115 protein-coding genes, 1 pseudogene and 1 riboswitch (2 of these 117 only partly in view) are annotated in these 230,686 nt (G+C 64.3%); of the genes and pseudogenes, 61 read left to right on the top strand and 55 right to left on the bottom strand.

What is annotated here, in order from left to right; translation table 11 throughout:
• From AC6I6U_RS19840 to AC6I6U_RS19825, 4 genes are all read left to right on the top strand, one after another.
• On the top strand, positions 1-1,243 hold the 3' portion of the coding sequence (locus AC6I6U_RS19840) for a type I secretion system permease/ATPase (protein ID WP_497877726.1). It extends 539 nt beyond the left edge of the window; only the last 1,243 of its 1,782 coding nucleotides appear in the window; the start codon falls outside the window, past its left edge; the stop codon is at positions 1,241-1,243.
• Positions 1,240-2,565, top strand: a complete 1,326-nt coding sequence (locus tag AC6I6U_RS19835) for an HlyD family type I secretion periplasmic adaptor subunit (protein WP_497877725.1) — start codon at positions 1,240-1,242, stop codon at positions 2,563-2,565. Before AC6I6U_RS19840 ends, AC6I6U_RS19835 begins: the two co-directional genes overlap by 4 nt.
• Before the next feature lies 1 nt (position 2,566).
• On the top strand, positions 2,567-3,925 hold the full coding sequence (locus tag AC6I6U_RS19830; RefSeq protein WP_497877724.1) for a TolC family outer membrane protein: 1,359 nt from the start codon (positions 2,567-2,569) through the stop codon (positions 3,923-3,925).
• Positions 3,926-4,019: 94 nt separating this feature from the next.
• On the top strand, positions 4,020-5,858 hold the full coding sequence (locus tag AC6I6U_RS19825; RefSeq protein ID WP_497877723.1) for a polyurethane esterase: 1,839 nt from the start codon (positions 4,020-4,022) through the stop codon (positions 5,856-5,858).
• A gap of 128 nt (positions 5,859-5,986) precedes the next feature.
• Here AC6I6U_RS19825 and AC6I6U_RS19820 read toward each other — a convergent pair whose 3' ends face one another.
• The 8 genes from AC6I6U_RS19820 to arnC all read right to left on the bottom strand — a co-directional run bounded on the left by AC6I6U_RS19820 (position 5,987) and on the right by arnC (position 15,390).
• A complete protein-coding gene (locus tag AC6I6U_RS19820) occupies positions 5,987-7,582 on the bottom strand; it encodes an ArnT family glycosyltransferase (RefSeq protein ID WP_497877722.1) in 1,596 nt (531 codons plus the stop codon).
• A gap of 167 nt (positions 7,583-7,749) precedes the next feature.
• Positions 7,750-9,117 carry a UDP-glucose dehydrogenase family protein gene (locus AC6I6U_RS19815; protein ID WP_497877721.1) on the bottom strand — a complete coding sequence of 456 codons (1,368 nt, stop codon included), beginning with the start codon at positions 9,115-9,117 and terminating at the stop codon, positions 7,750-7,752.
• Positions 9,114-9,521, bottom strand: coding sequence for a 4-amino-4-deoxy-L-arabinose-phosphoundecaprenol flippase subunit ArnF (gene arnF / locus AC6I6U_RS19810; protein ID WP_497877720.1), 408 nt, complete (start codon positions 9,519-9,521; stop codon positions 9,114-9,116). Before arnF ends, AC6I6U_RS19815 begins: the two co-directional genes overlap by 4 nt.
• Complete coding sequence (gene arnE / locus AC6I6U_RS19805) at positions 9,518-9,862, bottom strand: 4-amino-4-deoxy-L-arabinose-phosphoundecaprenol flippase subunit ArnE (RefSeq protein WP_497877719.1); 345 nt, start codon at positions 9,860-9,862, stop codon at positions 9,518-9,520. Before arnE ends, arnF begins: the two co-directional genes overlap by 4 nt.
• The gene (gene arnT, locus AC6I6U_RS19800) at positions 9,859-11,508 is read right to left on the bottom strand and encodes a lipid IV(A) 4-amino-4-deoxy-L-arabinosyltransferase (protein ID WP_497877718.1); all 1,650 of its coding nucleotides are present in this window, start codon (positions 11,506-11,508) and stop codon (positions 9,859-9,861) included. The genes arnE and arnT overlap by 4 nt, the downstream gene beginning before the upstream one ends.
• A complete protein-coding gene (gene arnD / locus AC6I6U_RS19795) occupies positions 11,505-12,389 on the bottom strand; it encodes a 4-deoxy-4-formamido-L-arabinose-phosphoundecaprenol deformylase (RefSeq protein WP_497877717.1) in 885 nt (294 codons plus the stop codon). Before arnD ends, arnT begins: the two co-directional genes overlap by 4 nt.
• The gene (gene arnA / locus AC6I6U_RS19790; protein WP_497877716.1) at positions 12,389-14,380 is read right to left on the bottom strand and encodes a bifunctional UDP-4-amino-4-deoxy-L-arabinose formyltransferase/UDP-glucuronic acid oxidase ArnA; all 1,992 of its coding nucleotides are present in this window, start codon (positions 14,378-14,380) and stop codon (positions 12,389-12,391) included. Before arnA ends, arnD begins: the two co-directional genes overlap by 1 nt.
• Complete coding sequence (gene arnC, locus AC6I6U_RS19785) at positions 14,377-15,390, bottom strand: undecaprenyl-phosphate 4-deoxy-4-formamido-L-arabinose transferase (protein WP_497877715.1); 1,014 nt, start codon at positions 15,388-15,390, stop codon at positions 14,377-14,379. The genes arnA and arnC overlap by 4 nt, the downstream gene beginning before the upstream one ends.
• Positions 15,391-15,890: 500 nt before the next feature.
• Here arnC and AC6I6U_RS19780 point away from each other — a divergent pair, with 500 nt between their 5' ends.
• Together AC6I6U_RS19780 and AC6I6U_RS19775 are read left to right on the top strand one after the other, a co-directional pair.
• Entirely contained in the window at positions 15,891-17,552 is a 1,662-nt protein-coding gene (locus AC6I6U_RS19780; RefSeq protein WP_497877714.1) for an MFS transporter, read from the top strand.
• Positions 17,549-18,625: an HlyD family secretion protein gene (locus AC6I6U_RS19775; RefSeq protein ID WP_497877713.1), complete on the top strand. Its 1,077-nt coding sequence runs from the start codon at positions 17,549-17,551 to the stop codon at positions 18,623-18,625. The genes AC6I6U_RS19780 and AC6I6U_RS19775 overlap by 4 nt, the downstream gene beginning before the upstream one ends.
• A 22-nt stretch (positions 18,626-18,647) precedes the next feature.
• Here the strand turns inward: AC6I6U_RS19775 and AC6I6U_RS19770 are convergent, their stop codons facing one another.
• The 3 genes from AC6I6U_RS19770 to AC6I6U_RS19760 are packed head-to-tail and all read right to left on the bottom strand — an operon-like array spanning position 18,648 to position 21,967.
• Positions 18,648-19,478, bottom strand: a complete 831-nt coding sequence (locus tag AC6I6U_RS19770; protein ID WP_497877712.1) for a metal-dependent hydrolase — start codon at positions 19,476-19,478, stop codon at positions 18,648-18,650.
• Positions 19,479-19,511: 33 nt separating this feature from the next.
• Positions 19,512-20,414: an SDR family NAD(P)-dependent oxidoreductase gene (locus AC6I6U_RS19765; protein ID WP_497877711.1), complete on the bottom strand. Its 903-nt coding sequence runs from the start codon at positions 20,412-20,414 to the stop codon at positions 19,512-19,514.
• A complete protein-coding gene (locus AC6I6U_RS19760; RefSeq protein ID WP_497877710.1) occupies positions 20,411-21,967 on the bottom strand; it encodes a flavin-containing monooxygenase in 1,557 nt (518 codons plus the stop codon). The genes AC6I6U_RS19765 and AC6I6U_RS19760 overlap by 4 nt, the downstream gene beginning before the upstream one ends.
• A 255-nt stretch (positions 21,968-22,222) precedes the next feature.
• Here AC6I6U_RS19760 and AC6I6U_RS19755 point away from each other — a divergent pair, with 255 nt between their 5' ends.
• From AC6I6U_RS19755 to AC6I6U_RS19700, 12 genes are all read left to right on the top strand, one after another.
• Positions 22,223-23,215 (top strand): alpha/beta fold hydrolase, encoded by a 993-nt coding sequence (locus AC6I6U_RS19755; protein ID WP_497877709.1) that lies wholly within the window; start codon positions 22,223-22,225, stop codon positions 23,213-23,215.
• Positions 23,216-23,481: 266 nt separating this feature from the next.
• Complete coding sequence (locus AC6I6U_RS19750; RefSeq protein WP_497877708.1) at positions 23,482-24,759, top strand: alkane 1-monooxygenase; 1,278 nt, start codon at positions 23,482-23,484, stop codon at positions 24,757-24,759.
• A gap of 134 nt (positions 24,760-24,893) precedes the next feature.
• Complete coding sequence (praA, locus tag AC6I6U_RS19745) at positions 24,894-25,385, top strand: alkane oxidation protein activator PraA (protein WP_497877707.1); 492 nt, start codon at positions 24,894-24,896, stop codon at positions 25,383-25,385.
• A 142-nt stretch (positions 25,386-25,527) separates the two neighbouring features.
• The gene (gene praB, locus AC6I6U_RS19740) at positions 25,528-26,013 is read left to right on the top strand and encodes an alkane oxidation protein activator PraB (RefSeq protein WP_497877706.1); all 486 of its coding nucleotides are present in this window, start codon (positions 25,528-25,530) and stop codon (positions 26,011-26,013) included.
• Positions 26,014-26,128: 115 nt separating this feature from the next.
• Positions 26,129-27,568: an outer membrane protein transport protein gene (locus AC6I6U_RS19735; RefSeq protein WP_497877705.1), complete on the top strand. Its 1,440-nt coding sequence runs from the start codon at positions 26,129-26,131 to the stop codon at positions 27,566-27,568.
• 317 nt (positions 27,569-27,885) lie between these two features.
• Complete coding sequence (locus tag AC6I6U_RS19730) at positions 27,886-30,435, top strand: acyl-CoA dehydrogenase (protein ID WP_497877704.1); 2,550 nt, start codon at positions 27,886-27,888, stop codon at positions 30,433-30,435.
• 30 nt (positions 30,436-30,465) lie between these two features.
• On the top strand, positions 30,466-31,818 hold the full coding sequence (locus AC6I6U_RS19725; protein WP_497877703.1) for a 3-oxoacyl-ACP reductase: 1,353 nt from the start codon (positions 30,466-30,468) through the stop codon (positions 31,816-31,818).
• A 3-nt stretch (positions 31,819-31,821) separates the two neighbouring features.
• Complete coding sequence (locus AC6I6U_RS19720; protein ID WP_497877702.1) at positions 31,822-32,706, top strand: MaoC family dehydratase; 885 nt, start codon at positions 31,822-31,824, stop codon at positions 32,704-32,706.
• A gap of 203 nt (positions 32,707-32,909) precedes the next feature.
• The gene (locus tag AC6I6U_RS19715; RefSeq protein ID WP_497877701.1) at positions 32,910-34,208 is read left to right on the top strand and encodes an acetyl-CoA C-acetyltransferase; all 1,299 of its coding nucleotides are present in this window, start codon (positions 32,910-32,912) and stop codon (positions 34,206-34,208) included.
• Between the two features lie 21 nt (positions 34,209-34,229).
• Entirely contained in the window at positions 34,230-35,936 is a 1,707-nt protein-coding gene (locus AC6I6U_RS19710) for an AMP-binding protein (protein WP_497877700.1), read from the top strand.
• Between the two features lie 401 nt (positions 35,937-36,337).
• Positions 36,338-36,742 (top strand): TraR/DksA family transcriptional regulator, encoded by a 405-nt coding sequence (locus AC6I6U_RS19705; RefSeq protein ID WP_497877699.1) that lies wholly within the window; start codon positions 36,338-36,340, stop codon positions 36,740-36,742.
• A 266-nt stretch (positions 36,743-37,008) separates the two neighbouring features.
• Entirely contained in the window at positions 37,009-38,622 is a 1,614-nt protein-coding gene (locus AC6I6U_RS19700; protein WP_497877698.1) for a methyl-accepting chemotaxis protein, read from the top strand.
• Positions 38,623-38,655: 33 nt separating this feature from the next.
• Here AC6I6U_RS19700 and AC6I6U_RS19695 read toward each other — a convergent pair whose 3' ends face one another.
• The gene (locus AC6I6U_RS19695; RefSeq protein ID WP_497877697.1) at positions 38,656-39,063 is read right to left on the bottom strand and encodes a hypothetical protein; all 408 of its coding nucleotides are present in this window, start codon (positions 39,061-39,063) and stop codon (positions 38,656-38,658) included.
• 521 nt (positions 39,064-39,584) lie between these two features.
• Between AC6I6U_RS19695 and AC6I6U_RS19690 the strand changes: the two genes are divergently transcribed.
• The 3 genes from AC6I6U_RS19690 to AC6I6U_RS19680 all read left to right on the top strand — a co-directional run bounded on the left by AC6I6U_RS19690 (position 39,585) and on the right by AC6I6U_RS19680 (position 41,370).
• A complete protein-coding gene (locus AC6I6U_RS19690) occupies positions 39,585-40,055 on the top strand; it encodes a hypothetical protein (protein WP_497877696.1) in 471 nt (156 codons plus the stop codon).
• Positions 40,052-40,255 carry a hypothetical protein gene (locus AC6I6U_RS19685; RefSeq protein ID WP_497877695.1) on the top strand — a complete coding sequence of 68 codons (204 nt, stop codon included), beginning with the start codon at positions 40,052-40,054 and terminating at the stop codon, positions 40,253-40,255. The genes AC6I6U_RS19690 and AC6I6U_RS19685 overlap by 4 nt, the downstream gene beginning before the upstream one ends.
• Before the next feature lie 104 nt (positions 40,256-40,359).
• Complete coding sequence (locus AC6I6U_RS19680; RefSeq protein ID WP_497877694.1) at positions 40,360-41,370, top strand: ABC transporter substrate-binding protein; 1,011 nt, start codon at positions 40,360-40,362, stop codon at positions 41,368-41,370.
• Between the two features lie 6 nt (positions 41,371-41,376).
• Here the strand turns inward: AC6I6U_RS19680 and AC6I6U_RS19675 are convergent, their stop codons facing one another.
• From AC6I6U_RS19675 to AC6I6U_RS19650, 6 genes are all read right to left on the bottom strand, one after another.
• Entirely contained in the window at positions 41,377-43,509 is a 2,133-nt protein-coding gene (locus AC6I6U_RS19675) for a TonB-dependent receptor (protein ID WP_497877693.1), read from the bottom strand.
• A gap of 95 nt (positions 43,510-43,604) precedes the next feature.
• Complete coding sequence (locus tag AC6I6U_RS19670) at positions 43,605-43,991, bottom strand: DUF2946 domain-containing protein (RefSeq protein ID WP_497877692.1); 387 nt, start codon at positions 43,989-43,991, stop codon at positions 43,605-43,607.
• A 96-nt stretch (positions 43,992-44,087) separates the two neighbouring features.
• A complete protein-coding gene (locus AC6I6U_RS19665) occupies positions 44,088-44,855 on the bottom strand; it encodes an SDR family oxidoreductase (RefSeq protein WP_497877691.1) in 768 nt (255 codons plus the stop codon).
• A 24-nt stretch (positions 44,856-44,879) separates the two neighbouring features.
• Complete coding sequence (locus AC6I6U_RS19660) at positions 44,880-45,947, bottom strand: phosphotransferase family protein (protein ID WP_497877690.1); 1,068 nt, start codon at positions 45,945-45,947, stop codon at positions 44,880-44,882.
• Positions 45,948-46,159: 212 nt separating this feature from the next.
• Positions 46,160-47,059: a proline iminopeptidase-family hydrolase gene (locus AC6I6U_RS19655; protein WP_497877689.1), complete on the bottom strand. Its 900-nt coding sequence runs from the start codon at positions 47,057-47,059 to the stop codon at positions 46,160-46,162.
• Positions 47,060-47,147: 88 nt separating this feature from the next.
• Positions 47,148-47,912 (bottom strand): LuxR family transcriptional regulator, encoded by a 765-nt coding sequence (locus tag AC6I6U_RS19650; RefSeq protein ID WP_497877688.1) that lies wholly within the window; start codon positions 47,910-47,912, stop codon positions 47,148-47,150.
• 170 nt (positions 47,913-48,082) lie between these two features.
• On the opposite strand from AC6I6U_RS19650, the gene AC6I6U_RS19645 reads away from it, so the two are divergent.
• Genes AC6I6U_RS19645 through AC6I6U_RS19620 form a run of 6 tightly spaced genes read left to right on the top strand, consistent with a single transcriptional unit; the run spans position 48,083 to position 54,299 of the window.
• The gene (locus AC6I6U_RS19645) at positions 48,083-48,976 is read left to right on the top strand and encodes a proline iminopeptidase-family hydrolase (protein ID WP_497877687.1); all 894 of its coding nucleotides are present in this window, start codon (positions 48,083-48,085) and stop codon (positions 48,974-48,976) included.
• Positions 48,973-49,920, top strand: a complete 948-nt coding sequence (locus tag AC6I6U_RS19640) for an ABC transporter permease (protein ID WP_497877686.1) — start codon at positions 48,973-48,975, stop codon at positions 49,918-49,920. Before AC6I6U_RS19645 ends, AC6I6U_RS19640 begins: the two co-directional genes overlap by 4 nt.
• Positions 49,917-50,774, top strand: coding sequence for an ABC transporter permease (locus AC6I6U_RS19635; protein ID WP_497877685.1), 858 nt, complete (start codon positions 49,917-49,919; stop codon positions 50,772-50,774). Before AC6I6U_RS19640 ends, AC6I6U_RS19635 begins: the two co-directional genes overlap by 4 nt.
• A complete protein-coding gene (locus tag AC6I6U_RS19630) occupies positions 50,771-51,757 on the top strand; it encodes an ABC transporter ATP-binding protein (RefSeq protein WP_497877684.1) in 987 nt (328 codons plus the stop codon). The genes AC6I6U_RS19635 and AC6I6U_RS19630 overlap by 4 nt, the downstream gene beginning before the upstream one ends.
• Positions 51,754-52,767 carry an ABC transporter ATP-binding protein gene (locus AC6I6U_RS19625; protein ID WP_497877683.1) on the top strand — a complete coding sequence of 338 codons (1,014 nt, stop codon included), beginning with the start codon at positions 51,754-51,756 and terminating at the stop codon, positions 52,765-52,767. Before AC6I6U_RS19630 ends, AC6I6U_RS19625 begins: the two co-directional genes overlap by 4 nt.
• Positions 52,764-54,299: an ABC transporter substrate-binding protein gene (locus AC6I6U_RS19620; RefSeq protein ID WP_497877682.1), complete on the top strand. Its 1,536-nt coding sequence runs from the start codon at positions 52,764-52,766 to the stop codon at positions 54,297-54,299. Before AC6I6U_RS19625 ends, AC6I6U_RS19620 begins: the two co-directional genes overlap by 4 nt.
• Before the next feature lie 73 nt (positions 54,300-54,372).
• On the opposite strand, the gene AC6I6U_RS19615 is transcribed toward AC6I6U_RS19620, so the two are convergent.
• Both AC6I6U_RS19615 and AC6I6U_RS19610 read right to left on the bottom strand, forming a co-directional pair.
• A complete protein-coding gene (locus tag AC6I6U_RS19615; RefSeq protein WP_497877681.1) occupies positions 54,373-54,687 on the bottom strand; it encodes an SCP2 sterol-binding domain-containing protein in 315 nt (104 codons plus the stop codon).
• 57 nt (positions 54,688-54,744) lie between these two features.
• Positions 54,745-55,455 (bottom strand): histidine phosphatase family protein, encoded by a 711-nt coding sequence (locus AC6I6U_RS19610; protein WP_497877680.1) that lies wholly within the window; start codon positions 55,453-55,455, stop codon positions 54,745-54,747.
• A 206-nt stretch (positions 55,456-55,661) separates the two neighbouring features.
• Between AC6I6U_RS19610 and sohB the strand changes: the two genes are divergently transcribed.
• Entirely contained in the window at positions 55,662-56,690 is a 1,029-nt protein-coding gene (gene sohB, locus AC6I6U_RS19605; protein WP_497877679.1) for a protease SohB, read from the top strand.
• Between the two features lie 106 nt (positions 56,691-56,796).
• Positions 56,797-61,671: an NEL-type E3 ubiquitin ligase domain-containing protein gene (locus tag AC6I6U_RS19600; protein WP_497877678.1), complete on the top strand. Its 4,875-nt coding sequence runs from the start codon at positions 56,797-56,799 to the stop codon at positions 61,669-61,671.
• 40 nt (positions 61,672-61,711) lie between these two features.
• Here AC6I6U_RS19600 and AC6I6U_RS19595 read toward each other — a convergent pair whose 3' ends face one another.
• The 4 genes from AC6I6U_RS19595 to metH form a co-directional block, all read right to left on the bottom strand.
• Positions 61,712-62,206 carry a DUF934 domain-containing protein gene (locus AC6I6U_RS19595; RefSeq protein WP_497877677.1) on the bottom strand — a complete coding sequence of 165 codons (495 nt, stop codon included), beginning with the start codon at positions 62,204-62,206 and terminating at the stop codon, positions 61,712-61,714.
• Positions 62,190-63,848 (bottom strand): nitrite/sulfite reductase, encoded by a 1,659-nt coding sequence (locus AC6I6U_RS19590; protein WP_497877676.1) that lies wholly within the window; start codon positions 63,846-63,848, stop codon positions 62,190-62,192. Before AC6I6U_RS19590 ends, AC6I6U_RS19595 begins: the two co-directional genes overlap by 17 nt.
• A gap of 519 nt (positions 63,849-64,367) precedes the next feature.
• On the bottom strand, positions 64,368-64,586 hold the full coding sequence (locus tag AC6I6U_RS19585; protein WP_497877675.1) for a DUF2970 domain-containing protein: 219 nt from the start codon (positions 64,584-64,586) through the stop codon (positions 64,368-64,370).
• A 44-nt stretch (positions 64,587-64,630) separates the two neighbouring features.
• On the bottom strand, positions 64,631-68,341 hold the full coding sequence (metH, locus tag AC6I6U_RS19580) for a methionine synthase (protein ID WP_497877674.1): 3,711 nt from the start codon (positions 68,339-68,341) through the stop codon (positions 64,631-64,633).
• A gap of 155 nt (positions 68,342-68,496) precedes the next feature.
• On the opposite strand from metH, the gene AC6I6U_RS19575 reads away from it, so the two are divergent.
• Complete coding sequence (locus tag AC6I6U_RS19575) at positions 68,497-70,788, top strand: fatty acid cis/trans isomerase (RefSeq protein WP_497877673.1); 2,292 nt, start codon at positions 68,497-68,499, stop codon at positions 70,786-70,788.
• Positions 70,789-71,239: 451 nt separating this feature from the next.
• Positions 71,240-71,824 (top strand): Fe-S biogenesis protein NfuA, encoded by a 585-nt coding sequence (gene nfuA / locus AC6I6U_RS19570; RefSeq protein ID WP_186682864.1) that lies wholly within the window; start codon positions 71,240-71,242, stop codon positions 71,822-71,824.
• Between the two features lie 208 nt (positions 71,825-72,032).
• On the opposite strand, the gene AC6I6U_RS19565 is transcribed toward nfuA, so the two are convergent.
• The 6 genes from AC6I6U_RS19565 to AC6I6U_RS19540 form a co-directional block, all read right to left on the bottom strand.
• Entirely contained in the window at positions 72,033-72,479 is a 447-nt protein-coding gene (locus tag AC6I6U_RS19565) for an NUDIX hydrolase (protein WP_497877672.1), read from the bottom strand.
• A 19-nt stretch (positions 72,480-72,498) separates the two neighbouring features.
• Positions 72,499-73,245, bottom strand: coding sequence for a precorrin-4 C(11)-methyltransferase (gene cobM, locus AC6I6U_RS19560; RefSeq protein ID WP_497877671.1), 747 nt, complete (start codon positions 73,243-73,245; stop codon positions 72,499-72,501).
• A gap of 119 nt (positions 73,246-73,364) precedes the next feature.
• On the bottom strand, positions 73,365-73,790 hold the full coding sequence (locus AC6I6U_RS19555; protein WP_497877670.1) for a cobalamin biosynthesis protein: 426 nt from the start codon (positions 73,788-73,790) through the stop codon (positions 73,365-73,367).
• Positions 73,787-74,497, bottom strand: a complete 711-nt coding sequence (locus AC6I6U_RS19550) for a CbtA family protein (RefSeq protein WP_497877669.1) — start codon at positions 74,495-74,497, stop codon at positions 73,787-73,789. Before AC6I6U_RS19550 ends, AC6I6U_RS19555 begins: the two co-directional genes overlap by 4 nt.
• Positions 74,498-74,507: 10 nt before the next feature.
• Positions 74,508-74,693 (bottom strand): CbtB domain-containing protein, encoded by a 186-nt coding sequence (locus AC6I6U_RS19545; protein ID WP_497877668.1) that lies wholly within the window; start codon positions 74,691-74,693, stop codon positions 74,508-74,510.
• Positions 74,694-74,788: 95 nt separating this feature from the next.
• Positions 74,789-75,012: riboswitch (cobalamin riboswitch) on the bottom strand.
• 132 nt (positions 75,013-75,144) lie between these two features.
• Positions 75,145-75,501 (bottom strand): response regulator, encoded by a 357-nt coding sequence (locus AC6I6U_RS19540; RefSeq protein ID WP_497877667.1) that lies wholly within the window; start codon positions 75,499-75,501, stop codon positions 75,145-75,147.
• A gap of 252 nt (positions 75,502-75,753) precedes the next feature.
• Here AC6I6U_RS19540 and AC6I6U_RS19535 point away from each other — a divergent pair, with 252 nt between their 5' ends.
• The 5 genes from AC6I6U_RS19535 (at position 75,754) to AC6I6U_RS19515 (ending at position 82,267) form a co-directional block, all read left to right on the top strand.
• The gene (locus tag AC6I6U_RS19535; RefSeq protein WP_497877666.1) at positions 75,754-79,224 is read left to right on the top strand and encodes a response regulator; all 3,471 of its coding nucleotides are present in this window, start codon (positions 75,754-75,756) and stop codon (positions 79,222-79,224) included.
• On the top strand, positions 79,224-80,039 hold the full coding sequence (locus tag AC6I6U_RS19530; protein ID WP_497877665.1) for a CheR family methyltransferase: 816 nt from the start codon (positions 79,224-79,226) through the stop codon (positions 80,037-80,039). Before AC6I6U_RS19535 ends, AC6I6U_RS19530 begins: the two co-directional genes overlap by 1 nt.
• Positions 80,036-80,638 (top strand): chemotaxis protein CheB, encoded by a 603-nt coding sequence (locus AC6I6U_RS19525; RefSeq protein ID WP_497877664.1) that lies wholly within the window; start codon positions 80,036-80,038, stop codon positions 80,636-80,638. The genes AC6I6U_RS19530 and AC6I6U_RS19525 overlap by 4 nt, the downstream gene beginning before the upstream one ends.
• Positions 80,632-81,825 (top strand): hybrid sensor histidine kinase/response regulator, encoded by a 1,194-nt coding sequence (locus AC6I6U_RS19520; RefSeq protein WP_497877663.1) that lies wholly within the window; start codon positions 80,632-80,634, stop codon positions 81,823-81,825. The genes AC6I6U_RS19525 and AC6I6U_RS19520 overlap by 7 nt, the downstream gene beginning before the upstream one ends.
• A gap of 64 nt (positions 81,826-81,889) precedes the next feature.
• Positions 81,890-82,267: a response regulator gene (locus tag AC6I6U_RS19515; protein WP_497877662.1), complete on the top strand. Its 378-nt coding sequence runs from the start codon at positions 81,890-81,892 to the stop codon at positions 82,265-82,267.
• A 1-nt stretch (position 82,268) separates the two neighbouring features.
• Here AC6I6U_RS19515 and AC6I6U_RS19510 read toward each other — a convergent pair whose 3' ends face one another.
• The 8 genes from AC6I6U_RS19510 to AC6I6U_RS19475 all read right to left on the bottom strand — a co-directional run bounded on the left by AC6I6U_RS19510 (position 82,269) and on the right by AC6I6U_RS19475 (position 94,769).
• A complete protein-coding gene (locus tag AC6I6U_RS19510) occupies positions 82,269-83,942 on the bottom strand; it encodes a response regulator (RefSeq protein WP_497877661.1) in 1,674 nt (557 codons plus the stop codon).
• Complete coding sequence (locus AC6I6U_RS19505; RefSeq protein WP_497877660.1) at positions 83,939-85,441, bottom strand: ATPase domain-containing protein; 1,503 nt, start codon at positions 85,439-85,441, stop codon at positions 83,939-83,941. The genes AC6I6U_RS19510 and AC6I6U_RS19505 overlap by 4 nt, the downstream gene beginning before the upstream one ends.
• A gap of 148 nt (positions 85,442-85,589) precedes the next feature.
• A complete protein-coding gene (locus AC6I6U_RS19500) occupies positions 85,590-86,642 on the bottom strand; it encodes a tetratricopeptide repeat protein (protein WP_497877659.1) in 1,053 nt (350 codons plus the stop codon).
• A gap of 75 nt (positions 86,643-86,717) precedes the next feature.
• Entirely contained in the window at positions 86,718-87,617 is a 900-nt protein-coding gene (locus tag AC6I6U_RS19495) for a bestrophin family protein (protein WP_497877658.1), read from the bottom strand.
• A gap of 236 nt (positions 87,618-87,853) precedes the next feature.
• Entirely contained in the window at positions 87,854-89,278 is a 1,425-nt protein-coding gene (locus AC6I6U_RS19490) for an efflux transporter outer membrane subunit (RefSeq protein ID WP_497877657.1), read from the bottom strand.
• Complete coding sequence (locus tag AC6I6U_RS19485) at positions 89,275-92,454, bottom strand: efflux RND transporter permease subunit (RefSeq protein WP_497877656.1); 3,180 nt, start codon at positions 92,452-92,454, stop codon at positions 89,275-89,277. Before AC6I6U_RS19485 ends, AC6I6U_RS19490 begins: the two co-directional genes overlap by 4 nt.
• A 12-nt stretch (positions 92,455-92,466) precedes the next feature.
• Positions 92,467-93,723 carry a multidrug efflux RND transporter periplasmic adaptor subunit MexE gene (mexE, locus tag AC6I6U_RS19480; protein ID WP_497877655.1) on the bottom strand — a complete coding sequence of 419 codons (1,257 nt, stop codon included), beginning with the start codon at positions 93,721-93,723 and terminating at the stop codon, positions 92,467-92,469.
• A 173-nt stretch (positions 93,724-93,896) separates the two neighbouring features.
• The gene (locus AC6I6U_RS19475) at positions 93,897-94,769 is read right to left on the bottom strand and encodes an NAD(P)-dependent oxidoreductase (RefSeq protein ID WP_497877654.1); all 873 of its coding nucleotides are present in this window, start codon (positions 94,767-94,769) and stop codon (positions 93,897-93,899) included.
• Positions 94,770-95,262: 493 nt separating this feature from the next.
• Between AC6I6U_RS19475 and AC6I6U_RS19470 the strand changes: the two genes are divergently transcribed.
• From AC6I6U_RS19470 to AC6I6U_RS19440, 7 genes are all read left to right on the top strand, one after another.
• Entirely contained in the window at positions 95,263-103,545 is an 8,283-nt protein-coding gene (locus AC6I6U_RS19470; protein WP_497877653.1) for a non-ribosomal peptide synthetase, read from the top strand.
• Positions 103,546-103,649: 104 nt separating this feature from the next.
• Complete coding sequence (locus AC6I6U_RS19465; RefSeq protein ID WP_497877652.1) at positions 103,650-114,056, top strand: non-ribosomal peptide synthetase; 10,407 nt, start codon at positions 103,650-103,652, stop codon at positions 114,054-114,056.
• Positions 114,053-118,198 (top strand): non-ribosomal peptide synthetase, encoded by a 4,146-nt coding sequence (locus tag AC6I6U_RS19460; protein ID WP_497877651.1) that lies wholly within the window; start codon positions 114,053-114,055, stop codon positions 118,196-118,198. Before AC6I6U_RS19465 ends, AC6I6U_RS19460 begins: the two co-directional genes overlap by 4 nt.
• Complete coding sequence (locus AC6I6U_RS19455; protein WP_497877650.1) at positions 118,195-127,344, top strand: amino acid adenylation domain-containing protein; 9,150 nt, start codon at positions 118,195-118,197, stop codon at positions 127,342-127,344. The genes AC6I6U_RS19460 and AC6I6U_RS19455 overlap by 4 nt, the downstream gene beginning before the upstream one ends.
• Entirely contained in the window at positions 127,334-128,074 is a 741-nt protein-coding gene (locus AC6I6U_RS19450) for a hypothetical protein (RefSeq protein WP_497877649.1), read from the top strand. The genes AC6I6U_RS19455 and AC6I6U_RS19450 overlap by 11 nt, the downstream gene beginning before the upstream one ends.
• Positions 128,064-128,258, top strand: coding sequence for an MbtH family protein (locus AC6I6U_RS19445; RefSeq protein WP_497877648.1), 195 nt, complete (start codon positions 128,064-128,066; stop codon positions 128,256-128,258). Before AC6I6U_RS19450 ends, AC6I6U_RS19445 begins: the two co-directional genes overlap by 11 nt.
• A gap of 54 nt (positions 128,259-128,312) precedes the next feature.
• Positions 128,313-129,194: a TauD/TfdA dioxygenase family protein gene (locus AC6I6U_RS19440; RefSeq protein ID WP_497877647.1), complete on the top strand. Its 882-nt coding sequence runs from the start codon at positions 128,313-128,315 to the stop codon at positions 129,192-129,194.
• Between the two features lie 143 nt (positions 129,195-129,337).
• On the opposite strand, the gene AC6I6U_RS19435 is transcribed toward AC6I6U_RS19440, so the two are convergent.
• The 5 genes from AC6I6U_RS19435 to AC6I6U_RS19415 form a co-directional block, all read right to left on the bottom strand.
• On the bottom strand, positions 129,338-130,048 hold the full coding sequence (locus AC6I6U_RS19435; protein WP_497877646.1) for a hypothetical protein: 711 nt from the start codon (positions 130,046-130,048) through the stop codon (positions 129,338-129,340).
• Complete coding sequence (locus AC6I6U_RS19430) at positions 130,011-131,057, bottom strand: GSCFA domain-containing protein (protein ID WP_497877645.1); 1,047 nt, start codon at positions 131,055-131,057, stop codon at positions 130,011-130,013. Before AC6I6U_RS19430 ends, AC6I6U_RS19435 begins: the two co-directional genes overlap by 38 nt.
• Before the next feature lie 37 nt (positions 131,058-131,094).
• Positions 131,095-132,345: an MFS transporter gene (locus AC6I6U_RS19425; protein ID WP_497877644.1), complete on the bottom strand. Its 1,251-nt coding sequence runs from the start codon at positions 132,343-132,345 to the stop codon at positions 131,095-131,097.
• A gap of 149 nt (positions 132,346-132,494) precedes the next feature.
• Entirely contained in the window at positions 132,495-134,486 is a 1,992-nt protein-coding gene (locus tag AC6I6U_RS19420; RefSeq protein WP_497877643.1) for a peptidase U32 family protein, read from the bottom strand.
• Positions 134,487-134,609: 123 nt separating this feature from the next.
• On the bottom strand, positions 134,610-134,990 hold the full coding sequence (locus AC6I6U_RS19415) for a RidA family protein (protein ID WP_497877642.1): 381 nt from the start codon (positions 134,988-134,990) through the stop codon (positions 134,610-134,612).
• 205 nt (positions 134,991-135,195) lie between these two features.
• On the opposite strand from AC6I6U_RS19415, the gene AC6I6U_RS19410 reads away from it, so the two are divergent.
• Complete coding sequence (locus tag AC6I6U_RS19410) at positions 135,196-136,317, top strand: HlyD family secretion protein (RefSeq protein WP_497877641.1); 1,122 nt, start codon at positions 135,196-135,198, stop codon at positions 136,315-136,317.
• 53 nt (positions 136,318-136,370) lie between these two features.
• Positions 136,371-137,879, top strand: a complete 1,509-nt coding sequence (locus AC6I6U_RS19405; RefSeq protein WP_497883068.1) for a DHA2 family efflux MFS transporter permease subunit — start codon at positions 136,371-136,373, stop codon at positions 137,877-137,879.
• Positions 137,880-138,276: 397 nt separating this feature from the next.
• On the opposite strand, the gene AC6I6U_RS19400 is transcribed toward AC6I6U_RS19405, so the two are convergent.
• Complete coding sequence (locus tag AC6I6U_RS19400; protein WP_497877640.1) at positions 138,277-138,483, bottom strand: hypothetical protein; 207 nt, start codon at positions 138,481-138,483, stop codon at positions 138,277-138,279.
• Between the two features lie 31 nt (positions 138,484-138,514).
• On the opposite strand from AC6I6U_RS19400, the gene AC6I6U_RS19395 reads away from it, so the two are divergent.
• The 9 genes from AC6I6U_RS19395 (at position 138,515) to AC6I6U_RS19355 (ending at position 147,829) form a co-directional block, all read left to right on the top strand.
• Positions 138,515-139,465, top strand: coding sequence for a LysR family transcriptional regulator (locus AC6I6U_RS19395; RefSeq protein WP_497877639.1), 951 nt, complete (start codon positions 138,515-138,517; stop codon positions 139,463-139,465).
• 219 nt (positions 139,466-139,684) lie between these two features.
• Positions 139,685-141,145, top strand: a complete 1,461-nt coding sequence (locus AC6I6U_RS19390; RefSeq protein ID WP_497877638.1) for a SidA/IucD/PvdA family monooxygenase — start codon at positions 139,685-139,687, stop codon at positions 141,143-141,145.
• Positions 141,142-142,116 (top strand): ABC transporter permease, encoded by a 975-nt coding sequence (locus tag AC6I6U_RS19385; RefSeq protein ID WP_497877637.1) that lies wholly within the window; start codon positions 141,142-141,144, stop codon positions 142,114-142,116. The genes AC6I6U_RS19390 and AC6I6U_RS19385 overlap by 4 nt, the downstream gene beginning before the upstream one ends.
• Positions 142,113-143,018, top strand: a complete 906-nt coding sequence (locus AC6I6U_RS19380) for an ABC transporter permease (protein ID WP_497877636.1) — start codon at positions 142,113-142,115, stop codon at positions 143,016-143,018. Before AC6I6U_RS19385 ends, AC6I6U_RS19380 begins: the two co-directional genes overlap by 4 nt.
• Positions 143,015-144,034, top strand: coding sequence for an ABC transporter ATP-binding protein (locus AC6I6U_RS19375; RefSeq protein WP_497877635.1), 1,020 nt, complete (start codon positions 143,015-143,017; stop codon positions 144,032-144,034). The genes AC6I6U_RS19380 and AC6I6U_RS19375 overlap by 4 nt, the downstream gene beginning before the upstream one ends.
• Positions 144,024-145,037, top strand: a complete 1,014-nt coding sequence (locus AC6I6U_RS19370; protein ID WP_497877634.1) for an ABC transporter ATP-binding protein — start codon at positions 144,024-144,026, stop codon at positions 145,035-145,037. Before AC6I6U_RS19375 ends, AC6I6U_RS19370 begins: the two co-directional genes overlap by 11 nt.
• 54 nt (positions 145,038-145,091) lie before the next feature.
• Entirely contained in the window at positions 145,092-146,657 is a 1,566-nt protein-coding gene (locus AC6I6U_RS19365) for an ABC transporter substrate-binding protein (protein ID WP_497877633.1), read from the top strand.
• Between the two features lie 54 nt (positions 146,658-146,711).
• Positions 146,712-147,239, top strand: a complete 528-nt coding sequence (locus tag AC6I6U_RS19360) for a CMD domain-containing protein (protein ID WP_497877632.1) — start codon at positions 146,712-146,714, stop codon at positions 147,237-147,239.
• Positions 147,239-147,829, top strand: coding sequence for a peroxidase-related enzyme (locus tag AC6I6U_RS19355; protein ID WP_497877631.1), 591 nt, complete (start codon positions 147,239-147,241; stop codon positions 147,827-147,829). Before AC6I6U_RS19360 ends, AC6I6U_RS19355 begins: the two co-directional genes overlap by 1 nt.
• Before the next feature lie 24 nt (positions 147,830-147,853).
• Here AC6I6U_RS19355 and AC6I6U_RS19350 read toward each other — a convergent pair whose 3' ends face one another.
• The 4 genes from AC6I6U_RS19350 to AC6I6U_RS19335 form a co-directional block, all read right to left on the bottom strand.
• Positions 147,854-149,023 carry an FAD-dependent monooxygenase gene (locus AC6I6U_RS19350; RefSeq protein ID WP_497877630.1) on the bottom strand — a complete coding sequence of 390 codons (1,170 nt, stop codon included), beginning with the start codon at positions 149,021-149,023 and terminating at the stop codon, positions 147,854-147,856.
• An 85-nt stretch (positions 149,024-149,108) separates the two neighbouring features.
• Positions 149,109-156,413: an amino acid adenylation domain-containing protein gene (locus AC6I6U_RS19345; protein ID WP_497877629.1), complete on the bottom strand. Its 7,305-nt coding sequence runs from the start codon at positions 156,411-156,413 to the stop codon at positions 149,109-149,111.
• Positions 156,414-156,508: 95 nt separating this feature from the next.
• Positions 156,509-157,771, bottom strand: a complete 1,263-nt coding sequence (locus AC6I6U_RS19340) for a glycosyltransferase (RefSeq protein WP_497877628.1) — start codon at positions 157,769-157,771, stop codon at positions 156,509-156,511.
• Positions 157,772-157,969: 198 nt separating this feature from the next.
• A complete protein-coding gene (locus AC6I6U_RS19335; RefSeq protein WP_497877627.1) occupies positions 157,970-158,539 on the bottom strand; it encodes a LuxR C-terminal-related transcriptional regulator in 570 nt (189 codons plus the stop codon).
• Positions 158,540-158,701: 162 nt separating this feature from the next.
• Between AC6I6U_RS19335 and AC6I6U_RS19330 the strand changes: the two genes are divergently transcribed.
• On the top strand, positions 158,702-160,240 hold the full coding sequence (locus AC6I6U_RS19330) for a class I adenylate-forming enzyme family protein (protein WP_497877626.1): 1,539 nt from the start codon (positions 158,702-158,704) through the stop codon (positions 160,238-160,240).
• A gap of 68 nt (positions 160,241-160,308) precedes the next feature.
• Here the strand turns inward: AC6I6U_RS19330 and adeC are convergent, their stop codons facing one another.
• From adeC to AC6I6U_RS19310, 4 genes and pseudogenes are all read right to left on the bottom strand, one after another.
• Positions 160,309-161,727: an AdeC/AdeK/OprM family multidrug efflux complex outer membrane factor gene (gene adeC / locus AC6I6U_RS19325; RefSeq protein ID WP_497877625.1), complete on the bottom strand. Its 1,419-nt coding sequence runs from the start codon at positions 161,725-161,727 to the stop codon at positions 160,309-160,311.
• The gene (locus tag AC6I6U_RS19320) at positions 161,727-162,554 is read right to left on the bottom strand and encodes a helix-turn-helix transcriptional regulator (protein ID WP_497877624.1); all 828 of its coding nucleotides are present in this window, start codon (positions 162,552-162,554) and stop codon (positions 161,727-161,729) included. The genes adeC and AC6I6U_RS19320 overlap by 1 nt, the downstream gene beginning before the upstream one ends.
• A gap of 277 nt (positions 162,555-162,831) precedes the next feature.
• Positions 162,832-176,463: pseudogene (locus tag AC6I6U_RS19315) on the bottom strand (amino acid adenylation domain-containing protein); the annotation flags it as partial.
• Between the two features lie 4 nt (positions 176,464-176,467).
• Complete coding sequence (locus tag AC6I6U_RS19310; protein WP_497877623.1) at positions 176,468-192,586, bottom strand: non-ribosomal peptide synthetase; 16,119 nt, start codon at positions 192,584-192,586, stop codon at positions 176,468-176,470.
• A gap of 243 nt (positions 192,587-192,829) precedes the next feature.
• On the opposite strand from AC6I6U_RS19310, the gene AC6I6U_RS19305 reads away from it, so the two are divergent.
• Together AC6I6U_RS19305 and AC6I6U_RS19300 are read left to right on the top strand one after the other, a co-directional pair.
• Positions 192,830-193,834: a cupin-like domain-containing protein gene (locus AC6I6U_RS19305; RefSeq protein ID WP_497877622.1), complete on the top strand. Its 1,005-nt coding sequence runs from the start codon at positions 192,830-192,832 to the stop codon at positions 193,832-193,834.
• A complete protein-coding gene (locus tag AC6I6U_RS19300; RefSeq protein ID WP_497877621.1) occupies positions 193,831-195,201 on the top strand; it encodes an MFS transporter in 1,371 nt (456 codons plus the stop codon). Before AC6I6U_RS19305 ends, AC6I6U_RS19300 begins: the two co-directional genes overlap by 4 nt.
• 72 nt (positions 195,202-195,273) lie before the next feature.
• Here the strand turns inward: AC6I6U_RS19300 and syrC are convergent, their stop codons facing one another.
• Genes syrC through AC6I6U_RS19285 form a run of 3 tightly spaced genes read right to left on the bottom strand, consistent with a single transcriptional unit; the run spans position 195,274 to position 199,561 of the window.
• Complete coding sequence (syrC, locus tag AC6I6U_RS19295; RefSeq protein ID WP_497877620.1) at positions 195,274-196,485, bottom strand: syringomycin E biosynthesis aminoacyltransferase SyrC; 1,212 nt, start codon at positions 196,483-196,485, stop codon at positions 195,274-195,276.
• Between the two features lie 57 nt (positions 196,486-196,542).
• Complete coding sequence (gene syrB2, locus AC6I6U_RS19290) at positions 196,543-197,478, bottom strand: syringomycin E biosynthesis L-threonyl-[L-threonyl-carrier protein] 4-chlorinase SyrB2 (protein WP_497877619.1); 936 nt, start codon at positions 197,476-197,478, stop codon at positions 196,543-196,545.
• Positions 197,479-197,494: 16 nt separating this feature from the next.
• The gene (locus tag AC6I6U_RS19285; RefSeq protein ID WP_497877618.1) at positions 197,495-199,561 is read right to left on the bottom strand and encodes an amino acid adenylation domain-containing protein; all 2,067 of its coding nucleotides are present in this window, start codon (positions 199,559-199,561) and stop codon (positions 197,495-197,497) included.
• A 321-nt stretch (positions 199,562-199,882) separates the two neighbouring features.
• On the opposite strand from AC6I6U_RS19285, the gene AC6I6U_RS19280 reads away from it, so the two are divergent.
• The 4 genes from AC6I6U_RS19280 to AC6I6U_RS19265 all read left to right on the top strand — a co-directional run.
• Entirely contained in the window at positions 199,883-200,944 is a 1,062-nt protein-coding gene (locus tag AC6I6U_RS19280; RefSeq protein ID WP_497877617.1) for a TauD/TfdA family dioxygenase, read from the top strand.
• Positions 200,945-201,021: 77 nt separating this feature from the next.
• Positions 201,022-202,728, top strand: coding sequence for a cyclic peptide export ABC transporter (locus tag AC6I6U_RS19275; RefSeq protein WP_497877616.1), 1,707 nt, complete (start codon positions 201,022-201,024; stop codon positions 202,726-202,728).
• Positions 202,729-202,849: 121 nt separating this feature from the next.
• On the top strand, positions 202,850-219,142 hold the full coding sequence (locus AC6I6U_RS19270; RefSeq protein ID WP_497877615.1) for a non-ribosomal peptide synthetase: 16,293 nt from the start codon (positions 202,850-202,852) through the stop codon (positions 219,140-219,142).
• A protein-coding gene (locus AC6I6U_RS19265; protein ID WP_497877614.1) for an amino acid adenylation domain-containing protein crosses the window boundary here: on the top strand, positions 219,139-230,686 show its 5' portion. The gene runs 5,045 nt beyond the window's last position; 11,548 of the gene's 16,593 nt are visible here — the first part of the coding sequence; the start codon lies at positions 219,139-219,141; the stop codon falls past the right edge of the window. Before AC6I6U_RS19270 ends, AC6I6U_RS19265 begins: the two co-directional genes overlap by 4 nt.

Here is a 230,686-nt window from a genome sequence, read left to right as displayed (position 1 = left end):
CCGCAAGCCGCTGGGCGAGGCGAGCGGCTTTTCGCAGCAATCCAGCCAGTTGGCCACCAGCCACCTGCACAACGCCGAAACCATCCAGGCCATGGGCATGCTCGGTGCCCTGCGCAAACGCTGGTTCCAGGTGCATTCGCGGTTTCTCGCGCGACAGAACCAGGCCAGCGATACCGGTGCGGTGCTGACTTCACTGAGCAAGTCGCTGCGCCTGTGCCTGCAATCGTTGGTGCTGGGCCTCGGCGCGCTGCTGGTGATCAAGGGCGACATGAGTTCAGGAATGATGATCGCCGGCTCTATCCTGATGGGCCGGGTACTCAGCCCCATCGACCAGTTGATCGCGGTATGGAAACAGTGGAGCGCGGCCAAGCTGGCGTATCGTCGGCTCGATGAGCTGTTGCGCGAGTTCCCTGAAGGCGAATCGCCGATGAGCCTGCCCGAGCCGAGGGGCGAAGTGGCGTTCGAACAGGTCAGCGCCGGCCCGCCGGGCACACGCGGGGCGACCTTGCACCAGGTGAGTTTCCAGTTGGCGGCGGGCGAGGTGCTGGGCGTTCTCGGTGCTTCCGGCTCCGGCAAGTCGACCCTGGTGCGGATCCTGGTGGGTATCTGGCCAACCCTGGGCGGCGTGGTGCGCCTGGATGGCGCGGATATTCATCGCTGGGACCGCAATGAACTGGGGCCGCACATTGGCTACCTGCCACAGTCGATCGAACTGTTCAGCGGCACGGTCGCCGAGAATATCGCCCGCTTCAGCGATGCCGATCCGCAGAAGGTGGTCGCGGCGGCGGTCCAGGCCGGTGTGCACGAACTGATCCTGCGCCTGCCGCAGGGCTACGACACCGTGCTGGGTGACGACGGCAGCGGCCTGTCCGGTGGGCAGAAGCAGCGGGTGGCGCTGGCTCGTGCGCTGTACGGCGGCCCGCGACTGGTGGTGCTCGACGAGCCGAACTCCAACCTCGATGCGTCGGGCGAAGCGGCGCTGACGGCGGCGATTGCACAGCTCAAGGCCCAGGGCAGCAGCGTGATTCTGGTGACCCACCGTTCCAGCTCGTTGACCCAGGCGGACAAGCTGCTGGTGCTCAACGACGGGCGGATGCAGGCTTTCGGGCCCAGCGCCGAGGTACTCAAGGCGCTTTCCGGCACGGCTCCGGCCGCGCCCCAGCCGGCTCGCCCACAGGCGGCACCCGCCGGGCTCAGCCTGAACCGGCAGTACGGCGCGGCGACCCAAAGGAGCGGAGCATGAGCCAGGATAGCCTGATGCAAGACGACAATTTCGAGCGCCCGGAGCGCGATGCGCGCTTTTTCGTCCGCGCCGGTTGGTGGCTGGCGCTGCTGGGCGCCGGTGGCTTTTTTGCCTGGGCGACCCTGGCACCGCTGGACCAGGGGATTGCCGTGCAGGGTACGGTGGTGGTGTCCGGCAAGCGCAAGGCTGTGCAATCGCTGGGCGGTGGGGTGGTCGAGCGGATCCTGGTACACGAGGGGCAGTTGGTTCACCAGGGCCAGCCGCTGTTCCGTCTCGACCAGACCCAGCACGCCGCCGATGTCCAGTCCCTGCGTGCCCAGTATCGCGTGGCCTGGGCCAGCCAGGCCCGCTGGCAAAGCGAACGGGACAACTTGCCGCGAGTGAGCTTCCCGGACGAACTGACCCGAGATACCGACCCCCAGCTGGACCTGGTGCTCGAAGGCCAGCGCCAGTTGTTCAGCAGTCGGCGCGAGGCCTTCGCCCGTGAGCAGGCGGGGATCCGTGCCAGTATCGAGGGCGCTGGTGCGCAATTGGCCGGCATGCGTCGGGCCCGTGCCGACATGACTGCACGCGCCGATTCCCTGCGCCGGCAGTTGGAAAACCTGCGCCCGCTGGCGGAAAACGGCTACATCCCCGGCAACCGCCTGCTGGAGTACGAACGGCAGCTGTCACAGGTGCAACAGGACCTGGCGCAGAACAGCGGTGAAAGTGGAAGGATCGAGCAGGGCATTCTCGAGTCGCGCCTCAAGCTGGGGCAGCACACCGAGGAATACCAGAAGGAGGTACGCAGCCAACTGGCCGACGCCCAGCTCAAGACCCTGACCCTGGAGCAGCAACTGACCTCCGCCCGATTCGAGCTGCAACACAGCGAAATCAGCGCGCCGGCCGAAGGGGTCGCGGTGAACCTCAGCGTGCACACCGAAGGCGCGGTGGTGCGCGCCGGGGAGAACCTGTTGGAGATCGTGCCGCAGGGCGAGCGCCTGGAAGTGGAAGGGCACCTGCCGGTCAACCTGGTGGACAAGGTCGGTACGGCCTTGCCGGTGGACATCCTGTTCACCGCGTTCAACCAGAACCGCACGCCACGGGTTGCCGGTGAAGTCAGCCTGATCTCCGCCGACCAGTTGCTCGACGAGAAAACCGGCGTGCCCTACTACGTGCTGCGCAGTTCGGTCAGTGACCTGGCGCTGGAGAAGCTCAACGGGCTGGTGATCCGGCCGGGCATGCCGGCGGAAATGTTCGTCCGCACCGGCGAGCGTTCGTTGCTCAATTATCTGTTCAAGCCCCTGATGGATCGTGCGGGCTCTGCGTTGACCGAGGAGTAGGATGTTGCGCCTGATGAAAAAACCGCTGTGTCTCGCGGCGGCCTTGCTGTTGTTCTCTTTCGAGTGCCGCGCCATGGGGCCGTTCCAGGTCTATGAACAGGCACTGCGTAACGACCCGGTGTTCCTCGGCGCGCTGAAAGAGCGCGATGCCGGTCAGGAGAACCGCGCCATCGGTCGCGCGGGGCTGTTGCCACGGCTTTCCTACAACTACAACCAGGGCCGTAACGACTCCCGCGCCACCTATCTCAACGAGCGTGGCAATCTCCATGAAGACCGGCGCTATACCAGCTCCGGCTCGACCCTGATGTTGCAGCAGCCGCTGATCGACTACGAGGCCTATGCCAACTATCGCAAGGGCGTGGCCCAGGCGTTGTTCGCCGACGAGACCTTTCGTGGCAAGAGCCAGGAACTGCTGGTGCGGGTACTGACCTTCTACACCCAGGCGCTGTTCGCCGAGGACCAGATCCAGATAGCCCAGGCCCGCAGGAAGGCGCTCGACGAGCAGTTCCAGCAGAACACCCAGTTGTTTCGCCAGGGCGAGGGCACCCGCACCGACATCCTCGAAGCCGAGTCACGCTACGAGCTGGCCACGGCCGAGGAGATCGAGGCCCAGGATACCCAGGACGCCGCCCTGCGCGAGCTGGGCGCGCTGATCGGCGTGCCGACGGTGGCGGTGTCCGACCTGGCGCCGCTGGGCCAGGGATTCGAATCCTTTCCCCTGGAACCCGCCAACTTCGCCACCTGGCATGAGCTGGCACTGAGCAGCAACCCGACCCTCGCTTCACAGCGCCAGGCGGTGGAAGTGGCGCATTACGAAGTGGAGCGCAACCGCGCCGGGCACCTGCCCAAGCTCAATGCCTATGCCAGCCTGCGCAAGAGCGAGTCCGACAGCGGCAATACCTACAACCAGCGGTATGACACCAACACCGTCGGTTTCGAAGTCAGTGTGCCGCTGTTCGCTGGCGGTGGGGTCTCTGCCTCCGTGCGCCAGGCCAGCGCCAACCTGGAGCAGGCCGAGTACGAACTCGATGGCAAGACCCGCGAAACCCTGATCGAGTTGCGACGCCAGTACAACGCCTGCCTGTCCGGGGTGAGCAAGCTGCGCGCCTACCGCAAGGCGTTGGTTTCGGCGGAGTCGCTGGTACTGTCGACCCGGCAAAGCATTCTCGGTGGCGAGCGGGTCAACCTCGACCTGCTCAATGCCCAGCAGCAGCTCTACAGCACCCGTCGGGACCTCGCGCAGGCGCGCTACGACTACCTGATGGCCTGGACCCGATTGCATTACTACGCCGGCACCTTGCGTGAAACCGACCTGGCCAGGGTCGACGAGGCGTTCGTGCCGAAGGCGGCATTTCATTAGGCTGCTGAGGCATCCGCGGCAGTGGCGGATGCCCCACGGAGCCTGACCCTGTTTCGTGCTTTCTCGACAAGTTCAACAACAGAGAGGCAATACCATGGGTGTCTTTGACTATAAAAACGCAAGTCCCGAGGTCTCCAAGGCGCTGTACTCCGATGCCATGGCGATCACCTTGTATTCCTATCACAACATCGATAACGGCTTTGCCGTGGGCTACCAACAGAACGGCTTCGGCCTGGGCCTGCCAGCCACGCTGGTGAAGGCCTTGATCGGCGGCACCGATGCCCAGGGGGTGATTCCCGGCATCCCGTGGAACCCGGACTCGGAGAAGGCCGCGCTGGCGGCGGTACAGGCGGCCGGATGGACGCCGATCAGTGCCAGCCAGTTGGGCTATGCCGGCAAGTCCGATGGCCGCGGTACCTTCTACGGTGAGAAACCCGGTTACAGCACGGGCCAGGCGGAAGTCCTCGGCAAGTACGACGCCCAGGGCCACCTGGCGTCCATCGGCATCGCTTTTCGCGGTACCAGCGGGCCACGGGAGACGCTGATCAGCGATACCATCGGGGATGCGATCAACGATCTGCTGGCCGCCATCGGCCCCAAGGATTATGCAAAAAACTACAGCGCCAATGCCTTCTCCGGCCTGCTCGACAAGGTCGCGGCCTTTGCCGCGGCCAACGGCCTGGCCGGCAAGGATGTGCTGGTCAGTGGCCACAGCCTGGGCGGCCTGGCGGTCAACAGCCTGGCCGACCTGAGTGCCGACCACTGGGGTGGTTTCTACCGTGATGCCAGCTACATCGCCTTCGCTTCGCCGACCCAGAGCGGCGCCGGAACCCAGGTACTGAATATCGGCTATGAAAACGACCCGGTATTCCGTGTGCTCGACGGCTCCAGCGTCAACCTGGCGACCCTTGGGGTGCATGATGGCTACAAGGCTTCGGCGACCAACAATATCGTCAGTTTCAACGACCACTACGCCTCGGATGCCTGGAACGTCCTGCCGTTTTCCATCGGCAATATCGCCACCTGGCTGTCGCACCTGCCGACCGCCTACGGTGACGGCATGCAGCGCATTCTCTCCTCGAAGTTCTATGACCTGACCGCCAAGGATTCGACCATCATCGTCGCCAACCTGTCGGACCCGGCGCGGGAAAAGACCTGGGTGCAGGATCTCAATCGCAATGCCGAGGCCCATACCGGCACCACCTTCATCATTGGCAGCGAGGCCAGCGACCTGCTCAAGGGCGGGCGGGGCAACGACTACCTCGAAGGCGGCGGTGGCGATGACACCTTCCGCGACGACGGTGGCTACAACATCGTGCTGGGCGGCAAGGGCCACAACACCTTCGACCTGCAGAAGCCGCTGGGCAGTTTCGATATCGCCAATGACGGCCAGGGCACCCTGTACATTCGCGATGCCCAGGGCGGGATCACCATTGCCAAGGACATCGGCACGCTGATCAGCAGCGAGCCGCACCTGGTCTTCCTGTCCAGGGATGTGGCCCATACGGTGGGTAATCAAGGCTTGTCCACCGGCAGCTATGTCGCTTCTCAGGTCGGTGGTGCCGGGGCGGATACCCTCACAGCCAAGGCATCGGGCGAATGGTTGATCGGCAACGGCGGCAACGATCACCTGATTGGCGCGGCCAAGGGCGGCACGATGTTCATCGGTGGGGCTGGCAACGACCTGATGGAGGCGCGGGGTGGCGGCAACACCTTCCTGTTCAACGGCGCCTTTGGCCAGGACCGGATCAGCGGGTTCCAGGCTTCGGACAAGCTGGTGTTCATGGGATATGCCGATTCACAGGGGCACAATATTCTCGAGCATGCCAAGGTGGTCGGGAATGATACGGTGCTCAGCTTTGGTGCTGATTCGGTGACGTTGGTCGGCGTTGGCCTGGATGTGTTGAAGGGGGCCGGCGTGGTGATTGCCTGAGGGCAGTCGGGGCGGTAGTGGATGGCCGCCCCTGGCGGTTCGCGGGCGAGCCCGCTCCTACAGGGATTGCTGTCCTTCTGTAGGAGCCGGACTTGCCCGCGAACCACCGTAGACGGCCATCCACCACCTCATGGCTGCTTCAGCAACACAAAATCATTCTTGTCGAACCGTCCACCCAACACCGGCACCAGTGCCCCAACCGGCGTGCCCTGCAGCTTCTGATAGTCCTGCCTGTCCATCACCAGCCACGCCGGACCGGTCACTGCCTGCAGTTCCTGCGGCGTGCCGGTGAACACCGGCTGCAGGTCCTCATCCAGGTTGACCATGAACTTGATCGCCTTCGCATCCTTGCCCATGGCATGCAGGACCACGGGCGCCGGTGCCTGGTGAATCAGCTGCCGGGCCGCCTGGGTAAACGTGCGGGTGTCATACGCCGAGCGCTCCACCGGCTCGACGACCAGGATGTAGCTGGTCCACATCGCCAGCACCGCACAGGCGGCCAGCCCCACGGCACGCCAGCGGGCCTTGAACAGCAACGCCACGGCAATCACTTGCAGCGCCCCCGCGAGCCAGGGCGCAGCACCCAGGCTCGGCAGGTCTTCGGGAAAGCGTCGATGCAACAGGATCATCCCGCCGATCAGCAACCCCGGCAGCAGCAACCAGATGCCCTGGATCAACCCGCGCAACCCGGCGAACAGTCGCCCCTGGCTAACCTGGAACGGAAACGCCGCGACGATGGCGATCATCGGCACCATCGGCAGGATGTAGCGGGCCTTTTTCGCTTGCGGCACCGACAAGCCGAGCATCACGATCAGTCCGGCCGCCAGGCAGTAGAGCATCAGTTGCAGTGCCGGGCCGCGGGGCTGGCGTCGGCCGGCGAGCAGCGCCGCCACCGCCAGTACCGCCAATGGGTAGGCCAGGGCGTAGTTGCCGAACGAGCTGGCGAAGTAGTACAGCAGGCCGCTGGAGCCCTCGCTGCCGTCCATGCGGCCGGTGAACTGCATGCGGATCACTTCATGGAGCAGGAAGCTGCCACCGTTCAGCCAGGCCAGCCAGAGCAGCAGGCCGATGCAGGCCACCAGCAGGCCCAGGGCCTGGAAGCCGAAGACGAAGAAGCGCCGCCATTGGCCGCCCAGCAGGTAGTAGCTGCAAAGCATGCCGGTGGGGATTACCAGGCCAATCGGCCCGCGGATGGCAAAGCCCAGTACCAGCAGGGCGAGGATCCAGGCATGGCGTTTCGGCGCGGCGAAATGCTCGGCGGCGTAGCCCAGGTAGAACACCGCGAAACCGACGGCGGCCAGCATCAGGTCCAGCGAAACGGCGCGGGTTTCGGTGATGAAGGTGTTGCTGAGCAGCAGCAGGGCGATGCTCAGCAGGGCCCAGCGTGGTGAATAGGGCGCGATCAGCCGGTACATCAGCACCACGATCCAGGCCGCCGCCAGCGCGCTGGGCAACCAGGCGGCCAGGGCATTGACCTTGCCGAAGGGCAGGGCGAACAACCAGACCAGCACGGTCGAGAATGCCGAATAGTCGGGGTAGGGCTCGCCATAGGTGGTGGGGAAGAACCCGGGGCCATGGCGGAGCATTTCCTCGGCGAACAGCACGAAACGTGAATCGAAGCCGATGGCCGCCTGCTGGTAGACCCCGGCGAGAAACAGCAGCAGTGCAGCCAGGCCCAGGAACAGGGATTGGCGATTGAGGGTGGCACGGGAGGTCAATGTCACAACGCAGTCCTTGTGAAAAGGCAGAGGACACCGGAGGGGTTCGCTACGGGGCGCACGATCCCCGTAGGAGCCGGCTTGCTGGCGATAGCGGCGTCTGAGGCAACACAGATGTCGACTTTCGAACCACTATCGCCAGCAAGCCGGCTCCCACAGGAGGTGGGTAGGGATCAGGCTTCTACGTGACCATGGCGGGTCACCGGCAGCTCCAGGGAGGCGCCGCGCCCGATGGCGAAGTAGGTGAAGCCCTTGCGCTGCATGCGGCCAGCGTCATACAGGTTGCGGCCATCGAAGATCACCGGCGACTTGAGGCGCTGCTGGATTCGCTCGAAGTCCGGCGCCTTGAACTGTTGCCACTCGGTGCAGACGATCAGCGCATCGGCACCGACCAGGGCCGCTTCCGGGGTGCCCATCAGCGACAGGCCCGGTTCGTCCGGATACAGGCGCTGGGTTTCCTGCATGGCCTCCGGGTCGAACGCCCGGACCTGGGCGCCAGCGGCCCACAGTGCTTCCATCAGTACCCGGCTCGGTGCATCGCGCATGTCGTCGGTGTTGGGTTTGAACGCCAGGCCCCAGAGGGCGAAGGTCTTGCCCTTGAGATCGCCCTTGTAGAACGCGTTGATGCGGTCGAACAGCTTGTGTTTCTGCCGTTCGTTGATCGCTTCCACCGCCTGCAGCAGGTCGCTGGAGCAGTTGGCGGCCTGGGCGCTGTGGATCAGGGCGCGCATGTCCTTGGGGAAGCACGAGCCGCCGTAGCCGCAGCCGGGGTAGATGAAGTGATAGCCGATGCGCTGGTCGGCGCCGATGCCCATGCGCACGGCCTCGATGTCGGCACCCAGGTGTTCGGCCAGCTCGGCGATCTGGTTGATGAAGCTGATCTTGGTCGCCAGCATGCAGTTGGCGGCGTACTTGGTCAGTTCGGCGCTGCGCAGGTCCATGAACATGATGCGGTCATGGTTGCGATTGAAGGGGGCATAGAGGTCGCGCATCACGTCACGCACTTCCTCACGCTCGCAGCCGATGATGATGCGGTCCGGGCGGCGGCAGTCCTCGACCGCCGAGCCTTCCTTGAGGAATTCCGGGTTCGAGACGATATCGAACTCCAGCTCGCGCCCGGCTTTTTGCAGGCCGGCTGCGATATGGGCACGCAGGGTGTCGCCGGTGCCGACCGGCACGGTGGATTTTTCCACCAGGATCAGCGGCTCGAAACGATGGCGGACCACGGCGTCACCCACCGACAGCACGTACTTGAGGTCGGCGGAACCATCTTCGTCCGATGGCGTGCCAACTGCGATGAACAGCACCTGGCCGTGTTCGATCGCCAGCTTTTCATCGCTGGTGAAGTGCAGGCGGCCACTCTCCAGATTGGACTTGACCATGGTCTCCAGCCCTGGTTCGAAGATCGGGATGTGGCCCTTGCGCAGCAATTCGATCTTGTTCTGGTCAACGTCCATGCACACGACGTCATGACCGACTTCGGCCAAGACAGTCGCCTGTACCAGGCCTACATAACCGCTACCAATTACGCTGATTTTCATACGGAGTCTCTAGGACGGGGTATACGTGGAGAATTGATCGTAAGAACACCGAGGATGACCAGCGCCACTCCCAGGGTCTTGGAAAGACTGAAACTTTCGTTGAAGAACGGCAGGCTGGCCGCCAGCAGGTAGACCAGTGCATAGCTGACGCTGAGCAGCGAGTAGGCGCGGCCCAGCGGCACATCACGCAGGGCCATCAGCCAGCAGAGCATCGACAGCGCGTAGGCGAGGATCGAGGCGCCGACCAGGGCCAGGGCCAGCAGCGAGACGTTGCCGGTCACCAGCGCGTCCAGCCACTGGTTCGGCTCGGGCAGGCGGGTCATGCTCCAGCGCATGCCCAACTGCGCGCTGCTGACCAGCAGCACGCTGCCGCCGGCAAAGCTGAAACCGCGGGCCAGGCTCATAGGTGCAGCCCCAGCAATACCACACCAACGATGATCAGCATGACGCCCAGCCAGTGACGACGGTCGATCGACTCCTTGAACAGGTAGCGCGCCACCAGGGTGATCAGGACGAAGTTGAGGCTGAGCATCGGATAGGCGATCCCGACTTCCAGGCGCTGCAACACCAGCAACCACACCAGCAGGCCCAGGCCAAGGCTGGCCAGGGCCAGCCATAACCAGGGCGAGCGCAGCTTGTCGAGCGCGCCCAGGGTTGTTTCGCGCCAGCCTTCGACGGCGTACTTCTGGGCGACCTGGCCCAGGCACGTCAGCAGGCAGGCGCTTAGCAGGAGGATCAGGGTCATGGTGCGCTCTGCGGGAAAATCAGGATCACGATATTGCCTTCGTCGTAACGCTTGTAATCCTTGGGCAATTTTTCGATTTCGCGCAGCTCTTCCTCGTCCTTGACACGCATCACCACGCCCACCTGGCCTTCACGCCGGGCCTGTTCCATCCAGGCCTGGATCTGGTTCATGTCCTGGGTGCGATGTTCGGCCTCCGGATAAGAGAGGCCGTACTTCACTTCACCCTGGGTGTTGTAGAGGGTGATGTCGGTACGCTTGACCCGCCAGGCCAGGGCTGAAGCGGCGCCCAGGTCGTTGCTCAGCAAATGGCGGCTCTGGCTCAGTTCCTGTTGGTGATCGGCGATGAACTGGTCGGGCATCTTGTTGTGCACGATGACGCTTGGCATTGCCGCCGGCACCAGCGCGATCAGCAGGCCCATGCCCAGTGCCGGCAGCGCCCACAGTTGCAGCGGCTTGAATACGGTCAGGGTGTTGAACAGGATCCAGCCGACAATCACCACGCACAGCAGGGTCAGATGGGTTGGCTCGTTGTCGTAGAACGGCTTTTTCAACTGGAAGAACACCACGGCCGCCAGCGCCACCAGGCCCAACACAAGGTTGAGCAGGCCATTGAGACGCGACACCTTGGCTTGTCCCAGCTTGAGGCGTTCCATCAGCGAGTGGCCCATCAGCAGCGCCAGCGGCATCAGGCACGGCATGATGTAGGTCGGCAGCTTGCCGCGGCTGAGGCTGAAGAACGCCAGCGGCAGCAGCAGCCACAGCAGCAGGAACGCTGTGGTCCGCTGGCCCTTGCTGTTCCAGGCATCCTTGAGGGTGATCGGGAACAGCAGGGCCCAGGGCAGGCTGGAAACCACGATCAACGGCAGGTAGAACCACCAGGGGCGAGTGTGCTGGGCATCTTCGGCGGCGAAGCGGCGGATATGCTCGTGCCAGAAGAAGAACCGCCAGTAGTCCGGCTCCTGCAGGTGCACCGCGATGACCCACGGCAGGCTGATCAGTGCCGCGACCAGCACCGCCACCAGCCCGTAGCCCACCAGCTCGCGAAAACGCTTCTGCCAGATCATGTAGGGCAGGGCGATCAGTACCGGTAGCATCAGCGCGAGGAAGCCCTTGGTCATGAAGCCCCAGCCGCAGGCAAAGCCCAGGGCGGCCCAGGACCGCAGGCGGGCCTTGCGGGTCTGGCTGTCGATCGCCAGCCAGAGGGCGACGAAGCTCAGGTTGACCCAGAAGGTGAACTGCGGATCGAGGTTGGCATAGCCGGCCTGGCCGGCTATCAGGCCAAAGCTCATGAACAGTGCCGCGCTGGCGAAACTCTTGCGTGGGTCGTTCCACAGGCGGCCGGCCAGCAGATACACCAGCAACACGCTCAGGCCGGTGCTCAGCGCTGAGGCAAAGCGCACGCCGAAGAAGTTGTCGCCGAAGATCGCCTGGCCAATGGCGATCATCCAGTAGCCGGCAATCGGTTTCTCGAAGTAGCGCAGCTCCATGAAGTGTGGCGCCGCCCAGTGGCCGCGCAGGAGCATTTCCTGGCCGATCTGCGCGTAGCGGGTTTCATCCGGAATCCACATGCCGTGGCTCATCAGCGGAGCCAGGTAGAACAGCAGGAAGGCGAGGAACAATAGTGGCAAAGCCCAGCGTCTGGTCATCCCTGCTGTACCCCCAGCCAGCCTTCCCGGCCAGTGAGGGTGCCGCGCACCAGCCGGCCCTCGGGCAACCTGTCCAGCTGTGCCGGTAGCAGGTTGACCAGGGGTTGGAACTCGATATCACGCGTCCTGGCTTGCGCCAGCAACTGACGAAAATCGTTGGCCATCAGAATCCCTTCTACTTCTGCATGAATGGTGTAGACGTTCAGTTTCGCCGGGCTGAACCGGTCGAGGATGAACGCGTTGAAATCCTTCGCGGCCAGGTCCGCCCCGACGACTTCGTCGAAGGTCGGCAGGTCCACGGGGATTTGCGGGGTGCCCGGGCTGCCGTCCGCCAACCGTGGCAGGAACAGACCGTGTCCCCGGCAGTCGCTGTTGTAGCGAAAGCCGAAATGTTCCTTGGCTTGCACGACGCGCTCGTCCGCCCGCCAGCCGGCGGTGGCCGAACATTCGACGGCTTGCCCGGTGATGTCGCTCAGGCAGTCGACGCCGCGGCGGATCTGTTCGATCAGCTCGTCTTCGCTCCAGCGTCCGGCATTGGCCTGCCAGCCGTGGTGATCCCAGGCATGCAGGCCGACTTCATGACCGGCGGCCAGGGTCTGGCGCATCAGATGCCCCAGGTCCCGGCCGATCGGCTTGCCTGGCCAGGCGGTGCCGGCCAGGAGGATGTCCCAGCCGTACAGGCTGGCCGCCTTGGAGCGCATCATCTTCAGGAAGAACTGCGGCTTGATGAGGCGCCACAGGTGGCGCCCCATGTTGTCCGGTCCGACACTGAAGAAGAAGGTCGCCTTGACCTGGGCCTCGTCGAGCAGTTCCAGCAGTCGCGGTACACCCTCACGGGTGCCGCGATAGGTGTCCACATCGATACGAAGTCCCGCTTGCATCAGCGTTTGTCCGCGATTTCGAGCATGGCTTCCTTCAGGAAGAAGTCCAGGGTGTTACCGATGGTTTCGCTCATCTCGACGGTCGGCTCCCAATTCAGCAGGCGCTTGGCGTTTTCGATACTTGGCTTGCGGTGTTCCACGTCCTGGTAGCCGGCGCCGTAGAACGCCTTGCTTTCCACTTCGCGGAAACCGGCGAACGGCGGGAAGTTGCTGCGCAGCGGATGCGCTTCGAACTGACGCAGCAGCTCTTCGCCCAGCTGGCGGATGCTGGCTTCGTTGTCCGGGTTGCCGATGTTGATGATCTGGCCGTTGCAGCTGTCATTCTCGTTGTCGACGATACGCGCCAGTGCTTCGATGCCGTCGGCGATGTCGGTGAAGCAACGCTTCTGCTCGCCGCCGTCGAACAGGCGGATCGGTGTGCCTTCGACCAGGTTCAGGATCAGCTGGGTGATCGCGCGGGAGCTGCCGATACGTGCCGAGTCCAGGCGGTCCAGGCGGGGGCCCATCCAGTTGAACGGACGGAACAGGGTGAAATTCAGGCCCTTGGCGCCGTAGGCCCAGATCACGCGGTCCAGCAGTTGCTTGGACACCGAGTAGATCCAGCGCTGCTTGCTGATCGGGCCGACGATCAGGTTCGAGGTGTCTTCGTCGAAGTTCTTGTCCTGGCACATGCCATAGACTTCGGAGGTCGACGGGAAGATCACGCGCTTGTTGTACTTGACGCAGTAGCGAACCAGCTTCAGGTTCTCTTCGAAGTCCAGTTCGAATACGCGCAGCGGGTTGCGGGTGTACTCGATCGGGGTAGCGATGGCCACCAGCGGCAGGACCACGTCGCACTTCTTGATGTGGTACTCGATCCACTCGGAGTGGATGCTGATGTCGCCTTCGACGAAGTGGAAGTTCGGATGGCTGCGCAGGCGCTCGATGGCGTCGGAGCCGATGTCCAGGCCGTAGACTTCGTATTTGTCGTCACGCAGCAGGCGCTCGGACAGGTGGTTGCCGATGAAACCGTTGACGCCCAGGATCAGCACGCGAGTACGACGAGGCTTGCGGCCCGACTCGGCGCCGCGCAGCACGGAACCGTCGACCAGGCCCAGTTCGTTGGCCAGTTGCGGGCCGCTGAGGAACAGGCCGTTCTCGTTGCGCTGGCCGGCATTGATCACCAGCGAGTCTTCACCGCAGGCGATGCGCAGCGGATCGACGCTGATCACGCGACCAGGCGCCAGGCCTTCGTTGCCCTTGACGACATCGGCACCCCAGACGATCAGCTTGTGCTCGCCCACGGCGCAGAAGGCGCCCGGATAAGGCTTGGTGACGGCGCGAACCAGGTTGAACAGCTCTTCGGCAGGCTTGGCCCAGACCAGTTTGCCATCAGCCGGGGTACGGCGACCGAAGTAGGTGGCCTTGGACTCGTCCTGGGCGGTTTCGGTCAACTTGCCCTGGGCCAGTTGTGGCAGGGCATCACGCAGCAGGTTGGCGGCGCTGTCACGCAGCTTGGCGTGCAGGCTCAGGGCGGTGTCGGAACGCTCGATGGCGACGCGGTTCTGCGCCAGGATGCCACCGGCATCGGCACGCTTGACCATGCGATGCAGGGTCACGCCGGTTTCGGTTTCGCCGTTGACCAGCACCCAGTTGGCTGGCGCGCGGCCGCGGTAGCGTGGCAGCAGCGAACCGTGCAGGTTGTACGCGCCATTCTTGGCGGTGGCCAGCAGCGCTTCGCTCAGCAGGTTGCGGTAGTAGAAAGAGAAGATGAAATCCGGGTTGAGCTTGGCGATGCGCTCGATCCACAGCGGGTGGTTGGCGTCTTCCGGCGCGTGTACCGGAATGCCCTTGAGGGCGCACAGTTGGGCAACCGAACCGTAGAAGGCGTTTTCCTTCGGATCGTCAGCGTGGGTGAATACGGCTGCGATTTCATAACCTGCGTTCAGCAGAGCTTCGATGCCTGCGCAACCGATATCGTGATAGGCAAAGACGACAGCTTTCTGGTTCATGGTGCAACCTGATTGGAGGTAGTTGGAGAAGGGGTTGGCTCTAGGGTGCTGCTGGCGGAAGGCTGGCTGCGCAGCACTTTCTCGATGAAGAAGCGTGGGCGGGCGCGGACATCGCTGTACATGCGGCCCAGGTACTCACCCAGCAGGCCCATGCCGATGAACTGGCCGCCGGTGAACACGAACAGCACGGCAAACAGCACGAAGGTGCCATCACCGGCCCATTCGGCGCCGAAGATCAGGCGCAGGACTATCAGCAGAAAGGCGAACAGCGCGCCGAGGCCGGCCATGGCAAAACCGATGATGCTCAACAGCCGCAGGGGCGTAGTGGTCATGCAGGTGACCAGGTCGAACATCAGGTTGATCAGGCGCATCGGGCTGTACTTCGAGTCGCCGTGTTCGCGCTCGGCGTGTTGTACCAGCACTTCGGTGGTGTGGCGGGCGAAGCTGTTGGCCAGGATCGGGATGAAGGTGCTGCGTTCGCGGCAGGCGAGCATGGCATCGACGATGGTGCGGCGATAGGCGCGCAGCATGCAGCCGTAGTCGCTCATGGCAACGCCGGTGGAGCGTTGCACGGCCAGGTTGATCAGGCGCGACGGCCAGCGGCGGAAGGCCGAGTCCTGGCGATTGTTGCGCACGGTACCGACCACGTCGTAACCCAGCGCGGCCTGGGCCACCAGGCGCGGAATTTCCTCCGGCGGGTTCTGCAGGTCGGCGTCCAGGGTGATCACCACGTCGCCGGTGGATTGCTCGAAACCGGCCATGATTGCAGCGTGCTGGCCGTAGTTTCGGTTCAGGATGACGGCAACCACCGGGCTGCCTTCGCGCTCGGCGGCTTCCTGCAGAAGCTCGGCGGAGCGGTCGCGGCTGCCATCGTCGACCAGGATGATTTCCACTGCCTGGGTCAACTGTGCACAAGCAGCTTCGGTGCGGCGCAACAGCTCGGGCAAACTCTGCTCTTCGTTGTAGACCGGTATGACGATCGACACGCGCTGAATCGGGTAAGGTTTCAAAGGCTTCTTTCCAGAAAGGTTTCAGTAATGCAAGCGATGATCTGTGTCATCGTGTGACAGGCCGGATTTCACCATGGGAAAGACGACTTGTACCAGTGCGTCAGGCAAAACGAGACATGCTCGTAGGAATATGCCAAACACAAACGACGGACATCTGGCGATTAAAGCTCAAAACCGTGAAAGGTAAAGGCGTGGTGCAGCGTTATCTTCATGATTTTCATCAAATCCTGACTTAAGTCCTGAACAGGGACTACGGTAAACGCAGAGATGTGAAAAGCCTATGAAAGATGGATCAAGATCGTGTCCTTTTTGACATACAGACAGGCTCTATTCAGGAAGTTGAATAGATGTGAAAACTTGTAACGTTTTCCTGCTTGCAGTCGGCGGTTTTTTGCTCAGGTAGCCGCCATGACTTCGAGCATGGGGATTTTTCTGACAGGCTGCCGGTACTGTAGGAAAATCAGTAATCTTCAAGCAGACCTTGTCTTCGGGAATCCTGGATGAATCAGTACACGCCGCGTAACTGGCAGCCCCATGAGCGCCCCAGTCTGCCCGGCTCACCCTCGACTCCGCTGCATTCGACGCCCCGGCGCCTGGCCTACGCCATGGTCGGGCTGCTGGTGGCCGTGACCGGCGGGTTGGGCAATGCGCTGGTGGTGGCCAACCTGCCGTACCTGCAGGGGGCGGTCGGCGCCACCACCGCAGAGATGGCCTGGCTGCCGGCCGCCTATGTCATGACCAATGTCTCGATGAACCTGTTGCTGGTGAAGTTTCGCCAGCAGTTCGGCCTGCGGGCGTTCACCGAGGTGTTCCTGGTGCTCTACGCCCTGGTGACTTTTGGCCATCTGTTCGTCAACGACCTCAGTTCGGCCATCGCGGTGCGTGCCGCCCACGGCATGGTCGGTGCGGCGCTCAGTTCTCTCGGCCTCTACTACATGATCCAGGCATTTCCGGCCAAATGGCGGCTCAAGGCCCTGGTACTGGGCCTGGGGACTTCGCAGTTGGCGCTGCCCCTGGCCCGGCTGTTTTCCGAGGACCTGCTGCAGATCGCCGAATGGCGCGGCCTGTACATGTTCGAGCTGGGCCTGGCGCTGGCGGCACTGGGCTGCGTCTTTCTGCTCAAGTTGCCGCCTGGCGACCGCTTCCGGACCTTCGAGAAGCTGGATTTTCTCACCTTTGCGGTACTTGCCACGGGCGTGGCGCTGCTGTGCGCGGTGTTGTCCCTGGGACGCATCGACTGGTGGCTGGAGGCGCCGTGGATCGGCGTTGCCAGCGCGGCGTCGATTGCACTGATCCTGGCCGGGCTGGCCATCGAACACAACCGCAGCAACCCGATGCTGATGACCCGCTGGCTGGGCAGCGGGGCGATGATCCGCCTGGCGCTGGCGGTGATCCTGATTCGCCTGGTGTTCTCCGAACAGTCCACCGGCGCGGTGGGTTTCCTGCAGGCGTTGAACATGGGCAGTGAGCAGATGCGCAGCCTCTATATGGTGATGCTGGTGGGCAGCGTCGCCGGGCTGGCGGTCAGTGCCCTGACCATTCATCCCGACCATCTGTTCATGCCGCTGATCATCTCCCTGGGGCTGATGGCGCTGGGCTCTTCCATGGACAGCTTCTCGAACAACCTGACCCGTCCGGCCAACATGTACCTCAGCCAGTTCCTGCTGGCCTTCGGCGGTACTTTCTTCGTGGGGCCGACCATGGCCCTGGGTACCCGCAACGTGATCACCAACCCGCGTAACCTGGTGAGTTTTTCCGTGCTGTTCGGGATCTGCAACAACCTCGGCGGGCTGATCGGTTCGGCGCTTTTGGGGACCTTCCAGGTGGTGCGCGAGAAAATCCACTCCAGCAGCATTGTCGAGCACCTGACCCTGAGCGATCCGCTGGTGGCGGCGCGGATACAGGGTTCCGCCGCCGGTTACGCCTCGACGATTTTCGACCCGTCGCTGCGTACCACCCAGGGCATGCGTGCGTTGGCCTCCGCGGCGACTCGCGAGGCCAATGTGCTGGCCTACAACGACGTGTTCATGCTGATCGCGCTGATCGCGGTGCTGACCATGATCTGGATCTTCATCCGTAGCCTGTGGCTGATGAGCACCACGCGGCGGGTCGCCGGCAATACTCCACCTTCCACCTCTAGCAGCGGTACCACACCACGATGAGCGAATCCGTCACCACTACCAATGCCATTGCCGCCACGGCCGAGGGCCAGACGCCTCCCGGTGCGTCGTCGACCGAGCCGCGCTCGTTGCGGGTACGGATCATTTCGTCATTGGGTTTTGCCGCCATCGCCCTGGCGGGGGTGCTGATCGTGCTTTATGCCTGGCAACTGCCGCCGTTCAGCAGCGCGATTGAAAGCACCGAGAATGCTCTGGTGCGCGGTCAAGTGACGCTGATCGGTCCGCAACTGAGCGGTTACGTATTTGAGGTGCCGGTGCAGGACTTCCAGCACGTCAAGGCCGGCGACCTGCTGGTGCGCCTGGACGACCGGATCTACCGGCAGCATCTGGACCAGGCGCTGGCCCAGCTGGCGGTGCAGAAGGCTGCCCTGGCCAATAACGACCAGCAACGGCGCAGTGCCGAGGCGACCATCGCCCAGCGGCGTGCGGCGTTGGCCAACAGCAAGGCCCAGGCGCGCAAGAGCGATGCCGACCAGGCCCAGACCCTGGCGGCGGTGGCCCAGGCCGAGGCCGCCGTGGACATTTCCCGGCAAGACCTGCAGACGGTAGTGGTCAATCGCGGTTCCCTGGAGGCGGCGGTGAGTAATGCCGAGGCCGCAGTCGAACTGGCGCGCATCGACCTGTCCAATACCCGGATCCTTGCGCCACGTGACGGACAACTGGGGCAGATTGGCGTGCGTCTGGGCGCCTATGTGAACTCCGGGGCGCAATTGATGGCGTTGGTGCCGGACCGGCGCTGGGTCATCGCCAACATGAAGGAAACGCAGATGGCCGCGGTGCGCGAAGGGCAGGCGGTGAGCTTCACGGTCGACGCGCTCGATCATCGTCGGTTCAGCGGGCGGGTCCAGCGTATCTCGCCGGCCACAGGCTCGGAGTTCAGCCTGCTGCAGGCTGACAATGCCACTGGCAACTTCGTCAAGATCGCCCAGCGGGTGCCGGTACGTATCACCGTCGACCCGGGACAGGCCGAGGCCGAGCGTCTGCGGCCTGGGATGTCGGTGGTGGTGAGTATCGATACCGCCAGTGAGGTGAAGGTGGTGGAGGAGGCCTTTTAAGTGGCGCTCGCTCCACGCCTGTCTATTTGGCGGCCTGGGTCCGGATGGCCTCCATCAACCCGTCGATCCGCTCCAGCTGATCGCGGTTGTCATGGTCCCAAGGATGGAAGCCCGGCTTGAAGTAATCCAGCCAGGGCAGGGCAATCCTGGGAAATATCCCGCGCCAGCCGAACAGGTACTTGACCATCCGCCACCACCCACGCAGGTGATGCCCGGCCTTGCGGTCGGCGATCAGCAGGCGGACATGGAAGTCGAACACCACCAGCCAGAAAAAGAACGTGGTCGACAGCATCGCCCCCGTACGCAACAGGTAACGCCTGGGACCGGGCTTGATCACCGTGTTCCAGACATCGAAGGCCACCGACTTGTGCTCGGTTTCCTCCAGCGCATGCCAGGTCCACATCTGCCGGTAGCCTTCGACCGAGTCGCCGAAACGGCTCGGATCGCGCAGCAGCAGGTCGGCGAGCATGGCCGTGTAGTGCTCCAGGGCAATGGTGATCGCCAGGTTGAACGAGGGGGCGAAGTGTTTCTTCTGGAAGTCGAGGATGATCCGCAAGCGTCGGTCGAGCATGTGCGCGGGCAGGCCGGCATTCTCCAGCAAATCGTTGTAGAGCACGTGTTCGCGGCTGTGCATGGCTTCCTGGCCGATGAAGCCCTGGATCGCCTTGCGCAGTTGCGGGTCCTCTACCTGGTTGCGGTAGTGACGCACGCTGTCCATGAAGAACAGCTCGCCGGAAGGGAACAGCAGTGACAGGGCGTTGAAGAAGTGAGTGACCCAGGGGCCCTCGGCGTGCCAGTCCTTGATGCGTTCGGCGGGCAGTTCGGGGTGGATATCGCGACGGATTGGCAGCATGGCTGGCCCTCCTGAAATGTCGGTTGGGGGCGGTCAGATGCCGCCCGAGTCCTTGACGTCATAGCCTGCGGCCTTGTTCTTGCGCCGGCCCAGGGGCGACAGGCGGCGGGTGGCGAACACCACCAGGGCCTGGTAGGCACTCGGCAGCAGCCGCACGAACAGGTCGAGGGCGTGGGCGTCGCGGCCGATCAGCACGCGGCGGCGGTTCTTGCGTACGCCCTGCAGGATCACCCGCGCGGCCTGTTCGGCGCTGGTAATGAACAGCTTCTCGAAATCGGCGCGGGCCTGCTGTTCACTGTCGATCAGCAAGCCCTTGACGTTGTCGCTGATGCGGCTGGAGCGGGCGATATCGGTACGGATACCGCCGGGGTGCACGCTGGTGGCGGAGACGCCGTAGTTCATCAGGTCCAGTTCCTGGCGCAGCGCCTCGGTAAAACCGCGCACCGCGAATTTGCTGGCGTTGTAGCCGCTCATCCCCGGTTGGGCGAACAGTCCGAACACGCTGGAGGTGTTGACGATATGCCCCTCGCCAGACTGCTTCAGGTAGGGCAGGAACGCCTGGGTGCCATGCACCACGCCCCAGAAGTTAATACCCACGATCCACTCCAGATCCTCGAGGCTCATGCCCTCGATGGTGCTCGACAGCGCCACGCCGGCGTTGTTGAAGATCAGATTGATGTGCCCGTGCTCGGCAGCGCTCGCCGCCGCCCAGTCGAACATCGCCAGGCGATCGGCCACGTCCAGCACCTGCGAGGTCATGCGCAGGGGCAGCAGCGCTGCGGCACGGGCCAGGACCAGGGTCTGTTCCAGGCCGGCAGCGTTCTTGTCGGCCAACGCCAGGTGGCAACCCTCGCGGGCCAGGGCGATGGCCAGCGCGCGGCCCATGCCGGAGCCGGCACCGGTAATTGCAGCGACCTTGCCGTCGAATGTCTTCATGAGTGGCTGCCTTGTGCGGGTTCGGTGGCGGTGGAGGTGGTAGCGGCGGGGCGCTGCAGGCTTTCGCCGAAGGTGAGGTAGTCGCGCAGTTCGAAGTGGCGGGTCTCCTGGCGGAAGCGCCAGGTGGAGCCTGGCCAGAGCGTGGTGTTCTTGCCGGTACGTGGGTCCAGGTACCAACTGCGGCAGCCGCCGGTGGACCAGATCGCCCGCTTGAGTTGCTGCTGCAGGCGGCTGTTGTACTGGCTCTCCACCTGGGGCCGGACTTCCAGCGCACGGATGCGCTGGTCACGCATCTGCTTGAGCGCCTGGAGGATGTAGTCGACCTGGGCTTCGATCATCAGGATCATCGAGTTGTGTCCCAGGCCGGTGTTCGGCCCGATGATCATGAACAGGTTGGGATAGCCGGGCAGGCAGGTGCCCAGGTAGGCGTGGGCACCTTCGGCCCAGGCGTCCATGATGTCCACGCCATTGCGCCCGATCAGCAGGCCAGGGGGCAGCGGTTCGGTGGCCTGGAAGCCGGTGCCGTAGATCAGGCAGTCGACCGGATGGCGAACGCCGTCTGCCGTGACCACGGCGTCGGCCTCTATCCGTTGCACGTCCTGGGTCACCACCTTGACGTGGCTGCGGGTCAGCGCCGGGTAGTAGTCGTTGGAAATCAGGATGCGCTTGCAGCCGATGGTGTAGTCGGGGGTCAGGGTCTTGCGCAGGGTCGGTGCCGCGACCTGCTTGTGCAGGTGCCGCAGGGCGACTTTCTGTACCAGCTTCATCAGCCTGGGCTGGCGGGCGAAGGCGATGACCCGGCTTTCGAGCAGCCAGTAGAGGGTCGAACGGGCCAGTCGCTGGGTGAACGGCAGGTGGGTGAACAGCCAGCGTTCAACCCCGGACACCCGGCGGTCGGGCTTGGGCAATATCCACGGTGGGGTGCGCTGGAACAGGCTCAGGTGCGCCACTCGCGGGGCGATTTGCGGCACGAACTGGATGGCGCTGGCGCCGGTGCCGATCACCGCGACCCGCTTGCCTTCCAGCGGATATTGATGATCCCAGTCCTGGGAATGAAAGCTCTTGCCCTGGAAATTCTCCAGCCCCGGAATATCCGGCAAGGCCGGGCGCGACAGCCCGCCCATGCCACTGACCAGCACCCGCGCGCTGACTTCGCGGCCATCGCTGAAACTCAGTTGCCAGCGCTGCAGCGTCTCGTCGTACACCGCCTTCTCCAGTGCCATGTTGTAGCGCAGATGCGGCGCCAGGCCGAAGTCTTGCGCACAGCGCTCCAGGTAGGCGCGGATCTCCGCCTGCTGGGCGAACTGCCGGCTCCAGTGCGGGTTGGGCGCGAAGGAAAAGGAATAGACATGGGACTGCACGTCGCAGGCGCAGCCCGGATAGTGGTTGTCCCGCCAGGTGCCGCCGAGTGAATCGGCCCGTTCGGCAATGAAGAAATCGGCCATCCCGGCCTGTTTCAGCTTGATGGCCATGCACAGCCCGGCAAAGCCGGAACCGATGATCGCGATATCGACTGATTCGCGGCCGGCGGGGGGTGACGAGTACGCATTCATGGTGTGTACCTCGATTGTGGCGACGCCTGACAATCAGTTCGTCGCTGGATGAAAACCCGGTATTGCACAATTAAATTATTTGTTTTAAAAATTAATTTAAATAATTTACCTGAAAATATCACCTACGCTAGTGATCTGTGCAGATTGACCGACCCACCTGACCGGTGGGGATCGTCGACGGGCGTCAGGAGATAGCCACGACAGGAGCCAATACCGGCTCTGGAGTCGGGTGCAGGGATGCAGAGGGCTGACGGAATGGGATGGGGCGTAGCTGCGGTCGCTTTTGTGCTGGGCAGTGTCGGACTCTGGGCTGCCAGCCAGCGGATCAATCGCCGGATCGAAGAGAGCGTACCGGCCGAGGGGCGCTTCATCGAGGTCGATGGCGAGCGCATCCACTATGTGGACGAAGGCAAGGGTCCGACGCTGGTCATGATCCATGGCCTGTCCGGCTGTGGCCGCAACCTGACTCATTCGCTGTCGCCCAGGCTGCGCGAGCAGTTCCGGGTGATTACCCTGGACCGTCCCGGCTCCGGTTATTCGAGCCGTTCGCCGGGGGCCGGGGTCAGCATCAGTGCACAGGCCAGCCTGATTGCCCGTTTCATCGAAATCCTCCACCTCGGCCAGCCGTTGATCGTCGGGCATTCACTGGGTGGTGCGTTGGCCCTGGCCTTGGCGCTCGATCATCCGCAGCGGGTGTCCGGCCTGGTGCTGGTGGCTCCCCTGACTCATCCCCAGCGCATGTTGCCGCTGGTGTTCCTGTCACTGGGGGTGAGGCCCGACTTCATTCGGCGCTGGGTCGCCCTGACGCTGGCGGCGCCGATGGCCATGCTCGGGCGCGGTAGCCTGCTCAAGGCGGTGTTCGCTCCCGAGCGTGCGCCGGCCGACTTTGCCGAGCGTGGCGGTGGTCTGCTCGGCATGCGCTCCGGCAACTTCTATTGCGCCTCCAGTGAGATCGCCACGGTCAACGACGATTTGCCGAGAATGGTCCGGCGCTATCCGCAGCTCCAGCTGCCGGTGGGGCTGATCTATGGCTCGCAGGACGAAGTGTTGGACTATCGAAGGCACGGCGAGTCGATGGCGCGCCTGGTGCCGGGCATTCAAATGGATATTCTCGAGGGGCGAGGGCACATGCTGCCGATCACGGCGGTCGAGCCGGTGGTCGCCATGGTCCTGGATATCGCCGCTCGGGCAAACGAGCAGCACGGTGTCACCCAGCAGCATGAAATGACCGCAGTTGCGCCTTCTTGAGCTTGCTTGCAGAAGGATCGGACTGCACCACCCGCGACATTCAAAATGACGTCAAAAAAATAGTTGACGAGCTATCGAAATCGGGCTAGTTTTTTAAAAAACGTTTTGAATGTTTTTTTTAAAAAATGCAATTGAGCGGTTAGAATAATGAAAATAACGCCTTTTGAAGCATTTTGTCTCTTTACTCCTGCCTGCTGCCTTGGGCAGCGTACGATTTACCTTTCGGTGGCATCCGATACCGCGCAAGCCGCTGTACGGAGGTTGCCATGAACTCCACTCTCGCTGCATCTGGTATCTGGACCGACGGCAAGCGTCATCTGTGGTGGCTGGGCGCCTTGCCGATGGCCACTCCCGTATTGTCCGGCATGCTCGCCGTCGTAACCGGCATCCAATCGTTGTGGTGGATCGGCGTGGTGGTGATCTTCGGCCTGATCCCGATGATCGACGGCCTGCTCGGCGAAGACCGCAGCAACCCACCGGAAGCCATCGTTCCGGACCTCGAAAAACAGACCTACTATCGCTGGATCATCTACAGCTGCGTTGCGCTGATGTGCGTCTCGCTGGTCAGCACGGCCTGGATGGCGGCTGGCGGCGTCGACTGGATCATCGGTGGTGGCCTGCTGCGCCTGTCCGAGTCACTGCATTGGCAGGGTGGGTTCGCCGGGCTGATGGGCTACCTCACCGAGCGTGCCCAGGTGCATGGCAGTGTCAATGGCTTCACCTACCTGGGCATGGCCATGTCGACCGGAGCGGCGACCGGCATCGCAATCAACATTGCCCACGAACTGGGGCACAAGACCAAGCCGCTGGAACAGTTCCTGGCCAAGGTGGCCCTGGCGCCGACCTTTTATGGACACTTCTTCATCGAACACAACCGTGGTCACCATGTACGAGTGGCGACTCCGGAGGATCCGGCCAGCTCGCGGCTGGGGGAAAGTTTCTGGAGCTTCCTGCCACGCTCGGTCTGGTTCAGCCTGCGCTCGGCCTGGCATCTGGAGCGTGATCGCCTGCACAAGCAGGGGCTGCCTACCCTGCACTGGAAAAATGCGGTGTTGAATGCCTGGTTGTTCAGTGTGGTGCTCTGGACCGTGTTGATTGCCTGGCTGGGCACGGCGGTGATTCCTTTCCTGGTCATCCAGGGTATTTACGGGTTCTCGTTGCTTGAAGTCGTGAACTATGTGGAACACTACGGACTGTTGCGTCAGAAGTTGCCCAATGGTCGTTATGAGCGTTGTTCGCCACGGCATTCCTGGAACAGTAATCGTATTGTCACCAATATCTTCCTGTTCCAGTTGCAGCGTCACTCCGATCATCATGCCTACCCGACCCGCAGTTACCAGGCCCTGCGTCACTTCGACGAGTCGCCGCAACTGCCGTACGGCTACGCGAGCATGATTGTCTGGGCCTACGTGCCATTCCTCTGGCGACGGCTGATGGACAAGCGGGTGCTGGCGCACTACTCAGGGGATGTGCGCCTGGCCAACCTGCAACCTTCCAAGCGAAAGCAGTTGCTACAACAGTACGGCACTCGTTACACCGATTGAGTTGAAGCGTTGCATTGAATGCTCTTTTGAAGAGAGAGCATGACGGGAGCGGCTTGCCAACTTTCATCGGCGCCATACCGGCAGTACAAGTTGACTGATAAGAAAAACAATAAGTAACGAGAAGGATGTCAACCATGCAGAAAGTTCTGTTGACCGTTCGTGTAGTTGCCGCGTTGCTGGGTTTCTCCCAAGTGGCGCCGGCCTTTGCCGCTGCGCGTATCGAGCCGGCCAACGCCGAGTTCACCGCCAAGGGGCCGATCAGTTTTACCAAGAGCATTATCAGCGCCGATTGCACCATTCAGGTCAGCGGCCGGATCAGTTCGGACGGCAGTTATGTCAGCGTCGAGAAAGTCGGTTTCGACGGCGGCCTGAAGTGTGGCCAGGTCGAGGCCACGCACTTGCCCTGGAAGCTGATCGCCAAGGATGAAACCAGCGGCGCGATGTCGGGTATCCAGGTCACCGTGCACGCACCGCTGGTGGGCGGCGACTGCGGGCCCACCACCGCCGAAGGCAGCTGGAACAACAGCACCGGCAAGCTCCAGGCGGCCAACGTGGCACTGGACGGCGGCTGCACCATCAAGACGGTTTCGATCCAGATGCCACCGACCTTTCGGGTCATCCCCTGAGTCGGCGGCAGTCCAAGCAACACCAGGAATTTTGAAGTTTGGCTGAAAGGGAAGCTCGGTCGTGGTTGCGGTACTCCGTGTTGTCTCAAAAGGCCATTAACCCCGGCGAAATGAATCGCCATACATGTGAGGAAAAACAACAATGAAAGGCATCAAAACTCTCGTGTCTGCAACTGCCATGGCTGTCTGCATGGGCGCTGTATCGATGGCTAACGCCGCGACTATCACCAGCCCTGCCGCAGGATCCGCTTTCACCGCGCCGGGTACCATCACGGTGAAATCGCCTGCTTCGTTCAACCTGCCGGTTACTTGCAACATCACCTTCACGGGTAACGTTGCAGCCGACAGCAAAACCGCTTCGATCACTGGCGCTTCTGTCAGTGGCAGCAACGCACTGTGCGGCGTACCCGTCATGCAGAACCTGCCATGGACCCTGACTCCCACCAGCACCTCCAGTGCAACGGTGGCAGGTGTGAGCTTCAAGATCGTCAGCAACTGCGGTACTGCCGATGTGACTGTTGCCTACAGCGGTGGCGTACTGTCGCTGTCGCCTACTCCACAGGCGGTTGGCAGCTGCAGCATCACCGCTCTGAGCGTTACGCCTAGCCCGACTTTCGTTCTGCAATAAGAAAGACAACGTGCTGATCACTCGTTGAAAAGGACGGCGCCTCCTCGGAGGCGCCCGTCTGAGCGTGGGTAGGCCGGGATGACCGGTTGCGGTTGATAATAATAAGGAGTGGGGCATGAATAATAAGAAACAACATTTACGCATCGCAGTCGCACTGGCCGTGTTGGGAGGGCTGGGGACTACGGTACCGGTACAGGCCGGCGGCTTCTCCACCCCGACTTATGGTGCTCCCGGCTGGGGGCGCGCGTTCGGTGGTGGTTCACTGTTCAAGAATGACCCCAGTGCTGCCTACAACAACCCGGCAGCCATGGCTTTCATCGACCAGAATGTCGCGCAGTTCACCGTGGACTACGCCCGCATCAAGATCAAATACAAAGGGACTGCCACTGATTATCAGGGCAATCCTGCTTCAACTACCCCTGTGGATGGCAACGGTATCCCAGGTGATGCCGTACCGCTGACCGGTGATGGCGGGCAGGGTGGTTTCACCGCCTGGTTGCCGACAGGGTTCATGGTCATGCCGATCAACGATCGCCTTGCCTTCGGCCTCAGCCAGGTCGTGCCACAGGGTATGCGCAGTACCTGGGAGGATGAGTGGAAGGGACGCGATTTCGCCGTAGACACCAAGATTGAAACCGTCGGCCTGACCGGTTCCCTGTCGTTCAAGGTCAACGATGAGTTCTCCCTCGGTGCCGGTGTCATCGTTCAGCACAGCAAGGGCTTCGTCAGCCAGAACCTCAACCTGACGGGTGGCGCGGCGCTCTCGCCGAACATCGGCCTGCCATTTCCTTCCGGGGTCGGTTCCAACCTGATCCGGGTCAAGGTGGATAACACCTCGGTGGGCTGGTTCACCGGTGTGGTCTGGAAGCCCACCGACCAGGACACCCTGGGCTTGAACTATCACGCCAAGATCAAGAACAAGATGGAGGGCAAGTACAACATCCGTGCCGATGCACTGGGCCGGACCTACATGACCCAACCCTTCGGCCCCAACGGCGAGTCGCTCGTCGAGTTGGCTTACCCAGGCCTGAAGCTGTTCCCGGATGGCGCCAATGCCAGCACCCAGTTGGACATTCCAGCCACTGCCGGTCTCGATTGGGTTCACGTGTTCAATGACCGCTTCACCCTGGGCGCCAGTGCGACCTGGACCCAGTGGTCGTCGTTCAAGGACCTGACCCTCAAGTCCGATGGCAACGTCCTGGTGGCGATTCCCTACAACTACAAGGACTCGATGATGTACTCGCTGGGCGGCGACTACAAATTCACCGACCGGCTGACCCTGCGTGCCGGTGTGGCCTTCGACCAGACGCCAACCCGCGACACCACGCGTGACCCGCGGATTCCCGACAATGACCGTTGGTTCACCTCGCTGGGCTTCGGTTACGAGATCAAGGAAATTCCCGGACTGAGTATCGACGGCGCCTATTCGCGGCAGTTCGTGAAAGAAGCCAAGATCCAGACGCATAACGTCGATCGCCTGGGCGGCTCGACGCTTGACGGCAAGGCCGAGTCCTCGGGTGAAGTGGTGAGCCTGTCGGCAACCTACAAGTTCTGACACGTCTCGTCGACGCGGCAAAAAGGGACCGTGTACGACGATGACAGGGAGAGGGCGGTGCTGGCGCATCCGGCGTGGTCCTTTTCGATGTCATCGTCGTAGCGCCCGCATTCATTGATTCCCTGCCTTTGCAGAACCGACCGGGGGTCGGTTTTTTTGTTTCAGGTTTTTTCTAAAAATTAATTTAAAAAATAATTTTAAAACGTCTCTATTCTTTGTAAGGTAAGGCCTGCGAGCCGCCTCCTGGGCGGCTGATCAAGGATGTCGATCAACAACGGCATTGCTGGTTTGTCTCGTACTGCACAAGAGGTGTACCCATGATTTTCTGGTTATTGATTGCACTGGCAGGAGCGCTGATCCTCGCTTATCGACAGGCTCCTGCGGGTGCCTGGCTGGGGGCCGCCATGGTCTGGTTGGCCGGCGGCTATCTGTTCAATGTGGTCGCACCGTTGGGCGCGACGCTGGCCGCAATCCTGGTGGTGCTGCCGGCGCTGGTCCTGACGATCAAGCCGCTGCGTCGTACCTTGCTCAGCCGCAAGGCCCTGGCACTGTTCCGCCAGATCATGCCGGCGATGTCCGACACCGAACGCGCGGCCATCGAGTCCGGTACCGTCTGGTGGGACGCCGAGCTGTTCAGCGGCAAGCCGAACTGGGAGCGTCTGCTCCAGGCGGCGCCAGCGAGCCTGAGCCCGGAGGAGCAGGCGTTCCTCGACAATGAAGTCGAAACCCTCTGTGACATGGCCAACGACTGGGAAACCACCCAGGTCTGGCAGGACATGTCGCCCCAGGCCTGGCAGTACACCAAGGATGCCGGCTTTCTCGGGATGATCATTCCCAAGCAGTACGGCGGAAAGGGCTTCTCCCATTACGCCCACTCCCAGGTGGTGATGAAACTGTCGACGCGCTGTTCGGCGGCGGCGATTTCGGTGATGGTGCCCAATTCGCTCGGCCCGGCCGAGCTGCTGTTGCACTACGGCACCGAGGCCCAGCGCCAGTATTACCTGCCACGCCTGGCGCGCGGCGAGGATATTCCTTGCTTCGCCCTGACCAGCCCCTACGCCGGTTCCGACGCCGGCGCCATTCCGGACGTCGGCGTGGTCTGCAAGGGCTCGTTCGAAGGCGAGGAAGTACTGGGTTTCCGGGTCACCTGGGACAAGCGCTACATTACCCTGGGGCCGATCGCGACCGTGCTCGGCCTGGCGTTCCGGGTCGAAGATCCCGAGGGCCTGCTCGGGCGCAAGGGCAGCCTGGGCATCACCTGTGCATTGATTCCGACGACCCACCCTGGCGTGCAGACCGGACGCCGGCACTGGCCGCTCAACGCGGTGTTCCAGAACGGCCCGACCCAGGGCAAGGATGTATTCATTCCGCTGGAATGGGTGATCGGTGGCCGCGACCAGGTCGGCAATGGCTGGCGCATGCTGATGGAGTGCCTGGCGGCCGGGCGGGCGATTTCGCTGCCCTCGGCCAACGTCGGCCTGAGCAAGATCGCCGTACGCGGCACCAGCGCCTATGCGGCGATGCGCAAGCAGTTCGGTTTGCCCATCGGCAAGTTCGAGGGCGTCCAGGCGCCGCTGGCGCGGATGGCCGGGCACCTGTATGCCTGTGACGCGGTGCGCAAGGTCTCGGTGGCCTCGCTGGATGCCGGCGAGAAGCCTTCGGTGATCTCGGCGATTGCCAAGTACCACGTCACCGAGCGGGCGCGGGCGGTGGTCAATGACGGCATGGACATCGTCGCCGGCAAGGGTATCTGCATGGGCCCGAACAACTTCCTTGCCCGTGCCTACCAGCAGAGCCCGATCGCCATCACCGTGGAAGGCGCGAACATCATGACCCGCTGCCTGATCATCTATGGCCAGGGGCTGATTCGCTGCCATCCCTATGTGTTCCGCGAAATGGAAGCGGCCCGCGCGCAGGGCCGGGCCGGGTTGGAGGCGTTCGACAGCGCGATGTTCGGTCATATCGGCTTCGCCGTTGCCAATACCGTGCGTGCAGCGGTGCATGGCCTGACCGGCGGTCGCCTGCTCAAGGCTCCGGCAAAAACCGACAAGGCGCTGGCGGCCTACTACCGCCAGATCGAACGGCTGTCGGTGGTGCTGGCACTGGCCTCGGATATTTCCATGGGCGTGCTGGGCGGGGCGTTGAAGCGCAAGGAAAGCATTACCGGCCGGTTGGGTGACATCCTCTCGCAACTGTACATCCTGTCGTGCGTACTCAAGCGCTTCGAGGATGACGGGCGGCCCCAGGCTGATCTGCCGCTGGTGCACTGGGCGGCCCAGGATGCCTTGCTGCGTGCCCACGAAGCGCTGGCCGAAACCCTCGACAACTACCCGTCGAAGGCGGCCGCGCGGGTGATCCGCGGGCTGAGCTTCCCGTTCGGTATCCCGCTGCGCAAGCCGTCCGACCGCCTGCTCGGCGAGGTGGCCGACCTGGTGCAACTGCCTGGTGCGACCCGCGATCGCCTGCTGGCCGACTCGTATATCCCGCAACCGGACATCGACAAGCTGGCCTACGGCGAACTGGCCTTCCGCCTGCTGCCGCAGGTCGAACTGATCGAGGCGCGACTGAAACCGGCGGTTCGCGAAGGCACCCTCGCGCCGTTGCCGATCTCCCGCGAGGCGTTCGTGGTCTGGCGTGCCAAGGCCCTGGAGTTGCAACTGATCAGCGAGGACGAGGACCAGTTGCTCGGACGCTATGTCGAATATGGCGACCACGCCATCCAGGTCGACGACTTCCCGCAGGACTTCGGCCTGCTCGAAGCCCTGCAGCGGCGCCAGGCGCATGTCGACCAGTTGGCCAAACCGGCGACCAAGCGGCGCGCGGCGGTCAGCGAAGGCACGGTGGTTGCCGACGACAGCGGCTATTGACCTTTCTCTGTACAGGAACGGAATTCTTAAATGTCTGACGGTTATCTTTCTTTCGTCAATTCGCCCTGGGGGCGGCGGCTGGCCCAGTCGGTCGGCTTGCCGCAACCGTTGCCGCTGCAGCGCTACCGGCAGGGGCAGGTGGGCAACAGTCTCAACCCGGTGGTGCTGGCCGGTGCGCCACAGGGCCGGCTGCTCGGCGAGTTGCAGCGGATCTTCGCCGCCACCGAGACGGTCGCCGCCACGCCGGCGAGTATCGAGGCGCCGTCCACGGTCAAGGTCCAGGGCCTGGTGTTCGATGCCAGCGGAGTGGCCGATGTCGCCCAGTTGGACGAGTTGTACCGGTTCTTCCATGCCAACGTCCGGCGCTTGAGCCACCACGGCCGGGTGCTGGTGTTGGGGACGCCGCCTGAACACTGCGCGCAATTGGCCCAGGCCGTGGCGCAGCGCGCCCTGGAAGGGTTCGTACGCTCGCTGGGCAAGGAACTGCGCCGGGCCATCACCGCGCAGTTGCTGTACGTGGAACCGGGTGCGGAAACGGAAATGGACAGCAGCCTACGCTTCTTCCTGTCGCGCCGTTCGGCCTATGTTTCCGGCCAGGTGGTGCGGATTACCGAACCGGTGGACGTGCCGAAGACCATCGACTGGCAACGGCCGTTGGCCGGGCGTCGGGCGCTGGTTACCGGTGCCTGTCGCGGTATCGGCCTGGCGATCGCCCAGGTGCTGGCCGGCGAGGGCGCCGAGGTGATTTGCCTGGATATCCCGCCGGTCGAGGCGGAGTTGCAGCAGGTTGCCGCTGCGCTGGGTGGCACGGCGTTGGCGATGGACATTACCGCGCCCCAGGCAGTCGAGTGCCTGCTGGCGTTTACCGGTGAGCAGGGGGCCTTCGATATCGTCGTGCACAACGCCGGCATTACCCAGGACAAGACCCTGGCGAAGATGACCGAAGCGTCCTGGCGCAAGGTCATGGCGGTCAACCTCGAGGCGCCGCTGCGCCTGAGCACGGCGCTGCTCGAAGGGCAGGGGCTCAATCCGGGTGGACGCATCGTCTGCGTATCATCGATTTCCGGCATAGCCGGCAATCTCGGGCAGAGCAACTACGCCACTTCCAAGGCTGGCGTCATTGGCCTGGTACAGAGCCTGGCGCCGTTGGCGGCCCGCCAGCAGGTGACGGTCAACGGCGTCGCGCCGGGGTTTATCGAGACCCAGATGACCGCGAAGATCCCGCTATTGATCCGCGAGGCCGGGCGGCGGATGAACTCCCTGTCCCAGGGCGGGCAGGCCGAGGACGTGGCGCAGACCATCGCCTGGCTGGCGCACCCGGCCTCGGGCGGGATCAATGCCCAGGTGGTCCGGGTGTGCGGGCAAAGCCTGTTGGGGGCGTAAGTGATGAGCATTGATTCGAGTCTTCGTATCATCGATCCGCTGCCCTCGACCACCCAGTTGCTTTGGGGCGGCTTGCGCAGCCTGCGCAAACCCAAGGTCGAGGGCGTGCCGCACCTGCCGCAGGAGCGGCTGGTGCGGCCAGTCGTGGAGCTGCGCGCGGCGGATATCGAGCGTTATGCCCGGGCCTGCGGCTTTCGCCGTGAGCACGGCGTGCCGCTGTCCTTCGTCCACACCCTGGCGTTTCCCCTGCACCTGTTGCTGCTGACCAGCCCGGCGTTTCCCTGGCCGGCCAGCGGCATGGTGCACCTGGCCAACCGGATTCGCCAGTATCGGCGCCTGCAAGAGGGCCAGGCGTTGCGCCTGCAGGTGCATTGCGAACGCTGGGTGGCGCATCCCAAGGGCCAGGCGTTGCTGATCGTCAGCCAGGCCCACGGCGATGGCAGCCTGGTCTGGGAGAGCGAGAGCCTGTATCTGCGCCGTGGCGTTGCGGCGCCCGTGGGCGAGCCCTGGCAGGGCGAGCTGGTGCTCGACGAACAGGCGCTGGTCCTGACCCAGCGCTGGCCGCTGGCGGCAGACCTGGGACGGCGGTTCGCCAAGGTCTCGGGTGATCACAATCCGATCCATACCTCGTGGCCGGGAGCAAGGCTGTTCGGTTTCAAACGGCCGATTGCCCATGGCATGTGGACCCTGGGCCGGGCACTGGCCGCGCAACAGCCACCCAGGCCCCTGGAGGCGGCGGGGCTGGACTGCGAGTTCAAGTTGCCGATGTTCCTGCCCGGCACTGCGACGTTATGGAAGCAGCCGTCCAGTGAGTCGCGCCAGGCCTTTGAAGTGCGCACGGCGGCCGGCGACAAGCCGCACATGCGCGGGTTGCTCACGCTCTCTTGAATACACCGCACGACCTGCAGGAGAGGTTCTGTGGCGAGCGGGTTTGCCCGCGCTGGATGGCAAAGCCGTCCTGAAACCGAATGTCACGGTATGTCTGACTTGACGTGAATTCAGGTTTACGACTGCTTCGCAGTCGAGCGTGGGCAAGCCCACTCGCCACAGGTGCCGCACCTGCAGGTCATGCGTATGGAAGGAAACTTTGCATGACCGAATACAGTTTCACCCCGGCCCCGGCAAGACGGGTCGCCATCCTCGGCGGCAACCGGATTCCGTTTGCCCGCTCCAATACTGCCTATTCCCATGACAGCAACCAGGACCTGCTGGCCGCGGCCCTGCAAGGGCTGGTCGATCGTTTCGGCCTGCAGGGCCAGCGCCTGGGCGAATTCGCCGCCGGTGCGGTGATCAAGCACTCGCGGGACTTCAACCTGGCCCGCGAGACGCTGCTGTCCACTACATTGTCTGCGCAGACCCCAGCCTACGATATCCAGCAGGCCTGTGGCACGGGCCTGGAGGCGGCGTTGCTGGTGGCCAACAAGATCGCCCTCGGGCAGATCGAAGTCGGTGTGGCCGGCGGCTCCGACACCACCTCGGACGCCCCGATCGGCATCAACGAGTCGCTACGGCGCAGCCTGCTCGACGCCAACCGCAGCAAGGACACCCTGGGCAAGCTGCGCAGCCTGCTCGGCATCCGCCCGTCGATGTTCTTCAAGCCGCTGCTGCCGCGCAATGGCGAGCCGCGCACCGGGCTGTCCATGGGCGAGCACTGCGAGGAAATGGCCAAGCGCTGGCAGATCAAGCGCCTGGCTCAGGATGAACTGGCCCTGACCAGTCACCAGTCGCTGAACGCAGCCTATCAGCGCGGTTTTTTCGATGACCTGATCACGCCGTATCGCGGCCTCAAGCGCGACAACAACCTGCGGGCCGATGCCAGCCTGGAAAAACTCGCGGGGCTGGGCCCTGCCTACGACAAACGCAACGGCACGCTCACGGCCGGCAATTCGACGCCGCTGACCGATGGCGCCTCGGTGGTGCTGCTGGCCAGCGAGGAATGGGCGGCAGCGCGCAACCTGCCAGTGCTGGCCTACCTGCGCACCGGCGAGACGGCCGCGGTGAACTTCGTCGATGGCAGCGAGGGGTTGCTGATGGCCCCGGCCTACGCCGTGCCGCGGATGCTCGCCCGCGAGGGCCTGGGCCTGCAGGATTTCGACTTCTATGAGATCCACGAGGCGTTTGCCGCACAGGTGCTGTGTACGTTGAAGGCTTGGGAAGATGCCGATTACTGCCGCGAGCGCCTGGGGCTGGAGGTGCCGCTGGGCACCATCGATCGCAGCAAGCTCAATGTCAACGGTGGCTCCCTGGGTTGCGGGCATCCGTTCGCCGCGACCGGTGGTCGGCTGCTGGCAACCCTGGCCAAAGCCATTGACCAGCGCGGTGGCGGCCGCGGGCTGATTTCCGTGTGTGCCGCGGGCGGCCTGGGCGTGACGGCGATCGTCGAAAAGTAAAACAACAACAAGGAGACTGCCATGAGTGTCGCGAGCCTGCAGAGTACCGAACGTGTCTGGGTAAACGCCTACCATCCCGGCGTGCCGGCGGATGTCGAGGCCGAGATCGACCGTTACCCGTCGCTGCGTGAGGTATTTCTCGAACATGTGGAGAAATACCGCCAGCGGGTGGCCTACGTGAGTATCGGCACCGAGATGGGCTACGACGAATGGGAGCGCCGGGTGTTCGCCTTCACCGGCTGGCTGCAGTCAAAGGGGGTGAAGAAGGGCGACCGCGTGGCGCTGATGATGCCTAACTGCTTGCAGTACCCGATCTGCCTGTTCGGCACCCTGCTGGCCGGTGCCGTGGTGGTCAACGTCAACCCGCTGTACACCGCCCGCGAACTCAGGCACCTGCTCAAGGACAGCGGCGCCGAAACCCTGGTGATTTTCGAGAACTTCGCCCATACCCTGGAACAGGCGATGGACGGCAGTTCGCTGAAAAATATCGTGGTGGCGGCCATCGGCGACCTGGTAGGGACCTTCAAGGGCGCGGCGTTGAATTTCGTCCTGCGCCATGTGCAGAAACAGGTGCCACGCTTCAACCTGCCTGGCTCGATCCGCTTTCCGGCAATGCTCAAGCAGGCGCGGGGCCTGAAGCCCAGGCAGGTGGCGCTGGCCCATGACGACATCGCCTTCCTGCAATACACCGGCGGTACCACCGGCGACGCCAAGGGCGCGATGCTCACCCACCGCAACATTCTCGCCAACCTCATGCAGGCCAAGGCCTGGGTTGGCGACCAGCTCGACGAGAACCAGCAGGAAACCAACGTCACCCTGTTGCCGCTTTACCACGTGCTGTCGCTGACGGTGAACTGCCTGATGTTCATGTGCCTGGGCGGGCGCAATATCCTGATCGCCAACCCGCGGGACGTGAAGCGGGTGCAGATGATCCTGCGCAAGGAGAAGTTCAGCGGCATTGTCGGGGTCAACACGCTGTTCAACGGCTTGCTGGAAAACGACGAATTCCGTGGGCGGGACTTTTCCGACCTGAAGCTGGCGATCGCCGGCGGCATGGCTACCCATACTGCGGTGGCGCGACGCTGGCAGGAGGTGACCGGGGTACCGATCATCGAGGGCTACGGGCTGACCGAGTGTTCGCCGGTGGTGAGCATCAGTCCGATCGATATCAAGCGCATGCGCGAAGGTGAGTTCACCGGGACCATCGGCGTGCCGCTGCCGTCGACCTGGGTGCGTTTTGTCCGGGAAGATGGCTCGCTGGCGCAAATCGGCGAGGAGGGCGAGTTGCAGGTGCGCGGGCCGCAGGTGATGAAGGGCTACTGGAAGCGCCCGGATGAGACGGCCAAGGTCCTCGACGCCGCCGGCTGGCTGTCGACCGGGGATATCGGGGTGATGAACGAGCAGGGCTTCATTCGCCTGGTCGATCGCAAGAAGGACATGATTCTGGTCTCGGGTTTCAACGTCTATCCCAACGAAATCGAGGATGTGGTTGCGCTGCATCCGGGGGTCGCGGAGGTGGCGGCGATCGGTGTGCCGGACCAGGTGACCGGTGAACGGGTGAAAATCTTCGTCGTTCGGCGTGATCCGGGGTTGACCGAAATGCAGTTGCTCGCGCACTGCCGCGAGTTCCTGACCGGGTACAAGGTGCCGAGGATCGTCGAGTTCCGGGTCGAAGAGTTGCCCAAGACCACGGTGGGCAAGGTGCTGCGCAGGGCCCTGCGCGAGTAACGGCAGTTGAGGGTGCGCACAGGTTCTGGGGCGCCCTGTTTCATCCGCGAACAGGGCCGCCAGTCTCGTCACAATTCCCTGGTCATCACTCAGTCCTGCCATTCCCGGCCCGTCAGGCGCTGCCGTCCGTCTCCCGGATACAGGCAGCCAAGGGAATTTCTTGTTATAAACGCACTCCGATAACCCCCGTATAAAGGGCTTCATTGCGCTTGTTCGGGGCTATCGCACGATTTTGCTGTCATTTCTGTTGCTGACTCGATAACTCGGCCTTAGACTGCCGCCCCTCGTAAATTGAGTGCCGGGTGGCGCTTGGAATGGACGGCGCCTTTCTGTGCATCCCCTCAGGTGTTCAGAACGCTCCCTAATTCGCCTTAATGCACGTATTTTCTATAGAGAAATCAATGACAAAGGAAAAGTTGCTGGCCATGCCGGCGGACGACTACATGAACGCCGAGCAACAGGCTTTCTTTACCGAGCTGCTGCAGGCCATGAAAGTTGAAACCCACGAGCGTATCGAGCAGAACCGCGTTGCCATCGAAAGCCTTGATACCCCGGCAGATCCGGCCGACGCCGCGTCCGTTGAAGAAGAGCGCACCTGGCTGGTCAACGCGATCGATCGCGACCAGCGCATGCTGCCGCAATTGGAACAGGCCCTGGATCGTATTCGCGACGACTCCTTCGGCTGGTGTGACGACAGTGGTGATCCGATTGGCCTCAAGCGCCTGCTGATCAGCCCGACCACCAAGTACTGCATCGAAGCGCAGGAACGTCACGAACAGATCGACAAGCACCAGCGCCAGGCCTGATCGGCCAGGGCTCGACGGGGCGCCAAGGCGCCCCGCCTACGCCGTACCCCACGCCGACATGGGCAGCCTGCGAGCGCCTTGCCGTGGGGGCGGCGAGCAGCGTGTCGACAGGCCCCCGGTATTTTCCTTCCTGAAGTGCTCCCGGCAGCACCGCTCGTCCTTTCAGCTCCCGCCCTTGCCGATTACAACTAATGGACCATGGATAATGGCCTTGTGATGGCGTTTAATGCAGGAAAATAACTAGAAGCTGAAAGTGGGTACCGCTCATGTCTGGAGAAGGAATTCTGTCCGGGGTTTTCGCGCCATTGGAGGCGCAGTCGAAGGCATCCCCGCGTTGGCTGGCACCGTTGATGCAGAGCATCGGCCTGGCGTTGCTGCTGTCGGCCATGGCCTATGCCGACTGGTCGCTGGGCATCTGCCTGCCGCTGGCGCTCTTGCTGGTCTGGCTTCCGTTGTTCACGTCACGCCCGGCCGCGGTAGCCATCCGTGGGGAAAACGATGCGCTAGGCGAATTGACGCGCGACCTGTCCTATGCCACCAGTCACAACGCCTTGTCTGCTGCCGGGGTGGCCTTTTCGGTGAAGCAACTGGCCGGCAAGTTGCAGTCGCAACTCGCGGCCGCGGCGCAGATCGTCAGCAGTGCCGAACAGGTGATCGACACTGAACAAGCCACTTCACAACTCAGCCAACAGGCGCTCGGTTCTGCCGCCGAAGCCCGGCAGAGCAGTGCCGAGGGGCATGCGGTATTGTCGGAGTCGATTAGCCGCATGCACCAGCTCAGCCAGCGTGCGGCGGCCAGCCGGCAGTTGATCGAGGCCTTGAGCCTGCGCAGCGAGGAGATCCAGCGAGTGACCCTGGTGATCCAGGCGATTGCCAGCCAGACCAACCTGCTCGCCCTCAACGCCGCCATCGAGGCCGCCCGCGCCGGCGAGCACGGACGCGGGTTTGCCGTGGTGGCTGACGAAGTCCGCGGCCTGGCCGGGCGTACTGCCGCCGCCACCGACGAGGTCGGGGTGATGGTCGCCGATATCCAGCAGCGTACGGCCCAGGTGGTCGAGCAGATCCAGCAGTTGTCGGTGGATCTCGACAGCGGTGTCGAGCAGGTCGAGCAGACCGGCCGGCAACTGGAGAATATCGCCCGCCTGGCTGCCGGCGTTGAAGACCAGGTCAGCGAAATCGCCCAGGGCGCGCAGAACAATCGCGAACAACTGGGCAGCCTGTTCAGCGCGGTGGAACAGATGCGTGGCGACCTCTCGGTCAGTGACCAGCAGACCCGCCGCCTGGCCGAGGCGGCGGTGCAGATGGAAGGGCAGGCCGAGACCATCAGCGAACGGCTGGCCGAGGTCGGCCTGGATGACTATCACCAGCGCGCCTATGACCTGGCGCGCGAAGGTGCCGGGCAGATCGCCGCGCGCTTCGAGGCCGATATCGAGCAGAACCGGATCAGCCTCGAAGACCTGTTCGACCGCAGTTACCAGGCGATCGCCAATACCTCGCCAACCAAGTACCAGACCCGTTTCGATCGCTACACCGACCAGGTCCTGCCAGCGATCCAGGAACCCTTGCTGAGCCGTCACGAGGGGCTGGTGTTCGCCATCGCCTGCACCCCGCAAGGCTATGTACCGACCCACAACCAGGCATTTTCCCAGCCGTTGACCGGAGACGTGGCCAAGGATGCGCTGCACAACCGCACCAAGCGCAAGTTCGATGATCGTACGGGGATCCGCTGTGGCAGCCACCAGCAGCCGGTGCTGCTGCAGACCTATACGCGTGATACCGGTGAGTTGATGCATGACCTGTCGGTGCCGATCATGGTCAAGGGGCGGCACTGGGGCGGGTTGCGCCTGGGCTACAAGCCGGAAAGCGCGCCAGGCGCGTGAGGGTTCTTGCGAGGTCTGCCGGGGCGGCCGCGTTCAAACAGTGGTGTTGACCATCCCGGCGAGCAGTTTTTCCGCCATGAACAGCGCGATGCTGACGCCACTCAATGCGCTGTTGAGCGCCATGACTTCGGCCCGGGCCGGTTGGATCGCTGCCTCGCGGGCTTCCTCGGTGCGGTAGCGGGCCTTTTTCATGGCCGCCAGGCGCGCGTTGGCCCGCCGCAATTTCTGCTGCAGTTGCTCGATCTGTTTCTTGAGCTGCTTGATTCGGTTTTTCGCCGCCAGCTCGTTACCGGCCAGGCTGTTGCTGGTCGGATCAACGTCATTGTCGGATTCGTCGCCAAACAAGGCGCGAATAGACAGGACCGGCTGCGTGTCATCGGTTTCGTTACTGCGGTTGTTCAGCGAAGGCATGGCGATCGCGAGTGGACTCAGGCTGATCATCATGGGGTCCCGGCTATGAATTCCTGCCTCTGTATCGGCATTGTTACCTTGTACTTGAATGGTTGAACAGCGAGAATCCAGCACGTCAGGGTCGCGCTGGATCGTCGGCACGGCATCCGGTCAGTACTTTTTGTCTTGTCTGATACCAGGTGTCAGTGGTTTGATTGGCAGTGACAGGCCGACGTGTTCTAAAATCGCTGCGGTTCCCCTTCGTCTGTTGTTTCGGGGGACTTTCAACCTGCACGTCGGAAACTGCATTTTTTCAGAAAGGTAACCACCGCAACTTCAGCCGGCGCTTGTTGGCGTCGGCGATATACGGTGTTTTCCTTCATACCCTGATGAACATTCACAGAAGTAACAGGCTTTTTGATCCTTTAGTATTTCTGTGTTTTTTACCCGACCTCCGCGGGGTCGATGGGCAGTCATCAGGGTTTCCAGTGAGTAACCGCCGGCAACGGCGAATGTCTTGTGCTGCCCGCTCCGCGCTGGGCGGCTTCATTTTTGGGTTTGAGGGCTTTTCGTTGGCAGTCAGTAATCTGGATATGCATGCGTTGTTCGTACTGGGCGACCTGCGGGCAAAACTGGTCAAGCAGTTCCAATCACGTTTCGTCTACATCACCGAACAAAACGCCGAAGGCATCTATATCGCTGAAATCGACACTGAGGCGGCAATGGTCGTCGATGACAAGCAGCGTCTTGAACTGAAAGTCGGCGATCATTTCCGCGCCGCGGTATTGCCCAGTCGTGAAGGTGGAAAGTTCGATATCAAGTTTCGCGAAATCAAGCTGACCGTCTATGGATTGGGTGACTATGCCTATGTCACGACCGAACAGGGGCACGGCATCGTGTTCAAGGAAGGTCATACCGTGGTCATGGTATTCGCTGCCCATGAACAGTTGCAGGAAGGACTGACCAAGACTCTCAAGGATGTGACCAAAAAGGCCGCGAAATGGCGCAAGGGCGAACTGACCTTCAAGGCCAGCGAGCAGTGAACGCCAGCCGGGCCGAGTTTCACCAGCAACACCTGGAGCAGGCTCGCCACGACGCTCGAAGCCTGTTCGAACGCAAGCGCGAGTTGCAGGGCAGCTGGTTGCCCTGGGTTGCTTCACAGCTCTATGCCATGGCGCCTGCGGAGTACGTCAGCATGGTCCGGCGCGAGCTGCAGCAACTTCAGGCGCAGGATGCGGATTGAGTCCGACCGTAATTGTCGAGGAACCTCTACTAAAGTCAGTTGACTGATTATTTCAGAGACTTTCGGCGCCACGTCGAAAGATGGTCAACGACTGAGGTAGACCCATGAAAGGATTTCGTGCGCTGTTGGCTGGCGCCCTGGCAGGATTTTGCGTTGTTTTCTCGGCGTTTCCCGTTCGCGCGGCAACTCCGGTGCACTTTGCCGACTTGAACTGGGAAAGTGGCAGCCTGATCACCGAGTTGTTGCGCCATATCGTCGAGAAGGGCTACGGGCTGCCGACGGACAAGTTGCCGGGTACTACCGTGACCCTGGAAACGGCACTGGCCAAGAACGATATCCAGGTGATCGGCGAGGAGTGGGCCGGTCGCAGCCCGGTCTGGGTCAAGGCCGAGGCCGCTGGCGAAGTCGTCGCGGTAGGGGACACGGTCAAGGGCGCGACCGAAGGCTGGTGGGTGCCGGAGTACGTGATCAAGGGTGACCCCGCCCGAGGCATCAAGCCGCTGGCGCCGGACCTGCGCAGCGTCGAGGATCTCAAGCGCTACCAGGCGGTGTTCCAGGACCCCGAGTCGCCTGGCAAGGGCCGTTTTCTCAACAGCCCGATCGGCTGGACTTCCGAGATCGTCAACCAGCAGAAGCTCAAGGCCTATGGCCTGAGCGACAGCTACGTGAACTTTCGCAGCGGCTCCGGCGCGGCCCTGGATGCCGAAATTACCTCGTCGATCCGCCGTGGCAAACCGGTTCTGTTCTACTACTGGTCGCCGACGCCGTTGCTGGGCAAGTTCAAGCTGGTGCAATTGCAGGAGCCGGCATTTGACGCCGAAGCCTGGAAGACCCTGACCGACGCCGACAATCCCGACCCCAAGCCGACCCGTTCGCTGGCGTCGAAGCTGAGTATCGGCGTGTCGACACCGTTCAGGCAGCAGCACCCGCAAGTGGTGGAGTTCTTCGCCAAGGTCGACCTGCCGATCGACCTGTTGAACCAGGCACTGGCGAAGATGAGCGAGGAGCGCCTGCCGCCAGAGCAGGTAGCCAAGGCTTTTCTCAAGGACAATCCGCAGGTCTGGAAAGCCTGGGTACCTGCGGAGGTTGCACAGAAGGTTGCAGAGAGTCTCTGAAGCGACTCAGAAGCGTGTCTGCACTGCCAGCTCGAAGGTCCTCGGTGTCCCCAGGTAATAAGCGGGGGACACATGGGCGAACTCGGCGTAGACCTGGTTGGTGAGGTTGCGCACCCGCCCGGTCACCGTCGTATGGACGTCGACCTTGTAGCTGAGGAAGCTGCCATACAAGGTATAGGCCGGCACGTACTGGGTGTTGGCGCTGTCGGCATAGACCCTGGCCACATGGCGTGCATCGACGCCGCCCTGCCAGTGCGGGTCGAAATCATAGGTCAGCCACAGGTTGGCGACCTGCTCGGGCACATTGGTCGGCGTATTGCCGTTGCGCGAGACCACCACCCCGGCGGCGTTCTTCTCGTTGAATTCGTCATATTGCGCATCGACCCAGGCGAAGTTGCCTTCAGCCAGCAATTTCGGGGTGATTCGTAGCGAACTGGCCAGCTCGATTCCCTTCGACGATTGCTGGCCCACCGGAATACTGTTGGTCGGGTCCAACGGGTCGGTAACGGCGAAGTCCTTGCGCACTATATGGTAGGCCGCCGCCGTGGCCGTACCGCGACCCTCCAGATAGTTGAATTTGCTGCCGATCTCCCACTGCTTGCCGGTGGATACCTCGAAGTTCTGCGTGCCACTGGGTTGTTCGGCGGCGGTGCTGTACTGCACGTAGACATTCGCCGAGGGAATGAACTGATAGGTCAGTCCGGCGCGCCCGGTGATCGGTTCCCAGTTGCGCCGCAGATGGCGCGGATTGCTGGCGGTCACCACGCGGTGGTTGGTTACGTCCAGATCGATGGCGTCGTAACGCAGCCCGGTCAGCAGCGCCAGCTTGTCGGTCAGCTTCAGTTGGTTCTCGACGAAGAGGGCGCTGGTGGTGACCTGGTTGGTCTTGTCGCTGACGAAGCCCGGACGGGTGCCGGGGAGGTTGTAGAAGTAGCCAGGGTCGAAGTGGTCCGGGCTCACGCTGTTGGTGGCAGGGACATTCCACGGATGATTGGTCGTGGTATTGACCCGGTACTCGAAGCCACCGGCCCAGCGGCTGTCCAGGCCGAAGAGGGAGGATTGGTGGCGCAACTCGAACTGGTCGCCATTCTGCTCGCCGGAATGGCGCACCAGGTAGGCGGTCGAGCGGTTCACCACGGTATTGCTGGCGTTGTACTGGTAGGTTTCCAGGTCGCGGTAGTCACGTTCGGTACCCAAGTGATAGAGGGTGTTGCGCAGGCTGGTGCTGTCGTTGATCCGGTAGTCGATGATCGAGCGTACCCAACGGGTGCGTTGCACGTACTGGCCGTCGGCGACGTTGTAGTTGTTGAAGCGGTTGTGCCGGTCGATCTTCAGTTCGCCGACCTTGGGGTTGAGCACTGGCGTGCCCCAGTATGGGCTGTCGACCACTTCGTCCTGGTACTCCAGGGCCAGGGTGTGGGACAGGTCCGGGGTGAGGTCGCTGAGCAGGGAGAACGCCGCGCTCCAGGCATCGCGCTGGTTGCGGTCGATATAGCCGTTGCTGGCGTTGTGGCTGACATCCAGGCGGGCATAGTGCTGCACATCCGCGCCAGGGGCACTCAGGGCGTGGTTGAGGCCGAAGGATATTTCCCGGCTGTCATTGCTGCCATAGCTGATCTTGCCCTCGGCCGCCTGCTCCTGGCGGTCGGCGAGCCTGGTGATGTAGTTCAGCGAACCGCCGACCGAGCCTGCGCCATTGAGCAGCGACGAGGGGCCGCCGACCAGCTCGACCCGATCATAGATCCAGGCATCCACCGGCCGTGCGAGGCCGGTGGGCACGACGATGCCGTTGAACATCTGGGTGACCTGGCTGCTGGTAAAGCCACGATAGGAGACAAAGCCGCCAAAGCCGAGCGGGGCGGTGGCGTTGACCCCCGGCAGGCTGTTGGCGGCATCCTGGAAATTGCGTGCGCCGTGGCGCTCGATGCTGTCGCGGTTGGCGACGCTGAGCGAGGCCGGGGTTTCCCGTGGACTGAGGCCCAGGCGTGAGCCGGTGGCGATCGGGGTGTCGAGGTCCAGCCCCGGTTCGGCGGCTTGATCCGCTTCGATGGTGACAGGGGCGAGGTCGAGGGTGTCTTGCGCCCAGGCGCTGGCGGACAGGCAGCCGAGCAAGCCTGCAAGCAGGGGGAAACGTTTCATGGTGAATTCCTGAAGTCATGACGAATATCCAGCGCACGCGGGCACGACGCAGTGGGGCGTCGACCGGGTGAACTGATCGGTACAGGCGAAATGACTCAGGCGAACGGTGGTGCGCGAGGGTTGGCCGAGGGCCAGGTGAAGCGGCTGGGAAGCGGTTGCTGGGTGCTGCGCAGCAGGGGCGGGCTGTGCTGTTCCGGCAGAATCGCCAGGGTCAGGCTGGAATTGAGCGCCGGGCCCATGCCGCCGGTGGAGCAGAGCGGGCAGCCGAAGGCCTTGGCTAGGGTCGGCAGTTTTTCGTCGGTGGGATTGCCGGGCAGCGGCGCCTGGGTGCGCGAGTCGATGCTACAGAACTGGCCGCCGATGCCGTTGAGCTGCTGGCCGACCATTTGTCCGTGGCCAATGCTGCAGGCGAACACATTGAACAGGACGCAGCAATAGAGCATCCAGGCAATGAGCGAGCGGTCGGTACGGGCCAGTTTCATGGCCGCGGACTTTAACAGGACAGACGAACGGTTACAAAGTCGGGATCATTCCCACACAGGGCGTGGGAATGATCGGTGTGGGACGACCTGGAGGGGTCAGGAGAGGAAACCACCATCGACATTAAGTGCCACACCCGTGGTATAGCTGGAGGCGTCGCTGGCCAGGTACAGCACGGTGCCGGCCATTTCGCTCGGGTCGGCCACGCGCTTGAGCGGGATTTGCTGCAGCGCGGTCTTGAGGATCGAGTCGTTCTTGACCAGCGCCGAGGCGAACTTGGTGTCGGTCAGGCCTGGCAGCAGGGCGTTGCAGCGGATGCCGAACTGCGCGCACTCCTTGGCGAACACCTTGGTCATGTTGATCACCGCGGCCTTGGTCACCGAGTAGATGCCCTGGAAGATGCCCGGCGTGACGCCGTTGATCGAGGCGACGTTGATGATGCTGCCACCGCCGTGTTCACGCATCAGCTTGCCGGCCTCTACCGACATGAAGAAGTAGCCGCGAATGTTCACGTCGACGGTTTTCTGGAAGGCGCCCAGGTCGGTGTCCAGCACGTTGCAGAACTGCGGGTTGGTCGCGGCGTTGTTGACCAGGATGTCCAGGCGCCCGAACTGTTCGCGAATACCGGCGAAGACCTGGCTGATCTGCTCCATCTCGCCGATATGGCAGGCAATGGCGGTGGCCTTGCCGCCGTCGGCGATGATCGCGTCGGCCACCTGCTGGCAGCCTTCGATCTTGCGGCTGGACACGATCACATGGGCACCCTGTTGGGCCAGCAGCCGGGCGATGGCTTCACCGATGCCACGGCTGGCACCGGAAACAAAGGCGATCTTGCCGTCGAGGTCGAACAACTGAGTCTTGGACATGGTTTTTCCTTGTTATGGTCGCGATCAGAGGCTGGATGTGTGGATGACCTGCAGGCTCATCTGCTCCAGCAGCTTGTTCATGTGAATGAACTGCGCGAAGCGTTTGTCCTGGGTCTGGCCGTGGTAGAAGCGGTAGTAGATCTGCTGCACGATGCCGGCCAGGCGGAACAGGCCGTAGGTGTAGTAGAAATCGAAGTTGTCGATCGACAGGCCCGCGCGCTCGGCGTAGTAGTCGACGAACTGGCGGCGGGTGAGCATGCCCGGCGCATGGCTGGGCTGGCGCCGCATCAGCTGCACCGGCGCCGGGTCGTCAGCCTCGATCCAGTAGGCGAGGGTATTGCCCAGGTCCATCAGCGGGTTGCCGAGGGTGGTCAGTTCCCAGTCGAGTACGCCGATGATCTGCATCGGGTTCTCGGGGTCGAGGATGACGTTGTCGAAGCGGTAGTCGTTATGGACGATGCTCGAGGTCGGATGGTCGGCCGGCATCTTGTCCTTGAGCCAGGCCTTGACCGCCTCCCAACTCGGCGCGTCCGGGGTCAGGGCCTTCTCGTAGCGTTCGCTCCAGCCGCGGATCTGTCGCTCGACATAACCTTCCGGCTTGCCCAGGTCGGCCAGACCGCAGGCGTTGTAGTCCACCCGGTGCAGCTCCACCAGGCGGTCGATGAAACTCTTGCACAGCGCTTCGGTGCGGGTGGTATCCAGGCCCAGTTCCGGCGGCAGCTCGGAGCGCAGGATGATCCCCTTGACCCGCTCCATGACATAGAATTCGGCGCCGATCAGGCTTTCGTCGGTGCAGTGCACGTAGGCTTTCGGGCAGTACGGGAAGCCGTCCCGGAGCTGGTTGAGGATACGGAACTCACGGCCCATGTCGTGGGCCGACTTGGCCTTGTGGCCGAACGGCGGCCGACGCAGGACGAATTCCTGGCCAGGGTACTGGATCAGGTAGGTCAGGTTCGAGGCACCGCCAGGAAACTGGCTGATGCTCGGTTGGCCACTGAGGCCGGGAATGTGCGCCTTGAGGTACGGATCGATCAGGGCGGCGTCGAGTTCTTCGCCGGCACGGATGTGAGTGGACTGGTCAGTAAGCGCCATGCTTATCCCTTCTGCTTATTCTGGAGGCCAGAGACTATTGGCTAATCTAATGCTCGCCCTGCGCACTCACAAGCGTGAGCCGCCCTTATAGGTCTGGGTGTTGCAGGATGATCAGCGTTCCTGATGTGCGAGCAGGAGGTGCAGCGTAGCCGAAAAAGCCCGGTCTGGATCAGACCGGGCAGTTCTGCAGGGGAAGGGAGGGAAACCGCGTATCAGAGGCTTTCGTCGAGGAACTGCAGGACCGTGCCCATACACGCCTGGCGTTCTTCGACATGGGGCATGTGGCTGGAGTCTTCGAACAGCGCCCAGCGCGCACCGGCGATCTTCTCGACGTAGGGCTTGACCACCGCCTCGGTGGCTTCGTCGTGGCGCCCGGAGATGACCAGGGTCGGTACCTGGACAAGGTGCAGGCGGTCGATGATGGTCCAGTCCCTGAGCGAACCGATGACGTGGAACTCGGTCGGGCCGCTCATGGTGTGATAGACGGTCGGGTCGGCATCGACCTGGGCAAAGGTCCGGGCCACCTCCTCTGGCCAGGGGCTGATACGGCAAACGTGACGATCGTAGAACGCCCGCGACGCCTCGACGTATTCCGGATCGCTGTAGGTCCCGGCTTTCTCGTGCTTGAGCAGCGCCTCCTGGACGCCGGGCGGCAGTTGCTCGCGTAGCCGGTTGGCCTCGCTGACCCAGGTGCGCATGCACGATGGCGAGTTGGCCAGGATCATCGCCTTGAGCCCCGCCGGCTGGCGCACCGCGTGTTCGCTGGCCAGCATGCCACCCCAGGACTGACCGAGCAGCACGTAGTGCTGGCGGATGCCCAGGTGGTCGAGCAGGTTGTCCAGTTCGTCGAGGAAGAGCTGCACGGTCCAGAACGATGGGTCCTGGTCGGGCAAGTGGGTGGACTTGCCGTTGCCCAGTTGGTCGTAGTGCACCACCGCATGGCCGCTGGCGGCGATGTCCTTGAAGGCGTCGACATAGTCATGGGTGCAGCCCGGGCCTCCGTGAAGGATTACCAGGGGGGTACGGCCGCTGGCCAGGTTGCCGGTCACGCGATACCAGGTCTGGTAGGGACCGAAGTTCGCAAAACCCTCATGTATTTCCTTGAATTCCATCTCACCAAACTCCCTGTGTGCGCGATACAGGGAACGATAGCGAAACTGGCCGGCCGGCATAACTAGGTGAATTGCTAGGTTTTGCCGCTCAGCTGTCCAGTAGTCGGTAGTGCACGGCGCGCAAGACCGCCTGTACGCGATTCTTTGCCCCCAATTTGTGCATGGCCGAGGCCAGGTGCAGGGTCACGGTGGCCAGCGAGCGGTTCAACTGCTCGGCGATTTCCTTGGCGGTCAGCCCCTCTGCCGCCCATTGCAGGCATTCACGCTCGCGCCGGGTCAGGTGGATATGGGGGTAGCTGCGCATTTCAGGGCTGAACAATGGGTAGGCGGCTTCCTGTAGTGCGTGGGAAATCACCGTGAACTCTGTAAGCGCTTGCTCGGCGTCCTTTAGGACATATTTACTGTTCCCTGTGCGTAATCCCGTCAACGAGGCGAATCCGCCTTTTGGCAGGTGGATCGGGACACTGACTCCGCAGGTCATCTGCCGGTCCTGCAGGTAGCTGGTCACGGGCGAGTGGCGCTGGTCGATGACCTTCTGCAAGGCGGTTTCGGCCTGGGGCCGATAGGACCAGACAAAGGGCGAGGTGCTGTTCAAGGCCAGGTGCTGCACCGGGTCGATCTGGTAGAACCCATGCTCGCACCAGAGCGAGTGCCAGTCCGCCGGAGTATTGCGCAGCTTGAGCAGCGACGGGGTGATCAGGCTGCCGTCAGGGTCCAATGGCACCGGCGTGTAGTCGTATACCAGGGCGTCGAAGCCCAGGTGGCCCGCCATGACCAGTGCGTTGTCCATCAGCTCATCCATTGTGCTGCCGGACAGACGGCGGGGATCGACCTCGGCAAATTTGGTCTGCATCCGTTCATCTCCTGAATAAATTTCAATCCTGAAATCAAGCAAGTAGAATGCCACGCCTCGGCGAGGGACAGCCATACCAAACCTATAAGAAATGCTAGCTTATGGGCTCGGAAATTCCCCGCTAGGGTGAAGCCGACAGGCTACGACAGCCTGCAACAGGGAGAGCGGCAATGTGGTACGAGCTGGAACCGGATCAGCGTTACACCCTTGAAGTCGATGGCCACAGCATAGTGGTCTACAGCTACGGCAGCGGAGACGAAGTGCTGCTGTGCCTCAATGGCGGTCCGGGGCTGCCCTGCGACTACCTGCGCGACGCCCATGGCTGGTTGAAGGAAAAAGGCCTGCGGGTGGTGGCTTTCGACCAGTTGGGCACCGGTGCATCCGATCGCCCGAGCGACCCGGCGCTGTGGGATATCACCCGCTACGTCGCCGAAGTGGAACAGGTGCGCCAGGCACTTGAACTGGGTCGGGTGCACATGCTCGGACACTCCTGGGGTGGCTGGCTGGCCATCGAGTACGCGATTCACCATCCGCAGCATCTCAAGACCCTCGTGCTGGAAAACACCGTCGGCGACATCCCGCACCTGACCCAGGAACTGGAGCGCCTGCGCAGCGCCCTGGGCAGCGAAACCGTGGCGATGATGCAGCGCCATGAGGCCGAGGGCACTTTCGAGCACCCGCAGTACCAGGCGGCGATCACCTTGCTCAACTACCGCCACGTCTGCCGCCTCGACCAATGGCCGGCACCGGTGCAGCGCTCCCTCGGCGACTGGAACATGGAACCCTACGAAACCATGCAGGGCCCCAACGAGTTCCTGTATGTCGGCAATCTCAAGGACTGGAACCGCATCGAGCAGATGAAGGCCTTCGAGATGCCGGTACTGATCACCACCGGCCAGCATGACGAGTTGACTCCGGCCTGTGCCTACCGGATGAAGCGGGCGCTGCGCGATGTCGAGCTGCATGTATTTCCCAACAGCAGCCACATGCCGTTCTACGAGGAGCCCCAAGCCTACTTCCCGACCCTGCTCGACTTCCTGCAAAGGCATCGGGGCGCTGCATGAACCTGCAGCGCTACCGTTTCATCCTGACCCGGCCGCTGCAACTGCTGCCGGTGCTGTTGGGCATCAGCCTGGTGACCTTCGTACTGATCCGCTCGATTCCCGGCGATCCGGCGCGGGCCCTGCTGGGCTCGCGAACCACCCCCGAGGCGCTGGCCAACGTCCGGGCGCAGTTTGGCCTGGACCAGCCGTTGCCACTGCAGTACTTCTACTTCCTCAAGAACCTGCTGCAGGGGGACCTCGGGCAGTCGATCCAGTATCGGGTCGATACGCTGAAGCTGATCGCCACCCGCATCGAGCCGACGTTGACCCTGGTGCTGGGCAGCGTCGTGCTGGCGTTGCTGATCGCGATCCCGCTGGCGACCCTGGCCGCCCGGCGCAAGGGTGGCTGGGCGGATAACCTGGTGCGGGTCTTCACCACCAGTGGCCTCGGCGTGCCGGCCTTCTGGCTGGGCATCATGTTGATCCTGGTGTTCAGCGTCCAACTGGGCTGGTTCCCGGTGACCGGCTACGGCCGTACCTGGCTGGACAAGTTGCACCACCTGACGCTGCCATGCCTGACCATTGCCCTGGCACTGTCCTCGGTGCTGATCCGCAACCTGAGGGCGAGCATGCTCGCCGAGCTGCAGGCCGACCATGTTACCGCCGCCCGGGCGCGGGGCTTGTCCGAAGCGGCGATCCTGCGCCGGCACGTGCTGCCCAATTCCCTGGTGCCGACGGTCAATCTGCTGGCAGTGAACATCGGCTGGCTGATCAGCAGCACGGTGGTGGTGGAAAGCCTGTTTGCCATTCCCGGGATCGGTCAGTTGCTAGTGCGCGGCATCTTCGGGCGCGACTACATGGTGGTCCAGGGCGTGGCGATGGTCCTGGCCCTGGCGACGGTACTGGTGAATTTTCTCGCCGACGTGGCAACGGTCGCCATCGACCCGCGGGTGACTGTCCGATGAGCGGCGCGGCAGCGTTGGCGCTGCGGCGCAATGTCCTCAGCCTGCGGCTGGGCAATGGTCGGCTGGCGATGGTGCTGGGTTTGGCGATTCTCGGCGGCTGGCTGTTGCTGGCGCTTTTCGCCCCCTGGATCGCACCCTACGATCCGATACTGCAGGACACCGAGGTGCGCCTGCTGGCGCCCAGCGCGGCCCATTGGTTCGGTACCGATCACTTTGGCCGTGACGTGCTGTCGCGGGTGATCTGGGGCGCCCGGGTCGACCTGCAGCTGGCGATTCTCGGGGTGATCTTCCCGTTCCTAATCGGTACCGTGGTCGGCGCCTTGTGCGGTTACATCGGTGTCCGCTTCGATACCCTCTGCATGCGCCTGATCGACATTGTCCTGGCCTTTCCGTTCCTGGTACTGATGCTGGCGATCATGGCGATCCTCGGGCCGGGCTTGACCAGTTTCTATATCGCCATGGCCCTGGTTGGCTGGGTCTCCTATGCGCGACTGATTCGCTCGCAGATCCTGATTCTCAAGCACAGCGATTTCGCCCTGGCGGCCAAGAGCCTGGGCTTTGGCCACGGGCGCATCCTGTTTCGGCACCTCTTGCCCAACGCGCTGTTCAGTTCGGTGGTGTTCGCCATGTCCGATGCGGTGCTGGTACTGCTCAACGGCGCCGCGGTCAGCTATCTCGGCCTGGGCGTGCAGCCGCCGACGGCGGAGTGGGGGACCATGGTCGCCGAAGGGCAGAGCCTGATTACCAGCGCCTGGTGGATCTGTACATTTCCGGGCATTGCGATTGTCACCCTCGCCATGGGCTTCAGCCTGTTGGCCGACGGTGTCGCTGAAGCCATGGGGGAACGCACATGAGTTCGCCGGTGTTGCAGGTCCAGGACCTCAGCGTGGTGGCCCGTAATGGTCCCCAGCCCTTGACCCTGGTCGATCGCCTGTCCTTCGACCTCGCCGAAGGCGAAATCCTCGGTCTGGTCGGTGAGAGCGGCTCGGGCAAGACCATGGCCTGTCGAGCCCTGATGCGCCTGTTGCCTTCCAACAGCCTGAGTATTGAAGGCCGGGCCGTGCGCCTGTCCGGGCAGGACCTGCTGGCACTGGACGAAAAGGGCATGCGCGCCATGCGTGGGCGGCAGATCGGCATGGTGTTCCAGAATCCGAGCAGCCACCTCGACCCTTTGATGCGCATCGGCGAGCAGATCAGCGAGGGCATCCGCCAGCACCAGCAGTGCTCGCGCCGCGAAGCCCGTGCCCAGGCCATCGAGGTGTTGCGCCAGGTGGGCATTCCCGACCCGCAGCGCCGGGTCGACAACTACCCCCACGAGTTTTCCGGTGGCATGCGCCAGCGGGCGATGATCGCCGTGGCGCTGGGTTGCCAGCCCAAGGTGCTGATCGCCGACGAGCCGACCACCGCCCTTGATGTAACGGTGCAGGCGCAGATCCTGCGGTTGTTGCTTGACCTGCGCGATCAGCGCGGCCTGTCGCTGATCATGATCACCCATGACCTGGGCGTGGTAGCGCAGACCTGCGACTCGATCGCCGTGATGTATGCCGGACGCCTCTGCGAGCACGGCCGCAAGCAGGACCTGCTGGCTCATCCCCAGCATCCCTACACCGCCGGCCTGGTGGCGTGCCAGCCGGCCGGCGGCGCCAGCCAGGAGCCGCTGCGGACCATCGGAGGCCAGCCGCCGTTGCTCGGCGCCTTGCCGTCGGGTTGTCGTTTCAATCCGCGCTGCCAACAGGTGGCGGACCACTGCCGTGAGGCGCTGCCGGACCTGCGGGTGATCGAGCAGGGGCAGCGGGTGGCCTGTCATTACCCATTGGTATCCGGAGGCCAGCCATGAGCCTGCTCGAAGTCAGGGACCTGCACGTGCGCTTTGCCGCCCAGGGCCGCGGCCTGCTGGGCCTCAAGCGGCAGTGGGTGAGGGCGGTCAATGGTGTATCCCTGAACCTGGCGGCCGGCGAGACCCTGGGCCTGGTCGGCGAATCCGGCAGTGGCAAGAGCAGCCTTGGCCGGGCGATCCTGCGGCTGAACGATATCGCTGCTGGCCAAGTGTTGTTCGACGGAGTGGATGTCACCCAGGGAGGCGGCATCGAATTGGAACGGCTGCGCCGTGAAACCGCGATGATCTTCCAGGACCCCTATGCTGCGCTCAACCCGCGCCAGAGCATCGGCGAGACCCTCGCCGAAGTGTTGCGGGTGCAACGCAAGGTACCTCCCGAACGGATTGCCGCGCGGGTCGAAGAGTTGCTCACCCTGGTCGGCCTGCGTCCTGAGCTGGCCGGGCGCAAGCCGGGCAGCCTCAGTGGTGGTCAATGCCAGCGGGTTGGTATCGCCCGGGCCTTGGCAGTGGAGCCGCGCTTGATCGTCGCCGACGAATGCGTGGCCGCGCTCGATGTATCGATCCAGGGGCAGATCGTCAACCTACTGCTGGAACTGCGCCAGCGCCTGAATCTGTCGATCCTGTTCATCGCCCATGACCTGGCTATCGTCCGACGCCTGTGTGACCGGGTGGCGGTGATGTACCTGGGGCAGATCGTCGAGGAGGGCAGCGTCGAGGCGGTATTCGGCGCGCCTCGCCACCCGTACACGGCAGCGCTGATCGACTCGATCCCCGACATCGACCCAAGGCGCCACCTGCCGGCCGACCCCTTGCCCGGCGAGCCGCCGAGTCCCCTGCAGGCCCCGAGCGGCTGCGCCTTTCACCCGCGTTGTCGCCAGGCCCGGCCGGCCTGTGTCGAGGCGCAGCCGCCAACCCATCGGCTCGAGCACCAGCGCTACAGCTGCGTGATCGAGCAACCGCTGTCGCAAACCCCAAACCCAACATCGACTAACAGGGAGTTATACGCATGAGATCCAGGCACTTCAAACTGCTGAGCGCGGCCGCCCTGGCCGTCTGCTCGCTGGCGGCGGGCGTGGCGCAGGCCGCGGGCGTGCTGACCATCGGTTGCCGGGAAGACAGTACCACCTTCGACCCCATCAAGAGCGCGCAGAACCGCGACACCTGGGTGTTCGCCAACGTCTACGACACCCTGGTGCGCGTCGACAAGGCCGGCACCGAGCTGCAGCCGGGGCTGGCGGAGTCTTGGTCGGTTTCGCCGGACGGCCTGGCCTACACCTTCAAGCTGCGCGCGGCGAAGTTCTCCGACGGTTCGCCGATCACCGCCAGCGACGCGGCTTTCAGCCTGCTGCGCATCCGCGACAACAAGGCTTCGCTGTGGAGCGACTCGTTCAAGCTGATCGACAAGGCCGAGGCCAAGGACCCACAGACCCTGGTGGTGACCCTCAAGACCCCATCGACGCCATTCGTCTCGCAACTGGCTTCGCCAACCGCTTCGGTGCTGTCGCAGAAGGCCATCGAGAAGATGGGCGAGGACGCCTATGCCGAGAAACCGGTGGTGTCCGGTGCCTTCACCGTCAAGGAGTGGGTCCGTGGCGACCGCGTGGTGCTGGAGAAGAACCCGGACTTCTGGCAGGCCGGCAGCGTCAGCCTGGATGGCGTGGAGTGGATCTCCATCCCGGATGACAACACGCGGATGCTGAAAGTGCAGGCCGGCGAGCTGGACTCGGCGATCTTCGTACCGTTCTCGCGGGTCGATACCCTGCAGAAGGACAAGAACCTGGTGGTCCACCTCGATCCGTCGACCCGCGAAGACCACCTGCTGATCAACCACGCCCATGGCGAACTGGCCAAGCAGCAGGTGCGCGAAGCGCTGGACTACGCCATCGACAAGAAGTCCCTGGTGGACACCGTGACCTTCGGCAAGGGTACCGTGGCCTATTCCTATATTCCAAAGGGCGGCCAGTACCACTACGCGGACAACCTGCAGCGTCCCTATGACCCCGAGAAGGCCAAGAAGCTGCTGGCCGAGGCAGGTGCCAAGGATCTCAAGCTCAACTACGTGGTCAACGCCGGCAACGAGGCCGACGAGCAGATCGCCGTGATGGTCCAGCAGCAACTGGCCAAGGTCGGCGTTACGGCCAACCTGCAGAAGGTCGACCCGACCCAGAGCTGGCAGATGCTGATCGACGGCGCCTATGACCTGTCGGTGATGTACTGGACCAACGACATTCTCGATGCCGACCAGAAGACCACCTTCGTACTTGGCCACGACACCAACAACAACTACATGACCGGCTACCGCAACGAGAAGGTCAAGGAACTGGTGGCGGCGGCACGTATCGAGAGCGATCCGGCCAAGCGCCAGCAGATGTACGTCGACCTGCAGAAAATGGCCAAGGCCGACGTCAACTGGATCGACCTCTACTACAGCCCGTACATCAACATCTCGCGCAAGAACATCGAGAACTTCCAGCAGAACCCGCTGGGCCGTTTCTCGCTGGAAGAGACAGTGAAGAAGGACGACAAGGTCGCCAGCAACTGATCGGCGGTCTTCGTTGAAACGCAAAAGCCAGGGACATCCCTGGCTTTTGTCTTCAAGCGTTGTGTTGCCGGTATCAGGCCGGGAACAGCTCGCTCAATTTCATCGACAGCATCATGTCGCCTTCGACACGCAGCTTGCCGCTCATGAAGGCTTGCATGCCGTCGGTTTCGCCCTTGACGATGCCTTCCATGGTTTCACCATCGGTCACCAGGGTCACGTTGGCATCCGGGTTCTCGCCCTCCTGCAGGTCGCAGGTACCGTCCTTGACGATCAGCGAGAAGTGCTGGGTTTCATCGATACGGAAACCGAACACAACATCCAGGCCGGCAGCGGCGCTTGGGTTGAATTTGGCTTTCATCGCTTCTACGGCTTTGGCTACAGCAGTCATGGTTCGATCCTTTTATGGGTGATTACAGCGACCCCAAGGGTCACGGTTGGCCGGTTCTCAACGGAAAGTGATGAGTTCCGGCGCCTTCAGCAGTTGCAAGTGGGTCTGACTGTTGAAGGAAGCCAGGGCCACCTCGCGGCCACGGAACTTGAGCTGGTTGAGCGAGGTGTTGACGATTTGCCAGTTCAGCTCGAAGGCCTGCCTGGCGGGTATCCGGGTGATCAGGTGGAGCAGGGCGGTAATGGTGCCGCCGGAGGTGAACACGGCAATTTTCTGGGTACTGTCGGCACGTTCCAGGATCCGTTGCAGGCCAGCATCGACCCGCTCGACGAAGCCCAGCCAGCTTTCCAGGCCCTGCGGGTCGTGGCTGCCATCGAGCCAGCGTTCGATGATCAGGGCGAAGATGCGCTGGAACTCGCCACGGTGCTGCGCGGCGTTGCGCAGGATGTGCAGGGCTTCGGGCTCGTCGGGCAGCATGGCGGGCAATAGCGCGCGAATCACCGCATCGGCATCGAACTCGTTGAAGGCGGCATCGATTTCCAGCGGCGGTACCGGCATACCGGCAGCGGCAAACTGTTCCAGGGCGAGCGAAGCGGTGTCCTGCTGGCGACGCAGGTCGCCGGCCAGGCAGCGGTCGAAGCTCAGGCCCAGTTCGGCGAGGTGCTGGCCGAGTATCTGCGCCTGGCGCACGCCCACCGGCGAGAGGACGTCGTAGTCGTCCGCACCGAAGGAGGCCTGGCCATGTCGAATCAGATAAATGCTGCCCACGTCCGCGTCATCCCGGTACGTTGAAGTTCTGGCGAGGTTATGAGGATGCCGGAGAGCTGTCAATGAAAAAACATACGCTCGTTTGAAATGTTTGTTAGAGACTTGTATCGCACCGTGACAGCGGCTGGCCGCAAGGCCCAGCCGACGGTATGCTTGGGGCGTCACGCCGCCGAAACCGGGGCTGTCTGGATTTTTAAGGAGCTATCGTGGAGTTTCTCTCCGAGTACGCCAGTTTTCTGGCCAAGACCGTGACCCTGGTCATCGCGATCATCGTGGTGCTGGTGGTTGCGGCGTCTTTACGCGGCAAGGGCCGACGCCGGTCCGCCGGCCAGTTGCAGGTCAGCAAGCTCAACGACTTCTACAAGGGCCTGCGCGAGCGTCTGGAGCAGACCCTGCTGGACAAGGATCAGCTCAAGGCATTGCGCAAGGAGCAGGGCAAGGACGACAAGAAACAGAAGAAGCAGAAACAACCCCAGGCCAAGCCGCGGGTGTTCGTGCTGGACTTCGATGGTGACGTCAAGGCCAGTGCCACCGAGGGCCTGCGCCATGAAATCACTGCACTGCTGAGCCTGGCCACGCCCAAGGATGAAGTGGTACTGCGCCTGGAAAGCGGCGGCGGCATGGTCCACAGCTATGGCCTGGCCTCTTCGCAACTGGCACGGATTCGCCAGGCCGGGGTTCCGCTGACGGTGTGCATCGACAAGGTCGCGGCCAGCGGCGGCTACATGATGGCCTGCATCGGTGACAAGATCATCAGCGCGCCATTTGCCATACTCGGCTCCATCGGCGTGGTGGCGCAGTTGCCCAACGTCAACAAGCTGTTGAAGAAGCACGACATCGACTTCGAGGTGCTGACCGCCGGCGAGTACAAGCGCACCCTGACCGTGTTCGGCGAGAACACCGACAAGGGCCGCGAGAAGTTCCAGCAGGACCTGGATATCACCCACCAGTTGTTCAAGAACTTCGTGGCCCGCTATCGTCCGCAACTGGCGATCGACGACATTGCGACTGGCGAGGTCTGGCTGGGCGTCGCTGCGCTGGACAAGCAACTGGTCGACGAACTGCGCACCAGTGACGAGTACCTGGCCGAGCGCGCCAGGAGCGCCGAGTTGTTCCACCTGCACTACGCCGAACGCAAGAGCCTGCAGGAGCGTGTCGGCCTGGCTGCCAGCGCGTCCTTCGAACGCGTGCTGCTCGACGGCTGGCATCGCCTGACCCGCCAGCGTTTCTGGTAAGTACCTGCTCGCAGATTTCTATCGGTAAAGGCCGATAGAAATCTGCGGCGAGTGATAAGTAACGCTCTTTCCCGCCAGATGCTCACTACGCTGGATACCCTAATGGATGTCCAGGTTGATTGGCATGGAAGACACAGGCCTCATTGAGCAAATCCCGACACCTGCCGAGGCAGGCATTCATTTCGATGCGATCAAGGAAAAGATTCCTCGTTGGCTGTACCGGGCCCCAGCGCCCATGCGCCTGGTGTTCGGTGAGCATCTGCTGGCGCTGGAAAGCGCACGGCACGAGGTCCGGCGGATCATGTCGCAGCTGCAGAAGATCGATGCCTTCTGCATGCCCCGCCTGGCCGAGGCGATGGAGTTTCAGCTCAACGGCCATCGTGATCTGCAGGATGCCCGGTTTGTCCGCGTCGATGTCACTTACCTGTCAGGGCTCTTCGAAGATAAAGTCTATACCTTCACCCACAGCCAGACGCTGTTGGAAGCTGCCCTGCAGAATTTCGATGCCGGCGAGGCCGAGCCGGGAGGCATGGCAGGCAAGGCGACCATTCAATTCCCGGTGGGCGCTGCGGGCCACCGACGGTCGCTGGCCCCCGAGGAGTTTGCCGGGCTCTGTCGAACGCTGGATCTGGGAGGCCTTTATCAGCAGCATATCGACAGTGTGTTCAACCCTGCGGGTCCACCCTTGGTTGCAGGTCTCTCGTCGGTAAGGCACCACTTTGCCGAGTACGACAAACTCGCGTTGGCGGTGGCCGCCGACATGGCCTTTATGAAGGGTGAAATCACCCTTGCGACCTACGAGGTGCTGGAGGGATTGGTCAAGGGGCAGGCCGGGTTGAAACTCGATGGCGAACTGCTGCATTGCAGCCGGATGAAAATGTTCGACATCGAGCTGAGCGGTTGGGTGCTCATCGGCGCGCAACTGCAGGAAGGCTCGACGTTACCCTGCATTGCCTATATTCCCGAAGACCCTCGCGGCCCATTGAAGCATTACAGCCAGTTCGCGCTCTTTGAACATGACCTGACCCTGAAACTTCGCGACCCGACGTACCAGCAGTTTTTTACCCGCTTCGTTCCCGAGGTCCATCGACTACGGTTCCTGCGCACCCTCAATGCCAGGTTGCTCACCCTGGACCGCAAGTGGCCGCCAGTCCCGGCTATCCTGCAATTCTTCTCGTTGAAGGAAGTGCCCATCGATGGCGATCTGTTCGCCAGTTTCCAGCAGCAACGGTACAGCCAGATCAAATCGCATGCGCGACAATTGGCGGTGCCGACGGCCGATATCGATGCCCGTTCGCGTCAGGCGCGCCTGGACGCCTACCGACAAGCCGGTGTGAGTCTGTTGGTTCTGGCCTTGTCGTTCGTGCCGGTGATCAGTCAGATCATTCTGGGAGCTAGCGTGGTGAAGATGGTCACGCAGGTCTATGACGGCTTGTCGGCCTGGCAATTGGGCGAAAAACGCGAAGCCATCAGCTACCTGTTGGGGGTGGCGGAAGACGTCGCTCTGCTGGCCCTCGGCGCCGTCGTGGTGAAGGGCGGCAAGACCCTGCTGTTCAAGGCTCGCGCCCCTGCATCGGTCGATGCCCTGATTCCCGTTGAAACCCCGACTGGCCAGCGTCGATTGTGGCGCAACGACCTTGCGCCCTATGAATCCGACGTCCGTCTACCGGAGCATCTGCGAGTCAATGACATGGGGCTTTACCCGTTTCGCGACAATCTCTATCTGTCGCAGGCGGGGAAATTCTATCGCGTGAAATACAACCGGGCTCGCCTGCAATGGCAGATCGAACATCCGGAGGGCGAGGGGTTTCACGCCGTGCCACTGAGGTACAACCGTACGGGGTTCTGGCAAACGATTTACGAACGAGCGGTGGAATGGCCAGTGGAGCAATTGTTCCGCCGTTTCGGTGAGCCGCTGGTCGGGCTCGGCGACCAGTTGCGCCTGCAGATTCGCCAGTTGTGTTCGGGGCAGGAGAACGCGTTGCGCAAAGCCCTGACCGACAATCAGCCGGCGCCCGCGTTGTTGCTTGATACGATCAAGCGCTTTCGCATCGACCAGGCCATCAGTGACTTTCTCGGTGAGGTGCCCGGTGCCCTGTCGCGAACGCCGGAGCAAGGCGATCTGCGCCTGCGGGTGCTGACAGCGCTGCCCAACTGGCCGAAAAATCGTGTCATTCAGGTCTGCAATGGCGTGGGGGAGATCATTGCGGAGTATGGAGAGCGCAGGTCCGAGCAGTTTTCTTCGCTGCAGATCATCGACTCGCAACTGAGTAATGGCGATTTGCTCAAGTCGACGTTGAACATGCTTGATGAATCCGAGCGTCGCACACTGTTCGGTGCCGACCTGACGGAGAATGGTGCGCGCGTACGGGCCTTGGGTGAGCAGCTCAGGCAGTGGGCCGCACAACGCAGGCAGTGGCTGTTCGAGGCGTTGTATAAGGCGAGCGAGATTACCGATGACACCAGGGTCAAGCGTATCCTTGATGTGTTCCCAGGCTTGCCGGGAGCGGTTGCCCGTGAGCTGATCGCCCATGCCAACAGTGCCGAACTCGACCTCTTGAGCGAACGCGTGCCGCTGCGGCTCGCGGAGGAGATTCGCTGGTATCTCAAGCAGGTACAGCTTAACCGCGTGTGCGAGAGCTGGTACTTGCAGGGCCCGCAATATGCCCAGTCGGACCGCCTGGCGCTGCATACCCTCAAGTGCTTGCCGGGCTGGCCGGCCACCGGGCTGCGAATCGAGCTGCGCAAGGAGCGCTTTACCAGCGAGGCCGTCGAAGCAGTGGGTGATGCGCAGATCGCCACGCCGCGGGTGATTCTCAGGATCGGCCGGCAGTACCACGCATTCAATCACTCAGGGACAGAGCTGGGGCGCGCGGACAACCTGTTCGACGCCATGGCGTATGCCCTGCCGGAGCCCGACCGACTTGCCTTGGGCATGAGCAGCAAGGCGTCGGGAGCCTGGCTCAAGGAGCAGATTGTCGAGCGGATTTCCCGGCACCCTCATGCTGCACAGCGCACGCTTGGTTTGTCTCCGCTCAACCGTGGGTTCAGGCCACCGATGCGGCTGGCCTCGGGGCGTATCGGCTATCCGCTGAGCGATCGCGGCAGCGTCCTGGGGTATTCCGAACGCCTGACCGCTCGGGTGCGCGACCTTTATCCGGGGTTCAGTGCAGAAGAAGTGGGGCGTTTTCTTCATGACTTGCGGCTGCCCGAATCGGCCTGCATGGTGGAACTCGAACGCTTGCGTGAGGAGTACGACACGTTGTTCAGCCTCCTGGACGGCTGGGTGCAGCGCCGGACGTGGAGGCGTGTGCGGGGAACCGCGCAGGTCGCGCCTGTGCTGCTCGACAACAAACAGCGCGTGGCCGATGCGATCCTGGCCTGCTGGAGGCGACAGTCCAACCGCAACCTGTTGGGCGGCCAGCACTTCTACGAGTTGGACCTGCTGGGGATGCGGATCGGCGACTTGCCGCCGATCAGTGCCAACTTCAACCATGTGGGATTTCTGTTCATGAACGACATGGGCATCGCCAGCACCGAGGTCTCGTTCTTGTCCTGTTTCCCGCAGTTGCGCTGGTTGTCCATGGGGTTCAATCACTTGAGTCGTCTTCCCGCCGAGCTGGGGCAAATGTCCGAGCTGGTCCATCTGCACCTGCCGGGCAACCAGATCGTGTTGAACAGCGAGGCCTCTGCCGTACTGGCCCGACTGACCCGGCTCAGGTTCCTGAACCTTTCTGACAACCCGTTGTTCCTGCCGCCTGACGTCAGCCAGATGGGCGAGCTGGAGAGCCTCTTGCTGCGGCATACCGAGTTGGATCGCTGGCCGATCGGGCTGTCGCAGTTGCGCAACCTGCAGCGTGTGGATCTGCGGGACAATCAGATCGCGACGATTCCCGAGTCGGTCTACTCCGGCCCGGTCTCGATCAACCGGATCACTCACCTTCACGACAACCCGGCGCTTTCGAGCGAGGGCTTGTTGCGCTTGCAGCGGTATGAGCGCGAGACCGGTATCAACTTTGGCATCGACACCCTGGGTCGACAGCGTGTGCATGCGGTACGGCGAACCCCGTCGCTGCGCGAGTACGATTATTGGGTGGAGGGCATCTCCGTCGAACAGAAGATCTTGAAGGAAAGGCAATGGCGACTGTTGTACCGCCAATCAGGCTCCGAAGCCTTTTTCAAGCTGTTGGCGGACCTCACGACCACTGCCGAATACCGCGAGGCATTGCCGGATTTGAGCCTGCGTGTCTGGCGCCTGGTTGATGCGGCCAGCCATTACACTGACCTGCGTGAAGAGTTGTTCGTCGCGGCCTCGCACCCGCAGACCTGCTCCGACGGCGCGGAGCTGGTGTTCAGCGACCTGGCGGTCCGGGCCTTGGTGTACCAGGCCAGGGCCGTGGCCGAGGGTACTCCGGCGGCTATAGAACTCAACCTGCTGAAACTGGCGCGGGGCTTGTGGCGCCTGGATGAAGTCGAGGCCCTGGCCCAGGTGGACATCAACGCACGGCTGACGGTGGCGGGTGCGCATCGGGTCGATCCGCTCGAGGTCAGGCTGGCCTATCGCATTGGCTTGAGGGAGCGCCTTGGGCTGCCAGGCCAGCCCGGGCACATGACGTTCAAGGAGCTGGCCAGGGTGACGGCACGGGACCTCGATAAGGCTGAAGCCAAGGTCCTGGCACGGGAGCAGACACCGGCCTATGCGCAGGCTGTGGCGGATCGGGAGTTCTGGATCAACTATCTGAAGGAGCATTACCCTGAACGTTTCCAGCCCATCAATGAACAGCACCAGGCCGTGGTGTCCGCGCTGGATGCCCGGCGTACGACTAGAAGTGACCCCAACTGGCATGAATTCATCGATATCGAACTAGAGGCGCAGATGGGTGATGAACTCAAGGCTTGGCGCGAGGATCAGTCGCGTGAAGTGCTTGCGCTGACCCGCAAGGCACTCGAAAGAATTCCCGCATCGGACCTGGATGCGTGAATGGTGGCCCGTGCGCAGGTTGCGCACGGGCAGGGCTGGCTCAGCGGCGACGGAACAGCGGCAGCGGTTCGTCGGTGGCGGCCTGGTAGGTCACCGAGAAGTCCTTGAGGCTTTCCAGGGCTTCGTACGGGTCCTTGTCCGCGCGCAGGGCATAGGCGTCGAAGCCACAGCGATGCAGGTAGAACAACTGGTCACGCAGCACGTCGCCGATTGCCCGCAGTTCACCCTTGTAGCCGTAGCGGTCGCGCAGCAGGCGGGCGTTGGAGTAGTTGCGGCCGTCGGTGAAGGCCGGGAAGTTCAGGGCGATGACCTGGAAGTGCTGCACGTCATCGCCGATTTCCTCGGCCTCCTCATCGGCGTCCAGCCACACGCCCAGGCCGCCGTCGCGGGCCTTGAGGGCATGGCCATGCTCGCGCCACAGGGCCAGTGGCACGATCAGGTCGTCACAGTTGGTGATGCCGTCGAGGGTCGCGTCCTTGGGCAGCAGGTGCCAGGTCTCGTCGACGACCTCGTTGTTCTTAATGATTCGCTGCATAGACGCGCTCCTTGAAGAGGTCGATACCGATACGTTGGTAGGTGTCGATGAAGCGTTCGTCTTCGGTACGTTGTTCCACGTAAACGTCGATCAGCTTCGAGATCACGTCGGGCATGTCGTCCTGGGCGAAAGACGGGCCGAGGATCTTGCCCAGGCTCGCATCACGGCTGGCGCTGCCGCCGAGGGAGACCTGGTAGAACTCTTCGCCTTTCTTGTCCACCCCGAGGATGCCGATGTGGCCGACGTGGTGGTGACCGCAGGCGTTCATGCAGCCGGAAATGTTCAGGTCCAGTTCACCGATGTCGAACAGGTAGTCCAGGTCGTCGAAACGGCGCTGGATGGATTCGGCGATCGGGATCGACTTGGCGTTGGCCAGCGAGCAGAAATCGCCGCCCGGGCAGCAGATGATGTCGGTCAGCAGGCCGATGTTCGGCGTGGCGAAACCGTTTTCGCGCAATTCGCCCCACAGCTCGAACAGGCGGCTCTGCTCGACGTCGGCGAGGATGATGTTCTGCTCGTGGGAGGTGCGCAGTTGGCCAAAGCTGTAGCGGTCGGCCAGGTCGGAGATTTTGTCGAACTGCTTGTCGGTGACGTCGCCCGGCGCAATGCCGGTCGGCTTGAGCGACAGGGTCACGGCAATGTAGCCCGGCTTCTTGTGTGCGACGGTGTTGCGGGTCCGCCAGCGGGCGAAACCAGGGTGCTGCTGGTCGAGGGCGGCCAGTTCGGCGCCCTGGTCTTCCAGCGCCTGGTAGGCCGGGCCGACGAAGTGCTTGGCGATACGCTGGACTTCGGCTTCGGTCAGGGTGGTCTGGCCGCCGCGCAGGTGGACCATTTCGGCCTCGACCTTCTCGGCGAAGACTTCCGGCGTCAGGGCCTTGACCAGGATCTTGATCCGCGCCTTGTACTTGTTGTCACGACGACCGTAGCGGTTGTACACGCGCAGGATCGCATCGAGGTAGCTCAACAGGTCCTGCCATGGCAGGAATTCGTTGATGAAGGCACCGACCACCGGGGTACGGCCCAGGCCGCCGCCAACCAGCACCCGGAAGCCCAGCTCGCCAGCGGCGTTGTGTACCGCTTCCAGGCCGATATCGTGGACTTCGATGGCTGCACGGTCGGCAGTCGAGCCGTTGATGGCGATCTTGAACTTGCGCGGCAGGTAGGCGAATTCCGGGTGGAAGGTGGTCCACTGGCGGACGATTTCGCACCACGGGCGCGGGTCGATCAACTCGTCGGCGGCGACCCCGGCGAACTGGTCGGTGGTGACGTTGCGCAGGCAGTTGCCACTGGTCTGGATCGCGTGCATCTGCACGGTGGCGAGTTCCGCGAGGATATCCGGAACGTCTTCCAGCGCCGGCCAGTTGAACTGCACGTTCTGCCGGGTACTGATGTGGGCGTAGCCCTTGTCATAGTCGCGGGCGATCTTGGCCATCATTCGCGTCTGGCGCGAGGTCAGTTGGCCGTAAGGCACGGCGACCCGCAACATCGGCGCGAAGCGCTGGATGTAGAGGCCATTTTGCAGGCGCAGGGGGCGGAACTCTTCTTCGCTCAGTTCGCCCGCCAGATAGCGTCGGGTCTGATCACGGAACTGCTTGACGCGGTCCTCGATGATTCGCTGATCGTACTCGTCGTATACGTACATATTGATCCTGTTTTCAGGCTTTATAGGTCTGTCGCAAGGCTGGGGGCCATCGCCAGACCTGAACAATTCCGCGCGCACGGCCGCGCACTCCCCAGGGGGAGCCGGCGCACGATAGCAGTTTGCGGTTATGTGCAAAAATGATGTTTTTGAATATGAACATAACCAAAATCGATATGCACGGCGGCGCCGTAAAGACCTTGGTTGTGGTAGGGGCAATTGTGGTCTTAACTGTCGATGAGTCTTCGAGCAATCACCGACAAAATCTACAAGAGGCGATGCGATGAGCAATCCAACCAAGACAAGGAAAAGCGACAGCGCAGTCGATGCCTGGGCCATTCTGTTCCTGATCATCCTGGTGGTGGTCACGGCGGTGTTCTGGGTCAGTCATCAGTAACCGGACCGCAGGGTCCGGCCTGAACGTTGTTCCCGGAATCGCACCCGACCGTTGCGGGTTCCGAGGAGGGGCAGGGGTGGAGTGAAGCGCGGTTCCCCGAAGGAGCGGGGAGCCGCGAAGCCGTCTCAGACACCGGCGAAGTGCAGCACCAGCTTGACGATACCGAACAGGGTCAATGCGAACACTGCGGTGAACAGGATGCCCAGCATCACGAAGTGACTGGGCTTGCCGTGGGTGAAGTCGCGCGCCCGGTTTTTCCCGCTCTGCACGCCAAACGCAGCGGCCATCACGCTGTGCAGCATCTGCCAGAAAGTTGGTGGCTTGTTATCGATGGGATCGTCCATAAAGCCCTCCACACAGGTCTGTGTGTGGAGAGCATAGACAATTTTCAGTTGTCGTAGCCGAGGTTCGGTGCCAACCAGCGCTCGCTGACAGACAGTTCCTGGCCCTTGCGTGAGGTGTAGCTTTCGACCTGGTCCTTGTCGACCTTGCCCACGGCGAAATACTGCGCCTGCGGATGGGCGAAGTACCAGCCACTGACGGCGGCCGCCGGGAACATCGCGTAGTGTTCGGTGAGGAACACGCCGCTGCGGCCGGCCTGGCCTTCGCTGGCCTCGGGATCGAGCAGGCTGAACAGCGTCGACTTTTCGGTGTGGTCCGGGCAGGCCGGGTAGCCGGGGGCAGGGCGGATGCCGCTGTACTGCTCCTTGATCAGCGCCTCGTTGTCCAGGTGCTCATCCTTGGCATAGCCCCAGTATTCCTTGCGCACCTGCTCGTGCAGCCATTCGGCGCAGGCCTCGGCCAAGCGGTCGGCGAGAGCCTTGACCATGATCGAGTTGTAGTCGTCGCCCTTGTCCTGGTAGGCCTTGGCGACTTCCTCGGCGCCGATGCCGGCGGTGGTGATGAAACCGCCGACGTAGTCGGTGAGGCCGCTGCCTTGTGGCGCAACGAAGTCGGCCAGGGAGAAGTTCGGCTTGCCATCGGTCTTGATGATCTGCTGGCGCAGGTGATGCAGCTTGGCCAATGGCTGGCCGTCGTCACCATACAACTGGATGTCGTCGTCCTGCACCTGGTTGGCCGGCCAGAAGCCGAACACCGCGCGGGCACTGATCAGTTGCTCGTCGATCAGCTTGTCGAGCATCTCCCGCGCATCCTTGTACAGCGCGGTCGCGGCTTCGCCGACCACCTCATCCTCGAGGATGCGCGGGAACTTGCCGGCCAGGTCCCAGGAGATGAAGAACGGCGTCCAGTCGATGTATTCGGCCAGGGTGCGCAGGTCGATGTTGTCCAATACCCGGCTGCCGGTGAAGGTCGGCTTGACCGGCTGGTAGTCGCTCCAGTCGAACTGTGGCTTCTTCGCGATCGATGCGGCGTAGCTCAGGCGCTCGGTACGGGCGCTACGGTTGGCGGTGCGCTCGCGGACCTCGACGTATTCATCGCGGGTCCGCTGGACGAAACCGGCCTTCAGTTCCCTGGACAGCAACTGGGTGGCCACGCCGACCGCACGCGAGGCATCGGTGACGTAGACCACCGCGTCGTTGCTGTAGCGCGGTTCGATCTTCACCGCGGTGTGCGCCTTGGACGTGGTTGCGCCGCCGATCATCAACGGCAGGTGGAAATCCTGGCGCTGCATTTCACGGGCTACGTGGACCATTTCGTCCAGCGACGGGGTGATCAGTCCGGACAGGCCGATGATGTCGCATTTCTCTTCGCGGGCCACCTGCAGGATCTTTTCCGCCGGAACCATCACGCCGAGGTCGACGATGTCGTAGCCGTTACAGCCCAGGACCACGCCGACGATGTTCTTGCCGATGTCGTGGACGTCGCCCTTGACCGTGGCCATCAGGATCTTGCCCTTGGCCTCCGGCTTGTCGCCTTTCTCCAGTTCGATGAACGGGATCAGGTGGGCCACTGCCTGCTTCATCACCCGGGCGGACTTCACCACCTGGGGCAGGAACATCTTGCCGGCGCCGAACAGGTCGCCAACGATGTTCATGCCGGCCATCAGCGGGCCTTCGATCACTTCGATCGGGCGGGCGAACGACAGGCGCGACTCTTCGGTGTCCTCGACGATATGGGTGGTGATGCCCTTGACCAGCGCGTGTTCCAGGCGCTTGTTGACTTCCCAGCTGCGCCATTCCTCGGTTTCGGCTTCCTTGGTCGAGCCGTCGCCCTTGTACTTGTCGGCGATGGCGAGCAGGGCGTCGGTGCCTTCCGGGGTGCGGTTGAGGATCACGTCCTCGACCGCGTCGCGCAGTTCCTGCGGGATCTGGTCGTAGATCTCCAGCTGGCCGGCGTTGACGATACCCATGGTCAGCCCGGCGCGGATCGCGTACAGCAGGAACACCGAGTGGATCGCCTCGCGCACCGGGTTGTTGCCGCGGAACGAGAACGACACGTTGGACACGCCGCCGCTGCTCAGGGCGTAGGGCAGTTCGTCACGGATGTAGGCGCAGGCGTTGATGAAGTCGACCGCGTAGTTGTTGTGTTCCTCGATACCGGTGGCAACGGCGAAGATGTTCGGGTCGAAGATGATGTCTTCCGGAGGGAAGCCGACGTCGTTGACCAGGATGTCGTAGGAGCGCTTGCAGATTTCCTTCTTGCGCGCTTCGGTATCGGCCTGGCCGGCTTCGTCGAACGCCATGACCACTACCGCTGCGCCGTAGCGCTTGCACAGCTTGGCATGGTGGATGAACTGCTCGACGCCTTCCTTCATGCTGATGGAGTTGACGATGCCCTTGCCCTGGATGCACTTGAGGCCGGCCTCGATCACTTCCCACTTGGAGGAGTCGATCATGATCGGTACGCGGGAGATGTCCGGTTCGCTGGCGATCAGGTTGAGGAAGGTGACCATCGCCTTCTTGGAGTCGAGCATGCCCTCGTCCATGTTGATGTCGATCACCTGGGCGCCGGCTTCCACCTGCTGCAGGGCGACTTCAAGGGCTTCGGTGTAGTTTTCCTCGCGAATCAGCCGGGCGAACTTGGCGGAACCGGTGATGTTGGTCCGCTCGCCGACGTTGACGAACAACGACTGGCGGTCGATGGTGAACGGCTCCAGGCCGGACAGGCGACAGGCCTTGGGAATGTCCGGAATGGCCCGCGGCGCATGGGCCGATACCGCCTTGGCGATCGCCGCGATGTGTGCCGGCGTGGTGCCGCAGCAGCCGCCGACGATGTTCAGGAAGCCGCTCTGGGCGAACTCCTCGACCACCTTGGCCATTTCCTCGGGCAGTTCGTCGTACTCGCCGAATTCGTTCGGCAAGCCGGCGTTGGGGTGCGCGGACACGTGGGTGCTGGCCTTGTCCGACAGCTCTTCCAGGTAAGGACGCAGTTCGCTGGCGCCGAGGGCGCAGTTCAGGCCGACGGAGATCGGCTTGGCATGGGCCACGGAGTTCCAGAACGCTTCGGTGGTCTGGCCCGACAGGGTCCGGCCGGAGGCGTCGGTGATGGTGCCGGAAATCATGATCGGCAGTTCGAAGCCCAATTCCTCGAACACGCCCTGTACGGCAAAGATCGCCGCCTTGGCGTTGAGGGTGTCGAAAATGGTCTCGATCAGGATCAGGTCCGAACCGCCCTCGATCAGGCCCTTGGTCGCCTCGGTGTAGTTTTCCACCAGTTCATCGAAGGTGACGTTGCGGTAGCCGGGGTTGTTCACGTCCGGCGAGAGCGAGCAGGTGCGGCTGGTCGGGCCGAGTACGCCGGCAACGAAGCGTGGGCGATCGGGGGTTTCCAGGGTCTTGGCGTCGGCCACCTGGCGGGCCAGGCGCGCACCCTGCACGTTCAGCTCATAAACCAGCTCTTCCATGCCGTAATCGGCCTGGGACACCTTGGTGGCGTTGAAGGTGTTGGTTTCGAGAATGTCCGCCCCGGCATCCAGGTAGGCCTTTTCGATCGAACCGATCACATCCGGACGGGTGATGACCAGCAGGTCGTTGTTACCCTTCACGTCGCTTGGCCAGTCGGCGAAGCGTTTGCCGCGATAGTCCTCTTCCTCCAGCTTGTAGCTCTGGATCATGGTGCCCATGCCGCCATCAAGAATCAGGATGCGTTCTTTGAGGGCCTGCTGGAGAGCGTTGAGGCGAGCACTGCGGTCGGACATGGGACTACCTGGAAAGACGGACACAGAAAGAGCCGGGATGATAGCAAACCTGTACGCTTTGAGAGCATGTCGGGCTTTTTCATGAATATCGCTCATGTTTAATTGATGGCGACACTGTAGAATCAGCGCGATTTTTTACTTCCAGGGTCAGGGATATGTCGCATCGCGTTGTCAGCGCTTTCTTGCTGCTAGTGTTCAGCAGCATCAGTCAGGCGCAAAGCCCGGCTCCGGCGATTTCCTATACCCGTGATATCCAGCCGATTTTCACCGAGAAATGCGTGGCCTGCCACGCCTGCTACGACTCCGCCTGCCAGCTCAACCTGGGCAGCGCCGAGGGCGCGGCGCGTGGCGCTTCGAAGGTTCCGGTGTATGACGGCGACCGCAGCAAGGCGCTCAAGCCGACGCGCCTGTTCATTGATGCCCAGACCCCATTGCAGTGGCGGCAGAAGAAGTTCTATTCGGTGCTCGACGCCCAAGGCAGCCAGGCAGCCCTGATGGCGCGTATGCTGGAGCTGGGGCACCGCACGCCCTTGCAGCCCAATGCCAAGTTGCCGGACGAGATCGTGCTGGGGCTGAACCGGCAGAACATGTGCCCGCTACCCGAGGAGTTCGACGGCTATGCCGGTGCCCATCCGAAGGAAGGCATGCCGTTGGCGGTCACCGGCCTGACCGACAACCAATACCGGACCCTGCGTTCCTGGCTGGCCATTGGCGCCCCGATGGATACCCAGCCACTGGCGCCGACCACCAGCGAAGCGCGGCAGATCGCCCAGTGGGAGAGCCTGCTCAACGCGCCGGGTGCCCGGGAAAGCCTGGTGGGCCGCTGGCTCTATGAACACTGGTTCCTGGCACACATCTATTTCGACGGTGGCGCGTCCGGCCATTTCTTCCAGTGGGTGCGTTCGCGCACGCCCAGTGGCCAGCCGATCGACCTGATCAACACCCGGCGTCCCAACGACGATCCCGGCACCCAGGTCTACTACCGCCTGTGGCCGGTAGAGGGGGCGATCGTCCACAAGACCCACATCACCTATGCCCTGAACGCGGCGAAGATGGCCCGGGTCAAGACCCTGTTCTACAGCGGCAACTGGCAGGTCAGTGCCTTGCCGGGCTACGGTCCGCAACGCCGGGCCAACCCGTTCGAGACCTTCGAGGCGATCCCGGCCGCGGCGCGCTACCAGTTCATGCTCGACAACGCCGAGTATTTCGTCGATACCTTCATCCGGGGGCCGGTCTGTCGTGGACAGATCGCCACCGACGTGATCCGTGACAACTTCTGGGCGCTGTTCCAGGCGCCGGAGCATGACCTGTACATCACCGATCCGAGCTACCGTGGCAAGGCCACGCCGTTGCTGGCGATGCCTGGGCAGAACGATGATGTCGGCAGCGTGCTGAGCCTGTGGCTGGCCTATCGGGACAAGCGCAACGAATACGAGTCGCTGCGCACCGAGGCCTACGCCGCCGTACCGCCGCCCAGTTGGTCAAGCCTGTGGGCTGGCAACGACAATGCCTTGCTGAGCATTTTCCGTCATTTCGACAGCGCCACCGTCACCAAGGGCCTGATCGGCGAAGTGCCGCAGACCATGTGGCTGTTCGACTATCCACTGCTGGAACGCACCTACTACCAATTGGCGGTGAACTTCGACGTGTTCGGCAACGTCTCGCACCAGGCCCAGACCCGGCTGTATTTCGACCTGATCCGCAACGGTGCGGAGCAGAACTTCCTGCGCTTGATGCCGGCTGACTCCCGTGACGACTACCTCGACGATTGGTACCAGAACAGTGGCAAGATCAAGCTGTGGATGGACTACGAGAGCATCGACGACAGCACGCCGAGCGCGTTGAAGCTGCAGGGCAAGGACCCGAAACTCGACTTCGCCCGGCAGTTGCTGGCGCGTTATGGCGATCTCGACGCCCATCCGGACCCGATCAATCGGTGCAGCGGCGCCTACTGCTCGCGACCCAATATCGCCCCGGCCCTGCAGGAGGCCGAGCAATCGCTGAGTCGCCTGGCCTCGCGCCCGGCGGCGGGGCTCAAGGTGATCGATCAACTGCCCGAGGCCACGATGCTGCGGGTCGAGACCCGTGATGGCAAGCGTGAGGTCTACAGCCTGCTGCGCAACCGTGCCCACAGCAACGTTGCGTTCATGCTTGGCGAGGCCTATCGCTACCAGCCAGGCTTGGACACCGTGACGATCTATCCGGGCGTGCTGAGCAGCTACCCGAACTTCATGTTCAACGTACCGGCCGAGCAGGTTCCGGCGTTCGTCGACGCCATGGAACAGGCCAGGGATGCGGCGGCGTTCGAGCAGATCGTCCAGCGCTGGGGCATTCGCCGCAGCCACCCGCAGTTCTGGTTCTATTTCCATGACCTGACGACCTATCTCAAGGAAACCGATCCGATAAATGCCGGTGTGCTGGACATGAACCGCTACGAGAATCTGTAGGCAGGGCCATTCGAAACGACTGTGGTGAGCGGTGGCCATGAGTAGGGTGGATATTCGGGGGTAGTGGCCATGAGTGGCGTGGATCTCCAGGGGTAATGGCCTTGAGTAGGGTGGATGTCTAGGGGTAGGGAGGATGTCCAGGGGTAGATGTGGCGAGCGGGCTTGCCCGCGCTCGACTGCAAGGCAGTCGCAAAGCCGGTAACCCCGATATACCTGGCGTATCGCTCCGTCTGTGTTTGGGGCCGCTTTGCGGCCCAGCGCGGGCAAGCCCGCTCGCCACAGGTCCAACACCAAAGCCAGTACCAAACCCAGCACCAGAGCCCGGCTGAGCCCCAGCCCCAGCCCGCCAGATTTCGGCGTACGGCTTGGTGTGCTTTTCCGACAAAAATACTAGGACTTTGTCCAGTGGCTCGATTTGGCGTAGACTGATGGCAATCTGTGAGGAGATTCCATGAGCGCCATAACCATTACCGATGCCGCACACGATTATCTGGCGGACCTGCTGTCGAAGCAGAACACTCCAGGGATCGGTATCCGCATCTTCATTACCCAGCCAGGCACCCAGTACGCCGAGACTTGCATTGCCTACTGCAAGCCGGGCGAGGAAAAGCCTGAAGACACCGCCCTGGGGCTGAAAAGCTTCACCGCGTGGATCGATTCGTTCAGCGAGGCGTTCCTCGATGACGCGGTGGTCGACTACGCCACCGACCGCATGGGTGGCCAGCTGACCATCAAGGCGCCGAACGCCAAGGTGCCGATGGTCAGTGCCGACAGCCCGATCAACGAGCGCATCAACTATTACCTGCAGACCGAGATCAATCCGGGGCTGGCCAGCCACGGCGGCCAGGTCAGTCTGATCGACGTGGTCGAGGATGGCATTGCCGTGCTGCAGTTCGGCGGCGGTTGCCAGGGTTGTGGCCAGGCCGACGTGACCTTGAAGGAAGGCATCGAGCGGACCTTGCTCGAGCGCATCCCCGAGCTCAAGGGCGTGCGTGACGTGACCGACCATACGCAGAAAGAAAACGCCTACTACTGAGTCCGGTAGCAGGGCGTTCGCTGCCTTGAGTCGCAAAAAAAACGGTGCCCGTGAGTACCGTTTTTTATTGCCTGAAGATCTGTGGTGCCTGTACCGCCGCTTTCGCGGATAAATCCTGCTCCCGCGGTTTGCGGTGCGCCTGAGTGAATCTGATGGGGCCAACGGTCCAGCTTTTTAGGGGGACTGTTCAACTCTGTGGGAGCAGGATCTATCCGCGAAGAGGCCCTGCGGCCTGGCTCCGATCCTGCAGATAATCGCGCAACCGCTCCTGCAGGTACGGCACTCCCAGCGGATGCTCCAGGTACTCGGCAATCGGCATCATTCGCCAATACTGGCCCTCATCGCCGAAACGAATTGCCTCGATTTCCGCCATGCTCAGTTGCCCCACCAGGAACCACGAATGGCTGCCCGGCTGCGTCACGCTGGGATAGCGCCGAGTCCACTCGATGCGTTCGGCGCCGATCCGCAGGGAAAACTCCTCATCCAGCTCCCGCAACGCACACTCGCTCGGGCTTTCTTCTCCTTCACGGCCACCGCCGGCAAAGTCCCAGTGGCCGGGGTAGGGGATGCTGTCTTTCATGTCACGCAGATAGGTCAGCAACTGGTCGCCGCAGAGCAATGCCAGCTTGGCCCCGGAAAATGCCTGTTCGGACATGGATCGCTGCTCCTTTGGTTCAGGGTCGATAGAGATGGGCATGGCCAGCCCGGTATAGCGACGATTCGCTGAAGTGATCACTGCCCAGCACCCGTCCCACAAGAATCAGCGCAGTGCGCCGAAACCCCTTGGCCTCGACCTTGGCCTGGATATCCGCCAGCGTGCCCAGCACCCAGTCCTGGTCAGGCCAGGTGGCGCGATGGATTACCGCAATCGGGCAGTCCGCGCCGTAGTGGGGTGTCAGTTCCTCGACGATTTTCGCCAGATGATTGACTCCCAGGTGAATCGCCATGGTCGCCTTGTGCCGGGCCAGGTCGCCCAGTTCCTCGCCGGCGGGCATCGCGGTCTTGTCGGCATAACGGGTCAGGATCACGCTCTGGGAAATGTCCGGCAGCGTCAGTTCGGCTCCGAGCAGGGCGGCGCAGGCCGCGGTAGCCGTGACGCCGGGAATGATTTCATAACCGATGCCCAGTTCACGCAAATGGCGGATCTGCTCACCGATGGCACCGTACAGTGAAGGGTCCCCGGAGTGCACCCGGGCGACATCCTGTCCGCGGGCGTCGGCTGTCTTGATCAACTCGATGATCTGTTCCAGGTGCAGCTCGGCACTGTTGATCACCTGGTCGGCGCGGTGGCCGTCCAGCACTGCCATGGGTACCAGGGAGCCGGCGTAGATGATGACCGGGCAACGGCGAATCAGTCGCTGGCCCTTGACGGTGATGAGTTCCGGATCGCCGGGCCCGGCACCGATGAAATAGACGGTCATAAGCTTCTCTGAGCGGGATTTGCGCAAGGTCGTGCGTGCCAGTCACTCGGTACTCACCTGATGGTTTTCAGGTGCGGAGTCTGGGCCTACATGAATAACGCTCATGCAGGAAAGGGTGATTATCGAGGGTTTTGTCCTGTCCAGGCCAGCGCAAAGGTGGCCTGAGGGTGTTTCTGTCGTGAAATCAGCAGGCTTGCCGGTTCCTGGCCCAGCTGTTCGGCCAGGGCCAGCGCGGCACTTTCGGCGATACCATGGCAGCCGGTATGGGCGAATACCTGGCTGGAACGATGAGTCAGCCGTGGCTCGTAAGGTTGCAGCGCGGCGGCACTGAAGAACACCAGTGGTAGTTTCAGGTACCGGGCCAGCTCAAGCAGTCCCGGTTCACTGTGTTTGCCGTCGATGCTGGCCAGGCCCGAGATGTTCGCCGGGTCGATTCGGTGAGCCAGCAGGGCGTCTTCCAGCAACCCCAGCAGGATCGATGCCTCGCAACCTTGCCGGCAGCCGAAACCAACCGCGAGGGTTGGTTTCGTGTGGGGTGTTGTCATGCCGGGTATTGGCCGTCTTGTCTGCGGCGGAACATCCAGGCACTGATCAGGCCCAGGGCCAGCCAGAACACGGCGTTGGTCAGTTGCGAGGCGATCTTGAATTGTGCTTCCAGTGCTTCCGGCGCCAGGCTGGAATGTACCTCGGGTTGGGGAGCGCCGATCACATGGGGCACCACGACGATCGCCACGCCCAGCAACTTGATCGCCCAGTGCCGGCCAAACACCACCAGGGCGATAGCCACGGCGGTGGACGCCGCGGTGCTGGCCCACCAGATTTGCCGTTGCAACAAGTCTGCGGCGGCGGTGCCGGGCAGTTCCGGTGGCAGTCCGAGGGTCGGTGCCAGGCAGAAGGTTGCGTAGCCGGCCAGGCCCCAGAGCAGTCCCTGGGACGCGCGATTGGGCGCACGCAGGGTATAGAGCCCGGCTAGCATCAGGGCGAAACCGACCGCCACCACCAGGTTGCCGCCCGTTGTGGACAGCACGCGCTGCCAGCCATCTTCCGGTTCCCAGGCCTCTTCGTCGTGGCCCTCATGGCTGTGGCCGGCCATGGCCGTATCGGTGTGCTCGTGGCTCTCGCTGGCGGGGGCTTTTTCATAGGTCTCCGCCTGGAGAATCAACGGCGCGACCCAGAAACTTTGCAGCAAGGTCAGCAGCAGGGCGGCCAGCAGTCCGCTGAAACCGGCGGTTTGGGCAATACGCTTGATCATGGCCGGGTTCTCAGTGGCACGGGAAGGCAGCGCTGTGGCGCGTGTCGTGGGCGGCGTTGTGAACGGCGTCGATGTGCGAGAAGCCGGCGAAATACACCAGCAGGGCGCCCAGTACGCTGGCACCGATGGCGGCGACAAGGCGTTGGCTGCGGGTCGATGTAGCGGCGTTGGAATGGCTGGCGGTGGTAACGGACATGGCGCTTCCCTCTGGATTTTCAGCGGGCGGCCAAGCGCAGAAAAACCTCGCGGGTCGGGCCCGGAGGTTTCAACAGCGCCTGCCCACCGCAGGTTTGTCATTCGATTTTCCGGGCCGGTCTCCGGGCTCGCGAGGGGTTCCAGCCTGGCTCGAACCTTCCAGCATCACCTTCCCATGCCGAATGGCACAGTGGATCTGACGCTTCTCTCGCTTACCGTTGCGGGGGCAGCACCGGACTGGTCAAGCGTGATGAAGCATCCGCCGACGCACCGGTTTCCCGTTTCACCCTGTGAAGGGCACCCAGAACAGACGCGTAGGAAAACATGCCGTCGGCCGATGCGTCAACCGCGTCGACCGGTGCGTCGATGCTGGCTGAAGGCTTGGCAATGTCCAGCAGGCAGCTCAACTTAAAGTGAATTCTAGAAATATAAATATCAGTTAAAACATGGAGTTATATGATGCTTTTTATCTTGTTTCTAAGTTGGTCGATCGAAAACGGCTTGCCGATCACCTGCATGCCCGCAGGCACCTCAATGCTTTCGGCGTAGCCGCTGGCGAATAGCACCGACAGTTCTGGGCGGACCTGCCGTGCGCTCCTTGCCAGGTCACGGCCATCCATGCCCGGTAGTCCGACGTCGGTCATCAGCAGGTCGATGCTCGTCGCCCGGTTGTTGAGTATTTCCAGGGCCGAGTCGCTGTCGCTGGCCTCCAGCACATTGAATTCCAGCTCCTCGAGCACGTCGACGATCAGCATGCGGACAATGGCATCGTCTTCGACGACGAGGATGGTGGAACTGGCTGCACACATAGGATGGTCTTCCGGGAAAATGAACGCGGGGTAGGCAGGGCTGCCTGTCTTTGCATTGGTAAGCGGCCGAGCGGCACAAGTTCTGCTTCTTATACAAAAAAAGTCTGCTGTATAAGCGTTGAGGATAGCGGGTCTGGTTGATGCTGGGCAGTGCACAGCCGGAAAATGCCTTCTACGCTGTGAGAAAAATGAATCTTTTCCTCAGAATTACGGCAAAATCCTTAATTTTCAAGACTTCCTCCGGGGCCCGAAATGAATTCACCGTCTTCGGTTGATGAGCAAAGCTTCCGCAAACTTCTGAGTCGCAACATCAGTCTGCCCTTGGGCGTGGGTGTGCTCAGCGCAGTCTTCTTCGTTTCCCTGATCACCTATCTGCTGTCGGTGATCCAGTGGGTGCAACACACCGACCGGGTGATCAATAACGTCAACGAGGCGATGAAACTGTCCGTCGACCTGGAAACCGGCATGCGCGGTTTCCTGATCACCGGCGATGAGCATTTCCTCGACCCCTATGAAGTCGCCAAGCCGAAGATCGTTGCCGGGTTGCGCGGTTTGCAGGAGTTGGTGGCGGACAACCCGCAACAGGTCGACCGCTTCAGGCGTATCGAGGCCTTGCAGGACTCCTGGACCGAATATGCGCAGTCGATGATCGATCTGCAGCGCTCCAAGGGCGACTACCGCGAAGCGGTCAAGGCCGGACGTGGCAAGCGCCTGACCGATGAAATCCGCAGCGAATATGAAAATGCGATCGAGACCGAGCAGCAGCTGCGCCTGGCGCGCAACGACGATGTTCGGCGTACGACCCTCTGGACCATCGCCCTGTACCTGACCTTCGTGCTGGGCCTGAGCGCAGTTCTGGCTTATGTCGGAAGAAAGAATTTATTAGATCTTTCAGCGTCTTACAGCAAGAATCTCATGGCGCAACTGAAGAGTTCGGAGCACCTGGAAAAGCAGGCCTGGCTGCGTGACGGCCAGACCCGGTTGTCGGCGCAGATGCTCGGCCAACTGAGTCTCAGCCCGCTGGGCCGCAATGTCCTGCAGTTTTGTGCCAACTATCTGGGCAGTGCGGTCGCCGCTGCCTATGTCCGCGAGGAGCACGGTGGCTTCCGGCGCATTGCCTCCTATGGTTTTTCCCGTGAGCAGGAGCAGCATCGGCAGGATATCTTCACCGATGAAGGCGTGGTCGGGCAGGCTGCCAGCCAGGCGCGGCTGATTCGTCTCGACGAGGTTCCGGAAGATTATTTCAAGGTCAGTTCCGGTCTTGGCGAGGGCTTGCCGCGCAGCGTGGTCGTGGTACCAACCACCAACGACGGGCAGGTCAACGGCGTGATCGAGCTGGGTTTCCTGCGTACGCTGGGCGAGCGTGACATCGACCTGCTGGAACTGATCGCCGACAGCATCGGTACCTCCCTCGAAGCAGCCCGTTATCGCCAGCGCCTGCAGGAAGTGCTGGCCGAGACCCAGCAACTGAATGAGGAGCTGCAGGTCCAGCAGGAAGAACTCAAGACTGCCAACGAGGAACTGGAAGAGCAGTCCAGGGTGCTCAAGGAGTCCCAGGCACACCTGGAAACCCAGCAGACCGAGCTGGAGCAGAGCAACGAGCAACTGGCCGAACAACGCGATGCCCTGGACCGCAAGAACGGCGAATTGAACCAGGCCCAGGTCGAGCTGGAAGAACGTGCGGAACAGTTGCAGCGCTCGAGCAAATACAAGTCCGAGTTCCTGGCCAACATGTCGCACGAGTTGCGTACGCCACTCAACAGCTCGCTTATCCTGGCCAAGCTGCTGGCGGAGAATCCCCAGGAAAACCTCACTGGCGAACAGGTCAAGTTCGCCGAGTCGATCTATTCCGCCGGCAACGACCTGTTGAACCTGATCAACGACATTCTCGACATCGCGAAGGTCGAGGCGGGCAAGCTCGAAGTACGCCCGGAAAACACCAGCGTGGTTCGTCTGGTGGCAGGGTTGAACAGCCTGTTCCTGCCACTGGCGAACGACAAGGGCCTTGATTTCAGCGTGGTGATCGAGCCGGACGCGCCCGAAGCACTGTTCACCGATCGCCAGCGTCTGGAGCAGGTACTCAAGAACCTGTTGTCGAACGCGGTGAAATTTACCGAGAAAGGCCAGGTCAGCCTGACCGTATCGAGCCGGCCGGGCGTGGGTATCGTCTTCAATGTCCGCGACACCGGTATCGGCATTGCCCGCGAACAGCACGAAAGCATTTTCGAAGCGTTCCACCAGGCCGATGGCACCACCAACCGTCGCTACGGCGGAACCGGCCTTGGCCTGTCGATCTCCCGCGACCTGGCGGCCCTGCTTGGCGGTTCGATCAGCGTCGCCAGCGAGCCGGGCCAGGGCAGCGTGTTCACCCTGGCGCTGCCGCGTGAATACACCATGGCCCGCAGTGACGTGCCGGTGGCCCAGGCACCGGTGCATGCGCCGGCTGCGCTGACCAGCATCCCGCGTCGCGAGCCGTCGGCGTTGGTCGAGACGCCGATCGAGCGGTTCGCCGATGATCGCGACAAGGCGCCTTTTGAAGGCCGCAGCATCCTGGTGATCGAGGACGAGCCGAGTTTTGCCCAGATTCTCTACGACCTGGCTCACGAACTCGGCTACCAGTGCCTGGTCGCCCACGGTGCCGACGAGGGCTTCGGTCTGGCGGCGCAGTTTATTCCAGACGCGATCCTGCTGGACATGCGCCTGCCCGATCACTCCGGGCTGACGGTACTGCAGCGCCTCAAGGAACTGGCGCCGACCCGACACATCCCGGTGCATGTGATTTCCGTCGAGGACCGCGTCGAGACCGCCATGCACATGGGCGCCATGGGCTACGCGGTCAAGCCGACCACCCGTGACGAACTCAAGGAGGTCTTCTCCCGGCTCGAGGCCAAGCTGACCCAGAAGGTCAAGCGCGTGCTACTGGTCGAGGATGACGATCTGCAACGCGACAGCATTGCCCGGCTGATTGGCGACGACGATATCCAGATCACCGCAGTGGGGCTGGCCCAGGACGCTTTGGACCTGCTGCGCGAGAATGTCTACGACTGCATGATCATCGATCTCAAATTGCCGGACATGCTCGGCAACGAATTGCTCAAGCGCATGTCTACCGAGGACATCCGCTCGTTCCCGCCGGTGATTGTCTACACCGGGCGCAACCTGACCCGTGATGAGGAAGCCGAGCTGCGCAAGTATTCGCGCTCGATCATTATCAAGGGTGCCCGATCGCCGGAACGCCTGCTCGACGAAGTGACGCTGTTTCTGCACAAAGTCGAATCGCAGCTGTCCAACGAGCGCCAGCACATGCTCAAGACCGCGCGCAGCCGCGACAAGGTCTTCGAGGGGCGCCGGGTGTTGCTGGTGGACGACGATGTGCGCAACATCTTCGCCCTCACCAGTGCCCTGGAGCACAAGGGTGCCATCGTCGAGATCGGTCGTAACGGCCGTGAAGCGATCGAGCGCCTCAATGCCGTCGACGACATCGACCTGGTATTGATGGATGTGATGATGCCGGAAATGGATGGTTATGAAGCGACCATCGAGATTCGCAAGGATCCACGCTGGCGCAAGCTGCCGATCATCGCGGTGACGGCCAAGGCGATGAAGGACGACCAGGAACGCTGTCTGCAAGCGGGTGCCAACGACTACCTGGCCAAGCCGATTGACCTGGATCGCCTGTTCTCGCTGATTCGTGTGTGGTTGCCGAAAATGGAAAGGATCTAGTGCAGCAAAATATCGATATTGAAATACGCCTCCTGATCGAGGCGATCTACCTGAAGTACAGCTACGATTTTCGTGATTACTCCGGCGCGTCGATCAAGCGCCGGGTTGTCCACGCCCTGCGCCAGTTCGATTGCGCGACCATTTCGGCGCTGCAGGAGCGGGTTTTGCACGATCCAGCGGCGTTCATGCAGTTGCTGCAGTTCCTGACCATTCCTGTCAGCGAGATGTTTCGTGACCCCAGTCATTTCCTGGCGATTCGCCAGGAAGTGGTGCCGCTGCTCAAGACCTATCCATCAATCAAGATCTGGGTCGCCGGTTGCAGCACCGGGGAGGAGGTCTATTCGATGGCCATCCTGCTGCGCGAGGAAGGCTTGCTCGACCGGACCATCATCTACGCTACCGACATCAATCCCAGCTCGCTGGAAAAGGCCAAGCAGGGGATCTTTTCCCTGGACAACGTGCGAGCCTACAACCAGAACTATCTGCAGGCCGGCGGCCAGCGGGATTTTTCCGAGTACTACACGGCTGCCTATGGCTATGCGATTTTCGACAAGAGCCTGCGTGACAACGTGACCTTCGCCGATCACAGCCTTGCGACCGATAGCGTGTTCTCTGAAACTCAATTAATTTCTTGCCGTAACGTATTGATTTATTTCAATAAAAAGCTACAGAATCGAGCATTTGGGCTGTTTCACGAGTCGCTCTGCCACCGTGGCTTTCTGGTGTTGGGCAGCAAGGAGACCCTGGACTTTTCCTCCTTTGGCAAGCACTTCGAGACCTTGGTCAAGCAAGAGCGGATTTATCGCAAGCTATGAACAGACTGGCCCTTGAGTTCACTCAGCGACGCATTCAAGCCATCGCCATGGGCGCTTCGGCGGGTGGCGTCGAGGCGTTGCTGACGGTGTTCAGTGAGTTGCCCAGCGGTTTTCGCCTGCCGATCGCGGTCGTGCTGCACATGCCCGAGGAGCGCCAGAGCCATCTGGCCGAGGTGTTCGCCCGGCGCCTGTCGATGCCGGTCAAGGAAGCTGTCGACAAGGAATCGATCTCGCCGGGGACCATCTATTTCGCCAGTCCCGGCTATCACTTGTCGGTTGAGCAGGACCACAGTTTTTCCTTCAGTTGCGAGGCGAGGGTGAATTATTCGCGGCCTTCCATCGATTATCTTTTCGAGTCATGTGCCGACGCCTATGGACCGCAACTGATGGCTATCCTGCTGACCGGGGCCAATCACGACGGTGCCAGCGGGCTGGCCCAGGTCAAGGCCCAGGGTGGCCTGACGGTCGTGCAGGACCCGCGCGAGGCGCGGGTGGCGACGATGCCCGAGGCGGCTCTTGCCTTACATGTACCCGACTACATACTCCCTCTTCGCGGCATCGGCCGCCTGCTTGTCGAGCTGGAACGAATCGCATGCTAAGTACTGTCCAGGCCAAACTGCTGATCGTTGACGATCTGCCGGAAAATCTGTTGGCGCTGGAGGCGCTGATCAAACGCGAGGATCGTGTCGTCTATAAGGCTCTGTCCGCCGATGAAGCCCTGTCGCTGCTGCTGCAGCACGAATTCGCCATGGCGATTCTCGATGTGCAGATGCCCGGCATGAACGGTTTCGAACTGGCCGAGCTGATGCGCGGCACGGAGAAGACCAAGAACATCCCGATCGTCTTTGTCAGTGCCGGTGGCCGTGAACTCAACTACGCCTTCAAGGGCTATGAAAGCGGGGCGGTGGACTTTCTCTACAAGCCGCTGGACACCCATGCGGTAAAAAGCAAGGTCAATGTATTCGTCGAGCTGTATCGCCAGAGCAAGGCGATGAAGCAGCAGGTCGAGGCCCTGGAGCAGAGTCGGCGCGAGCAGGAGGCGTTGCTCAAGGAGCTGCAGGCGACCCAGGAGGAGTTGCAGCGGGCGGTACGCATGCGCGACGACTTCATGTCGATCGTCTCCCATGAAGTGCGTACGCCGCTCAACGGGCTGATCCTCGAAACCCAGTTGCGCAAGATGCACCTGGCCCGCAACAATGCGGCAGCCTTCACCCTCGACAAGATGAACGCGATGGTCGAACGCGATGAGCGGCAGATCCAGAGCCTGATCCGGTTGATCGAGGACATGCTCGACGTGTCGCGCATCCGCACCGGCAAACTGTCGATCCAGCCGAATCGCTTCGACCTTTCGCAGCTGGTGGCCAAGTTGCTCGAAGGTTTCGCGCCGCAGGTCCAGGCCGCCGAATCGAGCCTGAGCTACGAGATGAGCGGGCCGGTGGAAGGCAACTGGGACGAGTTCCGTATCGAGCAGGTGATCTCCAACCTGTTGACCAACGCGCTTCGATATGGCGCGAAAAGCCCGATCGACGTTCGTGTCTATGCCGAGGGGGCCCATGCCTGTATCGAGGTCCGCGACCGCGGGATCGGTATCAGCGAGGAAAACCAGAAGCGCATTTTCCAGCAGTTCGAGCGCGTCTCGGCGGGGCATGCGATCGCCGGATTGGGCCTGGGGCTGTTCATTTCCGAGCAGATTGTCGCTGCCCATGGCGGCACGATCACGGTGTGCAGCAGGCTCGGCGAAGGCTCGACCTTCCGTGTGTGCCTGCCATTGCAGGAAAACCGGTAAACCGACGCAACCTCCGGCAGAGCCGGTGGTCGTATTGGCAGAAATTAGAAAATGAAGGTTTTCCATGAGTGAAGATGCACAAGACGTCGTGCTGATCGTCGAAGACGACCCATCGATCCTGATGGTGTTGTCGGCCTACCTGGCCGGCGAGGGCTATCGGGTACTGCAGGCCGAAAATGGTGAGCAGGCCTTCCAGATCCTGGCGACCAAACCGAACCTGGACCTGATGGTCACCGACTTCCGGCTGCCTGGCGGGATATCCGGGGTCGACATTGCCGAGCCGGCGATCAAGCTGCGCCCGGACCTTAAGGTGATTTTCATCAGTGGCTATCCGGCGGAGATTCTCGAGACGGACAGCCCGATCACCCGCAAGGCACCGATCCTCGCCAAGCCTTTCGACCTCGACACCTTGCAGGAGCAGATCCAGCGCCTGCTGGCCTGACTCAGGCGTTGATCATTTCCCGGACCCTGGCCGTCAGCAGGTCGAGGTTGAAGGGCTTGGTGATCATCTGCATGCCCGGGTCGAGGAAGCCGCCACGCACTGCCGCATGTTCGGCATAACCGGTAATGAACAAAACCTTGAGACCGGGCCGTAGCTGGCGGCCGATTTCCGCCAGTTGTCGACCATTCATGCCAGGCAGGCCGACATCGCTGATCAGCAGGTCGATCCGCTGGTCGGACTCGAGCACCGGCACCGCGGCATTGGCATCCCCGGCCTCGACGAACTGGTAGCCCAGCTCACTCAAGACATCGCGCACCAGTGCCCGTACAGCTGGATCGTCCTCGACGATCAGAACCGTTTCGCCTTCGGCTGCATGGGAGGCCGGCAGCAACTGCAGGGTGTCGTCCTGGGTCATGGGTTCGCCGCTGTAGCGCGGCAGGTACAGATTGACCGAGGTACCTTGGCCGAGCGTGCTGTCGATGGACACGTGGCCGTGGGATTGCTTGCTGAAGCCATAGATCATCGAAAGCCCGAGGCCTGTGCCCTGGCCGATCGGCTTGGTGGTGAAGAACGGGTCGAAGACCCGGCTGATGATGCTTTCCGGCATGCCGCAACCATTGTCGCGGACCTGCAGCAGCACATAGTCGCCCGGCTCCAGGTGCCCCTGGGATTCGGTGAAGGCCAGGTCCAGTACCTGATTCGAGGTGCTCACCAGTAACTGGCCACCGTTGGGCATGGCATCACGGGCATTGATGACCAGGTTGAGCAGGGCACTTTCCAGTTGATTGGGGTCGGCTTCGGCGGTCCACAGTGTCGAAGCCAGATCCATCCGCAACTCGATGCTTTCATTCAGGCTGCGATGCAGCAGTTCGCCCATGGACTTGACCAGTTCGTTCATATCCACCGGCTTGGAGTCCAGCGACTGCCGGCGGGAAAATGCCAGCAGCCGGTGGGTCAGGCCGGCCGCGCGGTTGGCCGAGGTCACGCCAAGGTCGATGAGATTTTCGAGGTCTTCCAGGCGCCCCCGGGCGAGCCGGCGCTTGATCAGTTCAAGGCTGCCGATGATCCCGGTGAGCATGTTGTTGAAGTCGTGGGCGATGCCTCCGGTCAACTGTCCAACCGCTTCCATCTTCTGCGATTGACGCAGCGCCTCCTCATTATGGCGCAACTGGGCGGTGCGTTCTTCCACCTGTTGTTCCAGGCTCTCCAGGGTTTCCTTGAGCCGCAGCTCACTCTGGCTGAGGTCGACCAGGCGGTCGCGGGCCTCGTATTGCCGCCTTCGCCCGCGGATGGCCGAGGTCGCCAGGCTGATCAGGGTGACCGGATGGAACGGCCGTTCGAGGAAGCTGACGTTGCCCAACTGGTTGCCGATATGGGACGAGGAGGGGCGATCCGGACGGCCATGATGGGTCAGCAGGACGATGGGCAGGTCCGACCAGGCCGGCTGTTCGCGCAAGTGCTGCAGCAGCGGATCGAGGTCGATGGCTTGCAGCGCTTCGGCGCTGACGATGACCAACCCGGCACCGTCCTGCAATTCGCTGCATAACGACGCCAGGTTCGCGGTAACCACCCCCTTGAACCCGGCTTCTTCGAGGATCATCCGCGCAATCTGGCTGTCACGGCCCCAGGGCGCCAGGATGATCGCCCGTTCGGAAACCTGGTCCAACCGATTCACAAGCCCCCATCCTGGAGCAACGGCAGTCCCTCGCCCAGGTAGGTCGGTACGCCACGTAGCACGCCCTGGAAGGCTTCCAGCGGCTCGCCGATGGTCATGCCGGTGGCGCCGATGCGGTATTCGCGGATGGTCGACTCGTGGGAACCGGTGCGTTTCTTGATGATCGAGATGGCCCGGCGGACCTTGCCCAGGGCCTCGAAGTAACGCAGCAGGACAACCGTGTCGGCCAGGTAGGTGATCTCCACGGGCGCCTGCATGTCGCCGACCAGACCGTGCTGGGCGACGGTCATGAAGGTCGCGACGCCACGGCGGTTGAGGTACAGCAGCAACTCGTGCATGTGCAGGATCAGCGCGTTCTCTTCCGGCATGGCGGCCTGGTAGCCGTTGATGCTGTCGATCACCACGGTCTTGATCTTGCCTTCATCCACGCAGCGCCGGACTCGATGGGAAAACTCGCCGGGCGAGAGTTCGGCAGCGTCGACCTGGTCGATCCACAGGTTGCCGGTGGCTTGCAGGGCGGTCAGGTCAATGCCGAGGTTCTTCATGCGTTCGTGCAGCAGCCCCAGTTCTTCGTCGAAAATGAACAGTGCGGCCTTTTCGCCACGGGCCACCGCCGCTGCGGCGAAGATCATCGCGATCAGCGTCTTGCCGGTGCCGGCCGGGCCGAGGATCAGGGTACTCGAGCCGGTCTCGATGCCACCGCCGAGCAGTGCGTCCATCTCGTTGATACCGCTGCTCAACTGCTGGCGCAAATACTCGCCACGGTGTTCGGCTGCCACCAGCCGGGGGAAAACGTGCACGCCATCGTTGCTGATGGTGAAATCATGGTAACCGCCACGGTATTTCTGGCCACGATACTTCACCACCCGCACCCGGCGTCGTTCAGCGCCATAGTTGGGCGCCAGCTCCTCGAGCCGGATCACTCCGTGGGCGACACTGTGCACGGTCTTGTCGAGGGATTCGTTGGTCAGATCGTCGAGCAGCAGCACGGTGGCGTCGTACCGCACGAAGTAATGCTTGATCGCCAGGATCTGCCGGCGGTAGCGCAGCGAACTCTGGGCCAGCAGGCGAATCTCGGAGAGGCTGTCGAGCACTACGCGGGTCGGCTTGACCCGCTCCACCGCGTCGAAGATCTGCCGGGTGGCTTCGCCCAGTTCCAGGTCGGAGGAGTACAGCAGGCTCTGCTGGTGTTCGATATCCAGCAGATTCTCCGGAGGTGTCAGTTCGAAGATGTCGATATTTTGATCCAGCACCCAGCCATGGGAACTGGCGCCTTGGCGCAGCTCTTTCTCGGTCTCCGAGAGCGTGATGTACAGGCAGCGCTCACCGGCTGCGGCGCCGGCCTGGAAAAACTGCAGGGCGACGGTGGTCTTGCCGGTGCCCGGTTCGCCCTCGAGCAGGAATACGTGGCCACGGGACAGCCCGCCGGAAAGAATATCGTCCAGGCCCTCGATGCCGGTGGCCGCCTTGGAGGAGAGAGAGGCAGATGGTGTCGTCAATTCCAGAAGCTCTTGTGACTGGGGATTCTTGTACTGGACCTCTCGCACCGGCCGCGGTTCCCTGTTTCAAGCGCCGGATGGGCTCCGCCGTCCCGCCGGCGCAGGGCTTGCCAGCACACCGCATCGCCGCGAAAAGTCCTCCTTGGCACTACAACCCTTGCTGCAACGCCGGATCATCCGGGTTCTGCTGCTCCAACTGCGCCAGCAGTATCTGCACGTTCTGCAACTGGCCGCTTTCCTTCCAGTAGCCGATCAGCAATACCCGGGCCTTGCGGTTCGCCGGATGGCGCTGGACCAGTTCCTCCAGTTGGCGCTGGGCCGCTTCGAGCTGGTCGAGGTCGTGGAGGGTGGTGGCGAGCTTGTAGCGGTATTCGGTGTTGTCCGGCTCCAACTCCACTGCCTTGGCCAGGCTCAGCAAGGCATATTCGCTCTGGCCGTGGTGCAGCAGCCAGACGCCCAGCGCATGTTGAAGATAGGCCGACTGCGGTTGAACTTCCAATTGCCTGGCCAACAATTGCCGGGCCTGGTCGGGCTGGTTGCGCTTGTCCAGCAGTTCGACTTGCGCGACCACCGCCTTGAGATTGTTCGGCTCCAGTTGCGAGACCCGTTCGAGAGACTGCTGGGCCTCGTTCAGCTGTCCTTCGTGCAGGTAGAGCCGGGCCAGTTGGAACTGCGCCTCGGCGCTTTCCGGTTGGGCCTTGAGGCTGCGTTCGTATTCGTCGATCACCTGTTGCAACGAGGCGAAGTAAAGGCCCTGGTCGTCCGGCGAGAGGCCAAGCATGGCGTTGGCGGCGGCAAAGCGCACTTCCTGTTCGCTGTCTTCCAGCGCTGGCCCGAGCAGGAGGCTGCGCTGGGCCCCCGGCACCAGTCCGATAATGCTCTGGATGGCTGCTTCGCGGACCAGCGCCGATGGGTTCTGCAGATCCGCGTCGGCCAGTTTCAGCGCCCGTGGGCTGGGGTAGTTGGGCAGTTCGACGTGCAGTGCGGCGCGGCGTATGTCCGACAGGTCGGTACGCGCCAGTTGCTGGTAGAGCACTCGCGCAGCGCCCGGCAGACCGTTATGAGCCTGCTTCAGCGCCTGGCCATAGTTGATGTGGGGAGCCTGGGGGCTGGCCAGCTTGCCGGGCAGCAGGTGCCAGACAATGGCGAGTGCGATCAGCAACAGGAAGCTGATAAGCAGGTAGCGGCGGGGCTTCGTCATGCAGGGTCCATGAGCTGGCGAGCTTTCATAAGATCGCCAGCTTCGGTCAGCACGGCTTCAGAGTCAAACGGTCAGTCAATCGAGCACGTATTCCACTGGCGTCAGTGGCGGTGGCAGATCGGTGTGGCCCAGGCTGGCGAGGACTTCACGTTCCACGGTCCGCAGGATCGCATTGCAGGGCAGGTCGTTCTCATCGAAGCCGAACGGGTCTTCGAGGTCGTCGCCGATCTCGTCCAGGCCGAGGAAGGTGTAGCTGACGATCGCCGTGAAGATCGGCGTCAGCCAACCCAGCGGCTCGGCCATGGCAAACGGCAGCAGGATGCAGAACAGGTAGATGGTCCGGTGCAGCAGCAGGTTGTAGGGGAAGGGCAGCGGTGTCTGCTTGATCCGTTCGCAACTGGCCTGGACCTGGCTGAGGCTGACCAGGAGGCTCGAGAACACCGTGTAGCGCCACTCGCTGATCAGCCCCTGACTGGCCATGTCCTGGCAACGGCTGCCGATTCGCTGCAGCAGTTGGTCCGTGGCATTTGGGTGACCGGGCTTTGGGGCAGCCTGCTGCCAGGGCAGGATTGCCTGGCGCTCGTCTTCCAGGCGCAGGCGTGCAACCAGGCCGTGGGCAAAGCCGCAGAGTTCGCGCAGTAGGGCGGTACGCTGCGGTTCGTCGCCGAGCACCTGGCTTTCGCGGATCAGCGAGCGGATGTCGATGATCATCTGCCCCAGTTGCTTGCGGCCTTCCCACCAGCGGTCATAGCAGGCGTTGTTGCGAAAGCTCATGAAGATCGACAGCGACAGGCCGAGCAGGGTGAACGGCGTGGCGTTGACCTTGGAGAAGAACTCCGGGTGGGCGGTTTCCACCAGCACGATGACTGCGGCAAGCAGCGTCACCACCAGGCAGCGCAGGGCAATGCGGCGGGCGATGGAGCCCTTGAGGGAAAACAGGATGGCAATCAGGTTCGGCTTGGGGCGGACGATCATCGGCAGGGACTGCTTGCAGCGCGGGGTTTACGCAGGGCCAGACTAGAAGTCCGTGCTGGGCTTGTCCAATTGCTTTGTCTGACGGCGTGATCGATCGCGTCTATTGACTGGGTGTATGTTATCAGTATGGTCGCGAGGGCGAGGGTCCCAAATCTTCCACCCGAAAAAAAGCCCCGCAACCGAACGGCAGCGGGGCATAAAGGGATCGGAGGGGCATCCAATCCGGGAGAGTTGAATCAGTTGCTGGCGACCGCCTGCGGTGCGAAGCCGCCGCCCAGTGCCTTGTAGATCGCGACGATGCCGCGATACAGGTCGACCTCGGCCTGGGCCTGGCTGTCTTCTGCGGCCAGGCGTTCGCGTTGGGCGTCGAGCAGCACGAGGAAGTCGACGCTGCCTTCGCGATAGCGGATCGCAGCCAGGTCAGCGGCGGCACGGCTCGATTCGCTCTGGCGAATCAGCGAGATCAGCCGTTGCTGGCGCTTGCCGTAGTCGGTGAAGGCGTTCTGCGATTCCTCCAGCGCCAACAGCACCTGCTGTTCATAGGTCGCCAACGCGCCTTCGGCCTCGGCATTGGCACCGCGCAGGCGGGCCCGCACGCTGCCCAGGTTGAACGCCGGCCAGGTGATGCTTGGGCCCAGGGCCCAGGCATTGGCGGCCGACGAACCGATCTGCGAACCACGCCCAGCGGTGAAACCGAGGAAACCGCTGAGGCTGACCCGTGGGAACAGGTCGGCCTTGGCTACGCCAATCCGCGCCGTGGCAGCTGCCAGTTTGCGTTCGGCACTGAGGATGTCCGGACGACGCTGCAGCAGGTCACCCGGATTGCCAATGGCCAGGGCCTTGGAAATCGCCGGCAGGTCTTTCGGACCCAGGTCCACCGTCAGGCTGTCCGGGCGCTCGCCGAGCAGGGTGGCGATGCGGTTCTTCTCGCGGGCCTGTTCGGCCTGCAATTGCGGTACGCTGGCCTCGACCGCGGCCAGGCGGGCATCGGCACGGACCACGTCAAGCTGGTCGCCGACGCCGGCATCACGCAGGCTTTCGGTGATGCCCTTGGATTCCTGCTGGTTCTTCAGGTTGGCCAGGGCGATCTTTTCCCGCAGTTGCGCGCCGCGCAGTTGCCCGTAGGCATCCACCAGTTCGGCGATCATGGTCACCTGCAACTGGTACAGGTCGGCGGCGGCCGCCTGTTCGTCGGCGTCGGCAGCTTCCAGGTTGCGCTGGATGCGGCCGAACAGGTCGACTTCCCAGGCCATGTCCAGCCCCAGGTCATAGCGTTCGCTGTTGACCCGGCTTTCGGTCTGGCCAGGCACCTGGCCCTTGCCGAGGTTGGCGCTGGCACGGCTGGTGATGGTCGGCATCGCGTCGTCGCTGACGTCGTCGCGGATCGCCCGCGCCGCCTTCAGGCGAGCGAAGGCGACACGCAGGTCACGGTTGCCGTTCAACGATTGGGTCACCAACTGGTTGAGGGTCGGGTCGTCGAACTGTTGCCACCAGACACCCTCGAAGCGCGCGCGATCGAAGTTCTTGCGGTCGGCGCTGTCATCGCTGGCGGCGGTGATCTTCGCCGCCGGGGTGTCGGGAGTCTTGTAGTCCGGGCCGACGGCACAGGCGCTCAGCGCCAGTACCAGCAGGCTCGGTACGAAGGCCTTCATACTGCTCATTGTTGCGCCTCCAGCTTGAGGGCCCGTGCGGCCTTGCGCGCTTCGCCACGTTCGACGAAGCGGCGGATCAATACATAGAACACAGGGGTCAGCAGCAGACCGAAGAAGGTCACGCCGAGCATCCCGGAGAACACCGCCACACCCATGGCATGACGCATCTCGGCACCGGCACCGCTGGAGAACACCAGGGGTACCACGCCCATGATGAACGCCACCGAAGTCATCAGGATCGGCCGCAGACGCAGGCGGCAGGCTTCCAGTACCGCGCTCAGCGGGTCGAGGCCTTCTTCCTGTTTGTCCTTGGCGAACTCGACGATCAGGATCGCGTTCTTGCACGCCAGGCCCACCAACACGATCAGGCCGATCTGGGTGAAGATGTTGTTGTCGCCACCGGACATGATCACCCCGGCAATCGCCGACAGCAGGGTCATCGGTACGATCAGGATCACCGCCAGCGGCAGGCTCCAGCTTTCATACAGGGCCGCCAGGACCAGGAACGCCAGCAGTACGCAGAGCGGGAAGACCAGCAGTGCGGTGTTGCCCGAGAGGATCTGCTGGTAAGTCAGGTCGGTCCACTCGTAGGTCATGCCGTTGGGCAGTTCGTCCTTGAGCAGCTTTTCGATCGCCGCTTCGGCCTGGCCGGAGCTGTAGCCGGGTGCCGCGGCACCGTTGATTTCGGCGGTGATGAAGCCGTTGTAGTGCATCACGCGGTCCGGACCCGAGGTATCGCTGACCTTGATGAAGGTCGCCAGCGGGATCATCTCGCCCTTGTTGTTGCGGACCTTCAGTTGGCCGATCTGGTCGGATTCGAGGCGGAACTGCTGTTCGGCCTGCACGTTGACCTGGTAGGTACGACCGAAGCGGTTGAAGTCGTTGGCATACAGCGAACCCAGGTAGATCTGCAGGGTGTCGAAGATGTCGCTGACGGCCACGCCGTGGGTCTTGGCCTTTTCGCGGTCGATGGCGGCATCGACCTGCGGCACGTTGACCGTGTAGCTGGTGAACAGGTTCGCCAGTTCCGGCACGCTGCGGCTTTTGTTGATGATGTTCATGGTTTCCTTGTACAGCTCGTCGTAGCCCAGGTTGCCCCGGTCTTCGATCTGCAGGCGGAAACCACCGATGGTGCCCAGGCCTTGTACTGGCGGCGGCGGGAAGATCGCCATGTAGGCTTCCTGGATCCCGGCGAACTTGCCGTTCAGGGCACCGGCGATGGCGCCGGCCGATTCACTCGGGTCCTTGCGCTCGTCGAACGGCTTGAGGGTGACGAACACGATGCCGGCGTTCGGGCTGTTGGTGAAACCGTTGATCGACAGCCCAGGGAAGGCCACCGCGCTTTCCACGCCGGGTTGTTTCAGGGCCAGGTCGGACATGCGCTTGATCACGTCCTCGGTACGGTCCAGGCTCGCCGCGTCCGGCAGTTGGGCGAAGGCCACCAGGTACTGCTTGTCCTGGCCGGGCACGAAACCGGTCGGAGTGGTCGAGAAACCGAGCCAGGTCAGCACGATCAGGCCGGCATACAGCACCAGGGCCACGCCGCTGACACGGATGACACGGGCTACCGCGCCAACATAACCATGGCTGGCACGGTCGAAGAAGCGGTTGAACGGACGGAACAGCCAGCCACCAAGCAGCGCGTCGAGCACCTTGGAGAAACGGTCCTTGGGCGCGTGGTGGTCCTTGAGCAGCACCGCGGCCAGCGCCGGCGACAGGGTCAGCGAGTTGAACGCCGAGATCACGGTCGAGATGGCGATGGTCAGCGCGAACTGCTTATAGAACTGGCCGGTCAGACCGGAAATGAACGCCGCCGGGACGAACACCGCACACAGTACCAGCGCCGTGGCGATGATCGGTCCGGTCACTTCGCGCATGGCGCGCTTGGTGGCTTCCACCGGGTTGAGGCCCAGGCCGATGTTACGTTCGACGTTCTCAACCACCACGATGGCGTCGTCCACCACGATACCGATCGCCAGTACCAGGCCGAACAGCGACAGGGCGTTGAACGAGAAACCGAACACATGCATGACCGCGAAGGTACCGATCAGCGACACCGGTACGGCAACCAGCGGGATGATCGATGCACGCCAGGTCTGCAGGAACAGGATCACTACCAGGACCACCAGCACCAGGGCTTCGAACAGCGTGTGGATCACCGCCTCGATGGAGCCACGGACGAAGATGGTCGGGTCATAGACAATGCTGTAGTCCATGCCCTGGGGGAAATCCTTCTTCAATTCATCCATCTTGGCCCGGACTTCATTGGAAATCTCGATGGCGTTGGAGCCTGGACGCTGGAAGATCGGGATCGCCACTGCCGGCTGGTTGTTCAGCAGCGAGCGCAGGGCGTACTGGCTGGAGCCAAGCTCAACCCGAGCGATGTCCTTCAGGCGGGTGATCTCGCCGTCGTCGCCGGCACGGATCACGATGTTCTCGAATTCTTCCTCGGTGACCAGACGGCCCTGGGCGTTGATCGACATCTGGAAGCTGGTGGCGTTCGGCGCGGGCGGGGCGCCCAACTGGCCGGCGGCAACCTGGCGGTTCTGCTCGCGGATGGCGTTGACCACATCGGTGGCGGTCAGGTTGCGCGAAGCGGTCTTGTTCGGGTCGAGCCATACCCGCAGGGAGTAGTCGCCCATGCCGAACAGTTGCACGTCACCGACACCGCCCAGGCGCGCCAGCTCATCCTTGATGTTGAGCAGGGCGTAGTTGGACAGGTAGAGCATGTCGTAGCGCTGGTCCGGCGAGGTCAGGTGCACGACCATGGTCAGGTCGGGCGAGGCCTTGTCGACGGTGATACCGATCCGGGTCACTTCGGCCGGCAGCTTCGGCTCGGTCCGGGTCACGCGGTTCTGCACCTGTACCTGCGCGTTATCCAGGTCGGTGCCCAGGGCGAAGGTGATGGTCAGGGTCAGCTTGCCGTCGGCGGTGGACTGCGAGGACATGTACAGCATGTTCTCGACGCCGGTGATCGCCTGCTCCAGCGGGGCGGCTACGGTTTCGCCGATCACCTTGGGGTTGGCGCCGGGGAAGTTGGCGCGTACGACCACGGTCGGAGGCACCACTTCCGGGTATTCACTGATCGGCAACTGGAACAGCGAGATCGCACCGGCGATCAGGATCAACAGCGACAATACGGCCGCGAAGATCGGTCTTGATATGAAGAACTGGGAAAAATTCATCGTGTGTATCCCTTAACCGCGTGGAGTCGCTGCGGCCAGCTTGTTTGCCTGGGTCGGGGCGGCCTTGGCCGGGGCGACCTGGGACAGGTTGCTGGCTTCCAGGGCTTGTCGTTGTTGCGCCAGGGCGGCGAGGGTTTCCTTGCTGGCCATCGGGATCACTTCAGGATCCACCGGCGAGCCGGGGCGTACGCGTTGCAGGCCCTTGACGATGACGGTGTCGTCCTTGTTCAGGCCGTTGCGCACGATGCGCAGGCCTTCGATCTTCGGCCCCAGCTCGACGGTGCGATAGACAGTCTTCTTGTCGGCGTCCATTACCAGCACGAACTTCTTGCCCAGGTCGGTACCGACCGCTTCGTCGTTGATCAGCACGGCGTCATAGGTGCCGCTGCCGACCAGTTTCAGGCGTGCATACAGGCCTGGGGTGAAGCTGCCGTCGCTGTTGTCGAACACGGCGCGACCGCGAATGGTGCCGGTGCGTGGGTTGACCTGGTTGTCGACGAAGTTCATCTGGCCCAGGTGTGGGTTGCCGGCTTCGTTGGACAGGCCCAGGTACACCGGGGTGGTCTGGCCACGCTTGCCCTGGCGGGCCAGCTGGGTGTACTTGAGGTAGACCCGCTCGTCGGCGTCGAAGTAGGCGTAGACCTTGTCGGTGGAGACCACGCTGGTCAGCGGCGTGACATCGGCAGTGACGATGTTGCCGGCGGTGATCTCGGCGCGGCTGACGCGGCCGGTGATCGGCGCGGTGACGCGGGTGAAGCTCAGGTTCAGGCGGGCCAGGTCCAGTTGTGCCTGGGTGGCGTCGACCGCAGCCTTGGCTTCCTGGGCGGTGCTGGTACGCGTGTCGGCCAGCTCGGTGGAAATCGCGTTGCTGGTCAGCAGGCGCTTGCCGCGTTCGGCTTCGTTGGCGGTTCGGCTCGCCGTGGCGCGGGCTTGCTGCAGTTGGGCTTCCAGGCGATGGACTTCAGCCTGGTAGGGCCGTGGGTCGATCTGGAACAACAGGTCGCCTTTCTTGACCAGCGCACCTTCGGTGAACGCTACCTGGTCGATCTGGCCGGAGACCCGTGGGCGGATCTCCACGGTTTCCGGGGCTTCGAGGCGCCCGGTGAACTCGTCCCATTCGTTGACGGGTTGTTCGATGACCTTGGCCACGCTGACCTTGGCCGCCGCCATCGCGCCGCCTGCTGCCACCGGTGCCTTACCGCAGGCGCTCATCACCACGACTGCCAGGGCCGCGAGGGGAAAGCGCAAAAGTTTAAGTGACTGTTCCATGGGGGGAGTCCGCCAATCTATTGAGATGGGCGGATCATGCTGTGGCCGCTGATCGCACACGAATCGAATGAAGCGAAGGTGACTATCATTCGGAATGATATGAGGGCCGGGCAGCCCCCTAGCATGCACCTTAGTTAGCAACCTATCAATCGTGGCAGGGGAAAATTCCCCGGTTATTTTCCGGCTCGACGCTCCATGACCTGCGCCAGCACCGCCAGGTCCATGTCGCCTTCGCCGTGCTCCAGCGCATCCAGGAGGTTGTCGCGAATCAGTTCCGCACTCGGCATCGGCACCGACACGCTGCGCGCGGCATCCAGGATCAGGTTGACGTCCTTGAGCCCCAGCGCCGCCTTGAAGGCCGCGTTGCTGTAGTCATTGCGGCCGATCAGGGCGCCATAGCCGGAGTAGACCGGCCCCGGAAAGATTGTCGTGGAAACCAGGTCGACCAATGCCGCCGACTCCATGCCATGGCCCTTGACCAGGCTGGCCGCTTCGGCCATCGCCTCGACTGCGGACACCAGCAGGAAATTGGTCGCCAGCTTCATCGCATTGGCGCTGGCCACATTTTCCCCCAGCCGCCAGGTCTTGCGCCCGATCAGGTCGAACAACGGTTGCAGTGAGTCCAGCGCTTGCGCCGGGCCGGCCGCGAGAATATTCAGTTCCCCGGCAATCGCCACATTAGGCCGCCCCATCACCGGCGCTGCGACATAGGTCAGGCCGCGAGCCTGGTGCAGCTCGGCCAGTTCCCCGGCAAAGTCCACCGCAATGGTCGCCAGGTTCACATGGATCAGTGGCGCGTTGAGTTCATCGAGCAGCCCGGAGTCGAGCAGCACCGTACGCATCGCCTGATCGTGGGCCAGCATGCTGAACACCACGTCCGCCTCGAACGCCTGGCGCGGTTCGTCCGCCGCCCGTGCCCCGAGTTCCACCAGGGCCTGCACCGGGCCCGGCGAGCGGTTCCACACCCACAGTTCATGACCGGACTTCAACAGGTTGCTGGCGATGGCCTGGCCCATGCTACCGAGGCCGACAAAACCGATTTTCATGAAGACACACTCCTGACGAACACTGATGGAATTGGCGGCGGCTGCCGCCAGAGGTGCTATTAGGCACACCGGCAAGCGTCCCGAGTATGTCAAATCCTGCGCGCGGGGAATCAAAAGGTGTCAGGTAAGGCGCTCGATACATTGCAATACAGTTGCAGGTATAGGGTGGCGTTCAGCCACAGGTCGCACGGACCCCCGTAGGCATTGGTCGCGGCCTACGTACTGGCCTTAACGGGCTTGCCGGAGAAAATGGCGTGGGTGTTGATACTGTCGAGAACGCGACAGGGGAGAGCGCAATTTTGTATTCCCACCCGACAAAATTCGTGGTTATTATCTGCCCGCGCTGTGGGACAGAATCCCCTCCGGCGTAAGAAGATTGCTATGGACGGCACCGTCCAAGCAGTCGCAGCCGATCGGGTCGACCCTAGCGCTGTCATCCCTGCGCAGGTTTCGTCGTTGATCGTGAATCCTCCAAGGGAATGAGAGGCTTGAATTGGTCAGAGAACCGAACGCCGCGCTTATCCAGCAACTGTTCGAATCCCGGGTACTGCGTGACCCCTCGGCCCCGGCGCTGGGCTTCATGGGTCAGGTCCTGAGTTACCAGCAACTCAACATCCAGGCCAATCGGCTGGCACACCACCTGCGTTCCTTGGGCATCGGCCCCGATATCCGGGTCGCCCTGTGCCTGCAACGCTCGCCGCAGATGCTGGTCGCCGTGCTGGCGGTACTCAAGGCCGGTGGCGCCTATGTCCCGCTGGACCCGGCATACCCGACACAACGCCTCGCGCACATGCTTGCCGATTGCACGCCACGGCTGGTGCTGACCCATGCTCCGGCACGCAGCGGCCTCGACCCGGCGCTGTCCAGCCTGGCCGAGCAGCCCGAGATTCTCGACCTGGCCGATGAAGCCGCCTGGGCCGATTGCCCGGTGGACAACCTGCCAGCGCAAGCCCTTGGCCTGCACGACCGGCACCTGGCCTACGTGATCTACACCTCGGGCTCTACCGGCATGCCCAAGGGTGTGATGGTCGCGCATCGCGGGCTGGTCAATCTGGCCGAGGTCCAGGGTCCGCTGTTCGCCGTTGGCCGTGCAAGCCGGGTGCTGCAATTCGCCTCCTTCAGTTTCGATGCCTCGGTCTTCGAATGGGTCATGGCCCTGGCCCATGGCGCCTGCCTGGAGATCGTCGAGCCTGGCACCTTGCTGCTGGGTGACAACCTGGTGCAGGTGCTGCGCGAGCGGCGCATCAGTCACGCGACGTTGCCGCCCCTGGTCCTTGCCGGCCTTGGCGAGCCGGGCGCACTGCCGGAGCTGGAAACATTGGTGCTGGCCGGCGAGGCACCCAACCCGGCACTGACAGCCACCTGGGCCAAGGGACGGCGGCTGTTCAACGCCTACGGCCCGACCGAAACCACCATTTGGGCCACGGTCTTTCGTTGCGACGAACACGATGACCCGCAATCGTCGGTGCCGATCGGCGAACCGATCGACCATGCCAGTGCCGTCCTGCTGGACGAGGCTGGCGTGCCGGTGCGCATCGGCGAAGTTGGTGAGTTGTTCATTGGCGGCGTCGGTGTGGCCCGTGGTTACCTGAACCGCCCGCAGTTGACCGCCGAACGTTTTATCGACAGCCCCTTCGTGTCCGGTGAACGCCTGTACCGTACCGGCGACCTGGCGCGTTTCGACGCAAACGGTCAACTGCTGTTTCTCGGACGCAGCGACTTCCAGCTCAAGCTGCGTGGTTTCCGCATCGAGCCGGGCGAGGTCGAGGCCTGCCTGAACGGGGTGCCGGGTATCGAGCAATCCCTGGTGATCGCCCGCGAAGACACGCCGGGAGAACGCCGGCTGGTGGCCTATTACCTGGCGAGCAGCACTGTCACGCCGACGCAACTGCGTGAACATGCTCGGCAAGCCTTGCCCGCGCACATGCTGCCGGCGGCCTTTGTGCATCTGGCGCAGTGGCCGCTGAATGCCAATGGCAAGCTCGATCGGCAGGCATTGCCGGTTCCGGACGCTGCCGCACTGGTCAGCGGCGAATATGTCGCCCCCCATGACGGCCTGGAGCAATGGCTTGCGGGTATCTGGGCCGATGTGCTGAAGATCGAGCGGGTAGGGCGCGAAGACCACTTTCTCGCCCTCGGCGGCGACTCCCTGAGCGCCTTGCAGATCACGGTACGGGTGCGAGAACAGGGCGGTCGTCACTTGCCGCTCAAGAGCCTGTTTCTCGACGGCCCGCTGCATCGGGTCGCCCAATGCCTGGGTGAACCACTGGCCGACGATCCGGTATTCGATTGCGCCGAAGCCGAGGCTTCGCCGATTGCGCCGCTGTCCTACCAGCAAAGCGGCGTCTGGTGGCTGAACAAGGTCTCCGATGCGCGTGCCTATCACGCCCAGAGCGTGATCAGCATCCACGGTCGCCTCGATGAGCAGTTGCTGCAGCGCTGCCTCGACGAGATCGTCAACCGTCACGAAATCTTCCGCACCACCTTCCACGATGACGGCGAGGGCGTGCCCTACCAACGCGTGCATGAGCAGGCCCATGCCGCATTGGCCTGCATCGATATCCCGGCGGACGACGAGCAGCGCTTCATCGAACGCGTCGAGCAGGAAGTCCATCGTGCCATCGACGTTGCCTGCCTGCCCCTGGTGCGCTGGCTGCTGGTCCGGCGCGGCATCGATGCCTACGCCTTGGTGCACATCGAGCACCATTTCGTCCACGATGGCTGGAGCGCCAACCTGTTTCTCGAGGAGTTGCTGCACCTCTACCAGTACCACCACGGTGACCGCAGCGATCCGTTGCCCCTGCCAGGCGCACAATACGGCGATTATGCCCGCTGGCAGCAAAGCGAGGCGGCCGAGGCCGGGTACGAGCGGCAGATGCAGTTCTGGAGGCAGCAGTTGCAGGACGCGCCGTTCACCTTGCCCCTGCCCACCGACTACCCGCGGCCAGCCCAGCGCAGCGGTCGCGGCCGGCAGTTGCGTTTCGAACTGCCCGTCGAATTGGCGGCCAGGCTGCGCCAGTTCAGCGAGGCCGAAGGGGTCACGGTCTTCACCACGCTGTTCACGGTGTTCCAGCTGTGGCTGGGGCGCCGTTGTGGCATCGAGGACTTCCTGGTCGGTTCGGCCGTGGCCAACCGCAAGTCGGTGGCCTACGAGCGTTGCCTGGGGATGTTCGTCAACAGTGTGGTGATTCGTGCCGATCTCACTGGCGCACCGACCTTCCGCCAACTGCTGGGGCGCACCGCCGAGCGCATGCTCGACGTCTACGACCATGAGAGCGTGCCGTTCGAGCGACTGGTGCGCGAGTTCCAGCCCACTCGTTCGCTGTCGCGCAATCCGTTGTTCCAGGTGGCCTTCAGCTTCCACAACTCTCAGACCCCGCAGCTCCAGGGGCCGGGCTTCGATCTTTCGCTGTTCGAGGCCTACAGCAACCAGACGGCGAAATTCGACATCGAGGTGGTGGTGATTCCTCGTGGCACCCGGGCGGACAACCCCGACACGCTGTCGCTGCTCTGGAACTATTCGGCTGACCTGTTCAAGGAAGAAACCATGACCCGCTTGCGCGACAACTATCTGGAGCTGCTGGGGCAATGTCTGGAGGCGCCGGAGCGCCGCCTGGACAGTGATTCGGTGATCAGTGCCGAAGAGCGTCACCAATTGCTGGACGAATGGAACCGCGTCACCCACAGCGAGCAGCCGCTACGTTGCCTGCATCACCTGTTCGAGGAGCAGGTGACACTCGACCCCTGGGCGCCTGCGGTCTGTCTTGGGGGCCAGACCCTCGGCTACGGTGAGCTGAATGCCCGGGCCAACCGCCTGGCCCATTACCTGCGTACCCTTGGCGTCGGCCCCGATGTGCTGGTGGGACTGTGCGTCGAACGCTCGCTGGACATGCTCGTCGGCCTGCTGGCGATCCTCAAGGCCGGCGGCGCCTACGTGCCGCTCGACCCGGTATACCCGAGTGAGCGGCTGCACCTGTTGCTCGCCGACAGCGCCCCGGCCGTGGTGCTGACCCATGCCGCCGCGAGGCCCAGCCTGGCTGCCGCCTGCAAGGGCCTGGCCAGCAAACCACGTTTGCTGGACCTGGAAATCGACGCCACGCGCTGGGCCGAACGGCCCGCCGACAATCTCGATCCGCAGGAGCAGGGCCTGACGCCGAATCACCTGGCCTACGTGATCTACACCTCCGGCTCCACCGGCACGCCCAAGGGCGTGATGATCGAGCACGCGCAGGTGGCGCGGTTGTTCAGCAGCACCGTCGGGCAATTCGGTTTCAATGCCGATGATGTCTGGACCCTGTTCCATTCCTTCGCCTTCGACTTTTCGGTCTGGGAAATCTGGGGCGCGCTGCTGCATGGCGGGCGCCTGGTGATCGTGCCGACCCTGACCAGCCGTACCCCGGCGGATTTCTACCAGTTGCTCTGCGAGCAGGGCGTGACGGTACTCAACCAGACCCCGAGCGCCTTTCGCAGCCTGCTCGGCGCCCAGGCCGAGAGCACTGCGGCCCACAGCCTGCGCCAGGTGGTGTTCGGTGGCGAGGCGCTGGAGATGACCACGCTCAAGCCGTGGTTTGCCGACCCGCGCAACAGCGACACGCAATTGGTCAACATGTACGGCATCACCGAGATCACCGTGCATGCCACCTACCTGGCGTTGCGTGCCGAAGATGCCGAGCAGCCCGGCAGCCCCATCGGCCGACCCCTCGCAGACCTGCGCTGCTACCTGCTGGGCGCTGCCGGGCAACTGCTGCCCATCGGCGCCGAAGGCGAGATCCATATTGGCGGGGCGGGAGTTGCCCGTGGCTACCTCAACCGGGCCGAGCTGACCGCCGAACGCTTCATCGACAATCCCTTCGTGCCGGGCGAGCGGCTGTACCGCACCGGTGACCTGGCACGCTACCGTGCCGACGGCAGCCTGGAGTTCCTCGGGCGTAACGACTTCCAGGTGAAGATCCGCGGCTTCCGGATCGAACTGGGCGAAATCGAAGCCTGCCTGGCGCGCTGCGCCGGTGTACGTGATGCCGTGGTCATCGCCCGCGAGGACCAGCCCGGTGAGCCACGCCTGGTGGCCTACTACACGTTCTCTGCAGACGCCGTGCCGAACGTGCAGGAACTGCGCAGCCAGTTGGCGTCGGCATTGCCGGAGCACATGGTGCCAGCCGCCTATGTCAGCCTGGACGCACTGCCGCTGACCGCCAACGGCAAGCTCGACCGCAAGGCGCTGCCGGCGCCCGATGACAGCGCCTTTGGCACGCGGCCTTTCAGCGCCCCGCAAGGTCCGGTGGAAACCGCCCTGGCCGAGGCCTGGGCCCACGTACTCGGCCGCGAACGGATCGGCCGCGACGACAACTTCTTCGCCCTGGGCGGGCACTCGCTCTCGGCCCTGCGGGTGCTCGAACGCCTGCGACGACAGGGCATCGAACTGGATGCCCGGCTGATGTTCAGCGTGCCGATCCTGCGTGAGCTTGCCGCCGGTGTCGACGTGGCGGAACTGGCTGCGCCGATCCCGGCCAATGCCATTGTCCGCGGCGCGCCGATCACGCCCGAATGCCTGCCGCTGGCCAGCCTGGATCAACGGCAGATCGACGCCATCGTCGCCACGGTGCAGGGCGGTGCGGACAACATCCAGGATATCTACCCGCTGTCGCCGCTGCAGGAAGGCATGCTGTTTCACCACCTCATGGCGCGCAAGGGCGATCCCTATCTGCTCTGGTGCCTGATGAGCTTCAGCGACCGGCCGACCCTGGAACGTTATGTCCAGGCGCTGGAAACCGTGATCGCGCGCCATGACATCCTGCGTACCTCGGTCTTCTGGGACGACCTCCCGGAGCCGGTGCAAGTGGTCTGGCGCCAGGTCGATGGGCTGGTCGAGGAACTGCGGCTGGACCCGGCCCAGGGCGATATCGCCACGCAACTGCGCCAGCGCTTCGATCCACGGCAATACCGCCTGCCACTGGATCGGGCACCGCTGATGCGCCTGGTGATCGCCCGCGATGAGGTCAACGATCGCTGGCTCGGCCTGCGCCTGTTCCATCACATCATCGACGACAACACCTCGCTGAAACAGTTGAACGCCGAGGTCGAGGCGGTGCTCGATGGCCAGGCCGACAGCCTGCTGCCGGCCCTGCCGTACCGCAATTTCATCGCCCAGCGAGTCAAGGGTGGCGACCAGCAGGCCCAGGAGCAGTTCTTCCGCGGCATGCTGGCCGGCATCAGCCAGCCATCTGCGCCTTTCGGGCTGCTCGATATCCAGGGCGACGGCAGCGGCGTCGGCGAAGCCCGGCTGATGCTCGACGCCAGCCTCGGCCAGCGTCTGCGGCAATCGGCCCAGGCGCTGGGGGTGAGCCCGGCCAGCCTGTTCCATGTCGCCTGGGGTCAGGTGGTGGCGCGTACCTGCGGGCGTGACGATGTGATCTTCGGCACCGTGCTGTTCGGCCGCCTGTATGGCGGCGAGGGCGCCGAACGCATCCTGGGGCCGTTCATCAACACCTTGCCGATCCGTATCAGCCTGGCTGCCGAGGGCGTTGCCGACTGTGTCCGCCGCACCCACGGGCGGCTGACCCAACTGTTCGAGCACGAACACGCCTCGCTGGCACTGGCCCAGCGTTGCAGCGACATCGCCTCGCCGGCGCCGTTGTTCACCACCTTGCTCAACTATCGCCATAGCGAACGGGCGACCGAAGGCGGCGATTCGACTGCCGGGGCCTGGAAAGGCATCGAGGTACTCGGCGGTGAAGAGCGCACCAACTATCCGCTGGTGCTGGCCGTGGACGACAGCGGCCAAGGTTTCCGCATTGGCGCCCAGGTCTGTGCGGCACTGGACGCGCAACGGACCTGCGCCATGATGCAACGGGCGCTGGAGAGCCTGGTCCAGGCCCTCGAAGAGGCACCGCAAGGCCGTGCCGATCGCCTGGACATTCTTCCGGCCAGCGAGCGCCAGCAGTTGTTGCAGGCCTGGAACCCACCCGCACCAGCGGTGGGCGCCAGCTACTGCCTGCACCAGGCATTCGAGCGCCAGGCGGCCAGCCAGCCCGCGGCCGTGGCGGTCAGCTTCGAAGGTGCGAGTCTCACGTACGGGGAGTTGAATGCCCGGGCCAACCGCCTGGCCCATCACCTGCAGCAGCGTGGGGTCGGCCCGGAGGTCAGGGTGGGGTTGTGTGTCGAGCGCTCGCCGGAAATGCTGGTGGGCCTGCTCGCCATCCTCAAGGCTGGCGGTGCCTATGTACCGCTGGACCCGGCATATCCCGGCGAACGCCTGGCCTATCTGCTGTGCGACAGCGGCGTGGCCCTGGTGCTGGTGCACCAGGCCACGCGGGCGCTCGTGGCGGACGCCCGGCAATGCCTGGACCTGGATGACCAGACCTGGGCCGATTGCCCGGCGGACAACCTCGACCCGGCGCGCCTGGGCCTGACACCGGCCAACCTGGCCTATGTCATCTACACCTCGGGTTCCACCGGCCAGCCCAAGGGCGTGATGGTCGAGCATCGCCAGGTCGCCCGGCTGTTCGGCAGCACCGCGGCACAGTTCGGGTTCAATGGCGACGATGTCTGGACCCTGTTCCACTCCTTCGCCTTCGACTTCTCGGTCTGGGAAATCTGGGGCGCGCTGCTGCACGGCGGCCGCCTGGTGATCGTCCCGGCCCTGACCACTCGTGCCCCGGCGGATTTTTACCGGCTGCTCTGCGAACAGCAGGTGACCGTGCTCAACCAGACGCCCAGCGCGTTCCGCGGGCTGCTCGAAGCCCAGGGCCGCAGCGAGGCGACCCACAGCCTGCGCTGCGTGGTATTCGGTGGCGAGGCGCTGGAGATGACCACGCTCAAGCCGTGGTTCGCCGACCCGCGCAACAGCGACACGCAACTGGTGAACATGTACGGCATCACCGAAATCACCGTGCACGCCACCTATCTGGCGTTGCGTGCCGAAGATGCCGAACGTTCCGGTGCCAGTGCCATCGGTCGACCATTGGCCGATCTGCGTTGCTATCTGCTCGACGCGGCGGGGCAACTGGCGCCGATCGGCGTCGAAGGCGAGATCCATATCGGTGGTGCCGGGGTTGCCCGTGGTTACCTGAATCGCCCGGAACTGACGGCCGAGCGTTTCATCGACAGTCCTTTCGTGTCGGGTGATCGCCTGTACCGCACCGGTGACCTGGCGCGCTACCGCGCCGACGGTAGCCTGGAGTATCTGGGGCGCAACGACTTCCAGGTGAAGATTCGCGGCTACCGTATCGAACTGGCCGAAATCGAAGCCGGCCTCGGTCGCTGCGCCGGTGTCCGCGAAGCGGCGGTGATCGCTCGCGAGGAGCAGCCGGGCGAGCCGCGGTTGGTGGCCTACTACACGGTGGCCGAAGGGGCCGCACCGGGTGTCGGCGAACTGCGCGCACAGCTTGCCGCAAGCTTGCCGGACCATATGGTCCCGGCCGCCTATGTATGCCTTGACCACCTGCCATTGACCACCCATGGCAAACTCGACCGCCAGGCGCTGCCGCGGCCCGATGAAGCCGCCTATGCGCTGCCGGGGCATGTCGCGCCGAGCACGCCCATCGAATTGGCCCTGGCCGAGATCTGGTGCGAGGTGCTGCGCTGCGAACGGGTCGGCCTGACCGACAACTTCTTTCAACTGGGCGGCCATTCACTGCTGGCCACCCGCATCGTCGCCCGCATCGAAGATCTACTGGGTATCGAGTTGCCGATGCGGGTGATGTTCGATCACCCGACCATCGAGGCGCTGCTCGACTACCTCTTTACCCAGGCACAGGAAACCCGCGCTTCCCCTTGAGACCCCTGAGAGCGTCCCGGCCCACAAGGCCGGGTCGCGGCGTGCGGGGCGAATCACGCCCCGGATCCCCACAAAAATAATGCAGTCATGGATGGAAGCCTCTCATGTTCGACAAAACCTCGTTGCGTGATATGACGCCGGCGCAGTTCGCCGCCTTGCACAAACGGCCGAAAATCACGCCGGCAGCACGGGGCGACACGCCGCTGCGGGCCTCCTTTGCGCAGCAGCGGCTGTGGTTCCTCGCCCAGTTGGCCGGAGGGGGCGATGCCTACCACGTGCCGTTCGGCTTGCATCTTCGCGGCGCCCTCGACCGCTCGGCGCTGAAACGGGCGCTGGATGGCCTGGTGGCTCGCCACGAGTCGCTGCGCACGACGTTTTCCGTCGAGAACGACGAGGTGCTCCAGCGGGTCGCCGACGCTGGCCGTGGCTTTTCCTGGCAGATTCACGACCTCGCCAGCCAGCCTGACGCCCAGGCGCAGGTAGCTGGCCTGGCGGACGAAGAGGCGGGGACCTCCTTCGATCTGCAGCAGGGGCCGCTGTTTCGCGGGCGCCTGCTGATCCTCGGCGAGCAGGAACATGTTCTGCTGCTGACCCTGCACCACATCATCTGCGACGGTTGGTCGATGGCGGTGCTCACCCGTGAACTGGGCGAGCTGTACGGTGCCTTTCGCCAAGGCCTGGACGACCCGTTGCCGGCGCTGCCGTTGCAGTACGCCGACTACGCGCAATGGCAACATGGCTGGCTCGCCGAGCAGGCCGGCCACGGCGACTATTGGCGCGACACCCTGGCCGGGGCACCGGCCCTGCTGGAGTTGCCCGGCGATCGTCCACGCCCGGCGCTGCAGCAGTACCAGGGCGGTTTCGAGCCGCTGCAACTGGATGAGGCCCTGACCGGGCAGCTCAAGGCCCTGGGCCTGCGCCATGGCACCACGCTGTTCATGACCCTGCTGGCCGCCTGGGCGGTGCTGTTGGCGCGCCTGTCGGGCCAGGACGACATCCTGGTCGGCACCCCGGTGGCGAACCGCACCCGTCGGGAAACCGAGGGGCTGATCGGCTTTTTCGTCAATACGCTGGTGCTGCGCCTGTCGCTGGCCGATTCGCCGACCACGGTCCAGTTGCTGGAGCAGGTCCGCGCCGTGGCGTTGGGTGCCCAGGAACACCAGGACCTGCCGTTCGAGCAGGTGGTGGAACGGCTCAACCCGCCGCGCAGCCAGGCCTACAGCCCACTGTTCCAGGTGATGTTCGCTTGGGAAAACACCGAGCCGGGTTCGTTGCAACTGGCCGGCCTGGACAGCCAGCCACTGCGCAGCAGCCATCAGGCGGCCAAGTTCGACCTGACCCTGGTACTGGCCGAGCAGGATGGTCGCATCGTCGGCGGCCTGGAGTACGCCAGCGCCTTGTTCGACGCGGCCACGGTCGCGCGGTTTGCTGGCTACCTGCGCCAGGTCCTCGAAGGCATGGTGGCCCAGCCACAGCAGCCGGTTGCGGCATTGTCGCTGCTCGGCGCTGCCGAGCGTGACAGCCTGGTGCAGCAGTGGAACGGCAGCGAACAGCCCTTCGACACCAGGAGCTGCCTGCATCAACGGTTCGAAGCCCAGGTCCGGCGCGATCCCCAGGCCATTGCCGTACGCTGGGGTGACGAGAGCCTAAGTTATGGCGAGCTCAATGCCCGGGCCAATCGCCTGGCCCATGAACTGCGGGCCCAGGGCGTCGGTCCGGAGGTGCGCGTGGGCCTTTGCCTGGAGCGTACCCAGGACATGCCGCTGGCGGTGCTCGCGGTACTCAAGGCCGGCGGTGCCTATGTACCGCTGGATCCCGGCTATCCGCAGGCGCGGCTGCGGCACATGCTGCTCGACAGCGCACCGTCGGTGGTCTTGAGCCACGGCCCGGCCCGCCAGGCATTGCTGGCCGCCCTCGACGGACTGGCGGCGCGACCGGTGCTGCTCGACCTGCAACAGGATGCGCATCACTGGGCCGCGCACCCGGAACAGGACCTCGACCCACAGGCGCTGGGCCTGACGCCGCGTCACCTGGCCTACGTGATCTACACCTCGGGCTCCACCGGCCAGCCCAAGGGCGTGATGGTCGAGCATCGCGGCCTGCTGGCGGTCAGCGCCGCCTGGGAAAAGCTCTACGCATTGCGCCCCGGCCTGCGTCACCTGCAGATGGCCGGGTTTTCCTTCGACGTGTTCACCGCCGACCTGATCCGCGCCCTGTGTTTCGGTGGCGAGCTGGTGCTGTGCCCACGCCAGGCGCTGATGGACCCTCCGGCGCTGTACCGTTTGCTGCAGACGGCACGGATCGATTTCGCCGACTTCGTTCCGGCGGTTCTCAATCCGCTGCTGGCCTGGGTCGAGGAGTCCGGCCAGGAACTGGCGTTCCTCGACACCGTGGTGTGCGGCTCGGACACCTGGAGCGCCCACAGCGCCCGCCAGTTGCGCCAGCTCTGCGGCGAAGCGGTGCGGATCATCCATGCCTATGGCGTGACCGAGGCCAGCATCGACAGCGCCTGTTTCGAACTGCCGGTCCAGCCAGCGGCCGACGCCGGCCTGCCGATTGGCCGGCCGCTGGCCAACAGCCGTATCTACCTGCTCGATCCCCTGGGCGCACCGGTGCCGCCTGGCGTGGCCGGTGAGCTGCATATCGGTGGTGTCGGTGTTGCTCGCGGCTACCTGAACCAGCCCCAACTGACGGCCGAGCGTTTCATTGACAACCCGTTCGTGGCCGGAGATCGCCTGTATCGCACGGGCGACCTGGCGCGTTATCGCGCCGACGGCAACCTGGAGTTCCTCGGCCGTAACGACGCCCAGGCCAAGCTCCGTGGCCTGCGCCTGGAGCTGGGTGAAATCGAAGCCCGCCTGCTCGACGTGGCGGGAATCCGCGACGCCCTGGTCCTGCTGCGCAACGACGCTGCCGGGCAGCCCGGGCTGGTCGCCTACTACGTCGAGGCCGAAGGCGGCACCCTCAGCCCCGGCACCTTACGCGAACAGTTGGCGCTGAACCTGCCGGACTACATGCTGCCGAGTGCTTTCGTGCGCCTTGAGGCGTTGCCGTTGACCGCCAACGGCAAGCTCGACCGTGGCGCCTTGCCGGCACCGGACGCCGCGGCCTTCGACCAGCGCCACTATGTCGCCCCGCAAGGCGAGCTGGAAACCGTCCTGGCGCGAATCTGGAGCGAAGTGCTGGGCGTCGAGCGGGTAGGGCGCGACGACAATTTCTTTGCCTTGGGTGGTCACTCGCTGCTGGTGATGCAGGTGACCGCGCGGATTCGTCGCCAGTTCGATCGCGAGGTGGCGGCCTCGGCGCTGTTCGCCACCCCGCAACTGAAACAGTTCGCCCAGAGCCTGGAAGGCGCGCGGGAGAGCCGCCGGGCGCCGATCGTGCGCGTCGAGCGGGGCAGCGCGCAAACGTTGTCGTTTGCCCAGCAGCGCCTGTGGTTCCTGGCGCAAATGGACGGCGGCAGCGCGGCCTACCACATGCCGTTGAACCTGCGCTTGCGCGGCCAACTGCAGGTGCCGGCGCTGGAGCGCAGCCTGAACCAACTGGTGGCACGGCACGAAGCCTTGCGGACCCGCTTCGTCAGTATCGAAGGCGAGCCGCGGCAAGTGATCGACGGGCCAGGGCAGGGCCTGAAACTCGAGCGACTGGACGTCTCTGCCGACACCGAGGTCGAGCGACGGGTCGACGAGGCGGGTGCCCGTGCCTTCGACCTGGAGCAGGGACCGCTGATTCGTGCGGCCCTGGTGCGCCTGGCCGATGACGAACACCTGCTGCTGTTGACCTTGCACCACATCGTCTCCGATGGCTGGTCGATGGGCGTGCTGACTCGCGAACTCGGCCAGTTGTACGCCGCCGCGCTGGAGGATCGTGACGATCCGTTGCCGGCATTGGCCGTGCACTACGTCGACTACTCGGCCTGGCAACGCCAATGGCTGACCGGCGAGGTGCTGGAGCGCCAGGGCCAGTACTGGCGTGAAACCCTGGCCGAGGCGCCCGTACTGCTGGAACTGCCGGCCGACCACAAGCGCCCGGCCGTGCAGGATTACCGTGGCGGCGTGGTGCCGCTGGTGCTCGACGAGGAACTGACCCAACAACTCAAGGACTTGAGCCGACGCCAGGGCACGACGCTGTTCATGACCCTGCTGGCCGGTTGGGGGCTTGTGCTCTCGCGGCTGGCGGCGCAATCGGACGTGGTGATCGGCGTGCCTTCGGCCAACCGCCCGAGCAGCGAACTGGAGGCGCTGATCGGCTTCTTCGTCAACACCCTGGCCCTGCGCCTGAAGGTGGACGGCAACCCTACTGTCAGCCAGTGGCTGCAACAGACCCGCCACGTGGCGTTGCAGGCCCAGGAACACCAGGACCTGCCGTTCGAACAAGTGGTGGAGTTGCTCAACCCGCCGCGCAGCCTGGCCTACAGCCCGCTGTTCCAGGTGCTGTTCGCCTGGGAGCAGGGGCAGCAGGGTGCACTGGCGCTGCCCGGCCTGGTCGTCGAGTCGCTGGACAGTCGCCAGCACGTTGCCAAGTTCGACCTGCAACTGGCCCTCGGCGAGCGCGACGGGCAGATCGTCGGTGGCCTGGAATACGCCTCGGGGCTGTTCGAGGCGGCGACGGTTGCCCGCTTCGGCGAATACCTGCACCGGGCTCTGGCACAAATGGCTGCCGACAGCGAGCAACCGCTCGCCAGCCTCGACTTGCTGGATGCCAAAGAACATCGGCAGTTGCACGAATGGAGTCGCAGCGGCACTGAGCGGGTTGCGCAGGGCGGTTTCCTGGCTCGTTTCGAGGCCCAGGTGCAACGCACGCCGCAGGCGGTGGCACTGGTCCATGCCGACCGGCAGCATGACTATGCCGAGCTGAATACCGCGGCCAACCGCCTGGCGCATTTCCTGCGCGGGCAGGGCATTGGTCCCGAGGACCGGGTCGGCCTGAGCCTGGAGCGTTCGCCGCAGATGGTCATCGGCCTGCTGGCGATTCTCAAGGCTGGCGCCGCCTACGTGCCGTTCGACCCGGCGTATCCGGCCGAACGCCTGGCCTACATGTTCGACGACGCGGTGCCCAGCCTGTTGCTGACCCACTCGAGCCTGCGGGACAGACTGCCCGCCAGCGTCAACCCACTGCCGCTGTACTGCCTGGACACCGACCCGCCACGCTGGGCCGGACAACCAGACAGCAACCCCGATGTCGCGGTGAAACCGGACAACCTGGCCTACGTGCTCTACACCTCCGGCTCCAGTGGCCGGCCCAAGGGCGTCGCGCATACCTTCCGGGCCCTGGACAACCTGATCGACTGGCAACTGCTCGATGCCGCAGCTGGAGCCCCGGCGCCACAGCGGGTGCTGCAATTCGCCTCGCTGAACTTCGACGTCTCGTTCCAGGAAATCTTCAGCACCCTCTGCCAGGGCGGCTGCCTGGTGCTGATGGACGAGGAAGGGCGCAAGGATCTCGCCACGCTACGGCCAACCCTGGTGGCCAGCGGCGTGCAGCGCGCGTTCCTGCCATTCGCGGTGTTGCAGCAGGTCGCCAGCCTCACGCCGGCCGATGCGCCAGAACTGTCCAGCGGTTGCGATATCGTCACCGCTGGCGAGGCGCTGCGGATCAATGACGAGTTGCGCAGCTTTATCCGGGGACTGGACGGCACGCACCTGTACAACCAGTACGGCCCGACCGAAACCCATGTGGTCAGCCAGTTCAGCCTGGCCTGCGCCGAGGCCGCCGACTGGCCGGAGGCGCCGCCGATTGGCCGGCCGATCAACAACGCCCGGTTGTATGTCCTCGACGAGGCGCTGAACCAGGTGCCTGCCGGTGTCGCGGGGGAGTTGTACATCGCCGGTGACTGCCTGGCGCGCGGCTACCTGAACCAGCCTCGACTGACCGCCGAGCGCTTCCTGCCCGATCCCTTCAGCCCCGAGCCGGGAGCGCGCATGTACCGCAGCGGCGATCAGGTCCGCTGGCTGGCCGACGGCAACCTGCAGTACCTGGGGCGCATCGACCAGCAGGTCAAGCTGCGCGGGTTCCGCGTCGAACTGGGGGAAATCGACAGCCTGCTGCAGCAACAGCCGGGGGTACTCGAAGCCGCCGTGCTGCTGCGCGAGGATGCACCGGGAGACAAGCAACTGGTCGCCTATGTCGTCGGCCCGGCGCCAGTCGAAACGCTGCGCGAGGCACTGCGCCGCCATCTGCCGGAGCACATGGTGCCCAGCGCCTGGGTAGCCCTGGAAAACCTTCCACTGACCCGCAACGGCAAGCTTGACCGTCGTGCACTGCCAGCGCCGGAGCGGGCGTCTGGCAGTGACTACGTGGCGCCCCAGGATGCCGACGAGATCCAATTGACCGCGATCTGGGCCGACGTGCTCAGGTGCGAACGGGTCGGCCTGCGGGACAACTTCTTCGAACTCGGCGGCCATTCCCTGCTGGCCACGCGGCTGGTCTACGCGATCAACCAGCGCATGGCCGCACAACTGTCCCTGAGCAGCCTGTTCAAGACCCCGACACCGGGCGAACTGGTTGCCGCGATCCGGGCCAGCCGTGACGAGCAGATCCGCAGCGAACCGGCCTTCGCGGTGATCGAGCCGGATCCGGCCAGCCGCTACCAGCCGTTCCCCCTGACCGATATCCAGCAGGCCTACTGGTTTGGCCGCCAGTCCACGGTCAGCCTGGGGGGCGTCAGTGCCCATGGTTATGAGGAACTGCGCATCCGCGATTTCGATATCTCGCGTTTCGAACGGGCATTGAACCGGATGATCGAACGCCATGACATGTTGCGGGTGGTCTTCCTCGATGACGGCACCCAGCAGGTGCTGGAGCAGGTCCCGACGTATTGCATGCCGCAGATCGACCTGCGCGGCCTGGATCGCGAGGCGGCGCAACAGGCCCTGGACAGCAATCGCCAACGCTTGTCCCACCAGGTGCTGGACGCCAGCCGCTGGCCGTTGTTCGAATTCAGCCTGACCCTGCTCGACGACGGCATCAGCCACCTGCATATCAGCCTCGATGCGTTGATCGTCGACGCCGCCAGCAGCCAGATCCTCGCCCGCGAACTGATGGGCTTCTACCTGGAACCGCAACGGACATTGCCGGCGGCGGGGCTGAACTTCCGCGACTATGTCCTCGCCGAGCACCAGTTGCGCAGCGGCGTACGCTACGAGCGGGCACTGGCCTACTGGCGCGAGCGGGTCACGCACCTGGCGCCGGCACCGGACCTGCCGCTGGTGTGCCAGCCGCAGAGCATTGCCACGCCACACTTCACCCGTCGCGACCGGCAGTTGTCGGTCGAGCACTGGAGCCGGATCAAGGCCCTGGCCAAGCAGTTCGGCGTGACCCCGTCGGTAGTGCTGCTCACCGCCTTCAGCGAAGTGCTTGCGCTGTGGAGCCGCCAGCCGCGCTTCACCCTCAGCCTGCCGCTGTTCAACCGCCTGCCGTTGCACCCGGATGTCGACTCGATCATCGGTGACTTCACCTCGCTGGTGCTGTTGGAGGTGCAGATCGACGGTAACCGTGGTTTTACCGAGCAGGCGCGGGCGATCCAGCAGCAGCTCTGGCAGGACATCGACCATGCGCTGGTCAGCGGCGTGCGTGTGCTACGCGAGCTGTCCCAGGCCCGTGGGGCGCAGCAGACGGCGATCCCGATCGTGTTCAACAGCACCTTGTCCGAAGCGGCGACGCAGCAGGCCGAGTACAACCTGGCCGAAGCCCTGCAGGCGCAGAACGTGCACAGCATCACCCAGACCCCGCAGGTGTGGATCGACCATACCCTGCTGGAGCTGGAGGGGCGCCTGCTGTTCAACTGGGACAGCATCGACGAGTTGTTCCCCGAGGGATTGGTCGAGCAGATGTTCGCCGCCTACAACGGTCTGCTCGATCGCCTGCTGGAGCCGTCGGCCTGGGCCGCGAGTACGCCGGGGTTGTTGCCGCAGGCCCGCCTGCCTGCCGCACCGGCGTATCCGCAAGGCTCGTTGCTGATGCACGAGCTGTTCGAGCGCCAGGCCCTGGCGACCCCGGACGCTGTGGCCCTGATCGCGCCGGGCCGGCAACTGAGCTACCAGCAACTGCGTGCCGAAGCCCGTCAGCTCGCGGCACAGTTGCAGGGACGGGGTGTGCGGCCCAATCAACTGGTCGCGGTGATGATGGAGCGCGGCTGGGAACAACTGGTGGCGACCCTGGCGATCCTGTATGCCGGCGGCGCCTATCTGCCGGTCGACCCGGCGCTGCCGGCGCAACGGGTACGGCATATCCTGGAGCGTGCCGAAACGCGTTTGCTGCTCGGCCAACCGAGCCTGAGGCCGGACGACGACTGGGCGACGCTGGTCGAGGTCATCACCGTGAGCGCGGCCACGGACACCGGCGAGGCGACCCTGCAAGCGGTTGAGTCGGGCCCCGACGACCTGGCCTACGTCATCTATACCTCCGGCTCGACCGGGCTGCCCAAGGGCGTGGTGATCGACCACCGGGGGGCGGTGAACACCTTGCTGGACATCAACCGGCGCTTTGCCGTCGGCCCACGGGATCGGGTGCTGGCGATCTCGTCGCTGAGTTTCGACCTGTCGGTCTATGACTTCTTTGGCACGCTCGCTGTCGGCGCGGCGGTGGTGCTGCTCGAACCACGGCTGGCGCTCGACCCGCTGCACTGGCGGGAATTGATCGAGCGCCATCGTGTCAGCCTGTGGAACTCGGTGCCGGCGCTGCTCGGGCTGCTGTTGGAGTCGGTCGAGCAGCAGGGCGGCGAGCTGCCGGCCTGCCTGCGCCTGGCGATGCTGTCCGGCGACTGGATCCCGCTGAACCTGCCGGGCCGCGCCCGCGCCTTGCAGCCGGCCATCGAGCTGTTCAGCCTGGGCGGGGCGACCGAAGCCTCGATCTGGTCGATCTGCTACCCGATCGGCCAGGTCGACCCCGGCTGGCGCAGCATTCCCTATGGCAAGGCCCTGGACCGGCAGAGCTTCCATGTCCTCGACGAGGCACTGCAGCAGCGCCCGGCCTGGGTACCCGGCCAGTTGTACATCGGCGGTATCGGCCTGGCGAAGGGCTACTGGCGCGACGAAAAACTGAGCGCTGGCAGCTTCTTCGCTCACCCTGTGACCGGCGAGCGGCTCTACCGCACCGGCGACCTGGGGCGCCTGCTGCCCGACGGCAACATCGAATTCCTTGGGCGCGAAGACAATCAGGTCAAGGTCCAGGGCTACCGCATCGAACTGGGCGAAATCGAAGCCGTGCTCAACCGCCATCCCGGCGTGCAGAGCGCGGTGGTGCGAATTCTTGGCGAGCAGTTGGGGGAAAAGCGCCTGGCGGCCTATGTCATCAGGAGCGACGAACAAATGCAGTCCGCTGATTTTGCCCTGTACCTGGCGGACAAGCTGCCGGCCTACATGGTGCCGACGTCCTTCACGTTCCTCGAGGCCTGGCCGCTCTCGGCCAACGGCAAGGTCGACAAGAGCCGTTTGCCGCAACCCCGGGAAGACGCGGATTCAGGTCCGTCGCTGACACCCGAGGGGCCTCGGGAGCAGCGTCTGGTGGCAATCGTCCAGCAACTGCTCAAGCGCGAGACGATTGCCGGCAACGCCAACCTGCTCAGCCTGGGCGCCACCTCCATCGATATCGTGCGGATCAGCAACGCGCTGGCCGCCGAGTTGCAGTTCCGTCCGCACCTGGCGCAACTGCTGGCCCAGCCGACCCTGACCAACCTGCTGGAACTGTATCGCCGCAACCTGGCGACCCAGGCGCCGGCCGGCCGCGTGCAGCAAGCGGCGGCGGTGGCCGAGGAGGTCATCGAGGATCCGCAACTGCGCCAGCAGTTCAAGGCCGACGAGCGTGGTCGTCGCCGTTTTGCCCAGCCGTTGCCGGCGGTGGCCCTGGACTTGCCGTCGGAGAGCGGCTTCGCCCAGCGGTTCCGTGATTGCCGTTCCGTACGCCGGTATGACCAGCAGGCCATTGCGACCGAGGCATTTGCCCACTGGCTGGCCGGGCTGTCGCGCGGCCAACTGGACGGTGAGGTGAAGTACCAGTTCCCTTCGGCCGGCGGCCTCTATCCGTTGCAGGCCTACCTGTACATCAAGCCGCAACGGGTCGAGGGCGTGCCCGGCGGGGCGTTCTACTACGACCCGATCCGTCACCGGTTGCTGGCGATCGGCGAGCAGGCCCTCGATCCGGACACCTACGACTACTTCGTCAATCGGCCGGTCTTCGAGAACGCCGCGTTCTCGCTGTTCCTCATCGCCGACATGGCGGCGATCCGGCCGCTCTATGGCGAGCGCAGCCGGGACTTCTGCCATATCGAGGCCGGGGCCATGGCCCAGTTGCTGACCATGACCGCGGCCGACCATGGCCTGGGCCTGTGCGGCATGGGCTCGATCGACGAACAGGCGCTGCCGGCGCTGTTCGACCTGGGCACCAGCCATCAGCTGGTCTACTCGATGGTCGGCGGCCTGCGGGCCGAGGACGAGCAGCGTAGCAGCGAGGTGGAGGCATTCACCCGCACACACACGGATGACGACAGCGACATGGAGGAGATTGAGATATGAATGCCGATCAGTTGCTGGCCTTTTTCGACCGTCATGGCGTGGCATTGGAAGTCGATGGCGACAAGCTGCGCTGCAAGGCGCCCAAGGGCTTTCTCAACGAAGACCTGCTGCAGGCGCTGAAACAGCACAAGCAGGCGCTGATCGGGCGCTTGACCGGCACGGCGGGCATCAGCCCGCGGGCAGTCGACACGACGCCGCTGCCACTGTCGTTTTCCCAGCGACAACTGTGGTTTCTCGACCAGCTGGAGCCGGGCAACCCGTTCTACAACATCCCCAATGCGCTGGTGATCAAGGGCCGGCTGGAGGTTGCCGTGCTGGAGCGGGCGCTGAACGAGCTGCTGCGCCGTCACGAAGTGCTGCGCACCACCTTCTCCGACGATAACGGTGAACCGTGCCAGGTCATCCACGAACACCGCCCGTTGCGATTGTTGGTCACCGACTTGCGCCACCTGCCGGTCGTCGAACGCGAGTCGGCGGCGCAGGTGCGGGTAACCGAGGACGCCCGGGCACCGTTTGATCTGGGCCAGGGCCCGCTGCTGCGCACCTCCCTGCTGCAACTGGCGGACGAGGAACACCTGTGGCTGTACAACCTGCATCACATCATCGCCGATGGCTGGTCGATGGGTATCGTCCTGCGCGAAGTGCTGACCCTCTACGGCGACTATCTCAGGGGCGAGCCGTCGAGCCTGGCGCCACTGCCGGTGCAGTACGCCGACTATGCCTGCTGGCAACAGCAGCGCCTGGGCGGCGCGGCGCTGCAGGAGCAGCTCGACTACTGGCGTCGGACCCTGGCCGATGCGCCGCCATTGCTGACGCTGCCCACCGATCGCCCCCGGCCACGGGTGCAGCGTTATGCCGGCGCGACCCTGGCCAGTCGTATCGATGGCCGGACCCTGCGGGAACTGCAGGACCTGGCGCGGCAGACCCAGGGCTCGTTGTTCAACGTGCTGCTGGCGGCGCTGGCAGTGCTGCTCCGGCGTCACAGCGGCCAGCAGGAGGTGTGCATCGGTACGCCGTTCGCCAACCGTGGACAGGCCGAACTCGAGCCGCTGATCGGCCATTTCGTCAATACCCTGGTGATCCGCAACCCGTTGCAACCGCAATGGACCTTCGCTGAGCTGCTACGTGAAGTCCGTGCCCGCATGCTCGAAGTCCATGCCCACCAGGACGTGCCGTTCGAACGGGTGGTCGAGGTGGTCAACCCCGAGCGCGATACCGCCTATTCGCCGCTGTTCCAGGTGATGCTGGTGTTGCAGAACACGCCGGGTGCTGCGGTCGAGATGCCCGGCCTGAGCCTGGCGTCCTTCGGCACCAGCAGCGCCACCGCCAAGTTCGACCTGGCCTTCGAACTGGTGGAGCAGGCCGAGGGCCTGCAACTGGTGGTCGAATACAACACCGACCTGTTCGATGCGAGCACCATCGAGCGCCTGAGCGGCCATTACCGGCAATTGCTCGAACAGGTTGCGGCTGACGCCAAGCAACCGATCAGCACGCTGCAACTGCTGACCGAGGCCGAGCGCGAGCAGATCCTCGTCGACTGGAATCGCAGTGCGCCGCTGGACCATGAAGCCGGCTGTGTCCATCGGCTGATCGAGGCTCGTGCGGCGGCCACACCGGACGCTTGCGCGGTGATCTTCGAGGGCGCGCAACTGAGCTACGCCGACCTGAACCTGCGGGCCAATCGCCTGGCCCATCACCTGCGCAGCCTTGGCGTCGGGCCTGACGTAAGGGTGGCGGTGTGCCTGGAGCGCTCGCTGGAGCTGCCGGTGGCGATCCTCGCGGTGTTCAAGGCCGGCGGCGCCTATGTGCCGCTGGACCCGACCTATCCGGTCGGCCGCCTGGGTCATATGCTGGCCGACAGCGGGCCGCGCGTGGCGCTGATCCACGGTGCGACGCGGCAGTTGTTGCGCGATGCCCAGGGGATTGCGCACTACGAGCTGCCGGTGCTGGATCTGGAGACAGATGCGCCGCAATGGGCAGGACGGCCTGTGGCTGATCCGGACCCGCAAGCGATTGGCCTGACCCCCGAACACCTGGCCTATGTGATCTACACCTCGGGCACCACCGGGCTGCCCAAGGGCGCGATGGTCGCCCACCGAGGTCTGGGCAACCTGTTGTCGTGGTGCCAGCAGATCTGTGGCGATGGCCAGCAGGCGAGCATGCTGCAGAAGATCCCGTTCGGCTTCGACGCCTCGGCCTGGGAATTGCTCTGGCCGCTGGCCATGGGCGGGCGCCTGGTGCTGGCCCGTCCCGGTGGTCACCTGGAACCGGCCTACCTGGCGCGCACCGTGCGCGAGCAGCGGATCGGCGCGCTGGTGTTCGTGCCGGCGATGTTGCAACTGTTCCTTGAGGTCGATGATGTCGACCAGTGCCGGGACCTGCGCAACGTGTTCTGCGGCGGCGGCGAGCTGACCCCGGCGATTGCCCGGCGTTTCCAGGAGGTGCTGCCCAATGCACGCCTGCACAACGTCTACGGCCCCACCGAGACCACGGTGATCAACAGCATCTGGACCTTGCAGCCTGGTGCCGAAGTGCCGGCGCGGCAGTTGCCCATCGGCCGGCCGATTGCCGGCAATCGACTGTACGTCCTCGATGAACACGATGCCCCGGTGCCGGTGGGTGTCAGTGGTCATCTGCATATCGGCGGCGTCGGCGTGGCCCGTGGCTACCTGGGCCTGGAAGCCCTGACCGCGGAACGCTTCATCGATAGCCCGTTCGTGCCCGGCGAGCGTCTGTACCGCAGCGGTGACCTGGCGCGTTATCGCGCCGATGGGCAGTTGGAGTTCCTCGGACGCAACGATTTCCAGGTCAAGCTGCGTGGCGTGCGGGTGGAACTCGGCGAGATCGAGGCGCGCCTGGAAGCTTTTCCCGGCGTGCGCCGTGCGGTGGTGCTGATGATCGGCGACAGCGCGCAGAACCAGCGCCTGGTGGCCTGTTGCAGCTTCGTCGTAGCCGCCAGGCCCGAGGAAGCGGCGGTGCACGACCATCTGGCGCTGACCTTGCCGGCGCAGGTGCTGCCCAGTGCCTACCTGTGGCTGCAGGAACTGCCGCTGACGGCCAACGGCAAGATCGACCGCGATGCGCTACGGGTCATGGCCGACCACGACCTTGCCAATCGCCAGGTCAACCTGTCGAGCCCGCGCGACCATATCGAGCTGGCGCTGTACCAGATCTGGAAAGGCCTGTTGCTGGCGCCGCAGATCGGCATTCGCGACAACTTCTTCAGTGTCGGTGGCACGTCCATCGCCGCGATCAAGCTGGCGCATCAGGTCCGCGAGGTATTCGGCATCGAACTGCCGATCCGCGTGGTGATCGGCCATCCGACCATCGAGGCCCTGGGTGGCTGGATCCGTTCCGGCGCCGGGCCGGCCGCCGGGCAAGGCAGCCTGATCGAGTTCCGCCAGGGCGCTGGCCGGCGCAACGTGGTGTGCATTCATCCGGCTGGCGGCACGGCGTTCTGCTACCTGTCGCTGGCCAAGGTTCTCGACGAAACGGTGGGGGTCTATGGCGTGCAGTCGCCGGGACTCAACCCCGGCGAGGCCACCGAGCCCACGGTGGAGGCGATGGCTGCCGCCTACCTGCGGCTGATCGAACCGCTGCTGGACCAACCGTTGATCCTCACCGGGCTGTCGTTCGGCGGGCTGGTGGCCTATGAAATGGCCCGGCGCCTGGCCGCGGCAGGCTATCGCCAGGTCACCGTGGTGCTGCTCGACACCCAGGGTTCGGACAATGCCGCCTACCGCCAGCAGATGGCGCCGGTGGACATGGCCGAGTTCCGCGACAAGCTGGTGCGTTTCAACGGCATGTACCCGGGTATCGATGATGCCCAGGTCGAGCGTTATTTCCAGATCTACAACCATAACCGCATGGCCGTGGCCGATTATGCCTGCGCGCCCAAGGCCGGGCGGGTGGTGCTGATCCAGGCCCGGGAGGGCTTCGATCGGGCCCAACTCCACGGCCTGCGCGGCTTCTGGCGACGCCGCGCGGGGGATGGCTACCTGGCGAAACTGGTCAATGGCGGTCACTGGGACATGCTCGAAACCGTCGAGTTGAAGCGTGTCGCCAAGACCCTGGAGCAGGAGCTGCGGCGTTTCGATATGGTCGCGACTTCGCCAATCCGCTCACTGGCGCAGGAGGCATGATGGACAACGTTCAGCAAACAACTTGTCTTACCCCATCGCCAACCCTGCTGGTTCGGTTTGCCGGGCAAGCGAGGGCAACGCCCGAGGCCGTGGCGGTGATCGACCGTCAGGTCCGACTCAGCTACAGCGAACTGGCTGCTGCCAGCGAGCGTATTGCCCATGGGCTGCTGGCCCGTGGCGTGTGTCCGGGCCAGTCGCTGGCGTTGTACATGCCGCGCTCCTGGCGCTGGCTGGCGGCGATTATCGGCGCCCTCAAGGTCGGCGCCGTGGTGGTACCGCTGGACCGGGCCAGCCCCAGGGCACGCCAGGCGCAGATGCTCGAAGACAGCGGCTGCATCGGCCTGCTGGTGGACGACGCACTCATCGAACCATCGGGCAGCCTGTGGCAGGCCGAAATCGCGACGCTACTGGCGTCTACGGCGCCGAGCGAACTGGCCCTGGCCTGCGAGCCGGCCGAGGTGAGTTTCCTGTTCTATACCTCGGGCTCGACCGGCATACCCAAGGCCGTCGAGGTCGGCGAGCGGGGCGTGATGCGCCTGGTGCAGCCGGGCGGCTACATCGATATCCGCCCCGGTGACCGCTTTGCCTGCCTGGCCAATCCGGCTTTCGACGCCATCAGTTTCGAAATCTGGGCGCCACTGCTCAACGGCGGCACCTGCGTGATCGTTGCCGACGACGACCTGCTCGATGCCCGACGGTTGGCGCAGGTGCTGGAGACGCAACGGGTCGACACGCTGTTCATGACCGTGTCGCTGTTCAACACCCTGGCCCAGGAATACCCGCGCTGCTTTGCCAGCCTGCGCCAGGTGCTGATCGGCGGCGAGCAGATCAGCGCCGTGGCCGTGCGCGACTGGTACCGGGCCAACCCGGACAGCGCCTGTCGGATCTTCAACGTCTACGGCCCGACCGAGTGCACCACGTTCGCCCTGTGCCAGCCGATCGCCCGTGACTTCACCGGCCACTCGGTGCCGATCGGGCGCGCCTTGCCCGATACCGGGGTGCGCATTCTCGATGAGCGGCAACGGCCGGTGGCAGCGGGCACGGTGGGCGAGTTGTATCTGAGCGGCAGCGGGGTAGCCCGTGGCTACCGTCAACGTCCGGAGGAAACCGCGCGCTGCTTTCTGATGCTGTCCGATGACGACGGTCAACTGCGACGCCATTACCGTACCGGCGACCTGGTCCGGGAGAACGAATCAGGCCTGGTCGAGTACATTGGTCGGGCCGATCGCCAGGTCAAGGTGCGCGGGTTCCGTATCGAGCCGGGTGAGGTCGAACAGCGGCTCCTGGAATATCCCGGCGTGGCCCAGGCTTATGTCTGCACGCGCCGCCAGGCTGCCGAGGACCATCAGTTGCTGGCCTTTATCGTGCCTCGGGGCCAGTTGGAACATGCCGGCTTCGATGCCTATCTGCAGGCGCAGTTGCCGGCGTACATGCGCCCGCACCATCTGTTCCTGCTCGATCGGCTGCCCTTGACCGCCAATGGCAAGGTCGACCGTGCCAACTTGCTGGAGCAGGACCGCCAGCCATGGCGGGCAACATCCCTCGTTGGGCTGCCGGTCGATGGCGAGGAGGGCGCCGAGCTGTCCTGGCTGCTGGGGCAGGTGCGGACCTTGCTCGGCCAGCCGCAGCTCGGTGCCGGGGATGACTGGCTGGGCAGTGGCGGCGACTCGCTCAAGGCCCTGCGGCTACGCTCGGCCATTCGCCAGCAATGGCAGGTGGAGCTGGGCATGGCGCAGTTGCTTGGCGAGAATTTCGCCGGGCTGGCCGTCAGCCTGGCTGCTCCGCAGTCGTCTGCTGCCACGTATCCGCCGGCTCCCGCGCCGAGTAGCGCCTGGCGCCTGCCGGCCACCGCCGAACAACGCCGGCTGTGGCTGCTGCAGCAACGCGAGCCGGAATCGACTGCCTACAATGTGCCGCTGGTCTTGCATCTGCCAGGCGGGGCGGACCTGGACGCGCTGGGCATGGCGCTGGGGCAACTGGTCGAACGCCATGCCGCGTTGCGCACGCGTTTCGTCTCCGGGCCGGATGGCCTCGACCAACTGGTCGCTGAACAGGGCACGACCTGCCAGCGCCTGGCCCTGGGGCAGTACACGGAGGACAACTGGCAGGCCTTCGCCGCGCTGGTGTTCGCCACGCCGTTCGACCTGGGCACGGCGACGCTGTTCCAGTCCTGGCTGTTGCCATTCGCCGATGGCAGCGCCCGCTTGCTGTTGCACCTGCACCATAGCGTGGTGGACGGTTGGTCGTTGAACCTGCTGTTCGACGATCTGCTAGCGCTCTACGAGGCCAACCGGCTGGGTAACGAGCTGCCGAAACCGGTAGGGCAACTGACACCGCTGGAGTTCGGCCAGTGGCAGGGACAATGGAGTGTTGCCCCATACTATCGCCAGCAGCGTCGTGCCCTGGCGCAGTTCTACCGTGAGCAGCCGGCCGCTTCGCCGGCCCTGGTTCCACCCCGTCGCGACAGCGGTGCCAAGGCCCGGCAATATCGGCAGATGCTTGCGCCGGCGCAGTGCACGGCGCTCGAACGTTTCTGCGCGCAGCAGCGACTGACCCGTTTCGAAGTGCTGTTCAGCGTGTTTGCCTGGAGCCTGCACGCGTTGACCGGCCTGTCACGGCCGCGCATCGCCAGCCCGGTGTCCAATCGGCCACTGGGCGAGTTCGAGAATGCGGTGGGCATGTTCGCCAATACCGTGCTGATCCCGACGGATCTCAACGGCCAACTTGCACTGGATGAATCGCTGCGTAGGCAGACCGAGCGGGTTCGCCAGGTGCTGGCATGGCAGGACGTGGCATTGGCGGATGTGGTTGAAGACTTGCGCCTATCCGGCAACCAGAGCCTGTTCGACTTCATGTTCGTGCTGGAAAACACCGACTTCGCCAAGCTTGATCGGTTGCCGGCCCGGCTCGAATTCACCGGCCCGGTGCAGGCCAAGTGCGCGCTGACCCTGTCCCTGGTGGATAATCCGGAGGGCCTTGCGGCCTGGTGGGAATACCAGTGCGATCATTTCGACCAGCAGCAGGTCGAGGCGGCAGCCCAATTGTTCCGTGGCGGCCTGGACATGCTGCTGCAGGCGCCGGGCAACCCGCTTGATCGACTGCTGCTACCGTACCGTCGCAGCCTGGCGCCGGCCAGTCAGGGCGAACTCACATCGCCGCCATTCACCACCCTGGCCGACTGGTTCGAACACCAGGCGCGTTGCACGCCGGAGGCCAGCGCGCTGGTGGCCGGCGAGCGTCGGTTGAGCTACCGGCGTCTGAACGAACTGGCCGACACCCTGGCGGCCACGCTCGACAATGGCGCGCGTCTGCCGCTGGCGGACGGCGAGGTTGGCCCGGTGTTGCTGTTCCTCGATACCTCGGTGGAACACATCGTCGCCTTGTTGGCCCTGGCCAAGCTCAACCTCACCGCTGTACCGCTCGATCCGGCCTACCCGCAAACAGTGCTGCGCCAGGTCATGAGCCAATCCCGGGCCCATTGCCTGCTGTTCAGCGACAGCACCGAGGCCGCCCTGGAACGTCTGGGCGAGCAGTCGATCACACGCCACCGGCTGGTACTCGATGCGCCGCAACGGCCATTCAAGCGCCTGCCGCACCAGGGTGAACGGCCGCTGTACATGCTCTTTACCTCCGGCTCGACCGGTATCCCCAAGGGTGTCCAGGTCTCGGACCGAACCCTGTGCAACCTGCTGCACTGGCAGCGGGGCGAGGGCGGCCTTGCCGCGCGGGCGCGGACCCTGCAATTTTCCATGTTGTCGTTCGACGTGTCGTTCCAGGAGATTTTCAGCACCCTGTGCGGTGGCGGTTGCTACCACCTGATCGTTCCGGCCTGGCGCCAGGATGCACCGGCGCTGCTGGACTACCTGCTGCAGGCGGACATCGAGCGTCTGTTCATGCCCTGCGTGGCCTTGCAGCACCTGGCCGAAACCGCCGTGAACCGGGGGATTTTCCCAACGCAGTTGCGCGAGGTGGTGACGGCTGGGGAACAACTGCTTTGCACCGACACCCTGCGCGAATGGTTCGCCGGCATGCCCCAGGCCAGCCTGTTCAACCACTATGGACCGACCGAAACCCATGTGGTGTGCGGCCTGCGCCTGGCGGGCGGGCCACGGGACTGGCCGTTGCGCGCCTCGATCGGCCGGGCGGTGAGCAATGCCTGCCTGTTGCTGGTGGATGAGCAGGACCGTCCACTGCCCGCCGGAGCCAGCGGTTACCTGTTGGTGGCGGGGCCGATGGTCGCCCGCTGCTACCTGGGCGATGCGGCGCTCAACGCCAGCCGTTTCGTCGAACTGCCGGACAGCACGGGGGCCACACGGCTGTTCTATCGCACCGGCGACCTGGCCCGGGTCGATGCCCAGGGTTACCTGCATTACCTGGGGCGTAACGACCAGCAGGTCAAGTTGAGCGGTCATCGTCTTGAGCTTGGCCAGATCGAGTCGGCCTTGATGCAGATACCGCAAGTGAGCGGCGCCGTCGTCGTCCTGCAAGCCGAATCGGCAAGACTCGACGCCTATCTGCAATTGAATGGCATGCCACCCACGCCGGAGGAACTGGACCGCCGACTGGCTCGCGAGCTGCCGGCCCAGGTGCGCATCGACGGCTATTGGCAGATCGCCCAGTGGCCGCGCACGCCCAGTGGCAAGGTCGATCGCAAGGCGTTGCAGGGGCAGGGCGAACGGTTGGCAAGCCAGGGCAGCGTCGAACCCGAGGAACCGGCCAACCCGCTGCAACAGCGTCTGCGTGAGCTGTTCGAAGCAGTGATCGGCCGACCGATCGGGCTCGACCAGACCTTCTTCGAGGCCGGCGCCACCAGCCTTGGGCTGATGCGCCTGCATGCCCGCTACAACCAGGAGACCGACCTCAAGGTGAGCATGGCCGATCTGTTCGAACAGGTCAGCATCCGCCGTCTGGCCGCCCACCTGGCCAACGCTCCAGCTGCGCCGGAGCGGCAACTGCGCGGTGGCGACAATGGCCATTCGGCCATGGCGATCATCGGCATGGCGGTGAACGTCGCCGGGGCGCCGGACCTGCGCGCGTTCTGGTCGATGGTGCAGGCGGGCGAGTTGGGTATCGAACACTTCGACGCCGAAGAGGGGCTGGTTGGTGCCCGTAGCCAACTCGATGGGATGTTTGACTTCGACCCCGAGTATTTCGGCATCAGTCGCCAGGAAGCGCGGTTGATGGACCCGCAGCAACGTCACCTGCTGATGGCCTGCGTCCAGGCGCTGGAGCACGCGGCGCTGGTACCTTCGGCAGACGGGCCACGGATCGGCCTGCTCGCCAGTTGCGGCGAAACCACCTATTTCCAGCAACTGCTGCGCCAGGCCGGCGACAGCGAATTGCCGGACAGCTTCCAGATGGCCCTGCACCACGACAAGGACTTTCTCGCGACAAAGGCCGCCTACCACCTCAACCTCGGCGGGCCGGCCATGAGCGTGCAGGCGGCCTGCGGCAGCTCGCTGATCGGCGTGCACCTGGCGTGCGCCATGCTGCGCCAGGGCGATGCCGATGTGATGCTGGCCGCCGGGGTGCTGATGGACCCGACCCTGACCGACGGCTACCGTTATCGGCCGCAGCACATTTTTTCCCGTGATGGCCGTTGCCGGCCGTTCAGCGACGACGCCAGCGGAACGCTGGGTGCCAGTGGCTATGGAGTGGTGGTGCTCAAGCCGCTGGTCCAGGCGCAGCGTGATGGCGACCGGATCTACGGGGTCATTGAGGCCTCGGCGCTGAACAACGACGGCCACGACAAGATGAGCTACACCGCGCCCTCGGTGGCCGGCCAGAGCGCGGTGATCGGCGAGGCGCTCGGCAAGGCCGGCCTGCGTGGTGCCGATATCGGTTATGTCGAGGCCCATGGCACCGGTACACTGCTGGGCGATCCGATCGAAGTGGCGGCCCTGGCCAAGGCCTTTGGCGCGGCCCCCGCCGGCCACTGCGCGCTGGCCTCGGTCAAGAGCCAGGTCGGCCACCTGGGCGCGGCGGCCGGGGTGGTCGGGCTGATCCGTGCCACCCTGGCGGTGTATCACGGCGTGGTACCGGCAAACCTGGGGTTCAACCGGGTCAACCCGCAGATCGACCTGGAGCACACGCCGTTCTACATCCCGACGCAACCTCGGGCCTGGCCGAAGGGGTGTAGGCGCGTGGCCGGCGTGAGCAGTTTCGGTATTGGCGGCACCAATGCCCATGTGATCGTCGCGGCTGGTCCGACGTCGCCGACGCCGGCCATGGCCGCCAGTTGCCTGGTGGTCAGCGCCCACAGCCGCAGTGCGCTTGTGCGCAACATTGCAGCGATCAAGGCGTATCGCGATGCGTTTCCGCAGCAGCACGACGCGCTGTTGCGCTTCCTCCAATCGGGGCGTCGCCAGCAGCGCTGGCGTTATGGCGTGCGGCTGGAGGTGGGCGAGAGCTGGCAGGTGGATGAGGCGCTGATTCGCGAAGTGCCGCTGTCGACCCGCACCTGGCCGGTCGATGAGGCGACGCCGGAGCAAATCCTCCAGGCCTGGTATGACGGCGCCAGGATCGCCTGGCCGAAGCGCTCGGCACCGCCGCCCTGGGATCTGCCGCCATCGGCCTTCGACCTTGAGACCTGTCGCTTCCAGCCGGCGACAGCGCGCCCGGCCATGCCTGTCGACGTCGCCCCGGCGTCCGCCCGCAATGCCTTGCCAGACTGGTTCTACCAGCGCCAGTGGACGCGAGTCCGCCGCTTGCACGCCGGGCCTGCCACAGGGCAACGGGGCACCCTGGTGGTGTGCGCTGCCGAGGCACTCGATGGTGGCTTGCTGGAGGCACTGGGCAACGTCTATCAACGTGTCGTCGAGGTGCGTGCCGGCAATGGCTTGCGCCGCCTGGGTAGAGATCGCTTCGAACTGGACCCGGTTGACGTCCAGGCGCTCTCGACCTTGCTGGCCGAGCTGGGCGAATCGGGTGTGAGCGAGCTGGATTGGCTGCACGCCTTGCCGCTGTCGGTCGGCGGCGCGGTGAACGAACAGAGCCTGGCCGCCGCCCAGTGGGCCTGCCTTGATACCCCCAGTGCCTTGCTCCAGGCCTGGGGCGAACTCGCCGGTTCGCTGAAGCTGCGGCTGTGGCTGCTGTCCGCGCAGGCCTGTGCGGTCGACGGCGAGATTCGTCGACCGGAGCTGGGCGCCCTGGCCGGAGCCTGTGAGGTGGCGCCCCAGGAATATCCTTTGCGGGTGCACTGGCTGGACCTGCCGAGCGCGCAATGGCCGAGCCAGGCGACCGCGCTGGCGGTGCTGCTGGCGGACCCGGAGGCGTTGCCGCGACGCCTGGCGATCCGTGGCGATTATCTCTGGCAGCCTCGGCTGGTTCCCAGCCCGCCGGCGGCGTCACTGCCGGCCTCGCCACTGTTGCCGCCGACCGGTACTTTCCTGGTGCTGGGCGGCAATGGCGGCATTGGCAGCAGCCTCTGCGAGCATCTGTTGCAGGCGCCAGGGCGCCGGGTGGTGGTGCTCTCGCGCCGTGGAGAGTTGCCGCCGAACCTGGTCGGCTACCGCGAGCGGGTCGATACGCTGCAGGGCGATATCGCCGACCTGGCACGCTGGCCGGCCATTGTCGAGCAGTTGGCACAGCGCTACGGTGATCTGGCGGGGGTCATCCATGCCGCAGGCGTCGGTGCCGGCAGCCTGATTCGTCACCGCGATGCCCGGCAGATGGACACCGCCATGGCGGCCAAGACCCTCGGCATGCTGGCAGTCGAGGCGCTGATCGCACGTTTGTCGCCGGGGTTCGTGCTGTACTGTTCGTCGATGTCGGCGTTGCTCGGTGGCGCTGGTCACCTGGACTATGCCGCGGCCAACGGGGTGCTGGACGGTTTTGCCCAGTATCGGTCGGATGCCACCCGCCAGTGCGTGCGCATGAGCCTCAACTGGGACATCTGGCGCGAGCGTGGCATGGCCACCGCCGTGAGCAGCGCTGACGAAGCCCATCAGCGACACCTGGCGGTCGGCTTGTCGGTCGAAGAGGGCAGACAGGTGTTCGACCTCGCCCTGGCACTGCAGTTGCCGCAGTGCCTGGTGTCGACCACGTCGATAGAGGCTTCGCGCCGCTTCTATCCGCGGCGGCACCCAGCGGTCGTGGTGACGGACACGCCTTCGGTTGCCGCTGCGCCGGACCCGGCCGTGCATCTGCGCGAGTGCCTGTGCCAATGGCTCGGTGTCGACGAACTGGACGACCAGGACTCGCTGTACGAGCTGGGCGCGGATTCCCTGACCCTGCTCGACCTGATCGACGAGGTCCAGTCGCGGCTTGGCGTTGGCCTGCAGCTGTCGCAGTTCAGCCCCAAGGTCAGCCTACACGAGGTGCTTGCGCTGATCGGCGACGGCGACGCCGGCAAGGCGCCGGTCGACGGATGGGCGCAGGCGGTGCAACTGGATGTCTGGAATACTGGCGCCGGTCGTGACTGGTTGTGCCTGGTGCACCCGGTGGGTGGCGACGTGCAGGCCTACCGGGAGTTGGTGGCGGCGCTGCCTGACACGTTGGGCGTGTGCGTGATCGCCGATCCGCTGCTGCAGCATCCACAGTTGCCAGCCGTCACCGTCGAGCAGCGGGCCGCCCATTACCTGCAGGCGTTGCAGGCCCGGTTGCCGTGCCATTCCTTCAACTGGCACCTGGCAGGCTGGTCGTTCGGTGCCTGGGTCGCCCAGGCCATGTGCGCCGAGGCGCGGCTGGCGGGCCTGGCACAACCGCTGCTGTACCTGATCGATCCGCCGGCACCGGACGCTGGTGCGGAGCTCGCGCGCATGGACGAGCGGCATATCGAACAAGTGTTCCAGCGCGAGTTCTCCCAGCGCTGGCCGCAAGCGGCCGGGCAGGGGCTGTCCGAGGACATGCAGGGCTACCTGCAACGCCTGACCACCTGTTGCCAGCACAACATGGCGAGCATGGGCGTGTTCACGCCGCCGGTTTTGCCGGACACCCAGGCGTGGTTGTTCGTTGCCACCCAGGCCAACCCCTATGGCGTCGGTCGCGACTGGCCGGCGGAGCGACTCAAGACGGCCTGGCAGGCGCTGTTGCCGCGGTTGCGCGATTGGCAAGCGCTGGACACCGATCACTACGGCATCGTCGCCGGTCACTGGGCGCGGCTGATCGGGGAAGCGATCAGCCAGGGAGGTGTGCATGCATCATGAACAGAACGCGGACTGGCTGCAGGAACTGGTTCCGGTGCTGCTCGCTGGCCAACCCGAAGACTGGGCGCTGCGCTGGAGCAACGAGTTGCAGGCGGCCCTGGCCGGGTTTGGCGGGCCGCCACCGTTTCGCCTGATGCATGCCTGGCAGGCCGATACGGTCCTGCCAGTATTGCTTGAAGCGCACATCGAGGGGCCCGGCGCGGCGGACCTGGCGCTGCTGCAGCAGTTGCATCGCCGCGCGGCCCTGGGGCTCAACGGTCGGCGTGGCGAATGGCTGGCGGCGTTCAAGCCGATATTGCCGGCCTTGTACCGCCAGGCCTTTCCCTACGCCAGCGGCTATGCACGGGCCCATGAGATCGCCATGGTCTACGCCACGGCGCCGGCCAATACGGCCATGATCGCCGAGCACTTCGGGGATGCACAGGGCTATGCCGACTACTATGCCCAACTCAGTACCGATGCCAATGCCACGGCGTTCGCCGATGCCAACAGCCGGGCCTATGCACGGATCGCGTCCGGCGCCTATGCCGACAATGATGTACGGGTCTACAGCGGAATCTGTGCCGGCGCGACGAGAATCTGTGCGCTGGTTCTAGCCGGTCGCGAGGCCCCGGCACCTGAAGCACAGCGGCAAGTGTTGCGAAGACTGGCCGAAGGGCTGAGTCGTTGCCTGATCGAGGCGGCCCCGGTCGCACGTGATTATTTCTCTGGAGAACAGCATGAACAATGAAGCGGAAATGTTCGACGTCGTGATCAATCACCAGGGCCAGTATTCCATCTGGCCACAGGGCAAGGACATGGCCATCGGCTGGATTGCCACCGGTACCGGGGGCGAGCGCCAGGCCTGCCTGAAGTACATCGACGAGCATTGGACCGATATGCGTCCGCGCTCGCTGCGTGAAGCCAGGAACTGACGGCTGGCCTGGCGTTTTGGCGGATAACGGAAATAACCAGAAGGGTGAGGGAACATGGATCAGTGGACATTGAAGGCCGTCGAGAGGATTGCCGGCGAACGGCGGGCACCGTACCAGCACATCACGGTCGATCGCCTGACGCCGATCATCGGCGCGCAGATCGGCGGGGTCGACCTGTCCCGGGAGCTGGCAGCGGAACAACTGGCGGAAATCCGTCGGGCCTTCCTGGAAAACCACGTGCTGGTGTTTCGCGACCAGCACCTGAGTGTCGAGCAGCACAAGGCCTTCGGTCGGCTGTTCGGTGAGCTGCGGTCGTTGCCGGTGGAGGATATCGATGGCGACGATGGCGAACTGGTGGTGATCCGGGCGACGGCGCAATCGCGGTTCGTCGCCGGCGAAGCCTGGCACACCGACGGTACTGCCGATCTGGCCCCGTCCATGGGCTCGATGCTGTACATCAAGGAGACCCCGGCGATCGGTACCGGTGGCGACACCTTGTTTGCCAACATGCACCTGGCGTTGGACCTGCTGTCGCCGACCCTGCAGGGTTTCCTCCAGGGGCTGACGGCGATCCATGACGGCGCGATTCCATGGAAGGGCTACCAGGCGCCCGAGGGCCTGCCGAAGAGCGAGCACCCGGTGGTGGTGCGCCATCCGGAGACCGGGCGCAAGACGCTGTTCGTCAACTCCGGCTTCACCTCGCATATCGTCCAACTGTCCGAGGGGGAAAGCCGCGCGCTGCTGGACCTGCTGTTCGATGTGGTGGCCCGCGAGCCGATCCTCACCTGCCGGGTACGCTGGGAGCCCAATACCCTGGTGTTCTGGGACAACCGTTGTACCCAGCACCATGCGGTGTGGGACTACTTTCCGCACTCGCGCTACGGAGAGCGGGTCACCATTCTTGGCGAGCAACCGCAGGCATGGACTGAAAGCTGAAAGCCATTCGCGGGCAAGCCCCGCTCCTACAGGTTGATGCGCCGCTCAAACCTTGGGAGCGACACCGTCCATCTAGGAGCAGGGCTTGCCCGCGAACAGGCCCGAAAGCCTGGCTCTACCATCCAACACGGGACTTCGCTGTGTCAGGCACAACACTGTTGTGACAGGTGGCCGAGCAGGGCATCGACGACCAGTTCGCCAAATGCCAGGTTGCCATGCAGCGGATCATCGATCTCGCAGAATCGCGGGTGTTGCCAACCATCATCGCCGTTGGCCGCAGCCCGTACATCGATCAGGGTGATCCCCAGGCTCCGAAACTGCCGGATCAGCGCGTCCTGTGCCGCGATGAAGACCTGCGGATCGGAAAATTCCGGCACGCGTTGCGGCGGCAATACCACCAGCACCTTGAGACCCAGCGCCAAGACCCGCTCATAAAACGCCAGCGCATGTCGGCTCATCTCCTCGATGATCGCCTCGAACAGCTCCCCGCCGAGGAACCCCGCATCGAACTGGCCGTTCTCGTCCTGGTAGCACTGCCAGTTCGGCCGGCTGGCAAGAAAATGCACACTCAGTCCAAGGGTGCTCACCAGCGGCACCGACAGTTGCCCCATCGCCGTCACCCCGGCCAGCCCGAGCGCCTGGCGGTAACGCTGGTCCATTTCCGGGTCGCGAAAGCCCACGTCATCCGGCATCGTCAGCAGGAAGTCGAGATTGAAGTCGCGCCCGGCACCCAATGGACCGCCGCATACCGCCAAGCCACGGGCCTGCGCGGCCTTGCCGATCGGCCCGGCGTTGGAGTCGCCCAGCAGCAGGAAACTAGGGCTTGGCGTAGTAGTCGAGTACGGCGTCTTCACAAACAAGGTCCTCGCTGGGCAGGTGGGTGATCGGATTGGCGGGCGTTGCGGCGGCAGCCGGCTTGCCCTCCAGGGCGCTGAAGAACTGGCGCATGACGAAGGCCACGCCCTCGGCCGTCACCTCGCGCTGGTTATCTTCGTAGAAGGCGGCCTTGAACGGGGTGCCGGTGACGATCTCGTAGGACGGAAAGTAGTCGACGTCGCGCTGTTCCTCGCATAGCTGGCCGGCTACCGCGCGCAACACCGACTTGGAGTAGGTGGTGGCGGTCAGCACGTGCTGGCCGGTCGCGGTGGCGGTCAGCGGTACCGGTGATACTGTCAGCAGTACCCGGATTCGCGGGTTCACCGAGCGCAACAGTTCCAGCGCCGTGCTCATTTCGCGGTGGCTGTCGACGAAACCGAAATTGCGCAGGCCATGAACCTGCGGGTCGAAAGTCCCCTGCAAGGTACCGGGACAGACCGGATACACCAGGCCGCTGCGCCGATCCACCCAGGCCTCGGTCAGCCCCAGGGTGAAGACGAAGACCTTGGCCCGCTGCAGCGCCGCCTTCATCGCCGCCAGGGTGACGCGCCGCGCCTCCAGCAGCGCTTCCCGGCTGGCATGGCCCTCGGGTTCGACCACTGGCCGCATGGGATCGAAGAAACGCCCGGCGCGGCTCCAGGTTTCCTCCGGCATCGCCTTGACCCCCAGGCACCATTCCAGCCACTGGCGCAGCATCGCCGGGGTATAGAGGTTGCCGGTACGGAAGGAGAACACCCCATAGTGCCGCGCCTTGCACTCGGGCTGCGACAGACCGGCGGGAGCCGGTTCGCTGTCGACCCAGTTCATCCCGCGCTCCACCAGTGCCCGGCCGATATGCTGGGCAAAGCAGGAACCGGCGGTGACGATGGCATCGTCGCGTTCGATATCGAACTGTGGCAGCCACAGTTCGCTGATGCTCGCGGTGGTCTGTTGCGCCACGGCACTGCGCCAGAACGAGCGCGGCGCCAGCAGTTGGTAAGGATTCATCCCTGGGGCACTCCGAGTTGGACCGGGTAGGCGGTGTTCAAGTTGTCGGCTCCAGCGCGCTGGCCGGTTGCCCGGCATCCAGCGCCCGGTAGCCAAGCAGGCCGATGGGCAGGCAGGCCAGCGCCAGGGCGGAAAACAGCACCACGCCGCCAAAATGACTGATCACCAGCGCACCGAGCAAGGGCGCCAGCGCCGAGCCGAGGCCGGCCAGCATGGAAATGCCGATGAAGCTGCCGCGCATGCCCGGCGGCGCGAGGCGGTCGATCATGGTGGCGAACAGCGGCATGACGATGATTTCGGCCAGCGTCGCGAAACCGATCGCCAGGATCCAGCCATGCCACAGCGCGCCGGTGTTCAGGGCGATGATCCCGTGGCCGATCATCAGGCAGCCAAGGGCGAGGACGTACGCGCGCTTGTCGGCGAGGTTCATCAGCCAGCCCATCAGGAACAGGTGGAATACCAGCACCACCGAAGCATTGGTGACGCTGAGGCTGGCGATCACACCATTGATGTCCTCGACCTTGAGGGCCAGCAGATAGAAGGTCAGCGACTCGTCGACCTGGGCGTAGACCAGCACCAGGAAGAAGTTGGCGACGATGATGGTCAGGAACAGCCGGCTGCCGAGGATGGCCCGCAATACCTGGCGCAAGGGCGGCGATGGCGTTTCGGTCGCGCTGGCCAGGTGCGCTGCCTGCAACCGGTAGCGTGCCGCACCGAAGATGGCCAGGGCCAGCAGCCCGTAGGCGCAGGCGGCTATGGGAAACACCGCGTCGCTCTCGCGGTTGGCGAACCACATGCCGATCAACGGCCCGCTGGCCGCCGCGCAGTTGACCACGTAATAGCGGATATGGAAGAGAAAGGTCCGTTCGCTGTCGGTGGCCACGGTATCGCTCAACAGCACCCGCAACAGAGGTTCGAGAATGCTGTGGGCGACCGCCATGCCGATGATCGCGGCGAAGTAGCTGGCCTGGCTGGGCGCCAGTCCCATCAGCAGAAAGCAGCCGGCCCCCAGGGCACAGCCGAAGCCCATCAGGTTACGGGAGTTGAAGGTGTCGCCGAGAAAACCGCTGAGGGGCGAGAGCGCAATGCTGATCAGCGCGCCCAGGGCCAGCTGCGCGCCGATATCGGTGATGGGCGTGCCGAAGCGGCGGTTCATCGCTACCACGATAAAGGGCCAGACCATGAACGAGGCGACACGCGAAATGCCGATGCCGAGCAGCAGCCAGCGGGTTGCAGCGGGCAGGGCCCACAAGGCCTTCCATAGGGCGGGTTTCTGGCGCAGATCCATCTGGCTCGTCTCGACAGGGAAACAGGGCCCCGCCGGGAAGCGGGGGACTGCTCATTGAAGAGGGCAATGCGCCGATATGCAAGCCTTGCGCGGCATGTCGGCGACTTTATGTACGTGGGTGACGAAAACGGCCGTCGAGGCCGTTCACATCAATGCGGGGCGCGGGGAATGGTCTTGAGCAGGTCAGCCGGGCTGATATGGCCAACCACGGCGCTGCCCGGTTGCGGCAGGTCGAGGATGTGGCCCTTGATCTTGCCGATCACGTGCATTTCGCAAGGCTTGCAGTCGAACTTCAGGGTCAGCACTTCATCGCCCTGGATCAGTTGCATCGGTGCGACCTTGGTCCGTACACCGGTCACGCCCTTGGCCTGCTTGGGGCACAGGTTGAAGGAGAAGCGCAGGCAGTGCTTGGTGATCATCACCGGTACTTCACCGGTTTCCTCGTGGGCTTCGAACGCCGCGTCGATCAGCTTGACCCCGTGGCGGTGATAGAAATCGCGAGCCTTCTGGTTGTAGACGTTGGCCAGGAACGACAGGTGCGACTCCGGATACACCGGCGGCGGGCTGGTCTCGGCCTTGCGGCCGCCGCGCGGATGGGCGGCGATGCGTGCTTCGGTCAGGGCTTCGATCACTTCGCGGCGCAGGCTCTTGAGCTGCGAGTTGGGGATGAAGTAGGCCTGTGGCGCATCGAGCTCGATGGCGGTGGCGTGGTACTGGGTGGTGCCCAGTTGGCCGAGCAGGTCGCGCAGTTGTTCCAGGGCCTGTTCCGGCTTGTTGGCCAGGCCGAACGGACCGTCCAGGGCGACGCTGGCGCTGACGCCTTCCTCGCTGGTGGCGGTCAGCTCCAGGCGTTCCTCGCGCAGGCGGGCCGTCCAGCTGACGCCGACACGCCGCTCGGAAGAAGTCTTGAGCAGGGCCTGTTGCCAGTTATGGTCGAGGTTGCGGCTCAACGGATGGTTGGGGCGCAGGCGGTGCATGCCTTCGGGCATCTCGTTGGGTTCGACGCGGTAGCGATAGCGTTTCTCACCGTCTTCCTCGAACTCGCCGCGCGGTTCGGCGACGTTGGCACGGAAGCCGACCACTTCGCGCTTGATCAGCACGTTGAGGCCATCGCCGTTGGACAGCGGCTCGGTGGTCACCACCTGCAGGTCGCGCTTGCCGGCTTTTTCCACCACGCCCACCGGCAGGCCGGTGAAGGTTGGCGTGTCGAAGGCGCCGATGTCGATCTTGCGATCGCTGACGAAATAGTCGGTGCTGCCGCGGTGGAAGGTCTTTTCCGGGTCTGGCAGGAAGAAGTGCGCGGTACGCCCGCTGGAAGCGCGCGCCAGGTCCGGGCGGCCTTCGAGGATGTCGTCCAGGCGCTGGCGGTAGTAGGCGGTGATGTTCTTCACATAGCCCATGTCCTTGTAGCGGCCCTCGATCTTGAACGAGCGCACGCCGGCCTCGACCAGGGCACGCAGGTTGGCGCTCTGGTTGTTGTCCTTCATCGATAGCAGGTGTTTCTCGAAGGCGACCACACGGCCCTGGTCGTCCTTGAGGGTGTAGGGCAGGCGGCAGGCCTGGGAGCAGTCGCCGCGGTTGGCACTGCGGCCGTTCTGCGCATGGGAAATGTTGCACTGGCCGGAGAAGGCCACGCACAAGGCACCGTGGATGAAGAACTCGATCGCCGCATCGGTTTCGTCGGCGATGGCGCGGATTTCCTTGAGGTTCAGCTCGCGGGCCAGGACCAGTTGCGAGAAACCGGCCTGGTCGAGGAACTTGGCGCGCTCGAGGGTGCGGATGTCGGTCTGGGTACTGGCGTGCAGCTCGATCGGCGGGATATCCAGTTCCATCACGCCCAGGTCCTGGACGATCAGCGCGTCGACGCCGGCATCGTAGAGCTCGTGGATCAGCTTGCGTGCCGGCTCCAGCTCGTTGTCGTGCAGGATGGTGTTGATGGTCGTGAAGACCCGCGCGTGGTAGCGGCGGGCGAACTCCACCAACTGGGCGATATCGCTCACTTCGTTGCAGGCATTGTGGCGGGCGCCGAAGCTCGGGCCGCCGATATACACGGCATCGGCCCCGTGCAGGATGGCTTCGCGGGCGATGGCCACGTCGCGGGCGGGGCTGAGCAATTCCAGGTGATGCTTGGGTAGGGACATGTTTTTTTAATCAGGCTGCACGGTCAAGGCGGGCATTGTACCGGCGAAACGCCCGGCCGGCATCCGTTGCCGCCGGGTGGCCTCATTCTCGCGGCTCCCACAGTGATCCGTGCTGCCCTTGAATCAGGCCTTGGCCGCCATCGCGGTCACTTCCACGCGCATGCCGTCGACCGCCAGTGACGCCACGCCCACTGCGGCGCGCACCGGCCAGGGCTTGGCGAAAAAGCGCTTGTAGACCTCGTTGAAGGCCGCGCGATCAGCCATGTCGGTCAGGTAGATGGTCAGGTGCAACACCCGGTCCATCGAGCTGCCGGCCTTTTCCAGGGCGACCTTGAGCGCTTGCAGGGTGCATTCGCTCTGCAGGGTGATATCGCCCAGCTCCAGGCTGCCGTCGGCGCGGGTCGGGATCTGGGTGGAGACCAGCAGGCCGCCGAAACCGGCGACATCGGAGGAAATGGAGTCCGCGTCGGGATCGGGCAGGAAGGTCAGGTCTTGGTTGGCCATGGGAATCTCTTGTCGAGGTTACGCAGGGAAGGGCGCGCGCAAGGCCCGCCCGTTGGCCCGGCAGTATAAGCGCGAGGCGCAGGCGCGGGTACCGCCGTGGCCTGCGACGAGCGGCTGTGGCGGGAGAAAATAGTGACTTGCATGATAGAAGTCGGCATGAAATATTATGAGCATAATTTTCAGCCGTCATAGAGGTCAGTTCGCCATGGGCGCTCAAGTCCAGATTGCCCCGGAAAGTCCCCGCGTCGCCGCCCCGGCCCGGCGCAAACAGCTCGTGCGCCTGGCGGTGCTCGGCGTGGCGGTGGCCGGCGTCGTGGCGTATGGCAGCCACTGGTGGCAGACCGGACGCTTCGTCGAAGACACCGAGGATGCCTACGTCGGTGCCGAGGTCACGGTGATCAGCGCCAAGGTGCCTGGCTACATCAGCGAGGTCGCGGTGAGCGACAACCAGTTCGTCAAGGCCGGGGACCTGCTGGCCCGTATCGATGTGCGTGACTACCGTACCGCCCTGGCCAAGGCCGAAGGCGCGGTAGCCGCACAGCGGGCGAGCCTGGCCAACCTGGATGCCACCGAACAGTTGCAACAGGCGCTGATCAGCCAGGCGCACTCGCAGATCGATGCCAGCGAGGCGCAGGCCCGACGCGCCCATGATGACCATGCGCGCTACCAGACCCTGGTGCGCAGCCTGGCGGTCTCGGTTGAAAGTGCCCAGCGCGCCGATGCCGCCTGGAAGACCGCCCAGGCCGAGCGGGCCCGGGCCGAGGCGGGGCTGCTGGCGGCGCAACGCCAATTGACGGTGATCGACACCCAGCGCCAGCAGGCCCGGGCACTGCTCGAACAGGCGCAGGCCGAACGCGACCAGGCGCAGTTGAACCTCGGTTATACCGAACTGCGGGCGCCTGTCGATGGTTATGTCGGCAACCGCCGGGCCAAGGTCGGCGCCTACGCGGCCGCCGGCAGCCAGCAGATCGCCGTGGTGCCGGCTCGTGGCCTGTGGGTGGACGCCAATTTCAAGGAAGACCAACTGGCGCGGATGCAGGTCGGCCAGGCGGTGAGCATTCAGGCCGATATCCTGCCGGGCCGGGAATTCCACGGCCATATCGAAAGCCTGGCGCCGGCTACTGGCGCGCAGTTCAGCGTGCTGCCGCCGGAGAACGCCACCGGCAACTTCACCAAGATCGTCCAGCGCGTGCCGGTGCGGATTCGCCTGGATGGCCGCGACGCGGATTTCGGCGCGCTGCGTCCGGGCCTGTCGGTGCTGGCCGAGGTGAACACCCGCGAACAACCGGGCCTTGAGCCTGCCGTCGCCCAGGCCAGCCAGCCGTGAGTGGCGTGTCGCCGGCGCTGGGCACCCGGCAGAAGGTCGCGGCCTTTGCCTGCATGTGCCTGGGCATGTTTATCGCCCTGATCGATATCCAGATCGTTTCCGCGTCGCTGCGCGATATCGGCGGTGGCCTGTCGGCAGGGGCGGACGACACCGCCTGGGTGCAGACCGCCTACCTGATCGCCGAGATCATCGTGATTCCGCTGTCCGGCTGGCTGTCGCGGGTGATGAGTACCCGTTGGCTGTTCGCCGCTTCCGCCGCGGGTTTCACCTTGACCAGCCTGCTGTGTGCCGTGGCCTGGAATATCCAGAGCATGATTGCCTTCCGGGCCCTGCAGGGTTTTCTTGGCGGCTCGATGATCCCGCTGGTGTTCACCACCGCCTTCATCTATTTCAACGGCAAGCAGCGGATCATCGCCGCCTCGACCATCGGCGCCATCGCTTCGCTTGCCCCGACCCTCGGCCCGGCGGTTGGTGGCTGGATCACCGATATTTCCTCATGGCACTGGCTGTTCTATATCAACCTGCTGCCGGGCCTGTTCGTGACCATCAGCGTGCCACTGCTGGTCCGGGTCGACCAGCCGAACCTGGCGCTGCTCAAAGGCGCCGACTATCTGGGCATCGTGCTGATGGCGGTGTTTCTCGGCTGCCTGGAGTACACCCTCGAAGAGGGGCCACGCTGGAACTGGTTCAGCGACAGCACCATTACCCTGACGGCCTGGGTCGCGCTGGGCAGTGGGGTCCTGTTCATCTGGCGCTGCCTGGAGATCGATGAGCCGATTGTCGACCTGCGCGCCCTGGGGGATCGCAACTTTGCCCTGGGTTGCCTGTTTTCATTCATTACCGGTATCGGCATTTTCGCCACCATCTACCTGACGCCGCTGTTTCTCGGGCGGGTGCGGGGTTACGGCGCGCTGGACATCGGCATTGCGGTGTTCTCCACGGGGATCTTCCAGCTGCTGGCGATTCCGGTGTATGCGTTCCTGGCCAGTCGTTTCGACCTGCGCTGGGTGTTGATGCTGGGGCTGGCACTGTTTGGGCTGTCGATGTGGAATTTTGCGCCGATTACCCATGATTGGGGGGGCAAGGAGTTGTTGCTGCCCCAGGCGATACGTGGGTTCGCCCAGCAGTTGACGGTGGCGCCGACGGTGACGCTCACCCTTGGCTCACTGGCTCCGGCTCGGCTGAAGCTGGCTTCGGGGCTGTTCAACCTGATGCGCAACCTGGGGGGCGCGATCGGGATCGCCGCGTGCGCCACGGTGCTGAATGATCGCAGCAACCTGCATTTCCTGCGGTTGGCGGAGCACCTGAGCATCCGCAACGAGGAGATGACCCTTTGGCTGGAGCAGTTGAGCGACAGCGCCCAGGCGCTTGGCCAGGACAGCCTGGATGTCAGCCAGATCGCGCTGCGGCAACTGTGGGCGCTGACCTGGCGCGAGGCGCAGACGCTGACCTATGGTGATGCGTTTCTGGTGATCATGCTCTGCTTCATCCTGGCGACGGCGCTGGTGCCGTTGATGCGCAAGGTGCAGCCGCCGCAACAACCGTCTGCGGATGCGCATTGATTGGGGGCGAGGGCGCCTGCTTGCGTGTTTGGAGCAGTGCGGCCTCGATAGTGGAGCGGTCAGGGTGTTTCTGGTTCGGCTTTCTCCGGGGGGTGGATGGGGGGCTTGGGGCTGCTCTGATTGTGTGTATATCCGTTTGCGCGTTTAGCTGATGTAGCAATTTCGCCCCTTACGGGCGAGTTCCTTTTGGCAAACGCCCCAAAAGGAACCAAAAGGGCTTGCCCCTCCATTCGGCCCTCGCTACGCGAGGGTTCCTTCGCTCCGGTTCTGTTTCGAGAGCACGCCGCGATGGGCCATCCATGGCCCAACACGGCTCGCCCGGCATCCCTGCCGGGCGTCTCTCGAAACAGAACCTCCACTCAGCCTGCTGGGCGGGGCCGGTAGGTCAAAAGCAAGATCAAAAGCCGAAGCCGAAGCCGAAGCCGAAGCCAAAGCCAAAGCCGAAGCGGAGTGATGGGCTGGTCGGGATATTGTCGACAGCACGGTCCCCTGCAGGAGCGTTCGGGCGGTGATACGACTTGCCCGCGAAGAGGTCGGTAGCACATGGCAAGAACCAACGGCCTGTAGGCGCATGCTCCACGGTGAAACGCGTGTAGACTTCCACGCCTTGATATCGGCACTGGTAAGGCGTGCGTATGGATCTGCGTCAGTTGGAAGCGTTTGCGGCGGTGATGTCGGCGGGGAGTGTCACTGCGGCAGGGAAGATGCTCGGCCGCTCACAGCCCTCGGTCACTCGGGTGATCCAGGAGCTGGAGCAGGAGTTGGGTTTCGCCCTGTTCGAACGCAGCGGGCCGAAGGTCACGCCGACGCACAAGGCGTTCATGATGTATGGCGAGGTCGAGAGCGCCTTGCTGGGGATTCGCAATATCCACCAGCGCGCGCAGCATATCGCTCAGGAGGAGAACCACCAGATCAAGTTGGTGGCGATTTCCGCCCTGGCGGCCGGGCTGTTGCCGGCAGCCTTGTCACGCCTGCCCGAGGCACTGCGACCGCAGCAGATCCAGTTGCAGAGCATGTCGCCGGAGAATGTGGTGCAGGCAGTGCTCTCCAAGACCATGGACCTCGGCGCGGTCAGTCTGCCGCTGGAACATCGTGGGCTGGATATCCATTGGATCGGTGAGGCCTCCTGCGTCGCCGTGCTGCCGGCGCATTCGCCACTGGCCGCCCACGAGGTGTTGCCCATGGAACTGCTGGCTCGGCAGACGCTGGTGACCATGGCCAATCCCTATCGCTTTCGCCGGCGCATCGACAAGGCTTTTCTCGATGCGGGTTGCGGTACGCCGCGCATGCTCGATACCAATACCTCGCTGATCGCCATGCAGATGGCCAAGGCCGATCTGGGCATTGCCCTGGTCGACCCGTTCACGGCCAAGGGCGTTCCGGTGGAGGGGGTGGTGGTGCGCTCGCTCGGCTGCCATATCCCGTTTTTCTTTGGCCTGATCTCGGCCTTCGCCAGCCCGCTGTCGGACGTCGCCCGTGCACTGATCGATGAAATCGCCCGTTCGGCAAAGCTGCTGCTGCCAGAGATGGTGATGCACGACGCGGCGGCCCATGACGCACTGCTGCAGAGCATTTACGCCGAGTAGTCCGCCAGCCGGAGCAAGCCGCGGCCTCGAATAGATCACTATAGTTATATAAATATGCATTTTTGTGCTTTGCGAGAATAAAAAGCGCCTCTTAGTATTCGGTTTACGAATTGAAGGCCGTCATGAATTCATATTTGAATATTCAGGCGTGGCCTTTGAAGGAATGCGACTCAAGGTGCGGGAGCTGTTCTCCCGACCTCCATGCCGAGTACCGAATACATGTCCGATGCAACCCTCGCCGCTGGCCTTGCGAAACTGGAAGCGCGCCTGCGCCAGGATCTCGAATGGCTGGACCTGCCTGCCAAACCCTGGGTCAAGCCACGCCTGAACGGAGGCGAGGTGGTGCTGGACGTCGCGATTATCGGCGGCGGCATGGCCGGCCTGGCATTGGCCGCCGAGCTGCGTCACCAGGGCGTGGCGGCGGTGATTTTCGACCAGGCGCCCGCCGGTTTCGAAGGGCCCTGGGCGACCACCGCGCGCATGGAAACCCTGCGCTCGCCCAAACAGCTGACTGGCCCGGCCCTGGGCTTGCCGGCGCTGACGTTCCGGGCCTGGTTCGAGGCGCAGTTCGGCCTGCCGGCCTGGGAGCAACTGGACAAGATTCCGCGCCTGCAGTGGGCCGATTACCTGCGCTGGTACCGCAAGGCCCTGGCGCTGGACGTACGCAACGAGCACCGGGTGAGCAAGGTGACGCCGCGTGCCGATGGCCTGGTGGAGCTGGAGGTGCAGGCTGCGGCACAGACACTGCACCTGCACGCACGGCATGTGGTGCTCGCCACCGGCCGCGATGGCCTGGGCGGCCCGTGGGTGCCGGATCTGGCGCGGGCGCTGCCCTACGAGCTGTGGGCGCATTCCGCCGACGGCCTGCAGAACGAGTGGTTCGAAGGCAAGCGGGTCGCGGTCATCGGCGGCGGCGCTTCGGCCATGGACAGTGCCGCGACGGCATTGGAAGCCGGCGCGACCAAGGTCGACCTGCTGATCCGTCGGGCCGAACTGCCGCGCATCAACAAGGGCAAGGGTGCTGGCAATCCGGGGATGACCCACGGTTACTGGCGGCTGCCAACGGCCTGGAAATGGCGCCTGCGCAACTACCTCAACACCCAGCAGGTACCGCCACCACGGGGCAGTACCTTGCGGGTTTCGCAATCGGGCCGGGCGCGTTTCCTGCTCGACTGTCCGCTGGTGGCCGCACAGGAAAACCCGGCAGGCGGCGTCTGGCTGGATACGCCCACCGCGCGGATCGAGGCCGATTTCGTGGTATTTGCCACGGGCTTCCGGACCGATTTCCGCTTGCGTCCGGAGTTTTCGCCGTTTTCTTCGCAGGTGCGCACCTGGCGTGATCGTTTCGAGGCCCCGGCCGACGAGAAGGATGCCGAGCTGGCGGAGCTGCCGGACCTGGGCAGCAACTTCGAGTTCCAGGAACGGACCCCTGGAGCCTGTCCCGGACTGGATCATATCCACTGTTTCAGCTATCCCGCCGCTCTCAGCTTCGGTGCGGTCTCCGGCGATATCCCGGCGATCAGCGAAGGGGCCAGGCGCCTGGCCCAGGCGCTGATCGGCGAATTGTTCAATGCCGACATCGAGCAGCACTACGCGGCCATGCGCGACTACGCCGAGCCGGAACTGCTCGGTGACGAGTGGGTCGCCAGCCAGCCGGATGCCCACGAGCTGCGCCCATGATCGGCTGGACCCTGCGCCGGCTGACCCAGTCACTGCTGGTCATCTGGCTGATGACCCTGGTGGTGTTCGTCGGCCTCAATGCCATCGGCAACCCGATGGATATCCTGATCGGCGAAGACCTCAACCAGGCCGAACGCCTGCAGGCCATCGCCCACCTGGGCCTGGACAAGCCGCTGTGGGAGCAGTACCTGATCTTCCTCAAGGGCGCTCTGCACGGCAACCTCGGGCAGAGCTTCGTCTACCACGAAGACGCCATGCGCCTGATCCTGCAACGCCTGCCGGCCACCTTCGAACTGGCGTTCAGCGCGATGTGCCTGGCGGTGCTGATCGGCGTGCCGCTGGGGTTGTTCGCCGGAATGTATCCGGAGCATCCGCTGTCACGGTTGATGATGGCTGGCAGCATCGTCGGTTTCTCGCTGCCGGCGTTCTGGGTCGCGCTGATGATGATCCTGCTGTTCTCGATCACCCTCGGCTGGCTGCCGGCCAGCGGCCGCGGCGCCACCCGCGAGCTGTTCGGCGTGCAGTGGTCGTGGCTGACCCTCGATGGCCTGCAACACCTGTTGCTGCCGGCGCTGAACCTGGCGCTGTTCAAGATTTCCCTGGTGCTGCGCCTGACCCGCGCCGGCGTGCGTGAGGTGCTCCCCCAGGAATTCGTCAAGTTCGCCCGGGCCAAGGGTCTGTCGCCGCTGCGGGTGATGACCATGCATGTGATGCGCAACACCATGATCCCGGTGGTCACGGTGTTGGCGATGGAGCTGGGTTCGACCATCGCCTATGCGGTGGTGACCGAAAGCATTTTCTCCTGGCCGGGCGCGGGCAAGCTGATCCTGGACAGTATCAACACCCTGGATCGTCCGGTGGTGGTGGCTTATCTGATGGTGGTCGTGGTGATTTTCGTCGTGCTCAACCTGGTGGTCGATGGCTTGTATTACCTGCTCGACCCGCGTGTTCGTATCGAGGCTGGCCGATGACTGCTGTCCTTGCAAGGCGCTTGTCCGTAGAGTCGCCGTGGCGCCGGGTACTGGTCGAGTTTCTCGGCTCGCCCTCGGCCGTCACCGGCCTGGTGGTGTTGCTCGCCGTGATGCTGGTTGCGCTCCTGGCACCGTGGATCGTGGTGCAGAACCCCTATGACCTGATGCAACTCAACGTGCTGGACGCACGACTGCCACCGGGCAGCGCCAACATGGACAGCGGCTACACCTACTGGCTGGGTACCGATGGGCAGGGACGCGACCTGGTGTCGGCGATCATCTATGGCCTGCGGATCAGCCTGTGGGTCGGTATCGGCTCGGCACTGATCGCCGCAGTGATCGGCACCTTGCTCGGCCTGCTGTCGGCCTACCTCGGCGGCTGGGTCGATGCCTTGCTGATGCGCCTGGTGGACCTGCTGCTGTCGTTCCCGGTGATTCTCATGGCGCTGATGATCCTCGCCTGGCTGGGCAAGGGTGTCGGCAACGTGATGCTGACCCTGGTGCTGCTCGAATGGGCCTACTACGCTCGCACCTCCCGTGGCCAGGCACTGACCGAAAGCCGCCGGGAATATGTCGATGCGGCGCGAGGGCAGGGCATCGGCGCGTGGCGGATCGTCGTCGGGCACATCCTGCCCAACTGCCTGCCACCGCTGATCGTTATCGGCGCCCTGCAGATCGCCCGGGCGATCACCCTGGAGGCGACCCTGTCGTTTCTCGGCCTGGGCGTGCCGGTGACCGAACCGTCCCTGGGCCTGCTGATCTCCAACGGCTTCCAGTACATGCTCGGCAACGAGTATTGGATCAGCCTGTTTCCTGGTCTGGCGCTGCTGATCACCATCGTCGCGATCAACCTGGTAGGCGATCGCCTGCGTGATGTCCTGAACCCGAGGTTGCAGCGATGAACCTGCCTGAACCTTCAATCGCTGCAGCAGCGAACTCTGCCGCCATGCCGACGCTGGACGTGCGCAATCTCAGCACCTCTTTCCATACCCGTGCCGGCGTACTGCCGGCGGTGCGCGAGGTCTCGCTGCGGGTGCAGCCGGGGCGGATTCTCGGGTTGGTGGGCGAATCCGGCTCCGGAAAGTCGGTCACCGGTTTCTCCATTCTCGGCCTGGTCGATTCGCCCGGACGGATCAGTGGCGGCCAGGTGCTGTTCCAGGGGCGCGACCTGACCCGGCTTGCGCCAGCGCAATTGCGCGAATTGCAGGGCAACCGCATCGCGATGATCTTCCAGGACCCGATGATGACCCTCAATCCGGTGCTGCGTATCGATACCCAGATGATCGAGGCGGTGCGTGCCCATCGCCCGGTGGGCAAGCGTGAGGCACGCGAGCACGCCGCCCGTACCCTGGGGCGGATGGGTATCGCCAGCCCGGAGGAGCGCCTGCGCGCCTACCCCCATCAACTGTCCGGCGGCATGCGCCAGCGCGTGGCGATTGCCATCGCCTTGCTGCATTCGCCGGACCTGATCATCGCCGACGAGCCGACCACCGCCCTGGACGTGACGATCCAGGCGCAAATCCTCAGCCAGGTGCAGCAACTGGTGCGTGAGCAGGGCACCTCGCTGATCTGGATCACCCATGACCTGTCGGTGGTGGCCGGCCTGGCCGACGACGTGGCGGTGATGTACGCCGGGCGTATCGTCGAGCAGGGCACCGTCGATGATGTGCTCGACCAGCCGCAGCATCCCTACACCCAGGGACTGATCGACAGCCTGCCCAGTCGCAACCGGCGCGGCCAGCGCCTGCGGCAGATCCCCGGCATGGCCCCGGATCTGTTGTCGATGCCGGCTGGTTGCGCGTTCGCCAGCCGTTGTCCACGGGCTTCGCAGTTGTGTGCCGCAGAGCCTCAGGCATTGCAGATGCCCCGTGGGCGGATCGTCCGTTGTTTTCATCCGGGAGCCGCCGATGCACAGTGAGCAGATCCCCCTCATCGAGCTGAACCAGGTCAGCAAGACCTTTGGCAAGGCCCCCGGCGATGGTGCCATCCAGCACCTGCTGCGACGCTTGCGCCTGAGCCGCCCGCACCCGCAGACCCACGCCGTCGACCGGGTCGATCTGCGAATCGCGCGCGGCGAGGTCGTCGGCCTGGTCGGCGAGTCCGGGTGTGGCAAGTCGACCCTCGGGCGGATGGTCGCCGGGTTGCTGCCGGTGTCCTCGGGCAGCGCCCGGGTCGATGGCCTGGAACTCGACAGCCTGACTGCCGAGCAGCGCCAGGCCGTGCGGCTGAAGGTGCAGATGATCTTCCAGGACCCGTCGGCCAGCCTCAATCCACGACTGCGGGTCGACCGCATCGTCGGCGAGGGTGCGCTGTTGCACGGTCTTACCGACAAGCGCGGCTTTGACGACTACGTCAGCACCCAGTTGGAGCGCGCCGGCCTGAACCCGCAGTTGCGCCAGCGTTATCCGCACCAGTTCAGCGGTGGCCAGCGCCAGCGCATCGGTATCGCCCGCGCCCTGGCGGTGCAGCCGCAGTTGCTGGTGTGCGACGAGTCGGTGGCGGCCCTGGATGTGTCGATCCAGGCACAGATCCTCAACCTGTTCATGGACCTGCGCGATGAACTGGGCCTGACCTACCTGTTCATCAGCCATGACCTGGGCGTGGTCGAGCACCTGTGCGACCGCGTGGTGGTGATGTACCTCGGCCGGGTCGTGGAAAGCGCCGCGGTCGACGAATTGTTCGCCCGCGCCAACCACCCGTACACCCAGGCGCTGCTGGCGCAGATTCCGCGTTTCGATGTCCGCAGTACCCGTTATGACGCGATCAAAGGGGAAATCCCCAGTCCGCTGAACCCGCCCGGCGGGTGTCATTTCCATCCTCGCTGCCCGCATGCCACGGCACGTTGCCGCGAGGAAATTCCAGCCCTCAGGGAGGTTTCGCCGAACCACCTGAGCGCGTGTCACCTCAACGAGCAGCCATGAAAGGGTGCATCGACACCCGCGGTGCTTATCGCCATTGCGTACAAGGAAACACCCATGCAACCACGTGTTCGTTCACTGATCGCCTCGGCACTGCTCCTGGCCGCCGGCAGCGCCTCGGCCCAGGGCCTGCGCATCGGCTACGCCGACCCGGTTTCTTCCCTCGACCCGCAACTGAACAACTATGCCGGCGACCGCTCGGTGGCGTTGCACGCGTTCGAATCGCTGGTTAATCGCCACGATGACAAGACCCTGCCGGGGCTGGCCAAGAGCTGGAAGGTCGTCGACCCGACCACCTGGCAGTTCGACCTGCGCGACGACGTCAAATGGCAGGACGGCACGCCGCTGACCGCCGACGATTTCGTCTTCTCCTTCGAGCGTGCGCGCAATGTGCCGGGCAGTGTCGCGTCCTACGCCGGTGCCACCCGCACCGTGGAGTCGGTGCAGGCCAAGGATGCCCACACGCTGCTGATCAAGACCCGCACACCGAACGCCAATCTGTTGCCGGATGTCGATTCGATCTACATCGTCAGCCGCCATGCCGGCGCCAACGCCAGCAGCGCCGACTACAACTCGGGCAAGGCGCTGATCGGCACCGGGCCGTATCGCTTTGTCTCCTACGTGCCGGGCGACCGCACGATCTTCCAGCGCAACGACAGCTACTGGGGCGCCAGGCCGACCTGGGACAAGGTCGACTTCCGTTTCATCGCCAACGCCGCCAACCGCACCGCGGCGCTGCTGGCCGGTGACGTCGATGTGATCGACAAGGTATCGCCAACCGACGTCGAGCGGCTGCGCAAGACCCCGGACGTCAACGTCTTTGCCTACCAGGGCCTGCGCGCGCTGATCATCCAGCCGAGTTTTCGCGAAGGGCCGAACGAGTTCATCCGCGACAACAGCGGCAAGCCACTGGCACAGAACCCGCTGCGTGATGTACGCGTACGCAAGGCGCTGTCCCTGGCGATCAACCGCCAGGCCATCGACCAGCGGATCATGCAGGGCACCGTGACCGAGGCCAACCAGTGGATGCCGGCCAACACCTTCGGCTACAACCCTGAGGTGAAGAACATCCCGTACGACCCGAAACAGGCCAAGGAGCTGCTGGCCGAAGCCGGTTTTCCGGACGGCTTCCAACTGACCGTGCATGTGCCCGGCGACCGTTATCCGCAGGCCCCGGAAGCCATGCAGGCAGTGGCGCAGTTCTGGACCCGCATCGGCCTCAAGGTGCAATTGGAAGTGCTGCCCTGGGCGGTGTATGCCGGCAAGGCAAACAAGAACGAACTGGCGGTCAGTGTGATTGCCTGGGGCAATGGCACCGGCGAGGCGGCCTATGCACTGACCAATATTCTCACCACCGTCGACAGCAGCAAGGGGCAGGGCGCGTCCAACTGGGGCCACTACAGCAACCCGCTGGTGGACAAGGCGCTGCTCGATTCCACCGCCGAGTTCGATGAGGCCAAACGCCGCAAGATCCTCCAGGATTCGGTGAAAGTGGTCAGCGACGACGTCGGCATCATTCCGCTGTTCCACTACCAGAACATCTGGGCGGCGCGCAAAGGCCTGAAGGTCGAACCGCTGGTCAGCGACCGTACCGCCGCGCTGATGGTCACCGAGCAACCTTGAGCCAGAGCCTTCCTGCCTGGGCGGGAAGGTTGTCATCGATCCACAGGAAACCCCATGTCTTCCAACAATGCCAATGCTGTCGCGCCCGATCTACTCGACAGCCTGCTGAATATCCAACCCGGCACGGCCCTGCACGACGTTCGCCACGCCCGGGAGAAAGTCGCATCGGCGACCCAGGGCAGCCAGGACCTGTTCTTCGCCGCTGAACTGGGCAATGACCTGTCACTGAGCGAGCGCCTGTGGGTCGCCTACTACGCGGCGCGACTGACGCCACAGGCGACACTGGCCAAACACTACCTGGCGCAATTGAGCAAGCAGGGCATCGACGAGGAGGCGTTGGCCAACATCGACGCCGGAAATCTTGACGCACTGGGCGACCGCCGCCTGGCCGCGATCCTGCATTTCACCCGCACGCTGATCGAGTCGCCGGTACATGGCGACCAAGCCGCGTTGCAGGCGTTGCAACAGCAGGGCCTGGGCACCGAAGAAATCGTCGTCCTGGCGCAGTTGATCGCCTTTCTGTCCTACCAGGTCCGCCTGGCCGCCGGCCTTGCCGCCCTGTCGTCCGCTGGAGCCGTCTGATGAGCGAACCGATCCGCAGCAACGGATTCACCAACGAAGTACTGGGCTGGAAAGCCTGGCTGCCGACCATCGACCTGCAAAACGCCACCCCGGAGCAGATCGCGGTACTCGAAGAGAGCCATCCGCAGGCCAAGACCTCGGACTATTACCTGACCCTGGGGCATCACCCGGACATCCTCCGCCAGCGGTCCCAGGCCTTCAACGCGATCATGTACGCTCCGGGCGGGCTGTCCCGCGCCGAGCGTGAACTGGCGAGCACCGTGGTTTCGCGGGTCAACCGCTGCGTCTACTGCGCCTCGGTCCATGCCCAGCGCTTCGAGCAACTGGCCAAGCGCAACGATGTGATCCGCGAGATATTCGCCGACCCGGCCACTGCCGGCACGACGCCCCGCGAACAGGCCATCGTGCGCTTCTCCATCGACCTGACCCTGGATCCGGCAGGCCTGGACGCCGGCCACATCCAGGCCTTGCGCGAGCATGGGCTGGACGATGGCCAGGTGCTGGATTTGATCCACGCCATTTCGATCTTCGCCTGGGCCAACCGGCTGATGCTGAACCTGGGCGAGCCGGTGTTTCCCGAGGCGAAGTGACCTGTTGCGCCGGGTTGGCCGGCGCTACCGACCCTCGCGGGGCTGCCAGAGACGCAGCAGGTCGAGGTTTTTCTTGCGCAGGCTGCGCTGGGGCGTCAGGCGGAAGTACCATTCACGAAACCAGCAGGCGATGGCCGACTCGGCCTGTTCGATGCCGCTCATGAAGCGCGCGGCATTGACGATGCCGTTGGCCCGTGGGTGCCGACAGGCCTGGTATTGCTCCAGCGCGGCACGCAGGCTCGGTGTTCGGGCCAGGCAGTCGGCCAGGGCCACGGCATCCTCGATGGCTTGCGCCGCGCCCTGGCCCAGGCTGGGCAGCATGGGGTGGGCCGCGTCACCCAGTAGCGCCACGTGACCGTCACAGAACTGTTGCACTGGCTGCCGGTCCCGGGCATGCATCTTCAACAGCGCACTTTCAGGGGTGGCCTCGATCGCGGCCACTACCTCCGGAGCCCAACCCGAATAGGCCGCGAGGACTTCCTGCTTGCTGATGTTCAAGGCGGCATCCGCGGCGTTCTCGTGGTTGGCGGTGCCCCACCAGTAGACCTGGCCATTGCCGACGTCACAGAGCCCGAAGCGCTTGCCGCGGCCCCAGTAGTGCGCAACATAGCCTTCAGTCATGACCGGGTGACTGAAGGGCGTGACCGCCAGCCAGGCGACATAACCGGATGGCCGTATCGGCGTGTCGCCCAGCATCTGCTGGCGAATGACCGAATTCAGGCCGTCCGCGCCGATCAGCAGGTCGGCCTCGTGACGGCTGCCATCGTCGAAGCGCACCGTCACGCCATCCGGGCGATGGGTGTAGCCGACGCAGCGCAGCCCGGTGGCCAGGCTGTCGGGCGCCAGTTGCCGGGCCAGGGCCTGCAGCAACAGAGGGCGCTGGATGTTCACGCTGGCGTGCCCCAACTGCTCGCCGATCTCGCCGATCGGCATGCTGTTGATGGGCGTACCATCGTGTTTCTTGAAAAAGAACTGGTGGATCGCCTGGCCTGCCTCTCCTACCGGTCCATCGGCACCGATCGAGTGCAGCGCCGCCATGGCATTGGCCATGATCGACAAGCCCGTGCCGCCGGTACGCAGCGTCTGCGCCGCCTCGAAGACCTTGACCTGCCAACCGGCCCGCTGCAACGCGATGGCTGCGGTCAGTCCGCCGATACCCGCACCGGCGACGATGGCTTTCCTGGATTCTGTCATGCTGTTTTCACCTGTCTCAGGCCCGGATCGACCGGGCATTCAAGGCAAGGGGCCATTGGTGTGGTCCCCTTGTCGTGGTTGGCGGTTATGCCAGGGTGGCACTGGCGCGGCTGGTCCTGGCGCGGGCGGCCTCCATGCGTGACTTGATGCAGGCGGCCACCCGGTCGATATGGGGCGCGCGCATCATGGTCAGATGGTCGCCTTCGACCGCCACGCGTTGCACCTGCGGAGCAATCGTGCGCCAGCCGCGGTACGGATCGCGAAAGGCGGTGCCCACCAGCTCATGGGGGCCGAGCAGTACCTCCGGCAGTTCCACATCAGCGGCGAACAGCGTGATCGGCAGGTCCAGTGGCGGGAACCGATAGCCCAGCAGCCCCTGCCAGTTGCCATGGAAGACCTGGAACAACTGCTCCAGCGCCGCCAGGGTGATGCTCTGGTCGAAAATGCCCTGGTCGATGCCATGCCGCCTGATCGCCTCGAAGGCCTGCGTGTCGCTGACGCCGGAAAAATCCAGGGCGTGGTAGTCGTATTCCCGCTGGCCATCTCCGCTGAGCAACTCCCACATGAACCAGTTCATGAACTCGGTGCGGTCGATCTGGACCTCGCCCTGCCTGACGCGCACGATGGTGTCGAGCAGGAACACGTTATGCAGGCGCCTTCCACGGCGTTGCAGCTCGCTGGCCAATTCGTAGGCGACGATGCCGCCGTACGACCAGCCACCGATATTCAGCGGCCCCTGCGGCGCGGCCTGCTCGATGGCGTCGGCGTAGTACACCGCCTGGGCCTGCACCGATTGCATCGGCGCCCGGTTGTCCCAGGTGCCCGGCGCCTGGAGCGCATACAGGTGCACCTGGTCCTTGAGTACCCGCGCCAGTGCCGCGTAACACAACACATGGCCGCCGATGGGATGGACCAGGAACAGCGTCGGCTTGTCCGCGGCATTCCTGAAGTCCACCAGGGCGCCGGTGCCAGGGTGCCCGGTCTCGGCCTGCTGCAGCACCAGGGCGAATTCGGCGATGGTCGGGGCCTGGATGAAATCGGACAACGACGGTTCCAGGCCCTGGTGCCTGGCGAGCATCGCCACCAGTTGCACCGCCTTCAGCGAGTTGCCACCCAGCTCGAAGAAGTTGTCGTGGATACTGATGTCCTGCAGGTCCAGGGTTTCCTGCCAGTAACCCTGCAGCATCTGCTCGGTGGCATTGCGGGGTGCGGTAAAGGGCCGCTGCTGGACATTCTGTACCTCGATCCGCTGCAGTCGCCGGCGATCGATCTTGCCGGTCGGCCCCAGGGGAATCTGCTCGATGCCGACCAGGATGCCCGGCACCATGTACTCGGGCAATGCCAGGCGCAACTCGGCCTTGAGCTGCTCCAGGTCCGGCGTGCGTCCCGGCATGGCCTGGACGAAGCCCACCAGGTAACGACTGCCATCGTTGTCCGGCTTGTCGATCACCGCCACCTGCTGGATATCGGCGCCGAAGCGGGCCGAACCGAGCATGGCTACTTCGATCTCGCCGAGTTCGACGCGGTAGCCGCGAATCTTCACCTGGGCATCGCTGCGGCCCTGGTAGACCAGGTCCCCCCAGGGCAGGTAGAAACCGACATCACCGGTTTCATACAGGCGCCGGGTCTGGCCTTCCAACTGCCGGTAGACAAAACGTTCGTCGGTCCGGTCGGGCTGGTCCAGGTAACCGTTGGCCAGGCAGCAGCCTTCGATGTACAGGTCGCCGACGACCCCGACCGGACAGGCTTCGCCCGCCGCATCCAGCACATGCATGCGGACTCCGTCGATGGGGCTGCCGATAGGCGGCATGCTCGGCCAGGTCGCCGTATCGCCTTCGAGCCGCAGGCAGGTGACCACATGGGCTTCGGTGGGGCCATAGTGGTTTTCCACGCGGCAGTCATCGAGATCGGCCAGCAGTTCGCGGATTTCGCGGGTGATCTTCAATTGCTCGCCGGCCACGCTGATCTGGCGCAGCGACAGCGGGCGAATCCCCAGTTGCGTGGCCACTTCGGCCAGGCCCTGGAAGGCCACGTAGGGCAGGAACAGGCGATTGACCTGCTGTGCGCAGATGAAGCGCAGCAGGCGAATGAAGTCATAACGCAACTCTTCCTCGATCATCACCAGTTCGTCGCCACTGGTCAGCGTCGAGAGAATCTCCTGGAAGGACACGTCGAACGAGATGGGCGAATACTGCAGCGTCTTCAGCGGTGCGTCCGGGTTGAAGCCTTGCGCCTGCTGGCGGTTCTGCCAGAGGATCATGTTGGTCAGGGCCCGGTGGGGCATGGCCACGCCCTTGGGGCGCCCGGTCGAGCCGGAGGTATAGAGCACGTAGGCGTTATCGTCGGGCTCGATGCTGGCGGCGAGGGTGGCGACCAATTCATGACTGCGTTCGGGGTTGTCATCGAAACCGGCGACCACGCTGTCCCAATGATGCCGGTCCGCGTCGCCCGCGAATGACGCGGCCAGCGCGGCGGATGCCTCGGCGAACAGCACCAGGCGTGGCCGCGAGTCTTCGAGAATCAGCCGGATCCGTTCTTCGGGATAGCTCAGGTCGATCGGTACATACGCGGCGCCGGCCTGCAGCACGCCGAGCAGGGCGATGATCAGTTGGGGCGAGCGCGGCATCATGATCGCCACCCGGTCGCCCTGGCCGATACCCTGCCGGTGCAGCCAACCGACCAACTGGGCACTGCTGTCCCGTAGTTGGCGGTAGGACAGGTGATGCGGGTCAAGGCTCACGGCGGGCCGTTCGGCGTGGCGGGAGAAACTCTCCAGCAGCAGGGTCGACAGATTGGCATGGGCCGGTGCCGTGGCTGGAGAGGGCGCCTGCTGCACGCCGCTCGGTGGCCAGGCCGGAATCTGCGGCCTGGCCTCGGGTGCGAGCATCATCAGGTCCAGGGTGCGCAGCAGGTAGTCGGCATACGCCTCGACCTGGCGGGTGGCGACGCGGGCGGTGCGGTAGTCCATCTTCAACATCAGCGCGCCGTTGCCCGGATGGCGGCCGATCGTGGTCAGCAGGTCATAGTTGCTGGCCTCCATCGTCTCCCATTGCGTGAGCACTTCCTCGCCCTGGGCCAACAGCCCCTTGAGCACATGGAAGTCGACGTAGTTGAACACCACGTCGAGGGCCACGCCGGTTTCGCGGTGAATCAGCGCGAACGGATAGCGCCGATGGACGAAGACCTGTTGCTCCTGGGCAATCGCCGCCCGGACCAGCTCGATCCAGCTCTGGCCCTGGGTACCCAGGCGCAATGGCAGGGTGTTGAGGAACAGCCCCAGGATCGCGTCGGCATCCTCGAACTCCGGTCGTCCATGGCTGATGACCCCGCACAGTACTTCCTGCTGGTTGGACAGGATCGCCTGGGCGAAGCCATGGGCCGCCAGCAGTACCGCCCGCAACGGCAGGTCCTGGGCCCGGCAGAACGCTTCGAGCCGGGCCAGGTCGGCCGCCGGCATTTCACGGTAGGCCGAGCGGTGCGGCGTGGGATCGGGAGCTACCTGATGGACCCAGCTGGTCATGGATGCGGCGGGTGCGTCACGCAGGTAGTCGCTCCAGAACTGGCGGTGCACGGGGGTTGCCATCGCCTGCTGTTCCAGGGCAATGAAGTCGGCTGGCGTCGTGAGCAGCGCGGGCAGTGCCTCCGTCTCCGGGGGCGCGTTGTAGAGCGTGATCAAGTCGCGCATCAACGTGGCGACACTCCAGCCGTCGAGAATCGCGTGGTGGAAGCTGAACACCAGGTCGATATCATCCGCTGCGGCGAACACGCAGAATCGATACAGGGGCGCCTGTTGCCAGTCCTGACGGTGGTTCTTGCATGCCTCCATGTAGCTGAATACCGCCTCGGCCCGTGCCTCCGGGGCCATCGATGCCACGTCGACCACTTGCACGGCGGGTTCCACGCTCGAATGCACGCGGGCCATCGGCGTTTCGGCATGGCCGATATCAAAGGACAGGCGCAGGGCCGGATGCCGTTGGACCAGGGCGCTGCAGGCCCGCTCCCAGGTCGGCGCATCCCAGCGCAACTGCAGGCGGTAGCGGAAAATGTCGTGATAGATGGCGGAGTCCGGATGCATCATGGAGTGATAGATCATTCCGACCTGCAACTGCGACGCCGGGTATACGTCATCGAACTGGCCCGCGCTGGCCTGGCGGATGGCCTCCGGCACCTGGGCAAACGGCCTTGTCCGGACCTGGCGTTGGGCGCCCTCGGACGAACCGTCCTGAGCCTGCAGCAACTGCGCCAGTTGGGCGATGGTCGGGTTCTGGTAGATCTGCGCCAGTGTCAGCTCGATGCCTTGTTCACGTGCCTTGACCTGCAAGTGAATGACCTTCAGCGAGTCGCCGCCGAGCCTGAAATAGTTGTCGTGGACGCCCAGAGCATCGTTTTGCAGGTTGTCCTGCCAGAGTTCGGCCAGGGCCTGTTCCAGTGCGGTGCGCGGCGCCGTGGCGTCGTGGTTGCCCACAGGCTCCGTCGGCGCGGGAAGGGCCTTGCGGTCCAGCTTGCCGTTGGCGTTCAGCGGGAAGTGTTCGAGCTGGAGCAGATACCGCGGGACCATGTAGTCGGGCATCTGCTGGCGCAGCACGTCCTGGAGTGCCGGGGCTGAAAGCTCGGCACCCGGCTCGCCCAGCAGGTAGGCGCAAAGGTAGGCATCCCCGGCGCTCTCCTGGCGAGCGATCACCACCACGTCCTTGACCTGCGGGCAGGTGAGCAGCCGCGCCTCGATTTCACCGAGTTCGATACGCAGGCCACGGATCTTCACCTGGAAATCGGTGCGGCCCAGGTATTCGATGCTGCCATCGGGCAACCAGCGGCCCAGGTCGCCGGTCTTGTACAGGCGGGCCTGGGGGTTGGCCTGGAACGGATCACGGATAAAACGCTCGGCGCTCAGCTCGGGGCGGTTCAGGTAGCCTCGTGCGACACCGATGCCGCCGATGTGCAGCTCGCCCACCACACCTGGCGGCAGCAGCTGCAGGTTGCCGTCGAGGATATGCAACTGGATGTTGGCGATCGGCTGGCCGATCGGCACGATGCCCGGATGCATGTCAGGCCGACACTGCCAGGCGGTCACATCGATGGCCGCTTCGGTGGGGCCATAGAGGTTGTGCAACTCCACCCGCGGCAATTGTTCGAAGAACCGCTGCTGCAAGGCCGGCGGCAGCGCCTCGCCGCTGCACAGGACCTGCTTCAGGCCGGACAGCCGTTGCGGCTCGACCTGGTCGAGGAACACCTGCAGCATCGACGGTACGAAGTGCAGCAGCGTGATGCCCGCGCTCGCCATGATCTCCATCAGGTAGCGAGGGTCCTTGTGCCCGTCCGGGGCAGCCATCACCAGTTGCGCGCCGCTGAGCAGGGGCAGGAAGAACTCCCAGACCGACACGTCGAAACTGAACGGGGTCTTCTGCAGGATCCGGCTATGCTCGTCGACCCCATAGGCATCACGGGCCCAGAGCAGTCGGTTGACCACGCCATCGTGCTGGTTCATCACGCCCTTGGGCAGGCCGGTGGAGCCCGAGGTATAGATGACATAGGCCAGGTGCTGCGGCTTCAGTCCCAGCGCTGCGGCATCCGGGTTGAGGGCGGACTGTCGAAGCAAGTGTTCACGGTCGCTGCCCAGATTCAGCACGGGTATCGTCACCGCAGGCAGGCGCGCGAGCAACCCGCGGGTGGTGATCAGCGCTGCAGGCGCACTGTCGGTCAGCATGTGGCTCAAGCGGTCGGTCGGGTACCCGGGGTCCAGCGGTACATACGCTGCGCCGGCCTTGAGCGTACCCAGCAGGGCCACCACCATCTCCAGGCTGCGCTCCAGGCAGATGGCGACCCGCGCGTCAGGGCTCAGGCCGGTTTCCAGCAGGGCGTGGGCCAACTGGTTGGCCTGGCGGTTCAACTGTTCGTAGGTCAATGCCTGATCCTCGAACCGTACTGCGATGGCGTCGGGACGGACAGCCACCTGGGCCTCGATCAGTTGGTGCAGCAATACCCCGGTGGGATAGTCGACATCGGTGCGGTTCCACGCCTGCAGGCGCTGGCGTTCACTTGGCGGCAGCAGGTCGAGGCTCTGGACCGGTCTGTCGAAATCTGCCGCCACGGCCTGCAGGATGTGCATGAACCGCTCTTGCAGCGCCGCGATCTGTTCCTGCTCGAAATAGGCCTCGTTGTAGATGAAGTGCATCCACACATCATCCTCTGGCGCAGCTTCACGGATGTGCATCGACAGCGGGGTCTGTTCATGGCCGTTGATCAGCTTGACCGGGTGCGCGCAGGCTGCCCCGTACCAGGTCTGCTGGTCCTGCTCGTAGGACACCACCAGGTCGAACAATTGCCGGCGGCCCAGGGTCTGCAACCCGAGTTCGCGGTTCAGCTCACTCAATGGAAAACGCTGGTAGCGATAGTCCTGCTTGAGGGTCATGGCAATCTTGCCGACCAGCTCGCCGAAGCCCAGCGTCGTACCCAGCTCCAGGCGTACCGGGCTCATGCCGACGAACAAGCCCATGGTCGCCTTGTGCAGCGCATTGGCACGGTTGAGGATCGGCAGGCCGATCACGATTTCCTCGCGGTTTTCGGTGCGCGCGAAATAGCTGTACAACGCTCCCAGCATCACGTGGAAGATATTGCCCTGGCCGCCAATCCTTGCCTGTTCGGCCAGGCGATCATAGAGCGCGCGCGGCAGGCGCCAGGCGTGGTTCTGGCTGGGCGCCAGGCGCTGCTCGAAACGTCCCTGGTAGCGGGGTGTGAGCAGCGGCTCGGGCAGCGTGCGGTTTTTGTCCAGCCAGTACTGGCGCTGGCGCCGGTAGGTCAGCGATTCCCTGTCGATACCTGGTTGTTCTACATAGGCCTGGTAGGTCGGCGCGCTGGCGTCCTCCGAGGTTGGGCCAGGCAGGGCGGTGTAGGTCTGGCTGACCGCCTGGCCGATCATGGCGAGGGACCAGCCATCGGTGATCAGGTGGTGGCAATTGACGAAGAAGTAGTGCAGGTCCTGGCGGACCCTGAACAGTTTCATGCGTACCAGCAGGCCGTGGTCAAAGGCAAACGGGGTTTGCAGATCTTCCTGCATCATGGCCAGGGCGCTGGCGTGGGGATCGGCCTGCGCCGATACATCATGCACGGCCAGCGGCAGGTCGACCGACTCCGGGAATCGCTGGCGCGGTAGCGGGTGCTCGATCGAACCGGGTACCAACCGGGTGCGCAAGACATCGTGGCGCCTGACCACCCGTTCGACGGCCTGCTCAAAGCGCGCTATGTCGATGGTGCCGTTGATACAGGCATAGCCGCCGGTGTTGTACAGCGGACTGTCGCCATGCAGCCCCTGGTCCAGCCAGATATCGAGCTGGGGGGCGGCGAGGGGGAAGAGCAGGCGCTCTGCATTCGGCACTGGCATTGACTGAGTCATGGGGTTCTCCATGGGCCGACTCGCTGGCCCGATAAACCGATGAAAGGGGCTCGAGAGGGGGTGATCGGGCCGCGCACGGCCCGTCGCCTGGCGAACTACGCCACGCGGTAGCGCTGGGGGCGGGACAGTGCTTCGACCTGCCGCGCCGCGGCCTCGCGGGCGCTGCTGCCACTCGGTATCAGCTGGCGGTAGCGCGCGCAGTTGGCGTGGATCTCCGGGCTGTCCAGGACCTGGTCCAGGGCTGCTGCCAGCGACTCGACCGAGGTCGGCGGTAGCAGTCGCACGCCGCATCCCATGCGTTCCATGCGCGCGGCATTGTCGAATTGGTCGTGGGCGAAGGGCGTGGCGACCTGGGGAACCCCGGCGGCGATGGCCAGGGCCGTGGTACCGATACCGCCGTGATGCACCAGTGCCGCACAATGGGGCAGGATGCGGCTCATCGGCACGTAGCGCCGCACCAGGATCCGGCCGTCGCTGGACAACGCCGGGTCCACCGGTTGGCTGCTGAGGAACACACCGCGGCGGTTGCTCGATTTCAGCACCTGGGCCGCCATCGCGAAGTAGGTCGCCGCATCGACCGTGGTCGAGCCCGGGGTAAATACCACGGGTGGTGCTTCTCCGAGGAAGTCTTCCAGTTCGGCGTCCGGCTGTTCGAAGCCGGCTTCATCGAACAGCGGGAATCCGGTCAGCACGGTCTGGGCAGGCCAATCCCGCTGTATGGGCGCGAACCAGTCGGTAAACAGCCCGAGGACCCGATCCGGCGAGGAGATCCACTGGCTGATGATGCGTTTGACCGGCTCCAGTCCCAGCTCGCGGCGAAAACCGTTGAGTTCCGGCATCATGACCCGGTCGAGCACTGTGCGCTCGACCATCCCCAGCAGCAGGCGTCGCAGGGGGTAAGGCACGAAAGCCGGCAGATTCGCTCCCGGTGGCTGGGTGGCCGGTGCGAAGGGCGACCACATGGCGAATGGCGTGACCTGGCCGGTGATCAATGGAATGGCGTGTTGTTCCTGCAGCAATCTTGCGGAGAACGCCCACAGCGAGCCGAGCATGACGGTGTCATCGTCACAGGCCTGCTCCAGCAGCCGGTACTGGTCGCGCAGGGTGCCGGCCACGCTTTTCCAGAGTGTGGGCAGTGATGTGCGTGGATGCCACAGCGCCGGGTCGGCCATGATGGCGTGATATTCCTCGGCGCTTCCCAGGGACAGGAACTTGAAACCGCAACGCTCGATCAGCGGGGCGAACACGCCGCTGGTGCAAAAGGTGATGCGATGGCCGCGTGCCGCAAGCGTGCGGCCGATGCCGATAAAGGGGTGGACATCACCGGCAGAGCCGATGGCGGTAATGATCACGTGCATAAGATTCCCTCTAGAGTGATCTTGCGATGGCTGTCAGTCCTTCAGGACAGCGATCGGATGTCGTTCGTCGAATCCGTCCACGGAAACGATTGATCCAGAGGGGTATTAGGCGTTTGGAGGGCGTAAAAGTCTGTAACCGGAAACCGTGACAATTCGCAATCAAACAGGGGCACGTCGTCGAGTACCCCGGTGCAGGCCTCAATCGACCAGAATGATCTTCGACACCAGCTCGATGCTGTTCTTGGCCTGGAGTTTTTTCATCAGCCGGGCACGGTGGACTTCCACGGTACGGTGGGAAATCTCCAGTTTCCTGGCCACTTCCTTGCAGGTCAGGCCCTGGACGATGTGCATCGACACTTCACGTTCGCGGGGCGTGAGGTCCACGGTGGTGCGGTGCAGCCGACCCAGGCGCTCGAAGTGCCAGACGATCAGCTTGAACGGATCGCTCGGGGTCAGGGTATAGCCTTGGGACTTGGCCCAGAACAGCTCGCCATCCTTGCGCTGCATGAGGCGTTCGTCGGAGTAGCAGCCGCTCTTGCTGCGCCGCAAGCCGTTGCGACTGCGCTGGCCGAAGGTCGTGTAGTCCGCCTGGGACGGGTGGATCAGCAGGGTCAACTGCCCCAGCAGTTCCTCGCGCGAGTAGCCGAACAATTCCAGGAAGGCCGCATTGCAGTCGAGTATCACGCGGTCACCGGTGATCAGTTGCGGTGCGGGTGACACCATGAAGGCCAGGCGCTGGAGATCCTGTTGTTGCACGATAGCGCTCATTGGCATCCTGCCTCGATAGGTGGATTGTTGATGAACCCAAGGCGGGTTTACGTACCCAAGTACGTAGTTGTACCAACTGGCGAGCGATCCCGACGGTGCTCCATTGTAATCGATGCCCTAGCCAATCCAAGAAGAAAAACCCCATGATTCAAGAGCTGAATAATGAATATCGCCAACTGGCTGGATGACACCGGCCGGCGTTGTCCGCAGCGGCCCGCCCTGTTCGAGGGGGCACGGGAGGTTGCCGATTATGGCACCTTCAGCGCATTGGTCAGGCATCGTGCCGCCTATCTGAGTGGCGAACACGGCATCGTTGCCGGTGACCGCATCGCCCTGTTCATGCCCAACTGCTGTGAATACCTCGAACTGCTCTACGCCATCTGGTGGGTCGGCGCGGTAGCGGTGCCGATCGACGCCAAGCTGCACCCCAGCGAAGCCAGTTGTATCGCCATCGATGCCCAGGCCCGGATCATTTTCACCGATGACGGTTGCCTGCTCCCGAACGGGGCCTTGCCACGGGGCTGCCGGGAACTGGAGCGTGAGGACATGGGCTCGCTCGTCACGATGGATTCGGCGCTGCCGGACACGCCTTGCCCGCGACAGGCCGACGACCTGGCCTGGCTGTTCTATACCTCGGGCACGACCGGGCGGCCCAAGGGCGTGATGCTCAGCCATGGCAACCTGACGGCGATATCGCTGTGCTATCAGCTGGATGTCGATCCGGTCAGTGCCGAGGATGCCGTGGTCTACGCCGGGTCGATGACCCATGCCTCCGGCCTGCTGAACTGTATCCATGTGCGCCGGGGGGCTCGTCACGTCGTCCCGGATTCCCGCGGTTTCAAGGCCGAGGAACTGTTCGAGCTGGCCGGACGACTGGGCCAGGTCAACGTGTTCGTGGCGCCGACCATGCTCAGGCAGATGGTCGAGCAGGCCCGCTACCAGGGCTATGGTGGCGAAGGCATCAAGAGCATCATCTATGGGGGCGCGCCCATGTACCTGGCGGACCTGGAAGAGGCACTCGACACCTTCGGTCCGCGGTTGATGCAGGTCTATGGCCAGGGCGAGAGCCTGTTGATCAGTACCTTGTCCCGTGAAGTGCTTGCGGATCGAAACCATCCCGACTGGGCCAGGCTGGCCGGCTCGGTGGGGCGGGCGCAATCGTGCGTGGAAATCCGGGTGCTGGACGCCGAGCACAAACCGCTGCCGTGCGGGCAGATGGGTGAAATCGCCGTGCGTGGGGCCAGTGTCATGCGCGGCTACTGGGGCATCGACCTGGCCACGCGGCGTACCCTGGTGGATGGCTGGCTACTGACCGGCGACGTCGGCTTTATCGACGAGGCCGGCTACCTGACGCTTACCGACCGCGCCAGGGATGTGATCATCGGCGGCGAGGGCATCGTCTACCCACGGGAGGTCGAGGAGGTGCTGGCGCGGCATCCGGGGGTCTTCGATGTGTGCGTGGTGGGGCAGCCCGATGCGCTGCGGGGCGAATCGGCAGTGGCCTTTATCGTGCCCCGTGGCAAGGGCATGGTCGACGAGGTCTCGCTCGATGCCTGGTTCATTGAGCGCATGGCCGCGTTCAAAAAACCGAGCAGGTACATCGTCTGCAGTACATTGCCCAGGAACAGCGTTGGCAAGATCCTCAGGACCGAGTTGCGCCTGTGGCTGAAGCGTCATGCCAACGAGTTCTGCACCCCCTGAAGGGGATTTTCACCTGTTCGAGCAACGATGATGCAGGCCCTCGCGTACGAGCGCCTGCATCGATCCACTCAGAGGCTGTCGGGGCTGCGTTCCACCCAGCCTCCGCCCAGGGCTTTGTAGAGGTTGACCTCGGCGCTCAGTTGCGCCAGCCGGTCGTTGATCAGGCTCTGCCGGGAGCTGAACAGCGAGCGCTGGGCATCGAGAAAGGTCAGGCTGTTGTCGACGCCGACGCGGTAGCGACGCTCTGCCAGGCGGTAGTACGTCTGGTTGGCTTGCACCAGGTCATTCTGCGCCTGCAGTTGTGCCTTGTAGGTCTCGCGCGCGGCCAGGCCATCGGAAACTTCCTGGAAAGCGGTCTGGATCGACTTCTCGTACTGCGAAACGCGGATATCCTTCTGGATCTTCGCGTAGTCCAGGCTTGCCCGCAGGCTGCCGGCGTTGAAAATCGGCAGGCTGATCTGCGGCTGGAACAGCCAGCTTCCCGAGCCCCCCTTGAACAGCCCGGACAATTCATTGCTGGAGCTGCCCGCATTGGCGGTAAGGCTGATACTCGGGAAGAACGCCGCGCGCGCAGCCCCGATGCTGGCGTTGGCCGACTGCAGGTCGTATTCGGCCTGGAGGATGTCCGGGCGGCGTTGCAGCAGGTCCGAAGGCAGGCCCGCCGGGACTTCGCTGATCCACTCGGCAGCCAGCGGCTGGCTGGCCGGGCTGTCCGCCACCGGACCGCCCACCAGCAGGGTCAGATTGTTCAGATCCTGGGCAACCTGCCGCTGGAATTTCGCCAGGCTGGCCCTGGCGCTTTCCACCGTGGTGCGCGACTGACTGACGGCCAGGGCCGAGGCCGTGCCGACCTGGTTGCTGTGTTCGGTCAGGCGCAGGCTCTGTTCGTAGGAGGCGAGGGTGTCACGGGTCAGGGCCAGCAACTCCTGGTCGGCGCGCCAGGTCAGGTAGGCATTGGCGACACTGGCGACCAGGCTCAACTGGGTGCTGCGGCGGGCCTCTTCGGTGGACAGGTACGTCAGCAGGGCCTGGTCGGTCAGGCTGCGGACACGCCCGAACAGGTCCAGCTCATAGGCGCTGATACCCAGCGTGGCCGAGTTGCTATGACTGATGGCCGCCTTGCCGGTCTGGGTGATGCTGGCCGGCACGCGCTGGTGCGTACCACTGACACTGGCGCTGATTGCCGGGAACAGGTCGGCGCGTTGCAGGCGGTATTGCGCCTGGAAGGCTTCCACGTTGAGGGCTGCCACGCGCAGGTCGCGGTTATTGTGCAAGGCGCTTTCGATAAGCTGTTGCAACGTTGGATCGCGGAACAGCTCGCGCCAGCCAACGTCCGCCGCCAGCGGCGCCGCAGTGGCCGGCGCCTGGTCGGGGGCCAGGGGGTAGTGTGCGGCGACCGGCGCCGCCGGGCGCTGGTATTCCGGAATCAGCGAGCAACCGCTCAGGGCCAGGGTGGCCAGCAGCCAGGGGCTCAGGGATCTGTTCATCATGCTCCTATCATCCACTTGGCCAGCCCATGTCGTCCGCTGACGCCCAGTTTGGCGGCGGAGCGCTTGAGGTAGGTTTCGATGGAACTGTTCTTGACGCAGAGTTTCTCCGCGATTTCAGGTACGGTGCCGCCGGCCAGCAACCCCAGGCAGACCTCTTTTTCCCGCGCCGACAAGGTGATTTCGCAGGCATTCAGACGCTCGGCGAACTCGTGTTGCAGTTGCGTCAGTTCCAGGCTTGCCAGGCCACCGGGTGTCCTCCCCAGCGGGTTCCTGGCGCTGGCCTGGCGACAGGCCCGGCCATGTCTTTCCGCCAGGGGCAATAATGTTTCGGAGAGGCACTTGAGGAAGGACAGCTCTTGCAGGGAGTAATCGCGCTCCACCCGTGGGCGGTGCAGAGAAATCACGTAGCAACGGTTGGCCTTGCGTGAAATCAGGCTGCATTGATGGGACGTGCCGAGGCAGTTGTTGTCCTTTTCGTTTTTCATGCGCGCATTCAGGTGAATCAGCAGCGCGTCCTGCACTTCCAGCACCCGCTTGACCAGGGGGTGATCGTTGCGGTGCTTGGCGTTGGTCGGGCAGACCGCCTGCATTTGCGGGCTCAACTCGAGGCCCGCATGCCCCAGCAACTGGACATCGACCACGGACGACTGGGTGTCGTCGACGGTCCATTCGCTGAGTTCGACCCGGCTGACCGGGACCGAACCATTGATCAACTGGTGCATGTTGCCCAGGAAGTTTTCCTCCCCGATGCTGGAAATCAGCCGCCCCAATTCCATATAGATATGGGACTTGCCGGTTTCCTTGATATTCGTTCGTGGGCTCATATGCTGATCCTGCATATCAGTAATAGCTTGCATTTCTGTCAGCAGGGCGACGGCAATCCGTTCGTGCCCGTTGACGCTCAAACCATTTCTTGCCGTGATACCTGGCAGCCAGGCATGACTTGTGAATCCCTCCACAAAAACGATTCAGTATCAGGTTATTAGACTCAGCAGCTTAGGATAAGTCTGTAATGGAAAACAGGGACATCCTACGCTGCTGAGCCGGCGCCCTTTCAGCTGGCGCCGACTTTTCGAGACTGAACAGCGTTCTTCGCCAGGATCACTGAACGGCACTGTCCTCCAGGTCCTTGGTCTTCACCGCCCCGGCCTTCAACGCCTGGGAGATCGCCCCGCCCAGCGCTGCGACATGGGGGGGCTTGACCAGCGTGTTGTGCGTGCCAGGAAGCGCCGTGACGCTTGGCGTGGCTTCAAGCAACGCGCCCCAGCCCAGCAACGGATCGTTGCGTTGCTGCCCGCTGGCCGTGAACAGCGATACCTGGAGCGAGCTAGGGGGGCTGACATAGGCGGCGATGGCCGAGCGTGTTGCATAGGCCACCGCCAGGTGGCCGCGCAACAGGTCGGCATCGACGTCCTCGGGCAGCTCTTCGGGCAGCAGGCGATGAGCGATGCACAATGCCAGCATCGCCTCGATGGCATTCTCCTGGGCCAGTGCGGCCAGTTGCTGGTGCACCTGGGGATCGACCTGGCTGGGCAGCCAGGCCATCAGGAACTGCGCTTCGCTCAAGGACTCCGCTGGCGCCTGGTCGGGACGTGCCGAGGCGTCGATGATGCCGACGAACTCCAATTGCTCACCGGCGGCCTGCAGCTGCCGGGCCATTTCATAGGCGATCAGGCCGCCGGCTGACCAGCCCGCGATCCGGTAAGGCCCGTGCGGCTGGACCTGGCGAATGGCTGCCAGGTAGCGCGTGGCCATGGCCGGTACGGCGGACTGCGGCGTTTCCCCGGCCGCCAGGCCACTGGCGGCGAGGCCGTAGACGGGCACCTGCGGGTCCACTGTCGGAGCGAGGTCGCGGGCGTACTGCACTTCACCGCCCAGGGGGTGGACCAGGAACAACGGTCGCTGCGCACCGGTACGGCGGATAGCCACCAGATTGCTGTGCTGACCGGGGCGGGCCTGGCCGTCCAGGGTCCGGGCGAAACCGGCGATGGTCGGCTCGACGAACAGGTCGCGCACCGCGATCGGCTTGCCGAGCACCTTGCGCAGGCGCGAGGCCATCTGCACGGCCATCAGCGAAATACCGCCGAGGCTGAAGAAGTCGTCATGCCGGCTGACCTGCTCCCGCTTGAACAGCTCCTTCCAGAGTTGGGCAATGGCGATTTCAGTGTCACCCTGCGGTGCTTCGTAAGGCCGTGGCGCCGGGCGCGGCTCCTCGACAGCGGCCGGGGTCGCCACGGCATTGGCCGAGCGTGGCAGCGCCGGGGTGTTCTCCAGCAACTGGCCAATCGACTGTCCCGCGTCGCTCACCAGGTTCTCCAGGACCTTGGCAAACAGTCCGGCAATGGCCTGTACGGTGCTGGTGTCGAACAGGTCGCTGGCGTATTGCAGGCTGCCGCCCAGCTGTTCGCCGGCGTCCACCAGCGACAACGACAGGTCGAACTGCGTGGTGCGGTGGGCGCTGTCCAGAGACGTCACCTGCAGTTCGGGCAGTTGCAGCGGTGCCGGTGGCGTGTTGTCCAGGCTGAGCATCACCTGGAACAGCGGGCTGTGGCTCATGCTGCGGGTCGGCTGCAAGGCGCTGACCACTTGTTCGAACGGCAAGTCCTGATGGCTGTACGCCGCCAGGGTCAGGTCCTTGATCCTGCCGAGCATGTCGCTCACCCGCAGGTCGCGTTCGGCACCGACTCGCAGTGCCAGGGTGTTGGCGAAGAAGCCGATCAACGACTCCAGTTCCGGCCGCTGGCGGTTGGCCACAGGGGTGCCGACCACCACGTCGTCCTGGCCGCTGAGGTGGCTCATCAAGACTGACCAGCCGGCCAGCAGCACCATGAACAGCGTGCTGCCCTGGGCCTGGCTGAACGCGCGCAGATCGGCGCTCAGGCCCGGCGAGAACACACAATCGACGATGCCACCGGCATAACTCTGGATCGCCGGGCGTGGCCGATCCAGTGGCAGGTTCAGCAGGCTCGGCGCGCCCTCCAGGTGTTTGCGCCAGAAGTCGACCTGGGCTTGCAGTGCCGGGCCGTCCAGGGCTTGCCGCTGCCAGGCGGCATAATCCACGTACTGCAGCGCGAGGGCCGGCAGCGGGTCCTTCCGGCCCTGGCTGAAGGCGTTGTACAGCGCACTCACTTCATGGGCCAGGACACTGTTGGACCAACCGTCGGAGACGATGTGGTGCAGGGTGATCAGCAGCACATGCTCGGCGTCCGCCACCTGCAGCAGTTGGCCACGTACCAGCGGGCCCTGGCCGAGGTCGAACAGTTGGGTCGCGTTTTCCTGGCCAAGGCGGGCCAGGGTAGCCTCACGGGAATCAGCAGACAGCGCGCGCAGGTCCTGTTGTGCCAGGGGGAAGCGGGTATCGGCCGGGGCGATCTTCTGCAGCGGCTCGCCGTCCACCAGTTCAAAGCGGGTACGCAGGGTTTCGTGACGTGTCACCAGGCGATCCAGGGTCGCTTGCAGCGCCAGCTTGTCCAGCCTGCCGGTCAACCGCAGGGCCATCGGCAAGTGGTAGGCGGCACCGGCGGCATGATCGAGGTGATCGAGGAACCACAGTCGTTGCTGGGCAAACGACAACGGCAGTCGACCCGAGCGGTTGGCCAGTGGAATCGATTGGGCTTCGCTGGGCGCACTGGCATTGACCAGCGCTGCCAGGCCACGCACGGTTGGCGCGTCGAACAGCTCGCGCAGGCTGATGCGTGCGCCGAGCTTGCGCCGCAGCCGCGAGAGCAGCTGTACGGCCAGCAGCGAGTGACCGCCCAGTTCGAGGAAACCGTCATGGCGACCGACCTGGTCCAGGTGCAGCAGGCCTTTCCAGATCTCGGCGATGGCCTCTTCGGTCTCGCCTTGCGGCGCCTCGTAGGCCTTGCTGGCCAGGGCATCCTGGCCGGGAGCGGGCAGGGCGCGCCGATCGAGCTTGCCGTTGGCGGTCAGCGGCAGCGTGTCCAGGTGGACGAAGGCACTCGGCACCATGTATTCCGGCAGCCCGCTGAGCAGGGCACTGCGCAGTTGTTCGGCCGGCACCGGTTCGCCGCAGACATAGGCCACCAGCCGCTGGCTGTCCGAATCTCCCTGACTGTCGTCGCGGGCGATGACCACTGCTTCACGAATACCGGGAACCGCCAGCAGGACGCTCTCGATTTCCCCCAGTTCAATCCGGAAACCGCGGATCTTCACCTGGAAGTCGTTGCGGCCCAGGTACTCGAGGGTGCCGTCGGCCAGCCAGCGGCCGAGGTCGCCGGTCTTGTACAGGCGCGCGTTCGCCACGCTGGAGAAACGGTCGGCGATGAAGCGCTCGGCACTCAGCTCGTCGCGGTTGAGGTAGCCGCGGGCGACCCCGGCCCCACCGATATGGAGTTCCCCGGCCACGCCCAGCGGGGCGGGTTGGCCGTGGGAATCCAGAACATGCACCTGGACGTTGGCGAAAGGCCGGCCGATGCTCGGTTTTTCGCCGAGGTCGCGGATCAGGTCAATAGTGGCGTCCACCGTGCACTCGGTCGGGCCGTACATGTTGTAGAAGCGGATGGTCTGGCAGTTGCGCAGTTTTTCCCAGGTGCTGGCATTGATCGCCTCGCCGCCGAGCAGCACGCTGACCGGCTGGTAGCTGCGACGCTCCAGCAGGCCGGCGGCGAGCAGGGTGTCGAGCTGCGACGGCGTGGAGTCGAAGGCATGCACCTGGTGCTGTTCGAGGAAGTCCAGCAGTTCGCTGCCGCTGGCGCGGATCAGTTGCGGGATGATCACCAGCGTGTGCCCGGAGAACAGCTGCGCGATGCCCTTGATCGACATGTCGAAGAAGAACCCGGCATTGAGCGCGACGGTGGCGGGTGTCGGGCAGTGCAGGTGGGTGGTGCGGGTCAGCACGTGCCAGAAGTTGAACACCGAGCGGTGTTCGACCATCACGCCCTTGGACTGGCCGGTGGAGCCGGAGGTGTAGATGACATAGGCGAGGTTGTCGGGCGTCAGGCCGTTCACCACCGGGTTGCTATCGAAGGTCTCATCTTCCACGGCCTGCCGGGACTCGGCCGTGTCGAGCAGCAGCACCGGCAAGTCGCCGGTCGGCAGTGTCAGCGCAGCCTGGGTCAGCAGCGCGCGGGGCTGGCTGTCCTGGAGCATGAAGGCCATGCGTTCGGCCGGATGGGCCGGATCGATCGGTACATAGGCGGCGCCGGCCTTGAGTACGCCGAGCAGGCCGACGATCATGTCCAGGCTGCGTTCGGCGCAGATCGCCACGCGTTCGTCCGGTTGCACGCCGAGTTGCAGCAGTTGCCGGGCCAGGTGGTTGGCCCGACGGTTGAGCTGTCGATAGCTCAGTTGCTGGTCTTCGCAGACCAGCGCGACGGCCCGCGGGTTGGTGCGGACCTGGGCCTCGAACAGGGCCTGGAGCGGTTCGGCGGGGCCGAAGTCGGTGGCGGTGTCGTTGAAACCGTCGAGCAACAGTTGCCGCTCGGTGTCGGGCAGTACCTTCAGGTCGGCGGCCGGGCGAGCGGGGTCCTGCTCAAGGGCGTCGACCAGTTCGGCAATGGCCTGGCCCAGGTAGGCGGCAATACGCTGCGGATCGATGCCGCTGATCGATTGCGCGGTCAGGGAGAACACCTCGCCGACGTCTGCCACGGCAATTTCAATCGGGTAGTTGGTGCGGGTTTCCGAGGCGAGGAAGTGGATACCTTCGTGGTCGCCCATGTCCTCGACGTCTTCCCCGGAGGCGTTGACCAGGTCGCCGTGGCGGCAGTTGAGGATCACCGTGAACAACGGCAGCGCGGCATCCACCGCACTGCAACGCTGGGCCAGGGCCAGGGGCGCCTGCTCGTGGGTCAGCAGTTCGCTGAGCTGCTGGTAGGCGTCCTGGACGATATCGCGCACGCTGGTGTGTTGCAGGCGAATGCGCATCGGCAGGGTATTGATGAACATCCCCAATGCATGGTCGGCACCGGTGGTGCCCTGGGAACGTCCCGACAGCACGGTACCGAAGATCCCGTCGTCGCGTCCGCTGGTGGCGGCCACCACCAGGCCCCAGGCCGCATGGAACAGCACCGAGGTCGGTACCCCCTGGGCCCGGGCAGTGCGATGCACGCGCTGGCTGAGGTCTTCGCCCAGGTGCTGCACCGAACGCTGGATTCCGGCGCCGTTGCCATGCACATCCAGCACGCCGTAGGGCGCGGTGGTGGCATCGACATCCGCCAGCAAACCGCGGAAGTAGGCTTCATGCTCGGCCTGGGAGACGCTGGCGGCCTGGGCGATGAAGTTGCGATACGGCTGGGACGGCGGCAGCTCGTCGGCCTGTCCGGCCAGCACGGCCTGGATCTCGCCCATGATCAGGCGCAGGGTGACGTTGTCGCTGACCAGGTGATGATCGAGCAACGCCAGCAGCCACTGTTCGCGCAGGGCATCGTAGGTGACGTAGGCGGCGATCAGTGGCGCCTGTTGCAGGTCCAGGCGCAAATGGTGGGTGTCGGTCTGCTCGCGTAGCATCTGCAAGGCGTCGATGCCAGGCGCGCAGTCCAGGCTGACCACCGGCAACTGCGCTCGACGATGAACCACCTGCACCGGTTGCGGCAGGCCCTGCCAGCGCAGGGCGGTGCGCAGGATGTCGTGGCGGTCGATCACCACCTGGACCGCGCCGAGGAAGTCGTCGAGCAAGGTGCGGCTGGCGAAGGTCACCACGGTGCGCATCAGGTAGGCATCGCCTTCGGACTGCAGCAGGTGGTGGAACAGGATGCCTTCCTGCAAGGAGGACAGCGGGTAGATATCCTGCACATTGGCCGCACCACCGGGCACATCGGCGACGATCTGCTCGATTTCCTGCTGGCTCAGCTTCACCAGCGGCAGCATCTGCGGGGTCAGCGCCGTGCAATCGGCCGGAATCAGGTTGGCCGGCACCTGCCGTGCGGTATTGTCGCCACCGGCGAGGACAGTGGCCATGGCTTGCAGGGTGGGGGCCGAGAACACCGTGCGCACATCCAGTTGCAGGCCGGCCTGGCGCAGGCGCTCGATCAGGCTGATGACCAGGAAGGAATGACCACCGAGTTCGAAGAAGTGATCCTGGCGGCCCACGCGTTCGAGGCCAAGCAGTTCCTGCCAGGCATTGGCCAGGGTGATCTCGATCTCGCCCAGCGGCGCCTGGTAGTCGCGGCTCACCGCGGCCTCGCGGTCCGGCGCCGGCAGTGCCGCCCGATCCAGCTTGCCGTTGGTGGTCAGCGGCCAGGCCGCGAGGGTCACGAAGGCGCTCGGCAGCATGTGCTCGGCGAGGACGCTGGCCAGTTGGCTGCGCAGGGCCGAGGCATCCAGGGTGCGGCCTTCCTCGGCGATCAGGTAGGCCACCAGGCGCTTGTCGCCGGGCTGGTCTTCGCGAACGATCACCAGGGCTTCGCGCACATCACTGCAGGCCAGCAGCTGCGCTTCGATCTCGCCCAACTCGATACGGAAGCCACGGATCTTGATCTGCGAGTCGTTGCGGCCGACGTAGACCACGCCACCGTCGTTGCGGTAACGGGCGACGTCGCCGGTGCGATAGAGCCGTGCGCCGGGGACGTCGGAATAAGGGTCGGCAATGAAGCGTTCGGCGTTCAGCGCCTCGCGGTTCAGGTAGTGCCGGGCGACCCCGGCGCCACCGATGTAGATTTCGCCATTGACGCCCACCGGTACCGGTTGCTGGTAGTCGTCTAGGATGCGCAGGCACAGGTCCGGCAGCGCCGGGCCGATCAGGCTGGGCGCGGCGGTATCGATCTCGGCCTGGCTGATCGGGTAGTAGGTGGCGTGCACGGTGATCTCGGTGATGCCGTACATGTTCACCAGGCGGGTGCGCGACAGCGGGGTGGTCGCTGTCCACGGCCGCAGGCTGCGGAAGTCCAGGGCCTCACCACCGAAGATCACCTCGCGCAGCGCATGTTCCTGCTCGCTGCGGGTGCGGGCCTCGATGAATTGGCGGAAGGCGCTCGGGGTCTGGTTCAGCACCGTGACCTGCTGTTGGCAGACAAGTGCATAGAAGTCATCCGGCGAGCGGGCGACATCGCTCGGCACGATCACCAGCTTGCCGCCGTAGGCCAGGGCGCCCCAGATCTCCCAGACCGAGAAGTCGAAGGCAAAGGAGTGGAACAGCGTCCAGGTATCGTTGTGGTCGAAGTCGAACAGCTCGGCGGTGGCGTCGAACAACCGCGCGACGTTGCCATGTTCCACCAGCACGCCCTTGGGCAGGCCCGTGGAGCCCGAGGTATAGATGACGTAGGCCAGGTGCCGTGGCGCCAGGCCCAGTTCATCGGCCTGCGGGTTGCGGTCCAGGCTGCTGTCGGTGGTGGCGTCCGCGCGGTTCAGTTCGTCGAGCCTCAATACCGGCACGGCATGCGTCGGCAGGGCGGCGAGGCATTCCGACTGGGCCAGCAGCACTACCGGTGCGCTGTCGTCCAGCAGATAGCCGAGGCGTTCGGTCGGATAGGCCGGGTCCAGCGGGACATAGGCTGCACCAGCCTTGAGAACTGCCAGTACCGCGCAGAGCAGGTCGATGCCGCGCGACGCCAGGATCGCCACTCGATCGTCGGGACGCACACCCTGGTCGAGCAGGGCCTGGGCGATACCGTTGGCACGGCGATTGAGCGCCTGGTAGCTCAGTGTCTGTTCGCCGAAGACCAGGGCGGTGCGTTGCGGGTGCGCCTGCGCCTGGGCTTCGAAACGCTGGTGAATCAACTGCTCGACCGGGAACAGCGACTTCGGCGACAGCAGGGCCGGCGAGGCCAGGCGTTGCGTCGGGGTCAGCAACGGCAGGCCGAGTACCGGTTGCCCGACATCTTCCACCAGTGCTTCGAGCAGGATCTGGAAGTGCTGGGCGAAGCGTTCGACGGTGCTGCGGTCGAACAGGTCGCTGGCGTATTCGATCACTCCGCTCAGCTCGCCGCCTTCGCTGCCCAGGGTCAGCATCAGGTCGAATTGCGCGGTCTCATGGGCCTGGGCCACGGGAGTCACGCTCAGGCCCGGCAGGTTTTGCTCGATGCCGACCGGGGTGTTGTCCAGCGACAGGGCGACCTGGCACAGCGGGTTGTGGCTCAGCGAGCGCGGTGGTTGCAGTGCCTCGATCACTTGCTCGAACGGAATGTCCTGGTGTTCCTGGGCGGCCAGGAGGGTCTGGCGGACCTGTTCCAGCAGTTGCCCGACGCTCGGGTTTTGCCCCAGGTCCACCCGCAGGGCCAGGGTGTTGACGAAGAAACCGATCAGGTTTTCGGTTTCGGTGCGACTGCGGTTGGCCGTCGGCACTCCGATCACCACGTCGCGCTCATTGCCCAGGCGGGCCATCAGCACCGACCAGGCGCTGAGCAACGCCATGAACAAGGTGACGTTGTTGGCCTGGCAGAAACGCTCCAGGCGCTGGTACAGCGCCGGGGCGACCTGCACCGGCACGTCGCCACCGCGATAGCTCTGGACCGCCGGGCGTGGCCGGTCGGTCGGCAGCGACAGCAACGCCGGTGCGCCGCCCAGGTGGCCGCGCCAGAACTCGGCCTGCTCGGCCAGGTATTCGCCGGTGAAGGTGCGGCGTTGCCAGGCGGCATAATCGACATACTGGATCGACAGCGCCGGCAATGGGTCGGGCTGGCCCTGGCTGAACGCCTGGTAGAGGCGGGTGAACTCGTTGACCAGTACGCTGACCGACCAGCCGTCGGAGATGATGTGGTGCTGGGTGATGAGCAGGATGTACTCGTCATCGGCCAGGCGCAGCAGGCGTCCGCGAATCAGTGGCCCGTGTTGCAGGTCGAAAGGCGCCGTCGCCTCGTTGTCGCCGATGCGCGAGGCGCTCAGGCTGGCCTGCTCGTAGGGCAGTGCGCGCAGGTCCTGCTCGGCCAGGCTGAAACCGCAGTCGTCCGGGGCGATGACCTGCACCGGCTGCTCGCCCTGGCGTTCGAAGGTGGTGCGCAGGCTTTCGTGACGGGCCACCAGGCGGTCGAGCGCGGCCTTCAGTGCGGCCCGGTCGAGATTGCCGCGCAACAGCAGCGACATCGGCATGTGGTAGGCACTGCTGGCGCCGGGATCGAGCTGGTCGAGGAACCACAGGCGTTGCTGGGAGAATGACAGCGCCAGCGGTGCGCCACGATCGGCAACCGCGATGCTGTCACTGGCGGTCGCCTGCAGGCCGCTGACCACGCGGGCCAGCTCCGCCACCGTGGGGTGGCTGAACAACTGGCGCAGCATCATCTCGCCGCCCAACTGCTGGCGCACGCGGGAAACCAGTTGTGCGGCCAGCAGGGAGTGGCCGCCGAGTTCGAAGAAGCTGTCGTGGCGACCGACGCGCTCCAGGCCCAGCAACTCCTGGAATATCTGCGCCAGCGCCTGTTCGGTGGCGCCTTCCGGCGCGGTGTAGCCACGCTCGGACATGGCGTCCAGGTCCGGTGCCGGCAGCGCGTCCTGGTCCAGCTTGCCGTTACCGGTGAGCGGGTAGGCGGCCACGCTGACAAACGCCGTGGGAATCATATAGTCGGGCAGAGTGGCGCCCAGTTGCTTGCGCAAGGCCGCGACGTCCAGGCGGGTCGACGACTGCGGGATCAGGTAGGCGATCAGGCGCTTGCCCTGGGCCGCATCGTCGCGAGCCAGCACCCGCGCTTCACGCACGCCTTCACAGGCCAGCAGCTTGGCCTCGATTTCTCCCAGTTCGATCCGGAAACCGCGAATCTTCACCTGGGCGTCCATCCGGCCCAGATGAATGATTTCGCCGTTGTCCAGCAGCTTGCCGAGGTCGCCGGAGCGGTACAGGCGTTCGCCGGGGCGCAACGGGTCGGCGATGAACCGTTCGGCGGTCAGCGCCTCGCGGTTCAGGTAGCCACGGCCGACCCCCAGGCCGCCGACGCAGATCTCCCCGGCCACGCCGATCGGCAGCAGCCGCTGCTGGGCGTCGAGGATGTAGGCCACGGTGGTCGGGATCGGCCGCCCGACATTGGAAATGCCGGCGGCGATGTCCTGTGCGGTGATGGCCTTGTAGGTCACGTGCACGCAGGTTTCGGTGATGCCGTACATGTTCACCAGCGCCACATGGGGGAAGGCGCCGTGGAAGGCCTCGAGCTTGCCCAGCTCCAGGCTTTCACCGCCGAAAATCACGTAACGCAAGTGTGCAAGGCCTGCGTCGTGGCGGGCCAGGGCCGCGGTGCTCAGTTGCAGGAAAGCCGATGGAGTCTGGTTGAGTACGCTCACCTGCTCGCGTTCGAGGAATTCCAGCAGTTCCCCCGGATCGCGGCGCAGGGCTTCGGGCACCAGAGTCAGGCGGCCGCCGAAGAGCAGGGCCCCGTACATTTCCCAGACTGAGAAATCGAAGGCGTTGGAGTGGAACAGCGACCAGACATCCTCGGCGCTGAAAGTGAACGCCGAGCGATTGTTGTGCAGCAGGCGCACCACGTTGCGGTGTTCCAGCAATGCGCCCTTGGGTTCGCCGGTGGAACCCGAGGTATAGATCACATAGCAGAGATGCTCGGGGGTGTTGAGGTTGGGCAGGTTGGCCGTGTCCCGGGCCTGGCTGCGCGGCGCGGCCTGCGGGTCGCTGGAGAAGACTTCGAGCCCCAGCGCCAGCAGCGCCGGTCTGGTTTCCTGGCCGGCGATGGCCTTGCGCGCGCCGCTGTCGCGCAGCACGTAGGCGATACGTTCAGCCGGCGACCCAGGGTCGATCGGTACGTAGGCAGCGCCGGCCTTGAGCACCGCCAGGGTGGCGACGATCATCGCCAGCGAGCGCTCCAGGACAATCGCCACCCGTTCCTGCGGCTGCACGCCGGCATCACGCAGACTGTGCGCCAGGCGGTTGGCCTGCTCGTTGAGCTGGCGATAACTCAGGCGTTCCTCCCCCAGGTTGACAGCGATGCGGTCTGGCGTCCGACGGGCCTGCTCCTCGAAGATCTGGTGCAGGGTCAGGGTATCGGGCCAGGCGGCCTCGGTGTCATTGAAGTCGAGAATCTGCCGCTGCCGTTCGGCAGCGTCCAGCAGGACGACATCGTCGACCCGCAGTTGCGGAGTATCGACCAGGGCCTGCAACAGGCGCACGTAATGGCGCATCAGTTGGCGGATGAATTCCGGGTCGAAGAAATCGGCGTTGTAGGCCAGGTGCCCGCGCCATTGCTGCTCGCCGGCATCGATCAACAGGTGCAGGTCGTTCTTGCCATAGCCCAGGTTGGTTTCCAGGGTGTTGGCTTCGATCCCGGCCACCAGGGTGCGCCGATTGCCGGTTTGCTGGAAGTTGAACAGGACGTCGAACAGGGCGGTGCGGCTCATGTCCTTGGCCGGATTGAGCGCCAGCACCAGTTGGTCGAACTGCATGTGCCGATGCTGACGCGCGTCGGCCAGGGTCCCGGCGGTCTGCTCCAGCAGGGTCTGCAGGGTGGTCTGGCTGTCGCAGTGGGTGCGGATCACCACCAGGTTGTCCAGTGGCCCCACGACGTTTTGCAAGGCCGGTTCGCGACAGGCCGCACTGGTACCGATGACCAGCTCGTCATGCCCGGCATAGCGCCGCAGCAATGCACTGAAGGCGCTCAGCGCCAGGCTGTCGGCGCCGACACCGATGTCGCGGGCCAGGTCGCCGAGGCGCTTGACCAACGGTGCCTCGATGGCGAACTCATGGGTGGCTTCGGTGAAAACATGGACCGCCGCCCGTGGGCGGTTGAGTGGCAACTCCAGGGCCTGCAGCTTGCCGCGCAGTTGATAGGTCCAGTAGGCCCGCAGGTTTTCCCGCATGGCGGCAGGCAACTGGCGTTGCCAGGCGGCGAAGTCGCCGTAGTTCAGGGCCAGCGGCGGCAGGACCGCTTCGCGCTCGGCGCAGGCGGCCTCATAGAGCGCGAGCAGGTCGCGCTTGAGCAATTGCATGGAGGTGCGGTCGGCCAGCAGGTGGTGCACGGCCAGGGCCAGTACGGCATTTTTCTCGTCGGCCCGCACCAGGCTCGCCCGGACCAGGCTACCGCCGTTCATGTCCAGTGGCCGGCGTGTCTGCGCCAGGGCCAGGGCACCGATCTCGCCCGCGCTGCCCTGGAACTGCTCCAGCACCAGGCTGGCCGTACCGTCGAAGCGCTGCCAGGCCGTGGCACCGTCGGAGTACACCCGGCAGCGCAGGATGGCGTGGCGGGCCAGCAGGGTGTCGAGGGCCGTTTGCAGGGCAGGGACATTCAATTCGCCACACAGCTCCAGCAGCAGTGGGACGTTGTGGTAGACCGGGTTGGCTTCGTACAGGTAGCCGGTTTCGAAGGTGTCGACGAACCAGACCCGCTCCTGGTGGTAGGACAGCGGCATCTGCTCCGGGGCCAGCGGCAATGCACGGACCTCGGGCAAGGGCAGGGCCGCATCCAGTTCCAGCGCACCGATGCGGGTGTGCGGCGCCTCGGTGAAGCAAGCCAGCAGTCGCTCGAAGCGGGCCGCCAGGCGTTCGATGGTGCTGGCGTCGAACAGCGCGGTTGAATACGACAGGCTGCAGGACAGGCTCGGGCCGCCTTCGTCGATGTGCAGCGACAGGTCGTGCTGGGTGTTGTCCTTGTGCGAAGGCAGGAACTCCAGGTTCAGCCCCGGCAATTGCAACTGCCCGCCGGCACCGCCTGCGTTGGTGTAGAGCATGGTCTGGAATACCGGGCTGTGGCTGGCGCTGCGCGGTGGCTTGAGGGCTTCGACGATCTGTTCGAACGGCGTGTCCTGGCGGCTGGCGGATTCCAGCAGCAGTTCCCTGACCTGTTGCAGCACCTGGTCGAGGGTCGGGTTGGCGTCCAGGCGTACGCGCAGGGCCAGGGTGTTGACGAAGAAACCGATCAGCGCCTGTACCTCGGGACGGTCGCGGTTGGCGGTCACGGTGCCGATCACCACGTCCTGCTGGCCACTGATCCGGCCGAGCAACACGGCCCACGCGGCTATCAGGGTCATGAACGGCGTGGCGGCGCGGGATTGGGCAAATCTGGCGATGGCTCCAGACAATGTCTCCGGCAGGTCGAAGCCCAGGGTCTCGCCCTTGTAGCTCTGCACCGGCGGCCGCGGCCGGTCGGTGGGCAGGGTCAGCAGGGCCGGGGCGCCGGCCAGGTGACTGCGCCAGAACTCGACATGCTGCTCCAGGCGCTGCCCCTCCAGCTGCTGGCGTTGCCAGGCCGCATAGTCGGCATATTGCAACGGCAGGGCCGGCAACGGGTCGGGTTGGCCGGTGCTGAAGGCCTGGTAAAGCGCGGCGAACTCCTTGACCAGCACGCCGATGGACCAGCCGTCGGAGATGATGTGGTGCTGGGTGATCAGCAGGCGATGTTCATCGTCCGCCAGGCGCAGCAGGCTGCCACGGATCAGTGGGCCGTCGAGCAGGTCGAAGGGTGCCGCCGCTTCCTGTTCGCTCAGTTGTGCGGCCTGTTGTTCGGCCTGGTCCCGGGGCAGGTGGCGCAGGTCGTGTTCCACCAGGTGGAAGCCGCAGTCGGCCGGGGCGATGACCTGCACCGGCTGCTCACCGTCCCGGCGAAAGGTGGTGCGCAGGCTTTCATGGCGGGCCACCAGGCGATCGAGGGTTGCCTTGAGTGCCGCATGGTCCAGCGTGCCCTGCAGCACCAGTGAGGCCGGCATGTGGTAGGCGGCACTGGCCGTCGGGTCCAGCTGGTCGAGGAACCACAGGCGTTGCTGGGCGAACGACAAGGCCAGCGGGCCGTCCCGGCCCACCGCCGGCATGGCCTCATGGCCGGTATCGATGACCCGTGCGGCACCGCGTTCCTTGAGCAGACGCAGGAGTGCGGCACGTTTCAACTGGTCGAGACTATCGTTATGTGAGTTCAATTTATCAAGCATCCTTGGAGACGATAGCGAGCAGTTCGCTTTCAGACAGCGAAGCCATTTCTTGTTGCAGGTCCAGCAGTTCGTCGGACTCGTACTGAGCCAGTTGCAGGGTGGTGACCAGGTCGGCCAGCGCTTGCAGCGACGGGTGTTCGAACAGGCCGCGCAGGGGCACTTCGACGCCGAAGGCCTCGTGGGCCCGCAGGGTCACTTGCACCGCCAGCAGCGAATGACCGCCGAGTTCGAAGAAGTCGTCGTGGCGACCGATTCGCTCCAGGCCCAGCAGATCGGCCCAGATCGCCGCCAGCAGCGTTTCGGTCTCGCCGCTGGGAGCCTCGTATTCGCGGTGGGCGAAGTCCTCGACAGCCGGGGCGGGCAGCGCCTGGCGGTCGAGCTTGCCGTTCGGGCTCAGCGGCAGTCGTTCGAGCAGCACGAAGGCCGACGGCACCATGTAGTCCGGCAACTGCGAACTGAGGTACGGCCGTAGTGTCTGGCTCGCGTTACCCGCCGACAGGTGCGGCTCGACGCTGAGGTAGGCCACCAGGCGCCGGGCTCCCGGAGCATCCTCGCGGGCAATTACCGCCGCCTCGCGCACACCCGGGAGGGTCAGCATCAAGGCTTCGATCTCTCCTGGCTCGATGCGGAACCCGCGGATCTTCACCTGCTGGTCGTTGCGCCCGAGGAATTCGAGCACCCCGTCGGCGCGCAGGCGCACCAGGTCGCCGGTGCGGTACATCCGGGCGTCGTCGCCGGCCGCGAACGGGTCGGCGAGGAAGTGTTCGGCGTTCAGTTCCGGTCGGTTCAGGTAACCGCGGGCAACCCCTTCGCCGCCGATGTAGAGTTCGCCCGAGACGCCCAGCGGAACCGGTTGGCCCTGCGGATCGAGCAGGTACAGGCGGGTATTGGGGATCGGCCGGCCGACGGGCACCGTGCCCTGGTCGGCCACCGTGCAGCGATGCACCGTGGCCCAGACCGTGGCTTCGGTGGGACCATATTCGTTGTACAGGGCGATGGCCGGTTCGAACTCGGCGCATTCGCGCACCAGCAGCGGCGGGCAGGCTTCGCCGGCGACGATCATTTCCCGCAGGGTACGGGCGCCCTGGGCGGTTGCCAGGCTGCCCAGCACCAGGCGTCCGAGGGACGGTACGCAGAGCAGGGTGGTCACCGCCTGTTCGTCGATGAACCGCGCAATGGCCGCTGGATCACGGGCCGTTTCGGCGTCGGCGATGCACAAGGTACCGCCGCTGAGCAGGGTGCCGAAAATCCCTGCCACGGAGCTGTCGAAGGCGATCGACGAGAGCAGCAGGAAGCGCCGTCCGCTGTCCGAGGCGTAGACCGCACAGCGGGCCAGGGTCGAGGCCACCAGGCTGCGATGCTCGATCGTCACGCCCTTCGGCTTGCCGGTGGAGCCCGACGTGTAGATCACATAGGCCAGGTGCGCCGAGGTCAGGGTGTCGGCGGCAAACACCAGGTCGCCGGCTTCCGCGGCAGGCACGGCGGCGGCGGTGTCCGCCTGTTCGAGCGCCAGGCTGCGGGTCGCACCGCCCGGTTCGCCGAGCGCCGCGCGGCCAACCGGGTCGGCCAGCAACAGGCGTGGCTGGGCGTCCTCGACGATGGCTGCGAGGCGTTCGGTCGGGTAGGTCGGGTCCAGCGGCACATAGGCGGCGCCGGCCTTGAGGATACCGAGCAGGCCGGTGATCATCGCGCTGCCGCGCTCGACGCAGATCGCCACCAGGTCACCTGGCCGGGTGCCGGCTTCGACCAGGCGCCGGGCCAGGCGATTGGCCCGGGCGTTGAGCGTGGCGTAGTCGAGCTGGCCATGGGCATCGACCAGGGCGATGGCGGCCGGGGTCTTGCGTACCTGCTCTTCGAACAATTGCTGGATGCAGACGTCCTTCGGGTAGTCCAGGCGGTTCTGGTTGAAGGTTTCCAGCAGCAGGCTGCGTTCGGCGGGCGGCAATACATCCAGTTGCGTCAGCGCGATCTTCGGCGTGTACATCAGTGCCTGGGTCAGTTGTTCCAGGGCCCGCTGCATCAGGGCGCAGAGGCGTTGCGGGTCTACCGGCCGCACGCTTTGCACCTGTAGGCCCAGGGCGTCGCCGTAGTCGTTGACCGACAGGGTCAGCGGGTAGTTGGTCCGCTCGGCGCTGTCGAGCAGGCGCATGCCCGGCCATTGCAATTGGCTGTCGTCGTTCTGGTGCCGGTAGTTGAGCAGGCTGGTGAACAGCGGCAAGGCTGTCGCCACGCCACTGCAACGCTGGGCCAGGGCCAGGGAGGCCTGTTCGTGGGTCAGCAGTTCGCCGAGGTCGCGGTGGGTTTCCAACACCAGTTCATGGGCACCCTGGCTGGCCAGTCGGACCCTCACCGGCAGGGTGTTGATGAACACCCCGAGGGCTCGTTCCGAGCCGACCGAGCCTTGCAGGCGCCCGGCGACCACGGTGCCGAATACCACGTCGTCGCGGCCGGTGCAGCGGGCCAGGACCTGGGCCCAGGCCACATGGAACAGCACTGCCGGAGTCATCCCGCATTCACGGGCCTGGGCGCGGATACGCCGGCTCAATTCGTCGCCCAGTTGCAGTTCACCCTCTTCGATGTGGTTGCCGTCGCCTTGTACCTCCAGCAGGTCGAACGGTGCGGTCGGTGTATCGACATCCGCCAGGCGGCGGCTGAAGTAGGCCTCATGGACTTCGGCGGGCGTGGCCTGGGTCTGGGCGATGAAGTCACGGTACGGTTGTGGGGCCGGCAGGTCGTCACCCTGGCCGTGGAGGATCGCGTGGATTTCCTCCAGGACGATCTCCAGGGTCACGTGGTCGCTGGCCATGTGGTGGTTGAGCAGTGCCAGCAGCCAGCGTTCGGAGTATGGGTCACGGGCGACACAGGCGCGCATCAGCGGCGCCTGGCGGAGGTCAAGGCGCAATTGCCGTGGATCATTGAGGCTGCGCAACTGCTCCAGCGGGTCCTTGCTGCTGTCGAGGGTAACGCTGTGCACCGGCAAGTGCGCCTGGCGTTGCACCACTTGCACGGCTTGCGGCAGGCCTTCCCAGTGTATGGCGGTGCGCAGGATGTCATGGCGGTCGATCACCACCTGCAGCGCCTGGATAAAGGCGTCGAGGTGGTGGCGGTCGTCGAATTCGAGCATCGAGCGCACCAGGTAGGCGTCGCCCTCATGGCCCAGCAGGTGATGGAACAGGATACCTTCCTGCAGCGGGGCCAATGGATAGATGTCCTGGATATTGGCGGCACCGCCAGGTACGGCGGCGACGATCCGCTCCAGCTGTTGGGCGCTCAGGGTTACCAGCGGCAGCATGTCCGGGGCCAGTCGGGTGCAGTCGGCCGGGATACGGTTGGCCGGGGCCTGGAACAGGACCTGGCTGTCGCGCCCGATGGCCAGGGCCATCTCGCGCACGCTGGGGGCGGTGAACACGGTGCGCACGCTGGCGTGCAGGCCTTGCTGGCGCAGGCGGTCGATCAGGCTGACGGCCAGCAGCGAGTGGCCGCCGAGTTCGAAGAAACGGTCGTGACGGCCAACCTGCTCGATGCCGAGCAGGTCCTGCCAGACGTTGGCGATGATCGACTCGACCTCGCCACGTGGCGCCTCATAGGCGCGGCTGGCAAAGGCTTCCTGGCCCGGTGCCGGCAAGGCCCGGCGATCCAGCTTGCCATTGGGGGTCAGGGGCATGGCTTGCAGGTGCACATAGGCGCTTGGCACCATGTATTCCGGCAAGGTATCCAGCAGGGTGGCGCGCAGTTGCTCGACCGGTACGGCCTCGCCACACAGGTAGGCCACCAGGCGCTTGCTGTCGGACTGGCTTTCCTGGGCTACCACCACGGCTTCGCTGATGCCCGCGCAGGCAGCGAGCGCTGCTTCGATTTCCCCCAGTTCGACCCGGAAGCCACGAATCTTCACCTGGTCGTCGTTGCGCCCGAGGTATTCCAGGGTCCCGTCCGCGCGCCAGCGGGCGAGGTCGCCGGTCTTGTACAGGCGCGCCTCAGGATCGCTGCTGAACGGGTCGGCGATGAAGCGTTCGGCAGTCAATTCGGCACGGTTGAGGTAGCCACGGGCGACACCGACACCGCCAATGTGCAGTTCACCGACCACGCCCAGCGGGACGAGGTAGCCGGCAATATCCAGCACGTGCAGTTGGGTGTTGCGCACTGGCGTGCCGATGGAACGGAAGTCGGTACTGTCGCACTCCATCCTGCGGATCGAGGCGTTGACCGTGGCCTCGGTCGGGCCGTAGGCGTTGAACAGCGCCGGACGATGAGTTTCGCGTGCGAACCACTGGGCCACCGCCTGTTTGCCAACGGCTTCGCCGCCGATCATGAACTGGCGCAACGAGGTTGGCAGCGGCACGTGGGCGTCGCGACTGACCTGTTGCCAGAACACCGTAGGCAGGTTGGCAACGGTGATCGCGTACTGTTCGCACAAGGCGGCGAAGGCGCCCGTGCCGGCGATCCAGGCGTCGCTGCGCAATACCAGGGTGGCGCCGGAGAGCAGCGCACCGAAGATTTCTTCGACGGACATGTCGAAGGTCATCGTAGCGAATTGCAGGATACGGTCCTGCGGATTGAGGCCGTAGCGTTCCTGCAACGCCGCGATCTGATTGCAGACCGAACGATGCTCGAGCATCACGCCCTTGGGCTTGCCGGTGGAGCCTGAGGTGTACATCACGTAGCACAGGTGTCGTGAGGTCAGGCCGGCTATCCGTGGATCGGTGTCGTCGCCGGGGCCGTCCGCCAGCGATACTTGCGGGATCGCCAGCGGCGGCAGTCTGCCGGACAGCTCGCCCTGGCTCAGCAGCACCCGTGGCGTGCTGTCATCGAGCATGTGCTGCAAACGATCCTGCGGATAATTCGGGTCGAGCGGCACATAGGCGCCTCCGGCCTTGAGGATCGCCAGGATACCGACGACCATTTCCGGGCTGCGTTCCACCAGTAGCGCTACCCGTTCATCCGGCTGCAGGCCTTCGGCAATCAGCCGATGGGCGATACGGTTGGCCCGGGCGTTGAGTTCGGCGTAGCTGAGGGCAATGCCTTCGGCCTGCACCGCAATGGCATCGGGGCGTGCCTGGACCTGCGCCTGGAAGAGCTCCTGCAACAGCAGGTCTTCGGCGAACGGTACAGGGGCGCGGTTGAAGTCGCTGAGCAGTTCGCGACGTTGCTGGTGATCAAGCAACGGCAGGCTCGCCAGCGGCTGCGTGGCATCGTCGAGCAATGCCGCGAGCAGGTGCAGCAGGTGGTTGCCCCAGCGGGCGATGGTGCTGGCGTCGAACAGATCGGTGGCGTATTCGAATTGGCCACGAATGGTTTCACCGTCGTCGTTGAGCGACAGGCTCAGGTCGAACTGGGTGGTACCACTGGCCGGGTGCAGCGGTGCGAGTTCCAGGCCCGGCAGGGAAAGTGCCTGGTCTTGTGGGGTATTGCCCAGCACCAGCATGGCCTGGAACAGCGGGCTGTGACCGAGGCTTCGCTCAGGCTGCAGGGCTTCCACGACCTGCTCGAACGGCAGGTCCTGGTGGCTGTAGGCATCCAGGGTAATGGCCTTGATCCGCGCCAACAGTTGGTCGACGCGTTCATGGGCCTGGACATCAATGCGCAGGGCCAGGGTATTGACGAAGAAGCCGATCAGCGCCTCGGTTTCCTGGCGCGTACGGTTGGCTACCGGGGTGCCGACCACCACTTCGGCCTGGTTGCTCAGGCGTGACAGCAGGATCGACCAGGCAGCCAGCAGGGTCATGAACGGGGTCAGGCCCTGTTGCTGGCTGAACTGGCGCAGCCGGGTGCTGAGCGCGGCTGGCAACTCCAGCGCCAGGCCGGCGCCGAGATAACTCTGGACCTGCGGACGTGGACGGTCGGTGGGCAATTCCAGCAGGCCCGGTGCGCCGTCCAGGTGCTCGCTCCAGAACTGTGTCTGGGCCTGCAGGCGCTCGCCCTGCAGGTACTGCTGCTGCCAGGCGGCGTAGTCGGCGTATTGCAGGGCCAAGGGTGGCAGTGGATCGTCCAGGCCCTGGCTGAAGGCCGTATAGAGACGGTTGAATTCGCCGATCAGCACGGCCACGGACCAGCCGTCGGAGACGATATGGTGCTGGGTGACCAGCAGGACATGTTCGTTCTCGGCCAGTTGCAGCAGACGTCCGCGAACCAGCGGGCCCTGGCTCAGGTCGAACGGCGTCCGGATCTCGTCCTGGCCCAGTTGTTCGACGGCCTGTTGCCGGTCCTTTTCATCCAGGGCGCGCAGGTCATGCTCGAACAGGCTGAAGCCGATCTCTTCGGCGGCGAAGTGCTGGCGGACAGTATCGCCTTGGCGCTCAAAGGTGGTACGCAGGCTTTCGTGTCGCGCGACGATACGGTCCAGGGCGCGTTGCAGGGCTTGGCGGTCGAGCTGGCCGCGCAGGTGCAGGGCGGCTGGCATGTGATAGGCGACGCTGGCGGCATGGTCCAACTGGTCAAGGAACCACAGGCGTTGCTGGGCCAGGGACAGTGGCAGGTCCTGATCGCGGGACACGGCTTCGATGCTCTGCACCGAGGTGCGCCCGGCCAGCTCCACGCACTGGGCCAGGGCTTGCAGGGAGGTGATGCCAAAGAGCGTCCGCAGGTCGATTTCGGCCCCGAGTTCCTGGTGCAGGCGGGCCTGCAGTTGCACGGTCAACAGCGAATGACCGCCCAGTTCGAGGAAGCCGTCATGGCGGCCGACCTGATCCAGGCCCAACAGGGACTTCCAGATCTCGGCGATGGCCACTTCGGTTTCGCCGACCGGGGCCTCATAGGCCTTGCTGGCGAGGGCTTCGAGGCCGGGAGCGGGCAGGGCGCGCCGATCGAGCTTGCCGTTGGCGGTCAGCGGCAGCGTGTCCAGGTGCACGAAGGCGCTCGGCACCATGTACTCGGGCAGGTGCTTGAGCAGTTCGGTGCGCAGCTGTTCGGCCGGCGCCGGTTCGCCGCTCAGGTAGGCCACCAGGCGCTGGTCTTCGCGGGCGATCACCACCGCTTCACGAATACCGGGAACCGCCAGCAGGACGCTCTCGATTTCCCCCAGTTCAATCCGGAAACCGCGGATCTTCACCTGGAAGTCGTTGCGGCCCAGGTACTCGAGGGTGCCGTCGGCCAGCCAACGACCGAGGTCACCGGTCTTGTACAGGCGCGCATTCGCCACGCTGGAGAAACGGTCGGCGATGAAGCGCTCGGCACTCAGTTCGTCGCGGTTGAGGTAGCCACGGGCGACCCCGGCCCCGCCGATATGGATTTCCCCGGCCACGCCCAGTGGCGCGGGTTCACCGTGGGAGTCCAGAACATGCACCTGGACGTTGGCGAAAGGCCGGCCGATGCTCGGTTTTTCGCCGAGGTCGCGGATCAGGTCAATAGTGGCGTCCACCGTGCACTCGGTCGGGCCGTACATGTTGTAGAAGCGGATGGTCTGGCAGTTGCGCAGTTTTTCCCAGGTGCTGGCATTGATCGCCTCGCCGCCGAGCAGCACGCTGACCGGCTGGTAGCTGCGACGCTCCAGCAGGCCGGCGGCGAGCAGGGTGTCGAGCTGCGACGGCGTGGAGTCGAAGGCATGCACCTGGTGCTGTTCGAGGAAGTCCAGCAGTTCGCTGCCGCTGGCGCGGATCAGTTGCGGGATGATCACCAGCGTGTGGCCGGAGAACAGCTGCGCGATGCCCTTGATCGACATGTCGAAGAAGAACCCGGCATTGAGCGCGACGGTGGCGGGTGTCGGGCAGTGCAGGTGGGTGGTGCGGGTCAGCACGTGCCAGAAGTTGAACACCGAGCGGTGTTCGACCATCACGCCCTTGGACTGGCCGGTGGAGCCGGAGGTGTAGATGACATAGGCCAGGTTGTCGGGCGTCAGGCCGTTCACCACCGGGTTGCTGTCGAAGGTCTCATCTTCCACGGCCTGCCGGGACTCGGCCGTGTCGAGCAGCAGCACCGGCAAGTCGCCGGTCGGCAGTGTCAGCGCAGTCTGGGTCAGCAGCGCGCGGGGCTGGCTGTCCTGGAGCATGAAGGCCATGCGTTCGGCCGGATGGGCCGGATCGATCGGTACATAGGCGGCGCCGGCCTTGAGTACGCCGAGCAGGCCGACGATCATGTCCAGGCTGCGTTCGGCGCAGATCGCCACGCGTTCGTCCGGTTGCACGCCGAGTTGCAGCAGTTGCCGGGCCAGGTGGTTGGCCCGACGGTTGAGCTGGCGATAGCTCAGTTGCTGGTCTTCGCAGACCAGCGCGACGGCCTGCGGGTTGGCGCGGACCTGGGCCTCGAACAGGGCCTGGAGCGGCTCGGCGGGGCCGAAGTCGGTGGCGGTGTCGTTGAAGCCGTCGAGCAGCAGTTGCCGCTCGGTGTCGGGCAGCACCTTCAGGTCGCTGGCCAGGCGCGCGGGATCCTGCTCAAGGGCCTCGACCAGTTCGGTCACGGCCTGGACGAGGTAGGCGGCGATACGTTGCGGGTCGATGCCGTCGATGGCCTGGGTGGTCAGGGAGAAACCGTCTCTCTCATCGGCCACGGCAATTTCGATCGGGTAGTTGGTGCGTGCCTCGTTGCTCAGGAAGCGCACGCCATCCCAGGCCAGCACCTGGTCCTGGTTGGCCAGGGAGCCGCCATCGGTCGAATGGCGGTAGTTGAACAGCGTGGTGAACAACGGCAGGCCCGCGGCCACGCCACTGCAACGCTGGGCCAGGGCCAGGGACGCCTGCTCGTGGCCGAGCATCTCGCTGAGGTCGCGATAGGTCTCGTCCACCAGTGCGCCAACCCCGGACCGGGCCAGTTGGACGCGGACCGGCAGGGTGTTGATGAACACGCCGAGGGCGCGGTCGGCCCCCGCCGAACCTTGCAGGCGGCCGGCGACCACGGTGCCGAACACCACGTCGTCGCGGTCGGTGCAGCGCCCGAGCACCTGGGCCCAGGCGATGTGGAACAACACGGCCGGAGTGACTTCGGCGGCCAGGGCTCGGGCCCGGACCTTGCGACTCAAGGCCGGGTCCAGGTGCTGGCTGGTCTCGCTGACCCGGGCGCCATCGCCCTGGACGTCGAGGATGCCGAACGGCGCGGTGGGCTCGTCGACCTCGGCCAGGCGGCGGCTGAAATAATCCTCGTGGGCTTCGGCCGGGGTGGCGAGGATCTGTGCGACAAACTCCCGGTAGGGTTGCGGGGCCGGCAGTGCGGCGCCCTGGCCCTGCATCAGGGCACGGATTTCTTCGAGCACGATGCCCAGGGACACGTGGTCGCTGATCATGTGGTGATCGAGCAGGACCAGCAGCCAGCGTTCCGAATGCGGGTCACGGGCAAGGAAGGTGCGCATCAGCGGCGCCTGTTGCAGGTTCAGGCGCAGCTTTCGTGGATCGCTCAGGCGTTCCAACTGGCGGCGCGGGTCTTCGTCCGGGCTCAGGGTGAACGTTTCCACCGACAGTGGCGCCTGGCGATGTACGACCTGCACGGCTTGCGGCAGGCCGGCCCAGTGCACCGAACTGCGCAGGATGTCATGCCGGGCAATGACCGTTTGCAGGGCCTCGACGAAGGCATCGAGGCGCTGGCGGCCGTCGAATTCGATCATCGAGCGCACCAGGTAGGCGTCGCCTTCATGGTCCAGCAAGTGGTGAAAGAGGATACCTTCCTGCAGCGGGGCCAATGGATAGATGTCCTGGATATTGGCCGCACCGCCAGGCACGGCGGCACTGATGCGTTCGAGCTGTGCAGCGTTCAATGCCACCAGTGGCAGCATGTCCGGAGTCAAGGTCGTGCAACCGGCTGGAATCCTGTTGGCCGGAGCCTGGAACAGGATCTGGCTGTCGCGACCGATGGCCTGGGCCATCTCGCGCACGCTGGGGGCGGTGAACACGGTGCGCACGCTGGCGTGCAGGCCGTGCTGGCGCAGGCGATCGATCAGGCTGACGGCCAGCAGCGAATGGCCGCCGAGTTCGAAGAAACGGTCGTGGCGACCGACCTGTTCGAGGCCCAGCAGGTCCTGCCAGATGTCAGCGATGAGCTGTTCGGTCTCGCCGCGCGGGGCTTCATAGGCACGGCTGGCAAAGGCTTCCTGGCCCGGTGCCGGCAAGGCCCGGCGATCCAGCTTGCCGTTGGGGGTCAGGGGCATGGTTTCCAGGTGCACATAGGCGCTCGGTACCATGTATTCCGGCAAGGTTTCCAAGAGCGCGGTGCGCAGTTGCTCGACCGGTACGGCTTCGCCACACAGGTAGGCCACCAGGCGCTTGCTGTCTGATTGGCCGGCCTGGCTTTCACGGGCCATCACCACGGCTTCGTCGATACCTGCGCAGGCGGCGAGCGCGGCCTCGATTTCACCCAGTTCGACCCGGAAACCGCGGATCTTCACCTGGTCGTCGTTGCGCCCGAGGTATTCCAGGGTGCCGTCCGCGCGCCAGCGGGCAAGGTCGCCGGTCTTGTACAGGCGAGCGTCCGGATCGGTGGTGAACGGGTCGGCAACGAAGCGCTCGGCAGTCAATTCGGCGCGGTTGAGGTAGCCACGGGCGACACCGACACCGCCAATGTGCAGTTCGCCGGCCACACCCAGCGGGGCGAGGTTGCCGGCGGCATCCAGTACATGCAGTTGAGTGTTGCGCAGCGGTGTGCCGATGGAACGGAAGTCTTCGTTGTCGCGCTCCATCCGGCGGATCGAGGCGTTGACCGTGGCCTCGGTCGGGCCGTAGGCGTTGAACAGCGCCGGACGATGAGTCTCGCGTGCGAACCATTGGGCCACCGCCTGCTTGCCAACGGCTTCGCCGCCGATCATGAACTGGCGCAGCGAGGTCGGCAGGGGCACATGGGCGTCGCGGCTGACCTGCTGCCAGAACACGGTGGGCAGGTTGGCGACGGTAATCGCGTACTGTTCGCACAAGGCGGCGAAGGCGGCGGTACCGGCGATCCAGGCATCGCTGCGCAATACCAGGGTGGCGCCGGAGAGCAGGGCGCCGAAGATCTCTTCGACGGACATGTCGAAAGTCATGGTGGCAAATTGCAGGATACGGTCTTGCGGGTTGAGCCCGTAGCGCTCCTGCAGGGCGCCGATCTGGTTGCAGACGGAGCGGTGTTCGAGCATCACCCCTTTCGGCTTGCCGGTGGAGCCGGAGGTGTACATCACGTAGCACAGGTGCCGCGAGGTCAGGCCGGCTACCCGTGGATTGGCGTCGTTGCCGGGGCTGTCCGCCAGCGACAGCTGCGGGATCGCCAGCGACGGCAGTCTGCCGGCCAGGTCGCCCCCGCTCAGCAGCACCCGTGGCGTACTGTCCTCGAGCATGTGCTGCAGGCGTTCCTGCGGATAGTTCGGGTCGAGCGGTACATAGGCACCCCCGGCCTTGAGGATGGCCAGGATACCGACGATCATCTCCGGGCTGCGCTCCACCAGCAGCGCTACCCGTTCATCCGGTTGCAGGCCTTCGGCAATCAGCCGATGGGCGATACGGTTGGCCCGGGCGTTGAGTTCGGCGTAGCTGAGGGCAGTGCCTTCGGCCTGGACCGCGATGGCGTCGGGGCGTGCCTGGACCTGCTGTTCGAACGCCTCTTGCAGCAGCATGCCTTCGGCGAACGGAACATATGTCGAGTTGAAGCCGGACAGCAGCTCGCGACGTTGCTGGCGGTTGAGCAATGGCAGGGTCGCCAGTGGCTGCGCGGCATCGTCGAGCAGGGCGTCGAGCAACTGCAGCAGATGGTTGCCCCAGCGGGTGATGGTGCTGGCGTCGAACAGATCGGTGGCGTATTCGAATTGGCCGCGAATGGTTTCACCGTCGTCGTTGAGCGACAGGCTCAGGTCGAACTGGGTGGTACCGGTGGCCTGGGGCAGGGCTTCCAACTCCAGGCCTGGTAAGGACAGCGCCTGGTCTTTTGGCGTGTTGCCCAGCACCAGCATGGCCTGGAACAGCGGGCTGTGGGCGAGACTGCGCTCCGGTTGCAGGGCTTCCACGACCTGCTCGAACGGCAGGTCCTGGTGGCTGTAGGCATCCAGGGTGATGGCCTTGATCCGTGCCAGCAGTTGATCGACACGCTCGTGTGCCTGGACATCGATACGCAAAGCCAAGGTGTTGACGAAGAAGCCGATCAGCGCTTCGGTCTCCTGGCGTTGGCGATTGGCGACCGGGGTGCCGACTACCACTTCGCCCTGGTTGCTCAGGCGCGACAAAAGGATCGACCAGGCGGCCAGCAGGGTCATGAACGGGGTCAGGCCCTGTTGCTGGCTGAATTGGCGCAGACGGTTGCTGAGCGCGGCTGGCAGCTCCAGGGCCAGGCCGGCGCCGAGGTAACTCTGGACCTGCGGACGAGGGCGGTCGGTGGGCAACTCCAGCAGGCCCGGTGCACCGCCCAGGTGCTCGCTCCAGAACCGGGTCTGGGCCTGCAGCCGTTCGCCCTGCAGGTACTGTTGCTGCCAGGCAGCGTAGTCGGCGTATTGCAGGGCCAGGGGGGGCAGTGGGTCGTCCAGGCCCTGTTTGAAGGCAGCGTAGAGGCGGTTGAACTCGTCGATCAGCACGGCCACGGACCAGCCATCGGAGACGATATGGTGCTGGGTGACCAGCAGGACATGTTCGTCCTCGGCCAGTTGCAGCAAGCGTCCGCGAATCAGTGGGCCCTGGCCCAGGCCGAACGGCGCCTGGGCTTCGTCGCGGCCCAATTGCTCGATCGCCTGTTGCCGGGCTGGCTCGTCCAGGTTGCGCAGGTCGTGCTCGGCCAGGCTGAAGCCGATTTCTTCGGCGGCGAAGTGCTGGCGGACAGTGTCGCCTTGGCGCTCAAAGGTGGTGCGCAGGCTTTCGTGCCGGGCGACGATACGGTCCAGGGCACGTTGCAAGGCGACGCGGTCGAGCTGGCCGCGCAGGCGCAGGGCGGCTGGCATGTGATAGGCGACGCTGGCGGCATGGTCCAACTGGTCAAGGAACCACAGGCGTTGCTGGGCCAGGGACAGTGGCAGGTCCTGGTCGCGGGACACGGCTTCGATGCTCTGTACGGACGACTGGGTGGCCTGCTCGACACGCTGGGCCAGGGCCTGCAGTGAGCCGCTGCCGAAAAGGCTGCGCAGGTCGATTTCGACGCCGAGCTCCTGGTGCAGGCGGGCCTGCAGTTGCACGGTCAACAGCGAATGACCGCCCAGTTCGAGGAAGCCGTCATGGCGGCCGACCTGATCCAGGCCCAACAGGGATTTCCAGATCTCGGCGATGGCTTCTTCGGTTTCACCGACCGGAGCCTCGTAGGCCTTGCTGGCGAGGGCTTCGAGGCCGGGAGCGGGCAGGGCACGGCGGTCGAGCTTGCCGTTGGCGGTCAGCGGCAGCGTGTCCAGGTGCACGAAGGCGCTCGGCACCATGTACTCGGGCAGGTGCTTGAGCAGTTCGGTGCGCAGTTGCTCGGCCGGTGCGGGTTCGCCACACAGGTAGGCCACCAGGCGTTTGCTTTCCGCCTGGCCCGGCTCGTCTTCACGGGCGATCACCACCACCTCGCGCACCCCGGCGCACAGGGCAAGGGCCGCCTCGACTTCGCCGATCTCGATGCGCAGACCACGGATCTTCACCTGGAAGTCGTTACGGCCGAGGTACTCCAGGGCACCGTTGGCCAGCCAGCGACCGAGGTCGCCAGTCTTGTACAGGCGCGCCTGGGGATCGCTGGAGAATGGGTCGTTGATGAACCGCTCGGCAGTCAGTTGGGGCTGGTTCAGGTAGCCTCGGGCGACGCCGATGCCGCCAATGTGCAATTCACCGGCCACGCCCAGTGGTTGTATCTGGCCCAGCGCATCGAGCACGTGCATCTGGATATTGGCGATGGGGCGACCGATCGGCACGCTTTCCCCCGGATCACCGGGACGGCACTGCCAGGCAGTGACGTCGATGGCGGCTTCGGTCGGACCATAGAGGTTATGCAGTTCGATACCCGCCAGTTGTTGCTCGAAGCGTCGCTGCAGGCCACGGGGCAGGGCTTCGCCACTGCACAGCACCCGGCGCAGCTCGGGGAATTCACGGCTGGCGCGGTGTTCGAGGAACAGATCGAGCATCGACGGCACGAAATGCAGCATCGTGATACCGGCATCGCGAATCACGCGGGCCAGGTAGTCCGGCTCCTGATGGCCGCCTGGGCGAGCCATGACCAGCTCGGCGCCGGCGAGCAGCGGGAGGAAGAACTCCCACACCGACACGTCAAAACCGAACGGGGTCTTCTGCAGCACCCGGTCGCTGGCATCGACGGCATATTCGTCGCGAGCCCAGAGCAGTCGGTTGACCACGCCCAGATGCTCGTTCATCACCCCCTTCGGCATGCCGGTGGAGCCCGAGGTGTAGAGCACGTAGGCCAAGTGGTTCGGCTGCAGGCCGAGGGTCCTGGCGTCCGGGTTGACGGTCGGTTGTGCAGCCAGTTGCGCGCTGTCGTCGTCGAGCAGCAGTACCGGTACGTTCAGGGTCGGCAGCTCGTCACGCAGTGCCAGGGTAGTGAGCATGGCCCGTGGCGCGCTGTCACCGAGCATATAGGCCTGGCGGGTACTCGGCAGGTCCGGGTCGACCGGCACATACGCGCCCCCGGCCTTGAGTACACCCAGCAGCGCGACGACCATCTCCGGGCCGCGGCGCAGGCTCACGGCAACCCGGGCATCGGGCTCCACGCCCAGTTCGATCAGACGGTGGGCGAGCTGGTTGGCCTGGCGGTTGAGTTGTTCGTAGCTGAGCTGCGGCCCGCTGTCGTCGCGCACCGCACAGGCGTCCGGCTGCCGGGCGGCCTGTTGTTCGATCAACTGGTGGATCAGTACGTCGCGCGGATAGGTACGGGCCGTGTCGTTGAAACCGACCCGCAGTTGCTGGCGTTCCTCCTCGTCCATCAACGGGAAGTGCGCCACCGGGGTGTCATGCTGTTCCAGCACCGCCTCGAGCATGGCGAACATGCGTTGTTGCAGGCTCTGGGCTTCTTCGAGGCTGTAGTAGGCGGTGTTGAAGTTGAAGTCCAGGTGCACGTCTTCGTACGGGTGGTAGTCGCGCACGAAGATCGCCATTGGCGTCTGCTCGTAGCCGTTGTCCATGGTGATCACCCGCGACGAGGTGCCACCGAACTGATCGTCGCCGTCGAGGCTTTCGAACGACAGCGACACGTCGAACAACTGCCTGCGCCCGGCCTGGGCCAGGCGCAGGGTGCGGTTGAGTTCGGCGATAGGGAAGCGCTGGTGGCGATAGCAGCGGCGCAGTTGCGCGCCGGCGGCGTTCATCAGGTCCAGCAGCGATCCCTGCGGGTCGACCGCCAGGCGAATCGGGCTGACCGAGGAAAACATCCCGGCGGTGGCTTTCTGGCGGGCAGTGGTGCGGTTGTGCACGGGCATGCCGATGACCAGTTCATCGACCCCCACGGTGCGGCTGAAATAGGTGCCGACCACGCTGATCAACACGTGGGCCACCGACAGGCTGCGCTCGCTGGCGAACTGCGTCAGGGCGTTGTACAGCGGCCGCGGCAGCATCGCCTGGACCTGGGCGCTGGGCGCCAGTTCATTGGCCTTGCCGGCCTTGAAGTCGGCCCGGCGCTGCAACAGCGGCGGCGGCAGTTGCGCGTAGGTTTCCTGCCAGAACTGCCGGTCGCGCTCGTAGCGTGAGGATTGCAGGTAGGCGCGATCTTCCTCGAGGAACGACAGGTAGGAGTGGCCCTCGGCGACCTCCTCGTTGCCGGCCAGCAGACCGTTGTAGGCGGCGCCCACCGCATGGCCGATCAGTGCGACGCCGATGCCGTCGGTGACCAGGTGATGGTAGCGGTTGAGCCAATAATGACGCTGCGGTCCGCAACGCACCATGCGCGCTTCCCAGAGTTGGCCGGTCAGGGATTCGAACGGTTTGCGAAAGGCCTCGCGCAGATACGCCATGGCCAGTCCGGCGTTGTCTTCCTCCTCGGAAAACTCCACTACCTCCAGCTTGACCTTGACCTCGGGCAACACCCGTTGGCGGCCGGTACCGCCCTCGTGGCTGAAACTCAGGCGCAGGGTGTCGTTGCGGTTGGCGACCATTTCGATCGCTTTCTCGAACAGCGGGATATCGATCTCGCCGCGGATTTCCAGGGACATGCCGATGTTGTAGTAGGGCAGGTCCGGGTGTGCGATCTGATCGAGCCAGATGCCCTGCTGGACCGAAGCCAGCTCGTGGGAAACGCTGGTTTGCGCGGACAGCTTTTCGGTCGACGAATCCATTTCGGAGCACCTGTTTGCAAAATTCAGTGGGCTCGTCTCCAGGCGAAAGGCAGCACGGCGCGCGGGCTCGACTGTCAGTCGGCGGGACGAAGGAAAGCGTGCAAAAAAGCTAGAGCATCCACTGGGTGATGTCTGTCATGGGAAGTAGGGACAATCGGCGGGGGCAGCCATCGGTGCGTTTGGGCGCGTGCGGGAGACTCTGTTATATCAACCACCCTGAGTGTTTTTGCGAGGGTCGAAAAGATGTCGTTGATAGCTGAAGTGGATCGCCCGGCCACGAAGTTCTGGAGCTTGTCGCGTTTCCCCAATCATCCCCAGGCGGAAGCGGTCGAAGTGATCGATGCATTGAACATTTCCCGAGAGGCGTTCACCCGGCGCTATGTCAATTACAACCGCCCGTGCCTGGTAAAGAATGCCGTGCGTCACTGGCCGGCGTTCCAGAAATGGCGGCAACTGGACTATTTCAAGGCACATTCGCGCAACAACCCGGTGGTGGTTCGTTCGCAGATCGTCTCCGAGGTCATTGGCTGGTCCAATCCCGACGTCAAGGCCGAGCTGACCGAGTACGCCAATACCGTTTACCGCGATGTGCCTTTCCACGACTTTCTCGATAGCCTGGGCCAGGGACACGACCCGTTGGTGGCCGACAGTTGCCGTTTCTCCGAAGGCTCGGCGATCGAGGCGCTGAAGGATGATGTCGGTGGCCTGCCGTTCATGCCGGAGCTGTCCAAGTCGTTGCATTATCCGGCCCACCGCAGCTTCCTGTACCGCAACTCCTACACCGACTGGCACTTCCATGTCATCGACGAGACCTTCATGGCCCAGGTGGTTGGCGCCAAGGAGGTGCTCCTGCTGCCACCGGACGAGGCCAGTTGGCGCGCGTTGCGGCCGGTGATCGAGCAGGCCGGCTATCTCTACGATATCGATACCCGGCGTTTCCCCGGCATGCGCGACCTGCGTGCCCTGCGCACCGTGGTCGAGCCCGGCGATGCGCTGTACATCCCGGTCTACTGGTGGCATGCGGTGCAGTCCATGGATGATGAGTTCGGCGCCACCGTGGCGGCGACCTTCCGCACGCCGATGCACGTCAGTGGCGATATCCGTTCGCCGATTGCCCGGCGGGTACTGCGCACCTACCTGTTCTCCCGTTTCGCACCGCTGGTGGTCGCCGCGGTGGCCTACTCCCTGGCGTGGCGAATGGTGGACAGGTTGGCCGGTTGGTTCTCGCCCGGCGACAAACGTCCATGAGCCTCGCTAGCCGGCGACGGCCATTCGATCTGGGGCGTGGATTCTATTTTCTCTGGGCGGGCGAATCCCTGGTGGTGGTGGGGGCGGCGCTGATGGAGTTCGCCCTCGGTGTCTGGGTCTATTCCCACACCGGGTCGGCGGTGGCTTTCGCCAACGTGGTGCTGGCCGCGACCCTGCCGGCGGTCCTGTTCCTGCCGCTGGCTGGTGGCCTGGCCGACCGGATCAGCCATCGGGCGATCATCGTCTTTTGCGACTTGACCCTGGCGTTGCTACTCGTCGGGATCATGGGGCTACTCTGGTTCGATCACCTGGAACCGTTGCACCTGTACCTGTTCAATGGGTTGGTATCGATCCTCGCGGCCTTTCGCAAGCCGGCCTACCAGGCGTCGGTCAATATGCTGGTGGCACCCGACAAATTCACCCGTGCCTCTGGGTTGATCGGCATCAGCAAGAATGCCTCGACCCTGGTGGTGCCGTTGCTGGCGGGCCTGATCATGGCCAAGGCCGGGTTGGTGACGATCCTGGCGGTTGACCTGTTGACCTACTGTTCCGGCACCTTGCTGGTGGTCAAGGCGTTCTCGCATCTGCGCCAGGCGCCTGCGCGTCATGCGGATGGCGAGCAAGGCCGGGTCCTGCGGGGGGCGCTGGACAATATCGGCGCCGCCCTGAAATTCTTCTCCGGTGTGCGGTTGATGACCGGTCTGCTGGTCTACTCCACCCTGCGCACCGCCCTGGTGTCGGTGGCGACGGTGATGATCACGCCGTTGCTGATGTCCAGCCTGGGTGCCCAGGCCCTGGGCCTGACCTACACCTGGGCGGGGTTGGGCGGCCTGGCCGGCGCCGGGCTGCTGGTGGCCATGGGCAGCCCCAGGCGCCTGATGGTCATGGCGACGGTGGCCGACCTGCTGCTGTCCATCTGCGTGGTTGGCCTAGGGTTGGCCTCGCAGACCGTCGCCTACTGCGTCCTGGCCTTTTGCGCGATCCTGGCGGCCAGCGTGGCCGACGCCGGGGTCAGTGCGCTGTGGATGAACCGTATCCCTGCTGCCCACCGGGCCAGTGTCTTTGCCCTGATCGGCATGCTGGCGATTGCCAGTACCAGCCTGGCGATCTTCGTCGGCGGCTGGCTGGTGGATCACTGGTTCCAGCCGGCGTTGCTGCCAGGCGGCGAATACGCAGGGTCGATCGGTACCTGGCTGGGCGATGGCCCTGGACGCGGTGTCGGCCTGCTGTTCGTGGTTGTCGGCGTGCTCTTCGCACTGTTGTCCCTCGGGGGGCTGTTCTACGCACCGCTTCGCCGCCTGGAGGGCGCGCAGCCCGAGGCGACGCCTGCGCGGATGGATGACACGACGCGGATCGAGGCCCTCTGAAGGGGCTGCGCAATCAAGGCTGCATATAAATGACAAAGGGGGCGCTAGCCCCCTTTCGTTTGATGGGTATCTTCAGGCAAAAGCCGGTTGCAGGACGTCTTCCAGGAAGTTGAAGGCGGTCTGCTTGGCGTGGTGGGTGGATTCGAAAAACGCCAGGTGGCTGCCATCGGGTTCCACATGCAGCGTGGCGTCCCCGATCGAGGCGGCGATATAGCGCGAACCACCGATGTGGGTGGTGGCGTCGGCGTCGCCGGCCACCACCAGCGTCGGCACGCTGATGCTCGCCAGTCGCGAGGCGAGTTCGGTCTTGTTCAGGGCATCGTTCAGTCGCGCATAGCGATAGAGCAGTTCCGGATTGACGTAGGGGTAGAGTACGACATGGGCGATCGGCTCCGGCGTGGTGGCCAGCGTCGCCTGGTCGAGGAACATGGTCTGCAGGTCGCTGGCTTCGTGGCGATCCTGGGCCGCGGCCTCCATCAGCCATTCGAAGTTCTGCTGGTGGGTGGTGCGCAGGTCGTTGTCGCCCAGGTTGTAGTCGCCATGCCACAGGCTCAGGGAGTTGAAACGGTTGCCATGGGCGGCGGCGGCACTGAGGGCGATCACCGCGCCGCCGCAGATGCCCATCAGGTGCGCCGTCGACAGCTCGTAGTGATTCATCACGCTGAGCAGGTCGGCGACCTGGGCCTCGGTGTCCACGGCCATCTGGTCGAAGGCGTCGCAGGCGCCGAACAGTCCGCGGGTTTCCCAGGTGACCACGAAGAAGCGTTCGCTCAGCGCGTTGAACCAGTCGCGGCAGAGATCGAAGGGCATGCCGCAGGGCAGGGCGAGGACGATCGCCGGAAGCTCGCGGTTGATGCTGGCATGCACCGACAGGGACAGGTTGTCACGGGTGGCGAGGTGCAGTGTCTCGATTTCCGGCACGGCACCACTGAAGTCGAAATGCTTGAGCAGGCGCTTGAACTCCGTGTTCTCTTCGTCGTTGTCGAAGTGCACGTAGCGATAGTCCAGCGCCTCGCAGATCTTGCGGCTGATAAAGTATTCGAAGGATGACAGTTGGCCCTCGCCACCGTGCAGGTACTGCAGGGCATGCACGCCGATCCGGGCAAAGGCGGCGTTGACCGCGCGTTCCGTGGCTCTCACGCTGGGCGAGGCCTGCTCGGGGAGCGGGCCATCGCCTTGGGCGAGAAAGCTCAGGCAGACGGGATCGGGCAGGTGGATGGCAAGGTGCCTAAGCATCCTCACGGTCTCGCACAGGCGCAACGTGGCGTCGGTGGAAATAGTCATGGATTTCAACTCCTGTAGGCACATTGCTCAGGCCAACTGTCATCAGGCTCTTGGGGATCAGGCCACGTCGAACTTCTTGCCGCGGGTGGTCTGGGTCACGAGGCGGTTGTAGTCCGGCGTCTTGTCACCGATCACCTGCACCGCGCCGTATTTCTCCAGGCTGATGCGGCCGCCGTACTCTTCGATGTGATCGGAGTCCGGGTAGATCTTCACGAACGACGGTACATAGCGCGACGCGAAGCCCATGCGCATTTCCTCGGATTCGCCGCTGTGCGGGTAGGAGGCGTGCATCAGGGTCGACCAGAAAATGATGAACTGGCCGGCTTTCATCACCATCGGTACGGCGGCGTCTTCGTCGGGCTTCCAGTTTTCGTCGATCTGCAGCTGGCGATAGTCGTAGCCGAAGAAGCCGCGGCGGACACCGTCCTTGACCACCGAGCTGTTGTTGGCCTCGGGGTCGTAGCTCATGCGCTTGGTTTCGTCATAGTTCATGCTGTTCTGGGTGCCGGGGATGAACTGCAGGCAGCCGTTGGCGATGGTGGCGTCGGTGAACGCGGTCCAGACGGTGATGGTGCCGCCAAAATCCTCGTGCTCCGGCCAGAGAATCTGGGGCTTGCCGGAGGCGTTGGCGAAGGTGTCGGCCTGGTGCCAGTCGGTCCCTTCGTCGCCTGGGTACTTGGGGAAAAACTCGGTGCGCCAGCACAGGACGTCCGGGCCGAGGATGCTTTCGACGCGGTCGCAGATCTGCGCGCGGCAGATGTGGTCGGCCAGGAAGTCGTCGTCCAGGTGACGGTCATAGTTGGCGATGTTGGTGCCGGCGGAGATGGCATCCAGATCCTGGTAGGCCGCTGCACTGCGGTCGAGCATGCGCAGGCGGGTACGTTTCCAGGCCTCTTTCATTTCTTCCGGCGAGTAGGCGTCGAATGGGCCGATAAAGCCGTTCTTTTCGAACGAGGCGCGTTCTTCCGGGGTCAGGGCGAATTTTTTACTCACGGGTTTTTCCTTTTGGTCAATGGACTTGAACAAGGTTGCGGGAGATGTAGTCGGCCAGGACCTTGGCGGTCGCGCCGTTCGCCAGGACACCGGGGTCGAGGCTGATCTGGAAGTGAGTCTTGAGCTTGTTCAGCGAGCGGATCAGCGCCAGGGAAGTGCCGCCGAAGTCGAAGAAATCATCGTTGAGGCCGATGTTCTTCAGGCCCAGGTCCTCTTTCCACACCTTGAGCACGAACTGCTCGGGAGCCAGTTGCGTCTGCGCGATGTAGTCGGCCAGGACCTTGGCGGTTGCACCGTTCGCCAGGACACCGGGGTCGAGGCTGATCTGGAAGTGAGTCTTGAGCTTGTTCAGCGAGCGGATCAGCGCCAGTGAGGTGCCGCCGAAATCGAAGAAATCATCGTTGAGGCCGATGTTTTTCAGGCCCAGGTCCTCGCTCCATACCTTGAGCACGAACTGCTCGGTGTCGCTGAGCCCCTGGCTGTTGCCCGCGCCGACCGGGGTGGTACCGCCGGTGGGGGATGGCAGTTGGCGCTTGTCGATCTTGCCATGGTCGGTCACCGGCAGCTGTGCCAGGGCCAGGTAGGTCGAAGGGCGCATGTACTCCGGCAGGCTGGCGGCCACCAGTCCGGTGACTTCGCCGCGGGCCTGCTCGGTCCAGGCGCCGAGGCCCTGGCTCGGGACCACATAGGCCACCAGGCGCACGTCGCCATCGCCATAGTCGTGTGCGCCGACATGGGCGGCGGCCACGTGCGGGCTGGTTTGCAGGCAGGCTTCGATCTCGCCCGGTTCGATGCGGAAACCGCTGATCTTCAGTTGCTCGTCGCAGCGGCCGGCATAGCGGTATTCATCATCCTCGCCGAGGATCAGCAGGTCACCGGTACGGTAGGCGCGGGCCGAGGTGCCGGGCAGTTGAATGAAACGTTCGGCATTGAGCGCGGCCTGGTTCAGGTAGCCTTGGGCCACGCCGGCGCCCTCGATGTACAGCTCGCCGGCCGTGCCCTTGGCCACCGGTTGCTGGTTGGCATCGAGCAGGTGCAGGCGCCAGCCGTCCAGCGGCTGGCCGATGGAAACGATCGCGTTGCTTTCCAGGTCCTGGCCCAGCACGCGTTTCAAGGTGGTGTGGACGGTCGCTTCGGTAATGCCGTACATGTTGATCAGTGCCGGCTTCTGGTCGCCGTGGCGGGCAACCCAGGGGCGCAGCACGGTGGCCGGTAGCGCCTCGCCGCCGAACACCACGTAGCGCAGGGCCAGTGGCGCCTGGCTGCCGCGATCAGCCTCGTCGAGGCCGCGGAAGGCCGATGGGGTCTGGCTGAGCACGGTCACGCGCTGGTCGCTGAGCCACTGGCGCAGGGCGACCGGAGAGCGCGAGATGTCATACGGCACCACGCTGACCTGGCCTCCGTGGGCCAGGGCGCCCCAGATTTCCCAGACCGAGAAGTCGAAGCCGATGGAGTGAAACATCGACCAGACGTCCTGGGCGTTGAAACCGTAGGCGCGCTGGGTGCTTTCCAGCAGCCGACTGACGTTGCCATGGGCAACCTGGACGCCCTTGGGCGCCCCGGTGGAACCGGAGGTGTAGATGATATAGGCGGTGGCCTGGTCCGGGTCGCGACGACTGATGCCGACACCCGGTTCCAGCTCCGGCGCGGACAGCAACTGGTCAAGCGCCAGTACGCGCAGGGCAGGGCTCGGTGGCAGGGTGGCGGCATCGCCGATCACCAGGCCCAGGCCGCTGTCGCGCACGATGTGCTCGACCCGCTTGCCCGGGTACTGCGGGTCGATCGGGACATAGGTACCGCCGGCCTTGAGGATACCCAGCAGGCTGATGACCAGGTCGACGCTGCGCGGCAGGTACATGCCGACACGCGTGCCGTCCTCCACGCCTTCATGGCGCAGGCGCGCCGCGAGCTTCGACGACAGTGCGTCGAGTTGCGCATAGCTCAATGTCCGAGTGGCGTCGGACACCGCCGTTCGCTCGGGAAACTCACGCGCCCGTGCACCGAATATCTCATGCAGGAAAGCACCGGACGTGAGTGGGGCTGGCGCGGTGTTGACCGATTCGCCAGTGTTCTTGATCGGCATGACTAACGCTCCTGTTTAGTAACCAGGTGCAGCGCACGCCTTGACGAACTGCGCTGCACTCGAGACATCCCTGCGGCCTGGGGCCATTGCGAAAGAGCGGGCACGATCCGCAGTGGCCGCATTTCAGCACCGAGCGCTTGCCGGCGTCTGTCGCGGGAAATGGGGACAAAACCGCCGCTGGCCGCAGACGCTGCGGCTGTCCCGGTTTGCGGTGACAGACAGCTGTGGCCATCGATGTTCTTATCCTTGCGCGGCAGTGGGACCGGCCTGGTCCCGCGCCATCCAACGTGGATGTGAGGGGCTGTGGTCCAGGAGTTGTTCATGAGTCTTCAAGCTAATGCTGCGCCGGTTATCACCGCTGACGACATTTCCGATTCGCCGGCCTGGCCAGATGGGGTAGGCGACCCTTTGGTGCGCCTGTCCTTCCTGGATACCGGCATGAGCCTGCCGGTGGTGATCGAGCCCGTCGTGGCCGGCCTGGATCCGGTGCTGTGGGCCTCTACGCAGCGCACGGCGATCGAGGCGCTGCTCTGCCAGCACGGTGCGCTGCTGTTTCGTGGTTTCGACCTGGGCTCGGTCGCGGCCTTCGAAACCTTCGCCGAGGCGCTGTCGCCCGGCCTGCATGGCAGTTATGGCGACCTGCCGAAGAAGGAGGGCGGGCGCAACGTCTATCGCTCCACGCCTTACCCCGAGCGCGAGATGATCCTTTACCACAACGAAAGCTCGCACCTGGAAAGCTGGCCGCGCAAGCAATGGTTCTTCTGCGAGCAACCCTCGCGAGTCGGTGGGGCGACGCCGCTGGCGGATATCCGGCAAGTGCTGCAGCGCCTGCCGGCCGAGGTGGTCGCACGTTTCGAGAGCAAGGGCCTGCGCTACAGCCGCACCTTTACCGCCGGCGTCGAACCGAGCTGGGAATCGTTCTTCGGCACCCGCGAACGCAGCGTCGTCGAGCAACGTTGCCGCGACCAGGGCACCGATTTCGAGTGGCTCGACGCCGAGAGCCTGCAGATCCGCACGCATTGCCCGGCTGTGATCAGCCATCCGTTCACCGGCGAGCGCTGCTTCTTCAACCAGGTGCAGTTGCATCATCCGTTCTGCCTGGGCGAGGAAATGCGCGAGGACCTGCTCGACATGTTCGGTGCCGACCGCCTGCCACGACTGGTCAGTTATGGCGACGGCTCGCCGATCGAAGACGCGGTCATGGCCCTGATCGGCGAGGCCTACGAGCACTGCGCGGTGCGTTTCGACTGGCGCAGGGGCGATGTGGTGATGCTCGACAACATGCTGGCCGCCCATGCTCGCGACCCCTACGAAGAACCCCGGCTGATCGTCGTCGCGATGGGTGAAATGACCGCCCGGGACGACGTCTGGAAGCCCGCCTGAGCGAACCCACGCCGGGTCTCCCGGGACTTTCAACGGCCGGCCGGCGAGCTGGCCCAAGCATTCAAGGACAGTCACCAATGAACAACGGGCAAGAGAAAAAGGCCAAACCCGGCTCGGTCATGCGTCTGCTCTGGCGCAGCCATCCCTGGCTGACCCTGATGACCCTGTTGACCGGGATCACCAGCGGCGTAGCCTCCATCGCGGTGATCAATGTGATCAACCAGGCGATCCATGAGGAGCGCTTCCAGTGGCAGTCGGTGTACTGGTTCGTCGGCCTGAGCGCGGTGGCGTTGCTGTTCCGTAATGGCGCCGCGTTGTTTCCGGCCTATGCCAGCATGCGCATCATGACCCGCCTGCGTATTGCCCTGTGCCGCAAGATCCTGGTGACGCCCCTGGAAGAGGTCGATCGTCGCGGGGCGCCGAACGTGCTGACGATGCTCACCAACGATATCCCGCAACTGAACAGCACGCTGGTGATCATGCCGACGGTGCTGGTCGAGTCCGCGGTGTTTCTGTTCGGTATCGCCTACCTGGCGTATCTGTCCTGGGTGGCATTCGCGCTGACCATGGGCCTGATCGTGCTCGGGTTCCTGCTCTACCTGGGCTTTTTCATGGGAGGCATGGGCGTCACCAGGAAGGTGCGCGACGAGTACACCTCGTTCAACGAATACACCCACGCCCTCGTGTTCGGCCTCAAGGAACTCAAGCTGAACGGCATTCGCCGACGCTGGTTCAGCCGTTCGGCGATCGAGGAATCGTCGACCAAGGTGGCGCGCTACAACTACCTCGAACGGCTCTGGTACACCGCGGCCGACAACGTCGGTCAGCTGACCCTGTCGCTGCTGATCGGTTGCCTGCTGTTCATTGCGCCGCTGGCCGGGGCGATCGATGCCAAGACCATGAGCGCCAGCGTGTTGGCGGTGCTGTACATCATGGGCCCGCTGTCGCTGCTGGTCAGCGCCATGCCCATGCTGGCTCAAGGGCGTATCGCCAGTGCCCGCCTGGCGGATTTCGGTTTCTCCATCAGCGACCCGCATCCCGAGTCGGAAGCCCTTGCCAGCGAAACCGCGAATGTCCTGTTCCTCGATCACAAGCGGAACTGGGACAGTATCGAGTTGCAGGGCGTGCGCATGAATTACGTGGATCCGATCACCGGCTCCGGTTTTGGCCTGGGTCCCATCGACCTGACCGTCCGGGCGGGTGAGTTGATCTACGTCGTCGGAGGCAACGGCTGCGGCAAGAGCACCCTGGCCAAGGTCCTCAGCGGGCTCTACATCCCGCAGGAAGGGCAGGTGCTGCTCGATGGCAAGGCGATCACCGAAGCCTCGCGCAACCACTACCGTGACCTGTTCTCTGCGGTGTTCTCCGATTTCCAGCTGTTCAACCGCCTGATCGGCCCGGACGAGCAGGAAGATGCCAGCACCGACCTCGCGCAGAAATACCTGGCGACCCTTGGCCTGGCGGACAAGATCACGATCGAGGGCCTGGGTTATTCGACCACCAAGGCCCTGTCCTACGGCCAGCAGAAGCGCCTGGCCCTGGTCTGCGCCTATATGGAGGATCGGCCAATCTACCTGCTCGACGAATGGGCCGCGGATCAGGACCCGCCGTTCAAGCGTTTCTTCTACGAGGAACTGCTGCCGGACCTCAAGCGCCGGGGCAAGACGGTACTGATCATCACCCACGACGACCAGTACTTTCACCTGGCCGATCGCATCATCAAGTTGGTCGACGGACACATCGTCTCCGACGTGAATTGTGCCGTACAGGGCAAGCGCGCCTGAATTCCAGCGCTTCTTGACGCTTCCAGGGGCCTGGTCGGCCAGGCCCCTGGGCCTGACTCAATTCCCGGCTGTCGCCGCCTTTTCCAGCGTGGTGAGGCTGACCCTTTGCGAGAAGAAATGTATGGCGTTTGCCCTGACCGCTGCTCAACGCAATATCTGGCTGGACCAGATGACCCGAGGCGATTCGCCGCTGTACAACATCGGGGGTTACCTGGACATCGAGGGGCACCTCGACACCGGGCTGTTCCAGCAGGCGGTGGACCTGCTGATCCAGAAACATGATGCCTTGCGTACGGTCCTGCTCGATCAGCGTGACGAGGAGGGCGTACCGCTGCAGGCCTTCGCCGATACGCTTGCGGTGTCCGTGGCCGCACTGGATTTCGAGGGGCAGGCGGACGCTGCGCAGGGCTGGATGCAGCGCCAGCTCGAGCGTGCATTCACGCTGGGTGACGGCCCACTGTTCCGTTTCCACCTGCTCAAGGTTGAAGCACAGCGCTTCTACTTTGCCGTGCATGCGCATCATATCGTGCTCGACGGCTGGGGCATCGATGCGCTCTGTGCTTCTCTGGCCCAGATCTACAACGCCCTGCATGATGAGCAAATGCCCGACCTGGAGGCGCCATCCTATCTCGACTTTATCGAGGACGACCGCGATTACCGTCGCTCGGCACGTTTCGCTCGCGACCAGGCCTATTGGCTGGATAAATACCGTGATATTCCCGAATCGCTGTTGGCCCCCCGTCAACGCCAGGTCCACGACGAGGACTTGAGCCGCAGTGGCCATTTCAACTGTGGTTTCGCCCGAGACCTTGAACATCGACTCGACGACCTGGCCCGCAGGCTCCAGGTCTCGCGTTTCCACATCCTGCTGGCCGTTCTGTATGTCTACTTCACCCGTACCCACCAGCGCGACGAGCTGGTAATCGGCCTGCCGATCCTCAACCGCTCCAATGCCAGTTACAGGAGGACCCTGGGGCTGTTTGCCCAACTCAGCTCGGTCCACCTGCGCTTCAGTGCCGACCTGCCGTTCGCCGAACTGGTCCAGGGCATTTCCCGAGCCGTCAAGCAGGACTACCGCAACCAGCGTTTCCCGGTCACCGACCTCAACCGTCTGCTGGAGTTGCGGCGTAGCGATCGCACGCAACTGTTCGACCTGACGTTTTCCTATGAACAGCACGACTATCTGCTGCGTTTCGGGCCGGCGCATGCGCGTTCGGTGAAGTGTTCGAACAATCACGAACAGACGCCGCTGGCCATCCACCTGCGGACCAACGTCTACGACAATGAATCGCGTCTGCACTACATCTACAACGAGGCGTATTTCCAGGCCGACGAGATCGAGCCGATGGCCGAGCGGCTGCAGCATGTACTGGACCAGGCGCTGGCGAATGAACGATTGCCAGTGCGTGCATTTTCCGTACTCAATGCCACCGATGTCCTGCAGTTGCAGGCATGGAATGCTGGCCAGCGGCACTTCGCCCAGGCACAGACGATCCACCAACAGTTCGAAGCCCGTGCCACCGAGCGGCCGGACGCCGTGGCGTTGATGTACCAGGACGAACGCCTGAGCTACGGCGAACTCAACCAGCGCGCCAACCAGGTTGCCCATCGCCTGCTGGCCCTGGGCGTACGCCCGGATGATCGGGTGGCGATCTGTGTCGAGCGCGGCCCGGCGATGATCATCGGCCTGCTCGGTATTCTCAAGTCCGGCGCCGGCTACGTGCCGCTGGACCCGGCCTATCCCCGCGAGCGCCTGGCCTACACCCTCGGCGACAGTGCGCCGGTGGCCTTGCTCAGCCAGCACGCGGTGCAGGAAGCCTTGCCGGCGGTGCAGGTGCCAGTCATCAATTTGGATGATGTTGATCTGCGGGACGAGTCCGCCCGCAATCCAGACGTTTCGGTGACGCCCGCGAACCTGGCCTATGTGATCTACACCTCCGGCTCCACCGGCCTGCCCAAGGGCGTGATGGTCGAGCATCGCAACGTCGCGCGGCTGTTCACGGCCACCGAGGATTGGTTCGGCTTCAGCGAACAGGACACTTGGGCGCTGTTCCACTCGTTCGCCTTCGACTTCTCGGTCTGGGAAATCTGGGGCGCGTTGCTGCACGGCGGTCGTTTGCTGATCGTGCCGCAACTGGTCAGCCGTTCGCCGCAGGACTGCTACGAACTGTTGTGCGACGCCGGCGTGACGGTACTCAACCAGACGCCGAGCGCGTTCCGCCAGTTGATTGCCGCCCAGGGCGAGCATGGCCGGGCGCACGCCTTGCGCCAGGTGATTTTCGGCGGTGAGGCGCTGGACACGGCGATGCTCAAGCCATGGTACGGCCGGGCGGTGAATGCCGGTACGCAACTGGTGAACATGTACGGCATCACCGAGACCACGGTGCACGTGACCTATTACCCGTTGCAGGCCGAGGACGCCCAGCGCGTGGGCGCCAGCCCGATCGGCAAGCGGATTCCCGACCTGCGCCTGTACCTGCTCGATGGGTATGGGCATCCACTGCCACCGGGCGTGGTGGGCGAGCTGTATGTCGGCGGTGCGGGCGTGGCCCGGGGTTATCTCAACCGCGAGCAGTTGAACGCCGAGCGCTTCCTCGACGATCCCTTCGCTCCGGCTCCCGGCGCGCGCATGTACCGCACCGGCGACCTGGGCCGATGGTTGGCCGATGGCAGCCTGGAATACCTGGGGCGTAACGACGAACAGGTGAAGATTCGCGGTTTCCGTATCGAACTGGGTGAAATCGAGGCGCAACTGGCCGCCTGCGAAAGCGTGCGCGATGCGCTGGTGCTGGTGCGCGAGGACGAGCCGGGTGACAAGCGGCTGGTGGCCTATGTCATCGCTGCCGCTGGCGTCGAACTGGACGCTGCGCAACTACGTGACCAATTGCGCCAGACGCTGGCGGAATACATGTTGCCGAGCGCCTTCGTCAGCCTGGAGGCCTTCCCGCTGACCGCCAATGGCAAGCTCGATCGCAAGGCTCTTCCGGTGCCTGTGGCCCAGGCCTATGCCCGGCGCGAGTACGTGGCCCCCGAGGGCGTGGTGGAAGTGGCACTGGCCGGATTGTGGGCCGAGTTGCTCGGCGTGGACCGGGTGGGGCGCCACGATCAGTTCTTCGAGCTGGGCGGCCACTCGCTGCTGGCGGTGAAACTGCTCGAACGCATGCAGGAGGTCGGCCTGCACGCCGATGTACGCGTGCTGTTCGGCCAGCCGACCCTGGCCGCCCTGGCGGCGGCCAGCGGCAATGGCATCGCAGTGCAGGCTCCGGCCAACGGCATTCCCGCCGGCTGCCAGCATATCACTCCGGACATGCTGCCCCTGGCCCGCCTGACCCAGGCCCAGGTCGACAGCGTGGTCGCCCGGGTTCCGGGCGGGGCGGGCAACGTCCAGGATATCTATGCCCTGGTACCGTTGCAGGAAGGCATTCTCTATCACCACTTGAGCAGTGACGAAGGGGATCCCTACCTGTTGCGCGCACTGCTGCGGGTCGACCGTTTCGAGCAGTTGCTGGACTTCAGCGAGTCCTTGCAGGCGGTCATCGACCGGCACGACATCCTGCGTACCAGCGTGGCCTGGGAAGGGCTCGACGAACCGGTCCAGGTGGTCTGGCGCCAGGCCCGGCTGCGAGTCGAGGCGTTCCTGCCGCATCCGCACCAGGGTGACGTGGCGACCCAGTTGCAACAACAGTTCGACCCACGCCGGATGCGCCTGGACCTGCACCAGGCGCCGATGATGAGCTTGCACTACGCCGAGGATGCCGCCACCGACGGGTGGGTCGCGGTGTTGCTGTTCCATCATCTGATCGACGATGCCACCTCGCTGGCCTTGCTGGGCCGGGAGATCGAAGCCTTCAGCCAGGGGCGTGGCGCCGAGCTGGCGCCTTCGGTGCCCTACCGCAATCATGTGGCCCAGGCTCGCCTGGGGACGAGCCGCGAGCAGCACGAGGCGTTCTTCCGCGAGATGCTCGGCGATATCGACGAGCCGACCCTGCCATTCGGTCTGCAAGACCTGCAGGGCGACGGCAGCGGCATCGAGGAAGCCCGCCTGTCGGTGGCCCAGCCCCTGGCCAGGCGACTGCGTGACCAGGCCCGGCGCCTCGGGGTGAGTAACGCCAGCCTGCACCACCTGGCCTGGGGCCAGGTGGTGGGGCGTCTGTCTGCGCGCGAGGACGTGGTCTTCGGCACCGTCCTGATGGGCCGCCTGCACGGTGGCGAGGGGGCCGATCGGGCCCTGGGCATGTTTATCAATACCCTGCCGCTGCGCGTTGACGCCGGGGCGCAGGGCATCGAGGCGGCCGCGCGTGCCATCCATGGCCGCCTGGCGGCACTGCTGGGCCATGAGCATGCAGCGTTGTCGCTGGCCCAGGCCTGCAGCGGCGTGGCCGCGCCGACACCCTTGTTCAGTGCGCTGATGAACTACCGGCATGCCGCAGTGGGCGCCCAAGGCCCCGAGGACGAAGGCCGGGCCAGGACCTGGGGCGGTGTCGAAGTAATGGGCGGCGAGGAGCGCACCAACTACCCGCTGTCGCTATCGGTGGACGACCTGGGCGATTCCTTCGGGTTGACTGTCCAGGCAGTGGCCGGGATCGGCGCACAGCGCATCTGTGGCTACCTGCATACCGTGCTGGAGCAACTGGCCGATGCCCTCGACAGTCGGCCCGATGCACCGTTGCACAGCCTGGACTGGTTGCCAGCGAGTGAGCGCCGGCAGTTGCTGGAGGATTTCAACGCCTTCGGTTGCAGTTATCCGGCGGGCCTGCTGGTCCATCAATTGTTCGAGGCCCACGCGGCGGCGCGACCTGACGCCGTGGCGGTCACCTACGAAGGCCAGCGCCTGAGCTACGGGCAACTGAACCAGTGGGCCAACCAGATCGCCCACCGGTTGATCGCCGAAGGCATCGGCGCCGACGACCGGGTGGCGATCTGTGTCGAGCGCAGCCTGGAAATGATTGCCGGCCTGGTGGGTATTCTCAAGGCCGGTGCCGGTTATGTGCCGTTGGACCCCTCGTACCCGGCCGAGCGCCTGGCCTACATGCTGGAGGACAGTGCGCCGAAGGTGCTGCTGACCCAGCGTGGCCTACGCCAGCGCTTCCCCCAGGCGACCCTGCCGGTGTGGCTGCTGGAGGCCGATGCGCGCACCGAAAGCGGCATCGATGGTGCCCCACGACACAATCCGCAGCTCGCGGGGCTGACCCCGCAACACCTGGCCTACCTGATTTACACCTCGGGCTCCACCGGCCAGCCCAAGGGCGTGGCCATGCCCCACGCGCCGCTGGTCAACCTGATGCAATGGCAGGTCGCCGAGGCGGCCGCACAAGGCCGGCCGGTGCAGCGCACCCTGCAATTCGCCGCGCTGGGTTTCGACGTGGCCTTCCAGGAAGTCTTCAGCACCTTGAGTGCCGGCGGCGAGTTGTCGCTGATCCATGCCGATATCCGCCTGGATTTCCGCCGGCTGTTCCAGCATATCCGCGAGCAGCGCATCGAGCGGCTGTACATGCCGTGCATCGCCCTGCAGGCCCTGGCCGAGGCGATGGACGCCGAAACCGCACACTCGGCCTGCGCCCTGCAGGATGTGATCACCGCCGGTGAGCAGTTGCGAATCACCGAACCGATGCGACGCTTCTTCGCGCGACTGGAGCAGGGGCGGTTGCACAACCACTATGGCCCTACCGAGTCCCACGTCACCACGGCACTGACCCTGGGCGGTGATCCCCAGGCCTGGCCAACCTTGCCGAGCATCGGCCAGCCGGTGGCCAATACCCGCATCTACCTGCTCGATGAGCAGCGCCGGCCAGTGCCGGTGGGCGTGGCGGGGGAGATCCACATTGGCGGTGCCTGTGTCGCCCGGGGTTACCTGAACCGTGATGAACTGACCGCCGAACGCTTCATCGTCGACCCCTTCGCCACGATCGAGGGCGCGCGGCTGTACAAGACCGGCGACCTCGGTTGCTGGCAGGCCGACGGCAATATCGACTACCTGGGCCGTAACGACGACCAGATCAAGATCCGCGGTTTCCGCATCGAGCTGGGTGAGATCGAAGCGCGACTGGGCCAGTATCCCGGCCTGCGGGATACGGCAGTGCTGGCCCGCGAGGACCGTCCGGGTGAAAAACGCCTGGTGGCGTATTTCAGCCTGCAGGGCGGCCAGGCGCTGCCCCAGGCCGATGACCTGCGCGTGCATTTGCAGGCGTTGCTGCCGGACTACATGATTCCCGCGGCCTATGTTCACCTGGAGAGGCTCCCGGTGTCGCCCAACGGCAAGCTCGACCGCCGCGCATTGCCGCAACCTTCGAGCGAGGCGTTCGTCAGCCGCGACTACCAGGCGCCGGTCGGTGCCACCGAAACCAGCCTGGCCGCGCTCTGGTGCGAAGTGCTGGGTGTCGACCGGGTCGGTCGCCAGGACCACTTCTTCGAGTTGGGCGGCCACTCGCTGCTGGCGGTGAAGCTGATCGAGCGCATGCGCCAGGCCGGCCTGAGTGCCGATGTGCGCGTGCTGTTCGGCCAGCCGACGCTGGCGGCGTTGGCGGCAGCGGTGGGTGACGGTATCGAGATCGTGGTGCCGGCCAACGGCATTCCTGTCGGCTGCGAGCGCATCACCCCGGATATGCTGACCTTGACTCGACTGGACCAGGACAGCATCGATCGCATCGTCACCAGCATCCCCGGCGGCACCGCCAACGTGCAGGACATCTACCTGTTGGCGCCGTTGCAGGAAGGCATCCTCTACCATCACATCAGTGCCGAACAGGGCGATCCCTACCTGCTGCAGGCGACTTTCGCCCTGCAGGACGAGGCGCATCTGCAGCGGTTCGGCGCTGCCCTGCAAACCATGATCGAGCGCCATGACATCCTGCGTACGGCACTGGTCTGGCAGGGGCTGGAGCAGCCGCAGCAAGTGGTGCTGCGGAGTGTCGAACTGCCCTTGGAGCGGCTATCGCTGGACCCGGCCGAGGGCGATATCCTGGGCCAACTGCAACGCCGTTTCGACCCCCGCGACTGTCGCCTGGACCTGGGCCGGGCGCCGTTGATGCACCTGGCATTCGCCGAAGACCCGGCCAACCGGCGCTGGCTCGCGATTCTGCTGTTCCACCATATCGCCCTCGACCACACCGCACTGGATGTGATGAGCGAAGAGATGCTTGCCCACCTGCAGGGCACGGCCGGGCAACTGCCGGCGGCCATGCCGTATCGCAATTATGTGGGCCAGGCGCGGCTAGGGGTGAGCCGCGAGCAGCACGAAGCGTTCTTCCGCGAGATGCTCGGCGATGTCGACGAGCCGACCCTGCCATTCGGCCTGCTGCACGTGCAGGGCGATGGCCAGGGCGTCAGGGAGGTGCACCGCGACCTTCCGGCGGCCCTGTGCCAACGCCTGCGCAGCGTGGCCCGACAGTTGGGTGTGAGTGCGGCGAGCCTGCATCACCTGGCATGGGCGCGGGTCCTGGGTGGCGTCAGCGGTCGTGACGACGTGGTGTTCGGTACGGTCCTGCTGGGGCGGATGCAAAGCGGTGAGGGCGCCGACCGGGCGCTGGGCATGTTCATCAACACCTTGCCGTTGCGTGTCGACGTGGGCGCTTGCTCGGTGCGCGATGCGGTGCGCCAGACCCACCAGCGCCTGACCGCGCTGCTCGGACACGAGCATGCGCCGTTGGTCCTGGCCCAACGTTGCAGTTCGGTGGCGGCTTCGGCGCCGCTGTTCAGTGCGTTGCTGAACTACCGGCACAGTCCGGCACGGGAAGCCAGCGGTGGCGATCACTGGGCCGGAGTCCGGGTGCTCGGCGTGCGTGAGCGAACCAACTACCCTTGCACCTTGTCGGTGGACGACCAGGGCGAAGGCTTCCTGTTGAGCGTCCAGGTTGCGGCCGGGGTCGACGGTGAGCGGGTCTGCGGCTACATGCAGACGGCCTTGAGCCAGTTGGTCGAGGCCCTGGAGTCTGCAACGGATGTGGCGGTACGTGACCTGGCGCTGCTGCCGGCCGCCGAGCGCGAGCAACTGCTGGAGGATTTCAACCCCGACGCCGTGCCTTATCCTGCCGAGCTGACCATTGCCCGGCAGTTCGAAGCCCAGGTGCTGGCCAGCCCCGACGCACTCGCGGTGGTCCACGCCGGCCAAAGCCTGACCTATGCCCAACTCAACCATCAGGCCAACCAACTGGCCCATCAACTGATTGGCCTCGGAGTGCAACCGGATGATCGTGTCGCCATCTGTGCCCGGCGCAGCCTCGACACGCTGGTCGGCCTGGTAGCGATTCTCAAGGCTGGCGCCGGTTATGTGCCGATCGATCCGTCCCATCCGGCAGAGCGCCTGGCCTATCTGTTGCGCGACAGCGACCCACGGTTGCTCTTGACCCAGGCCGAACTGCGTGAACGTCTGCCTGCGCTCGAAGTACCGGTACTGTTGCTCGACGCCGAGGCCCGCCGTGCCGGGGGAATCGACGCACAACCACAGGGTAATCCGACGATCACCGCGCTGACCGCTGCCAACCTGGCCTATGTGATCTATACCTCGGGCTCCACTGGCGAGCCCAAGGGCGTGATGGTCGAGCATCGCCAGTTGTCCAACCTGGTGAGCTGGCACTGCCGGGCATTCGGGCTGGAGGCGGGGAGCCAGACCTCCAGTGTCGCCGGTTTCGGCTTTGACGCGATGGCATGGGAAGTCTGGCCGGCGCTGTGTGTCGGCGCGACCCTGCACCTGCCGCCGGCGGCTGTTGGCAACGAGGATATCGATGGCTTGCTGGCCTGGTGGCTGGCGCAGCCCCTGGACGTTAGCTTCCTGCCGACGCCGATTGCCGAGTATGCCTTCAGCCAGTCGTTGCAACACCCGACGTTGCGTACCCTGCTGATCGGTGGCGACCGCCTGCGGCAGTTCCCCGAGGGGCAGCGTTTTGCCCTGGTGAACAACTATGGCCCGACGGAAACCACGGTGGTGGCGAGTTCGGGGCTGATCGACGGGCACGGGCCGACGCTGCATATCGGCAAGCCGGTGGACAACACTCGGCTCTACCTGCTCGACGAGCAGTTGCGTCCAGTGCCCCTGGGCGTGGCGGGTGAACTGTATATCGGTGGTGCTGGCGTAGCCCGTGGCTACCTGGGGCGCGCGGCGCTGACCGCCGAACGTTTCCTCCGGGACCCCTTCAGCAGCGATCCCGAGGCGCGAATGTACAAGACCGGCGACCTGGCGCGCTGGCTGGCCGACGGCAATCTCGATTACCTGGGCCGCAACGACGATCAGGTGAAGATCCGCGGCCTGCGTATCGAGTTGGGCGAGATCGAAACCCGTCTGGCCGGGCATCCGGCGGTCCAGGAAGCGGTGGTCCTGGCGCGCGAGGACCATCCTGGCGAGAAACGCCTGGTGGCTTACTACAGTTCGGTCGATGCCGCGCTGGAGATCGAGACGCTGCGGGCCTACCTGCTGGAACAACTGCCGGACTACATGGTGCCTTCGGCTTATGTCGGGCTGGAGGTGTTCCCGCTGACCGCCAACGGCAAGCTCGATCGTCGGGCGCTGCCGGTGCCCGATCTTTCGGCCTTGGTCAGCCGTGGCTACGAAGCGCCGCAGGGCGAGATCGAAGTCACCCTGGCAGGGATCTGGGCCGATGTGCTCCAGGTGCCACAGGTGGGTCGGCATGACCACTTCTTCGAACTGGGCGGCCATTCGTTGCTGGCGGTCAGCCTGATCGAACGCATGCGCCAGGCCGGCCTGGGCGCCGACGTCCGGGCACTGTTCCGTCAACCGACCCTGGCGGCGCTGGCAGCGGCAGTGGGCAGTGGCACGGAAATCGAGGTGCCGGCGAACCTGATCCCCACCGACTGCGTGCAGATCACCCCGGACCTGCTGCCACTGGTCAGCCTGACCCAGGCACAGATTGACCGCGTGGTGGCGGGCGTACCGGGCTCTGCTGCGAATGTGCAGGATATCTACCCGTTGGCGCCGTTGCAGGAAGGTATCCTCTATCACCATCACCTGGCCGTGGACCACGCCGACCCCTATCTGCAACATGCGCTGTTCAACTTCGACAGCCGGGAGCGGGTCGAGGCCTTTGTCCAGGCCCTGCAAGGGGTGATTGCGCGTCACGACATCCTGCGTACCAGCGTGGCGTGGGAAGGTTTGGACGAACCTTTGCAGGTGGTCTGGCGCCAGGCTCCGCTGACGGTGAACGAGGTGTCGGCGGATCCGTTGGTCGGCGATATCGCCGAGCAATTGCGTGGACGCCTGGAGGCTCCACAGGCCCGCCTGGATATCCGCCAGGCGCCGATGCTGCGCCTGGACTATGCGCAGGATCTGGCCAACGGGCGCTGGACCGGACTGCTGCAGTTCCACCACCTGATCAACGATGCCACCTCGCTGGGGGTGTTGGTGGCCGAAATCGAAGCCTACATGCAGGGTCGACAGGCGCAAGTGCCGGCCTCGATTCCTTATCGCAACTATGTGGCCCAGGCCCGCCTGGGCGTGAGCCAGGCCGAGCACGAGGAGTTCTTCGGCGAGATGCTGGGCGAGGTCGACGAGCCCACCTTGCCGTTCGGCCTGCAGGATGTGCAGGGTGACGGTCGGGGTCTCGAAGAAGCCCTGCATGTCGTGGATAGCGGACTCAGTCGTCGCCTGCGGAATCAGGCGCGGCAGTTGGGTGTCAGTGCCGCCAGCCTTTATCATCTGGCCTGGGCCCGTGTACTGGGCAGTGTCACGGGCAAGGGCGACGTGGTCTTTGGCACCGTCTTGCTGGGGCGCCTGAAAGGCGGCGAGGGCGCCGACCGGGCCCTCGGCATGTTCATCAATACCTTGCCGTTGCGGGTCGTGCTGAACGGCCAGAGTGCGCGTGAAGGCATCAGGAACACCCATGCCCGCCTCAGCGCCTTGCTCGGGCACGAGCATGCGCCGCTGACCCTGGCCCAACGTTGTAGCGGCGTGGCCGCGCCGACCCCGTTATTCAGCGCCTTGCTCAATTACCGGCACTTGGCGAATGCTGGCACCGCGCAGCCGGCCTGGAGCGGGATCGAGACGATTGCCGGCGAGGAGCGTACCAACTACCCGTTGATGCTGTCGGTGGACGACCTGGGCGAAGGCTTCACCCTACGGGTGGGCACCCTGGCCCGAATCGGTGCGCAGCGGGTCTGCGGTTATATGCTCAGCGCCCTGGAAAGTCTGGTCGGGGCCCTGGAAGAGCAGCCGGACCTGCCGTTGGCGCGGTTGTCGGTGCTGCCGGCCAGTGAGTACGCGCAGCTGTTGGTAGGGTTCAACGACACCGCGCAGGAATATCCCGAAGCGCAGACCATTCATGGCCTGTTCGAGGCTCAGGTCGAGCGTACGCCGGATGCACTGGCAGTGGTGCATGGCGAGCAGCGCCTGGGCTATCGCGAGCTTAACGAGCAGGCCAACCGCCTGGCCCATGCCTTGCGCAAGCAGGGTGTGCAGCCTGATTCGCGGGTGGGTATCTGTGTCGAGCGCGGGGCCGAGATGGTCGTTGGCCTGCTGGCGATCCTCAAGGCGGGCGGCGCCTATGTGCCGCTGGACCCGGCGTATCCAGCAGAGCGAATTGCCTACATGCTGCAGGACAGTGCCCCGGCAGTGGTGCTGGTCCAGACCGCTACCCAGGATTTGCTGGCTGGTACTTCGGTGCCTCTGATCAATCTCGATCAACGCACTTGGCAGGACGAATCCGTCCAGAATCCGCAAGTACCAGGGCTGACCTCGGCGCACCTGGCGTACCTGATCTACACCTCGGGTTCGACCGGCCTGCCGAAAGGCGTGATGATCGAACACCGCAACACGGTGAACTTCCTGACCTGGGCCCATACGGCTTTCGACAACTTGTCGAACCACACCAACCCTGTGGGAGTCGGCTTGCTGGCGAAAGCGGCCGATCAGGCGGCACACGACTCACTGGCCTCATCGCCAGCAAGCCGGCTCCCACAACAAGGGTCGGCGTTGAGCAAAACCTTGTTCTCGACCTCGCTGAACTTCGACCTGGCAGTCTACGAGTGCTTTGCACCGCTGACCTCGGGCGGCAGCATCGAGGTGGTGAAAAACGTCCTGGAGCTGCAACACGGCGAGCACGATATCGGCCTGATCAACACCGTGCCGTCCGCGTTGAAAGCGCTGCTGGAAGTCGATGGTTTGCCAAAATCGGTACACACGGTCAACGTTGCCGGTGAAGCCCTCAAGCGCAGCCTGGTGGAATCGCTGTTCGAAAAAACTACCGTCCAACGCCTGTGCAACCTCTACGGCCCTTCGGAAACCACCACTTACTCCAGCTGGGTGGCGATGGACCGTGAGGACGGCTTCGCCCCGCATATCGGCAAACCAGTGGGCAACACCCAGTTCTACCTGCTGGACGAGCAACAGCAGCCTGTCCCGTTGGGCGTACCCGGTGAAATCTACATTGGTGGCGCCGGCGTAGCCCGAGGCTACCTGAACCGCGATGACCTGACCGCCGAGCGTTTCCTGGAAGATCCATTCCATGGCGGGCGCATGTACCGCACCGGCGACCTCGGTCGCTACCTGCCAGACGGCAACATCGAATACCTGGGCCGTAACGACGACCAGGTGAAGATCCGCGGCTTCCGTATCGAACTGGGGGAAATCGATGCGCGCCTGGCAAAACACCCGGCGATCCACGAAGCGGTGGTCACCGCCCGCGAGGACGTACCGGGCGACAAGCGCCTGGTGGCCTATTACACCCTGGCCGAGGGGCATACCTCGGTCGAAATTGACAGCCTGCGCCGTCACCTGCAGGAAAAACTGCCGGAATACATGGTCCCGGCCCTCTACGTCGCGCTGGAAAAACTGCCGCTGACCCCGAACGGCAAGCTGGACCGCAAGGCCTTGCCGGCACCGGACAGCACGGCATTGAGCCGTCGCGGCTTCGAGGCTCCCCAGGGCGAAACCGAAATCATCCTGGCAGGGATCTGGGCCGATGTGCTCAAGGTCGAGCGGGTGGGGCGTCATGATCACTTCTTCGAACTGGGCGGGCATTCGTTGTTGGCCGTCAGCCTGATGGAACGCATGCGCCAGGCCGGCCTGAGTGCCGACGTACGGGTGCTGTTCAGCCAGCCGACCCTGGCTGCCCTGGCCGCCGCCGTGGGCGAGGGTAACGAGGTTCAGGTTCCGGTCAATACCATCGCGCCTGACTGCACTCGGATCACGCCACAACTGCTGCCCCTGGCCGATCTCGACCAGGCCGCTATCGACCGCATTGTCGCCAGCGTGCCGGGCGGGGTCGCCAATGTGCAGGATATCTATCCGTTGGCGCCGTTGCAGGAAGGGATTCTCTATCACCACCTGACGGCCGAGCAGGGCGATCCGTACGTCTTGCAGACGCTGTTCGAAATCGCCAGCCGCGAGCGCCTGAGCGCCTTCATCGACGCGCTGCAAAGTGTCATCGACCGGCATGACATCCTGCGGACCGCCGTGCTTTGGCAAGGGCTGGAGACGCCGATGCAAGTAGTCTGGCGTCAGGCCCGGTTGTACCTGGAGCAGGTCGAGCTGGACCCGCTCGAGGGCGATGTGGCGGAGCAACTGCATCGGCGTTTCGACAGCCGTCACGCGCGCCTGGACCTGACCCAGGCTCCGCTGATGCGCCTGGTTTTTGCCGAGGACCCGCTGAACCAGCGCTGGATGGCGATGCTGCTGTTCCACCACATGGCCCTGGACCATACCGCGATGGACGTGGTCCGCCAGGATATGCAGGCACACTTGCTGGGCCAGGCCGGTCAGCTGGGGAGCCCGGTGCCGTACCGCAACTATGTGGCCCAGGCGCGCCTGGGCGTGAGCCGCGAGGCTCATGAGGCGTTCTTCCGCGACATGCTCGGTGATGTCGATGAACCGACCTTGCCGTTCGGTTTGCTCCAGATACAGGAGACTGCCCGCGATATCGAGGAGCGCAGCCAGGTGCTGGACCGCCGGCTGGACTTGCGCCTGCGGGCCCAGGCCCGGCAACTGGGCGTGAGTGCCGCAAGCCTGGTGCATCTGGCCTGGGCCCAGGTGCTGGGCAAGGTTTCCGGTCGGCAGGATGTGGTGTTCGGCACCGTGCTGATGGGCCGGATGCAGGGCGGCGAGGGCGCCGATCGCGCGCTGGGGATGTTTATCAATACCTTGCCGCTGCGGGTCGCGGTGGGCGGGCAGGGCGTGCGTGACGGGGTCAAGGCGACCCATACGCGGTTGACCGCGCTGCTGGGGCATGAACATGCCTCCCTGGCCCTGGCCCAGCGTTGTAGCGGCGTCGCCGCGCCGGCACCGCTGTTCAGCGCGTTGCTCAACTACCGGCACAGCGCCGAGGGTGGTGTTTCCGAAGAGGCCGTGCAGGCCTGGCAGGGTATCCGTGTCCTCGGTGGCGAAGAACGGACCAACTATCCCCTGACCTTGAACGTCGATGACCTGGGCGATGGTTTCAGCCTGAATGTGCAAGTCAGTGCAGAGGTCGGGGCTCTGCGCGTTTGTGCCTACATGGTAACGGCACTGGAGCACCTGCTTGACGCACTGGAACAGGATCCCGAGACGCCACTGGATAGCCTGTCGATTCTGCCGGATGCCGAGCGTGAGCAGTTGTTGGTGGGGTTCAACGACACCGCGTTGGAGTATCCGCAGGCGCAGACCATTCATGGGTTGTTCGAAGAGCAGGTCGCGCGTACGCCGGATGCACTGGCGGTGGTGCATGGAGAGCTGCGCCTGAGTTATCGCGAGCTGAACGAACAGGCCAACCGCCTGGCCCATGCCTTGCACAAGCAGGGTGTGCAGCCTGATTCGCGGGTAGGTATCTGCGTTGAACGCGGTGCCGAGATGGTCGTCGGCCTGCTGGCAATTCTCAAGGCGGGCGGCGCCTATGTGCCGCTGGACCCGGCGTATCCGGCAGAGCGGATCGCCTACATGCTGGAGGATAGTGCACCCGCAGTGGTTTTGGCGCAGAACGCTACCCAGGATTTGCTGGCTGGTACTTCGGTGCCGCTGATCAATCTCGACCAACGCACCTGGCAGGACGAATCCGTCCAGAACCCAGAGGTGCCAGGCCTGACCTCGGCGCACCTGGCCTACCTGATCTACACCTCGGGTTCGACCGGATTGCCCAAGGGCGTGATGATCGAACACCGCAACACGGTGAACTTCCTGACCTGGGCCCATGCGGCTTTCGACAACTTGTCGAACCACACAAATCCTGTGGGAGCCGGCTTGCTGGCAAAAGCGGCCGATCAGGCGGCACAAGACTCACTGGCCTCATCGCCAGCAAGCCGGCTCCCACAAGGGTCGGCGTTGAGCAAAACCTTGTTCTCGACCTCGCTGAACTTCGACCTGGCAGTCTACGAGTGCTTTGCACCGCTGACCTCGGGTGGCAGCATCGAGGTGGTGAAAAACGTGCTGGAGCTGCAACACGGCGAGCACGATATCGGCCTGATCAACACCGTGCCGTCAGCCTTGAAAGCACTGCTGGAAGTGGATGGGCTGCCAAAATCGGTACACACGGTCAACGTCGCCGGTGAAGCCCTCAAGCGCAGCCTGGTGGAATCGCTGTTCGAAAAAACTACCGTCCAACGCCTGTGCAACCTCTATGGCCCTTCGGAAACCACCACCTATTCAAGCTGGGTGGCGATGGACCGCGAGGACGGCTTTGCCCCGCACATCGGCAAGCCGGTGGGCAACACCCAGTTCTACCTGCTGGACGAGCAACAGCAGCCTGTCCCGTTGGGCGTACCCGGTGAAATCTACATTGGTGGCGCTGGTGTAGCCCGCGGCTACCTGAACCGTGACGACCTGACCGCCGAGCGTTTCCTGGAAGATCCGTTCAACGGTGGGCGCATGTACCGCACCGGCGACCTGGGCCGCTACCTGCCGGACGGCAACATCGAATACCTGGGCCGTAACGACGACCAGGTGAAGATCCGTGGCTTCCGTATCGAACTGGGCGAGATCGACGCACGCTTGGCGAAACACCCGGCAATCCACGAAGCGGTGGTCACCGCTCGCGAGGATGTACCGGGCGACAAGCGCCTGGTGGCCTATTACACCCTTCAGTCCGCGCAGATCGAATTGGGAAGCGACAGCCTGCGTGGCTGGCTACTCGGGCAACTGCCGGCCTACATGGTGCCAGCGGCCTATGTACGCCTCGATGCACTACCTCTGACCCCCAACGGCAAGCTCGACCGCAAGGCCTTGCCGGCCCCGGACGGTAGCGCACTGATCAGCCGGGGCTTCGAAGCCCCACAAGGCGAAACCGAAATTACCCTCGCCGCGATCTGGCAAGAGTTGCTGGGTGTCGCGCAGGTCGGTCGCCATGACCATTTCTTCGAACTGGGCGGGCACTCGCTGCTCGCCGTGAGCCTGATGGAACGCATGCGCCAGGAAGGCCTGGAGGCTGACGTCAAGACCTTGTTCGAACACCCGACCCTCTCGGAATACGCGGCAACGACGGAAAGAATGGAGATTGTTCTGTGAGCGTGATCGAACTGCTGTCAATACTGAAAGAAAAGGATGTGCAACTTTCCGTCAAGGGCGATCAACTGGTCGTCAGTGGCAAGCGCCAGTCCCTCACGGAACCCGCCGTGCTGGCGATGCTGCGCGAGAACAAGGCGGCATTGATCGCCCTGATCAATGCCGGCGAATACTCCAGCGGCAAGGCCGGGCAGGTAGAGATTCCCGCCCAGGCGATCCCCTTCGGCTGCGAGCGGATCACGGCGGACATGCTGCCGCTGGTCAAGCTCGACCAGGCGGCCATCGAGCAAATCGTCGCCACGGTTCCCGGCGGTGTCGCCAACGTACAGGATATCTACCCGCTGGCGCCGCTGCAGGAGGGAATTCTCTATCACCATATCGCCGCACGGCAGGGAGACCCCTATGTCCTGCAGACGCAGTTCGCGTTTGCCAGCCGTGCCCGCTTCGACGAGTTCACCAGCGCGCTGCAAAAGGTCATCGACCGCCACGATATCCTGCGCACCAGCGTGGTCTGGGAAGGCCTGGACGAACCGGTGCAGGTGGTCTGGCGCCAGGCCCGGCTGGTGCTGACGGAAGTCGAGATCGATCCCGCCGCCGGCCCTGCCACCGAACAGCTGCGGCAACGCTTCGACCCACGACACTATCGTCTCGATATCAGCCAGGCGCCGTTGCTGCGCTTGGCCTATGCCGAGGATCCGCTCAGCCGGCGGATCAGCGCGATGTTGCTGTTCCATCACATTGCTATCGACCATGCGGCGCTGGAGGTGGTCCAGCAGGAAATCCATGCGCACCTTTATGGTCAGGCCCAGGCGCTGGGTGCGCCGATCCAGTACCGCAACTACGTGGCCCAGGCGCGTCTGGGCGTCAGCCAGCAGGAGCATGAAACGTTCTTCCGCGGGATGCTCGGCGATGTCGACGAGCCGAGCCTGCCGTTCGGCCTGCAGGATGTGCGCGGTGACGGCCACGGAATTGACGAGGCCACCCAGGCGCTGCCCGCCGATCTGAGCCGGCGCCTGCGCGCCCAGGCCCGGCAACAGGGTGTGAGCGCGGCCAGCCTGCACCACTTGGCCTGGGCCCAGGTGCTCGGGCGTCTGTGCGGGCGTGACGATGTGGTTTTCGGCACCGTATTGCTCGGGCGGATGCGCAGCGAGGGAGGTGGCCAGCGGGCGTTGGGGATGTTTATCAACACCCTGCCATTGCGGGTGGCCCTGGGCGAGCAGGGTGTTCAGGCCGGGGTCAAGGCGACCCACGCGCGGCTGACCGCGCTGCTTGGCCATGAACATGCGCCCCTGGCGCTGGCCCAGCGTTGCAGCGGTGTAGCCGCGCCGACGCCGCTGTTCAGCGCCTTGCTCAACTACCGGCACAGCTCGGCTGAAGCGGTGAGCGGCGAGGCCGTGCAGCTGTGGGAGGGGATCGAGGTGTTGGGCGGCGAAGAGCGGACCAACTATCCGCTGATCCTGTCCCTGGATGACCTGGGGGAGGGCTTCAGCCTGAATGTGCAAGCTGTTGCCGGTATCGGGGCGCAGCGGATTTGCGCCTACATGCAGACGGCCTTGGAGCAGTTGGTCGGCGCGCTGGAACAGACGCCGGACACTGCGCTTCACAGCCTGTCGATCCTCCCGGCCAACGAGCGTGAGCAGTTGTTGGTGGCGTTCAACGACACGGCGCTGGAATATTCGCAGGCGCAGACCATTCATGGATTGTTCGAAGCGCAGGTGGCGCGTACGCCGGATGCCTTGGCGGTGGTGCATGACGAACAGCGTCTGAGTTATCGAGCGCTTAACGAGCAAGCCAACCGTTTGGCTCATGCCTTGCGTAAACGGGGCGTGCAGCCTGATTCGCGGGTAGGTATCTGCGTTGAGCGCGGTGCCGAGATGGTCGTCGGCCTGCTGGCGATTCTCAAGGCCGGCGGCGCCTATGTGCCGCTGGACCCGGCTTACCCAGCGGAGCGGATTGCCTACATGCTGCAGGACAGCGCCCCGGCAGTGGTTTTGGCGCAGAACGCGACCCAGGACTTGCTGGCGGGTGTCTCGGTCCCTGTGATCAATCTCGATCAAAGCACTTGGCAGGATGAATCCGCCCAGAATCCGCAGGTGTCGGGCTTGACCTCGGCACACCTGGCCTACCTGATCTACACCTCAGGTTCGACCGGATTGCCGAAAGGCGTGATGATCGAACACCGCAACACGGTGAATTTCCTGACCTGGGCCCATGCGGCTTTCGACAACTTGTCGAACCACACAAGCCGGCTCCCACAACAAGGGTCGGCGTTGAGCAAAACCTTGTTCTCGACCTCGCTGAACTTCGATCTGGCCGTTTATGAGTGCTTCGCACCCTTGACCTCGGGCGGCAGCATCGAGGTGGTGAAAAACGTCCTGGAGCTGCAACACGGCCAGCACGATATTGGTCTGATCAACACCGTCCCATCTGCCCTGAAAGCGCTGCTGGAAGTCGACGGCCTACCGAAATCGGTACACACGGTCAACGTCGCCGGTGAAGCGCTGAAGCGCAGCCTGGTGGAATCGCTGTTCGAAAAAACTACCGTCCAACGCCTGTGCAACCTCTATGGCCCTTCGGAAACCACCACCTATTCAAGCTGGGTGGCGATGGACCGCGAGGACGGCTTTGCCCCGCACATCGGCAAGCCGGTGGGCAACACTCAGTTCTACCTGCTGGACGAGCAGCAACAGCCGGTTCCGTTGGGCGTACCCGGTGAAATCTACATCGGTGGTGCCGGCGTGGCCCGAGGCTATTTGAACCGCGACGACCTGACCGCCGAGCGTTTCCTGGAAGATCCATTCCACGGTGGGCGCATGTACCGCACTGGCGACCTGGGCCGCTACCTGCCGGACGGCAACATCGAATACCTGGGCCGCAATGACGACCAGGTGAAGATCCGCGGCTTCCGTATCGAACTGGGGGAAATCGACGCGCGCCTGGCAAAACACCCGGCGATTCACGAGGCGGTGGTCACCGCTCGCGAGGACGTGCCAGGCGACAAGCGCCTGGTCGCCTACTACACCCTGGCCGAGGGCCACGCCTCGGTCGAACTCGACAGCCTGCGCCGTCATCTCCAGGAAAAACTACCGGAATACATGGTCCCGGCCCTCTACGTCGCACTGGAAAAACTGCCGCTGACCCCCAACGGCAAACTGGACCGCAAGGCCTTGCCAGCACCGGATCTGGATGCAGTAGCGGGTAGGGGCTATGAGGCGCCACAAGGCGAAACCGAAACCCTGATCGCCACCCTCTGGCAGGACCTGCTCGGTGTTGCCCAGGTCGGCCGCCACGACCACTTCTTCGAACTGGGCGGGCACTCGCTGCTCGCCGTGAGCCTGATCGGCCGCATGCGCCAGGCCGGCCTCGGTGTCGATGTCCAGGCACTTTTCAGCCAGCCAACCCTGGCGGCCCTGGCTGCCGCGGTGGGTGGCGGGCGGGAAATCGTGGTCCCGGCCAATGCCATCCCGGCAGGCTGCGAGCAGATTACCCCGGCCATGTTGCCGCTGGTCAGCCTCGACCAGGCGGCGATCGAGCAGATTGTCGCGAAGGTGCCGGGTGGTGCGGCGAACGTGCAGGATATCTATCCGCTGGCACCCTTGCAGGAAGGGATTCTCTATCACCATCTGTCAGCCGGTGCAGGTGATCCCTACGTCCTGCACGCACTGTTCACGGTGCCGGATCGCCAGCGCCTGGATGCTTTTGCCCAGGCGCTGCAACAGGTCATCGACCGTCACGACATCCTGCGCACCGCTGTGCACTGGCAAGGTCTGGACCAGCCGGTCCAGGTGGTCTGGCGCCAGGCCCGCCTGCATTGCGAGGCCTTGTCGCTGGACCCGCGTGCCGGTGAGGTGGCGGACCAGCTCAAGGCGCGTTTCGATACCCGCCACTCACAACTGGACGTGAGCCGGGCGCCACTGATGCATCTGGTATTCGCCGAGGATGAAGGCCAGCGGCGCTGGGTGGCGATGCTGCGCTTCCATCACATGGCCCTGGACCATACCGCCCTGGAGGTGGTTCGCGATGAAATCCAGGCGCATCTGCTCGGGCAAGCTGCGCAACTGGGCAGCCCGGTGCCGTATCGCAACTATGTGGCCCAGGCGCGCCTGGGTGCCAGCCAGGAGGAACATGAAACCTTCTTCCGCGAGATGCTCGGCGATATCGACGAGCCGACGCTGCCGTTCGGCTTGCAGAACGTGCAGGGTAACGGTCACGCCATCGATGAGGCCACCCGTGTTCTATCCTCCTCGCTGAGCGTACGCCTGCGCGCCCGCGCCCGGCAGTTGGGGGTCAGTGCTGCCAGCCTGCATCACCTGGCCTGGGCCCAGGTGCTGGGCAAGGTTTCCGGCCGGCAGGATGTGGTGTTCGGCACCGTCCTGCTGGGCCGGATGCAGGGCGGCGAGGGCGTCGATCGCGCGCTGGGGATGTTTATCAATACCTTGCCGCTGCGGGTCTCCGTCGCCGGGCAGGGCGTTCGTGCCGGGGTCAAGGCGACCCACGCGCGGTTGACCGCGCTGCTCGGCCATGAGCATGCCTCCCTGGCCCTGGCCCAGCGTTGTAGCGGCGTTGCCGCGCCGACGCCGCTGTTCAGCGCCTTGCTCAACTATCGGCACAGTGTTGTCGAGCGTGTTTCCGGGCAGGCCTGGCAGGGTATCGAGAGCCTTGGTAGCGAAGAACGGACCAACTACCCGTTGACCTTGAACGTCGATGATCTGGGCGATGGTTTCAGCCTGAATGTGCAAGTCAGTGCAGAGGTCGGGGCCCTGCGCGTCTGTGCCTACATGGTAACGGCATTGGAGCACCTGCTTGAAGCACTGGAACAGGATCCCGAGACGCCACTGGATAGCCTGTCGATCCTGCCTGCCGATGAGCGTGAGCAACTGCTGGTGAGGTTCAACGACACCGCGCTGGAGTATTCGCAGGCGCAGACCATTCATGGTTTGTTCGAGGTGCAGGTCGAGCGTACGCCGGATGCCCTGGCGGTGGTCCATGGTGAACAGCGCCTGGGCTATCGCGAGCTTAACGAGCAGGCCAACCGTTTGGCTCATGCCTTGCGCAAGCAAGGTGTACAGCCGGATTCGCGGGTAGGCATCTGCGTTGAACGCGGTGCCGAGATGGTCGTCGGCCTGCTGGCGATTCTCAAGGCCGGCGGTGCCTATGTACCGCTGGACCCGGCTTATCCGGCAGAGCGGATCGCCTACATGCTGCAGGACAGTGCTCCGGCAGTGGTTTTGGCGCAGAACGCTACCCAAGACTTGCTGGCGGGTGTTTCGGTCCCTGTGATCAATCTCGATCAAGACACCTGGCAGGACGAATCCGTCCAGAATCCGCAAGTACCAGGGCTGACCTCATCACACCTGGCCTACCTGATCTACACCTCGGGTTCGACCGGATTGCCCAAGGGCGTGATGATCGAACACCGCAACACGGTGAATTTCCTGACCTGGGCTCATACGGCTTTCGACAACTTGTCGAACCACACAACTCCTGTGGGAGCCGGCTTGCTGGCGAAAGTGGCCGATCAGGCGGCACACGACTCACTGGCCTCATCGCCAGCAAGCCGGCTCCCACAACAAGGGTCGGCGTTGAGCAAAACCTTGTTCTCGACCTCGCTGAACTTCGACCTGGCAGTCTATGAGTGCTTCGCACCCTTGACCTCGGGCGGCAGCATCGAGGTGGTGAAAAACGTCCTGGAGCTGCAACACGGCCAGCACGATATTGGTCTGATCAACACCGTCCCATCCGCCTTGAAAGCGCTGCTGGAAGTCGACGGCCTGCCGAAATCGGTACACACGGTCAACGTCGCCGGTGAAGCCCTCAAGCGCAGCCTGGTGGAGTCGCTGTTCGAAAAAACTACCGTCCAACGCCTGTGCAACCTCTACGGTCCCTCGGAAACCACCACCTATTCAAGCTGGGTGGCGATGGACCGTGAGGACGGCTTTGCCCCGCATATCGGCAAACCAGTGGGCAACACCCAGTTCTACCTGCTGGACGAGCAACAGCAGCCTGTCCCGTTGGGTGTGCCGGGTGAAATCTACATTGGTGGCGCTGGCGTAGCCCGAGGCTACCTGAACCGTGACGACCTGACCGCCGAGCGTTTCCTGGAAGATCCGTTCAACGGTGGGCGCATGTACCGCACTGGCGACCTGGGCCGCTATCTGCCGGACGGCAACATCGAATACCTGGGCCGCAACGACGACCAGGTGAAAATCCGTGGCTTCCGTATCGAACTGGGCGAGATCGACGCACGCCTGGCAAAACACCCGGCGATCCACGAAGCGGTGGTCACCGCCCGCGAGGACGTGCCGGGCGACAAGCGCCTGGTGGCCTACTACACGCTGGCCGAGGGCCACGCCTCGGTCGAACTCGACAGCCTGCGCCGTCATCTCCAGGAAAAACTGCCGGAATACATGATCCCGGCCCTCTACGTCACGCTGGAAAAACTGCCGCTGACGCCGAACGGCAAGCTGGACCGCAAGGCCTTGCCGGCTCCCGATCTGGATGCAGTAGCGGGCAGGGGCTACGAGGCGCCACAAGGCGAAACCGAAACCCTGATCGCCGCCCTCTGGCAGGACCTGCTCGGTGTTGCCCAGGTCGGCCGCCACGATCACTTCTTCGAACTGGGCGGGCACTCGCTGCTCGCCGTGAGCCTGATCGGCCGCATGCGCCAGGCCGGCATCGGTATCGATGTCCAGGCACTTTTCAGCCAGCCAACCCTGGCGGCCCTGGCTGCCGCGGTGGGTGGCGGGCGGGAAATCGTGGTCCCGGCCAATGCCATCCCGGCAGGCTGCGAGCAGATTACCCCGGCCATGTTGCCGCTGGTCAGCCTCGACCAGGCGGCGATCGAGCAGATTGTCGCGAAGGTGCCGGGTGGTGCGGCGAACGTGCAGGATATCTATCCGCTGGCACCCTTGCAGGAAGGGATTCTCTATCATCATCTGGCGGCTGCGCAGGGTGATCCCTACGTTCTGCAGACGCAGTTCGCCTTTGACGATCGCGAGCGTCTGGATGCCTTTGTCCAGGCCTTGCAGGGCGTGATCGACCGCCATGACATCCTGCGCACCGGGGTGGTCTGGGAAGGCTTGGATGCGCCGGTACAAGTGGTCTGGCGCCAGGCACGGCTGCACCTCGATGCGCTCGAACTCGACCCGGCGGACGGGGAGATCGTCGCGCAACTGCATGGCCGTTTCGATCCACGGCACTACCGCCTGGATATCGGCCAGGCGCCGTTGATGCGTCTGGCCTATGCCGAAGATCCGCTCAACCGGCGGATCACCGCGATATTGCTGTTCCACCATATGGCCCTGGACCACACGGCCCTGGAAGTGGTCCGCGATGAAATGCAGGCCTGTCTGTTGGGCAAGGCCGGGGCCCTCGCGGCACCCGTTCCTTATCGCAACTATGTGGCCCAGGCGCGCCTGGGTGTCAGCCAGGAGGAGCATGAAGCGTTCTTCCGCGAGATGCTCGGTGATATCGACGAGCCGACCCTGCCGTTCGGTTTGCAGGACGTGCAGGGCGAGGGTCGTGGCATCGCTGAGAGCAGCCTGCTGCTGGACAACCAACTGAGTCTGCGCCTGCGGGCCCAGGCCCGGCAGTTGGGGGTGAGTGCCGCCAGCCTGTATCACCTGGCCTGGGCCCACGTCCTGGGCAAGGTTTCGGGCACCGAGGATGCGGTGTTCGGCACCGTGCTGATGGGACGTATGCAGGGTGGCGAGGGTGCCGAGCGGGCGCTGGGGATGTTCATCAACACCCTGCCGTTGCGGGTGGCCGTGGGTGGGCAGGGTGTACGCGCCAGTGTCAGGGCGACCCATACGCGGTTGACCGCGCTGCTGGGTCACGAACACGCCCCCCTGGCCTTGGCCCAGCGTTGCAGCGGCGTCGCCGCACCGGCACCGCTGTTCAGTGCCTTGCTCAATTACCGGCATAGCGCCGTCGGCAGCGTTTCCGGACCGGCCGTCCAGGCTTGGGAGGGTATCCATACCCTCGGCGGCGAAGAGCGGACCAACTATCCACTGGCGTTGAACGTCGATGACCTGGGCGACGGTTTCAGCCTGAGTGTGCAGGCTGTTATCGGTATCGGGGCACAACGGATCTGCAGCTATGTGCAAACGGCCTTGATCCATCTGGTCGAGGCCCTTGAGACTGCGCCGGATTCAGCGGTGCGCGACCTGCCGGTGCTACCGGCGGCCGAGCGCGAGCAGTTGCTCGTGGCTTTCAATTCCAGCCGCCGCGACTACCCTCGGACGCAGACTGTCCATGGCCTGTTCGAAGCCCAGGCTCGCCGCCGTCCCGAAGCCTGTGCGGCGCTCCATAACGGGGTGTCGTTGAGCTATGCCGAACTCAACGCCCAAGCCAACCGCCTGGCCCGGCATCTGCGCGGCTTTGGTGTGCAGCCAGGGGACAGTGTGGCGATCCTGCTGGAGCGCAGCCATGACCTGCTGGTCAGCCAGTTGGCGGTGCTCAAGTGCGCAGCGGTGTACGTACCGCTGGATATCAATGCGCCGGCCGAGCGCCAGGGCTTCATGATCGAGGACAGCCAGGCACGGGTGCTGCTGACTCATGGCCAGGCGCCGCTGGCCGCCGCCGTGCGGCGCGTGGAACTGGATCGCCTGGACCTGTCTGGCCTGGACTCGAACGATCTGCAGATCGCCCAGTCCAGCGAAAGCGTGGCGTATATCATGTACACCTCCGGCTCCACGGGGACGCCGAAAGGGGTGCTGGTACCACACCGGGCCATCAGCCGGCTGGTGATCAACAACGGTTATGCCGACTTCAATGACCAGGATCGCATCGTCTTTGCCTCCAACCCGGCATTCGACGCCAGCACCATGGACGTCTGGGGCGCCTTGCTCAATGGCGGCCAGGTACTGGTGGCAGATCATGAAACGCTGCTGGAGCCGTTGCGTTTCGGCGAGTTGCTGGTCACTGCCCAGGCCACGGTTCTGTTCGTCACCACGGCGGTATTCAACCAGTACGTGCAACTGATCCCCGAGGCGATCAAGGGCCTGCGGATTCTACTGTGCGGCGGTGAGCGCAGTGACCCGGCATCGTTTCGGCGCCTGCTGGCGTTGGCGCCAGGGTTGCGCCTGGTGCATTGCTACGGGCCGACCGAAACCACCACCTACGCTACGACCCATCATGTGACCGAAGTCGCCGACGCCGCCGAAAGCGTGCCGATCGGCCGCCCCATCGGCAATACCCAGGTCTATGTCCTCGATGCCCGCCAGCAACTGGTGCCCCTGGGCGTCAGCGGTGAAATCTGCATCGGTGGCGAAGGCGTAGCGCGGGGCTACCTGAATCGCCCCGAGCTGAGCGCCGAAAAATTCATTACCGACCCGTTCAGTGCCGACCCCGATGCCTTGCTCTATCGCACCGGCGACCTTGGCCGCTGGTCGGCCGATGGTCTGCTGGAGTGCCTGGGCCGTAACGATAACCAGGTGAAGATTCGCGGTTTTCGCATCGAACCGGGGGAAATCGAGGCACGCCTGGGCACCCACCCACAGGTCCGCGAATGCATCGTCCTGGCCCGTGAGGACGTCCCAGGCGACAAGCGCCTGGTGGCCTATGTCACCTCGGCCGGCGCGCCGGTCTCGGCGGAAGACCTGCGCGATTACCTGCAAGGCCTGTTGCCGGAGTACATGGTACCCAGTGCCTACGTGCAATTGGCTGCATTACCCCTGAACCTCAACGGCAAGGTCGATCGCAAGAAACTGCCGGTGCCGGAAGCAGACGCCCTGGTCCGTGGCGATTACCAGGCGCCGCAGGGCGACGTGGAGACCCTGTTGGCATCGATCTGGGCGGACGTGCTCCAGGTCGAGCGGGTGGGGCGTCAGGACCACTTCTTCGAATTGGGGGGCCATTCGCTGCTCGCCGTCAGCCTGATCGAGCGCATGCGCCAGGTCGGCTTGAGTGCCGATGTGCGGGTCCTGTTCAGCCAGCCAACCCTCTCTGCGCTGGCGGCAGCGGTGGGTAGCGGTCGCGAGATCCGGGTGCCGGCCAATGCCATCCCGGCAGGCTGCGAGCAGATCACCCCGGACATGCTGCCGCTCACCAGCCTCGACCAGGACGCCATCGACCGGATCGTCGCCACGGTGCCGGGCGGTGTCTGCAACGTCCAGGATATCTACGCCCTGGCGCCGTTGCAGGCCGGTATCCTCTATCACCATGTCAGCGCCGACCAGGGCGATCCCTATTTGCTGCAAGCGCAGTTCGCGTTCGACAGCCTGGCGCGCCTCGAAGATTTCGTCGGCGCCTTGCAGTTCGTCATCCAGCGCCATGACATCCTGCGTACCGCGCTGGTCTGGGAAGGCCTGGACGAGCCGGTGCAGGTGGTCTGGCGCCAGGCGTCGCTGATGCGTGAAAGCCTTGAGGCGGACCCGTGGGGTGCGGATGTGGCGACCCAACTGCACCAGCGTTTCGACGCCCGGCACCATCGCCTGGATATTCGCCAGGCGCCGATGCTGCGGCTGGTCCAGGCCTGGGATGCGGCGAACCAGCGCTGGCTGGCGATGCTGCTGTTCCATCACCTGGCGATGGATCACACCGCGATGGAGGTGCTGCAACACGAGATGCAGGCGTACCTGTTGGGGCAGCAGGCACAACTGGGCACGCCGATACCCTATCGCAACTATGTGGCCCAGGCGCGCCTGGGCGTGAGCCAGGAAGAGCACGAACGCTTCTTCCGTGAACGCCTTGGCGATATCGACGAGCCGACGCTGCCGTTCGGTTTGCAGCAGGTCCAGGGTGACGGCCAGGGTATCGAGGAGGCTCACCTGTCAGTGGGCGGGGCCCTGAGCCAACGCTTGCGGGTCCAGGCCCGGCAGGCGGGGGTGAGCATGGCGAGCCTGGTGCACCTGGCTTGGGCCCAGGTGTTGGGGCGGTTGTCGGGCCGCGACGACGTGGTGTTCGGTACGGTGCTGTTGGGCCGGATGGAGGGCGGCGAGGGCGCCGACCGGGCCCTGGGGATGTTTATCAATACCTTGCCACTGCGGGTACTCCTTGGCGGTCGAAACGCCCGCGACGGGCTCAGGACCACCCACGCCGAACTGACCGCGTTGCTCGGGCACGAGCATGCCTCCCTGGCCCTGGCCCAGCGTTGCAGCGGCGTGGCCGCGCCGACGCCGTTGTTCAGCGCCTTGCTCAACTACCGGCACAGCAGCACCGTCGTGACTGAGCAGGTACGTAGCGCCTGGCAAGGCATGCAGTCCCTGGGCGGCGAGGAGCGGACCAATTATCCACTGACCCTCAACGTCGATGACCTGGGTGAAGACCTCCTGTTGATCGCCCAGACCGTTCCAGTGATCGAGGCCAATCGGATCTGCGCCTATATGCACCAGGCGTTGTACAGCCTGGTCGAGGCGCTGGAGCAGGTGAGTGACGTGCCTTTGCAGGTGCTGTCGGTGTTGCCGGATGATGAACGGCGGCTATTGCTGGAGGGCTTCAATGCCACTGCGGTCGACCATCCGCGGCACCTGGCCCTGCACGAGCTGTTCGAAGCCCGGGTCGCGACGTGTGGCGATTCGGTCGCCGTCGTGGACGAGAAGGTCAGCC

The organism is Pseudomonas sp. UTLPPB19802, assembly GCF_059730225.1.
This window is presented reverse-complemented; position numbering and strand designations above follow the sequence as displayed.

What these genes read in the sequence shown, in the direction of transcription:
- AC6I6U_RS19835 (WP_497877725.1), top strand. Translation starts at nt 1,240, where the DNA reads ATGAGCCAGGATAGCCTGATGCAAGACGACAATTTCGAGCGCCCGGAG.
- AC6I6U_RS19830 (WP_497877724.1), top strand. Translation starts at nt 2,567, where the DNA reads ATGTTGCGCCTGATGAAAAAACCGCTGTGTCTCGCGGCGGCCTTGCTG.
- AC6I6U_RS19825 (WP_497877723.1), top strand. Translation starts at nt 4,020, where the DNA reads ATGGGTGTCTTTGACTATAAAAACGCAAGTCCCGAGGTCTCCAAGGCG.
- AC6I6U_RS19815 (WP_497877721.1), bottom strand. Translation starts at nt 9,117, where the DNA reads ATGAAAATCAGCGTAATTGGTAGCGGTTATGTAGGCCTGGTACAGGCG.
- arnF (WP_497877720.1), bottom strand. Translation starts at nt 9,521, where the DNA reads ATGAGCCTGGCCCGCGGTTTCAGCTTTGCCGGCGGCAGCGTGCTGCTG.
- arnE (WP_497877719.1), bottom strand. Translation starts at nt 9,862, where the DNA reads ATGACCCTGATCCTCCTGCTAAGCGCCTGCCTGCTGACGTGCCTGGGC.
- arnT (WP_497877718.1), bottom strand. Translation starts at nt 11,508, where the DNA reads ATGACCAGACGCTGGGCTTTGCCACTATTGTTCCTCGCCTTCCTGCTG.
- arnD (WP_497877717.1), bottom strand. Translation starts at nt 12,389, where the DNA reads ATGCAAGCGGGACTTCGTATCGATGTGGACACCTATCGCGGCACCCGT.
- arnA (WP_497877716.1), bottom strand. Translation starts at nt 14,380, where the DNA reads ATGAACCAGAAAGCTGTCGTCTTTGCCTATCACGATATCGGTTGCGCA.
- AC6I6U_RS19780 (WP_497877714.1), top strand. Translation starts at nt 15,891, where the DNA reads ATGAATCAGTACACGCCGCGTAACTGGCAGCCCCATGAGCGCCCCAGT.
- AC6I6U_RS19775 (WP_497877713.1), top strand. Translation starts at nt 17,549, where the DNA reads ATGAGCGAATCCGTCACCACTACCAATGCCATTGCCGCCACGGCCGAG.
- AC6I6U_RS19770 (WP_497877712.1), bottom strand. Translation starts at nt 19,478, where the DNA reads ATGCTGCCAATCCGTCGCGATATCCACCCCGAACTGCCCGCCGAACGC.
- AC6I6U_RS19765 (WP_497877711.1), bottom strand. Translation starts at nt 20,414, where the DNA reads ATGAAGACATTCGACGGCAAGGTCGCTGCAATTACCGGTGCCGGCTCC.
- AC6I6U_RS19760 (WP_497877710.1), bottom strand. Translation starts at nt 21,967, where the DNA reads ATGAATGCGTACTCGTCACCCCCCGCCGGCCGCGAATCAGTCGATATC.
- AC6I6U_RS19755 (WP_497877709.1), top strand. Translation starts at nt 22,223, where the DNA reads ATGGGATGGGGCGTAGCTGCGGTCGCTTTTGTGCTGGGCAGTGTCGGA.
- AC6I6U_RS19750 (WP_497877708.1), top strand. Translation starts at nt 23,482, where the DNA reads ATGAACTCCACTCTCGCTGCATCTGGTATCTGGACCGACGGCAAGCGT.
- praA (WP_497877707.1), top strand. Translation starts at nt 24,894, where the DNA reads ATGCAGAAAGTTCTGTTGACCGTTCGTGTAGTTGCCGCGTTGCTGGGT.
- praB (WP_497877706.1), top strand. Translation starts at nt 25,528, where the DNA reads ATGAAAGGCATCAAAACTCTCGTGTCTGCAACTGCCATGGCTGTCTGC.
- AC6I6U_RS19735 (WP_497877705.1), top strand. Translation starts at nt 26,129, where the DNA reads ATGAATAATAAGAAACAACATTTACGCATCGCAGTCGCACTGGCCGTG.
- AC6I6U_RS19730 (WP_497877704.1), top strand. Translation starts at nt 27,886, where the DNA reads ATGATTTTCTGGTTATTGATTGCACTGGCAGGAGCGCTGATCCTCGCT.
- AC6I6U_RS19725 (WP_497877703.1), top strand. Translation starts at nt 30,466, where the DNA reads ATGTCTGACGGTTATCTTTCTTTCGTCAATTCGCCCTGGGGGCGGCGG.
- AC6I6U_RS19720 (WP_497877702.1), top strand. Translation starts at nt 31,822, where the DNA reads ATGAGCATTGATTCGAGTCTTCGTATCATCGATCCGCTGCCCTCGACC.
- AC6I6U_RS19715 (WP_497877701.1), top strand. Translation starts at nt 32,910, where the DNA reads ATGACCGAATACAGTTTCACCCCGGCCCCGGCAAGACGGGTCGCCATC.
- AC6I6U_RS19710 (WP_497877700.1), top strand. Translation starts at nt 34,230, where the DNA reads ATGAGTGTCGCGAGCCTGCAGAGTACCGAACGTGTCTGGGTAAACGCC.
- AC6I6U_RS19705 (WP_497877699.1), top strand. Translation starts at nt 36,338, where the DNA reads ATGACAAAGGAAAAGTTGCTGGCCATGCCGGCGGACGACTACATGAAC.
- AC6I6U_RS19700 (WP_497877698.1), top strand. Translation starts at nt 37,009, where the DNA reads ATGTCTGGAGAAGGAATTCTGTCCGGGGTTTTCGCGCCATTGGAGGCG.
- AC6I6U_RS19695 (WP_497877697.1), bottom strand. Translation starts at nt 39,063, where the DNA reads ATGATCAGCCTGAGTCCACTCGCGATCGCCATGCCTTCGCTGAACAAC.
- AC6I6U_RS19680 (WP_497877694.1), top strand. Translation starts at nt 40,360, where the DNA reads ATGAAAGGATTTCGTGCGCTGTTGGCTGGCGCCCTGGCAGGATTTTGC.
- AC6I6U_RS19675 (WP_497877693.1), bottom strand. Translation starts at nt 43,509, where the DNA reads ATGAAACGTTTCCCCCTGCTTGCAGGCTTGCTCGGCTGCCTGTCCGCC.
- AC6I6U_RS19670 (WP_497877692.1), bottom strand. Translation starts at nt 43,991, where the DNA reads ATGAAACTGGCCCGTACCGACCGCTCGCTCATTGCCTGGATGCTCTAT.
- AC6I6U_RS19665 (WP_497877691.1), bottom strand. Translation starts at nt 44,855, where the DNA reads ATGTCCAAGACTCAGTTGTTCGACCTCGACGGCAAGATCGCCTTTGTT.
- AC6I6U_RS19660 (WP_497877690.1), bottom strand. Translation starts at nt 45,947, where the DNA reads ATGGCGCTTACTGACCAGTCCACTCACATCCGTGCCGGCGAAGAACTC.
- AC6I6U_RS19655 (WP_497877689.1), bottom strand. Translation starts at nt 47,059, where the DNA reads ATGGAATTCAAGGAAATACATGAGGGTTTTGCGAACTTCGGTCCCTAC.
- AC6I6U_RS19650 (WP_497877688.1), bottom strand. Translation starts at nt 47,912, where the DNA reads ATGCAGACCAAATTTGCCGAGGTCGATCCCCGCCGTCTGTCCGGCAGC.
- AC6I6U_RS19645 (WP_497877687.1), top strand. Translation starts at nt 48,083, where the DNA reads ATGTGGTACGAGCTGGAACCGGATCAGCGTTACACCCTTGAAGTCGAT.
- AC6I6U_RS19640 (WP_497877686.1), top strand. Translation starts at nt 48,973, where the DNA reads ATGAACCTGCAGCGCTACCGTTTCATCCTGACCCGGCCGCTGCAACTG.
- AC6I6U_RS19635 (WP_497877685.1), top strand. Translation starts at nt 49,917, where the DNA reads ATGAGCGGCGCGGCAGCGTTGGCGCTGCGGCGCAATGTCCTCAGCCTG.
- AC6I6U_RS19630 (WP_497877684.1), top strand. Translation starts at nt 50,771, where the DNA reads ATGAGTTCGCCGGTGTTGCAGGTCCAGGACCTCAGCGTGGTGGCCCGT.
- AC6I6U_RS19625 (WP_497877683.1), top strand. Translation starts at nt 51,754, where the DNA reads ATGAGCCTGCTCGAAGTCAGGGACCTGCACGTGCGCTTTGCCGCCCAG.
- AC6I6U_RS19620 (WP_497877682.1), top strand. Translation starts at nt 52,764, where the DNA reads ATGAGATCCAGGCACTTCAAACTGCTGAGCGCGGCCGCCCTGGCCGTC.
- AC6I6U_RS19615 (WP_497877681.1), bottom strand. Translation starts at nt 54,687, where the DNA reads ATGACTGCTGTAGCCAAAGCCGTAGAAGCGATGAAAGCCAAATTCAAC.
- AC6I6U_RS19600 (WP_497877678.1), top strand. Translation starts at nt 56,797, where the DNA reads ATGTCCAGGTTGATTGGCATGGAAGACACAGGCCTCATTGAGCAAATC.
- AC6I6U_RS19595 (WP_497877677.1), bottom strand. Translation starts at nt 62,206, where the DNA reads ATGCAGCGAATCATTAAGAACAACGAGGTCGTCGACGAGACCTGGCAC.
- AC6I6U_RS19590 (WP_497877676.1), bottom strand. Translation starts at nt 63,848, where the DNA reads ATGTACGTATACGACGAGTACGATCAGCGAATCATCGAGGACCGCGTC.
- AC6I6U_RS19585 (WP_497877675.1), bottom strand. Translation starts at nt 64,586, where the DNA reads ATGGACGATCCCATCGATAACAAGCCACCAACTTTCTGGCAGATGCTG.
- metH (WP_497877674.1), bottom strand. Translation starts at nt 68,341, where the DNA reads ATGTCCGACCGCAGTGCTCGCCTCAACGCTCTCCAGCAGGCCCTCAAA.
- AC6I6U_RS19575 (WP_497877673.1), top strand. Translation starts at nt 68,497, where the DNA reads ATGTCGCATCGCGTTGTCAGCGCTTTCTTGCTGCTAGTGTTCAGCAGC.
- nfuA (WP_186682864.1), top strand. Translation starts at nt 71,240, where the DNA reads ATGAGCGCCATAACCATTACCGATGCCGCACACGATTATCTGGCGGAC.
- AC6I6U_RS19565 (WP_497877672.1), bottom strand. Translation starts at nt 72,479, where the DNA reads ATGTCCGAACAGGCATTTTCCGGGGCCAAGCTGGCATTGCTCTGCGGC.
- cobM (WP_497877671.1), bottom strand. Translation starts at nt 73,245, where the DNA reads ATGACCGTCTATTTCATCGGTGCCGGGCCCGGCGATCCGGAACTCATC.
- AC6I6U_RS19555 (WP_497877670.1), bottom strand. Translation starts at nt 73,790, where the DNA reads ATGACAACACCCCACACGAAACCAACCCTCGCGGTTGGTTTCGGCTGC.
- AC6I6U_RS19550 (WP_497877669.1), bottom strand. Translation starts at nt 74,497, where the DNA reads ATGATCAAGCGTATTGCCCAAACCGCCGGTTTCAGCGGACTGCTGGCC.
- AC6I6U_RS19545 (WP_497877668.1), bottom strand. Translation starts at nt 74,693, where the DNA reads ATGTCCGTTACCACCGCCAGCCATTCCAACGCCGCTACATCGACCCGC.
- AC6I6U_RS19540 (WP_497877667.1), bottom strand. Translation starts at nt 75,501, where the DNA reads ATGTGTGCAGCCAGTTCCACCATCCTCGTCGTCGAAGACGATGCCATT.
- AC6I6U_RS19535 (WP_497877666.1), top strand. Translation starts at nt 75,754, where the DNA reads ATGAATTCACCGTCTTCGGTTGATGAGCAAAGCTTCCGCAAACTTCTG.
- AC6I6U_RS19525 (WP_497877664.1), top strand. Translation starts at nt 80,036, where the DNA reads ATGAACAGACTGGCCCTTGAGTTCACTCAGCGACGCATTCAAGCCATC.
- AC6I6U_RS19520 (WP_497877663.1), top strand. Translation starts at nt 80,632, where the DNA reads ATGCTAAGTACTGTCCAGGCCAAACTGCTGATCGTTGACGATCTGCCG.
- AC6I6U_RS19515 (WP_497877662.1), top strand. Translation starts at nt 81,890, where the DNA reads ATGAGTGAAGATGCACAAGACGTCGTGCTGATCGTCGAAGACGACCCA.
- AC6I6U_RS19500 (WP_497877659.1), bottom strand. Translation starts at nt 86,642, where the DNA reads ATGACGAAGCCCCGCCGCTACCTGCTTATCAGCTTCCTGTTGCTGATC.
- AC6I6U_RS19495 (WP_497877658.1), bottom strand. Translation starts at nt 87,617, where the DNA reads ATGATCGTCCGCCCCAAGCCGAACCTGATTGCCATCCTGTTTTCCCTC.
- AC6I6U_RS19490 (WP_497877657.1), bottom strand. Translation starts at nt 89,278, where the DNA reads ATGAGCAGTATGAAGGCCTTCGTACCGAGCCTGCTGGTACTGGCGCTG.
- AC6I6U_RS19485 (WP_497877656.1), bottom strand. Translation starts at nt 92,454, where the DNA reads ATGAATTTTTCCCAGTTCTTCATATCAAGACCGATCTTCGCGGCCGTA.
- mexE (WP_497877655.1), bottom strand. Translation starts at nt 93,723, where the DNA reads ATGGAACAGTCACTTAAACTTTTGCGCTTTCCCCTCGCGGCCCTGGCA.
- AC6I6U_RS19475 (WP_497877654.1), bottom strand. Translation starts at nt 94,769, where the DNA reads ATGAAAATCGGTTTTGTCGGCCTCGGTAGCATGGGCCAGGCCATCGCC.
- AC6I6U_RS19465 (WP_497877652.1), top strand. Translation starts at nt 103,650, where the DNA reads ATGTTCGACAAAACCTCGTTGCGTGATATGACGCCGGCGCAGTTCGCC.
- AC6I6U_RS19460 (WP_497877651.1), top strand. Translation starts at nt 114,053, where the DNA reads ATGAATGCCGATCAGTTGCTGGCCTTTTTCGACCGTCATGGCGTGGCA.
- AC6I6U_RS19455 (WP_497877650.1), top strand. Translation starts at nt 118,195, where the DNA reads ATGATGGACAACGTTCAGCAAACAACTTGTCTTACCCCATCGCCAACC.
- AC6I6U_RS19450 (WP_497877649.1), top strand. Translation starts at nt 127,334, where the DNA reads ATGCATCATGAACAGAACGCGGACTGGCTGCAGGAACTGGTTCCGGTG.
- AC6I6U_RS19445 (WP_497877648.1), top strand. Translation starts at nt 128,064, where the DNA reads ATGAACAATGAAGCGGAAATGTTCGACGTCGTGATCAATCACCAGGGC.
- AC6I6U_RS19440 (WP_497877647.1), top strand. Translation starts at nt 128,313, where the DNA reads ATGGATCAGTGGACATTGAAGGCCGTCGAGAGGATTGCCGGCGAACGG.
- AC6I6U_RS19430 (WP_497877645.1), bottom strand. Translation starts at nt 131,057, where the DNA reads ATGAATCCTTACCAACTGCTGGCGCCGCGCTCGTTCTGGCGCAGTGCC.
- AC6I6U_RS19425 (WP_497877644.1), bottom strand. Translation starts at nt 132,345, where the DNA reads ATGGATCTGCGCCAGAAACCCGCCCTATGGAAGGCCTTGTGGGCCCTG.
- AC6I6U_RS19420 (WP_497877643.1), bottom strand. Translation starts at nt 134,486, where the DNA reads ATGTCCCTACCCAAGCATCACCTGGAATTGCTCAGCCCCGCCCGCGAC.
- AC6I6U_RS19415 (WP_497877642.1), bottom strand. Translation starts at nt 134,990, where the DNA reads ATGGCCAACCAAGACCTGACCTTCCTGCCCGATCCCGACGCGGACTCC.
- AC6I6U_RS19410 (WP_497877641.1), top strand. Translation starts at nt 135,196, where the DNA reads ATGGGCGCTCAAGTCCAGATTGCCCCGGAAAGTCCCCGCGTCGCCGCC.
- AC6I6U_RS19405 (WP_497883068.1), top strand. Translation starts at nt 136,371, where the DNA reads ATGTGCCTGGGCATGTTTATCGCCCTGATCGATATCCAGATCGTTTCC.
- AC6I6U_RS19395 (WP_497877639.1), top strand. Translation starts at nt 138,515, where the DNA reads ATGGATCTGCGTCAGTTGGAAGCGTTTGCGGCGGTGATGTCGGCGGGG.
- AC6I6U_RS19390 (WP_497877638.1), top strand. Translation starts at nt 139,685, where the DNA reads ATGTCCGATGCAACCCTCGCCGCTGGCCTTGCGAAACTGGAAGCGCGC.
- AC6I6U_RS19385 (WP_497877637.1), top strand. Translation starts at nt 141,142, where the DNA reads ATGATCGGCTGGACCCTGCGCCGGCTGACCCAGTCACTGCTGGTCATC.
- AC6I6U_RS19380 (WP_497877636.1), top strand. Translation starts at nt 142,113, where the DNA reads ATGACTGCTGTCCTTGCAAGGCGCTTGTCCGTAGAGTCGCCGTGGCGC.
- AC6I6U_RS19375 (WP_497877635.1), top strand. Translation starts at nt 143,015, where the DNA reads ATGAACCTGCCTGAACCTTCAATCGCTGCAGCAGCGAACTCTGCCGCC.
- AC6I6U_RS19370 (WP_497877634.1), top strand. Translation starts at nt 144,024, where the DNA reads ATGCACAGTGAGCAGATCCCCCTCATCGAGCTGAACCAGGTCAGCAAG.
- AC6I6U_RS19365 (WP_497877633.1), top strand. Translation starts at nt 145,092, where the DNA reads ATGCAACCACGTGTTCGTTCACTGATCGCCTCGGCACTGCTCCTGGCC.
- AC6I6U_RS19360 (WP_497877632.1), top strand. Translation starts at nt 146,712, where the DNA reads ATGTCTTCCAACAATGCCAATGCTGTCGCGCCCGATCTACTCGACAGC.
- AC6I6U_RS19355 (WP_497877631.1), top strand. Translation starts at nt 147,239, where the DNA reads ATGAGCGAACCGATCCGCAGCAACGGATTCACCAACGAAGTACTGGGC.
- AC6I6U_RS19350 (WP_497877630.1), bottom strand. Translation starts at nt 149,023, where the DNA reads ATGACAGAATCCAGGAAAGCCATCGTCGCCGGTGCGGGTATCGGCGGA.
- AC6I6U_RS19345 (WP_497877629.1), bottom strand. Translation starts at nt 156,413, where the DNA reads ATGACTCAGTCAATGCCAGTGCCGAATGCAGAGCGCCTGCTCTTCCCC.
- AC6I6U_RS19340 (WP_497877628.1), bottom strand. Translation starts at nt 157,771, where the DNA reads ATGCACGTGATCATTACCGCCATCGGCTCTGCCGGTGATGTCCACCCC.
- AC6I6U_RS19335 (WP_497877627.1), bottom strand. Translation starts at nt 158,539, where the DNA reads ATGAGCGCTATCGTGCAACAACAGGATCTCCAGCGCCTGGCCTTCATG.
- AC6I6U_RS19330 (WP_497877626.1), top strand. Translation starts at nt 158,702, where the DNA reads ATGAATATCGCCAACTGGCTGGATGACACCGGCCGGCGTTGTCCGCAG.
- adeC (WP_497877625.1), bottom strand. Translation starts at nt 161,727, where the DNA reads ATGAACAGATCCCTGAGCCCCTGGCTGCTGGCCACCCTGGCCCTGAGC.
- AC6I6U_RS19320 (WP_497877624.1), bottom strand. Translation starts at nt 162,554, where the DNA reads ATGAGCCCACGAACGAATATCAAGGAAACCGGCAAGTCCCATATCTAT.
- AC6I6U_RS19310 (WP_497877623.1), bottom strand. Translation starts at nt 192,586, where the DNA reads ATGGATTCGTCGACCGAAAAGCTGTCCGCGCAAACCAGCGTTTCCCAC.
- AC6I6U_RS19305 (WP_497877622.1), top strand. Translation starts at nt 192,830, where the DNA reads ATGTCGTTGATAGCTGAAGTGGATCGCCCGGCCACGAAGTTCTGGAGC.
- AC6I6U_RS19300 (WP_497877621.1), top strand. Translation starts at nt 193,831, where the DNA reads ATGAGCCTCGCTAGCCGGCGACGGCCATTCGATCTGGGGCGTGGATTC.
- syrC (WP_497877620.1), bottom strand. Translation starts at nt 196,485, where the DNA reads ATGACTATTTCCACCGACGCCACGTTGCGCCTGTGCGAGACCGTGAGG.
- AC6I6U_RS19285 (WP_497877618.1), bottom strand. Translation starts at nt 199,561, where the DNA reads ATGCCGATCAAGAACACTGGCGAATCGGTCAACACCGCGCCAGCCCCA.
- AC6I6U_RS19280 (WP_497877617.1), top strand. Translation starts at nt 199,883, where the DNA reads ATGAGTCTTCAAGCTAATGCTGCGCCGGTTATCACCGCTGACGACATT.
- AC6I6U_RS19275 (WP_497877616.1), top strand. Translation starts at nt 201,022, where the DNA reads ATGAACAACGGGCAAGAGAAAAAGGCCAAACCCGGCTCGGTCATGCGT.
- AC6I6U_RS19270 (WP_497877615.1), top strand. Translation starts at nt 202,850, where the DNA reads ATGGCGTTTGCCCTGACCGCTGCTCAACGCAATATCTGGCTGGACCAG.